Source organism: Serratia sp. MMO-28, assembly GCF_037199905.1.
Classification (GTDB): Bacteria; Pseudomonadota; Gammaproteobacteria; order Enterobacterales; family Enterobacteriaceae; genus Chania; species Chania oryzae.
Window position 1 is genome coordinate 1 of the sequence record NZ_JBBCVB010000001.1, and the last position, 230,686, is coordinate 230,686.

Consider the following 230,686-nt stretch of genomic DNA (forward strand, 5'->3'; position numbering starts at 1 on the left):
GCGGTCAGAAAGCTCAACTGACGGTATTATGGAAAAATATCGCGATCGCGACCTGCGGTCGCTAGAAAAGAAGAACCCCACCTGAAAAAGTGGGGTTAGTCAGCAGTCTGACCCGCCTTCTAGGCGGGTTTTTACTGGCGTATCCGTCCGGTGATCCAGCCTCCCGCACCGATCTTTTTTCTGCATATAAACTGCATAGTTATGTAAGTTCATGCGTACGATCTTGCTTGCCCGATTGTTAATCAATTGATAGCGTTACTGATAAAAGCATCGGGATAACATAATATTCTAATTCTGCATGAAATCCTCTGGCAGTGATCGGGCAGGGCAGTTACTCTGAACCTTATGCTCGTCATAGGGGCACCAAAATCAAGAAGAGAGAAATGTATGACTGATTCACAGATCCGCATCGCAATTGCGGGGTCCGGTGGCCGCATGGGGCGTCAATTGATTCAGGCGGTACAGCAGGCGCAGGGCGTAGTGCTGGGGGCCGCATTGGAGCGCCCAGGTTCAAGCCTGGTGGGAACCGATGCCGGTGAACTGGCTGGAGTCGGGGCGCTGGGGGTCATCGTCAGCGACAGCCTGGATAGCGTGGCCGATGATTTCGATATTCTGATCGATTTCACCCGCCCAGAAGGCACCTTGGCACACCTGGCGTTTTGTGTGGCACATAAAAAAGGCATGGTGATTGGCACCACCGGTTTTGATGATGCGGGGAAGGCGGCAATTGGTGATGCTGCCCAACAGATTGGCATCGTGTTTGCTGCCAACTTCAGCGTTGGCGTTAACGTGATGCTCAAATTGTTGGAAAAAGCCGCTAAAGTGATGGGCGACTATACCGATATTGAGATTGTCGAAGCGCACCATCGCCACAAAGTGGATGCCCCTTCCGGCACGGCTTTGGCGATGGGAGAAGTAATTGCCGCTGCGCTGGGGCGTGATTTGAAAGAGTGCGCGGTTTATCAACGCGTTGGCTATACCGGCGAGCGCGATCCGCAGAGCATCGGTTTTGCCACTATACGTGCCGGGGATATTGTGGGTGAGCATACCGCCATGTTTGCCGATATTGGCGAACGGGTAGAAATTACCCATAAAGCCTCAAGCCGCATGACTTTTGCTAATGGTGCCGTGCGCGCAGCATCCTGGATCCGAAAGCAGCCAAAAGGGCTGTTTGATATGCGCGATGTTCTCGGTTTAGAGCAGTTATAATGTTTTGCATACCATCGTGATGTGGTTATGTTGATCATAGTGCTATGATAATAGGGCAATAATTTTATTGTCCTTTTTTTTAACCATTAAAATAGGGCTTATCTTCATTTTTAATGTAATGATGGCTATTTATAGTGGTTTTACTTTGATTTTTTCCCTTTTTATATCCTCGATTGTTGATTGACATCGAATTTTCGCCACTGTCATGGTTTTTTTGTGTCATTGTGTCTAGCAACCGTTTACTCGCCCGAGTTTCCGTATGTTTTTATCGGTGTGAAGCCCGTAAAGCGGTGAGAACAGCAAAAATACGATAAAAAAAGGCACTATGAGTAGACAAGTTGGGCACTCATCATTAAAATGCGCCCAATTTGCCAAAAATTAGCCTTGAGGGCGGTTTTTGCATTGATTTAGGCGGTGAAATCTGAATTAATATGCAAATATTGTGATTGATTATTCCTCGGAGGGTGTTTTGATTAAGTCAGCGCTATTGGTTCTGGAAGACGGAACCCAATTCCACGGTCGGGCCATCGGGGCAGAGGGAACGGCAGTGGGGGAAGTGGTCTTCAATACATCGATGACCGGCTATCAAGAAATCCTCACTGATCCTTCCTACTCCCGCCAGATCGTTACTCTTACTTATCCCCATATCGGCAATGTCGGCACCAATGCTTCCGACGAAGAATCCTCCGCTGTTCATGCTCAAGGCCTCGTCATTCGTGACCTCCCACTGATTGCCAGCAACTATCGCAACGAAGAAGGCCTGGCTGAATACCTCAAGCGTAACAACATTGTGGCGATCGCCGATATTGATACCCGCAAGCTGACCCGCCTGCTGCGCGAAAAGGGCGCACAAAACGGTTGCATTATTGTCGGTGATGTCACCAATGCTGAACTGGCGCTGCAGAAAGCCAAGGCCTTTCCTGGCCTGAAGGGCATGGATCTGGCGAAAGAGGTCACCACCAAAGAAGCCTACGCCTGGCAGCAGGGCAGTTGGACTTTGGAAGGCGATCTGCCAGAGGCTAAAGCGGCGAGCGAATTGCCATTCCACGTGGTGGCTTACGACTTCGGTGCCAAACGCAACATTTTGCGCATGCTGGTGGATCGCGGCTGCCGCCTGACGGTGGTGCCTGCGCAAACCTCTGCGGAAGAGGTGTTGAAAATGAATCCCGACGGCATCTTCCTGTCCAACGGCCCCGGTGACCCGGAGCCGTGTGACTACGCGATTGCCGCCATCAAGCAGTTCCTGGAAACCGACATTCCGCTCTTCGGTATCTGCCTGGGCCACCAACTGTTGGCGCTCGCCAGCGGTGCCAAAACCATGAAGATGAAGCTCGGCCACCACGGCGGTAACCATCCGGTTAAAGATCTGGATAACAACGCCGTGATGATCACCGCGCAGAACCATGGCTTTGCGGTGGATGAACATAACCTGCCGGCCACGCTGCGCGTCACGCACAAATCCCTGTTCGACCACACGGTGCAAGGGATCCACCGCACCGACAAAGCGGCGTTCAGCTTCCAGGGGCACCCTGAAGCCAGCCCTGGCCCGCACGACGCAGCGCCGCTGTTCGATCACTTTATCGAACTGATTGAGACTTACCGTTCCAACGCCAAATAATCAGGAGCCATAAAAAATGCCAAAACGTACAGATATAAAAAGCATCCTGATCCTCGGCGCTGGCCCGATCGTAATCGGCCAGGCGTGTGAGTTCGACTACTCCGGTGCCCAGGCCTGTAAGGCGCTGCGCGAAGAGGGGTACCGCGTTATTCTGGTCAACTCCAACCCGGCAACCATCATGACCGACCCGGAAATGGCCGATGCGACCTATATCGAGCCGATTCACTGGGAAGTGGTGCGTAAAATCATTGAAAAAGAGCGCCCGGATGCGGTGCTGCCGACCATGGGCGGCCAGACGGCGCTGAACTGTGCGCTGGAACTGGAGCGCCAGGGCGTACTGGCCGAGTTCGGTGTGACCATGATTGGTGCCACGGCCGATGCCATCGATAAAGCGGAAGATCGCCGCCGTTTTGACATCGCCATGAAGAAGATCGGCCTGGATACCGCGCGTTCCGGCATTGCCCATAATATGGAAGAAGCGCTGGCGGTGGCCGCTGACGTCGGTTTCCCATGCATTATCCGCCCATCGTTCACCATGGGCGGCACCGGCGGCGGTATTGCTTACAACCGCGAAGAGTTCGAAGAGATCTGCGAGCGTGGTCTGGATCTGTCGCCGACCAAAGAGCTGCTGATCGACGAATCGCTGATCGGTTGGAAAGAGTACGAAATGGAAGTGGTGCGCGATAAAAACGACAACTGCATCATTGTCTGCTCCATTGAAAACATCGACGCGATGGGTATCCATACCGGCGACTCCATCACCGTGGCACCGGCTCAGACGCTGACCGACAAAGAATACCAAATCATGCGTAACGCCTCGATGGCGGTGCTGCGTGAGATCGGCGTCGAAACCGGCGGCTCTAACGTACAGTTCTCGGTAAACCCGAAAACCGGCCGCCTGATCGTGATCGAAATGAACCCGCGCGTGTCCCGTTCTTCCGCGCTAGCATCGAAAGCCACCGGCTTCCCGATCGCCAAAATTGCCGCCAAGCTGGCGGTGGGTTACACCCTCGACGAACTGATGAACGACATCACCGGTGGCCGCACTCCGGCGTCCTTTGAGCCGTCTATCGATTACGTCGTGACCAAAATTCCTCGTTTCAACTTCGAGAAATTTGTGGGTGCTAACGATCGCCTGACCACCCAGATGAAGTCGGTCGGTGAAGTGATGGCGATTGGCCGCACTCAGCAGGAATCCCTGCAAAAAGCGCTGCGTGGCCTGGAAGTGGGCGCCACCGGTTTCGATCCGAAAGTGAGCCTGGACGATCCGGAAGCGCTGACCAAGATCCGCCGTGAACTGAAAGACGCCGGTTGCGATCGTATCTGGTATATCGCCGACGCTTTCCGTGCCGGGATGTCCGTAGACGGCGTGTTCAACCTGACCAATATCGATCGCTGGTTCCTGGTGCAGATCGAAGAATTGGTGCGTTTGGAAGAGCAAGTGGCCGAGGCAGGGATTAACGGCCTGAACGCCGGGTTCCTGCGCACCCTGAAGCGTAAAGGCTTTGCCGATGCGCGTTTGGCCAAGCTGGTTGGCGTTTCGGAAAACGAGATCCGCAAGCTGCGCCACAGCTTTAACCTGCACCCGGTTTACAAACGTGTGGATACCTGCGCGGCGGAATTTGCCACCGACACCGCTTACATGTATTCCACCTATGAAGAAGAGTGCGAATCCAACCCGACCAACGATCGCCCGAAAGTGATGGTGCTTGGCGGTGGCCCGAACCGTATCGGCCAGGGTATCGAATTTGACTACTGCTGCGTGCACGCCTCGCTGGCGCTGCGTGAAGACGGCTACGAGACCATCATGGTCAACTGTAACCCGGAAACCGTGTCTACCGATTACGACACCTCGGATCGCCTGTACTTCGAACCGGTAACGCTGGAAGACGTGCTGGAAATCGTGCGCATCGAGAAGCCCAAAGGCGTGATCGTACAGTACGGCGGCCAGACTCCGCTGAAGCTGGCGCGTGAGCTGGAAGCCGCAGGTGTGCCGATTATCGGCACCAGCCCAGATGCCATCGACCGTGCCGAAGATCGTGAGCGCTTCCAGCAGGCGGTTAACCGTCTGGGCCTGAAGCAACCGGCCAATGCTACCGTCGCCACCATTGAGCAGGCGGTAGAAAAAGCCGCTGGCATCGGTTATCCGCTGGTGGTGCGCCCGTCCTATGTGCTGGGTGGCCGCGCAATGGAAATCGTGTATGACGAAATCGACCTGCGCCGTTACTTCCAAAACGCGGTCAGCGTGTCCAATGATGCCCCGGTGCTGCTGGATCGCTTCCTGGATGATGCGGTAGAAGTGGACGTTGATGCCATCTGCGACGGCGAGCGTGTGCTGATCGGTGGCATCATGGAACACATCGAACAGGCTGGCGTGCACTCAGGTGACTCCGCGTGTTCATTGCCGGCTTACACCTTGAGCAAAGAGATCCAGGATGTGATGCGCCAACAGGTTGAAAAGCTGGCGTTTGAGCTGCAGGTGCGTGGTTTGATGAACGTGCAGTTTGCGGTGAAAAACAACGAAGTCTATCTGATCGAAGTGAACCCGCGCGCGGCACGTACCGTACCGTTCGTCTCCAAAGCCACCGGTGTGCCGCTGGCGAAGGTGGCGGCGCGCGTGATGGCGGGCAAGTCGTTGGCTGAACAGGGCGTCACCGAAGAGATTATCCCGCCGTACTACTCGGTAAAAGAAGTGGTGCTGCCGTTCAACAAATTCCCAGGCGTTGACCCGATCCTTGGGCCGGAAATGCGCTCGACCGGTGAAGTGATGGGCGTTGGCCGCACCTTCGCCGAAGCGTTCTCCAAAGCGATGCTGGGCAGCAATTCAGGGATGAAGAAACAGGGCCGTGCGCTGCTGTCGGTGCGTGAAGGGGATAAAGCCCGCGTGGTGGATTTGGCTGCCAGCCTGCTGAAACAGGGCTTCGAGCTGGATGCGACTCACGGCACCGCAGTGGTGCTGGGTGAAGCAGGGATTAACCCGCGCCTGGTCAACAAGGTGCACGAAGGCCGCCCGCACATTCAGGATCGCATCAAGAATGGCGAGTACACCTATATTGTGAACACCACCGCAGGCCGTCAGGCGATTGAGGATTCCAAGCTGATTCGCCGCAGCGCGCTGCAATACAAAGTGCATTACGACACCACGCTGAACGGCGGCTTTGCTACGGCAATGGCGCTGAAGGCGGATCCTACCGAGCAGGTAACCTCGGTGCAGGAACTGCACGCACGTATCAAGTAATCACCGTCTTAGGGTGCCAAGCAGGGCGGGATCAACCCGCCCTTTTCTCTTCTCTATCAAGCCATTTGCTCATTTTCGATAAAAATTTCCGCTATCAATCCCTCTGTAAGCTGTCACGATATACGCTTGATGTAAGGCACGAAACGACGAGAAGCGCATGATCCTGATTATTTACGCCCATCCCTATCCCCGGCATTCCCATGCCAATCAACGGCTGTTGCAGGCGGTCAAAGACATTCCCGGTGTGGAAATCCGCTCCCTGTATGAGCTTTATCCAGATTTCAACATTGACACCCGGGCCGAACAGCAGGCGCTGGAGCGCGCCGATATGGTGGTGCTGCAACATCCTCTGCAATGGTACAGCCTGCCGCCGCTACTGAAGCTGTGGATCGACAAAGTGTTGGAGCACGGTTGGGCCTATGGCCATGACGGCAATGCGCTGGTGGGGAAAGACTGCCTGTGGGCGGTAACCAGCGGCGGAGACAAACAGCATTTTGCGCTGGGGGATTATCCTGATTTTGCCGCATTAGCTCAGCCGCTGCAGGCCACGGCCATTTACTGTGGGATGAAGTGGCAGCCCTATTTTGCGGTGCATGACACCTTCACCTGCAATGAGCCGGCGCTGATTGCGGCGGGCGAGGCTTACCGCCAGCGGTTGGTGCAATATCTGCTGGAGCACGGTGAAGCGGCGGCAGAGCAGGAGCAAGCGCATGGATAATCACAATATGATGATTGAAGGGCTGATCTATCTCGGCTCTGCCGCGCTGTTTGTGCCCATTGCCGTGCGGCTTGGCTTGGGATCGGTACTGGGTTATCTGATTGCTGGCTGCATTATCGGCCCCTGGGGGTTGAAGTTGGTTTCTGATGCTGAATCCATCCTGACCTTCGCCGAGATCGGCGTAGTATTGATGCTGTTTATCATCGGTCTGGAGCTGGATCCCCGACGTCTGTGGACGCTGCGCGCGGCGGTATTCGGCGGTGGTGGTATTCAGATGGTGGCCTGCGGGCTGGCTTTGAGCGCTTTTTGTTATTTTCTGGGGCTGAGCTGGAAAGTGGCGCTGCTGATTGGCCTGACGCTGGCGCTGTCTTCAACGGCCATCGCTATGCAGGCGATGAGTGAGCGCAACTTAACCCCATCGCCGATTGGCCGCAGTTCGTTTGCCGTGCTGTTGTTCCAGGATATTGCGGCGATCCCGCTGGTGGCGATGATCCCGTTGCTGGCCAGCAGCGGCGCGGCTACCACGCTGGGGGCTTTTGCGCTGTCTGCGGCTAAAGTGGTGGGCGCCTTGGCGATGGTAATATTGCTGGGGCGCTACGTGACGCGGCCATTGCTGCATTTTGTGGCGCGATCTGGCATGCGCGAAGTTTTCAGCGCCGTCGCGCTGTTCCTGGTATTTGGCTTCGGCATCCTGCTGGAAATGGCCGGTCTTTCCATGGCGATGGGGGCGTTTCTTGCCGGCGTGCTGCTGGCCAGCTCGGAGTATCGTCACGCGTTGGAAAGTGATATTCAGCCGTTTAAAGGGCTGCTGCTTGGCCTGTTTTTTATCGGCGTTGGGATGTCGATCGATTTTGGCACCTTGCTGCACCATCCGCTACTGATCGCCTCACTGCTGCTGGGCTTTATGTTGCTGAAGGCGTTGCTGCTGTGGCTGGTGGCACCGGTCCTTGGCGTGCCGAAGCGCCAGCGCGGGCTATTTGCCATTCTGTTGGGGCAGGGCAGTGAGTTTGCCTTTGTGATCTTTGGTGCCGCACAGATGGCGGGCGTGCTGCCACCGGAGTGGGCTAAACCGCTGACGCTGGCGGTGGCACTTTCAATGGCTGCGACCCCGTTGCTGTTGGTGGTTGCGGCCCGGCTGGAAAAGAACGCGCCGCAAGACGAGCGCCCGGCGGATGAGATCGACGAAGGCAATGCCAGCGTGATCATCGCCGGGTTTGGCCGTTTCGGCCAGATCGCGGGCCGTATGCTGCTGGCCAACGGCGTGCAGACCGTGGTGTTGGATCACGATCCCGATCATATCGAAACGCTGCGCAAATTCGGCACCAAGGTGTTTTATGGTGATGCCACGCGTGTCGATCTGCTGGAAGCGGCTGGAGCGGCACAGGCCAAGATCTTGATCAACGCCATTGATGATGTGGAGGCAAACCTGCAACTGACGGAATTGGCCAGGCATCATTTCCCGCACCTGAAAATCGTGGCGCGTGCCCGTGATGTGGATCACTGGTACCAACTGAGGCAGTTGGGGGTAGAAAACCTGGAGCGTGAAACCTTTGAAAGTTCGCTGCGTATCGGGCGTGAAACGCTGGAATTGCTGGGGCTGGATGCTTATGAAGCGCGTGAGAAAGCCGATACTTTCCGCCGCTATAACCTGAAGATGCTGGAAGATACGCTGGAGAATTATCAGGATACCGAATTCCGTATCGCCAGCCTGCAACGAGCGAAAGAGATGCTGTCGGCAGCTATCGAACAGGATCAGATGCGCTTGGTGCGCGTGCAACAGACCGGCTGGCGTGGCAGCATTGACGGCAAAGCCCCCGAGGAAGGCGTGGTCGAAGCAAAAGGATAAGGATTGATTGGCCCTTTTCATCAGGAAAGGGCCAAACGTAAAACCCGCTGGTTTCAGCTCAGGGCGACTTTAATTCCCAGCGCGATCAGCATTCCACCTAATAATTTGTCGACCACCTTTTGCGTTTTTGCCAGCCCGCGCCGCACCGGCCCGCTCTGGATCAAAAACACCAGCACCGGCCACCAGATGACCGAAAGGCCGAAAATAATCCCCGCATACCACAGCTTTTCGCTGATGCCAGAGTTGATTTGCAACACCTGAGTAAACACCGCCAGAAAAAACAGCGTGGCTTTCGGGTTAAGCAGGTTACACAAATAGCCCTGCACGAAGGCGTTTTTCAGGCTGACCTGCTGCTGGGGCAGACTGCTGATATCAACCTTGCTACTCCCGTGCGCACGCAGTGCCTGAATACCCACCCAGATCAGATACACCGCCCCGGCATATTTCAGCACATTAAACAGCCACGGCGTGGTGGTTATTACCACCGCCAGCCCGGCAACGCAGTAAGACATATGGGTGGCAACGCCACAAATGACACCGAGTGCGGTCATCATTGCGGCCAGCCGCGGATAACGGGCGGCATTTTTAATCACCAGAAAGAAATCCGGCCCAGGTGAAAGCATCCCCAAGGTGGCGATACCGGCAACGAATAATGAAGTTTCAAGCATGGTGCTGTCTCAAAGCGGAAGGTATAACAGTGGCGATAATAACGCGACTCCCCCTGATGCGCATCAACCTATTGAGGTAATCTTTGGTTATATGATGAACATTCATTCAGGGGAGTGGTTGGGGACTATGAAGCAGGAATTAACCATTGAAATGCCGGGCGTACACCGGCAACAACGTGAAATAACCCGCCTGTGTATTCAGTGCGCATTGCTGCTGTTACAGCATGGTGCAGAAAGCATGGTGGTGGAACAGCTATCAACTCGTCTCGGCCTGGCGCTTGGGATGGACAGCGTGGAAAGCTCGATTTCGGCCAATGCCGTGGTGTTGACCACCATCAGCAATGAGGCGTGCCTGACGACCACACGTAAGAATGTCGATCGCGGTATCAATATGCAGATCGTCACCGAGGTTCAGCATATTGTGATCCTCGCCGAGCACAGCCTGGCGGATGCTCAGGACGTGGCGCGGCGTTTTGACAAGATCCGCCCGCTGCGATATCCGCGTGGGCTGGTGGTGCTGATGGTGGCCCTGTCTTGCGGCTGTTTCAGCGTGCTGAATGGCGGCGGTGCGGATGCTTTTGCCGTCACTTTCTTGGCCAGTGGGGTGGCGATGTTTGTGCGCCAGATGCTCACAGCCCGCCATATGAATCCGTTGATTAACTTTTGCCTGACGGCATTTGTTGCCACCTCGGTTTCTGGCCTGCTGCTGCGGCTACCGCTGTTCAGCCAGACGTCAAGCGTGGCGATGGCGGCCAGCGTTTTACTGCTGGTGCCGGGGTTTCCGTTGATTAATGCGGTAGCCGATATGTTCAAAGGCCATGTGAATACCGGGCTGGCTCGCTGGGCCATGGCCAGCCTGCTGACGCTGGCAACCTGTATTGGTGTGGTGATGGCCATGTCGTTGTGGGATCTGCGGGGGTGGTCATGAGTCTGTTGTGGGCACTGGTGCAGGATATGTTGCTGGCGGCGGTACCTGCGCTAGGGTTTGCCATGGTGTTTAACGTGCCAGCGCGTGCCCTGCGTTATTGCGCTCTGCTGGGTGCGGTAGGCCATGGTTCGCGGATGCTGATGATGCATTTTGGCATGAATATCGAGTGGGCTTCCTTTCTGGCGGCCATTCTGATCGGCATTATCGGGATTCAGTGGTCCCGTTGGCTGTTGGCTCACCCGAAGGTTTTTACCGTTGCGGCGGTAATCCCGATGTTCCCCGGTATCTCTGCGTATACCGCGATGATCAGCGTGGTGGAGATTTCGCATCTCGGGTACAGCGAAGCATTGATGTCAGTGATGATATCCAACTTCCTCAAAGCCTGTTTTATCGTTGGCGCGCTGTCGATCGGCCTGTCGGTGCCGGGTCTGTGGTTATACCGTAAACGCCCGGGAGTTTAGCTCCGGCCCGATTTCAGGCCACAGGCTTTATTGTGGCTTGAAATCTCTCTTGAACATCAATCAACCCAATAAGAGCCGTCTTATATATTCATATTGCATGATTAGCCTATCGACGCTGGCAGGGGGTTTACGTATAGTGTGAACAATTTTGCTGCCTACACAGGGTTAAACAATGATTATCAGCCTGATCGCTGCCTTGGCGGCGGATCGTGTCATCGGTATGGAAAACGCCATGCCGTGGCACCTGCCAGCGGATTTAGCGTGGTTTAAACGTAACACGTTGAATAAGCCGGTGATTATGGGTCGTAAGACCTTTGAGTCAATTGGTCGCCCACTGCCGGGCCGCCATAATATCGTTTTGAGCAGCCAACCTGGCACTGAAGAAGGGGTAACCTGGGTCAGCTCCCTGGATGAAGCGTTGGCGGCGGCCGGTCAGGTGGAAGAAGTAATGGTGATGGGGGGCGGCAGGGTTTATACCCAGTTCTTGTCTCGCGCCAACCGGCTATATCTGACGCACATCGACACCGAGGTGGAGGGCGATACGCACTTCCCGGATTATGAGCCTGATGAGTGGGAAACCTCGTTTAGCGAGTTCCATGATGCTGATGCACTGAATTCTCACGGCTATTGTTTTGAGATCCTGGAGCGCCGTTAAGCCTGCCTGCCAGGCAACAACTGGGCACCCTTGGGTGCCCATGGTTTTTTTAAGAGGCGGCTAGCGTATCCAGGCCGTCTATGACATCACACGGCAGCTGGAAGGTTGGACAAAGTATTGTTTGTCTTCCCAACGCAGCATCGTCAGATTCCCGCCCCAACAGCAGCCGGTATCCAGACCAATCACACCATCCGGCGTACCTTTGCCTTCCAGTGAAGCCCAGTGGCCGAAAATAATGGTGTATTCAGGATCGACCAGGCGCGGCAGTTCAAACCAAGCTTTCAGCGGCGCAGGCGCACTGCCTGGCGCATCTTTGCAGATCATGTCTAGCTGGCCGTTCGGGAAACAGTAACGCATGCGCGTCAGAGCATTGGTGCTGAAACGCAGGCGTGCTAACCCACTCAGCTCCGGGCTCCAGTTGTTCGGCATATCACCGTACATGGCATCCAGAAACAGCGGGTAGCTGTCGCTGCTCAGCACGGCCTCCACTTCACGCGCACAGATCTGTGCGGTGTCGATATCCCACTGTGGGGTGATGCCGGCATGGCCCATGATCAGCTTGCGCTCATCATCTACCTGCAGCACCGGTTGGCGGCGCAGCCAGTTAATCAACTCGTCCCGATCGGGGGCTTCCAGTAACGGCGTGAGCCGATCCTTGGGCTTGTTGCGGCTGATACCCGCATACACGGCCAGCAGATGCAGATCGTGATTGCCCAGCACCATGCGCACGGCTGGCCCGAGGGCGCGCACGTAGCGCAATACTTCAAGCGACGCGGGGCCGCGGGCGACCAGATCGCCCGTCAGCCACAGTTGATCGTGCAATGGATCGAAAGCCGCTTGGGCCAGCAGCGCCTGCAGCTCATCGAGACAGCCGTGAATATCGCCAATAAGATAAGTCGACATATTAATGAATCAACGTTGGAATGGCTAAACGGAACACGGGAATGGCGGTGCGGAATGTCTGACCTTGATGATCAACCATCTCGTAGTGGCCTTCCATGGTACCCAGCGGCGTTTCAAGCACGGCACCGCTGGTATATTGATACTCGCTGCCGGGCCGGATAATCGGCTGTTCACCGATCACCCCTTCGCCCTGAACTTCAGTCTGACGACCGTTACTGTTGGTGATTAGCCAGTAACGGCCCAGGAGTTGCACGTCGAAACGCCCCAGATTGCGGATGGTGATGGTATAGGCGAAGACGTAACGCTCTTCCTCAGGTATCGATTGTGATTCCACATAAATACTTTGTACCTGAATACATACACGAGGCGAATCAATCATGGTGATACTCCTTATTGCTGCTGCGCTGAAAGCCAGTTTGCCAACTTGCAGTATTGCGCTACAGAAATATTTTCAGCTCTGAGCGTCGGATCGACGCCGAGTTCCGTCAACTGTTCCGGGGTAAACAGATCGCCCAGGCTGTTGCGGATGGTTTTCCTGCGCTGGTTAAACGCCTGAGTCGTGATGCGGCTTAGCATGCGCACATCCCCCACCGGGTGTGGGATCACAAGGTGCGGCACCAGGCGGACCACGGCGGAATCAACTTTAGGTGGTGGAGCGAACGCGGTAGGCGGCACTTCCAGCACCGGAATAACGTTGCAGTAATACTGCGCCATCACGGTCAAACGCCCGTAAGCTTTGCTGTTCGGGCCGGCAACCAGGCGGTTTACCACTTCCTTTTGCAACATGAAATGCATGTCGCGAATAGCGGAAGTATAGCTGAAAAGGTGGAACATCAACGGCGTCGAGATGTTATACGGCAGGTTGCCGAACACGCGCAGCGACTGGCCTGCTTCTTCAGCCAGTTCGGCGAAGTTGACCGTCATGGCATCTTGCTGGTGGATGGTCAGTTTGTCTTTCAACTGCGGATGCGTGGCCAAGCGGGCGGCCAGATCGCGATCCAGCTCGATCACCGTCATGCGATCCATACGGGCGCCAACCGGTTCGGTCAGTGCGCCCAGACCTGGGCCGATCTCAATAACCGCTTCACCCGGTTGAGGATGAATGGCCGAGACAATGCTATCGATGACAAACTGATCGGTTAAAAAGTTTTGTCCAAAGCGTTTGCGGGCAAAGTGCCCTTGGTGGACTCTATTATTCATTACAATTAATTATCATTTTAATGGCGAGATTTAAGGCCGTTTTGAAGCTGCCTGCATCGGCGGTGCCGGTGCCAGCCAATTCCAACGCGGTACCGTGGTCGACCGAGGTACGGATAAAAGGTAAACCGAGAGTGATGTTCACCGCCCGGCCAAACCCTTGGTATTTTAGCACCGGCAGGCCCTGATCGTGATACATCGCCAGCACGGCATCGGCATGTTGCAGATATTTCGGCTGGAACAGCGTATCTGCTGGCAATGGGCCGACCAGGTTAATGCCGCGGCCGCGCAGGGTATCGAGAGCAGGGATGATCACATCCAGCTCTTCACGCCCCATATGGCCGCCTTCTCCGGCGTGCGGATTCAGCCCGCAGACGTAGATCTGTGGCTGCTTGATGCCAAACTTGTTTTTCAGATCGCCGTCGAGGATGGTGATCACCTCAAACAGGCTCTGCTGCGTGATGGCACCCGGCACCGCTAACAGGGGCAGGTGCGTGGTGGCTAACGCAACGCGCAGTTCTTCGGTAGCCAGCATCATCACGACGCGATCGCAGTGGCTGCGATCGGCAAAGAATTCGGTATGGCCGATGAACGGGAGCCCGCCGTCGTTGATCACGCCTTTGTTGACCGGCCCGGTAATCAGGGCGGCAAATTCGCCGTTCAGACAGCCGTCACAGGCGCGAGCCAGGGTTGCCACCACGTAAGCGCTGTTGGCAACGTTCAGTTCGCCCGGTACCACGGCGGCGGCGACGTTAATAGGGAGGATCGTCAGCGTGCCTGCGCGCTGCGGCTGTGCCGGTTGTTCCGGCTGATAGTCACGCAGCGCCAACGGCAGTTTCAGCAAGCGAGCACGCTCAAGCAGCAAGGCCGGATCGGCACACACCACCAGTTCAACAGGCCAATCCTGTTGCGCCAGCACTGCCACCAGATCCGGCCCAACCCCGGCTGGCTCGCCGGGGGTAATCACGATACGTTTATTGTTGTGCATTGCTTCCATTGAGGATCTTCACGTAAGCAGCAGCCCGTTGTTCCTGCATCCAGGTTTGCGCTTCTTCAGCAAACTTGCGGTTAAACAACATGCGGTAAGCACGATCTTTCTGCGCCGCGTCGGTTTTATCCACTTGGCGGGTATCCAGCAGTTGGATCAGGTGCCAACCAAAGGAGGAGTGCACCGGTTCGCTGAGCTGGCCTTTCTGCAGCTTCATCAATGCATCACGGAAGGCCGGATCGTACATGTCTGGAGACGCCCAGCCCAGATCGCCACCCTGCAGTGCAGAACCCGGATCCTGAGAAAGCTGTTTGGCTTCATCTTCAAACTTCGCCGTACCATTTTTGATGGCGGCAGCCACTTCCTGCAATTTTGCCCGCGCCTGATCGTCGGTCATGACCACCGACGGCTTCAGCAGAATATGGCGAGCGTGCACTTCGGTCACCGAAATGGCTTGGTTGCCCCCGCGCATATCGTTCACTTTTAGAATATGGAAACCGACACCGGAACGGATCGGGCCAACGACCTCGCCTTTTTTGGCGTTGATCAGCCTTTCAGCGAATAACGTAGGCAGTTCCTGCAGTTTGCCCCAGCCCATCTGGCCGCCTTTCAGCGCCTGGGAGTCGGCAGAGTAGGTGATCGCCAATTTACCGAAGTCTGCGCCACCGTTGATTTCACCCACCAGACGTTTTGCCATCGCTTCGGCTTCATCAACCTGTTTTTGCGACGGGTTTTCCGGCAGTGGAATCAGGATGTGGCTAAGGTTGACTTCGGTATCGCCACCGTTCTGCGCGCCAACCTGCTTGGCCAGTGCATCCACTTCCTGCGGCAGGATGGTCACACGGCGGCGCACTTCGTTGTTGCGCACTTCTGAGATCAGCATTTCCTTGCGGATTTGCGCACGATAGGTGTTGTAGTTCAAACCTTCAGCCGCCAGGCGGGTGCGCATTTGGTCGAGGCTCATTTTGTTCTGAGCGGCGATATCGGCAATCGCTTTATCCACATCGGCATCTGAAGCGGTTATACCCATCTTATGCGCCATCTGTAACAGGATGTTATCCATGATCAGACGTTCGAGGATCTGGTGACGCAACGTGCTGTCGTCCGGTAATTGCTGGCCGGCCTGCTGTGCGTTGAGTTTCACCGATTGCATTAAACCGTTTACGTCGCTCTCAAGTACTACACCGTTATCGACGACGGCGGCGACTTTATCCACTTCTTGGGGTGCTGCGAACGCGGTATTGGCACAAACCACCAATCCGAGAAGAAGCGTTCTCCAGTTCTTCATACATTTCCCATTATGTAATCCGCAAATGCGGGTGAAAGTTATCATTTTTCAATGTGTTCAATATGCCCTTATAACGACGGGCATACATCAGAATGCGCGCTGGTAAGGCAAGATGCCGGAGCGCAGCATTTCCGTGGTGCCGAGGCTGTGATCGTTGCTTAGGCCACGCAGTTCAATGTTGAATGAAACTTTGTTGTCATATTTACTGATCTGGTTTCCGGCATCCCAGTCGGTGATTTTCCGTTCATACCCCAGGTTAACCGCCCAGCAGCAAGTGTTGTAACGCAAGCCCACCAACTGGTTCGCCGTCTGCTTCGCACGGGTATCATAGTAATAAGCCCCTACGACAGCCCAGCGATCGGCAATTGGCCAACTGGCGGTGGTTCCCACCTGCGAAATACCGTCCTGATAGCCTGGGTTCTTAATACCTGGCAACGTTGCCGCGATATATTCCGGGCTGGCATAGCGGTAATTCAACTGCACCATGCGATTTGCATCCTGACGGTATTCAATGACTGAATCCCCCAATGCAACGCTATTAAGGCGGGTGTCGTACTGCACGCCGCCGCGCAGGCCCCAGCGATCGTCAATCTTCCAAAAGGTGTCACCGGCCCATACTACGCTGCCGGTATCATCACTATTATCAAAGTTACTTCTTTTATCCCCCGTCCGCGAGCGGCTGAGGTAATAGATTTGACCAACAGAAACGTTGAAACGTTCAACTAAAGCATCATCATAAATGCGTGATGTGACCCCAGTTGCCAGACGATTCTGCGAAGCGATGCGATCCAACCCGCTGTAAGAGCGATCGCGGAACAGACCGGAGTAGTCGGTTTGCAGCAGGGTTGAGTCATAGCTATAGATGTTGCTTTGATCGTGATAAGGGACATACAGATACTGCATGCGCGGCTCAATGGTCTGGGTATAGTCTTGCACCAGGTCCATAGGGCGCTCAAATACCACTTTACCGTCAGTTTTGAACTGCGGAATGACGCGGTTGACCGAACCGTCGAGGTTTGGCGCCGCGTTGCCGGTCCGGCCTGCATAATCCGCCGCAAAACCGTTAGGGATCTCCTGCTGGTAGTGCGTGGCCATCACTTTGGCTTCGGTATTCAGGCTACCCCAACTGTTGGCCAGCGGCAGGTTGATGGCCGGTGCAACGTGCCAGCGGGTGGCTTCCGGGTTGTTCGGATTCACGCTGGTGAATTTGGCGACCTGGCCGTAAGTGTGAAAATCAAATGGACCAAGATCGGTTTTATAATAGTTGAGGTCCAACTGAGGCTGGGCACGGTAGGCATTCTGATTGCCGACCCCGCTGAAAACCTGGAACTGTTTTGAGGCCAGTGTGGCATCCCAGTTTTGATTCGCATAGCCGACGCTGTATTTCTGCGTGGCATAGCCGTCGGTGGTGGCACCGTATTTGGAATCCAAATCGGTAAAGTAATAGGGATCGCTGACCTTGGTGTAATCGATATTGAAACGCCACACCTTATCCATCACGCCGCTATGACCCCAATAGAACAGCCAGCGCTTGCTGTCGTCCATTTCGCCATGATCGTTTTCAAACTGGCGATCGCTTGGCAGCCAGTCAAATGCCAAGGTGCCCAGACCCGGCTGCACCAGGTAGCGGAATTCGTTCTGCCACTGCAGGCCACGCTGCGTCATATAATGTGGCGTAATGGTGGCATCAAAGTTTGGCGCAATGTTCCAGTAATACGGCAGCATGAACTCAAAGCCGTTGTTACTGCCATATTTAGCGTTGGGGATCAGGAAACCCGAACGGCGCTTGCTGCCCACCGGCAGTTGCATATAGGGGCTGTAAAATACCGGTACACTGCCAATCTTGAAGCGGGCATTCCAGATTTCAGCCACTTGTTCTTCGCGATCGTGGATCACTTCAGAACCCACGACGCTCCAGCTGTTGTCACCCGGCAGGCAGGAAGTGAAGGTGCCATTTTCCAAAATGGTGTAGCGGTTCTGGCCGCGCATCTTCATTTTTTCGGCATCACCACGCCCCTGACGGCCTACCATCTGGTAGTCACCTTTATACACATCGGTATCTTTGGTATTCAGGTTTGACCAGGCTTTCGGGCCTTTCAGCTTGATCTGGCTATCATCGTAATGCACATTGCCCGTGGCGGTCACGGTACGCACAGGATCAGGCTGCCCCGCTTTTTGCGTTTGGTTCATTTCAACCTGTTCCGCCGTCAGCGTGCTGTTACCCTGTGTGATATTGACGTTACCGGTAAACAGAGCACTGCCTGGATAATCGGCGCGCGAATCATCGGCAAGGATGGTCACGGGAAGGCTGCTTGGGTCGCCATTGATGATGGGTTTATTGTAAGTAGGTACGCCGAGCATACATTGCTCAGCCAGATCGGCCAGCGCATGCTGGCTGTAAAGTGCCGTCCAAATCAGAGTGGCCAGCAGTGTTGGGAAACTTTTTTTCATACGCGGTTTTGGTGTTCCGTCATCATAGGCATCGTATCCGGCAAACGGTCAGAGACTATATCACTCATCAGCGTTGCGCTAGCGTTAAATCCTGCCGTTTGGTTACGCCGTTGTTAGGCGTAAAGATAAATGACGGGTATGATAATCCAAATCTTGTGAAAAATCGCCTTAACCCTGGTGTGAAACAGGGAAGATGTGCGGCTTGCGGTTGATAATTGAGGAGTCTATGCAGTATTGGGGCAAACTGCTCGGAGTGATTGTTGCCATTTGGTCTGGCGCGGGATTCTGGGGTGTAGTTTTAGGGCTGATTGTCGGCCATATGATCGATACTGCGCGTAATAACAAGCGCAGCCGAGGTTTTTTTACCGACCAGCAAACGCGGCAGACGCTGTTCTTCCGCACCACTTTTCAGGTGATGGGCCACCTGACCAAATCGAAAGGGCGCGTTACCGAGGCCGATATTCAGATCGCCAGCCTGTTTATGGATCGTCTGCAACTGCACGGCGAGGCGCGTACTGCCGCGCAACAGGCGTTCCGTGAAGGTAAGCAGAGCCAGTTTCCATTGCGCGAAACGCTGCAGCAGTTCCGCAGCATCTGCTTTGGGCGTTTCGATCTGATTCGGATGTTTCTGGAAATTCAGATCCAGGCGGCTTTTGCCGATGGCTCGCTGCATCCGAACGAACGACAGGTGCTGTATGTGATCGCCGAAGAATTGGGGATCTCACGCGCGCAGTTCGACCAATTCCTCAGCATGATGGAAGGTGGACGTCAGTTTGGCGGCGGTAGCTGGCAGGGGCAGCAAGGGGGGCATTCGCACGGGGGTTACCAGCAGGCGCAACGTGGCCCGACGCTGGAAGATGCCTGCAAGGTGCTGGGCGTCAGCAGCACAGACGATGCGGCTGTCATCAAGCGAGCCTACCGCAAACTGATGAGCGAACATCACCCGGATAAACTGGTGGCAAAAGGCTTGCCGCCGGAAATGATGGAGATGGCCAAGCAGAAAGCGCAGGAGATTCAGGCAGCCTATGACCTGATCAAGCGTGAGAAAGGCTTCAAGTAAGTTATTCAGTAATCGTAATAGATAGAGGGGCCTGGTTAACCGGGCCCCTTTGTATTTACATCAGAAATCCGGTTCCGCACGAAAATGCAGTGGGATCTGGGATAGCGGATGGGTAATGCGTAACTCTTGCGCGTGTAACTGAAGGCGTGGTGCCATCGCTTTTGCTGCCGGGTGTGCGTAAAAACCGTCACCCAGGATCGGGTGCCCCAGCGCCAGCATATGAACACGCAACTGGTGCGAACGCCCGGTGATCGGCTTCAGCAGGACTCGCGTGCTGCCATCGGCATCCCGGGAAAGCACCTGATATTCCGTTTGCGCTGCTTTACCGGTTTCAAAACACACCTTTTGCAGCGGCCGGTTTGGCCAGTCACAAATCAGCGGTAAATCCACCAGCCCCTCATCATGTTCCATATGCCCCCACACGCGGGCGATATAGGATTTCTGCGGTTCGCGCTCGCGAAACTGGCGCTTAAGTTCGCGCTCGGCGGCTTTATTAAGTGCAACCACAATCACCCCGCTGGTGGCCATATCCAGACGATGCACCGACTCAGCGCTGGGGAAGTCGGCCTGGATGCGCGTCATCACGCTGTCTTTGTTTTCCGGCGCACGCCCAGGAACGGAAAGCAGTCCGCTGGGTTTATTGACCACGATGATGTGCTCATCCTGATAAATTACGATCATAGGTACCTATTAGAGCTAACGCTATCGAGCGTGAATTATTGCGGGGGAGTATAACAGGAGTTGTCGGTGTGGCGGAGAAACGGGTGCAGACGGTGACTTAATGGATGTTGCAACTATGTTGCAAAAACTTGTATGGCCGATCACACAAATAGCCAATCCATTGCATTGTGTCTTCTTTTTGTAAAAATGTAGATATATTCTAATTATAAATACAAAAATACCTGCATCCGTAGGAATATCTGCTTGCTTGGAGACTCACCGCATGAACACCATGACGACAGAAAAACCATCGCTGAAAAATGAAAATAAACCGGTTATACCGGGGGTGACGTTATCGACATTCCCCGATTCCCCCCGCTTGTTAACGCTCAATTTCAGTGCTGAAGTCAGCGAGCGCTTTTTGCAACAGACCGAGCAATGGCCGATACAGGCGCTGGAATATAAATCGCTGCTACGGTTTCGTATCGCCAAAATATTAGATGACCTCTGTGCTAACCAACTGCAGCCGTTCTTGCTGAAAACGATATTGGCCCGTTCTCAAGGCGCATTGCTGATCCAGGCTGAAGGCATCAATCGTGTCGAACAGAGTGATGACATGGTCAAGCTGGCCACGGCGATAGCTCATCTGATTGGCCGTTCCAATTTTGACTCGATGAGTGGCCAATATTACGCCCGCTTTGTGGTGAAGAACGTTGATAACTCAGACAGTTACTTGCGGCAGCCGCACCGGGTGCTGGAACTGCATAACGACGGCACCTACGTGGATGAGGTGACCGACTATGTGATGATGATGAAAATCGACGAGCAGAACATGCAGGGGGGCGACTCTATGCTGTTGCACCTGGATGACTGGGAGCAGTTGGATACCTATTTTCGTCACCCGCTAGCTCGCCAGACCATGCGCTGGTCTGCGCCTCCGAGCAAGAATACCCTGAAAGACGTTTTCCATCCGGTGTTTGACGTTGACGATCATGGCCGCCCGGTGATGCGTTATATCGATCAGTTCGTGCAACCGAAAGATTTCACCGAAGGTAACTGGCTAAGCGATCTGTCCGATGCCCTGGAAAGCAGCCAGAACAAGCTGTTCATTCCGGTGCCGGTTGGCAGTATTTTATTGATTAATAACCTGTTCTGGCTCCATGGGCGCGATAGGTTTACGCCACACCCGGAGCTGCGGCGTGAATTGATGCGTCAGCGTGGTTATTTCAATGTGCCACAGAGTCGTACTTAATCTCTGTTAATCGCCTGGAAGGGGATGCCGCAAGATGTATGATTTTGTGATAATCGGCGGGGGCATTATTGGCATGTCCACCGCCATGCAGTTGATTGCAACCTATCCCGATGCCCGTATTGCCGTGCTGGAAAAGGAACCTGAACTGGCACAGCATCAAACCGGGCATAACAGTGGCGTGATCCATGCCGGGGTGTATTACACTCCCGGCAGCCTGAAGGCGCGCTTTTGTCTGGCGGGCAATCAAGCCACCAAAGTGTTTTGCGATCGGCATGGGATCCGCTATAGCGACTGCGGCAAAATGCTGGTCGCCACCACGCCATTGGAGATGGAACGCATGCGTGCCCTGTGGGAGCGCACGGCGGCCAATGGTTTGCAGCGGGAATGGCTAAATGCGCAGCAGTTGCAGGAAAGAGAACCCAACATTGTCGGGCTTGGGGGGATTTTTGTTCCTTCCAGCAGTATCGTCAGCTATCGCGAGGTAACGATGGCGATGGCTCGCGTGTTTCAACAGGCGGGTGGGGAAATCTTTTATCAGGCTGAAGTGCAGGCGTTGCATGAGCACTCGCAGGGCGTGGTGGTCAGTACGCCGCAGGCCGAGTTTTCTGCGCGCTATCTGGTGGCCTGCTCTGGCCTGATGGCCGATCGGTTGGTCAAGATGTTGGGGATCGAGCCCGGCTTTATGATTTGCCCGTTCCGTGGCGAGTATTTCCGTTTGGCGAGCCAGCATAATAACATCGTGAATCACCTGATTTATCCGATCCCCGATCCTGCGGTGCCTTTCTTGGGCGTCCATTTAACCCGCATGATCGATGGTAGCGTCACCGTGGGGCCCAATGCGGTATTGGCCTGGAAGCGGGAAGGTTACCATAAAAGGGATATTTCCTGGCGCGACACCCTGGAAATGGCCAGCTATGCGGGCATTCGCAAATTGATGTACCAGAATCTGTCTTTGGGCGTGGGGGAAATGAAAAACTCGCTGTTCAAACGCGGTTATCTCAAGCTGGTACAGAAATATTGCCCTAGCCTGACGGAACAGGACCTGTGGCCTTACCCGGCCGGGGTGCGTGCCCAGGCCGTGTCGCCTGAGGGGAAACTGATTGATGATTTCCTGTTTGTTACTACCGCGCGCACCATCCATGTCTGTAATGCCCCGTCACCGGCGGCGACATCGGCGCTCCCTATTGGCCAGCATATTGTCGGCAAAGTGCAGGCATTGTTAGAAAAACAGCCGTCATCTGGGGCCAATCTGCGCGCCGCAGTGACGGCGGTTTAAACCAACAATGTTCAAATCACCATAAATGCTGCCGGGCATTTATGGTGATCTCCCATCATGCCTTGCTCCGCAGGCGCTTCTTCTCCCGACCGAACTGGTTATCTGCCGGTATTTCATTATAATTAAAGGCCTTATGTTTCAAGAGATGGGATCGTAATGACTCTCCAGCAAAATGCGGTATTTGATGGTTATCATTATCTGAAAAGAGACATTATTCGCGGTGTTTTTCAGCCCAACGAAAAGCTGCGTATGAGTCTGCTGACCAGTCGCTATAACCTGGGGGTTGGCCCGTTACGCGAAGCCCTGTCACAGTTGGTGGCAGAAAATCTGGTGACCGCGATCAGCCAGAAAGGCTACCGCGTAGCTCCCATGTCACAGGCCGAGTTGCTGGATATTTTTGATGCTCGCGCCAATCTGGAGGCGATGCTGGTCACGCTGGCGATTGAGCGCGGCAACGATGATTGGGAAGCGAATATTCTGGCGCAGACGCACCGTCTGGCCAAGATGAGCACCGTCGCCACCAGCGAAGCGCTGCTGGACGAGTGGGATCAACGCCATCAGGCATTCCACAGCGCCATTGTTGCCGGTTGCGGCTCGCACGCTTTATTGCAGATGCGCGATCGGCTGTTCGATCTGGCGGCGCGTTATCGCTTTTTATGGCTAAGAAAGACGGTGTTTTCCGCCAGTGTGATGGAAAATAAACACCAGGAACATCAGGAACTGGTCAAACTGGTGCTGGCACGTGATAGCCGCCAGGCCAGCGAACTGATGCGTGAACATTTGCTGACGCCAATCCCTATCATCATGCAGGTGATGGAGCAAAATAACCTGCAGCAGAATGACAATGACTGAGGGCTGATGGTCGGTTTAGCCTGTGGCGGCATCGCGCACCGCAGTGATAAAGGCCGATAAGATCGGGCGTTGATCGTCCGTTTGCCAGATACAGTAAGCCTGAGAGAGTAATGCCACTTCCTCGAGCGCAATAAAGCTCACGCCCGCCATCGCCGCACTCCGCAGGCTGGCGGGCACCAGTGCAACGCCAAATCCTTGCGCCACCAGCGAGAGAACGCTCAGCCAGTGGCGCGCTTCACAGCGAATATCAGGATCGATCCCCGCGCTAAAGCACAGGGACTGGATGCGATCATAGTAATAAGGCGATACCTGGCGTGAAAACACGATAAACCGCTCATCCCGCAGCTCACACAGGTTAAGCGCCGCGTTGCCAGCCAAGGGATGCTGCTGCGGCAGGCAGGCCACTAATTCCTCGCTGGAAAACAGCAGTGAAGAAACCCCCTCCGGCAAGCGCGACGCATGAACAAACCCGACATCCAGGCTGCCGTGTGCCAGCTCGGTTAACTGATCTTTGGTATTCAGCTCCAGCATATTGAGCTGCAAGCCTGCTCGCGACTGCTGAAACTGCTGTAATAGCCTGGGGAGCCCCTGATACAGCAGAGCGCCAACAAAACCGATGCGCAAATGGCCGGTAACGCCCTGATCGACGTCACGCACCTGGTGCATGGTGCTGTTCATGCGATCGATCAGCGCCTGGGCCGCGGGCACCAGCGCCTCTCCGGCCGCGGTCAGCCGCACCTTCTGATGGCTGCGTTCAAACAACCTTGCCCCGATGGTTTCCTCCAACTGGCGGATGCTCACGCTCAGTGGCGGTTGAGAGATGGCAAGGCGGCTGGCGGCCCGGCCGAAATGCAGCTCATCAGCCAACACCAGAAAGTAGCGTAAACGGCGAATATCCACGGTATACCCATTCCTTTTTACTGCCCTTGAAAAGCCACCCTAGCACGGTTGCAACCATGCTTCTGGGCGGCACCCGGCAAATCACCACGACACGATGCTTTTAGCCTATCGGCCGATAGGGAAACAGTATTAGACAGTCTCTTTCGTTTAACAAAATATAAACATAAATACAACAAGGTGGAGCTGAGTATGTATACCGTTATCAATCAGCAGGACAATATCCCGGATCAATCCGGTGCCAACCTTTATCTCACCGACGCGACGCTGGAGGCCTTGCTGGTGGCCTATCTGCCGGCAGAGCTGCGCGCCCATCTGCGCCCTTATCTGCAGAAACTCGGCGCACTGGCTGGGGGGGCACTGAGTGAACTGGCGGATCTGGCAGATAAGAACCCGCCGCAGCTGCAGGTGCGCACCCGAACCGGCACCGATCGGCAACGCATTTTAAAACATCCGGCTTTCGTCGAGCTGGAACGCTACGCGTTTAGCGAGTTCGCCCTGGCCGCCATCTCACATCGGCAAGATGTGCTGGGCTGGCAAGGGCAACTGCCGCCGCTGGCCAAGTATCTGTTTACCTACCTGTTCGTGCAGGCCGAGTTTGGCCTGATGTGCCCGGTATCGATGACCGACTCGCTGACCCGCACGCTGAAAAAATATGGCTCCCCTGAGCTGGTGGCTAAATATCTGCCACGGCTGACCTCGCTCGATCCCGCCACGCTGATGCAAGGGGCGATGTTTATGACCGAGCAGGGGGCGGGCTCTGATATTGCGGCCACCACCACGCTGGCGGTAGACATGGATAACCACTACCGGCTGTACGGTGATAAATGGTTCTGTTCTAACCCCGATGCCGAACTGGCGATGGTGTTGGCGCGCATTGAGGGCGCACCGGAAGGGATGAAAGGGGTATCGCTGTTCCTGCTGCCGCGCACGTTGGACGATGGTTCAACCAATGCCTATCGCATTTTGCGCCTGAAGGACAAACTCGGGACGCGCTCGATGGCCAGCGGTGAAATCCGCCTTGAAGGGGCCACTGCCTATCTGGTGGGTGAGGCCGGGCGCGGCTTTGTGCAGATGGCGGATATGGTCAATAACTCCAGGTTGTCCAACGGGGTGCGCTCTGCGGGGCTGATGCGCCGGGCGGTCAGCGAGGCGTTCTATATCGCCCGCCATCGCCAGGCCTTCGGTAAAAAACTGATCGAACTGCCGCTGATGAGAAAGCAGTTGCTGAAGATACTGCTCCCCAGCGAGCAGGCGCGCAGCATGGTCTTCCAAACGGCAGAGGTGCTGCGCCGTTCCGATAGCGGCGATAAAAACGCCTATGCGTTGCTGCGTATTCTGACCCCGCTGATCAAATTCCGCGCCTGCCGCGATGCCCGCAAGGTGACCGCCGATGCCATGGAGATCCGCGGTGGCTGTGGTTACATCGAAGAGTGGGGCGATCCGCGTTTGGTCAGAGATGCGCATTTGGGCTCGATCTGGGAAGGGACCAGCAACATTGTCGCCCTGGACGTGCGGCGCGCCATCCTGCGTGAGCAATCGCTGGAGGCGCTGCAGGTATACCTCGAGCAACTGCTGGCAGAGGCGCATCTGGACAATGCCATGCGTGCCCGTTTCCTCAGCGCACAGCAGCGAGCCTTTGCCCTGGCAGAGGCGGCCGCCACGGCAGAGGGCAGCAGCCTGACGCGCCGCGCCGCCAGCGGCCTGTATAACCTGGTCAGCGCGGCGGCGATGGCCTGGGAGAGCCATCACACCGACGCTCCAGCGCGTTTGCATCTGGCCGAACAGGTCTTGATCCACAAGCTGTTGCCTGTCGATCCCTTAACGGTAGAAAACCCGCTGTCTGAGGAGATTGAAGAACTGCTGCTGGCGAGCGCCTACCTCTGAGCAAGCCCACCTTCCCGGTGATGGTGGCCGGGATCTCTGGTTTCACAAAGCAACCATACTTGCAGGAGTAACGGTTATGACCATTCCTAGCGCTGGCGCATTAGCCGGTCTTCGCGTTATCGATTTATCCCGCGTCTTGGGCGGGCCCTATTGTGGGCAGGTGTTGGGCGATCATGGTGCCGATGTGCTTAAGATCGAACCGCCACAGGGTGACGAAACCCGTACCTGGGGGCCGCCTTTTCAGGCCGGAGTGGCCGCGTATTATATTGGCCTGAACCGCAACAAACGTGGGATGTACCTTGATTTATCGCAGGAAAGCGCTCGCCAAACGCTGTACGAACTGTTGGCCGATGCTGATGTGCTAATCGAAAATTTCAAGACCGGCACCATGGAGAAGTGGGGCATCGGCTATGAGGCTCTGGCCGCGCGTTTTCCGCGCCTGATCCACTGCCGCGTCAGCGGCTTTGGTGCCGATGGTCCATTAGGCGGCCTGGTGGGTTACGATGCGTCGATTCAGGCGATGACCGGGATCATGAGCGTTAACGGTGAGCCCGACGGCGAACCCCTGCGCGTTGGCGTGCCGCTGGTCGATCAGGCTACCGGGATGAATGCGGTGATTGGTATCTTGATGGCGCTTTATGAACGCACCCGCAGCGGCTTGGGGCAATTTGTCGAGGCCAGCCTGTTTGATACCGGCTTATCGCTGTTGCACCCTTATTCCACCAACTGGTTTGCCAACCAGCAGCCGCCGCAGCGCTCGGGTAATGCCCATGCCAATATCTACCCTTATGATATTTTCCCCAGCGCCAGCGTGCCGATCTTTCTCGGCGTCGGCAACGACAAGCAGTTTGCGCTGCTGTGCCAGTGCCTGGATGCACCATCCCTGAGTGAAGATCCGCGCTTCGCCACGCCCAAATTGCGTTCACTGAATCGCGCTGAGTTACGTAGCGCGCTGGTTTCCCTGCTCGCCAATCGCGAAGGGGTTGAATGTGCTGAACAGTTGCTGCGCAGCGGCGTGCCCAGTGCACCATTGCTGAACATAGAGGCTGCACTGCAGCACCCGCACACCCGCCACCGTGGCATGGTGGTGACGATGGGGGATAGCTATACGGGGGTCGCCTCGCCGATCAAACTCAGCCGCACTCCAGCCAGCTATCGGCTACTGCCCCCGGTGGGAACGCCGGAGGAGGCAAAAAATGCCAGATAATCATCAGCCTGATCGGGGCCTGCATCTTGAACGCAGTGGCAACATACTGATTGTGATCCTCGATAATCCACCGGTCAATGCGTTGGGTTTGCGCGTGCGTCGCGGGCTGCTGGCGGCGCTGCGGCAAGCGCAGAGTGAGGAACAAATCCACGCGCTGCTGCTACTGGGGTCAGGAAAAAACTTTGCTGCCGGGGCGGATATCCGTGAATTCAATCAACTGCGCCAGCCGCCGCTGCTGCGAGAGGTCTGCGATCAAATCGAAGCCTGCGCGAAGCCGGTGATTGCGGCTATCGACGGAAATGCTTTGGGCGGTGGGTTAGAGATTGCCATGGCGGCGCATTACCGGCTGGCGGTCAAGGGCAGTCGTTTGGGGTTGCCGGAAGTTAATCTGGGGCTGCTGCCCGGGGCCGGGGGCAGCCAGCGCAGCGTGCGGCTGATTGGGGCGGAAGCGGCTTTGGATCTGATGCTCAGTGGCCGCCCGCTGTCTGCCGAACAGGCGCGAGAACTGGGGCTGGTGGATCGGCTGGGGTTGGATGCCCGCGTTGATGGCTTGGTTTATGCCCACGAACTGCTGGCCGATCGCTGTGGAGTGCGCCGCAGCAGTGAACTCACTACCCGGCTTGCCGATTCGGCAGCCCAACAGGCGGCGATTGATGCGGCGCGCACCAAATTGCCAACGCAGTTTCGCGGTCTGTTTTCCCCGGCGTTGATTATTGACTGCGTGGCCGCTGCCTGCGAACAGCCGTTTGCGGCAGGTTGCCAGTTTGAAGCCGCACAATTCCAACGCTGCCTGGCGAGCCCGCAGCATCGGGCCCTGTTATACGCCTTTCAGGCCGAACGCGCCGCTGCCAAACTGCCGGATACCACCGGGTTGGCGATAGCTGCTTTTAGCCAGGCAGGGGTGATTGGCGGCGGCACCATGGGGGCGGGTATTGCGGTGGTGATGCTGGAAGCGGATCTGCAGGTCACTTTGCTCGAACGTGATGAGCCGAGCCTGGCAGCGGGCCTGAGCCGAGTAGAGGAGTTTTATCGTCAACGGGTGAATAAAAAGCGGCTTTCGGCTACGGCCGCCGCCGCACGCCTGGCGAAATTGCGCGGAACCACAGAATACCAGAATTTGGCCACGGCCGATTTGGTGGTTGAAGCGGTGTATGAGGATCTGGCGGCCAAGCAGGCGGTTTTCCGTCAGTTAGATAGCCACTGCAAGCCCGGCGCGATCCTGGCCAGCAATACTTCTTATCTGGATATTGCCGCCATTGCAGCGGTGACCAACAGGCCGCAAGCGGTTATCGGCTTACACTTCTTTTCCCCAGCACCGGTGATGCGCCTGCTGGAGATCGTGGTGCCACCGCAGGCAGCGGCTGAGGTGATTGCCAGTGCTTTGGTGCTGGCCCGCAGGCTCGGTAAAATTCCGGTGCGTACCGGCATCTGCGACGGTTTTATCGGCAACCGCATCATGTCCGTCTACCGGCGGGCGGCAGAGGCAATGCTGGAGGACGGCGCTTCGCCGTATCAAATCGACACCGCAGTACGTGAATTCGGTTTTGCCATGGGGCCTTTTCAGATCCTCGACGTGGCCGGTGGTGATATTGCTTGGGCGACGCGCAAGCGCCGGGCACCCGAGCGGGATCCGCAGGAGCGCTATGTGCAGATTGCCGATCGCCTGTGTGAACAGGGTTGGTTCGGGCAAAAAAGCTGGCGCGGTTGGTATCGTTATGAGCCTGGTTCAAACCATGGGGTGCAGGATCCGGCGGTGCTGGAGATTGTCGCCCGTGAGCGCGAGCGTGCGGGCGTCACGCCGCGGCCCTTCAGCGCCGAAGAGATCGTGCGTCGCTATCTGGCGGCGATGATTAACGAAGGTGCTAATCTGCTGGAAGAGGGCATTGCGCTGCGCCCATTGGACGTTGATGTGGTGCTGCTGGCCGGTTACGGCTTCCCGCGTTATCGCGGCGGGCCGTTGTATTATGCGGATAAGATTGGTTTGGCGCGGGTATTGGATGATATCAACGCCTTTTCCGCCGAAGATCCGCAGTTTTGGCGTCCTTCACCGTTGCTTATCCGTTTGGTGGAGCAAGGGCAGACATTTGCCAGTCTTAATGCAGAACAACCACAATGTGTTCGTCTATATAAGCCAGGTGTAATGGAAACAGAGCCAATACTACGAAGCGAGGGCTAGCGGCAATTGCAGGGCCCAAGGCGGGGCCCTGCACCCGCGCCAACGCTTAACATGGCCTGCCCGCTGCGCGGGTGCCTTCGCTACACCACCGTCGCCGGATGTGATGCGCTGTGGCGGAGTGAGGGTAACCGCGCAGCGGTCGCCTGATATGGCAAGGGCCGGGGTGCTGGGGGCTGGCTCTTGAGCCCCCAGCTCGGTCGCGTTCACCGCTTTGCTTAATAAACGCAAAAGGTTTAGCGACCGAAATAAATACTCGCGCCTGGCAACACTCAATGCCCAAAATAAGCCCGGTGCAACTCCTCCATATCAATATCGTTGGCCGCTTTGGTAAAGATCATCTTACCGCTGCGCATTAGGCAGACCCGATCGGCCAGCTTGATCGACAACTGAGTGTTCTGCTCCACCAGCAACAGGGTTTTGCCATGCTCGCGCAGGCGGGCAAAGCAGGCAAACAGCTCGTGAACCACCACCGGGGCTAAGCCCAAAGAAGGCTCGTCGATCAGGATCATACTGGGATCGGACATTAAACAGCGGCCCACCGCCAGCATTTGCGCCTCCCCGCCGGAAAGCACGCCCGCTAACTGCTTCTGCCGTTCGGCCAGGCGTGGAAACATGGCATAAACTTCTGCCAGACGCGGTTTCACATGCTGGCGGCTGGCCTTCTGAAAGGCCCCCATAATCAGGTTATCTTCGACCGTCATATCGCGGAAAATCATGCGCCCTTCCGGGATCAGCGCCAGGCCGCTGCGCTTGGCATGCCAGGGGGAAAGTTTACCGACGTCGATGTTCTGATAGGTAATCTGCCCCTGTTTTAACGGCAGCAGCCCGGCGATGGTTTTCAGCAGCGTGGTCTTGCCCGCGCCGTTCGGCCCGACGATGGCGGTGACCGTCCCTGGCTGGGTCTGCAGCGAAATGTCCCACAGAATATTGATCGCGCCGTAGCCACCGCGCACCTGTTGAATGTTAAGCATAGGCCTCTCCGGTATAGCTGCGGATCACCACAGGATCGTTGAACACCTGGGTTGGCGTGCCATCTGCGATCAGGCGGCCAAAGTTGAGGATCCACACGCGTTGGCACAGCGCTGTGACCGTTTCCAGATCGTGTTCGATCAGCAGAATGCTCAAGCCGTATTCGGCATGGATCCGCCCCAGCATCTGTTGAAAGCGTTTTTTACCGCTGGTTTCCAGCCCGGCCAGCACCTCGTCAAGCAACAGCAGCTGCGGTTCGGTGGCGAGGGCCTTGGCGACTTCCAGCGCTTTCAGTTCGCTGAGCGAGAGCTCGGTGGCGGCGTCGCGTTCGGCTTTATCATGCAGGCCGACCAGTTCCAGAATGTCCCTCAGCCGGGCAAGATTGACCTTACCGGTGGCAAAACGTTGCGCCACCCGCACATTTTCCATCACGCTCAGTTCATGCATCGGCTGCGGTACTTGGAAAGTACGGCCAATTCCCAGACGAGCGCGGCGATGGATCCCACCCCGCTGGCCCAAGGGAGTGCCATGGAAACTGAGTGTGCCAGCGGTGGGTTGCACCAGGCCGGAAATGGCGTTAAACAGCGTGGTTTTGCCCGCGCCGTTCGGGCCAACCAACCCGACGATTTCGTTTTGTCCCACCATCAAAGACACATTATCGATGGCGGTAACCGCGCCGAATAACACGCTGACTCCGTCAAGCTTTAGCACGATAGAACCTCCTTTGGGCTGAACGTAACAGCGGTAACAGGCCGCGCGGGCTGATCAGGATCATCACCACCAGTAATCCGCCCAGGATCATCTGGTGCCCGGTAGGGAACAGGACTTTGAACAGCAACTGGTCGGTTAAATAGACCACCAAAGCGCCGATCAGCGGGCCATTCAGTGAACGGAAACCGCCGAAGATCGCCGCGATGATCGGCACAATCACCCAGGAGGCGTTGAACGCGTAATCGGGTTCGAGGAAATTCATATGGTGTGCGTTGAATGCCCCGACCAGCCCGGTCATAAAGGCAGACAGCAACAGCACCAGCGCTTTCAGCAGCAGGCTGTTCACCCCAACCACCTGGGTGGCGGCTTCTGAGTCGTGCATCGCTTTCAACGCCAAGCCGTAATCGCTGCGCGCCAAGGCGGCATAAATCAGTAAAAACAGCGTCACCAGCGCCAGGATCACGTAATAGACACCGAGCTTGCTGCTCAGGGCAAATCCCATCACGTTGGGCAACGAGGAGATACCGGATAGCCCCGCTGAACCGCCGGTGATCCCCTCGAGCTGAACGGCCAGCACCCGAAAGATTTGCGAATAGGCCAGGATGGCCAAGGCAAAATAGGTGCCTTTCAGGCGCAGGGTGGGCAGCATCAGCAAGGTGGTGACCGCCGCGGCCAAGCCCCCGCACAGCATCGAGAGCAGCACCGGCATACCGCTGTTCATCGCCAGCATGGACGAGATATAGGCACCGGTGCCGAAGAAGGCCGAGTGGCCAAAGCTGACCATGCCGCCGAGGTTACCCAACATCGCCCAGGCCAGTGCCAAGGCGCCGATCGTCAGGGCATCGGTAAACATGCTCAGGACATAGGGTTGCTGAGACCAGATGGCGGGCACCAGGATTGCCAGCAGTAACGGGAACCACATTAGGTTAATCAATGATTTCATCATGATCGCATTATCCCTGACGCCGTACTGCGCCGAACAAACCATTAGGACGCAGGAACAGTACCAGCAGGAACAGCCCCATACTGATTAAGTCCTGCCAGGCCGGGTTGAGCAGGGTGGCGCTCATGGCTTCAGCCACACCGATCACAATCGCCCCCACTAACACGCCAGGAATAGAACCGATCCCCGCCAGCACGGTAATAATGAACGCCTTAATGGTCAGCGCTTCCCCTAACGAGGGCTGGATCACCCGGGTGCAGTAGATCGCTACCCCGGCCACCGAGGCCATCATCCCTGCCAGCAGGAATGAGATCATCTCGGTCTGTTTCGGGTTGATCCCCATCAGCATCGCGGCTTCGCGGTGGCTGGAAACCGCCCGCACTGCGCGGCCATACCAGCTGCGTGCCAGCCATTTCCAGAGCAGAACCAGTAACAGCAGGCTCATCACGAACGCTACCAGTTCACCCTGCATGGCATACAGATCGCCGATCACGATCGGCTCCTGTAACCACACTGAGCTGCTGGAGCGGATATTGGCATTCCAGATCAGCAGGATCAGGTTGGTGAGAATCACGCCCACGCCATAGGTTAACAGCAGTGAGTTGAGTTCCCGGTCGATCTTGATGCGGCTGAGCAGCGCATAGATCCCGAGCGCGGCGGCACACACCACCACAAACGCCAGCGGGATTGACCAGAGCGGCCCGAAACCGGTAGACGACTCGAAGGTATAGGCAATATAGCCTGCCAGCAGCACCAGCTCGCCATGCGCCAGATTCACCAGCCGCATAATGCCAAACACCAGCGCCAGCCCCAGTGCAACCAGGGCGTACACACTGCCCGCCAGCAGGCCGGAATATAACGATTGAAGCAATAATTCAGTCATGCACACCTCTTATTCAGGTGGGGTGAACATCCAGACAGCACGGCTTTACCAAGGCGTTCCTGGAAATTCCATGGTCCCCGTGGCGGCGCTCGCAGGCCAGACAATGGCGATTTTCCCCTTTTGGTGTTGGCCGATGTTCTGCATGAATTCCTCATTGTCCCCCTGCGCGCTGAAGCGTACCTGGCCAATGATGGTGTCCACCGCGGTAGAGCGCAGTTCCTGGGCAATGCCGCCTTTCTCCAGCGTGCCTGCCGCTTCTGCCCGGGCGATGGCTTCGAACAGCAACATGCCCTGCACAAAACCGTACTGTGAAAGGTAATCTGGCTCATGCGGGTAGAGTTTGCGGAACGCGGCCTCAAACGCCTGGCCTTCTGGCCGGTTGAAGGTGACCGGAACCGGCAGCATCTCGGTACCGTAGGTTTTGTCGACTAAGTCAGGGAAGTCCTGATACATCTTGGCGGTGGCGATCTGCCAGGCACCGACCATGGCCTTCACCGGCGGCCGAAGCACTCTGGTGGCTCGCAAAATGCCGACATAATCGTTCTCATAGCCAATCATGTTGATGGCATCCGGCCGATCTTGCAGTTTGATCTTGTTGATAATCGGCTTGAAATCCACCGTGGTGGCTTCAAAGGGGTGCATGGTGACCGTGACGCCTTTCTCGGCCATCTGTTGCTGCATCATGCGCGCCATTTCGCTGGTGGATTTCTTGGTGGAATAGATGATGGCCAGCTTGTTGATCTGCATGGTATCCAGCAGGCCAGCCATCGCTTTGACATAGCCGGTGGTGTTGTTGATGCGAAAGAAAGAGTGGAAGCCTTGGGTGAGAAACTCACTGCTGGTGCCCCCCGAGGTCATAAAGGGCAGCCCCAGCTTATCGCTGGCGGTGGCGGCAGGCCCAACGATATCAGAGGTGGCTCCACCGGTAATGGCGACCACGTTATTGGCGGCTAATCTTTCTACCGCCGCCACCGCTTTAGCCGGTGAGGATTCATCGTCGATCGTCTGGATCTTGATCTTTACGCTGCCGGGGCGCTGGTTAAACACCGCTTCCGCGACTTTGATCCCTTCATGCATACCCGTGCCACCGCGGGCATTCACTCCGGTCAGTGAGATCACTTCACCGACCTGGTATTCCGCCGCGTGGGCGGGCGATTGGGCTGTCAGTGCAGCGATGCACGACAAGCTAATGGTGAGCCATTTTGTTAAGTTCATCGTTCCTCCCAGAATAACGGTTTTTTTCATCCCCTTGCTCTTACAAGTTGCAGGGACAGTGCTCCATGAACCTGGCCAAGCGCTGGCTTGGCCATGCCGTCGAGGGTTACTTCAGTTGTTACTTGCCCACATCTTGGTGCCTGTTGGTTCCGAGCAACGGCAGCCTGTTTATTTTGATTTGCGCAACGCTGGTGCCGTAGTAATGAGCACGGCACAGAAGCGTTCCTGTTTCTCTGGTGTTGGCTAAAGACAGGGTTTACTCATGGGCATTGCAGGTGAATAACGATGTCATTCTCGATTAATATAGACATAATGAAATAATTTATACAAAATAATGTTACCAAAAATAATCAAAAGTTAGATATATGTTGCAAATAATGGCTATTTGTTTAAATGCCTAGCTCACAGCGCGTTGTTCCCACCGCGCAGGTTTATAGTTCTCAGCAGCGGCGCGTGAGTCGCGTAACGTCAGGTTTTTATAGAGGAAAATGCTATGCAGCATGCGTTTATCTGTGATGGTGTACGCATGCCTATAGGCCGCTATGCCGGAGCGCTGGCATGCTTGCGTACCGATGATCTCGCTGCGATCCCTCTAGTGGTATTACGCCAGTTGGGGCAGCCTGATGATGCCGAGCAGGTGAATCCGAATGGTGGGACTATCGCCTTGGGGCATCCTTTAGGCATGAGCGGGGCACGTTTAGCGTAGACGGCAACTCTGGAATTGGAGCGGCGTAAGGGGCGTTATGCGCTCTGCACCCTGTGCATCGGCGTCGGGCAGGGGATTCTGGAGCGTGTTGGGGAGTAAATGGGGAACTGAAACTCTCATGCTGGTTAGTTAAGCGCAAAGCGACATAATCACGTATCAATTGCTAAAGGCGTCGCCCCCTCTCCCTGTGGGAGAGGGCTGGGGTGAGGGGCAAGTCGTGCGGTGATCGTCCCCTCACCCTAACCCTCTCCCCAAGGGAGAGGGAACTAAACATTAGAGTCGAAAACCCCTTGGGTGATTACTGGTGAGTGACCACCACCAGACGGATGGCATCCAAGCGCCAGCCTGCTTCGTTGAGGTTGGCCAGCACCTGCTTGCGGTTGAACTCCAACGCTTCCACTTCGTCGTCGCGGATGTTCGGGTTAACCGCTTTCAGGGCTTCCAGGCGTGCCAGCTCGGTACTCAGCTTGTCATCGGCTTCCTGCTTGGCCAGTTCGATCAGTTCGCGTGCCTGCGCTTCCACCAGGCTTTCAGCCTGTTGCAGCATCGCGTGCACGTCCTGCTGCACCGCATTCACCAGCTTGCTGGAAGTGTGGCGGTTCACCGCGTTCAACTGGCGGTTAAAGCTTTCGAACTCCACCTGTGCCGCCAGATTGGTGCCTTTACGATCCATCAGCATACGGATTGGCGTGGGGGGCAGGAAGCGGGTCAGCTGCAGGTGTTTCGGCGCCTGCGCCTCGACCACATACACCAGTTCCACCAGCAGCGTTCCCACCGGCAGCGACTTGTTCTTCAGCAGGGATACCGCACAACTGCCGGTATCACCAGACAGGATCAGGTCCAGGCCGTTGCGGATAATCGGGTGTTCCCAACTGACGAACTGGGCATCTTCCCGCGACAGCGCCTGATCGCGATCGAAAGTCACGGTGCAGCCATCCTGCGGCAAGCCCGGGAAATCCGGCACCAGCATATGGTCTGACGGCGTCAACACGATCAGGTTATCGCTGCGGTCTTCCTGATTAATGCCGACGATGTCGAACAGGTTAAGGGCAAAACTCACCAGATTGATGTCGTTGTCCTGTGCGGCAATCGCTTCTGCCAGCGCCAGGGCTTTTTCACCGCCGTTGGAGTGCATTTCCAGCAACCGATCGCGCCCCTGTTCCAACTGCGCCTTGAGTTGATTGTGTTGCTGGCGGCAGGCGTGGATAAACTCGTCCAGCCCTTCCTGCTCGGTTGGCGCTGCCAAGTAACCAATCAACTGCTCGTAGCTGCTGTCGTAAATAGGGCGGCCGGTCGGGCAGGTGTGCTCGAAGGCATCCAGCCCTTCGTGGAACCAACGCCCCAATATCGCCTGCGCGGTGTCTTCCAGGTAAGGCACCATAATCTGAATATCGTGCATCTGGCCGATACGATCCAGGCGGCCGATACGCTGTTCCAGCAGGTCTGGGTTGAACGGCAGATCGAACATCACCATCTGGCTGGCAAACTGGAAGTTACGTCCTTCGGAACCGATTTCAGAACACAGCAGCACCTGCGCCCCTTCTTCTTGTGAGGCGAAGTAGGCGGCGGCGCGATCGCGCTCGATAATCGTCAGCCCTTCGTGGAACACGGCGGCGCGGATCGCTTCCCGCTCACGCAACACCTGCTCCAGTTGCAGCGCGGTGTCGGCTTTAGCACAAATCACCAGCACTTTTTCATGGCGGTTGGCGATCAGGTAGTCCAGCAGCCATTCCACGCGCGGGTCAAAGTTCCACCAGGTGGCATTTTCCCCTTCGAATTCCTGATAAATCTGCTCGGGGTACAGCATATCGCGGGCGCGGGCTTCGACGCTTTTCTTCGCCCCCATAATGCTGGAGACTTTGATCGCCGTCTGATACTGGGCTGGCAGCGGCAGCTTGATCTGATGCAGGTTGCGGCGCGGGAAGCCCTTCACCCCGTTGCGGGTGTTACGGAACAGCACGCGGCTGGTGCCATGGCGATCCATCAGCATAGTGACCAGTTCCTGGCGCGCCTGCACGCTGTTATCGCTGTCGCTGTTGGCCGCTTTGAGCAACGGCTCAATGTCCTGTTCGTCAATCAGTTCGCCCAGCAGGTTGAGTTTATCGTCGGCCAGGCGTTCGCCGCTCAGCAGCAGCGTGACCGCATCGGCGACCGGGCGATATTTCTGCTGCTCGGTGACAAATTCTTCGTAATCATGGAAACGGCTCGGATCCAGCAGGCGCAAACGGGCGAAATGGCTTTGCTGGCCAAGCTGCTCAGGGGTTGCGGTCAGCAGCAGCACGCCGGGGATATGTTCCGCCAACTGCTCGATCACCTGATATTCACGGCTGGGAGCCTCTTCACTCCAGGCCAGATGGTGAGCTTCGTCCACCACCAGCAGATCCCAATGGGCGTCGGCCAACTGCTCAAGGCGCTGTTTGTTGCGGCGCACGAAATCCAGCGAGCAGATCACCAACTGTTCGGTTTCGAACGGGTTGCTACTATCCAGCATCGCTTCGGAATAGCGGCTGTCGTCGAACAGTGAGAAATAGAGGTTGAAGCGGCGCATCATCTCGACCAGCCACTGGTGTTGCAGGGTTTCCGGCACCACGATCAGCACGCGTTCGGCGCGGCCGGCCAGCAGTTGCTGGTGAATGATCATCCCGGCTTCGATGGTTTTACCCAGGCCAACTTCATCCGCCAGCAGCACGCGCGGCGCATGGCGCTGGCCGACTTCATAGGCGATGTGTAACTGGTGTGGGATCAGGCTGGCGCGCATACCGCGCAGGCCAGCGAACGGCAGGCGGTACTGCTCACTCTGGTATTTACGTGCGCGAAAGCGCAGCGCAAAACGATCCATACGGTCGATCTGGCCGGCAAACAGGCGGTCCTGTGGTTTGCTGAAGGTCAGTTTGCTGTCCAGCAGTACTTCGCGCATGGCAACCCCTGCTTCCTGGGTATCCATGCGTAGGCCGATATAGGTCAGCAGGCCGTTTTCCTCTTTGACTTCCTCTACCTGCAACTGCCAGCCTTCATGATGGCTGATGGTATCACCCGGATTGAACATCACGCGGGTGATCGGCGAGTCGTTTCTGGCATAGAGGCGGTTTTCGCCAGTGGCGGGGAAAAGCAGGGTGACCATACGCACATCCAGCGCTACCACAGTTCCCAGTCCCAATTCGCTTTCCGTATCGCTGATCCAGCGTTGACCAAGTGTAAAAGGCATAGTTTGTCGGCTCGATTCTTATTAAGTAAGTCTTATCGCCAGGCAGGTGGGGACTGGCGACCTGTTTCAAATGTTTTTTTATTCTCTAATGCTGGTCAGTTAAGACTAACCAATTCCCTCTCCTTGGGGAGAGGGGGCGCAACTTTCAGCACTGTGCCGAATGGTGATGCACTTTCTGCTTAACTGACCGTCGTTACGCTATTCCCGATTTGTTTTCATTTGACGGGCAATAGCTATTAACACCATGAATACGTCATCAATACGGCACGGTGAATGGTTCAGAATTTGGGAAGGGCGCTATGGTAATGGAAGGCGACGCATTCGTCACCTGCAAAACCCGATGATTTTTCTGACCTCTTTCTATAGCTTGGCTGGTAAGAATAATATCAGAATAGCCCCATCTGCCCGGTCACCAATGTGGTGAAATCGTCGTGCAGAAATGGAAGTATAGCGTCTGCTACCGGTTGTAGCTGACGTTCGAGATAATGATCGTAATCAATCGGTGAATGTTGCGTTTCCAGCGGTTCTGGCCCGGCGAGGGTCATCACGTAGCTGATCCATCCCCCGTTCTGATACTGCAACGGCCGCCCTTGCTGGCGGTTATAGTCGTCGGCGATGCGCGCTGCGCGCACATGAGGCGGCACGTTACGCTGGTAATCGCTCAGCTTACGCCGCAGGCGCTTGCGGTAGACCAACTGATCGTCAAATTCACCGTTGAGCGTTTTAGCCACGTAGTCACGAACAAAATCCTGGTAGGGCAACTGCTTGAAAATCAGCCGGTAAAGCTGCTGCTGGAACTGTTGCGCCAGCGGGGTCCAGTCGGTGCGCACGGTTTCCAGGCCTTTATACACCATCTGTTCGCTGCCGTCCGGTTTGGCAATCAGCCCTGCATAACGCTTTTTGCTGCCCTGTTCCGCACCGCGGATGGTGGGCATCAGAAAGCGTGAGTAATGGGTTTCAAACTCCAGCTCCAGCGCGTTTTCCAGCCCGTACTGCTGTTGCAGGTGCTGCTGCCACCACTGGTTGACGTGTGCGACCAGCTGGCGGCCAATCTCTGTTGCCTGTGGATCGCTGTGCGCTTGCTTCAGCCAGACGAAGGTCGAGTCGGTATCGCCGTAGATCACCTGATAGCCTTGTGCCTCGATCAGTTCCCGCGTCTGGCGCATGATCTCATGGCCGCGCAGGGTGATCGACGAAGCCAGGCGCGGATCGAAGAAACGACACCCGCTCGAGCCCAGCACGCCGTAAAAGGCGTTCATGATGATCTTCAGCGCCTGCGACAGCGGCTTATTCTGCTGGCGTTTGCCCGCTTCACGCCCCTGCCAGATCTGGTTGACGATCTCCGGCAGGCAGTGCTTGCTGCGCGAAAAACGCGCCTGGCGAAAGCCGGGAACGGAATCGGCATCGTCAGGGTGCTGCATGCCTTCCACCAGCCCGACCGGATCGATCAGAAAAGTGCGGATGATCGACGGGTACAGGCTTTTGTAATCCAGCACCAGAACCGAATCATACAGGCCGGGCTGTGAGTCCATCACAAAGCCGCCGGGGCTGTGTTCCTCTGGCAGTTCCCCCAGATTAGGGGCCACGTAGCCCTGCCGGTGCATGCGCGGGATATACAGGTGGCTGAACGCCGCCACCGATCCGCCGCTGCGATCGGCCGCCAGCCCGGTGACGGTGGCGCGTTCCAGCAAGAAGGTCAGCAGCTCGGTTTTGGCAAAGATGCGTGTGACTAATTCGCAGTCTTTCAGGTTATAACGCGCCAGCGCCGGCTTATCTTCGGCGAAGCGCCGATCGATTTCGGCCATGCGCTGGTAAGGATTGTCGATCGCTTTGCCTTCGCCCAGCAACGTTTGCGACACCGACTCCAGGCTGAAAGAGGGGAAGTTCCAGGTTGCTGATTTCAACGCTTCGATACCGTCGATAATCAAGCGCCCGGCGGCGCTGGCGAAAAAGTGGTTTTGCTTGAAACCGTGTTCGCGCCACTCCAGCAGGTTGCCGCCCCGGCCAAAGCGTAGCGGGATCTGGTAGCGTTCGGCATGCTTTTGCAACACCCGCAGATCAAACTGCACCAGGTTCCAACCGATAATCGCATCGGGATCGTGCTGTTCCAGCCACTGATTCAACCGTTCCAGCAGCTGTGGGCGGCTGTTGCAGTATTCCAGATCGAAATCCAGCGCTTCATTGCCGCCATTGGCCGGGCCGAGCATGTAGACCTGGCGTTGGCCGCAGCCTTCCAGCGCGATGGAGTAAAGCTCACCATGGGCGGTGGTTTCGATGTCCAACGAGACCAGCTTAAGAGTTGGGCGGTAGTCCGGTGCTGGTTTCATCTGGCCGTTGAACAATGAGCCTTTACCATCAGCCTGGCCGCTGAACCACACCGGAGCGGTGATAAAACGCTCCATCAGATAGCGTTCGGGCGGGCGGATATCGGCCTCAAAAACGCTGATGCCGCCTTCTCTCAGCAGTTTCTCCAGCTTGATGAGCTGGCGATGTTGGCGGCAGTAAAGGCCGAGCACCGGGCGGGAGTGAAAGTCCAGCAGCGGCAGGGGTTTCAGTTCGACATGGCGTTCTTCGCGCAGCAGTAATTCGGCGCGCGCCTGCTGCTCGGCGGGGATAAAGGCCACCGAGGTTTGCGCTGCCAGTTTAAGCTGCTGTGGCCCGCGGTCGGTCGCCAGCCAGAATTCGACTTCGGTACCGGCCGGAGTGTCGCGCCAGTGGCGAGTGAGTATGAAGCCTTGTTGGAGAGATCCCACACCGTTCCTAAATGACTATGCTTATCGTAGGGAATCACTATTATACCATGGTTTTTTATACAGTGATTGTTCGGTTTTGCCTCACCCGACCAAAACGGCGCTAATTCATTGATTGACTCGCTGTGAGGTGAGCCGGAGAATCCTTCGCCCACGCGCACTTGCTAACGAACAGAGGTCTAATGGAAGCCTATTTACAGCATCTGATCGCTCAGTCATTGGCTTTCACCCTGCTGGTGGTCATGTTGGTGGCGTTTCTGGAGTCATTGGCTCTGGTCGGGCTGCTGCTGCCCGGCACGGTGATGATGGCCAGCATCGGCGCACTGATTGGCAGTGGCAAGGTGGATTTCTATATGGCCTGGGTGGCGGGGATTGTCGGCTGCCTGCTGGGCGACTGGAGTTCCTATTTTATCGGCCGAGCCTTCAAAGGGCCGCTGCACCGCTGGTCGTTTTTGCAAAAGCACCGGTCGATGCTGGATAAAACCGAGCACGCGCTGCATCAGCACAGTATGGCTACCATCCTGATTGGCCGTTTTATTGGCCCAACGCGCCCGCTGGTGCCGATGGTGGCCGGGATGCTCGTTCTGCCGCCCTACAAGTTTGCCCTGCCGAATATCATCGGCTGTTTGACCTGGCCGCCGGTTTATTTTTTCCCCGGCATTCTGGCTGGTGTGGCGATCGATATTCCTAACAGTGATGGCGGCGGTTTATTCAAAGGGTTACTGCTTGAGGTGGCGCTGCTGATTTGGCTGGCGGTTTGGCTGAGCTGGCGCTGGTGGCGTGAAGGTAAACGCTCTGCTGATAAGTTGGCGCGCTGGCTTACGCCGTTGCGCTTGCGCGTCGTCTGTGTAGTGAGCTGGGTTGCCATATTGGTCAGTGTCTATTATTTGGTGCAACAACCGCTGATGCCGGTTTATGGTCACTTATTGTGGAAGGTATTGGCGGGGTAATCATACCGTCTTTTCGCAAGCGGCAGCCTGGTTGGCCGCCGCTTGCAATCAGAGAGTCTGCATCTTACTGGAAGAAGGCCTCCAACTGTTCAAACACGCGCATATCTTCGTTATGGCGTTTCACCTGCAACACATCTTCCAGCTTTTCGACTTGGCTGATCATCTGCACCAGGCGTTGATCGTCGGCTACCAGCAGCCAAATGCGGCTTTGCGAACCGTCTTTCAGCGGCATACAGAGGATCCCTTCCACGTTGAACGCGCGGCGGGCAAACAGGCCACAAACGTGCGTCATGACTCCCGGATGGTTACGCACCGCCAGCTCCAGGATCACCTGAGGATTCTTTTGTAGTGACTGCATGGCTTATTCTCCAATCATTTCAATGTTGGCGGCACCCGGTGGCACCATCGGGTAAACTTTTTCGTTCATATCGATCAACGCATGGATCAGGCATGGGCCCGGGCGGTTGATGGCTTCCATCAGCGCGGCCTGCGGATCTTCCTCTGCGTTGAGATCGCAGGTGTCCAAGCCGAAACCGGCGGCAATTTTCAGGAAGTCGGTACGCTTCGGGTAGGTGGCGGCATAGATATGCTGTTGATAGAACAGGGTTTGCTGCTGGTGTACCAGCCCGAGCGCCTGATTGTTCATCAGAATGATTTTGACGTCCAGATCGTGCTCAACCGCCGTTGCCATTTCCTGAATGTTCATCATCAGGCTGCCGTCGCCGGAGAAACACAGCACTTTGCGCTGCGGTTCGGCCAGCGCTGCGCCGATCGCCGCTGGCAAGCCAAAGCCCATGGTGCCTAAGCCGCCGGAGGTCAGCCATTGGCGCGCGCGGCTCAGTGGATAAGCCTGCGCCACCCACATCTGGTGCTGGCCGACGTCGGTGGTGATAATGGCGTTTTCATCCACGCAGCGCGCGGCGGCTTTCACCAGGCCGTAATGGCTCAGCGGGTCTTCAGCATTCGGCATGCTGAACGGGAATTCATCTTTCAGATCGTTAACGATCTTCAGCCAAGCAGTGCGGGGTTGCGCTTCGATCATCGGCAGCAATTGTTGCAGCACCTGGCCGACATCGCCATGAATCGCGACATTGGCCTGTTTAATCTTGCCCAGTTCAGCGCGATCGATATCCACGTGGATGATGTCGGCGTTCGGGCAGAACTGCTCGGTTTTACCGATGGCGCGATCGTCAAAACGGGCACCCAGTACGATCAGCAGATCGGCTTCCTGCAGGATAAAGTTGGTGCTGCGCGCCGCGTGCATGCCCAGCATCCCCAGAGACAATGGGTGCTCTACCGGCATTGCCCCCAGCGCCATCAGGGTCATGGTGGTGGGCAGGTTGGCGCGTTCGGCCATCTGCAAGGCGGCCTTGTGCGCTTCGCCACTGATAATACCACCACCGAGATACAGCACCGGGCGTTTGGCCTGATTGATCATGGCGGCGGCCAGGGTGACCTGTGCGCTATCGAAGGCCGGTGGCGCATCCGGCACGGCGACCGCTGGCAGCTCATCGAGCTCAATCACGGCGGTTTGCACGTCTTTCGGGATGTCGATCCACACCGGGCCTGGGCGACCCGATTCGGCAATGCGGAAGGCATCGCAAATCACCTGCGGCAGATCACGGATGTCGCGCACCAGATGGTTGTATTTGGTAATCGGGATCGAAATACCGTAGGTATCGACTTCCTGAAAGGCGTCGGTGCCGATCATTGACGATGCCACCTGGCCGGTAATACACACCAGTGGGATGGAGTCGAGTTTGGCATCGGCGATGGCGGTCACCAGATTGGTGGCCCCTGGGCCGCTGGAAGAGATGCAGACCGCCGCTTTGCCGTTGGTGCGTGCCATGCCCTGGGCCATAAAGCCGGCGCCCTGTTCATGCCGGGCCAACACGTGTTTGATGACGGTGCTTTGGCTCAGTGCATCGTACAGCGGCAGCGCTGCGCCGCCGGGGATCCCTGCAATGGTGGTAATCCCTTGGCGCTCCAGCAGATGCACGATCAACTGCGCGCCGGTGAAGCGTTGTTTCTGGTGTGGCGTACCCGAAATTGCCATGTTCCTATCCTTTGTCATGGCCGGTTTGCATTTCTGGGCAGGGGGACTAAAACAAGAAACCCCGCCCGGTTTTGCGCCGGCGGGGTTTGGGAATCGATGCGTTGATTCGGACCCTACGGCGCACTGCCGACGACCACCACCACACGCACGACGACCACCGCGGCTGGTAGCGCGGTTGTTAGTAGGGTCGAAGTCAGCGAGGATGCGATCACAGGGAACCTTATCATCAGTAGTAAAAAACAGAGTTTTATAAAACCACAGGTGTAAAATCTGCACAACAGGTTTGTGCGTTCAGCATAAAAAACGCGTCTTTGATCACATTCTTGCTGCAATACCCAACACGTGTGCTTCTGGAGTGCTGCCTTCGATCAATGCCTGGGTTGGGCCATCGTAATAGATGCGGCCATCTACCACCAGTAAGGTGCGGGGGGCAATGCGCGCCGCATCTTCCAGATTGTGCGAAACCATCAGCAGCGTGAGTTGGCGAAGAGCGCACACTTCCTGCAGCAGGTGCAGCATCTCATTACGCAGCGCCGGGTCTAGTGCCGAGAAAGGCTCGTCGAGCAACAGAATCGGTTGCTGGCGGATCAGGCAGCGTGCCAGTGCCGCACGCTGGCGCTGGCCGCCGGAAAGCTGCGCGGGCAAACGTTGCAGATGGTCCTCCAGCCCGACCTGCTGGGCGATCTGCGCCAACTGCTGCTTCTGGGCGGCATTCAAGCGCAGCCCGGGATCCAGCCCCAGCCCGATGTTTTGCGCCACCGTTAAATGGGCAAACAGGTTGTTTTCCTGAAACAGCATGGAAACCGGGCGTTTGGCCGGCGGGGTGGCGGTGTGATCGCTGCCATTCAGCAGGAGTTTGCCACTGGCCGCCGGTAAAAAACCGGCGATCAGGCTGAGCAGGGTACTTTTACCGGCCCCGCTTGGCCCCAGCACCGCGACATGCTCGCCGGGCTGGATGCGCAAATCAAAACGCATCGGCAGGTGTTCGTACAGATAGGTCAGTCTTTCAAGCGTTAGCATTAGCATTGCGGCCCGGTAAGCGTTCAATCAGGGTAAATAACAGGAAACACAATAACAGCAACAGCGCGGCGGTGACGGCACCGTCGTTGCTGCGGTAGGAACCAATCTGCTGATACAGGTAAAAAGGCAGGGTGCGGAACTGCTCGTTGCCGAACAGGGCAACCACGCCGAAATCGCCAATCGACAGCACGCAGGCAAAGGCTGACGCCTGCGCCAACGGGCGCTGCAGTGCCTTCAGCTCAATCCAGCGCAAACGCTGCCAGCCGTGCATATCCAGCGACAGGCACAGGGGATTGTAACGTTCGGCCAGATCGCGCATCGGGTTTTCCAGCACTTTCAACGCGTAAGGCACCGCCATCAGTGCGTTGGTGAGGATCACCAGCGCATAGGGGGATTGGGGTAACCCGACCGTATCGTTCAGCAGCAGGAAGAAGCCAGTTGCCAGCACGATGCCAGGCATGGCCAGGATCAGCATGCCGCTTAATTCCAGCATCTGGCCTTGCGCGGGCTGCTGCCGCAGTTTCAACTCGCGGCTGCTCCACAGCAGCATCATGGTCAGCACTACGCAGAGCAGACCGGCTCCGAGGGCGATACGCAGCGAAGTGAACAGCGCCTGCCACAGTATTGGCTGTTGCAGCACGGTGATAAGGCGAGGATTGGCTCCGTCGGCAATCACCGCCAGCAGTGGCGGCAGCAGCAGCAGCAGGGCAGCACCGATCAGTAATGCATCGCTGATGCGCCGCCAGCGGCTGTCTTGCGGGTTACGCCAGATTTGGCCATGGGTATGGCCGACCGGCAGCGCCTGGCTCAGGCGTTGGCTGAGCACCACCAATCCCAGGCAGCAGGTCAGTTGGATCAGCGCTAGCAGCGCAGCGCGGCTGAGATCGTAGTCGTAACTCAAGGCCTGATAGATCGCCAGCTCAATGGTGGTGGCCTGCGGCCCGCCGCCGAGGGACAGCACGGTGGCAAAACTGGCGAAGCACAGCATGAAAATTAACGCGCCGCTGGGCAGGATCTGGCGGCGCAGCGCCGGCCATTCGACAAAGCGGAACTGTTGCCAGCCGTTCATCCCCAGTTGGGCAGCCAGTTGGCGTTGTTCGGTGGGGATATTTTCCAGCGCCTGCAACAGTAAACGGGCCGCCAGCGGCAGGTTAAAGAACAGGTGTGCCAGCAGGATGCCTTGCAGGCCGTAGGGCGAGAAGCTGTAGTTGATTCCCAGCCAGCCGCATAGCACTGCCAGCCAGCCTTGTTTGCCATACACGCTCAGAAGGCCGAACACCGCGACCAGCACTGGCAATACCAGCGTCATGGCGCACAGGCGCAGCAGCAGGTTGCGGCCAGGGAAGCGCCGCCGATAAAGCGCGCGGGCCAGCGGGATGGCGGGCAGCACCGAAATCAGTGCCGATAACAGCGCCTGCCAGAAGGTGAAACGCACCACGTGCCACAGATAGCGGTCTTGCCACAGGCTGCGCCAGTCGCTGCCGGGGGCGTGCCGCCATAGGGAACCCATCGCCAGCAACGCGATCAGCCCGATCAGGCCTGCGGCCAGCAGCCCTGGCCATAACCAGCGCGGGATCACTGGCTGACGGCGGTTTGCCACGCCCGGACCCAGTCGCCACGGTGTTTGTCGACCTCTTCAGCACTGAATTGCAATGCCTTCTGCGGCACCGTCATCTGCTCAAAGCCGCCTGGCAGCGTGGTGTTAATCACCGGGTACATCCAGTTACCGGTAGGAATGATGTTCTGGAAAGCGGGTGTGACCATAAATTGCATAAAGCGCTCGGCCAGTTCCGGTTTTTTGCTGGCTTTCAGCTTAGCGGCCACTTCCGTCTGCAGGTAATGGCCTTCGCTGAAGTTGGCAGCGGCGTAGTTGCCTTTTTTCTCTTCAATCAGGTGATAAGCCGGGGACGTGGTGTAGCTGAGCACCAGATCGCTTTCGCCTTTCAGGAACAGACCATAGGCCTCACTCCAGCCTTTGGTGACGGTTACCGTTTTTTTCGCCAACTGTTGCCAGGCTTCCGGTGCCTTGTCGCCATACACTTTCTGCATCCACAGCAGCAGGCCGAGCCCCGGCGTGCTGGTGCGCGGATCCTGATAGATGATCTTCCAAGGGTGATCGCCGCTCACCAGTTCCTGCAGGCTTTTCGGCGGATTTTTCAGTTTGTCTTTGTTATAAACAAAGGCGAAGTAGCCGTAATCGTAAGGGATAAAGGTGTTGTCCTGCCAGCCGCCGGGCACGGCCAGCTTGCTGGTATCAACCTGGCTCTTGGCGAACAGGCCGGTTTGCTTTGCGGCTTGCAGCAGGTTGTTGTCCAACCCCAGTACGATATCGGCAGGGCTATTCTTGCCCTCCATCCGCACACGGTTGAGCAGTGAAACGCCGTCTTCCAGCGCCACGAATTTCAATTCGCAATCGCAATCGGCCTCAAAGGCTTTTTTAATCGCCGGGCCAGGGCCCCAATCGGCGGCGAAAGAATCGTAGGTGTAGACCGTTAGCGTAGGCTTGGCCAGCACGGGGGCAGCCGCTAGCAACAATAGGCAGGGCAGGTATTTTTTGACCACTTTGCACTCCTGAAATTTAAGGGGGCAAAGGTATCTGAGGGCGGTATCCCTATCATCTTGCAAACCGTAGCGTTGCTGTTGGCAGCTTGAGATCTATCGGGGATAAGCGACGCGGTACTCAAATCCCTCCGCCGGTATTGACCGGATCAGGTTCGACGGGTGTGCTCTCAGCGGAAAAAAATGTGCTGCGCGCGTGTTGATCCGACGTTGGGCAGTGCTCGCAATCCTCATGTACTTAAGTACACTCCGGTTGCTGTGCGCTGGCCGCCGTCGCCTGAACACGGCTCGCTGCGTTTTCAAGCAGCACTCGTTGTTTTCCGCACCCCGTTGAGACGGCGCTATTGTAGAGATTAACGGGCAGCGGTGAAAGCGACTTATGTTTCCGGCGGGGCGAACCAGGCTGATTTAAAATCGAACCACCCGAGGGTATTCATGCGCACCCCGCGCATGGTGCGCTGGCCGTGCAACTGCAGCCAATGATGAAACAATGGGTGCAACTGGTGGCTGCTGACCAAGCGTTGGCAGAATTCCGCCAGCGGTAAGCGGTTGTCGCGCCACAACGCGGCATCTTCGGCGATATCAGAGCTCAAGCAGTGCTGGATTAACGGCATTTCATACAGCGTGGCAAACAGGGAAAACTCCAGCGGCAGAGTGAAGTTGGCGCTGCCAAGCCATAAATCGCTGTTTGCGTCACCTTTATGCCAGCTATCGTAATTGATGATCTGCACGTTAAGCCTGATGCCATGCTGGTTGAGTAGGGCAGCGATAGCCTGCTGGATGGCGTGGAATTCCGAGTGTTCGCCGTAGAACGTCAGCGTCAGTTCCGTCAGCCCCGCAGGTTTGAGCTGTTGCCCCAATGTACGGTTATGCAACCAGCGTGGCAGAATACCGTAGGCCGGTGCCCAATAGCGCTGGTATACCGATCCTGCGTGGCTCAGCAGGGCGATGGGGTTGATCAATTCGCTTAGCCAACTACGGATTTCAGGGTTGGCCGCCAGCGTTGAGCGCTGGTCAAACAGCAGAAAATAGCAGCCTTCCTCCAGGCGGCTTTCCAGCTCGTTTTTGCTGGTTTCGTCCCCTTGCAATTGCACGCCGGAATGCACCAATTCTTCGGTCACCTCTGGCAGCACCCAGATGTTGACTTCATCAATCAGCGCGCGATAGCCAAAATAATCGTCAAAGGCATGGATCTTCATCTGGCTGCGATGATTGTGCACCACGCTGTAAGGCCCGGTGCCGATCGGATGACGGGGGAAATCCGGCAGGCTCTGCCATTCGCGCGGCAGGATCATGGCATGCACGCTGCCCAGCAACCACGGCAGCCAGTAATCCGGGCTGTGCAGGTGGACATCGATTACATAGGGCGTGGGGGAAGTGACCCGGCGGATATGAGAAAATAGGGGCTGCGGGATCAACCGCTGTAATGAATGGATCACGTCTTCCATCTCCAGTTCACGGCCATGATGGAAGCGGATCGCCGGGCGCAGATAAAAGCGCCAATGCAACGGCGTTACGGCCTGCCAGTGGTGTGAAAGATCGGATTCGATTTCCCCATTTTCCTCATTTATACGCGTCAGGCCGTTAAAAATCTGCCGCGCCAGATGGGTTTCTGAGCGGCGTAATGCCGAGCCGGGCAGCAGGTTGTAAAGCTGACGATAGTAAAGCACGCGGAGAATATGCTTCCCTTGGCGAAAGCTGCGCCCCAGTTGAGAAAGCAGCATCTGACGCACGGCATTTTTGTCGCCAACCAATTGCACCAGCTGATCGATTTTATCCTGCTCCAGCAACTCTTCAGCACGCTGTTGCTGAAGTGCCAGGCCGGTGTAATGGAAGCTGAGCTGTGAGCGTTTACCGCGGCCAGCCTCGGCCTGCCAGGTGAGCCAGCCCTGTTGCTGCATGGCCCCGAGTAAAGATCGCACATGACGGCGCGAGCAATTGAGCACCTCGGCCAGTTCCTGCAGCGTGGTTTCGGTGGCTTGGCCGTGGCAGCCTTGCCACAGGCGGATAAACTGTTGTTGTAAGCGCGAGGTAGACATAAAAGAGGAACTCTCCGGCATCAATCCGTCAATTTATCTTTCCCTATATTACGCCGATAATTTCCCCAGATAAAAAATGTTTCTGAGTAATGGTGCATTTCACCAGCCAGTGGGGGAACCCACTGGTATTTTTATCTGCGACGTTGCTTTCTTCTGCAATTTTCCTTCTGTAGCATAAGCTTCTTTGTTTCTGGTCAGGGACGCAGGTATGAATTTCAAACGCTGGTTGCCACGTCGCTTCAATCCCGTTTTTGCCACTTTTCTGATCATCGCCTTTCTTACCGGTATCGCGGGGGCGTTACAGGCGCCGATGCTGAGCTTATTCCTCACCACCGAAGTGAAGGTTCGCCCACTCTGGGTTGGGCTGTTTTATACCCTGAATGCGATCGCCGGGATTATTGTCAGCTTCCTGCTGGCGAAGCGTTCCGACAATCGTGGAGACAGGCGTAAGCTGATCCTGCTGTGCTGCTTAATGGCGGTGGGCAATAGCCTGCTGTTTGCCTTTAATCGCGATTATCTGACGCTGATTACCGCCGGGGTTCTGCTGGCGGCGATCGCCAATACGGCAATGCCGCAGATTTTCGCGCTGGCGCGTGAATATGCCGACAGTTCGGCGCGTGAAGTGGTGATGTTCAGCTCGCTGATGCGCGCACAGCTTTCATTGGCCTGGGTGATTGGCCCGCCGCTGTCGTTCATGCTGGCGCTGAATTACGGTTTTACCACGATGTTTCTGGTGGCTGCGGCGATTTTTGCCATCAGTGTATTGTTGGTGTGGCTGATCTTGCCTTCGGTGCCGCGGGCACAGGTTGAAATCAGCGTAGATTCACCGCCCATTGCGCCAATCGCAGCCTGGCGTGACCCGGATGTGCGCCTGCTATTTCTGGCTTCGATGCTGATGTGGACCTGTAATACCATGTATATCATCGATATGCCGTTGTATATCACCGCCGATCTTGGCTTGTCTGATCGGTTGGCGGGGCTGCTGATGGGCACGGCCGCGGGGCTGGAGATCCCAGCGATGCTGTTGGCGGGTTATTACGTCAAACGCTTTGGTAAACGCAACATGATGCTATTGGCGGTTGCGGCGGGAGTGTTGTTCTATGCCGGGCTGGTGCTGTTCAAATTCAAGGCCGCTTTGATGGTGTTGCAGTTATTCAATGCGATTTTTATCGGCATTATCGCCGGGATCGGCATGTTGTATTTTCAGGATCTGATGCCGGGGCGACCGGGGGCGGCAACCACCATGTTTACCAACAGTATCTCCACCGGTGTGATCCTGGCTGGCATACTGCAAGGGGCTTTGGTGGAGCACTTTGGTCATTATGCGGTTTACTGGCTGATCACCCTGCTGGCGATGCTGTCACTCTGGATGTGCGCCAGAGTGCGGGAAGTGTGAAATTGAACGCTGCCTTACTTGATGCATGTCATTGAGGAAACTGCGCCATACTCCCTAAGATAGACTCAATCAGAGCGCGGAGTTCGCGCTCTTGTCCATCTTGCTGTTGAGATGCCGATCCTGTTGATAAATGTGGGTATGTTATGGATAAACTAACGCCGCTCAAGCCCGTTCCTTCCCTGATTGCCGTCATTATTGCACTGCTTATCTGGTTCGTCATTCCGGTGCCTGAAGGGGTAGCCCCTAATGCTTGGCATTTGCTGGCGCTGTTTATCGGCACCATCGTGGCCATCATCGGTAAGGCGATGCCGATTGGTGCGGTTTCCATTGTTGCCATCGCGCTGGTGGCGTTGACCGGCGTAACCAACCCGGGCAAGCCCGGTGCGGCGCTGGATGATGCGCTGAGTGGCTTCTCCAACCAGCTTATCTGGCTGATTGGTTTCTCAATCATGATCTCCCTCAGCCTGAATAAAACCGGGTTGGGCGCGCGCATTGGCTACTACTTTATCTCGCTGTTCGGCAAGCGGACGATCGGGATCGCCTATGCGCTGACTATGGCGGAAACGGTGCTGGCTCCGGTGACGCCGAGTAATACCGCCCGTGGCGGCGGGATCATCCACCCGATTATGAAGTCGATCGCCGACAGCTTTGGTTCCAAACCCGAGTTGAATACCTCTGGTACCATTGGCCGCTATCTGGCGTTGGTGAACTACAACATTAACCCGATCACTTCGGCGATGTTTATCACCGCAACCGCGCCTAACCCGTTGGTGGTAAACCTTATTGCTAAAGGAACGGGCTCTGAGTTTGAACTGACCTGGTCAATGTGGGCGATAGCCGCGCTGGCACCGGCGATCTGTTCACTGATCGTGATGCCGCTGGTGATCTATCTGCTGTATCCGCCGGAAATTAAAAGCACCCCCGACGCGCCGCGCTTCGCGCAGGAAAAACTGCAGGCGCTTGGGGTGATTACCTTGGCAGAGAAGATCACGCTGGGTGTATTCGCTCTGTTGCTGGTGCTGTGGGCCGGGGTTCCCGCTATGATCTTTGGCCCGGAATTGGCGGTGAACCCCACCACCGCGGCGGTGATTGGCTTGGCTATTTTGCTGGTGACTGGCGTGCTGAGCTGGGATGACGTGCTGAAACATAAAGGAGCCTGGGATACCGTGGTGTGGTTTGCCGCACTGGTGATGATGGCGACCTTCCTTGGCAAACTCGGGCTGATTGGCTGGCTGTCGAAAACCGTCGGGGCCGGCATTGATAATATGGGCATGAGCTGGGTTGGCGGGACGATACTGCTGACGCTGGTTTATCTCTATTCCCACTACTTCTTTGCCAGCACCACCGCCCACGTGACCGCCATGTTTGCCGCCTTCTTCGCCGCCGGTATTGCGCTGGGTGCGCCGCCCGCGCTGCTTGGCCTGATCCTGGCGTTCTCTTCGTCGCTGATGATGTCTCTGACCCACTATGCGACAGGCACCGCGCCGATTATCTTCGGTTCCGGTTATGCAACGCTGGGGGAATGGTGGAAAACCGGTTTTGTGATGAGCGTGGTCAACCTGCTGATCTGGATGGTGGTTGGCGGGCTGTGGTGGAAGTGGTTGGGTTATTGGTAATACCCCTCATACTTGAAGCTGCTGCTGTGTTGGCTGCGTCAGCTCACCCCTGTCACTTAGTTATCTAAGCTCCAGGGGATTATGAGCCTCATCAATGAGGCTCACCCTGCGAGCTAGCGCAAGCGCTGTTCAAATCGGTCTGCGACCGATTTGTCTCTTACTTGCCGCCTTGCCGCAGCTCCATTATTTAGGGTATTACAGAGGATTAGTTCAGAAATGCCGGTTGCTGGGCCTCGAAGCGTGAGATATCCGCTTCGTGCTGCAGCGTCAGGCCGATGCTGTCCAAACCGTTCATCATGCAGTGGCGGCGGAAGCTGTCGATCTCAAACGGATAACTTTTGCCCCCGGCATTCACCGTCTGGTTTTCCAGATCCACCACAAACGTGATCCCTTCGTTCTCCGCCACCAGTTTGAACAGCGTATCGATATCCTGTTCGCTCAGGGTGACCGGCAGTAACTGGTTGTTGAACGAGTTGCCGTAGAAAATATCGGCAAAGCTCGGTGCAATCACCACCTTAAAACCGTAATCGGTCAGCGCCCAAGGGGCATGTTCGCGGGAAGAGCCACAGCCAAAGTTTTCGCGCGCTAACAGGATACTGGCCCCTTGGTAACGCGGTTGGTTCAGGATGAACTCTGGGTTAGGCTGCTGACCGGCATCGTCCAGAAAACGCCAGTCGTTGAACAGGTGCTGGCCGAAACCGGTACGGGTCACTTTTTGCAGAAACTGCTTCGGGATAATGGCGTCGGTATCGACGTTGGCCGCATCCAGAGGCACCACTAAACCGGTATGTTGAATAAATTTAGCCACGGTGATGCTCCTTAGTGCAGTTCACGGATATCGGCGAAATGGCCAGTCACGGCAGCGGCAGCAGCCATCGCCGGGCTGAGCAGATGGGTACGCCCACCACGGCCCTGACGCCCTTCGAAGTTACGGTTGCTGGTGGACGCGCAGCGCTCGCCTGGGTTCAGGCGATCGTTGTTCATCGCCAGACACATGGAGCAGCCAGGCAAACGCCATTCAAAACCGGCTTCGATAAAGATCTTGTCCAGCCCTTCGGCTTCCGCCTGAGCTTTCACCGGGCCAGAGCCTGGCACCACAATGGCCTGCACACCGTTCGCCACTTTACGCCCTTTGGCAATCGCTGCCGCCGCGCGCAGATCTTCGATGCGCGAGTTGGTGCAGGAACCGATAAACACTTTATCGATCGCCACGTCGGTCAGCTTGATACCCGGTTTCAGGTCCATATAAGCCAGCGCTTTTTCAGCAGAAGCACGTTCAACCGGATCGCTGAAAGATTCAGGTGCCGGGATCGCCTGATTGACGGCAATAACCTGGCCGGGGTTGGTACCCCAGGTAACCTGAGGTGCGATGTCTTCGGCGCGCAGGGTGACAACGGTATCGAATTTGGCATCGGCGTCGGATTTCAGCGTGCGCCAGTAGGCAACCGCCTGCTCCCAGTTGGCACCGGTCGGCGCAAACTGACGGCCCTTCAGGTAATCGAAGGTGGTATCGTCTGGGGCTACCAGGCCCGCCTTGGCACCCATTTCAATCGCCATGTTGCACAGCGTCATGCGGCCTTCCATGCTCAAGGCCTCAATGGCTTTGCCGCAGAACTCAACGACGTGGCCGGTACCACCGGCACTGCCGGTTTTACCGATGATCGCCAGCACGATGTCCTTCGCGGTGATGCCTTCTGCGGCTTCACCGGTCACTTCAATCTTCATGGTCTTGGCACGGCCCTGTTTCAGGGTTTGCGTTGCCAGCACGTGCTCAACTTCTGAAGTGCCGATCCCAAACGCCAGTGAACCGAAGGCGCCGTGGGTGGCGGTGTGAGAGTCGCCACAGACGATGGTCATGCCCGGCAGCGTCATACCCTGCTCAGGGCCGATAACGTGCACAATCCCCTGGAACGGGTGATTCAGGTCATATAAAGAGACGCCGAATTCCGCACAGTTCTTGATCAGCTCCTGCATCTGGATGCGCGCCATCTCGCCGCTGGCGTTGATATCTTTGGTCTGGGTGGAAACGTTGTGATCCATGGTGGCAAAGGTTTTGCCCGGCTGGCGCACTTTACGGCCCATCGCGCGCAGGCCGTCGAACGCCTGTGGAGAGGTGACTTCATGCACCAGGTGGCGATCGATATACAGCAGCGGCGTTTCGTTCGGTGCTTCATGCACGACGTGAGCATCGTACAGTTTCTGATATAAGGTCTTGCCCATGATTTATGCCCCCTCAGCCACGAAACGGGCAATGATATCGCCCATTTCACTGGTGCCGATCGCTTTGCCGTCACCGGCCAGATCGGCGGTGCGGTAACCCTGTTCCAGCGCCTGATTGATGGCGCGCTCAATGGCGTCTGCGGCTTCATCGGCACCCAGGCTGTAACGCAGCAGCAGAGCTGCAGACAGAATCTGTGCGATCGGGTTGGCAATGTTTTTGCCTGCAATGTCCGGCGCGGAGCCGCCCGCCGGTTCATACAGACCGAAGCCTTGCTCGTTCAGGCTGGCGGAAGGCAGCATCCCCATGGAACCGGTGATCATCGCGCATTCATCAGACAGGATGTCACCGAACAGGTTGGAACACAGCAGCACGTCGAACTGGGACGGATCTTTGATCAACTGCATGGTGGCGTTGTCGATGTACATGTGCGACAGCGACACGTCCGGGTAATCTTTAGCAACCTGGGTCACCACTTCACGCCACAGGATCGAGCTTTGCAGCACGTTAGCTTTATCGATGGAAGTCACTTTATTGCGGCGCTTGCGGGCCGACTCAAAGGCGATACGCGCAATACGTTCGATCTCAAAACGGTGATACACCTCGGTATCGAAAGCCCGCTCATGCATGCCCTGGCCTTCGCGGCCCTTTGGCTGGCCGAAGTAGATGCCGCCGGTCAGTTCACGCACGCACAGAATATCGAAGCTGCGGGCTGCGATGTCGGCACGCAGCGGGCAGAACGCTTCCAGCCCCTGATACAGGCGTGCCGGGCGCAGGTTGCTGAACAGCTTGAAGTGTTTGCGCAACGGCAGCAGCGCACCGCGCTCAGGCTGCTCTGCCGGTGGCAGGTTTTCCCATTTCGGGCCACCGACGGAACCGAAAAGAATGGCATCGGCCTGTTCACAGCCCGCCAGAGTGGCTGCGGGCAGCGGCGTGCCCTGGCGATCGATGGCAATGCCACCGACGTCGTACTCGGATTGGGTGATGCGGATACCAAAACGCTGGCGCACTGCATCTAACACTTTGTGGGCTTGAGCCATTACTTCCGGGCCGATTCCGTCTCCGGGCAAGACGGCAATGTGGTAAGTCTTCGTCATGTTCACACCGTTTCCTGATTATTTTGTTGTTTGGTTTGCTGCAGACGCTGCTTTTCTTTTTCTACCTGCTGTGAGCGCCAGATATTATTTAATACGTGAATCATTGCCTTGGCGGAGGATTCGACGATGTCGGTAGCCAGGCCCACGCCGTGGAAACGGCGGCCCTGGTAGGACACGACGATGTCCACTTGGCCGAGGGCGTCGCGGCCCTGACCTTTGGCGGTCAACTGGTACTTCACCAGTTCGATAGGGTATTCGGTGATGCGGTTGATCGCTTGATACACCGCGTCCACTGGGCCGTTACCGGTTGCCGCTTCGGCTTTTTCTTCATCGCCACAGATCAGCTTGACCGAGGCGGTAGCCATAATACTGCTGCCGGACTGTACGCTGAAGTAGCCCAGGCTGAAATGTTCCGGTTCTTCCTGCTGTTTGTTGATAAAGGCCAGCGCTTCCAGATCGTAATCGAACACCTGGCCTTTCTTGTCGGCTAATTTCAGGAAGGCCGAGTACAACACGTCCAGATTGTAATCCTGCTCCTTGTAGCCCATTTCTTCCATACGGTGTTTGACCGCGGCACGGCCGGAGCGTGAGGTCAGGTTCAACTGTACGTCTTTCAGACCAATGGTCTGCGGAGTCATGATCTCGTAATTTTCGCGGTTTTTCAGCACACCATCCTGATGGATGCCGGAGGAGTGTGCGAACGCGTTGGAGCCGACGATGGCTTTGTTGGCAGGAATTGGCATGTTGCACAACTGGCTGACCAACTGGCTGGTGCGGTAAATTTCCTGATGATTGATATTGGTGTGCACATTCATGATGTCCTGGCGAACTTTGATCGCCATGATCACTTCTTCCAGTGAACAGTTACCGGCACGCTCACCGATACCGTTCAAGGTGCCTTCTACCTGGCGAGCACCGGCCTGTACGGCAGCGATCGAGTTACCAACGGCCATCCCCAGATCGTCGTGGCAGTGAACGGAAATAATCGCTTTATCGATGTTAGGTACGCGGTCATACAGGGTGGTGATAATACCGCCGAACTGGTTAGGCGTGGTGTAACCGACGGTATCGGGGATGTTGATGGTGGTTGCACCGGCGTTGATGGCCGCTTCCACCACGCGACACAGATTATCAATGGGTGTACGGCCTGCATCTTCACACGAGAACTCAACATCATCTGTGTAGTTACGTGCGCGTTTCACTGAACGTACCGCCATTTCCAGCACTTCATCAAACGAGCGCTTTAACTTTGACTCGATGTGTAAGGTGGAGGTGGCCAGGAACACATGGATACGGAAGGCTTCGGCCACGCGTAACGCTTCGGCCGCCACGTCAATGTCGTTGTCCACGCAGCGGGCCAGGCCACAAACGCGGCTGTTTTTGATCTGGCGGGCGATAGTTTGCACGGATTCAAAATCCCCCGGAGAAGACACCGGGAAGCCGACTTCCATCACATCGACACCCATCCTTTCCAGTGCCATAGCGATCTGAATCTTTTCCTTCACACTCAGGCTGGCTTGCAGTGCCTGCTCGCCGTCACGCAATGTGGTATCGAAAATAATGACTTGTTGGCTCATTTGATAGTTCCTTATCGTGTTTGCTTCACGCTAAGCGGGCAAAAAAAAACCCGCGCACTAGCGCGGGTTTCTACAGATGATGGGCTGAATCAGTTCTGAACTCCGCCCACCAGCATACCGCGCAAAGAAGATGCGTTAAGTAGTAGGCCTAGTAGACGTTGAGTACGGATCATGGAGGTCAGCTTCTCTAAAAATGTGTTTGTTGTCTCATTTGATACTTTATTGGCTGTGTGATGTCAACATTTGATTAATGGTCGGACGACCTTGACGGCTCGGACAGAGAATAAGTGTGGCAGACGAAAGCTCGGTAAAAAAACCGATCAGTAGGTTAAAAAGAACGTCTTTTTTGCGAGTTTTTTAGCATAAATGACATCAATCCCGTGCTGCTAGATTGATTCTTAATGTCGCTCAGTTAGAATTCCCACTGCGTAAAAAATGAGGAAGTACGGGCTTGGCTGTGAAATGAATAGTGCTTTATTTATTCATTAAATGAATTTATGCAATAGAAAAATTCACAGGGTGTATTTGATCTGAAATGCCGATACATCAAAGACAATTAAGTCACATGAAAAGCATCTATTTTGAGCGTTCACGATTGTCCATTATGTCGTTTTATGGTCTTATTCATCGTGATTATGGATGCCTGCTTGGTGCCCACGACTTGAGCGCAAAACCTGCCAACTTGTTTGCATGCCGTTATTGTTTTCCGACCTGAAGTGTTGGGTGCGATGCACAGCGCGTAACTATTCGTCGTTGTGTCATGTTTTTATAGGATGATGCTCGATTGTTATCCTAAGTGGATAGTCAATAGGGATAACTAATTTCGCCGTGTGGGAATAACTTAATGTTACTTTTAGCATGTTATTCCCCTGCGCGCTGGCGGAATTATCTACATGGGACTTAGTGGAGTTAGATATGTCTGAATATAATTCAGGAACTGTCTTAGAAAAAGAAAGTGGCGATATTCATCTGCGCAGCGTAGATCTTAATTTACTCACTGTTTTTGATGCAGTTATGCAAATGCAGAATATTACTCGCGCGGCCAATTCGTTGGGTATGTCACAGCCCGCGGTGAGCAATGCCGTAGCGCGTTTAAAAGTCATGTTCAATGATGAGCTATTCGTGCGCTTTGGCCGCGGCATCCAACCCACCATGCGCGCACGCCAGCTTTTCGGGCCGGTACGCCAGGCATTGCAACTGGTTCAGAATGAGTTGCCAGGCGCTGGATTCGAGGCCCTGACCAGTGAACGTACTTTTACACTTTCTATCTGCAGCCCATTGGATATCCGCCTCACGGCAAAAATAATCAACAACGTCAAGAATATGGCACCCAATGTACGGTTGCAGGCCAAATCCTATCTGAACAATAACATTGAACATCAGCTGCGTTACCAGGAAACTGAGTTTGTTATTGGTTACACCCGTTTTGAGCATCCTGAATTTCAAAATGTCGCTTTATTTGAAGATGAATTATGCCTGGTGGCAGCGCAGTCACATCCACGCCTGGCGAACAGTGTTACCCAAGAGCAAATGCTGGTTGAGCAGCATGCGGTCATATCATTGGAACGTTTCTGTTCCTTTAGCAAGCCGTTCTATGTCGAAGAGATTGCACAGCGCGGCATCACCCAGCAATGTACCGATCTGTTCAGCGTGTTGAATATTGTTGCAATGACGGAAATGGTGGCCATCACCCCGCGTTGGTTTGCTGAGCAACACGCACAAGCGTTGCAGCTAAAAACCATGCCATTACCTTGGGATAAGAAGGATGCTACCTGCTATCTTTCCTGGCATGAGTCCGCTGAACGTGATAAAGGCCATCAGTGGATGAAGTCTGTGCTTAGCCAGTCAGAATTATTGCGTTAATTGAGCGATTTATTAACCCGACGTACTTGCGCGTATGTCGGGTTAATAATCTAGAGGTGCTTAATAATAAGAAAAAGCTTAGCTTTTTGCTGGGAAAATTCTTAATTTTCATGTTCTGGTAACGTTTTCTATGCAGTATTTTAATGAATTTCTATTTATGAAATTAAATTCTGCATTATATGTTATAACCGGAGTTTTAACCTGTTAACTATTTGTTGTGCTTTCTCCTTTCTTTTATCGGCCCAGAGTAGCGCTTTTTACCAATCAGCGCTGCCTTGAATCAGAGCCCGATAGAGGTAACCCAAGTTTAGCTCACACTTCTACGCTGAAACCCCTTTCCCAGGTGTTGGAGAGTAGGTAGACTGCGCAAAAAAAAGTAAACACGTGTAAGCTGAGATTAAGGAACTTGGGTTCCGATCGTGGTTGACCGTTTGATTCATTTCAGGCTTAGAGCTCTATGACCAATAAATTGCAGCACTACCATCTGGTCCAACGTATCCAGCACCAAATCTCTCAGCGTGCTGACCGCACTGCTTTTCGCCAATGGTCCCCTCAGGGGGGAAACGCACTTGTCCTGGTCACAGGTTGGTACCCATGTGGAGCACATTGCCAGCGCGCTTTTGGCACAGGGTGTTGAGGTGCAGGAGCGTGTCGCGATCTTTGCCAATAATTGTATGGCCTGGTCGCTGGCCGATCTGGCTATTCTGCAATTGCGCGCTGTCAGCGTTCCTTTGTATGCGACCAACACCGCAGCGCAGGCCGCTTTTATCATCAATGATGCCGATATTCGCATTGTGTTTGTCGGTGCGCAGGCACAACTGGATGCGGCTATCGCGCTACGCGCGATATGCCCACAGCTCACCCAGATTATCGTGTTTGACGACGCCGCTGATTTACGTGGTTGTGAAATTGCCCAGTACCTGAGCCATTTTGAGCGCGAAGCGGATGTTGAACGCTTTGACACGCTGCGCCGGGAAAGAATGGCTGATAGCAGCCTGCAGGATCTGTTTACCCTGATTTATACCTCTGGCACCACCGGTGAGCCGAAAGGCGTGATGCTGGATTACCGTAATATGGCGGCGCAACTGCAACTGCATGACGATCGCATCACGGTAACGGAAGATGATGTTTCGCTCAGCTTCTTACCGTTGTCACATGTTTTTGAGCGGGCCTGGAGCTTTTTTATCATGCATTCCGGTGCTCAGAACGTCTATCTGCCGAATACCGACTGGGTACGTGAGGCGATGGCTGAGGTGAAGCCCACCCTGATGTGCGCGGTGCCGCGTTTTTATGAAAAAATCTTCAGCGCGGTGCATGAGAAGGTCGCTCGTGCGCCCTGGTTGCGCCGCGCGCTGTTCCATTGGGCGATTGTTTGCGGTGAACGAAAGTTCTTGCAGGAACGCGCGGGCAGGCCGCTTGGCAAACTGTTCGATCTTTCCCACTATTGGGCAGACAAGCTGGTGCTGAGTAAACTGCGTGCAATTCTGGGTGGGCGGGTACGTTTTTTGCCCGCAGCCGGAGCCAAACTGGATGACAACGTCATTCTGTTTTTTGAGGCGATGGGGGTAAACATCAAGTACGGCTACGGCATGACGGAAACCTGTGCCACGGTCTCCTGTTGGGAAGAGAATAATTTCCGCTTTGGCTCGATCGGCAAACCCTTACCAGGAGTGGAAGTGCGCATTGGTGAAGAGAACGAGATCCAGGTGCGTGGGCCGATCGTGATGCGTGGTTATTTCAATAAACCGCAGGAAACCGCCGATACCTTTACCGCTGATGGCTGGTTGAAAACCGGCGACGCCGGCATGATCGACGAAAGTGGCAACCTGTTTATCACCGAGCGGCTGAAGGATTTGATGAAAACCTCCGGCGGTAAGTACATTGCCCCGCAAATGCTGGAGGGCACGCTGGTACAGGATCGCTTTATTGAACAGGTAGCGATCATCGCTGATGCGCGCAAGTTTGTTTCCGCACTGATCGTGCCCAGTTTTGAGTCGCTGGAAGAGTATGCCCGATCGATAAACCTGAAGTATCAGGATCGGCTAGAGTTGCTGCGTAACAGCCATATTATTGAAATGTTTGAAAAACGGCTGCGTGAGATGCAAAAAGAGCTGGCTCTGTTTGAGCAGGTGAAAAAGTTTACTCTGCTGCCTGCGGCATTCTCCATGGAACTGGGGGAGTTAACGCCAACGCTGAAGCTGCGGCGTAAGGTGATCTTGCAGCGTTACCAGAATGAGATTGAATCCATGTATCAGGAAAAGTTATAACGTTGCCAGATGATAGTTTTTCCCGCTGGAAAAACATCAGCGCTCTTGTCTGATATCGTCCCGTAATTTCCAGAATTTCCGAAACAATGCCTGGCTATTATGCTTATAGCCAGTGCATTGTTTCTATAAGTTCCCTATCTCCCCTTTAATGGCAATAGCCTTATTGTTAATAAGTTGTTTTGTCGTTTGCCTGCCTCATATTCTGACGTTATGTTAGGCTGTATCGTGGTATTGAGTGCCGCTGACACGGTTTAATGCTGCGATACAGCCTGGTGAGTTTTAGAACATCCATCAATTTTGGGGCATTGCCCCGCAACAGGCGCTTCGTTCCGGCGCCAGACAAGAATTAAGCAAGCCTGGAGGCAAACCCATGGAGATGTTGTCAGGAGCCGAGATGGTCGTCCGATCGTTGATCGATCAGGGCGTTAAACATGTATTCGGCTATCCGGGTGGGGCGGTACTCGATATTTATGACGCCCTGCACACGGTTGGGGGAATCGATCATATTCTGGTGCGGCATGAACAGGGCGCCGTGCATATGGCCGATGGCTATGCGCGTGCGACCGGTGAAGTGGGGGTGGTTCTGGTCACCTCCGGCCCTGGTGCAACCAATGCGATTACCGGCATCGCTACCGCCTATATGGATTCCATCCCGATGGTGGTGCTTTCCGGCCAGGTGCCCAGCTCACTGATTGGTTACGATGCCTTCCAAGAGTGCGATATGGTGGGGATCTCGCGCCCGGTGGTGAAGCACAGCTTCCTGGTCAAGCGCACGGAAGATATCCCTTCGGTACTGAAAAAAGCCTTTTATCTGGCGTCTACCGGCCGCCCTGGCCCGGTGGTGATCGATCTGCCCAAAGATATCGTCGGCCCGGCGGTGAGAATGCCTTACGCCTATCCGAAAGACATCAGCATGCGCTCTTATAACCCAACGGTGCAGGGGCATCGTGGGCAGATAAAGCGCGCGTTGCAGACCATTCTGGCTGCGAAAAAACCGGTGATGTATGTCGGGGGTGGCGCAATCAATTCAGGCTGTCATGAAGAGCTGCTGCAGTTGGCGGAAAAGCTGAATCTGCCGGTAACCTGTACATTGATGGGCTTAGGGGCTTTTCCTGGCACCCATCGGCAGAGTGTTGGTATGTTAGGCATGCACGGCACTTATGAAGCCAATAAAACCATGCATCACTCTGATGTGATCTTTGCCATCGGCGTGCGTTTTGACGATCGTACCACCAACAACCTGATTAAATATTGCCCAGACGCCACCGTGCTGCATATTGATATCGATCCGACCTCCATTTCCAAAACGGTCGATGCCGATATTCCCATCGTCGGTGATGCCAAGCAGGTGCTGGTGCAAATGCTGGAGCTGTTGGCGCAGAGTGATAAAGCGCAGGATTTCGATGCGCTGCGCGATTGGTGGCAATCGATTGAGCAGTGGCGGGCACGTGATTGCCTGAGTTACGACAAAAGCAGTGGCACCATCAAGCCGCAGGCGGTGATTGAAACCTTGCACCGGCTGACCAAAGGCGATGCTTACGTCACTTCTGACGTCGGCCAGCACCAGATGTTTGCCGCGCTCTACTATCCGTTTGATAAACCACGCCGTTGGATTAATTCCGGTGGTTTGGGCACCATGGGCTTTGGCCTGCCTGCGGCGCTTGGCGTGAAGCTGGCCCTGCCGGAAGAAACCGTGGTGTGTGTGACCGGTGATGGCAGTATCCAGATGAATATTCAGGAACTGTCTACCGCGCTGCAATACAACCTGCCGGTGATTGTGCTCAATCTGAACAACGGCTATCTGGGCATGGTGAAGCAGTGGCAGGATATGATTTACTCCGGCCGCCATTCTCAGTCCTATATGAATTCTCTGCCGGACTTTGTGAAACTGGCAGAGGCTTATGGTCATGTGGGCATTGCCATTCGTACGCCAGATGAACTGGAAAGCAAGCTGGCACAGGCGCTGGCCGAGAAAGAGCGGCTGGTATTTGTCGATGTCACCGTCGATGAAAGCGAACATGTTTACCCAATGCAGATCCGCGGTGGAAGCATGGACGATATGTGGTTAAGCAAAACGGAGAGAACCTGATGAGGCGCCGTATTTTATCTGTACTACTGGAAAACGAATCCGGTGCATTGTCGCGCGTGGTTGGGCTGTTCTCCCAGCGTGGCTATAACATTGAGAGCCTGACGGTTGCACCAACTGACGATCCGACGCTGTCACGCATGACCATTCAGACCGTTGGCGATGAAAAAGTGCTGGAGCAGATTGAAAAGCAACTGCACAAACTGGTCGATGTGTTGCGCGTCAGCGAACTGGTCCAAGGGGCGCACGTTGAGCGTGAAATCATGCTGGTGAAATTGCAGGCCAGCGGCTACGGGCGTGAAGAGGTGAAGCGCAGCACGGACATTTTCCGCGGCCAGATTGTGGATGTCACGGCTTCGCTGTACACCGTTCAGCTGGCAGGCACCAGCGACAAGCTAGATGCTTTCCTCAATGCCGTGCGTGAAGTGGCAGAAATTGTTGAGGTCGCCCGTTCGGGGATTGTGGGCGTTTCCCGCGGCGATAAAATCATGCGCTAACCACGCTGCATGCTTGCTGACCAACGAGAGGGCGTAGCTTTATGGCTGCGCCCTTTCTTTTAACTTTTTGTTCGTTTGCTGGCACCTTTCTGCAAAAGCGGTTGCTCGGCCGGGTTTTCTGCGGTTAGATCCAAAGACTGGGATGAATAACCACTGTAGTTATTATGGTTACTCACGATCTTTCCGCCTTCATATCGCCGCCTTGTTTGGCTGCTATCTGAGAGTGTAAGAGTCAAACCGCAATCTTAATTGCTATTTTATTTTCAGCGTCATTAAGGGGTTAACGTGAAACTGGATGAAATCGCGCGTCTCGCAGGCGTTTCGCGCACCACGGCCAGTTATGTCATCAACGGCAAGGCGAAGCAGTATCGTGTCAGCGATAAAACCGTCGAAAAAGTGATGGCCGTGGTCAGGGAGCACAACTATCACCCGAATGCTGTCGCGGCGGGGTTACGCGCTGGCCGTACTCGTTCAATCGGCCTGGTGATACCAGATCTGGAAAATACCAGCTATACCCGCATCGCCAACTATCTGGAGCGCCAGGCGCGTCAGCGTGGTTATCAACTGCTGATCGCCTGTTCAGAAGATCAGCCGGACAACGAAATGCGCTGCGTGGAGCATCTGCTGCAACGCCAGGTGGATGCGATCATCGTGTCGACTGCCTTGCCACCGGAGCATCCTTTCTATCAGCGCTGGGCCAACGATCCTTTCCCGATCATTGCGTTAGACCGTGCGCTGGATCGCGAGCATTTCATCAGCGTCGTCGGGGCCGATCAGGAAGACTCCTTGGCGCTGGCGCAGGAATTGCGCAGCTTCCCGGCGAAATCGGTGCTGTATCTTGGGGCTCTGCCAGAGCTTTCGGTGAGTTTTCTGCGTGAGCAGGGGTTCCGCCAAGCGTGGCAGGATGACGAACGCCCTGTGGACTACCTGTATGCCAACAGCTATGAACGCGAGGCGGCAGGGGCGCTGTTTGCCGAATGGCTGAAAACCCATCCAATGCCGCAGGCGCTGTTTACCACCTCCTTTTCGCTGTTGCAGGGCGTGATGGATGTGACGCTGAAAAAGTATGGCCGCTTACCGACGGATCTGGCGATCGCCACTTTTGGTGATAATGAGCTGTTGGATTTCCTGGAATGCCCAGTGCTGGCCGTTGCGCAGCGCCATCGCGATGTGGCTGAGCGGGTGCTGGAACTGGTTCTGGCAAGCCTTGACGAGCCACGTAAGCCGAAGCCGGGCATGACGCGTATTCGCCGTAACCTGTTCCGCCGCGGCAGCCTGAGCCGGAGATGAGTCAATAGGGCCAGCCATGCCGCTGGCCTTTGGTTTTATACGTATCCCACAACGCGGAATAGCCGGCGGCAATATTCCAGAAAATAGCCGTATACCACTCCCATCGCCATCGATACCAGCGCATTGCTGGCTACCGCCGCCATGATTTGTTGCTCATCAGCCCCAACGCTCCACAAAATAGCGGCGTAAACCGGTGACTGAAAACTGACATAGGCCAGAAGATCGGCCAGATTGCGCAGCAAAAACTGCCCGCGAGGGAAACGGCGCGCCGTTGCGATAAAAAAGTCGCGGTAGCGCCCGTAAGGCCAGGCAATAAGAATATTGACGGGAATCGACAATAAAAGCGAAGAGAGCGATTGGCCGAAACTCATGCCAGAGATCAGGATTTCGATCGCCATGCCTGCCAGAAAGCAGTACACCACCAAGGCAAAGGTATCGGCGGCGGCACTGCGTAAGCGTGAAGCAGGTGAAAACATGGGGTAAGCTCCTGGCTTTAGGTTAACCTGTTTGGTTTGAATGTTAAATTGGTGTAATAAACTGATTTTTTAGCTTTTTACTAGTTTACTTGTCTGTGTTGATAATTTTAATTAGCTTAATATTTTTATTTTTAACAATTGTTTGGTTTTTGTCCTGACAAGAGGTGTCAAAATACAGATTGGAGGGATTAAAAATGGGGAATATCAATAAATCCATTAAAAACAATGCATTGATGTTTTTCCCTTGATTTTGGTGCAAAAAGACCATTCAGCGAGAAATCAAAAGAAATGTAAAAAAATGCAACCTGAAGGCTAAAGGATTATTTTGGGAGTAATCTCATCGCATGAATTTAAATCGTGGCCGGTAAGGCTCGTAATATTTGCAGGATATATTTTTCTTATGAGTTCTCCATGCATGGAATAATTGAAGTAAAATGGCGCGCGATTCACGGCGAAATATCTATCGAGTGTTATTAAGTCAATGGGTTATAGCGCCTGATGGCAAATGGGTGACCTGATGCCAAGCCTTGGCGGATGCGGCTTGCCGCAGTTTGCTACCCAATGATGACGTGATTGAAAAGTGAGACCTGGATTGCAGAAGGAAGTAATGAGTTAATTAATCGCCAATTTGTCAGTTTTTTAACCATCTCATTTCCGTTTAGAAAATTCTTCTCGTTTATCATGGTGTTAATTTTTATTCGTTTAATAAATAGAGTTCCTTTCGTGAGTCAGCCCCCAGAATGAACACTGAAATATTGCCAAAGCGCTGCCGCTCTGGCTTGACAAGGTTTTCATACCCTCCGTAAACTCCATTATGTGGGGATTTGTGGAGTAAAGTGGTGAAAAGGGTCACCAGGGGGTAGCTCAGGTATGTTCCGTGGAGCAACGATGGTTAACCTCGACAGTAAAGGGCGGCTCGCCGTACCTACCCGTTACCGGGTTTTACTGAATGAGGAGTCGCAAGGCCAAATGGTTTGTACCATTGACCTCCATCAGCCCTGCCTGTTGCTTTACCCATTACCCGAGTGGGAAATCATTGAACAAAAATTGTCCCGTCTGTCGAGCATGAATCCTGCCGAGCGCCGCGTTCAGCGCTTACTGTTGGGGCATGCCAGTGAGTGTCAGATGGATAGTGCCGGGCGCCTGTTGTTAGCCAGTACGCTGCGTCAACACGCCGGGCTGAGTAAAGAAGTGATGCTGGTCGGGCAGTTCAACAAGTTTGAACTGTGGGATGAACAGACCTGGTATCTACAAGTCAAGAAGGATATTGACGCTGAACAGTCCACTCAGGAACCGTTATCTGAGCGGCTACAGGACTTGTCACTATAAGCATGTTGGAAAACTATAAGCACACCACCGTCCTGTTGGATGAGGCCGTAAATGGCCTCAATATCCGCAGCAACGGCACATACATTGACGGAACTTTTGGTCGCGGTGGCCATTCTCGTCTGATTCTGTCCCAGTTGGGGCCGGAAGGACGTTTACTGGCAATTGATCGCGATCCGCAGGCCATTGCCGCTGCCGAATCGATTGAAGATCCTCGTTTTACTATCATACATGGCCCATTTTCTGAGCTGGCACACTATGCGCAGGAGCGCGAGCTGGTGGGCAAAATTGACGGTGTGTTGCTCGATCTGGGCGTTTCCTCTCCTCAGTTGGATGATGCCGAGCGCGGTTTTTCCTTCATGCGCGACGGCCCGCTGGATATGCGTATGGATCCCTCAAGCGGCCAGTCTGCCGCCGAATGGCTGATGAAAGCGGAAGCTGACGATATCGCCTGGGTGCTGAAAACCTTCGGTGAAGAGCGTTTTGCCAAGCGTATTGCCCGTGCCATCGTGGAAAGAAACCGTGTAGAACCGATGACGCGTACCAAAGAGCTGGCGGATCTGATCGCCAATGCCAGCCCGTTCCGTGAAAAGCACAAACATCCGGCAACGCGCAGTTTCCAGGCGATTCGAATTTATATCAACAGTGAACTGGAAGAGATCGAGCGTGCTCTGGACGGTGCGTTAGAGGTGCTGGCTCCGCAGGGGCGTCTGTCGATCATCAGCTTCCATTCGCTGGAAGATCGCATCGTCAAACGCTTTATGCGCCACCACAGCCGTGGGGCTCAGGTTCCCGCCGGGATTCCGCTAACCGAAGCACAACTGCGCGAAATGGGCGGCCGCACGCTGAAAGCGCTGGGCAAAATGATGCCGTCTGACGATGAAGTGGCGGAAAATCCGCGTGCTCGCAGCTCGGTACTGCGCATTGCCGAGAGGATGCCCGCGTGATTGGCCATGAACGCCACGGACTGGTCGGGGTTATTGGCGGTGATTTGCTGCGTAACGCCAAGATCCCGCTGATTCTGTTGATCGCCGTGTTGGTGACTGCTGTTTTTGTGGTCACCACCGCGCACCGTACTCGCTTACTGACCGCCGAGCGCGAACAGTTGGTGCTGGAGCGGGATGCGCTGGATATCGAGTGGCGTAACCTGATTCTGGAAGAAAACGCCCTTGGCGATCATAGCCGCGTGGAACGTATCGCTACGGAGAAACTGCAGATGCAGCACGTTGATCCATCGCAGGAAAATATCATCGTTAAACCATAAAGGGCTTAACCACATTCACGATACGGAGCAGAAAGGTAACACATGAAAGCAGTACGCCCCGGTAAGTTGAAACGCCAGGAAGATCAAGCCAGCTTTGTCAGCTGGCGTTTTGCGTTGCTGTGCGGCTGTATTCTGCTGGCGTTGGTCGGGCTGATGGTGCGCGTGGCTTATCTGCAGGTGATTAACCCGGATCGGCTGGTGAAAGAAGGCGACATGCGCTCGCTGCGCGTGCAGGAAGTTCCTACCGCGCGCGGCATGATCAGCGATCGCTCAGGCCGGCCATTGGCCGTGAGCGTGCCGGTAAACGCCGTGTGGGCCGATCCGAAAGAGCTGATCGAGCGCGGCGGGATTACGTTGGATTCGCGCTGGAAGGCGCTTTCTGATGCGTTGCAGATCCCGCTCGATCAGTTATCCAACCGTATTAACGCCAACCCGAAAGGGCGCTTTGTTTACCTGGCACGCCAGGTCAACCCGGCGATTGGTGACTATATCCATAAGCTGAAACTGCCGGGGATTTACCTGCGTCAGGAGTCACGCCGTTACTACCCTTCCGGGCAGGTGACTTCACACATTATCGGCGTCACTAATATTGATGGCGAAGGCATCGAAGGGGTTGAAAAAAGCTTTGATCGCTGGCTGACCGGGCAACCGGGTGAGCGAACCGTGCGTAAAGATCGTTATGGCCGGGTGATTGAGGATGTCTCCTCGGTAGACAGCCTGGCGGCGCACAACCTGATGCTGAGCATTGATGAACGCCTGCAGGCGCTGGTGTATCGCGAATTGAATAACGCTGTGGCCTTCAACAAGGCGGAGTCGGGCACTGCGGTACTGGTGGATGTGAATACCGGCGAAGTGTTGGCGATGGCCAACAGCCCTTCATACAACCCGAACAACATGGCCGGTACGCCGAAAGACACCATGCGTAACCGCGCAATAACCGATATTTTTGAACCGGGTTCCACAGTGAAACCGATGGTGGTGATGACGGCATTGCAGCACGGCGTGGTGAAAGAGAACAGCGTGCTCAATACCGTACCTTACCGCATTAACGGCCATGAAATCAAAGATGTGGCGCGTTATTCGGAACTGTCCATGACCGGGATCTTGCAGAAGTCGAGTAACGTCGGTGTGTCTAAGCTGGCGTTAGCGATGCCGTCCTCAGCGTTAGTAGATACTTACTCACGCTTTGGACTGGGAAAAGCGACCAATTTGGGGCTGGTCGGAGAAAGCAGTGGCTTATACCCAAAAAAACAACGGTGGTCTGACATAGAGAGGGCCACCTTCTCTTTCGGCTACGGGCTAATGGTAACGCCGTTACAGTTAGCGCGAGTCTATGCCACGATCGGCAGCCTGGGCGTGTACCGCCCATTGTCGATCACCAAAGTTGATCCACCGGTTGCCGGTGAGCGCGTCTTCCCTGAAGCCACGGTGCGTACCGTGGTGCACATGATGGAAAGCGTAGCTTTGCCGGGCGGCGGCGGTGTGAAGGCGGCCATCAAGGGTTACCGCATCGCGATTAAAACCGGTACCGCTAAAAAAGTCGGCCCGGACGGCAAATACGTCAACCGCTATATCGCTTATACCGCGGGTGTGGCACCCGCGAGTCAACCCCGTTTTGCTCTGGTGGTGGTGATCAACGATCCACAGGGCGGGAAGTACTACGGCGGTGCGATTTCTGCACCCGTATTTGGTGCGATCATGGGGGGCGTGCTGCGGATCATGAACATTGAGCCGGATGCGTTGCCCACCGGTGACAAAAGCGAATTAGTTATCAACAGTAAAGAGGGTACAGGTGGCAGATCGTAATTTACGCGATTTACTCGCTCCTTGGGTGCCAACGGCACCCGAGCGCCGGCTTAGGGAAATGATATTAGACAGCCGTATTGCGGCTGCCGGGGATCTGTTTGTCGCCGTCGTCGGCCACCAAACGGATGGCCGACGCTATATTCCACAAGCCATCGCACAAGGGGTCGCCGCCGTTATCGCTGAAGCCGAAAGCCAGGCTGAAGACGGTAAAATCTGCGAAATGCACGGCGTTCCCGTGATTTACCTGAGTCAGCTCAATCAGCGCCTTTCCGCCCTGGCCGGGCGTTTTTACCAGCAGCCTGCAGAACGCTTGCGTCTGATCGGCGTGACCGGTACCAACGGCAAAACCACCACCACACAACTGCTGGCGCAGTGGAGCCAACTGCTGGGCGAAACCGCCGCGGTGATGGGAACGGTCGGTAACGGCTTGCTGGACCAGGTTTGCCCGACGGAAAACACCACCGGTTCCGCGGTGGATGTCCAGCATATCCTTAACGATCTGGCCGAACAGGGCGCAACCTTTGCTGCGATGGAAGTCTCCTCACATGGTCTGGTGCAACACCGTGTGGCCGCTTTGCGCTTTGCTGCGGCCGTGTTTACCAACCTGAGCCGCGATCATCTGGATTACCACGGCGACATGGCCAGCTACGAAGCGGCTAAATGGTCACTGTTTGCGGCCCATGACGTTGGGCAGGCGATTATCAATGCCGACGATGAAGTCGGGCAGCGCTGGTTGGCGCAACTGCCGGATGCTGTGGCCGTGACCATGCAAGATAACCTGCAGCCTGGCTGCCGTGGCCGCTGGCTGAAAGCCACGGCGGTGAACTATCACGATAACGGCGCCACGATTCATTTCAGCTCAAGCTGGGGCGATGGCGAGATTGAAAGCCGCCTGATGGGGGCGTTCAACGTCAGTAACCTGCTGTTGGCGCTGGCAACCTTGTTGTCGCTCGGTTACCCGTTTGCTGACCTGGTGAAAACTGCCAATCAACTACAGCCGGTTTGTGGCCGTATGGAAGTGTTTAATGCTCCGGGCAAACCCACGGTGGTAGTGGATTATGCCCACACCCCGGACGCCTTGGAGAAAGCCTTGGAAGCCGCACGTCTGCACTGCCTGGGGCAATTGTGGTGCGTGTTTGGCTGCGGCGGCGATCGCGACAAAGGTAAGCGCCCACTTATGGGGGGCATTGCCGAGCAATTCGCCGATCGGGTGGTGGTCACCGACGATAACCCACGCACCGAAGAGCCACAGGCAATTATCAAAGATATTCTCGCCGGGTTGCTGGATGCCGGGCATGTGCAGGTGATCCATGGGCGCGCTGAAGCCGTCACCAGCGCCATCATGCAGGCACAAGAACAGGATGTCGTCTTGGTGGCAGGCAAAGGCCATGAGGATTATCAAGTGGTGGGGAACCGTCGCCTGGACTACTCCGATCGTACTACCGTTGCGCGTCTGCTGGGGGTGTTGGCATGATCCCGGTATCCCTGAAGACCCTGGCTGAGGTACTGAGCGCCGAGCTGATCGGTGCCGATTGCTCAATCACCGAAGTGACGACAGATACGCGCCAGATCACGCCAGGCTGCCTGTTTGTGGCGCTGAAGGGGGAACGCTTCGACGCCCATGATTTTGCCGCTGACGCCATCGCCGCAGGTGCCGGGGCGCTGCTGGTAAGTAAGCGCTTATTGGGGGATGTGCCGCAACTGGTGGTGAAAGACACCCGCATTGCGTTGGGGCAACTGGCCGCCTGGGTTCGTCAGCAAGTGTCGGCCAAAGTGGTGGCTCTGACCGGTTCATCGGGCAAGACCTCGGTGAAAGAAATGGCTGCCGCGATTCTGCGCGAGTGTGGCGCGGTGCTGTATACCGCCGGTAATTTCAACAATGACATTGGCGTGCCGCTGACGCTGCTACGCCTGCAGCCACAGCATGATTTTGCCGTGATTGAATTGGGCGCGAATCATATTGGTGAGATCGCTTATACCACCGCCTTAACCCAGCCGCAGAGCGCGCTGGTGAATAATCTGGCGGCGGCACATCTGGAAGGGTTTGGTTCTTTGGCCGGTGTGGCTCAGGCCAAAGGTGAAATATTTGGTGGCTTGCCTGCAGACGGCGTGGCGATCATCAACGCGGATAATAACGACTGGCCACACTGGCAGGCCCAATTACAAGGCAAAAAAGTGTGGCGTTTCTCGCCGCAGGCGGCAGGGGCGGTAGACTTTTTTGCCAGTGATATCCAGGTGAATGGTAAGGGTACGCAGTTTACGCTGCACAGCCCGTTTGGCACGGTGGCTGTTGAGCTGCCGCTGCCGGGCCGCCATAACGTGGCGAATGCTCTGGCGGCAGCGGCGCTGGCAATGTCAGTGGGTGCAACGTTAGAAGCGGTGCGCAAAGGATTGCAACAACTGCAAGCGGTGCCGGGGCGTTTATGCCCGGTGGTGTGGGCAGAAGGCAAGCTGCTGCTGGACGACAGCTACAACGCCAACGTCGGTTCAATGATCGCGGCGGCACAGACGCTGGCAGAGATGCCGGGCTACCGGGTGATGGTGGTTGGCGATATGGCCGAGTTGGGCGCAGACGCTGAAGAGTGCCACCGTCAGGTGGGTGAAGCTGCCCGTGCGGCCGGGGTGGATAAAGTGATCAGCGTGGGCCAATTAAGCCAAACGCTGAGTTCGGCCGCCGGTAACGGTGAGCATTATCAGGATAAGACAGCAGTGATCGCGCGCGTAGCGGAATTACTGTCAGCACATGCGGTAATTACCGTGTTAATCAAAGGTTCACGTAGTGCCGCAATGGAGCAGGTAGTACGCGCGTTACAGGAGAAAGCACCATGTTAGTTTGGCTGGCCGAGCATTTGGTCAAGTATTACTCCGGCTTCAACGTCTTTTCCTACCTGACGTTCAGGGCCATCGTCAGCCTGCTGACCGCGCTGTTTATTTCTCTGTGGATGGGGCCGCGGGTGATTAAGCGCCTGCAGGAAATGTCCTTCGGCCAGGTGGTGCGTAACGACGGGCCGGAATCGCACTTCAGCAAACGCGGCACGCCAACCATGGGCGGCATCATGATCCTGACCTCCATCACCATTTCGGTGCTGATGTGGGCCTATCCGTCCAACCCTTATGTGTGGTGCGTGCTGTTTGTACTGGTGGGTTACGGCATCATCGGTTTTGTCGATGACTATCGCAAAGTGGTGCGCAAGGATACCAGAGGGTTGATTGCCCGCTGGAAGTACTTCTGGCAATCGGTGATTGCGCTGATTGTCGCTTTCTCCATGTATGCGATAGGAAAAGACACGCCAGCCACCGAGCTGGTGGTGCCGTTTTTCAAGGACGTCATGCCGCAGCTTGGTCTGCTGTATGTGCTGCTGGCTTACTTTGTGATTGTCGGTACCAGCAATGCGGTCAACCTGACCGATGGCTTGGATGGCTTGGCGATCATGCCAACCGTGTTCGTGGCCGCCGGTTTTGCGCTGGTCGCCTGGGCCACCGGTAATATGAATTTCGCCAGCTATCTGCATATCCCGTATCTGCGCCACGCTGGTGAACTGGTGATCGTGTGTACCGCGATTGTCGGGGCGGGGTTAGGCTTCCTGTGGTTCAACACTTACCCGGCTCAGGTGTTTATGGGCGATGTCGGCTCATTGGCACTGGGGGGGGCGCTGGGGACGATCGCCGTGCTGCTGCGTCAGGAGTTTTTGCTAGTGATTATGGGCGGTGTGTTCGTGGTTGAAACGCTGTCGGTGATCCTGCAGGTGGGGTCGTTCAAGCTGCGCGGGCAACGTATTTTCCGTATGGCGCCGATCCATCACCACTACGAATTGAAAGGCTGGCCAGAGCCGCGCGTGATCGTGCGCTTCTGGATTATTTCGCTGATGCTGGTGCTGATTGGCCTGGCGACGCTCAAGGTGCGCTAATTATGGTGGATTATCAGGGTAAAAAAGTAGTCATCATCGGGTTGGGCCTCACCGGCTTGTCCTGTGTTGATTTCTTTATGGCGCGCGGCGTGACGCCGCGCGTTATGGATACCCGCATTGCTCCGCCAGGGCTGGATAAGCTGCCTGAGAGCGTGGAGCGGCATTTGGGCGATCTGAATCAGGATTGGCTGCTGGAGGCGGATCTGATCGTTGCCAGCCCTGGTATGGCTTTGGCAACACCGGCGCTGAGCGCTGCTGCGGATGCCGGTGTGGAGATCGTTGGTGACGTCGAGCTGTTTTGCCGTGAGGCGCAGGCACCGATTGTGGCGATCACCGGTTCCAACGGCAAAAGCACCGTGACCACGCTGGTGGGCGAAATGGCTAAAGCCGCCGGTTGGGCGGTGGGCGTCGGCGGCAATATCGGCCTGCCAGCGCTCAGTTTGCTGCGCCAAGAATGCCAGCTTTACGTGCTGGAACTGTCGAGCTTCCAACTGGAAACCACCTCAAGCCTGCGCGCCGCTGCCGCGACCATCCTCAACGTGACCGAAGACCATATGGATCGCTATCCGTTTGGCTTGCAGCAGTACCGTGCCGCCAAACTGCGGATCTATGAAAATGCTGGCGTGTGCGTGGTGAATGCAGATGATGCACTGACCATGCCGGTACGTGGCGCTGATGCGCGTTGTGTCAGCTTTGGTGCCGATGTCGGGGATTACCATCTCAACCGCCAGCAGGGCGAAATCTGGCTGCGGGTTAACGGTGAGAAGGTCCTCAACACCCGTGAGATGAAGCTCACAGGCCAGCATAACTACACCAACGCACTGGCGGCTTTGGCGTTGGCCGATGCGGTCAGACTGCCACGCTCTTCCAGCCTGAAGGCGCTGACCACCTTTGCTGGCCTGGAACACCGCTTCCAACTGGTGTGGGAGCACGATGGCGTCCGCTGGATTAATGATTCCAAAGCCACCAACGTTGGCAGCACCGAAGCGGCGCTGAACGGTTTGCAGGTGGAAGGAACGCTGCACCTGTTGTTGGGCGGCGATGGCAAATCTGCCGATTTCTCGCCGCTGGCGCGTTATCTGCAAGGCGACAATATTCGTTTGTATTGTTTTGGTCGCGATGGTGCGCAACTGGCAGAGTTGCGCGCCGATATTGCTACTTTGACTGAAACCATGGAACAGGCGATGCAAACGATCGCTGGCCGCGTGAAGGCGGGCGATATGGTGCTGTTGTCGCCCGCCTGTGCCAGCCTGGATCAGTTCCGTAATTTTGAAGTGCGTGGCAATGAGTTTGCCCGTCTGGCGCAGGAGCTTGGCGGATGAGACTGCGGATGCCGACGTTTGGCCTGGCCAACAAACTGAAAGACTGGGTGATGGGATCGCGTGAAAGTGATTCGGTCAACATGGTGCTGTATGACCGTACCCTGTTGTGGTTGACCTTCGGTTTGGCCGTTGTCGGTTTTGTGATGGTGACATCGGCCTCAATGCCGATCGGCCAACGTCTGGCAGAAGATCCGTTCCTGTTTGCCAAGCGTGATGCCCTTTATCTGGCACTGGCATTTGGCCTGTCGCTGATTACGCTGCGTATTCCGATGGAAGTATGGCAGCGCTACAGCACCGCCATGTTGCTGCTGTCGATGGTGATGTTGCTGATCGTCTTGGTGGTGGGCAGTTCGGTGAACGGTGCATCGCGCTGGATCTCCCTGGGGCCGTTGCGTATTCAGCCTGCCGAGCTCTCTAAATTATCGCTGTTCTGTTACCTGTCGAGTTATCTGGTACGTAAGGTCGATGAGGTCCGCAGTAACTTCTGGGGTTTCTGTAAACCGATGGGGGTAATGGTGGTGCTGGCGGTGTTGCTGCTGGCACAGCCGGATTTGGGGACGGTGGTAGTGCTGTTTATCACCACCTTGGCGATGTTGTTTCTGGCCGGTGCCAAGATGTGGCAGTTCCTGGCGATTATCGGTTCCGGTGCGTTTGCGGTAGGGCTGCTGGTGATTGCAGAACCTTACCGTATGCGCCGTGTGACCTCCTTCTGGAACCCCTGGGCCGATCCGTTTGGCAGTGGTTATCAGTTAACCCAGTCGCTGATGGCGTTCGGCCGCGGTGAGTTCTGGGGGCAAGGGCTGGGTAACTCAGTGCAGAAACTGGAGTATCTGCCTGAGGCGCACACCGACTTTATCTTCGCGATTTTAGGTGAGGAATTGGGCTATATCGGTGTGGTTTTAGCCCTGTTAATGGTATTCTTCGTCGCTTTTCGCGCGATGTCGATTGGCCGCCGCGCACTGGAGATCGATCAGCGATTTTCCGGTTTCCTGGCCTGTTCGATCGGCGTTTGGTTCAGTTTCCAGGCGTTGGTTAACGTGGGGGCGGCGGCGGGGATGCTGCCGACCAAAGGGCTGACGCTGCCGCTGATCAGTTACGGTGGTTCGAGCCTGTTGATTATGTCAACGGCGATTGTGCTGTTGCTGCGTATTGACTATGAAACACGCCTGACTAAAGCACAGGCGTTTGTGAAGAGGTAACGGATGAGCGGTAAAGCGAAGCGTTTAATGGTGATGGCAGGCGGTACCGGTGGGCATGTGTTCCCGGGGCTGGCGGTCGCGCATCATCTGATGGCGCAAGGCTGGCAGGTGCGCTGGCTCGGAACCGCCGACCGTATGGAAGCTGACCTGGTGCCAAAGCATGGGATCGAGATCGATTTTATCCGCATTTCCGGCTTGCGCGGCAAAGGCTTGAAGGCCCAGTTGACCGCACCGTTGCGCATCTGGCGTGCCGTGCGTCAGGCCAAGGCGATTATGCGCAGCTATCAGCCAGATGTGGTGTTGGGCATGGGCGGTTATGTTTCTGGTCCCGGTGGCTTGGCTGCCTGGTTGTGCGGCATCCCGGTGGTGCTGCACGAGCAGAACGGCATTGCGGGGTTGACCAATCGCTGGCTGTCACGCATTGCCAAAACGGTGTTACAGGCTTTCCCCGGCGCATTCCCCAATGCGGAGGTGGTAGGTAACCCGGTGCGGACCGATGTGCTGGCATTGCCATTACCTGCGGAGCGCCTAGCTGGGCGTGAAGGGCCGGTTCGCGTGCTGGTGATTGGCGGAAGCCAAGGCGCACGCGTGCTGAATCAGACAGTTCCTGAAGCCGCGGCGCTGTTGGGCGATAAAATCACCCTCTGGCATCAGGTAGGCAAAGGCGCGCTGGAAACGGTGCTGCGTGACTACGAAAGGGCAGGGCAGACCCAGCACAACGTTACCGAGTTTATCGACGACATGGCGGCGGCCTATGCGTGGGCCGACGTGGTGGTGTGCCGTTCCGGTGCGCTGACCGTCAGTGAGATTGCGGCGGCCGGTTTACCTGCCATCTTTGTCCCTTTCCAGCATAAAGATCGTCAGCAGTACTGGAATGCCCGTCCGCTTGAGGCGGCAGGTGCGGCGAAAATTATTGAACAGCCGCAGTTTACCGCTGGAGCACTGGCGGAACTGTTGGCGGGCTGGGATCGCTCAACGTTACTGATGATGGCTGAAAAAGCCCGTGCGGTAGCGATCCCGGATGCAACAGAACGCGTGGCGGCGGAGATCGTTCGCGTAGCTAAATAGATCATGCAGGGCTTGGCTCGCCGAGCCTTATGAAAAATAAGCAATGTGGGGTTCGCAGATTGAACCCGGATAGAGAGAGTGATGAATACACAACAATTGGCGAAACTACGTACTTTCGTGCCTGAGATGCGACGCGTCCGGCACATCCACTTTGTTGGCATTGGTGGTGCCGGCATGGGGGGTATCGCCGAAGTGTTGGCTAACGAAGGTTATCAGATCAGCGGTTCCGACTTGGCACCGAATCCGGTCACCCAACAGTTAAGCGAGCTTGGGGCAACGATTTATTTCCATCACCGCCCAGAGAATGTGCTGGATGCCAGCGTGGTGGTGGTTTCAACGGCGATTCCGGCAGATAACCCGGAGATTGTCGCGGCCCGTGAGGCCCGTATTCCAGTGATCCAGCGTGCAGAGATGCTGGCTGAACTGATGCGCTACCGTCATGGCATCGCCATTGCCGGTACGCACGGCAAAACCACCACCACCGCGATGGTGTCGAGTATTTATGCTGAAGGTGGGTTGGATCCGACCTTTGTTAACGGCGGATTGGTGAAGGCGGCGGGTACCCATGCGCGCCTGGGCTCCAGCCGTTACCTGATTGCCGAAGCCGATGAGAGCGACGCTTCATTCCTGCATTTGCAGCCAATGGTGGCGATTGTCACCAATATCGAAGCCGACCATATGGATACCTACCATGGCGATTTCGAAAACCTGAAGCAGACGTTCATCAGTTTCCTGCACAACCTGCCGTTCTATGGCCGTGCGGTGATGTGTATTGACGATCCTGTCGTGCGTGAACTGTTGCCACGTGTCGGCCGCCACATCACCACTTACGGCTTCAGTGAAGATGCCGATGTGCGCGTAGAGAGCTATCGTCAGCTTGGGCACCAGGGGCACTTTACCCTGAGCCGCCAGGACAAACCGTTGCTGACGGTGACCCTGAACGCACCAGGCCGCCATAATGCGCTGAACGCCGCGGCGGCGGTGGCGGTGGCCACGGAAGAGGGCATCAGCGATGAGGCCATTCTGCGTGCGTTGGCTGGTTTTCAGGGAACAGGCCGTCGCTTTGATTTCCTGGGCGATTTCCCGCTGGCAGCGGTTAATGGCAAGCCGGGCAGCGCAATGCTGGTGGACGATTATGGCCATCACCCGACTGAAGTGGATGCGACCATCAAGGCCGCGCGCGCAGGCTGGCCGAGCAAACGCTTGGTGATGATTTTCCAGCCGCATCGCTTCACGCGTACTCGCGATCTTTACGATGATTTTGCCCATGTGCTGTCGCAGGTGGATGTGCTGCTGATGCTGGATGTTTATCCGGCCGGTGAAGCGCCGATCCCCGGGGCCGACAGCCGTTCGCTGTGTCGTACCATTCGCAATCGCGGTAAGTTGGATCCGATTCTGGTTGCCGATGCGGAAATCATGCCGGAAACCTTGGCACAATTGTTACAAGATGACGATCTTATCCTGGTGCAAGGCGCCGGTAACGTCGGTAAAATCGCGCGCAAGCTGGCTGAGCTTAAGCTGCAGCCGCAGAGCAAAGAGGAGGCTCACCATGGCTGATAAAGTTGCCGTGTTACTGGGTGGAACCTCCGCAGAACGAGAAGTGTCACTGCAATCCGGGGCGGCGGTGCTGGCTGGGTTGAAAGAGGCCGGTATTGACGCTCATCCTGTCGATACCCGCGATTTCCCAGTGGCTCAATTGAAAGAACACGGGTTCAGCAAGGTCTTTATCGCGCTGCATGGGCGCGGTGGTGAAGACGGTACCTTGCAGGGCCTGTTGGAGTATTTGCAGTTGCCTTACACCGGCAGCGGCGTTATGGCATCGGCGCTAACCATGGACAAGTGGCGCACCAAGCTGGTGTGGCAATCGATGGGTTTACCGATCGCTCCGTATGTGGCGCTGTGCCGTCAGCAGTACTTTGGTCAAGAGCGTGACAGCCTGCTGGCTGCGGTGGCCGCGTTGGGGTTGCCGTTGATCGTCAAGCCTAGCCGCGAAGGCTCCAGCGTCGGCATGAGCAAGGTCACTGAGAGCAGCGCGCTTGCAAGCGCGTTGGAAGAGGCTTTCCGCCATGATGATGACGTGCTGGTGGAGAAATGGCTGAGCGGCCCTGAGTATACCGTGGCGATCCTCGGTGATCGGGTATTGCCTTCCATCCGCATTCAGCCAGCCGGGGTGTTTTACGACTATCAGGCCAAATACATTGCCGATGACACCCAGTATTTCTGCCCAAGTGGCCTGAGTGCGCAGCAGGAAGCCGAGATGGCGGCACTGGCACTGCGTGCCTATCGCGGGCTGGATTGCAGAGGCTGGGGGCGCGTTGATGTGATGCAGGACAGCGATGGCGGTTTTTATCTGCTGGAGGCGAATACTTCGCCGGGAATGACCAGCCACAGCCTGGTGCCGATGGCCGCGCGTCAGGCAGGGTTGACCTTCTCGCAGTTGGTTGCGGCAATTCTGGCGTTGGCTGACTGAGATGTCGCAAGCTGCTCTGAACGCGCGCGATCGCGAGGTGGATAACGGCCCGCGCCGCAGCAACGGAACCCAACTGGCAGGCATGATTTTCCTGCTGATGGTGTTAGGAACGATCTTGTGGGGCGGTTGGGCGGTGATTGGCTGGATGAAAGATGCCAGCCGCTTGCCGCTCTCGAAACTGGTGGTGACCGGCGAGCGCCATTACACCACCAATGATGATATTCGCCAGGCGATCCTGGCGTTGGGTGCACCGGGCACGTTCATGACGCAGGATGTGGACATTATCCAGCAGCAGATTGAGCGCCTGCCATGGATCCAGCAGGCCAGCGTGCGCAAGCAGTGGCCGGATGAGCTGAAGATCCACCTGGTGGAGTATGTCCCGGTGGCGCACTGGAATGATTTGCACATGGTGGATGCTGCCGGTAAGTCGTTCAGCGTACCGGCGGAACGCTTAGGTAAACAGAAATTACCGCTGCTCTACGGCCCGGAAGGGAGTGAGCAGGATGTTTTGGAAGGGTATCGTGCGATGAGCAGCATGTTAGCGGCCAGCAAGTACCCGCTTAAGATGGTGTCTATGACGGCCCGCCACTCATGGCAGTTAGCTTTGGATAACGATGTTCGGCTGGAGCTGGGACGTGACGATCGCATGGGGCGCCTGCAACGCTTTATCGGGCTTTATCCGGTGTTGTTGCAGCAGGCACAAGCGGAAAACAAGCGTATCAGCTATGTCGATTTACGTTACGACACCGGTGCCTCGGTCGGTTGGGCCCCGGCGTTTATTGACCCGCAGGCAGCAGGCGAACGGTCAGACAGTAATCAGCAACAGAATCAGGCACAGGCAAAACAACAATGATCAAGTCGACGGACAGAAAACTGGTAGTTGGACTGGAGATCGGTACTGCAAAAGTCTCCGCATTGGTAGGGGAAGTTCTGCCCGATGGCATGGTCAACATTATCGGGGTGGGCAGTTGCCCGTCTCGCGGTATGGATAAGGGTGGTGTCAACGACCTGGAGTCGGTAGTGAAATGCGTTCAGCGTGCTATCGATCAGGCCGAACTGATGGCTGACTGTCAGATTTCTTCGGTTTACCTCGCATTATCGGGTAAACATATTAGCTGTCAGAACGAAATAGGGATGGTGCCTATTTCAGAAGAGGAAGTGACGCAGGAGGATGTGGAGAACGTGGTGCACACCGCCAAATCGGTACGTGTCCGCGATGAACACCGCATTCTGCACGTTATCCCTCAGGAATATGCCATCGATTATCAGGAAGGGATCAAAAATCCGGTGGGGTTATCCGGCGTGCGTATGCAGGCCAAGGTGCACCTGATCACCTGCCATAACGATATGGCAAAGAATATTGTCAAAGCGGTGGAACGTTGTGGTCTGAAAGTGGATCAACTGATTTTCGCCGGTCTGGCGGCCAGCTATGCGGTGCTGACCGAAGATGAGCGTGAACTCGGTGTCTGTGTGGTGGATATCGGCGGTGGCACCATGGACATGGCCGTGTATACCGGCGGCGCGCTGCGCCACACCAAAGTGATCCCTTATGCCGGGAACGTGGTCACCAGCGATATCGCCTATGCCTTCGGGACACCGCCGGCAGACGCGGAAGCGATTAAAGTTCGACACGGCTGTGCGCTTGGGTCGATTGTTAGCAAGGATGAGAGTGTAGAGGTGCCTAGCGTTGGGGGCCGCCCCCCTCGTAGTCTGCAAAGACAGACTCTGGCTGAAGTGATTGAGCCGCGCTACACCGAACTGTTGAATCTGGTTAACGATGAAATTTTGCAATTGCAGGAGCAACTACGGAGCCAAGGGGTGAAGCATCATCTGGCAGCGGGCATTGTGCTGACCGGCGGTGCCGCCCAGATTGACGGCTTGGCAGCCTGTGCGCAACGGGTGTTCCACACCCAGGTGCGCATTGGCCAACCCTTAAACATCACGGGGCTGACGGACTACGCACAGGAGCCTTATTACTCCACGGCGGTAGGGTTGTTGCACTATGGAAAAGAGTCTCACCTGAGCGGTGAGGCAGAAGTAGAAAAACGCGCCTCAGTGGGCAATTGGTTTAAACGTATCAATAGCTGGCTGAGAAAAGAGTTTTAATGTTTCAACAAAGAGATCATGCTGAATTATCTTTTTATGATCTCGCAGCGACAGGCACAAAACGGAGAGAAACTATGTTTGAACCAATGGAACTAACCAATGACGCGGTGATTAAAGTCATCGGCGTCGGCGGTGGCGGTGGCAACGCCGTTGAACACATGGTGCGCGAGCGCATCGAAGGTGTTGAATTCTTTGCCGTTAACACCGACGCTCAGGCGTTACGTAAAACGGCAGTGGGCCAAACCATCCAGATTGGTAGCGGTATTACCAAAGGGTTGGGGGCAGGTGCGAACCCGGAAGTGGGTCGTAATTCGGCGGAAGAAGACCGTGAAGCCCTGCGTGCAGCCCTGGAAGGTGCAGACATGGTCTTTATCGCGGCTGGCATGGGTGGCGGTACCGGTACCGGTGCCGCGCCCGTTGTGGCTGAAGTTGCCAAAGATCTGGGTATTCTGACCGTCGCCGTGGTGACCAAGCCGTTCAATTTTGAAGGCAAGAAGCGCATGGCGTTCGCTGAACAGGGTATCGCGGAGCTGTCCAAACACGTGGACTCGCTGATCACTATCCCGAACGACAAGTTGCTGAAAGTGCTGGGCCGTGGCATTTCTCTGCTGGATGCGTTTGGCGCGGCTAACGACGTGCTGAAAGGTGCTGTGCAGGGTATTGCCGAACTGATCACCCGTCCGGGCCTGATGAACGTCGACTTTGCCGACGTGCGCACCGTAATGTCCGAAATGGGCTATGCGATGATGGGGTCCGGTGTGGCAAGCGGCGAAGACCGTGCCGAAGAAGCGGCGGAAATGGCGATCTCCAGCCCACTGCTGGAAGATATCGATCTGTCCGGTGCACGTGGCGTGCTGGTCAACATCACCGCAGGCTTCGATCTGCGTCTGGATGAGTTTGAAACCGTGGGTAACACTATCCGTGCTTTCGCTTCTGACAACGCGACCGTGGTGATCGGGACTTCGCTGGATCCGGAAATGAACGACGAACTACGTGTGACCGTAGTGGCTACCGGTATCGGTATGGACAAACGTCCTGAAATCACGCTGGTAACCAATAAACAGGCCAGCCAGCCAGTGATGGATCACCGTTACCAGCAGCATGGTATGTCGCCGTTGACGCAGGAGGTTAAACCTGCTGCCAAAGTGGTGAACGATCAGAGCACGCAACCGAATAAAGAGCCCGACTATCTTGATATTCCAGCCTTCTTGCGCAAGCAGGCTGACTAGGAATAAGCTGATATTTTGGAATCTCCGCTCTTTGTGCTAAACTGCCCCGCCGGCCATGCTGTATGCTTGGCCGGTAGGATGGATAAACACTGCGAGATAAAACGATGATCAAACAAAGGACATTAAAACGTATTATTCAGACGACGGGTGTCGGTTTGCATACCGGCAAGAAAGTCACGCTGATAATGCGCCCAGCGCCGGCGAACACCGGGGTCATCTATCGTCGCACTGACTTGAATCCACCGGTTGATTTCCCGGCAGATGCAAAATCCGTGCGTGATACCATGCTCTGTACTTGCTTGGTGAATGAGTCAGACGTGCGTATTTCAACCGTTGAGCATCTCAATGCCGCGCTGGCGGGTTTGGGCATCGATAACATCATTATTGAAGTTGATGCTGCTGAAATCCCTATTATGGACGGTAGTGCCAGCCCGTTTGTATTCCTGTTGCTGGATGCTGGCATCGAAGAACTGAACTCGGCGAAGAAATTCCTGCGTTTGAAAGAGACAGTGCGCGTAGAAGATGGTGATAAGTGGGCAGAGCTGTCCCCGCATAACGGGTTCCGCCTGGACTTCACTATTGATTTCAACCACCCGGCTATTGATGCCAGCACGCAGCGTTACCGCCTTGATTTCTCAGCGGATTCGTTTGTGCGCCAAATCAGCCGCGCGCGTACTTTCGGTTTCATGCGTGATATCGAATATCTGCAATCCCGTGGTTTAGCCTTGGGCGGCAGCTTCGATTGCGCCATTGTGGTAGACGACTATCGTGTCTTGAACGAAGACGGCCTGCGCTTCGAAGACGAATTCGTACGCCACAAAATGCTGGATGCCATCGGCGATCTGTTTATGTGCGGCCATAACATCATTGGCGCGTTTACTGCGTACAAGTCTGGTCATGCGCTGAACAACAAGTTGCTGCAGGCGGTTCTGGCGAAACAGGAAGCTTGGGAATACGTAACCTTCCAGGATGAAGCTGAAATGCCGTTGGCATTCAAAGCACCTTCCACCGTGTTGGCGTAAACCCATACCGCTGATTATTTATCACGACTGGTAGCGTTGGCTCTCTCTCCTGCCAACGACGCCAGTCGTTCCAGTATTTTGCGTAATTTCTCTGGGCTGCGCGCCGCTAATCCTCGTAATTCATCCGCACTTTCCTGGCTTAAGTGACGCAAAGGGGCTGTGGTCCGCGCGTTTTCGGTTGTTTTTACAACATCCTGCACCTGACTGCTGCCTTTTGCCATCAAGGCTGGATTAATCCTGATGTCGATCGACGACAATGATGGTAGAATTTGCGCTCGTAGTGCGGATAGCAGGCTGGGTTGTTCATAGCGCAAGCGCATCATCCAACTGGCATTAGCGGTTTCCAGCACTAAAACACCCTGTCTGAAGTTGGCGACACGGCACCATGGGTGCAACTGGGCGGGCAACAGGCCCCTCACTGCGCGGTTGAGTTTCAGTAGCGCCAAGGCGCGTTGCTGAACGTTATGCAGTGGCCCTTTCTCTGTTGTGAGAGCGTCGTCGAACAGGACATCTAATAATTGTGGACGGCTATCGCGCATGATGGGCTCCGGCGGATTATAAACTCGTGATCGGTATTCTAAATCGTTGGCGACAATTTGGCAGACGTTATTTCTGGCCCCATCTCCTGTTAGGGATGGTCGCGGCCACGCTTGGCGTACCCCAAAATCTGTCTGGCACATCCGATCAGACCGCGGTGCCGAGCACCTCGTCCAGCCTTAACCGCCAGAATTCGGTCAGTGAGGCCTTCAACAGCCTGGCGTTGCTGCAGGAAGTGCATCGCCGCCCAACGTTTGGCGTTGATTACTGGCATCAGCATGCGCTTCGTACCGTCATTCGTCACCTTTCTTTTGCTCTTGCCCCGCAGGCGATTTATGCGCGCGTGCAGGAAGCGGAGCAGGATGCCGTTGAGCCGCCATTGCAGGTGGCACAACTGGCGTTGCTCTCCACGCTCAATGCGTTGCTGACGCATGAGCCGAAACCCCCGACTATCATTCGTGATACCAATCATTCCGTTGTTCCTTCTTTGGCGCAGCATCAGGCCGGGCTGTGGCTCGCTCAGGTGCAGGGTATTCGCGCCGGGCCTGGCCTTTTCAACTGATTCTTGCCCTGCGGGCAACCAACACCACCGAAACAACAGCGAGTTGATGGCGAATATCGCGTCGTCGCGTAAGAGATATTAAGAATCATGTTAAACAAATTATTGACCAAAGTTTTTGGCAGCAGCAACGATCGTACCCTGCGCCGCATGCGTAAAGCGGTTGAAGCGATCAACCGTATGGAACCGGACATGGAAAAACTGTCCGACACTGAATTACAGGCCAAGACCGACGAATTTCGTGAACGCCTGAAGAATGGCGAAGTGCTGGAAAGCCTGATCCCAGAAGCCTTTGCCGTAGTGCGTGAAGCCAGTAAGCGCGTGTTTGGCATGCGCCACTTCGACGTGCAGTTGCTGGGTGGGATGGTGCTGAATGAGCGTTGTATCGCCGAAATGCGTACCGGTGAAGGTAAAACCCTGACGGCGACCTTGCCTGCTTACCTCAATGCCCTGAGCGGCCGCGGTGTGCACGTGGTGACCGTCAACGACTATCTGGCCCAGCGTGATGCCGAAAATAACCGTCCGCTGTTCGAGTTCCTTGGCCTGAGCGTGGGGATCAACCTGCCAAATATGCCAGCAGTAGCCAAGCGCGAAGCTTATGCTGCTGATATCACCTACGGTACCAACAACGAATACGGTTTTGACTACCTGCGTGACAACATGGCGTTCAGCCCGGAAGAGCGAGTGCAACGTAAACTGCACTATGCGCTGGTGGATGAAGTTGACTCCATCCTGATCGATGAAGCACGTACTCCGTTGATCATCTCCGGCCCGGCCGAAGACAGCTCAGAGATGTACATCAAGGTCAACAAGCTGATTCCTCAGTTGATCCGCCAGGAAAAAGAAGATTCCGATACCTTCCAGGGGGAAGGCCACTTCTCGGTGGATGAGAAAGCACGCCAGGTTCACCTGACTGAACGTGGTTTGATCCTGATCGAGCAGATGTTGGTAGATGCCAACATTATGGAAGAAGGCGAATCGTTGTATTCGCCAACTAACATCATGCTGATGCACCACGTAACTGCCGCATTGCGTGCCCACGTGCTGTTCACCCGTGACGTGGATTACATCGTCAAAGACGGTGAAGTCATCATTGTTGATGAGCACACCGGCCGTACCATGCAGGGCCGCCGCTGGTCTGATGGCTTGCATCAGGCGGTAGAAGCGAAAGAAGGCGTGGAAATCCAGAACGAAAACCAGACGCTGGCTTCGATCACCTTCCAGAACTACTTCCGTCTGTATGAGAAGCTGGCCGGTATGACCGGTACTGCCGATACCGAAGCGTTTGAATTCCGCTCGATCTACAAGTTGGATACGATCGTGGTGCCGACCAACCGCCCAATGATCCGTAAAGATATGCCGGATCTGGTCTACATGACCGAAAAAGAAAAGATCGCGGCAATCATTGAAGATATTCGTGAGCGCACCACTAATGGTCAACCCGTGCTGGTCGGTACCATCTCGATTGAAAAATCTGAAGTGGTTTCCCGTGAGCTGACGAAGGCCGGGATTGAGCACAAAGTGCTGAACGCCAAGTTCCACGCCATGGAAGCAGAGATTGTGGCACAGGCGGGGCAGACGGCCGCAGTGACCATCGCCACCAACATGGCAGGCCGTGGTACGGATATCGTGCTGGGGGGAAGCTGGCAGGCGGAGATCGCGCAGTTGGAAGATCCTAGCGAAGAGCAGATAGCGGCGATCAAAGATGCGTGGCAAATCCGCCATGACGCGGTGCTGGCTGCCGGTGGTTTGCATATTATCGGTACCGAGCGCCATGAATCACGCCGTATCGATAACCAGCTGCGTGGCCGTTCTGGTCGTCAGGGCGATGCGGGGTCTTCCCGTTTCTATCTGTCGATGGAAGATGCGCTGATGCGTATTTTTGCCTCGGACCGCGTATCCGGCATGATGCGTAAGCTGGGTATGAAAGACGGCGAAGCGATTGAGCATCCATGGGTAACCAAAGCGATTGCCAACGCGCAGCGTAAAGTAGAAAGCCGTAACTTCGATATCCGTAAGCAGTTGTTGGAATACGACGATGTGGCTAACGATCAACGTCGTGCGATCTACAGCCAGCGTAACGAACTGCTGGACGTATCGGACGTGAGCGAAACCATTAGCAGCATTCGTGAAGACGTATTCAAAACCACGATTGATAACTACATTCCGCCGCAGTCGCTGGAAGAAATGTGGGACGTGAAGGGGCTGGAAGAGCGTCTGAAGAGCGATTTCGATCTGGACATGCCGATCGCCGAATGGCTGGACAAAGAACCGCAGCTGCATGAAGAAACCTTGCGTGAGCGTATTCTGGAGAAAGCGAAAGAAGATTACCTGCGCAAAGAGGAAGTTGTTGGTGCTGAGATGATGCGTAACTTCGAGAAGGGGGTGATGTTGCAGACTCTGGACTCGCTGTGGAAAGAGCATCTGGCGGCAATGGATTATCTGCGCCAAGGGATCCACCTGCGCGGTTATGCGCAAAAAGATCCGAAGCAGGAATACAAGCGTGAATCTTTCAATATGTTTGGCAACATGCTGGAGTCACTGAAGTATGAAGTGATCAGTGTGCTGAGCAAGGTTCAGGTACGTATGCCGGAAGAAGTTGAAGCTCTGGAGCTGCAGCGTCGTGAAGAAGCTGCGCGTCTGGCGCGTCAGCAACAGCTGAGCCACCAGGAAGAGAACGCGTTGGTCATTGAGGATCCTAACTCACCGGCGGTAGCCGAGCGTAAAGTGGGGCGTAACGATCCTTGTCCGTGCGGTTCCGGCAAGAAATATAAGCAGTGCCACGGCCGTTTGCAAAAGTAAGCGGGCAGTAGTGAGTCACTAAACATAGGGGTTCAGCTTGCTGAACCTCTTTTTTTTGCAGGCAACGATTGGGAGGATGCGATGAAGCACCTGAACATCGCCGTAGGTATTATCCGTAACCCACGGCAGGAAATCTTTATCACGCGCCGTGCAGCCGATGCACACATGGCTGGTTTCTGGGAGTTTCCCGGCGGCAAGATTGAGCAGGGTGAAACGCCGGAACAGGCATTACGCCGTGAATTGCTGGAGGAAACCGGAATTGATGCACATCAGACACAGCTGTTGGAGGTGTTGGAACATCATTTCACCGATCGGATTGTGACGCTGAATTTCTACCTGGTGGAAGGTTGGACGGGCGAGCCGTATGGCCGTGAAGGCCAGCCAATGCGCTGGGTGAAACAGACGGACCTACGTGAGGATGAATTCCCAGAAGCCAATGCCAGCATTATCAACTTACTGGTTGCACAGGCCAGTGCTGCACAATGATTTTTTCGGCCTGGCATGCCAGGCCGCGATGATGACGGCTAACGATCGCGATCGTCTTCTTCACTCCAGTCTTCGGTTTCTGACAGATCGCCAGTGCTGGGGATACGTTTCTCTTCGTCAGCCCATTCACCCAGATCGATCAGTTGGCAACGTTTGCAGCAGAATGGGCGATAGGGGCTGACTTCACCCCAAACGACACCTTTGCCACAGGTTGGGCATTTCACTACGGTCGTCATATTTCTTCCTTACTTCCCTCAGCAGGCGAAAGTGTTATCTCAGTGTCTTAACAGCAGGCCAACTCAAAGTCCAAACGCTCTGGCACCATGCCATTTTCGCTGTCTAACGGCAGGAAACGGATGGCATAACGCGTTTTGTGGCCGGAAATCTGTGGGTATAGCTGATAAGCCAGAGCAATATTCAAGCGTAGCAGATCGGCCCCCTCAGCGTTGTCCTGAAAGAAACCATTCAAACTGGTTTGCTTACGGAAAGCTCCGGCCTGACGCACCAGATCCAACACTATGGTCAGCGCTTGGCGCAGTGGTTCCAAGGTTTCCAGCCAGGCAGCAACGTCGGCGTCACGCTCATGTTGGGCAACGTGCATCCAGATATGCAACGTCGGTAAGTCAAAACTGCAACAGCCACCTGGAATACTCAGGCGCTGGCGAACCAGGCTGATCAGGCGATCTTCACGCAGAGCCTGGCCCATGCGCGGTGCCGACATCAACGAGGCAGCACGTGCTTTTAACTGGCTGCGTAATTGATTGATCACGGACATGTCTACGCCGGGCACCTCGGCCCATTGCAGCAATTTTTGCTGCTGGCGCTCTAGCTCTTTCAGGAGTTCGGTGCGGACTTCACCACGTTCCAGCACGTCCAACAGATCTGCGACGGTGCGGAAAAAGGTCAGGGCGATGGCGGTTTCGCTTAATGCCCTTTGGCCATGCAGTTGTTGCAGTAAAAACTCAATGCGCAGCCAGGTACGCATTTTTTCATTTAACGGGTGTTCAAAGAAAACGGTTAGGGAAGCGTCACTCATTCAGTTTAATCCTGTCGGGTCTCTGGCATTGCCAACTCAAGATAGCGGCGATGCAGTGCGGCGACATAAGGCTCAATTCCCTGAGCCGTGCCGCTATTGTCAATAACATCGTCGGCAACCGCCAAGCGTTGTTCACGCGTAGCCTGTGCAGACAAAATATCCTGTGCCTGCTGGCGGCTGATGCCATCGCGGGCGATAGTTCTGGCGAGTTGCGTCTCGTCATCGACATCGACAACCAAAACGCGATCGGCGCGATCCTGCAGATGGTTTTCCACCAGCAGTGGCACTACCCACAGTGCGTAAGGGCCGTTGACCTGCGCCAGTTGACGCTGGGTTTCCTGGTGAATCAGTGGATGCAGTAACTGGTTAAGCCAGGTTTTATCGTCAGGATGACTGAAGATACGCTGACGTAGCGCAGAACGGTTGAGTGAACCGTCACCCAGCAACATTTTATTACCAAAATGTGCAGAAATAGCTGCCAATGCAGGGCTTCCTGGTTCAACAACCTGACGGGCAATCACGTCAGCATCAACGATGGCAACGCCCAAACGCGCAAAAGCGTCTGCAATGGTCGACTTGCCGCTGCCGATACCGCCTGTCAATGCAACAATGTAGGCCATGGTACGGGAGACATCCTGATATTCACCAAAAATTAATAAACGAATCATAAAGCGATCGCGCAGAAGTGCAAGCTGGCGCGAGCGACTTACCCCATATCGCAGGATATCACTCCGCCAGAGGGGGAAAGGGGCGGAGAAAGTGATGTGGAAATCACATTGCGATGTTGTAGGTAAATTTATGGGATTGTAGCGTAAATAAAGGCGAAATCGCAGTCTTGCCGAGTGATTATTAGTGCGTATGATAGCGTCACTGGAACTGGCATTAATCTACCCATCGCCTTTCAAGCCACAGCGTTGTCAGCTGTGCTTGCCCACTCCAGTCACTTACTTGAGTAAGCTCCTGGAAATAGGCAAGTTGGCCACTGAGCCGTCGCTTGAAGTTCATCGGGTACAGGTTCGAATATCCCCCTGCGATCCGTCGCCAAAAACCAGGAAATTATTAGTCATGCGTATTGAAGAAGATTTGAAGCTGGGCTTTAAAGATGTGTTGATTCGCCCAAAGCGCTCCACGCTGAAAAGCCGCTCAGAAGTTGAACTGGAACGTCAGTTTACCTTCAAACATTCAGGTTGGAACTGGTCTGGAGTGCCGATTATTGCTGCCAACATGGATACGGTTGGCACCTTCCGCATGGCTGAAGCTTTGGCATCCTTCGAGATCCTCACCGCTGTTCATAAGCATTACACCGTTGAGCAATGGGCTGAGTTTGTGCAGCGTGTGCCGGAATCCACCCTGCGCCACGTGATGGTGTCTACTGGCACCTCCGAAGCCGACTTCGTGAAAATGAAGCAGATTCTGGCCTTATCCCCAGGGCTGAAGTTCATCTGCATTGATGTGGCAAACGGCTACTCTGAACACTTCGTTGCCTTCTTGCATAAAGCCCGTGAAGCCTGCCCAAATCATGTGATTTGTGCCGGTAACGTGGTGACCGGTGAAATGGTCGAAGAACTGATCCTATCTGGCGCTGATATTGTTAAAGTGGGTATCGGCCCAGGTTCTGTTTGTACCACCCGCGTGAAAACCGGTGTGGGCTACCCGCAGCTTTCTGCCGTGATCGAGTGCGCTGATGCCGCACACGGTCTGGGTGGCCAGATTGTCAGTGACGGTGGTTGTTCGGTGCCGGGCGACGTGGCTAAAGCTTTCGGCGGTGGCGCAGACTTTGTGATGCTCGGCGGTATGCTGGCGGGGCACGATGAATGCGAAGGCACCGTAGTGGAAGAGAACGGCGAGAAATTCATGCTGTTCTACGGCATGAGTTCTGAATCTGCGATGAAACGCCACGTAGGCGGTGTTGCCGGCTACCGTGCCGCAGAAGGGAAAACCGTCAGGTTGCCGCTGCGTGGTGAAGTTGAGTTTACCGTGCGCGATATCTTGGGTGGCCTGCGTTCTGCCTGTACTTATGTCGGTGCAGAGCGTTTGAAAGAGCTGACCAAGCGTACTACCTTTATCCGCGTCGCGGAGCAGGAAAATCGCGTTTTCGGCAGTAAATAAGCCTACGAAACCCAGCTTTAAACCCGGTTAACGCCGGGTTTTGTATTTCTGCACTACCCCAACACGTTTCCCAGTTGGAAAATAGGCAAATACATGGCGATGACCAAGGCGCCGACAATGCCGCCAACCACCATCATCAGCATAGGCTCAAGCGTTTGTGCCAGCGTATCAGCAAGTTCGTGAGTCTGCTGTTCATGCCAGTGCGCCAGCTTCTCTAAAAGGATATCCAGCGTACCGGACTCTTCGCCAACCCGAACCAGTTGCTGGCACAGGGAGGGGAATAACGCCTGTTGAGATAACGCGCGGTGGAAAGGGTACCCTTGGACTAACTGCTGCTGAATAGCTTCTAAGGCCTGGTGATAAAACAGGTTACCAACCGACAGCGTAGCGGCGTGCAGCCCTTCAACCAGCGTGAGACCTGCCTGCTGAGTCATGGTCAGGATGCGGAATATCTGGCTGAGGCAATTGCCTTTTATCAACGAAGCAATCAGCGGGATGCGTAGCAGGGCGGCCTGTTCACGCCGTTGCCAATCGGGCAACGGATGCAGCCAGCGCAGATACCCCCCTGCCAGCCCCGACAGGCTCACCAGCAGATAAGGCCCGGCCCCGATCAGCAGCGCGGAGAGATTCAGCAACCCTTGGGTAAACCAGGGGAGTGGCGCATTGAATGATTGGTATACCTTGGCAAACTCCGGCAGCACCATCACCAGCATCAATATGCTGACCAGTATGGCCACCACGCAGATAAACAGCGGGTAGCGCAGGGCTTTCGCCACCTTTTTCTGCAGCTTTTGCTGGGCTTCCTGTTGCTGTGCCAACTGCAGGCAGCAGCGGTCAAGGTTGCCGGTCAGCTCACCGATGGCAATCAACTGGCGGTAGATCAGTGGGAACACGGCCTGCTGCTCACTAATCACCTCAGAGAAAGGTTGCCCCAGAGCCACTTTATGGCTGATTTCCAACAGCAGGCAGCGCCAGGCCGCTGATTGATGCTCTTTGGCCAGCAGTTGCAGGCTGTTGACCAGCGGCAGGCCAGCCTGTAACAGGGTAGCCAGTTGCCGGGTAAATTGGATCATCGGCTCACCACGCCAGAGGCGCGGAGTGATGCGTTTCCCTGCACTGATTTGATAAGGCTGTAGCCCTTGCTCAAGCAGTTGCTGGTAAACCTGATTTTTGTCATCGACCATGAATTCCCCTTGGCGGATAGCGCCTTGAGAATCGATCGCCTGCCACAGGTAGAGACGGCACTTTTTCATACGTTTGCCTCGCTGCTCGCTGCTGTGCCAACAACGCGGTACACCTCTGCCAGCGACGTTGTCCCTTGTGCCACCAGCGCTAAACCGGCTTGCAGCAGCGTTATTTGCCCCTGCTGTTGTGCAATGTCTGCCAGTTGGGCCGCTGAAGCATTCTGCAGCAGGGCATCTTGTACTTCAGGGGTGATGGTTAGCAGTTCATAGAGGCCAATGCGGCCGTAATAGCCACCAAAACAATGTTCACAACCGGTAGCGCTCCAGGAGGTTAGCGGCTCAGGCCAGAGATTGGCCGGGAAACGCGGGTGTTCGCTCTGCGGATAACGGCAGTGTGTGCATAAGCGCCGCACCAGGCGCTGGGCGATGATCAACTTCAGGCAGGCGGCCAGCAGGTAGCCGGGGATGCCCATTTGGGTCAGGCGCGTCAGGGTTTCGCTGGTGGAGTTGGTATGCAGGGTTGAAAGCACCAAATGCCCGGTTTGTGCGGCTTTTACGGCGATCTCGGCGGTTTCTCTGTCGCGGATCTCGCCGATCATGATGACGTCAGGATCCTGGCGCAGCAGCGCCCGCAAGACGCGGGCGAAATCCAGATCGGTCTTGCTGTTGATCTGGGTTTGGTTGATACCGAATACCGGGATCTCAATCGGATCTTCCACGCTGCATAGATTGCTCTGTATATCATTCAACTGGCGCAGGCCGCTGTAGAGCGTGACGGTTTTACCGCTGCCGGTGGGGCCAGTAACCAGGATCATTCCTTGCGGGCAGGCGAGGGCATTGGCATACAGCCCAAGCGCTGCCGGGCTCATACCGAGCTGTTCGAGCAGCAGTTCCTGACGATCGGTTTGCAGGATCCTCAACACCACTTTTTCGCCATATAGCGTCGGCAACGTTGAAATGCGCATTGAGAAACTGGCGTTGTCCAACTGTACGCTGAGTTGGCCGTCCTGCGGCAGACGGCGCTCTGCAATATCCAACTGCCCCATGATTTTCAGCCTGGCGATAATGCGCGTGGCCAGTGGAAAAGGAGGGGAAACAATGGCCTGTAAAACGCCGTCAATCCTTAGCCGGACGCGGAGCGTTTGCTGATAAGGTTCAAAGTGTATATCAGAGGCTCGTCGTTGAATGGCGCTGCGCAGGGTCTGATTGATAAATTGCACCACCGGAGTCTCGCTGTCGTCATTAAGCGAGGGCGCACTACCTTCTGCAATTTCTGGCGATGGTACGCTTTCGGCAGATTGCCACTGATTCTGCGCCTGCTCCAGACGAGCAAGGGGCCATTGTTCAACCACAATGCTTTTGCCAGCGGCAAAGCGCAGCGCTTGCACCAGCGCGGGTGGGATCTCACCGTGCAAGGCGATGGTCAGCTGCTGGGCATTTTCGCTGAGTGCCAACGCCTGGTAGCGCTGGCAGAGTGCGTGGATTTCATCGCTGATGCTCATTTCGGTGGCCCTCATTCAGCCGCATCATCAAAGCGGAATACTTCCTGGCAAGTTTCCTTGAGGTTACTGTCATCGCTGCTGCATAGGCGCGTCCAGCGGATTAAGCCAGAGGGATCCTGTACCGGTGTGAGCGTGGTACTCAGCCCCTGTAAGCTTTGCGTACCGGTCAGGCTGATGGCTCCCTGGCTGACCTCAATTTTACTGACATAGCGTGATGCCGCACCGGCGGGGATGCCTTTGCTGCCCGCGTTGCAACCGGTTGTGCCGCCGTTTTCCAGCGAACAAAGTTCGACCGCCATCTTGTAAGGCGTCATCGCCTGCAACATGTCGGTCATGGCTGCTTTCTGGATGTAGCGCTGATAAGCGGGAATGCCGATAGCACTCAGTATGGCGATAATCGCAATGACCACCATTAACTCGATCAAGGTAAAACCGCGTTGTGTTTCCATCTGTTGTCTCCTCCCAATAAGCGTGGAGGCAACGTTAAAACGCTGGGCTGCCGCTGGCGAGCGAGCGATGACGATTGTGCGTGGGTGTTCCAGTGCAACGTGTTGGCGTTGCGGGCGGTTAAAAAATAATGCGTGGTATTTCGCAGATTGAGAGATGAAAAACGCCTCTCTGCGGTAGCAAAAAGGCGGTTTGAGAGAGGGGATTATTGAAAACGCATCGACAAATCGAGAGCGGTGACGTGCTTGGTCAATGCCCCCACCGAGATGTAGTCCACGCCGGTTGCGGCAAACTCCCGCAGGGTCTGGGCAGTGACGTTACCGGAAACTTCAAGCTGTGTTCGCCCCTGAGCCAGGGCAACGGCATCGCGCATCATCGCCAGGCTGAAATTATCCAGCATCACGATGTCGGCACCGGCATCCAGCGCCTGCTGTAGTTCGTCCAATGATTCAACCTCCACCTCTACCGGGACGTCGGCGTGCAGCCAGAAGGCTTTTTCCACCGCGTTTTTGATCGACCCTGAAGCAATGATGTGGTTTTCTTTAATCAGGAAAGCGTCAGAAAGGCCCAGACGATGATTGCTGCCACCGCCGCACAGCACGGCATATTTTAACGCAGTACGCAGGCCTGGCAGCGTTTTGCGCGTATCCAGCAGGCGGGTTTGCGTACCTTTAAGCAATTCAACGTAATGGCTGACTGCGGTAGCGACACCGGAAAGGGTTTGGACAAAATTCAGCGCAGTGCGCTCGCCGGTCAGCAGGATGCGCGCCGGGCCACTCAGGTGGCACAGGGGCTGGTTAGGCACCAGACGATCGCCATCCTGCACCAGCCACTCTATTCTCACCTGCCCACCCAATTGGATAAACACTTCATCCATCCAGCGGCGGCCACAGAAAATACCCGGTTCGCGGGTGATGACGGTGGCTTCAGCCTGCTTGTCTGGCGGGAGTAATTGCGCGGTAATATCGCGCTCGGCATCCACTTCCCCCCCCAGGTCCTCTCTCAGCGCTTGGGCAACGGTATAAGGGATATCACTTTCAATACGTTCAAGAAGCGCGGTACGGCGACTGTCAGCACTGTAACGGCGTGTCGGCATAGAAAACTCCGGAATGGGCGGTAGGTTTGTAAGCGATCATGCTACTCTGTTGCGAAAGCAAGTACCACCGTAGCGAGGTCAGGTGCTGTTCTGGGACGCCAGTGTTAAAGGCAGTTCTACCTGGTAACAACCCGCTCAGCCCAGCGGCGCTAAGCTGGGTAAAGATAACGAGAGGAGAGGATTAGCTAATGACGCTGTTTACGCTGTTACTGGTTCTGGCGTGGGAACGTCTATTTAAACTGGGTGAGCATTGGCAGTTGGACCACCGCCTTGAAGTGGTGTTTCAGCGCCTGCACCGGTTTTCGCTGGCACAAACGCTGTTTATGGTTATTGTCTGGATGGCGCTGATCGGGGGCATCCTGTGGCTGGCTAAAGGCCTGCTTTTTGGTGTGGTCGTGCTGCTGTTGTGGATCCTGATTGGGCTGCTGTGCGTGGGGGCGGGTGTCAAGCGTAAGCATTACCGTGCCTATTTAAGCGCTGCCCGTCAGGGCGACGAGCATGCCAGCGATCAGATGGCAGAAGAATTGGCCTTGATCCATGGCCTCCCGGTTGGTTGTAGCAAAGAAGAGCGGCTGCGCGGGCTGCAGAATGCGTTGCTGTGGATTAACTATCGCTATTATCTGGCACCGTTATTCTGGTTTGTGGTAGGCGGGCCTTATGGGCCGATTGCGCTGGCAGGCTATGCTTTTCTGCGCGCTTATCAAACCTGGTTGGCGCGCCACCAGACGCCACTGGAGCGTTCCCAGGCCGGTATCGATTTTCTGCTGCACTGGCTGGATTGGATCCCGGTGCGGTTGGCTGGGGTGGCCTATGCGCTATTTGGTCACGGTGAAAAAGCCTTGCCTGCCTGGTTTGCTTCGTTAGGCGATCGCCATACTTCACAATATCTGGTGTTGACGCGTCTGGCGCAGTTCTCTTTAGCGCGCGATCCGCATGATGATCAGGTGCAGACACCACGAGCTGCGGTCACGCTGGCGCGGAAGGTGACAATGATTATCCTGGTAGTGGTGGCGCTGCTGACAATTTACGGTACGCTGGTTTAAACCGCAGTGTAGTGAGAGAGCGGGCGCGCAATGCGCCCGCGAACTGATTTACAGCTTGGCGAAGCAGCGGCGGGCCGCAGCGACGGTGCGCTGAATGTCTTCATCGCTGTGTGCGACCGACATAAACCCGGCCTCGAATGCTGAGGGCGCCAGATAAATCCCTTCGTCCAGCATCAGGTGGAAGAAGCGCTTGAAGCGTTCAACATCACATTGCATCACGTCCTGATAGCAGGTGACGGCTGGTGCGTCGGTAAAGAACAGGCCGAACATACCGCCAACATGGTTGACGACAAACGGAATGTTTTCGGCTTTTGCCGCTTCCAGCAGGCCTCTGGCCAGTTTGTCGGTCAGTTCAGTCAACGTCTGGTGGATGCCCACCTGTGAAACCTCGGTCAGACAGGCGAAACCTGCCGCCATGGCAATCGGGTTGCCCGACAGCGTCCCGGCCTGATAGACCGGCCCGGTGGGGGCCAATGCGTCCATCACTTCACGACGGCCACCGAAGGCCCCGACCGGCATGCCGCCGCCGATAATTTTGCCGAGGCAGGTCAGATCCGGCACCACATCGTAATAACTTTGCGCACCCGCCAGGGCAACGCGGAACCCGGTCATGACTTCGTCAATAATCAGCAGCGCGCCATATTGATCGCACAATGCGCGCAGGCCGGGCAGGAATTCTGGCAGTGGTGGTACGCAGTTCATGTTGCCAGCTACCGGTTCAACGATGATACAGGCGATCTCTGCTGGGTATTGTTCAAACGCGCTACGCACAGACTCAAGATCGTTAAAGGTGCAGGTCAGAGTATGTTTGGCAAAATCGGCCGGTACGCCCGGTGAGTTTGGCTGGCCTAGCGTCAGAGCGCCGGAGCCGGCTTTGACCAGCAGGCAGTCGGCGTGGCCGTGATAACAACCTTCAAACTTGATGATTTTGTCACGATGGGTGTAACCGCGCGCCAGACGAATGGCGCTCATGGTCGCTTCCGTACCGGAGTTCACCATACGCACCATATCCATCGTCGGCACCAGTTCGGTAACCAACTGCGCCATTTTGACTTCCATTTCGGTCGGTGCGCCAAAGCTCAGGCCACGCTGCGCCGCTTCGATGACCGCATTACGGATCGCCGGATGATTGTGGCCCAGCACCATGGGGCCCCAGGAACCGACGTAATCGATATAGGCTTTGCCATCGGCATCAAAAAGGTAAGCACCGTCAGCGCGTTCGATAAACAGTGGTGTGCCGCCGACACCGGTGAATGCACGCACCGGAGAGTTAACCCCGCCGGGGATTAACTGTTGCGCCTGGGCATACAGACTTTCGGACTTGCTGTGTAAGCTCATAAATCGGCTCCTGGATTTTTATTTGAATGATTTGACCGCGCTATTCTAGAGGAGTGCGCTACGTTATGAAACGATCGCGTGTTGATGAACCCTGGTGGCCCGCTCAGTTTCAGGGTGCAAGCTCTTGTATTCCTCGGTATTGGGCCGCACATTAGACGAGCAGGCTTGGGTTGCGGCAAAAGAAACAAGTAAAGAAAATACAACAAATGCGGTGAATACTTGAACGCAACACTCAGGTATTAGATAATCAAAGGCATTGATCAGGCTAGCCTGATGCGCAACATGTTGGGAGTAAAGAGTATGAGTGATGAAACAGCACTGCCCCTGCAATTTACCGAGGCAGCAGCAAACAAGGTTAAGTTCCTGATTGCTGACGAAGAAAATCCAAACCTGAAGTTGCGGGTTTACATTACCGGTGGCGGTTGCAGCGGATTCCAGTACGGCTTCACTTTTGACGACAAGGTCAACGACGGTGACATGACCATCGAGAAGCAAGGCGTTGCGCTGGTGGTTGACCCAATGAGCCTGCAATATCTGGTTGGTGGTTCGGTGGATTACACCGAAGGGCTGGAGGGTTCGCGCTTTGTGGTGACCAACCCGAATGCTAAAACGACCTGTGGCTGCGGTTCTTCATTCAGTATCTGAGCCCCTAAGCCATGAAAAAACCCGCCAACCATAACGGTTCGCGGGTTTTTTATTATTTTTCGAGGATAAAGGCAGGTAACTTCAGGTGCCAGCGGATGGCCGCCAGCCGGATACCCAGTGTGATCGCCATGCCCAGCATCATGGCCTGCTGTAGCGGCATCCCGAAGGTGTAGGACGCGGTGGTATGCACGATCCCACCGATAATGCAGGCGGTGGCATAAACCTCGGTGCGCAGGATCATCGGGATTTCGCGAGCCAGCACGTCGCGGATAATGCCGCCGCCGACGCCGGTAATCACCCCCATGCACACGGCCACCAGCGGGCTGGTGCCTGCCGCCAGCGCTTTATTCACGCCAATGCCAACGAATACCGCTAACCCCACCGCGTCCAGCACCGGCAGGATCCATTTTGGCAAGCGGCGCGGCTGGCGCACCAGCAGCAGCGTCAGCACGCAGGTGATCATGGCGACCACCAGATCGGTCGGATCTTTCACCCAGAATACCGGCCCGTTGGCCAGCGCCATATCGCGGATCGTCCCGCCGCCCACTGCAGTTACCACGCCCAGCACCAGTACGCCGAACGGATCCATCCGCAGTTTCCCCGCCAGCAAGACACCAGAGATGGCAAACACAGCGGTACCGAGAATATCCAACCAAAAAACCAGCATTATTTGACCTCCGCCAGTTGGCTACAGAGCTCCTGGGCCGCCAGCATAATGCGTGGCCCGGCGCGGTTGAACCAGTCTTCATTCAGCGCAATGACAGGAACTGCCAGCTGTGGCGCCCAGAACGCCTTCACGCTGGCGATCTGCTGTGCGCCACCGGTGATGACGATGGTCTGCGGCTGGCGCGCCAGCACCTGTTCGCGGCTGATCTGCGGCCACGGCATGCGGCTGTCGGCAAAAATGTTTTCTGCGCCGCACAGCGCAAGCACCTGGCTTTGCAGCGTGGCTGCGGAAGCGGTGAACAAAGGCTGAGTGCCAAACTGCAACAACACGCGGCGTGGCTGATTATGAGCATATTGGGCTTTCAGCGCGGCCATTTGCTGGCGCATGCTCTCTGCGGCCTGATGCGCCTGCTCTGGATGAGGGCTGTATTGCGCCAGCGCATCCAGCGACTTTGCGATGTCATCAATATTTTGGGCATCTGCGTAGAAGATCGGGATACCGAATGAGGCGAGCTGATCCAATAGCCGTTGCGGGTTACCGCCGCGCCAGGCGAGGATCAGATCCGGCTTCAGCGCCAATATCCGTTCCAGATTCATACCTTGCCACGAAGCCACCTGTTCCAGCTTTTTTGCGGCAGGGGGGTAATCCGAATAGGCACTCGCTGCCACCAGGGTTTCGCCCATGCCGGCAGCATAGGCGAGTTCTGTGGTGTTGGGCGCCAGGCTGATAACACGCTGAGCCGCGCTGGCGGGCAGTGCCAAGCATAATGCCAGCAGCCATAACAGTGCCTTCACATTAACCGCGCTTAGCCAGAGCTTGCAGCATGGTGTTGACCATCAGCGACGACTGCTTGGCGGCCACGGTCAGGAATTCGTCAAAGCTCATGTGCGATTCCTGATCGGCCACGTCGGAAATCGCGCGCACCACCACAAAAGGTGTGCCGAATTGATAGCAGACATGGCCCACGGCAGCGGCTTCCATCTCAACTGCCGCCACGTTCGGGAAGGTGGCGCGGATGCGTGCCAGCGGCTCAGCGCCGTTGATGAAAGCATCACCGCTGCAAATCAGGCCGCGCACGGCGTGCAGATCAAGCTGTTTGATGCAGTTTTCCGCCAGGGCGATCAGCTCATCGTTGGCAACAAAGGCCGCCGGGCAACCGGCCATCTGGCCCGGTTGATAACCGAAGGCGGTGACATCGGCATCGTGATAGCGTACTTCTTCAGAAATCACGATATCCCCGACTTTCAGCGTTGATGCCAAACCACCGGCGGAACCGGTGTTGATCACCACATCGGGCTGGCAATGTTCCAGCAGCAGCGTAGTACCCAGCGCTGCCGCGACTTTGCCGATCCCGGATTTCAGCAGTGCGACGTCGACTCCGCCAATCTGGCCGGTATAGATTTCACAGCCTGCGCGCTGAATGGTCTGACGGTTTTCAATTTGCGCGCGCAGCAGGGTAACTTCTTCTTCCATTGCGCCGATGATGCCTACTTTCATAAATAACACTCGCTGATTGGGTGTGGAAATTGCGCCATAGTCTATCATGGCTCTGAAAGAGAGATAATCCGCAATACCGTTGCATCTGCTGCCGGGAATTGATATCACGGAGGGAGCGCGCAACGGTGGGAGAAACAGATGTCCGGGATCGACTTTAAGCAGAAAATCAGCTTTCAGCGGCCATTCAGCAAGCCGATTGAAGCCGAAGAAGAGTACGACATCGTCCGGCAGTTTGAGAGCGATCGTGGGCGCATCGTCAATTCGGCGGCGATCCGCCGTTTGCAGCAAAAAACGCAGGTGTTCCCGCTGGAGCGTAATGCGGCGGTGCGCAGCCGCCTGACCCATTCGATGGAAGTGCAGCAGGTGGGGCGGCATATTGCCAAAGAGATCCTCAACCGCTTCAAACAGGATCAGCGTATCGATGCGCTCGGCCTGAGCAAACTGCTCGATCCGTTTGAAAGCATTGTGGAAATGGCCTGCCTGATGCACGACATTGGCAACCCGCCCTTTGGTCATTTCGGCGAATCGGCGATCAACAACTGGTTCCGCCAGCGTCTTGATCCGGCCAACTGCGGCAGCGAGCCGAGCAGCCATGAGGGTTGCTTGGTTGACGTGTTGCGCCTGCGTGAAGGGGAGAGCGATCTGAACCGGCTGCGCAGCCGTATCCGGCAGGATCTCAGCCAGTTCGAAGGCAATGCTCAGGCGATCCGCCTGGTGCATACCCTGTTGAAGCTGAACCTGACCTATGCCCAGGTCGGTTGCATTCTGAAATATACCCGCCCGGCCTATTGGGCGAGCGATATCCCGGCCAGCCACAGTTACCTGATGAAAAAGCCGGGTTTTTATCTGGCGGAAGAGGCGTTTGTCGATCGTTTACGGCGGGAATTGAATATGGGGGAATTCGATCGTTTCCCTCTCACCTATATTATGGAAGCCGCTGATGATATTTCTTATTGCGTTGCCGATCTGGAAGATGCGGTGGAAAAAAACATTTTTACCGTGGAGCAATTGTATCAGCATTTAACGCAGGAGTGGGGTGAGGTCACGCCGGGGGATTTATTTGATAAAACCGTGGCCAGCGCATTTCGTAAAATCGATCGTGGCGGTGCGCGCCGAAGTTCAGAAGATCAGTTTTTTATGTACCTGCGGGTATTTACCGTGGCGCGGTTGGTGCCGCATGCCGCCCAGCGTTTTATCGACAATCTGGATGCGGTTTTTCATGGCCGCTTTAATGGTGCGCTGTTGGAGGACTCGAGCTCAGTATATAAGCTGCTGGAAATCTTTAAAAACGTGGCTTTCAAACATGTGTTCAATCACCCCGAGGTAGAACAGCTTGAGCTGCAGGGTTACCGGGTGATCAGCGGTCTGCTGGATATCTATAGCCCGTTGCTGGCGATGTCGCAGGCGGATTTCAGCCAACTGGTGCGCGATGACAGCCACCGCGCATTTCCGATTGAAACACGGCTGTTTCACAAGCTTTCCACTAAACATCGGTTGGCTTACGTTGAAGCGGTGGAGGGGGTGCAGCATCTTTCCACGGAGCAGCAAGCGATCAGAGAATATTATTTTCGTGCGCGATTATTGCAGGATTATATCAGCGGTATGACCGATCTTTATGCCTATGATGAATACCGTCGTTTAATGGCGGCAGAATAATTACCTGATCAAGAAAAATCTTATTTTACAGCCCTGCTAACCCATGCCGAGCTTTATTTCGAGTTTTGTAAAGACGGACAATATTTGTTTACTATTAGCTATCTCTCGTGGTCGGAACTTCGGTGCTTTAATACGCTCTGAATAGGCACAAATTCGCAGTATTTCCTGAACGACTTTTAAAGAGACACACAGATGAAAAAAACCGTATTAGTTTTAAGCGCCTTGGCATTCAGCATTGGTTTGACTTTGGGGCCGGTAGCGAGCGCTAACGCTGCAGAAAGTGCATCGGCATCGCCGAGCTCGCAACAATTGCCGAGTCTGGCCCCGATGTTGGAAAAGGTGATGCCGTCCGTGGTGAGCATCAACGTTGAAGGCAGCACGCCGGTGAGCGCGCAACAAAGAATGCCTCAGCAGTTCCAACAGTTCTTTGGCGAAAATTCGCCGTTCTGTCAGGACGGTTCGCCGTTCCAGGGGTCACCAATGTGTCAGGGTGGCCAGGCAGGGCCTGGTGGCGATCAGGGTGCCAAGGAAACCTTTAAGTCACTGGGTTCGGGTGTCATCATCGATGCCGCTAAAGGCTATGTGGTGACCAATAACCACGTGGTAGACAATGCCAGCAAGATCCAGGTGCAACTGAGCGATGGCCGTCGCTTCGAAGCCAAAGTGATCGGTAAAGATCCGCGCTCGGATATCGCGCTGATCCAACTGAAAGACGCTAAAAATCTCACGGCGATCAAGATGGCTGATTCCGAGCAATTACGCGTGGGTGATTACACCGTGGCGATCGGTAACCCTTATGGTCTGGGTGAAACCGTCACCTCCGGTATCGTTTCTGCGCTGGGGCGCAGCGGCCTGAACATCGAAAATTACGAGAACTTTATCCAGACCGACGCCGCGATTAACCGCGGTAACTCCGGTGGTGCGCTGGTGAACCTGAACGGTGAACTGATCGGTATCAACACTGCGATTCTGGCGCCGGACGGTGGCAACATCGGCATCGGTTTCGCCATCCCAAGCAATATGGTGAAAAACCTGACGGCGCAAATGGTGGAATTCGGCCAGGTAAAACGCGGCGAACTGGGGATTATGGGGACCGAACTGAACTCTGAACTGGCGCAGGCGATGAAGGTGGATGCCCAGCGTGGTGCGTTTATCAGCCAGGTAATGCCGAAGTCTTCCGCTGAGAAGGCCGGTATCAAGGCGGGTGACGTGATCGTAACCCTGAACGGCAAAGCGATTTCCAGCTTCGCTTCGTTCCGTGCGGAAATCGGTACCCTGCCAATTGGTACCAAAATGTCGCTGGGCCTGATCCGTGACGGCAAACCGTTGACGGTTGAACTGACGCTGGAACAAGGCAGCCAGGCTCAGGTTGAATCCGGCAATATTTATACCGGTATCGAAGGCGCTGAACTGAGCAACGGCACCGGCGCTCATAAAGGGGTGAAAGTGGATAATGTGAAGGCGGGCAGTGCTGCGGCGCGCATTGGCCTGAAGAAAGGTGACCTGATCCTCGGTGTGAACCAGCAGCCGGTAGAGAATCTGGGGGAGCTGCGTAAAATCCTCGACAGCAAACCTTCGGTTTTGGCGCTGAACATTCAACGTGGTGACTCTACGCTGTATCTGCTGATGCAATAAGATTCAACGGCGTGTAAACCTGTAAAACAACCAAGCCCAAACAACGTTTGGGCTTGGTGCTATTTAAGGCCGGTACTCAGGAATTACTTAGATAAAACCGTGCTTCGGTATTCACCAGCTCTATTTCATCCAGTAATTCCAGCCATTCTGGCTCTAGATCGTGGCTGTTCGTGCCTTGACGTAATTGCTGTTCCAGGTAATAGCACAGTTGCTTAAGGCGTGGCACGCCGCTGTAACTGCAGCTGCCATGCAGCTTGTGAATCAGATCGAGAATACTGTCATCAGCTTTCCCTTCTAACAGCGCCTTTACCCGTTCAGTGACTTCTGGCAGAAATTCGACCAGCATCTGCAGCAGATCGCGGGCTAAATCTTCTTTATTGGCGGCCTGACGCAGCGCCAGCGGCCAGTCTAACGATAATGGCAGTTCTGTGGTACTGCGCGGAATAACCGGTTCTGGTGCGAACTCGTGGGTGTGGTAACGGGCCAGCACCTGCGAAAGCATGGCTTCATCAATGGGTTTGGCCAGATAGTCGTCCATCCCTGACTGCAACAGATGTTCACGCTCACCGCTGATAGCATGAGCGGTGACTGCGACGATCGGGGTGGAATTATGATGCGGCATCTGGCGGATCAGTTCACCGGCACGGATGCCATCAATATTGGGCATCTGGATATCCATCAGGATCATGTCCAGCACGTTTTCGCGCGCCAAGGCAATGGCCTCTTCACCACTCCCGCACAGCAGGGTATTTTCTACCTGTTCCGCCAGTAGGGTACCGATCAGTTTCAGGTTCGCTGGGTTGTCGTCCACCGCCATCACCGTCAGCGGCAGGCGCTGACGCACCGGCGGTGCGGCCAACTGCTGTAGTGACTCCATCCGCAACAGCGGATACAGGCGATTGCTGGTGATTGGCTTAATCAGGCAACCAATAGCACCGAGTTTTTTCATTTCTTCGGCATCAACCTGCGATTGGCTTGGCAAGGCGAGGATCACCCGGCTGGCGACTTTCAGCGCGTCATGCAGCTTATCCCGGTGCTGTGGGATGCTGTCACGATACGGGATCGGGACACCAATCAGCAGGAAGTCGTAATCGTTTTTCGGCAGTTTCCCTAACGTCGGTGAATGGGTGACAATCAGTTGAGTGGCGCTCAGCATGTTCAGCGTGGCCTGAGCGGCCGTTGGATTGGCTTCGATGTAGGCCAGCGTTTTGCCGCGCAGATCTGGCAGACTTGGCGGAGGCGACAGCATACCGTCATTGAGATCGAGCGTAATATGGAACCAGAAGGTTGAACCGCGATTCAACTGGCTGTAGAAACAGATATCGCCATTCATCTCTTTCACCAGTTTCTGAGTAATCACCAGACCTAATCCGGTGCCGCCGTGACGGCGTGAAATGCTGGCATCCGCCTGGCGGAATGCTTGGAACAGCTGCGACTGTTGGCGCTCCGAAATACCAATGCCGGTATCGTGGATCTGTACCTCCAGCTCCACCTGTCGCTCCAGTTGGTCGCGCAATTCGACGCGGATATCAATATTGCCGGTTTCGGTGAATTTGATGGCGTTGCCAAGCAGGTTGGTAATGACCTGTTGCAGGCGTAATGAATCGCCAATCACCTGCTCGGGCACATCATTTTGCACATCCAGCGTCAGTTCCAAACCCTTTTCGTGGGCGCTAGGGGCCAGCAGGACGATCACTTCGTCCAGCGTTTCACGCAGCGAGAACGGAATATGCTCCAGTATCAGTTTGCCCGCTTCCAGCTTGGAGAAATCTAGTACGTCGTTGATGATGGTCAGCAGGTTATTGGCTGAGCGTTCAATGGTTTGCAGATAATCGATCTGCGTGGCACTCAGCGAGGTTTTCAGCATCTGGCGAGTAAAGCCAATCACGCCATTGAGTGGCGTACGCAGCTCATGGGACATATTGGCCAGGAATTCAGACTTGATGCGTGCAGCTTCCTGCGCACGTTTCTTGGCCAGATCCAGCTCGACGTTCTGGATCTCCATCTGCTCCAGTGTTTCGCGCAGATCGGAGGTCGCCTGATCGATGTTTTGCTGCATCTCCTCATGATACGCGGTCAGTGACATCGCCATCGAATTGATGCCGTTTTTCAGCATGTGCAGCTCGCCGAGCATAAAGCCTTCCACCCGGCTGTCGAGCTGGCCACGGCGAATGCGGTCCACGGTATTGACCATATTGCGGATTGGGCCAGTCACGTCGCGCATCAGGCGGTAGGCAAACAGGATGGCGATACACATACACAGCAGTAATAGCAGGGTGGAAATAAAGACTTCCTTGTATTGCTGCAGCCGTACCGATTTCAGATCCAGTTCGATCGCTACATAGCCAAGCCGGTTTTCGGCGTGTGCTTCGCTACCGGTAGATTCGTCAGGAATGGGGCTTTCCGACAGGATGGGGGTACGCAGGATTAATGAATCACCGCGCCGGGTCAACATCAGTTCGCTGGGCAGTGGCACATCTTTCGGCATTTGTAACAGGGTATAATTGTGATGATTATTGGAGGTGACGAACAGGTTGTTCTGTGCGTCAAACACGGAAATCGAACGGACGATATCCGAATGGCGGCGATGCAGCAGGCCGACCAACTGCCTGACCGACTCGCGGCTACGGAAAGCCATGCCATATTCGCTGGCCACAGCCAAGGGCTCAATGATGCTGGCCCCCGCATCAACTAACTGTTCCTGCAGCTCGTTGTAGCGGTGAACCACAAAGAAGGTGCTGAGCAACAAACCGATCAGTAGCGTCGGTGCCAGGATCAGTATCATCATGCGCGCGCGCAGGCTGTATTTGGTCATGGGATTCCAATGTGGGAGAATTAGGCTAATCCTAGCTTAGTGAACCAGCACATATTCGACAATTATGGCGCAATTCTACTCCCCCAAACGCCGAGTGACGACCCGGCCAGCTTCAAAAAGATTGACTATCACCGTAACGGATCTCGATCCGTTCGGGCAAGGCGTAGCGCATCATGAAGGTAAAGCGATTTTTGTCCCCGGCGTATTGCCAGGTGAACAGGCGGAAATCCAACTGACGGAAGACAAACGCCAGTTCGCCAAGGGCGAGTTGAAACGCTTGCTGAGCCACAGCCCACAGCGGGTGGTGCCCCGTTGCCCGCATTTTGGTGTCTGCGGTGGTTGCCAGCAGCAGCATGCTGCGCAAGCGTTGCAACAGCAGAGTAAAGCGGCAGCGCTGCTGAGAATGATTGGTCGAGCCACTGGGGTGACACCGCAGCCGGAGCCGGTGATCGCCGGGCCAGAGTATGGTTATCGGCGGCGGGCACGTTTGGGGCTGCTGTGGCAGCCGAAGCAGCAAAAGCTGCTGATGGGGTTTCACCAGTCTGCTTCGACTGATTTGGTTGAGGTACAACAGTGTTCGGTATTAGCGCCAGAACTGGAGCAACTGCTGGTGCCGTTACGGCAGTGCCTCAGTGGCCTGCAGGCCGTGAAGCGCCTGGGGCACGCCGAACTGGTGCTGGCGGATAATGGCCCGGTGGTGGTGCTGCGTCATCTCGAGGTATTGAAAACCGCCGATCGACAGGCGTTAGAGGCTTTTGCGCAGCAAAGAAAAGTAACGGTTTATTTAGCCCCCGATAGCGATCGGCTCGAAAAACTGTGCGGTGAAGCGCCGTATTATCAGGTCGACGGACTACGCTTAGAGTTCAGTCCGCGCGATTTTATTCAGGTTAATGATGCGGTCAATCAGCAGATGGTGGCTCAGGCCCTTGAGTGGTTAAAGATTGAGCCCAATGATCGGATACTTGACCTGTTTTGTGGGATGGGTAACTTCACTTTGCCGCTGGCTCGGCGTGCCAAAGCGGTGGTGGGCATTGAAGGTGTTGCCACGCTGGTAGCGAATGGGCAATATAATGCGCATAAGAATTTGCTGAGTAATCTGTCTTTTTTCCATGAGAATCTGGAAGATGACGTTGCACGGCAGCCTTGGGCAGCTCAAGGTTTTGATAAGGTGATGTTGGATCCCGCCCGTGCAGGTGCGGCGGGTGTGATGTCACATATTGTAAAACTGGCGCCAAAGCGGGTGGTGTATGTTTCCTGTAACCCCACGACGCTGGCACGTGACAGTAAAGTGCTACTGGATGCCGGTTATCGTCTTGCCCGTGTGCGGATGTTGGATATGTTTCCGCACACGGGGCATCTTGAATCCATGGCGTTGTTTATCCAAACGTCTGGAGTCGCTGCAAAGTAGGGAGAAGTTATGGTTGCGGTAAGAAGTGCACATCTGAATAAGGCGGGGGAATTTGCTCTCGATGATTGGATTGCCAGCCTGGGGCTACCTAACCCGCAGTCATGTGAGCGATTAGCCGCAACCTGGCGCTACTGCGAGCAGCAGACCCAAAGTCACTCTGATGCCCCCTTGTTGCTGTGGCGCGGCGTGGAAATGGTGGAAATTCTCTCGACCCTCAGCATGGACAACGACAGCATGCGTGCTGCGCTGTTGTTCCCGCTGGTGGACGCTGGCATCGTGCCGGAAGCCACCCTGACCGAAGCCTTTGGCTCCGGCATCACCTCGCTGGTGCACGGCGTGCGCGATATGGACGCCATTCGCCAGTTGAAGGCCACGCATAACGACTCCATGGGTTCCGAACAGGTCGACAACGTGCGCCGCATGCTGTTGGCGATGGTGGAAGATTTCCGCTGCGTGGTGATCAAGCTGGCGGAGCGGATTGCCCATCTGCGTGAAGTCAAAGATGCGCCGGAAGATGAACGCGTGCTGGCGGCCAAAGAGTGTTTCAACATCTACGCACCGTTGGCCAATCGTCTGGGGATCGGCCAGTTGAAATGGGAGCTGGAGGATTTCTGCTTCCGCTATCTGCACCCGGATGAATACAAGCGCATTGCCAAACTGCTGCACGAACGCCGCATCGATCGTGAACAGTTTATTGATGATTTTGTCGCTTCACTGCAAAAAGCGATGGGGGACGAAGGCGTCAAGGCCGAAATCTATGGCCGTCCGAAACATATCTACAGCATCTGGCGCAAGATGCAGAAAAAGTCACTGGCGTTTGACGAACTGTTCGATGTGCGTGCGGTGCGGGTGGTAGTAGAACGTTTGCAGGATTGCTATGCCGCTTTGGGCATCGTGCATACTCATTTCCGCCATCTGCCCGATGAGTTCGACGACTACGTCGCTAACCCGAAGCCGAACGGTTATCAGTCCATTCATACCGTCGTGCTAGGGCCGCGCGGTAAAACGCTGGAAATCCAGATCCGCACCCGCCAGATGCACGAAGATGCCGAACTGGGCGTTGCCGCGCACTGGAAATACAAAGAGGGCGCGGTCGTTACCGCCCGTTCCGGCTACGAAGAGCGCATTGCCTGGCTGCGTAAGCTGATCGCCTGGCAGGAAGAGATGGCGGACTCGGGCGAAATGCTCGACGAAGTGCGCAGCCAGGTGTTTGACGATCGGGTCTACGTGTTTACCCCGAAGGGCGATGTTATCGATCTGCCAGCGGGCTCTACGCCGCTGGACTTTGCCTACCATATTCACAGCGATGTCGGCCACCGCTGTATCGGTGCCAAGATTGGCGGCCGTATCGTGCCCTTTACCTATCAGTTGCAGATGGGCGATCAGGTTGAAGTGATCACCCAGAAACAGCCGAACCCAAGCCGCGACTGGCTGAACCCGAACCTCGGCTATATCACCACCAGCCGTGGGCGCTCGAAGATCCACAACTGGTTCCGCAAGCAGGATCGCGACAAAAACATCCTGGCTGGGCGGCAGATGCTGGACAATGAGCTGGAACATCTCGGTATCAGCCTGAAAGAGGCCGAAAAGCTGTTGATCCCACGCTATAACGTCAACTCGCTGGACGAAGTGCTGGCTGGGATTGGCGGTGGGGATATCCGCCTGAATCAGATGGTGAATTTCCTGCAGGGTAAGCTCAATAAACCGAGTGCCGAAGAGCAGGATCGCCAGGCGCTGCGTCAGTTGACTCAGCAGAAAGCGCCAGCTGCAGCGGCGCGCAATAAAGACAATGGCCGCGTGGTGGTGGAAGGTGTCGGCAATCTGATGCACCACATTGCTCGCTGTTGCCAGCCGATCCCGGGCGACGACATTGTTGGTTTTATCACTCAGGGGCGGGGGATTTCGATCCACCGGGCAGATTGCGATCAACTGGCCGATCTGCAATCTCATGCGCCAGAGCGTATCGTTGACGCGGTGTGGGGGGAAAGCTACTCCAGCGGTTATTCGCTGGTGGTGCGCGTGGTTGCGAACGATCGCAGCGGTTTGCTGCGTGATATCACCACGATCCTGGCTAACGAGAAGGTCAACGTGCTGGGCGTTGCCAGCAGGAGTGATACCAAAAAGCAGTTGGCCACCATTGATATGGATATCGAGATCTACAACCAGCAGGTGCTGGGGCGCGTGTTAGCCAAGCTGAATCAGTTGCCGGATGTGATTGACGCCAAACGCTTACATGGCAGCTAAATCCTTCGTCTTTCAAGCCGCATCGTTGTTGGCTGCGAACCTTTACCAGGTCCATCCGTGGGCTTGGTAAAGGTTCTTGTTGCCTGTGTGCATCTCGAAATCCATTAGGTATTCTCTCCATGTGGGCATAATATTTTGTGCCTATTCTTTTGTCAGAGATTTCAAGATGATCCAATCCACCCCGTTGCAACGCCTGCTGACCATTATGAAAACCTTGCGCGATCCACAGTCGGGTTGCCCCTGGGATCGCCAACAGACCTTTGCGACGATCGCACCCTATACGCTGGAAGAAACCTACGAAGTGCTGGACGCCATCGAACGCCAGGATTATGCCGATCTGCGCGATGAGCTGGGCGATCTGCTGTTCCAGGTGGTGTTTTATGCCCAGATGGGGCAAGAGCAGGGGCTGTTTGATTTCGACCAGATCTGCAACGCTATCAGCGACAAACTGGAGCGCCGCCACCCGCATATTTTTGGTGAAGCCGACGCCGCCGACAGCGAAGCGGTTTCCGCCCGTTGGGAGCAACTGAAGGCCGGCGAGCGCGCGGAGAAGGCGCTGCATTCGGTGCTGGATGATATCCCCAGTGCGTTGCCCGCGCTGATGAAAGCCCATAAGATCCAGAAGCGCTGTGCAACGGTCGGTTTCGACTGGCATACGCTGGGACCGGTGCTGGACAAGGTGTACGAAGAGATCGACGAAGTGATGCACGAAGCGCAGCAGGCGGTGGTGGACGAGCAGAAGCTGGAAGAGGAGATTGGCGATCTGCTGTTTGCCACGGTCAATCTTTCCCGCCATCTCGGCCATAAGGCGGAGAGTGCCTTGCAGGCCGCCAACCGCAAGTTCGAACGCCGTTTTCGCCAGGTTGAGGCGATAGTGCAACAGCGCGGGTTGAAGATGGAACAGGCCACGCTGGAACAGATGGAAGAGGTGTGGCAACAGGTGAAACAACAGGAAAACTCATCAGGGCCTGAGGGCTAAAGCACATCACTTGTTTGATCGGCAACAAGGTTTGCTCTCGCTGAAACGGTTAAGCTCGCAGCCCTATCTTGCTGAATTGCACATTGTGTGGCAGAAAAGTCAACAAACTGAATTGTAAGGTGTTTTATTACGCCAGAAGGCAGTTTACCGACAAAATTTCAAGCTAACCTATTGTTTTAAAAAGGCAGAGAGAGTGATGCTGGCTGACTAAACCTGGATGAACTCACGGCGGTGACAGAGATGATGGATGGCAAAACGATCGTTTGTAGGTCTGGAGAGGTTCGGGTATACTACTTTCCCGTCCTGGTTCTTCCATCGTCTTTAAACCTAAACTCTCAGGTTCAGCATGACAACTAATTATATTTTTGTGACCGGCGGGGTCGTTTCCTCTCTGGGTAAAGGCATTGCCGCAGCCTCTTTGGCGGCTATTCTCGAAGCCCGTGGCCTCAACGTTACCATCATGAAACTGGACCCGTACATCAACGTGGATCCGGGCACCATGAGCCCGATTCAGCATGGGGAAGTTTTCGTCACCGAAGACGGCGCAGAAACCGATCTGGATCTGGGCCACTACGAGCGCTTCATCCGCACCAAAATGACGCGTCGTAACAACTTCACTACCGGCCGTATCTACTCCGACGTTCTGCGCAAAGAGCGCCGTGGCGACTATCTGGGCGCCACCGTACAGGTTATCCCGCACATCACCAATGCCATTAAAGAACGCATCATCGAAGGCGGCGAAGGCCACGATGTGGTGCTGGTGGAGATCGGCGGCACCGTGGGGGATATCGAGTCCCTGCCGTTCCTGGAAGCGATTCGTCAGATGGCGGTTGAAGTGGGCCGTGAGCATACGCTGTACATGCACCTGACGTTGGTCCCGTACCTGGCGGCGGCCGGTGAAGTGAAAACCAAGCCGACCCAGCATTCTGTCAAAGAGCTGCTCTCCATCGGTATTCAGCCGGATGTGCTGATCTGCCGCTCTGATCGCACCGTGCCTGCCAACGAGCGCGCGAAAATCGCCCTGTTCTGTAATGTGCCGGAAAAAGCGGTTATCTCGCTGAAAGATATTGATTCTATTTATAAAATCCCAGGACTGTTGAAATCGCAAGGGCTGGACGACTATATTTGTAAACGATTCAGCCTCAATGCACCGGAAGCCAACCTGGGTGAGTGGGAGCAGGTGGTTTATGAAGAAGCCAATCCAGGCGGCGAAGTGACCATCGGCATGGTCGGCAAATATGTCGAATTGCCGGATGCCTACAAGTCGGTGATTGAAGCGCTGAAGCACGGTGGCCTGAAAAACCGTTTGACCGTCAATATCCGCCTGATCGATTCGCAGGATGTGGAAACTCGCGGTGTGGAAGTTCTGAAAGGGCTGGACGCAATTCTGATCCCTGGCGGCTTCGGTTACCGTGGCGTTGAAGGTAAGGTGATGACCGCGCAGTATGCGCGTGAAAATAACATCCCTTATCTGGGTATTTGCCTGGGTATGCAGGTGGCGCTGATCGAGTTTGCCCGTAACGTTGCGGGTATGGCGAATGCCAACTCCACCGAATTTGTGCCAGACTGCAAGTACCCGGTGGTGGCGTTAATCACCGAATGGCGTGATGAAGACGGCAACGTTGAAGTGCGCAGCGAAGAAAGCGATTTGGGCGGCACGATGCGCGTCGGCGGGCAGCAATGCCATCTGACCGACAACAGCCTGGTGCGCCAAATGTACGGTGAACCAACCATCGTTGAGCGCCATCGCCACCGTTATGAAGTGAACAACATGCTGTTGAAGCCGATCGAGGCCGCGGGTTTACGCGTTGCTGGCCGTTCTGCGGATAACAAGCTGGTTGAGATTATCGAGCTGCCGAACCATCCGTGGTTTGTCGCTTGCCAGTTCCACCCGGAATTTACGTCGACGCCGCGTGATGGGCATCCGTTGTTTGCCGGCTTTGTCAAAGCGGCGGGTGAGTATCAGAAGCGTCAGGCGAAATAAGCGTTTTTAGTCAGCAACGCGCGGCCAAAACCGCGCGTTGTTTGTCTGGAGTTTTAGTCTAACTTGTGACTTGAGGAAAACCCATATGTCCAAAATTGTGAAAGTCATCGGCCGTGAAATCATCGACTCACGCGGCAATCCAACTGTTGAAGCCGAAGTTCATCTGGAAGGCGGTTTCGTCGGTCTGGCTGCAGCGCCGTCAGGGGCTTCTACCGGTTCCCGTGAAGCACTGGAACTGCGTGACGGTGACAAGTCTCGTTTCCTGGGTAAAGGCGTACTGAAAGCGGTTGCTGCCGTTAATGGCCCAATTGCTCAGGCTGTGCTGGGTAAAGATGCCAAAGACCAGGCTAACATCGATAAGATCATGATCGACCTGGACGGCACTGAGAACAAATCCAATTTCGGCGCTAACGCTATTCTGGCGGTTTCTCTGGCCGCTGCCAAAGCTGCTGCTGCTTCCAAAGGCATGCCGCTGTATGAGCACATCGCTGAACTGAACGGCACCCCAGGCAAATTCTCTATGCCTCTGCCAATGATGAACATCATCAACGGTGGCGAGCACGCTGACAACAACGTCGACATTCAGGAATTCATGATTCAGCCAGTGGGCGCGAAAACCCTGAAAGAAGCCGTACGTATGGGTTCTGAAGTGTTCCATCACCTGGCAAAAGTGCTGAAAGCCAAAGGCATGAACACGGCGGTGGGTGACGAAGGTGGCTATGCGCCAAACCTGGGTTCTAACGCCGAAGCTCTGGCTGTTATCGCTGAAGCAGTGAAAGCAGCAGGTTACGAGCTGGGTAAAGACGTTACTCTGGCCATGGACTGTGCAGCCTCTGAATTCTACAAAGACGGCAAATACGTGCTGGCTGGCGAAGGCAACAAAGCCTTCACTTCTGAAGAGTTCACTCACTTCCTGGAAGACCTGACCAAACAGTACCCGATCGTTTCTATCGAAGACGGTCTGGACGAGTCTGACTGGGATGGCTTCGCTTACCAGACCAAAGTGCTGGGCGACAAGATCCAACTGGTAGGTGACGATCTGTTCGTAACCAACACCAAGATCCTGAAAGAAGGCATCGAGAAAGGCATCGCGAACTCCATTCTGATCAAATTCAACCAGATCGGTTCTCTGACCGAAACTCTGGCGGCGATCAAGATGGCGAAAGACGCAGGTTACACCGCGGTGATCTCTCACCGTTCAGGTGAAACCGAAGACGCTACCATCGCTGACCTGGCGGTAGGTACTGCGGCTGGCCAGATCAAAACCGGTTCTATGAGCCGTTCTGACCGTGTAGCGAAGTACAACCAACTGATCCGTATCGAAGAAGCGCTGGGTAGCCGCGCACCGTTTAATGGCCTGAAAGAAGTTAAAGGTCAGTAATCGTCATAACGGTTTGGTTTGTTGGTAAATTATTCACGGGGAGTGCTTAGGGCACTCCCCGTTTTTTTATGACGTGAACCGCGAACGTGGCGCTTACAGGTTCTGCGCTGAGGCCACGGCGGATGGCGCTTTCTTCCGCACCCACAGCCAGTAAGCCAGGGTGAGTAAGGCGACCCAGACCAGGCCGACATACAGTGCGATGCGGCTTTCCTCGAAGTAACCCAGCAGCCCGATCACAAACACCATAAACGCCGTTGCTACCGCGGGAGCGACTGGCCACCAGGGCACCGGGAAGCTCAGTTGGCTGACTTCTTCTTTGGTGAGCGTGCGGCGCATGGCGATCTGCGACAGCAGGATCATCAGCCACACCCAAACGGTGGCAAAGGTGGCGATCGACGCAATGATCATAAAGATCTGTTTCGGGATGAAATAGTTGAGCACCACCGCCAGCAGCAGCGCGATGGACATCACCAGCACCGTCATCCAAGGTACACCGCTGGAAGTCAGCTTGGAGAAGCTTTTCGGCGCCTGGCCGTCGCTGGCCATACCGTACATCATGCGGCCTGCACCAAAGATGTCGCTGTTGATGGCGGAGATGGCGGCGGTGATCACCACGACGTTCAACACGTTAGCGGCGGAGCTGATGCCCAGATTACTGAAGATCTCCACGAACGGGCTGCCTTTCTGGCCGATGCTGTTCCACGGATAAATCGCCATCAGCACCAGTAGGGTCAATACGTAGAATAACAGTATGCGTATCGGCACGGAGTTGATGGCTTTCGGCAAGACGGTGGCCGGATCTTTGGCTTCGCTGGCGGTAATCCCGATAATTTCAATACCGCCGAAGGCAAACATCACCACGGCCAGCGAAGCGACGACGCCGCCAATGCCGTTGGGCATAAAGCCACCGTGTTGCCACAGGTTGCTAAAGCCGGTGGCTTCATGTGACTGGCCGAAGCCGAACATCATCACCGCCGCGCCGCCGACGATCATCGCCACAATTGCCGCGACTTTCACCAGCGAAAGCCAGAACTCCATTTCACCGAATACTTTGACGTTGCACATGTTGAGTGCACCGATAAACATAATGATGCTCAGTACCCAGACCCACTGCGCGACATCCGGGAACCACAGCCCCATATAGATGCCGAAGGCTGTGACATCGGCCAGGGCGACGATCACCATTTCGAAGGTGTAGGTCCAGCCGGTGAGAAACCCGGCCAATGGGCCAAGATAGTGGCTGGCATAGTGGCCGAAGGAACCGGAAACCGGCTGATGAACTGCCATCTCCCCCAGCGCACGCATGACCATAAACACGGCTGCGCCGCCGACCAGATAGGCCAACAGCACGGCGGGGCCGGCCAGTTGGATAGCGCCTGCCGAACCGTAAAACAGCCCGGTGCCAATAGCGGAACCTAAGGCCATAAAGCGAATGTGACGTGCGTTCAAGCCACGCCGGAGTTGAGTTTTTTCGTTACGCATGTTGCTTCCCCGTTTTAGAGTTGTTGTCGGACAGGCAGCACTGCCCACACCGGGGGAACGAACCCGGTGGGACAGAGTACGAACTTGTAGGGTATATCCCTCTGTTTTTCAAACCGCAGTGTTGTTTTCTGCGATTTGAAACCCATTAGGCGTGTAAAGAAACGGCTATGCCTGGCTAGGCAACAGCGCCGCGGGCATCAGCGATGTCAGGTGACCTGCCGCCAACAACTGACTTGCAGCTTCGATATCGGGGGCGAAGAACCGATCCTTATCGTAGTAACTGACATGTTCGCGCAGCAGGCGGCGTGCCTGCTCCAGGCCTTCGGTGGTTTGCAGGCCTTTGCGCAGATCCAGCCCCTGACAGGCCGCCAACCATTCCACCGCCAGGATACCGCGCACGTTATCGGCCATTTCCCACAGGCGGCGGCCAGCGGCCGGTGCCATGGAAACGTGGTCTTCCTGGTTGGCAGAGGTGGGAATACTGTCGACGCTGGCCGGGTGGGCCAGCGCTTTGTTCTCGCTGGTCAAGGCTGCTGCCGTGACCTGAGCGATCATAAAGCCTGAGTTCACGCCGCCGTTATCTACCAGGAAGGGCGGTAGCTGCGACATGTGTTTATCCATCATCAAGGAAATACGGCGTTCGGTGAGCGAACCGATTTCGGCGAATGCCAACGCCAGGTTATCGGCGGCCATGGCTACCGGCTCGGCGTGGAAGTTACCGCCGGAGAGCACATCGCCCTGTTCGGCAAATACCAGCGGGTTATCGGAAACCGCGTTGGCTTCGATCTCCAGCACCTCTGCCGCATTGCGGATCTGCGTCAGGCACGCCCCCATCACCTGCGGCTGGCAGCGCAGAGAGTAGGGATCTTGCACCTTCTCACAGTTCTGGTGTGAATCGGATACGGCGCTGCGTTGGCCCAACAGGTGGCGATAGGCCGCGGCGGCGTCGATCTGGCCGCGCTGGCCGCGCACTTCGTGGATTCGAGCATCGAACGGGCTGCGAGAACCTAATGCTGCTTCTACCGTCAGGCTGCCGGTCACGGTGGCTGCCGCGTATAAATCTTCTGCATCAAACAGGCCGCGTAGGGCAAAGGCGGCGGAGACCTGTGTGCCGTTCAGCAGGGCTAGTCCTTCTTTGGCGGCAAGCTGAATCGGCTTCAGGCCTGCTTTGGCCAGCGCCTCAACGGCTGGCAACCATTCGCCCTGATAACGGGCCTTGCCTTCACCCAGCAATACCAGGCTCATGTGCGCCAGCGGGGCCAGATCGCCGGAAGCACCGACAGAGCCTTTTAGCGGGATATGTGGATAGACTTCGGCGTTCACCAGGGCCATCAATGCCTGAATCACTTCCAGGCGGATGCCGGAAAAACCGCGTGACAGGCTGTTGATCTTCAGCACCATGATCAGGCGCACCAGGCTGTCGTCGGTGGCTGCCCCCACTCCGGCCGCATGTGAAAGCACGATGGAACGCTGCAAGTTTTCCAAATCTTCGCGGGCGATGCGGGTTGAGGCCAGTAGGCCAAAGCCGGTGTTGATGCCGTAGGTGGTACGGTTTTCTGCCACAATGCGCTCTACACAGGCCACGCTTTTTTGGATCGCGCCATAGGCATTGTCGTCCAGTGTCAGCTTCACCGGATGTTGATAAACCTGGCGCAGCTCGGCAAGTGTCAGTTTTCCTGGGCGGATAGTCAGCGCTTTCATGCTTTGTCTCCCTGAGTGGCCGCGACCATTGGCAGGTTGAGGCCCTGCTCACGTGCACAATCGATAGCAATATCATAGCCTGCATCGGCATGGCGCATCACGCCGGTGGCCGGATCGTTATGCAGTACGCGGGCGATACGCTCAGCGGCTTCGTCGGTACCGTCACAGACGATCACCATCCCGGAATGCTGCGAGAAGCCCATACCGACGCCCCCACCGTGGTGCAGAGAAACCCAGGTTGCACCGCTGGCGGTATTCAGCAGGGCATTGAGCAGCGGCCAGTCAGATACTGCGTCTGAGCCGTCTTTCATCGCTTCGGTTTCGCGGTTCGGGCTGGATACTGAACCGGAATCCAGATGATCGCGGCCAATGACGATTGGCGCGGACAGTTCGCCACGGCGCACCATTTCATTGAACGCCAGCCCCAGCTTGGCGCGTTGGCCCAGGCCAACCCAGCAGATACGTGCCGGCAAGCCCTGGAAGCTGATGCGCTCACGCGCCATGTCCAACCAGCGATGCAGATGCTCATCGTCTGGGATCAGCTCTTTCACCATGGCATCGGTCTTAAAGACATCCTGCGGATCGCCAGACAGTGCCGCCCAGCGGAACGGACCGACGCCGCGGCAGAACAGCGGGCGGATATACGCCGGAACAAAGCCTGGGAAATCGAAGGCATTGCTGACACCCATCTCTTTTGCCATCTGGCGGATGTTGTTGCCATAGTCGAAGGTCGGCACGCCCATTTTCTGGAATGCCAGCATCGCTTCAACATGTTCGGCCATCGATTGTTTGGCCGCTTTGACCACCAGCGCAGGTTCAGTCTGCGCACGGCGGCGATATTCTTCCCAGTTCCAGCCTTTCGGCAGGTAACCGTTGAGCGGATCGTGGGCGCTGGTCTGATCGGTAACCATATCCGGGCGTACGCCGAGTTTGACCAACTCCGGCAGGATCTCTGCCGCATTGCCACACAGCGCGATGGAGATGGCTTTGCCCTCGGCGGTGTAGCGCTTGATACGCGCCAGTGCGTCGTCCAGATCGGTAGCCTGCTCATCGACGTAGCGGGTTTTCAGGCGGAAATCGATGCGGCTCTGCTGACATTCGATGTTCAGCGAGCAAGCGCCAGCCAGCGTGGCGGCCAGTGGCTGTGCGCCGCCCATGCCACCCAGGCCAGCGGTTAATACCCAGCGGCCCTGCAGGCTGCCGTTGTAATGCTGGCGGCCTGCTTCGACGAAGGTTTCATAAGTGCCTTGCACGATGCCCTGGCTGCCGATGTAGATCCAACTGCCTGCGGTCATCTGGCCGTACATCGCCAGGCCCTTGGCATCCAGTTCGTTGAAGTGCTCCCAGGTCGCCCAATGGGGCACCAGGTTAGAGTTGGCGATCAGCACGCGCGGGGCATTGCTGTGAGTTTTGAATACGCCGACCGGCTTGCCGGACTGCACCAGCAGGGTTTCGTCGTCTTCCAGTTTTTTGAGGGTTTCGACAATCTTGTCGTAGCAATCCCAATCACGGGCAGCGCGGCCGATACCGCCGTACACCACTAGCTCGTGCGGATTTTCCGCTACCTCAGGATCGAGATTGTTCATTAGCATACGCAGGGGGGCTTCGGTCAGCCAGCTCTTGGCATTTAATTGTGTGCCGCGGGGAGCGCGTATATCGACGTTGCGAACTTTGTTATTTGCAGTCACAGCTATTTCCTCAAACAGTATCGGTACAAATTTTATGACGCAGCAGTAGATCACTCACCATGTCATAACAATGCGTCGGGATAATTAACATATACTTGTATGTACAAGCATATGCAACACTGACCAGTCAGCGAGGAAAATGCCATAAGAAAAAGTGATTTCTTTTTTTAATCAATCAACTAGCTTAGAAATGAGTGGGAAAACCATGGGTTTAGCCCAGAAAAATAGTGAGCTACCAGACAAAAATGAATTAAAATTGCGTCATTTTTGAGCGTTAAATCACAATAATTTTACATACCCATTACAAGTTAGATGCGTGGTCATAAAAGAGCCATATCGTAGCTGGGGGCAGCCAGGATTCGCAGGCCCAACGCTGGGCAGCGCTGTGGCGCATAATTTGAAATCTGCGATAATACCCTTTTACCCTGCCAGATTGAGAAGCCAATGCAGTATCCGATTAACGAAATGTTCCAAACCTTGCAAGGTGAAGGCTATTTTACCGGCGTTCCGGCTATTTTTATCCGCCTGCAGGGCTGCCCGGTGGGGTGTAGCTGGTGCGATACCAAGCACACCTGGGAAAAGGATGCCGATCGGGAAGTGGATATGCAGCGGATCCTGGTGAAAACCGCCGAGAGCGATGCCTGGGGCAGCGCCAGCGCCGAACAGCTGCTTGAGATGATCCAGCAGCAAGGTTACACCGCCCGCCATATTGTGATTACCGGTGGTGAACCCTGCATCTACGATCTGATCCCGCTGACCACGTTGTTTGAAAACAGTGGCTATGGCTGCCAGATCGAAACCAGCGGTACCCATGAGATCCTCTGTTCGCCTACCACCTGGGTGACGGTTTCACCAAAAGTGAAGATGCGTGGGGGGTTGACCGTCTTGCCACAGGCGCTGATGCGTGCTGATGAGATCAAACATCCGGTCGGGCGCGAGCGTGATATTGATGCATTGGATGAGTTACTGGCAACGCTGCAGGATGAAAAACGCCGTATTATCGCGTTGCAGCCGATCAGCCAGAAAGAAGAGGCGACGCGTTTGTGTATTGCCACCTGCATCGCCCGCAACTGGCGGCTTTCGATGCAGACGCATAAGTATTTGAATATTGCCTGAGATTTGCCAATGTGAGGAAAGAGGGTGAGGGAACGAAAGCCCCTCACTCTGTGCTTTCATCTTTCAGCCTTTATACACACAGCCTGCGGTACAGGTTTCTTTCACCATCACCGCCGTCAATTCCGGCAGCTGCGGTTTGAGTTGCTGCCAGATCCAGGCGGCCAGGACTTCGCTGGTGGGATTTTCCAATCCGGGAATATCGTTCAGATAATGGTGGTCCAGGCGTTGCCAAATTGGCTCAAACGCCGCCTTCAGTTCGGCAAAATCCATTACCCAACCGGTGTGTGCATCCACTTCACCCGTGACTTCCAAGCTCACCATAAATGAATGCCCATGCAGGCGGCCACACTTATGGCCTTCAGGGACATGCGGCAAACGATGGGCAGCTTCAAATAGAAAATCTTTAAACAGCGTGGTTGCCATTATTTTGGCCTCATTGATTCTAAAAACGCCGCACAGTGTAGCGAAAAGCGGCTTTGCTTACCATTTATACCCTTCTTCCCACCTTGCTCTTTCAAACCGCTGTGGCTCAGCCATCGGTGGGGTTAACACTTTTTTTGTTTGGTCGGCGCAGTGCTTATCGGATGAGGTCGTTAACCCTAAATCCGCTTCATGCAAAAAAGAGTAAAAAAAGTGTTTTACTTTCATGGTGATAAAAAAACTCTCTTAGTGCTTTAAGCGTTATCACTTACCAGAAAAACAGCTTAGTCATTTTGGTTATTATTTATTGCTATCCCTTATTTAATCGTTGCAATGACGCTCGGTAACCTTACAAACTCTCCTGATCTACAAATAACGACAATACAGCGACTGACACTGGCTAAGCATAGGATATCCGTACTGCGATGACGACTCAGGTTCCCCCAACATCTTTGCTCCCGCTGACACCCGAACAGTTGGCACGCCTCCAGGCCGCGATTGGTGAGTATTCACCCACGCAACTGGCGTGGTTGTCCGGCTATTTCTGGGGAATGGTTAATCAGCAACCGGGAGCTGTCGCCAGCACCGCGGTTGTACCTGCTGCCGCGGCGGCGGCCAGCATTACCCTGATCTCTGCCTCACAGACCGGCAATGCGCGCCGGTTGGCGGAACAGCTGCGTGACGATCTGCTAGCGGCTAAACTGAGCGTCACCTTGGTGAATGCGGGTGACTACAAGTTCAAACAAATCGCTCAGGAACGCTTGCTGGTGCTCATCGCCTCGACGCAAGGAGAAGGCGAACCGGCGGAAGAAGCCGTGGCTCTGCATAAATTCCTGCATTCCAAAAAAGCACCAAAACTCACCGACACCGCCTTTGCCGTATTCGGTTTGGGCGACACCTCTTACGAGAACTTCTGCCAATCCGGTAAAGACTTTGATGCCAAGCTGGCCGAGCTGGGCGCTGAGCGGCTGGTTGAACGCATTGATGCCGATGTGGAATACCAAGAGCTGGCAAGCGCCTGGCGCAAGCAGGTGGTGGAGGTGCTGAAGGGGCGAGCGCCAGCAGAAGGTAGTGCGCCAAGCCTATTAGCGAGCGGTGCTGCCGATCTGCACAGCAGCAGTCTTTACAGCAAAGAGCAGCCACTGACCGCGCAACTGGCGGTGAAGCAAAAGATTACCGGCCGTGGCTCAGATAAAGATGTGCGCCATATCGAGATCGACTTAGGGGATTCCGGTTTGCGTTATCAACCGGGGGACGCGTTGGGTGTCTGGTTTGATAACGATCCGCAATTGGTGGACGAATTGGTGCAGTTGCTGTGGCTGAAGGGGGACGAATCGGTTGCGGTAGAAGGTAACACCCTGCCGCTGCGCGAGGCGTTGCGCACCCACTTCGAACTGACGCAGAACACCACACTCATTGTGGAAAAATACGCTGCGCTATCACGCGATGAAAAACTGATTGGCCTGCTGGCCGATAAATCCAAGCTGCAACACTACGCGCACAATACGCCGATTGTTGACATGGTGCGCCAGGCTCCGGCGGATTTGCACGCTGAGCAATTGATGGGTCTGTTGCGCCCGTTAACGCCACGTTTGTATTCGATCGCCTCTTCTCAGGCAGAGAATGAAAACGAAGTGCATATTACCGTGGGGGTAGTGCGTTACGACATCGATGGCCGTGCCCGTGCCGGTGGCGCTTCCAGCTTCCTGGCGGATCGTCTGGAAGAAGAGGGCGAACTGCGGGTGTTTATCGAACATAACGACAACTTCCGTCTGCCAGCCAACCCTGAAACGCCGGTGATCATGATCGGCCCTGGCACCGGTATTGCGCCGTTCCGCGCCTTTATGCAGCAGCGTGAGGCCGATAGCGCGACGGGGAAAAACTGGCTGTTTTTCGGCAACCCGCATTTTACCGAAGATTTTCTGTATCAGGTTGAATGGCAACGCTATGTGAAAGACGGCTTACTGACCCGTATCGATCTGGCCTGGTCGCGCGATCAGCAGCATAAAGTCTACGTGCAGGACAAACTGCGCGAACAGGGTGCAGAAGTCTGGCGCTGGATCCAGCAAGGTGCCCATATTTATGTCTGTGGCGATGCCAACCGCATGGCGAAAGACGTTGAAAACACATTATTAGCACTGGTGGCCGAGCACGGTGGTATGGATACCGAGCAGGCAGATGAATTTTTAAGTGAGCTGCGCCTTGAGCGCCGTTATCAGCGAGATGTTTACTGATGAGTGATAAACACCCTGGGCCTCTGGTGGTTGAAGGCAAATTGGCCGATGCCGAGCGCTTGAAGAAAGAGAGCAACTTCCTGCGCGGTACCATTGCGGAGGACTTAAAAGACGGCCTGACCGGCGGCTTTAACGGCGACAACTTCCTGCTGATCCGTTTCCACGGCATGTACCAGCAGGACGATCGTGATATTCGTGCTGAGCGTGCCGAGCAAAAACTGGAGCCGCGCCACGCTATGATGCTGCGCTGCCGCCTGCCAGGGGGAATTATCACCCCGCAGCAGTGGCTGGGCATCGATAAATTTGCGCAGGAAAGCACCCTGTACGGCAGCATCCGTATTACTAACCGCCAGACGTTCCAGTTCCACGGCATCCTGAAAGGCAATGTGAAACCGGCCCACCAGTTGCTGAACCGCTTGGGGCTGGACGCATTGGCCACCGCCAATGATGTGAATCGCAACGTGCTGTGTACCTCGAATCCGGTAGAGTCTGAACTGCATCTGCAAGCCTACGAGTGGGCGAAGAAAATCTCTGAGCACCTGTTACCGCGCACCCGTGCCTATGCCGAAGTGTGGTTAGATCAGGAAAAGATTGCGACCACCGATGAAGAGCCGATCCTCGGGGCCACCTATCTGCCGCGCAAGTTTAAAACTACGGTGGTGATCCCGCCGCAAAACGATGTCGATCTGCACGCCAATGACATGAACTTTGTGGCGATCGCCAAAAACGGCACGTTGGTGGGCTTTAACCTGTTGGTGGGCGGTGGCCTGTCGATCGAACACGGTAATAAGAAAACCTATGCGCGCAAGGCGAGTGAATTCGGTTACATCCCGCTGGAGCACACGCTGGCAGTGGCTGAGGCGGTGGTTACGACCCAGCGCGATTGGGGCAACCGTACCGATCGCAAGAATGCCAAAACCAAATACACGCTGGAGCGTGTCGGTGTCGACACCTTCCGCGCCGAAGTGGAAAAACGCGCCGGTATCACCTTTGAGCCGGTACGCCCGTATGAATTTACCGGCCGCGGCGATCGTATCGGTTGGGTGAAAGGCATTGATAACCAGTGGCACTTAACGCTGTTTATTGAGAACGGCCGCCTGCTGGATTACCCAGGGCGCCCGCTGAAAACCGGCATGGCCGAGATCGCCAAGATCCACAAAGGGGATTTCCGCCTGACGGCCAACCAGAACCTGATCGTGGCTGGCGTGCAAGAGAGTGAGAAGGCGAAGATCGAAGCGTTGGCGCGTAAACATGGCTTGATCGACGATGCGGTCAGTGAGCAACGCAAAAACTCAATGGCCTGCGTCTCTTATCCCACCTGCCCGCTGGCGATGGCCGAAGCCGAACGTTTCCTGCCGGAGTTTGTTACTAAAGTTGAAGGCATTATGCAGCAGCATGGCGTTGGCGATGAGCATATTGTGTTGCGTATCACCGGTTGCCCGAACGGCTGTGGCCGTGCGTTGCTGGCAGAGATTGGCCTGGTGGGCAAAGCGATTGGCCGTTACAACCTGCACCTTGGCGGTAACCGTGAGGGGACGCGCATTCCACGCATGTACCGTGAGAACATTAACGAAGCCGACATCCTGCAGGAGATCGATCAGTTGGTCGGTCGTTGGGCACAAGAACGCAACGCGGGCGAGGGGTTTGGTGATTTCACGATCCGCGCCGGGATTGTCCGGCCGGTGGTGGACTCAGCTCGGGACTTTTGGGATTAAAAAACGCGACATTCGAGTCGGGTGTCTATATTCCCCCTCACCGAGAGTAAGAGGGAACGGTTTGAGCTCGCTGGTTCAATAGGAATCAGGAACTTATCAAGTGCGCAGCCTTACTCCCTCTCCTTTGGGGAGAGGGCTGGGGTGAGGGGATTAATGAGCAGTATCAGGAGGCAAGCAACATGGCTGAACTCGATCTGGTAGCGCTAAATGCCTTGCCAAAATCAGGGCAGGCGCTGGCACTGGCGGTAGTCAATGGTCAGTTGGAACACCTTTCGGCGCAGGAGCGGGTCGCATGGGCGCTGGAGCATTTGCCGGGTGAATTTGTGCTTTCTTCCAGCTTTGGTATTCAGGCGGCGGTCTGCTTGCATCTGGTTACCCGCATCAAGCCGGATATCCCAGTGATCCTGACCGATACCGGTTACCTGTTCCCAGAGACCTATCAGTTTATCGATCAACTGGCCGACAAACTGCAGCTCAATCTGCACGTGTTCCGTGCCGAGCATTCAGCGGCCTGGCAGGAAGCACGTTACGGCAAACTGTGGGAGCAGGGCGTTGAGGGGATTGAGAAATACAATCAGATTAACAAGGTTGAACCGATGAACCGCGCGCTGGAAACGCTGGGCGCGCAGACCTGGTTCGCTGGTTTACGCCGCGAACAGTCCGGCAGCCGTGCCAACCTGCCGGTGCTGGCGGTGCAACGCGGCGTGTTCAAGATCCTGCCGATTATCGATTGGGATAACCGCCAGATTTACCAGTATCTGACCGAGCACGGGCTGAGTTACCACCCGCTGTGGGAACAAGGCTACTTATCCGTTGGTGATACGCACACCACCCGTAAATGGGAAGAGGGCATGAAAGAGGAAGAAACCCGCTTCTTTGGCCTGAAGCGCGAGTGTGGCTTGCACGAGGGGTAAGGTGGCTGACAATGAGGGGGGAGAACCCCTCATTGTGTTTACCAGAGAGTCGACGACCAGAAAACCCGGCCAATAATATGGATGCGCTGCTCAAACTCCTGACGATTCAGAGACTCATCGGGGTATTCAGCGCTATTAAAGCTCTTGATGATCACCCCACCATCAGGCTTGGCCACCAACTGCTTGACGCGGATTAAATCCCCATCCCGGATCGCATAATAGTCGCCATCATTGATTGGAAACTGATTCGCGGTATCAATCCCCACCACATCGCCACTGCGCAACAGCGGTGCCATGCTATTACCAATGACTCTGACAACCCGGGCATCACGGGCATTCACCCCCAAGCGGCGTAGGGTATAGCGCCGAAACGGCAGGCGATAGATTTCCCTTTCCTCTTCGGGCATGGCACCGCTACCTGCTGACGCCTCAACGTCCAGCACCGGGATATCGATGAACTCCTTGTGATCCTGATCCATCGACTCCCACTCTTCGACGCGTAAGCGGCTCTCTTTGATTTCATCGAGTTTAGGTGACGTTGCCGCTGAATTACCCTCACCAAACAGCAGCCACTGTGATGTTACCGACAGTGATTCTGCCAGTTTCTCCAGATTGCGTGGCGATCGGGTTTGCCCCGTCTCGATTTTATTGATGGACTGCTGACTGACCCCCACTTTTTCTGCCAGGGCTTTTTGGCTCAAGCCGAGTTGCTCGCGCCGTTTCGCCAAGCGTTCACCTAAAGTTTGCATAATTCATCTCCTGTTCCCCAGATTATAAATGAAAAAAGCACAATAACAACCTGTAAGGGTTGGCACAACTTGATTATATTGATTAAACAACTATAGGTATGTAATATACAACAACGATAGTTAGCCTGTATTGGAGCAAAAATGAACAATGTAAAGGACAGCCTTGAGACGTGGGGCAACTGGGCTCGTTGTCATCTGGGAACTGAATATTCAACGGTAAATATCACTTTTCAGGAAGCGTTGCCGATGAGCAATTCCAACCGAGCTCGCATTGATGACAAAGAAGGTATGTTGATCGATGCAGCCGTCGCGGGGCTGAAACGCTTTGATTTATTGGCTTATAAATTGATTATCGCTCACTATGTTTATCGTGTCAGCCAGAACCGTTTAGCAAAAGAGATCGGTAAAGCACAGAGCTATGTTGCCAATCTGTTGCGTATCGCCGAGGCCTTCATCGCCGGGCAGATCTTCTCTTATACCGAGACTGCAGCGAGCGCTTGAAGATGCTTTCCCCATGCTTTCCCGAGATACCGCCGCAAGGCGGTATTTTTTTACCCACAACAAAAATAACAACAAAAAAGTGTTGATCTAATCAGATTAGCTGGTATGGTAACAACTATAAGGTCAAAGAGTTGTATCTTGAACTCAGCCACCTGAAGCCCTTCTCCTCTGTGTGAAGGGCTTTTTTGTTTGTACCTCTGAAAACGTATTCACGGTCAATAGGCGCGTTGCTGTCGGCGACGACTTATTGCCGTAAATCATATGCACACTGAATCGGTGCATATGTACACCGGGAAGAACGCTTTTCCCACCGCCAATCGGGCAAAAAACAATAATAGTTAAGTAATTGGAGACGACTATGTCACAGGGCGCACGCCATTCGGTTTACTTTGTTAAAGAAGCAATTAGCGGAACTACCCCAAATACTCCAGCGCTGACGGTGTTCCGTGCAACGCAAAACTCACTGGATATCAAAATCAGTACGCTTGAATCTTCTGAGTTGCGCAGCGATGCAGAGGTTTCTGATCTGCGTTTGGGGACTCGCAGCGTTGAAGGTTCTCTGTCAGCAGAACTGACTTTCGGCACTTTCGATGATTTGATCGCTGCGGCATTACGCAGTACATGGACTACCGATAATAAATTGACGGCGGGTGTTCTGCGTCAGTCATTTACCTTTATTGATTACCAGGCAGATCTGCCTGCTGCTGATGGTCAGTACACTATCTATCGCGGCTGTGAAATCAATTCCATGTCGATGAAAGTGAGTGCCGAAGGGATCACCACTATCGAGTTTGGCATTATCGGCCGCACCATGGAGATTGCCAACGCGCTGCCAACCGGGGCGACCATTACTGCGGCAACCACTACGGCACCTATGGATGGTTTCTCAGGTTCGCTGCTGGAAGGGGGCAAAGCAGTCTCAGTGGTTACCGAAGTGGATCTGACGGTAGAAAACGGCATTGAATCGCGTTATGTCGTCGGTTCAAAAACCGCTATTACGCCAAGCACCAAACGCCGTACGGTAAGCGGCACCCTCAACACCTATTTTGAGGACAATGCGTACCGTAAGAAATTTATCAACGAAACGGAGAGTAATATCAGTTTTGATTTGCTGGATCCTAATAGTGCAACCAAAAAATACACGGTTAAGGTTCCACGCCTGAAATTTACCGAAGCACCGCGCAGTATTGATGGCGAAGGCGATATTATGATCAACCTCAATTATCGTGGGTTGCTGGATCGCACCGTTGGTGCCAGCGTGCAGATTACGCGGGTTGTTGCGTAATAAAAATCAAGTTTAAAAATAACAAACAATAATAAGATCTGCCTAAGCGATCCTTTTGCTCAGGTAGCGTAGTTTTTTCAGTTTTAAAGATAAACACTCCCGGCCATCAGAACATAATCTCTCGGTGGTCCGGGATTTTTTTTGAAAAATCATAACAAGCAGGATAAAAATTATGGCCAGTTTCCGTGAATTAAATATTGCCTCTAAAGCTAATGCCGGGATTGAGATCCCTGTCGTGATCCCTGGTGGTGAAAAGGGGGTACAAACCGGTGAGTTGCTTACCGTATTAAGCACCTACAGCGAACGCTTCCGCAAAGCGGAAGCCGATGGCTATCGCCGCATTCGCGAATATGTGCGTGATGCGGAGGCCAAAAATAAAACCATGGATGACAAAATCTATGAAGAAGTGGCGTTAGACTCCATCGCACAGTTGATTATTGACTGGACCTATGACGAACCCTGTACCACAGAGAACGTCAAACTCTTTTTACAAACCAATCCCCATATGTATGACACGGTGAATCGTGTTGCAGCGGACCACAGCGTTTTTTTCGCCAACGCCGCGACCAGTTAATTCAACGCCTCGCGGCGGAGTGGGAACTGAATATTCCCCCTAAGGGGAGTAAAGTTGCTCTGCGTAAGCATCTGGAAAAAGTGTGGCAAGTGACCGGTAAAAAACCGGCAAAGCTTGTTGAGCTGGATAATACGCCCTTCCCGGAAGAGCTCGGCTATCTCTATCAATGGTTTGCCGAATTTTATAATGGTCAGCCCTTCAGCTACGGCGAGTTGGAGGCATGGTGTCGTTTGACCTGCCGGCAGTTGGATCCAATCGAAGTCGAAATAATGCGTCACTTGGTGCTGATACGTGAGGGAAACCGGACATGAGCCGGGTTAATGATAAGGCAGGCAATGTATGGCAAATAACACCGTCATTATTGACAATAAAAGTATAGATAAAAGCACGCAATCTATTAAAGAGTATTGCAAAAATATAAAGAATGCGGCATCGGGAACGGCCTCTTTAGCACAGGCTACGGACAAATTAAATGCTATTGCTGTTGATTGCAGCGATGCTTTAAACAACTTAAAGGGGAATGGTGGGAAAAGTGGCGGTACAGTGATTAATATTTCACTGAGTGGTGCGGCTAGTTCTGAGAATAACAACCAAAGTGCTATAAAGAAACTCTTATCCGATAAAATCTCAGGCGACGCTTATTCTGTCTCAAAAAAGAATAATGATTCATATAATCGTGTCGCTGATGAGGTTTCATCTTTGGCACCAAGTTTTGGTCCCTATGGGGTTGCAACAGCAGTCGGTACAAGAATAACTATTGGTGTCATAAATTCCATTGATAAAAAAATAAGTGAAATGGAGCGCGATGCTATCAGCGTACTGGAGTATTATGATAAAAAACCGTTAACAACCAAAGCGGATAAAGATAGATACAATCTAGCTTTAAATCAATTAATTACAGCAATGGAGCGTGAGAAGTTATTAAAAGAGGAGGGGGTTAAAGAAAAAGAGAATGAATATAAAAGAGCATCCGAGCCAATGTCTTTGGCGGACTCAGATAATCCGCAATACGATAATATAAAAGTCACTCCACCAGAATTTTACTCCAATCCTGCAAAATTGGCCGTTGAAGCAGCAAAATTACAACTTAAAAACCACAATGAGATATTAGATAGGTTAAAAGGAGTAAAAGAGTCTGTTAGTAAATCTTTAAATAATCCATTAGAAAGTAGCAATCATTTAAATCAGTTACCGGACCCACAACCCGAAGACTCACAAAACAGGCTGACAGCCACCATTACCTTACAAAAGGAATCGGTCAATTTTGCTGAGCAACACCTTGCTATCCGCCGTCTGGAGCGGGAAGAAGAACAGAAACTACAAGAATTGGCGGCTGCCAAGGCAAAAGAAGACGAAAGAAAGCAAAAAATAGCCGCCGGGCAGCAATACGCCAAAGATTTAATTACTAAAGCCAACCCCCCCTCTGCGTTAGATCAGATCAATAACAATGAACAAGATCAATTGGCTACAGTTGGGCAAAGCCAAATAGTAGATCTGGCCAACTATCAGCTCTACGAAGACGCGAAAACCGCTATTGCTACCACGGCCTCGCAGCAGCGGATAGAGCTTCATCGTCAGGAAGGGCTGACGCAGGTGACTTCTTTGCAAAACGGCATGAGTAGTATGAGCGGTGCAGTGAGCAGCTTAATGAATGTGGCAGAACTGACGGGTGGGAAAGACTCTGCCGCTTATCAGCAAATGTTTGCGCTATCGAAAGGTTTTGCGGTCTCTCAAGCCATGGTCAGCCTACAACTTGCCATTATGCAGGCCATGAGCGATAGCTCTTCGACAAACTCAATGCAAAAATTTGCCAACATGGCTGCTGTTGCCGCTGCGGGTGCAGGCGTTCTTTCAACTCTCGCCAGTGTCACTCTCTCCGGCCAGGCCCATAGCGGCATTGACTTTATTCCACGCGAAGGCACCTGGTTGCTGGATCGCGGTGAACGAGTGGTGGATAGCCGTACTAACGCCGATCTAAAACAGTTCCTGAATGGCGCCCCGTCGTCGGGCGGTGGCTCATCGCTCTCCATTAATGTCCCGGTTACCGTGCAAAACGACGGTGGCGGTTCGTCAATATCTGCTGAAGGGCTAAGCCAGTTGGCTGGCATGATCAAGAGCAAGGTGTATGAGGTGGTCAGTAATGAGCAACGCCCTGGTGGGTTATTGAATAGAGGAGCATACGCGTGAAAACCTTTACCTGGATCCCGGAAGAATCGCTGCAAGTGAGTGTAAAGCCGAAAGTCAAAGTGGTCTCTTTTGGCGATGGTTATGAGCAGCGCTCACCCGACGGTATCAATAACCAACTGCGCAGTTACTCGTTGCAGTTTTCTGGCAGCGCGGAAGATGTCAGGACCATCGATCAGTTTCTGACTGAGCATGGTGGAGCGCAGGCTTTTAGCTGGCTGCCTCCCGACACCCTGAAAAGTGCGCTGTTCAAATGCGAAGAGTGGAACCTGGCCGTTAACGGTTATTGGAATTCGCTGAGTGCCACTTTCCAAGAAGTTGTCGCCTGACAGCAAGGAACAACAAAATGAGAAATATCAGTAACTCACTGGTGCAATCCAGTGCCGCCATCGAGCAGGACACCTTGCTCGATCTCTACCAGGTCGATCTCACCTTTATCGGTGGTGATTTGCTGCGCTTCCACGCTGGACTAAATGAAAAAGGAGAAACGTTGGTGTGGCAAGGGAAGAGTTATCCCCCTTACCCGATTCAAGCCAATGGTTTTGAATTTAACGGCCAGGGTACCAGTAATCGCCCTAAGCTCACCGTTGCCAATATCAGTGGCTTACTCACCGGCTTGAACGAGGATTTTGACGATCTGGTCGGCGCGATCGTCACGCGTCGCCAAGTTCCGCGCCGTGCGCTGGATGCGGTGAACTTCAAACAAGGGAACCCGCAGGCGGATGCTACGCAGGAATTAGTCAGCCGCTATGTCATTGAGCGGCTGACTAATCTTACCAGCGAGGCGGCGACCTATGAACTGGCACTGCCCAGTGAAAGCGATGGCGCCATGCTGCCTGCCAGGGTAATCATCAGCGATGTTTGCCCTTGGGAATATCGTTCTGCCAACTGTAGTTATCGTGGTGGCCCGGTGGCGGATGAGAAAGACAATCCCACCACATCGGCGCAGTTGGATAAATGCGGTAAACGGCTGAACTCCTGCAAAATGCGTTTCGGCAAGAATGGTGTTCTGCCTTTTGGTGGCTTCCCGTCTGCAGCCAAGCTCAGCCGCTGATAGGGGGCACTATGGGCATTGAACAGCTGATTCTGCAGCATGCCGCAGCAGAAGCACCGCTTGAGTGTTGCGGGCTGGTGGTCAGCACTGAAGATCAAACACGCTATCTGCCCTGCAAGAATATCGCCGATCGTCCGGAACTGAATTTTGAGATCTCTCCCGATGACTGGTTACGTGCGCAACTGCAAGGCGACATTCTGGCGGTGGTACACAGCCACCCTGGTGGGCCGAACTACCTCAGCGAAGCCGATCGTGCGATACAAAAACGTACCGCCTGTGAATGGTGGCTGGCAAGCCGCGGATCTCTCCTGCGCTTTCGCAACTGTTTGCCGCTGTTGGGCCGTCAATTCCTGCATGGTACGACCGACTGTTACACCTTGATTCGTGATGCCTATCATCTGGCGGGCATCGAATTACCGGAAGCAGAACGTGAAGATGACTGGTGGCTCGGTGAACAGGAGCTTTATCTGGAGAATATCGTCAGTGCCGGTTTTAGCCGCCTTGCTGACGACAAACCACAACCCGGCGATGTGGTGCTGATCTGCCTTGGCAGCGCACGTGCCAATCATGCCGCCATTTACTGCGGCGACCAGACCATTTTGCATCATGTGCCGCACCGTTTAAGCCGCCGGGATACCTATGGCGGTTACTGGCAGCAATACACTCATTCGATATGGAGACATCAAGCATGGCAACCGTCTGCTTTTACGGCGATCTGCAACGATATGGCCGCCGCTTTCACTTAGAAGTTCACACTGCAGGGGAAGCGCTGCGTGCGCTGATCTCGCAAATTCCTGGGCTGCGCCAGCATATTAGTAATGATTTCTACCGCTTGCGCATCGCTGGGCAAGATATTACGCAAGAAGAGCTCAAGCAGGGGATGCATAGCCCGTTACCGGATAAAGCGGTAATTCATCTGGTGCCTCGAGCATTGGGGGCAAAAAATGCCGGTATTTTCCCGACGATCCTGGGGGCTGTGATGGTCGTGGTTGGGGCCTTTACCATACAGTGGGGAGGGGCTGCGCTGATCGGTGCAGGGATTGGCATGATGGCAAGTGGCGTCGCTAGCATGCTGACCAAAATGCCAACCACACCCATAGCAGGAGACAAAAACATCACCAATACCGCCTTTTCCAATCTGGATAACGGCATTGCTCAAGGCGCAGCCATTCCCCTGTGTTATGGGGAAGTGCGCATTGGCTCCAAAGTGCTGAGCCAGGGGTTGGCTACCGAGTAAGTTCGCGTCAATCAGCAATTTTTCTTTCCACTCAACCCTGGCTTCGCCGGGGTTTTTTTTATCTGAGGTATGTATGGGCAAGGGTGGCGGTGGCGCTCGCACGCCAGTAGAACAAGCGGATAACTTAAAGTCAAAACAGCAATTATCCATTATCGATCTGCTTTGCGAAGGGCAGATCGAAGGCCCGGTTGGTGGGCTAAAAGGGGTCTATCTTAACGATACTCCGATTCAGAACAGTGATGGCTCCAACAACTTTTCTGGCGTTAATGCGCAATGGCTTGCTGGAACGCAGCAGCAATCCTGCCTGGAAGGGTTTTCATCCGCAGAGAATGAAGTGCCGGTTTCTACCGAAGTGAAATATGGCACACCGCTGATCAGAACCATCTCTTCTGCGGATATCGACCGTGTGCGCGTCACCGTTGGCGTCAGCGCGCTGTTCTCGCAAACCTCAGAAGGGGACATTAACGGCAGCAGCGTTGAGTTGCTGGTGCAGGTCAGCAACGGTAGTACCTGGCAAACCCGTGAAACGGTGAAGATTGAGGGGAAAATCCGTTCACAATATCTGCGTTCGGTATTTTTGACCGCGCTACCGAAGGCCCCGTTTAATATCAGGGTGGTACGTAACACCTCAGACAGCACCAGCAGTAAAGTCGAGAATAAAACCCTGTGGTCCAGCTATACCGAAATCATCGACAGCAAACTCAGCTACCCAAATACCGCGCTGGTAGGGCTCTCTTTTGACTCTTCGCAGTTTCAGGGGGTGCCAAAGCGTAACTATCTGATTCGCGGCCTGATGATCAAAGTCCCCAGCAACTATACGCCGGAAACCCGCACTTACAGTGGGATGTGGGATGGCAGCTTCAAGATTGCCTGGAGTAATAACCCGGCGTGGATCTTCTACGATCTGGTGATGAACGAGCGTTATGGCCTAGGGAAACGCCTGGGGAGTTTTGGTTGCGACAAGTGGGCCATGTACAGCATTGCGCAATACTGCGATGTGATGGTCGACGACGGCTTCGGTAACAAAGAACCGCGTATGACTTGTAACTGCTATATCACCGATCGTCGTCAGGCGTATGAGGTGGTGAACGATCTGGCGTCGATCTTCCGTGCCATGCCAGTGTGGGATGGCATGCAGATGAGCTGTGTGCAGGATCGGCCCAGCGATCCGGTCTGGCGTTATACCAACGCCAACGTGGTGGATGGCAGCTTCAGTTATCAATCCAGCGCCCAGAAGGCACGGCATACGGCGGCGCATGTGCGCTATGTCGATCCCGCCAATGGCTGGAAGACCGCGACGGAATACGTTTCTGACGATGTGATGATTGCCCGTTACGGTCTCAACGTCACCGAGATCGATGCCTTCGGCTGTACCTCGCGCGGTCAGGCCCGTCGCACTGGTCAGTGGATACTGCAAACCGAACGGCTGGAAAAGCAGTCGGTCAGTTTCAATGTCGGGCGCGAAGGCATGAAACATCTGCCAGGGGATATCATTGAAATCGTTGATAACCAGTATACCGGCAGCCGCAGCGGTGGGCGCATCAAGGCCATCAGTGGCCGCACTGTTACGCTGGATCGCGACATCACCATCCCCGCAGGGCAGCGCGCCTACTTGGGTTACATCGGGAAAGATAATAAGCCTGCTCAGGTGGATATTGCCTCGCGGCCACTACCTAATCAGGTGGTATTGGCTCAGGATGTGACCGGCCTCCAGTTGCAGGGCGTTTGGACGCTCTCGCTCGCCAGCCTGAAGCCGCGGCTGTTCCGCGCTATGTCGATCGGTGAAAACGACGATGGCACTTACAGCATTAATGCATTGCAACACGTGCCAGAAAAAGAAGCGGTGGTGGATAACGGCGTCCGTTTTGATCCTAAACCTGTGCGGCCTTATGGCGGCAACCTGCCGCCGGTGGAACATCTGCGGGTGGAAGCCATCCCAGACAGCACCGTAATGCAGGCTCGCGCTTACTGGTCGACTCCAACGGTGAACCAGCATGTCACTTTTGAGGTGAAGCTCACCAGGGGCGGAGCGGTGGTATTGCGGGAAAACACCCCCGATACCCAATATCTGCTGAACGGCCTGGAGGTAGCGGACTATAAGATCTCAGTACGTTGCCGCGACAGCGAGGGGCGTTTAGGGGAAGAGACGGTAGTCGACTTTTCTCTTAATGCTCCCGCACCTCCGGCCTATATCGATGTCACACCTGGGGTGGGGCGCATTACTTTGCAGCCGCACTTTGCCGGTGCGGTTTCTTTTAATACCCTGTTTGAGTTCTGGTATGCGGAAAAAGCGCTGACGTTGAATCAAGTCGAATCAATGGCGGTGAAGTTGGTTACCAGCAGCTACTATATTCACGATCGCTTAAAGCATGGCAAAACCTATTACTACTACGTCCGCTCGGTAAACCCTTACGGTAAATCGGCGTTTATCGGCGTTGAAGCGCAAACCAGCAGCGATGCGTCAGAAATTCTGGACGTAATTGCCGATAAGGTGATGAGCAGTGAATTAGGCAAAAGCCTGACGGAAAGCGTAGAAAAAAATAATCAGGACCTGAATGAAGCGGCGAATGCCATTATCAGTAATGCCTTGGCAAACGATGCCGATGCACGCGAATGGCGGAAAAAAGTTGGCCAAACGGATGCGGCAATTACTGAAGTGAAGCAGGTGGTAGCAGACGGCGAACAGGCAACCGCGACGGTATTACAGCAATTAACCAGTAAAACCGATAATACCGCGGCATCCTTAACCCAATTGTCGACCACGGTGGCTAATAACAACAGCGCAACGTCACAGCAGATTACCGGGCTAAACAGCCAGATCGGCACAGTTTCTGCCAATGTACAGCAAACCTCGAAAACCGTAGCGGATCTGAATGGCAAACTGTCTGCATCCTGGAATATTAAGGTGGGCACCACCAGCAATGGCAAACAGTATGCAGCCGGTATTGGCGTGGGGGTGGAAAATACCCCTAGCGGTATGCAGAGCCAGGTACTCTTTTCTGCCGATAGATTTGCTTTTATTAATACCGCCAATGGTACCACCAGCACACCCTTTGTGATTGACGGTGGTCAGACGATTATTAATAGCGCTTTTATTAAGGATGGGAGTATTACGAGTGCGAAGATTGGGGATGCACAAATAACAAAAGCTAAAATCGGCAATGCTCAAGTTGATACCTTAAAAATAGGTGAAAACTCTGTCGTTATTCCTAACTCATTCTCATCTACGGATCAAATGATACAATATGGCAACGGAGCATATAATCAGGTTGTGTCTGGTAGCGTATACTATCCGTTTACCACAAAAGTAATAGTTATTGTTGTGATTAAACAGGGGTACATTAGCAATAGTACTCGAGTTCTGGCTAACGTTAGAATTGATGGTCAAATAATGGGAACATTTGGTGCTGGTTTTGCCAATGATTCACCAGTGATTATGTGTAGTGCAACTCTAGGGGCAGGAACACATACCTTCAGCGTAGAATGGTACGGTATCAATAACCAAGTTATTTTTAATAAGGCTGATATGGCCGTATGGGGGGCTATGAGATGAGTAAGCAATTTTCATTCTGTGATTCAGTTGGCCGTATATTACAATATGCTCTGTGCAGAGATATCGATGCAGAGGCAACGGCAAAAGCCAGTGGTTTAACGAAAGTAGAAGGGTATTTTGATAGTAACCTTTTTTTTCTTAAGGGAAATGCAATTGTTGAGCGGCCAGTAATGGACATTACTTACTCTGATAATGTCCTAAAAAATGTTCCCATTGGTTCTAAAGTCCGTATTGATAATGAAGAGTATCAAGCTGATGGTACTGATATTGAATTATCTTTTTTGCATAATGCTGAATATCATATACAGGTATTCAACTTCCCTTATCAGGACTTCTCCATTAGGGTTACGCCATGAAGATTAGACTAAAAAAAGATTACGCTGAGGAGCGGCGTAAACATTATATGTCAATAGGTGATCAATTGGATGCTATATATGAACTAGCAAAACACTTTCAAGAGAATGGCGAACGATTCCCTGAAAAAGTGGTGCAATGGATTAACCAGGTTGATTCTGTAAAGCAAGAAGTCAAAAAAATATAAAAACCGTTTTTTAATCATAAAAATAACAAGTTAAAAGAGAGCAACGCTATGTCAATGTATGAAACTGGGAAAATCACCGGTAAAATAAATACTAACTTGGTCACTGGTACCGATACCAAATGGGATGATGCTAAAAATGGCATTGCTGCTGGTGCTATTCTGGTGGTGGGGGGGGCCGGTAAAGTGGATATGTACCAAATCAGCAAGGTCAACAGCGCAACCCAGCTGACTTTGAGCCGCACTATTACACAGGATTTTACCAACTCCCCTTATGGGATTATTGTAGCTGAAAGTAATAGCACGGCTTCATTTGCCAATCAATTAACGGCAATGCTGAGCTATTACCAAACGCAGCTTAACGGTTGGCAACAGATCCTGACCGGTACTGGTGACATCAAACTTACGGCCCCTGATGGTACGGCAGTTACCGTTAAAAGCCAGACGGCATTTAATACCGCTGTCAGTAATGCCTTAGATAAAACCAAAAATGGCACCGATATTCCTGACAAAGTAGCATTCCGTAAAAACATTGGTTTAAAAGCGGCGGCAGAAAGGGATGTCGGGACATCTGCTGGTCAACTGATGGAAGTCGGTGCCTTTGGTGGGCCGACTGGGAATAACCGTTTCTTTCAAGTGAACAGTGACGGTGGTGCACCCAAAACGGTGGATTGGAATAGCATTACGGCACCAGGGCTATACCCCTCTTTGTTAAGAAGTAATGATTTCAGCCCTAACGGCCCGCAGGGAACAGGATATTATTTTTATTGTATTGTCTATAAGTATTCAGACACCTCAGTGGAGCAATGGGCTTTTCCTTATGCAACTGAGGGTAACGGGCGTATGTTTTACCGTAGCATGTATTCTGGGAAATGGGCCGAATGGTCTGAGGTGCATAACTCAGCCAACCCAATAGATACCAGTAAGAATCCTGTATTCCGAGGGAGTCAAATTCTATTACAAAACAGTGGTAGGCGTCATATCCGTACTGAAACCACGGTGGGGGCAGCGGATGGTTATATCTACAAAGATCCAGATGGTTCCTGGGTAATACAGAATTATATCAATAACGTAATAAAAAACCATTGGAGTTTCACTAATACGGGAATGATGCAGCTTGGCAACATACTCGTTAATAATGATGCTCATGGTATTATTCGCGGTGCAGTTCAAGGTGGTCTTTATGTCGATTGGCAAAAGAGAGCTGCTGGCCTATTAGTTGATTGCCCTAATGCTGAAACCTCTGCTCATCAAATTTGGAAAGCCACACAATGGGGGCGTGCGCATCTCGCCGGTATGGATGTTCATTATCCGACGAATGGAACTATTCAAGCGCTTATGCATGTTGGTGATGCTAACTTTATTTGGTATAGCAATGGGGTTTTCTCCTGTCAATCATTACAGCAACTCTCTGATATTCGACATAAAAAACAGGTCGAAAGTATCACTAATCCAGAGGAAATCATCCAATCCTGGAACGGCAAGACCTGGGTTTATAAAAAAAGCGAAACAGCCAGCGCCGGATTGATTGCGCAAGATGTACAACAGAAATTCCCTGTCGCCGTTAATACCGCTTCAGATGGTACATTAACGCTGGATTACAGTGCGACGACAGGTGTTATTGTTGAAGTGGTGAAAAACTTACTCAATCGTCAACAAGAGTTAGAGGAACGTATTTTGCAGCTTGAGCAAAAGCTTACCTCGGAAGCGAAGAAAGTATAAAGTTTTTACTGTAACTCTCTTTCATAAATAGTAATAAACCCCGTTTAATTTTTTGGTAATTAACTGGTCTTTTCCTTCACTGCCACTTTTCAGAGTGGCAGTGAAGGTTGTATCTGGAGGGTAAATAATCTTTTATAACAGTAGAAAATTGAAAGAGCTTAACCCGATTTAAGTAATTTGCTCAGTTGCTTGTAAAGAGAAAGTAATGCAGTTGGACTGAGTTATGCACGATATGAAATCGTGCAAAAGTCAAGAAAGCATCTCCAATCGTCAAATTATTCGGTAATGGTCAATGTGAACTCAACGACCAAAACCCAGGCGTAACCACCGCTCGCAACAAGCTGCCGCTTGTTTGGGTGGATTATGCGGTTGAAGAATCCGGCGATCTATTGATCAAAACCTTCCATCGGGCAAATTCATCTGCCCCTACTTTCGCTCAAAACATTATCACCGGTTACAAAGACGGCGATCCGATCGATATCCCGGCGGGGCGCTGGTTGGATCTGCGCGTGCAAATCTATGGCGCAGAACCAAAATTGGCAGATATTCAGCCCGCAACCGATCTTGACGACGAATCAACCGAAGATAGCCGTGCCGAGTAATGATGTTATCTGCTGTATCCAGCCCCGCGAGCGATGCGGGGTTTTTTATTTCTGAGGAGAGTCTATGTCAGAACCCATTTCAAGTGCGGCAATGGCGACCGCTATTGTCACTGGCGCGACCATTGCCGGGCTGCTGTCTGGCCCTGAGGCCGCCGATGTGGTGATTGGTGCGTTTATCGGTTCGGTGATCTTCGTCATTAGCGCGAAAGATTACCCTTTTGCCACCCGAACCGTGCTGTTTGTCGTGTCGTTCGTTATTGGTGTGGTATCGAGCGAGTTTTTTGCCAATGCAATATCCACTACCTTGCCGGGCGAATTGGCGGTGACCAAGCTGATTGGCGCCATTGTCAGTTCCGCTGTCAGTGTCCGTTTATTAATGGCGCTAACCAAGCGTGCGGCAGACCCGGATCTGCTCAAAAAAGGGGGGCATAACAATGAGCCTTAATACCCTATTGGTCGTTATCAATGGAATAGCCTGCAGTTTGATCGCACTACGGTTGCTCGCCTTTCGCCGTGGTAAGAATGGGCATAATTATGGTGCGGCCATTTTTGCTTTTTGCATCATTGTGGCCAGTGGCACGGTGGCGATCCGCCTTGTTCTGGGCGTATACGATGAGGTGGATCCCGCCGAAGCCCTACTCAACGTTGCGCTATGCATTGGTGTGTTTTCGGTTAAGGGCAACATTAAGCGATTGGTTCGTTTCTCTGGTATTAAAACAGGTGAGGCAGGCCATGAGTAGCCTGATATCTCATCGGTAAAGGGTGGTTTACTCAAAACTCTCTAAATAGCGTTTAGTGGCGCCATGCTATTTTTTCTTTTTAGCCTTTCTTTGTTCCGAAGCAGGCCGCGCTTGTGCCAGTTCTTTAATCAATGGCAACAGGATCTGTACGCTGTCGTGGCTGCGTTGTTCGATGCGCCCCGGCAGATTATTTTCCAAATGCTGCAGATTATCGTATTGCGGGCGATGCCAGGTCACTCCCTGTGGGAACTGCGGGCTGGCAGCCGTTTGCTGATAACCATCGTTATCCCCCAGCGACCAGTTGGTCGCTTCCACCGCTAAAACCGGGATTTTTGCATCGTCAAAAACCGTGTGATCGGAGCAGCAGCCGGTTCCCTTGGGGTACTTTTTACTGCCTGGGTTAATGGCGGCGGTAATCCCGTAGCGCTGGGCGATTTCTAACGCACGATCGCGGGTGATTTTGGCAACCTCCGGCGCGGTGTTGCGCCCTGAATGGAAATAGAGTTGATCGCCAGCGATCAGGTTATCGAGATTGATCACTAACAGCGTGTTGTCGCGTTCTTCCTGCGTCATGCGCCTCAGGTAGTTTTTCGCTCCCAGCGATTTGAGTTCCTCACCGCTGGTGGCCAGAAAACGCAGCCTGTAAACGGTGGGAATATCTTTCATCTGTTGTGCCAGTTCCAGCATCACCCCAACCCCGGAAGCATTATCATCCACGCCCTGCAGCGTCGGCCCGCCCAAGTTGTTGTGGACTTCATGGTCGCCTTGCGGAGTGTAGGTATCGAAATGCGCCATGATGATGATCTGCTTATCCTGCCTGCTCTTCTGGGCGGCAATCACCGAAGTAACGGTAACCTTGTTCCAATCTTCGCTGGTATCGTTTTTGATATAAAGATATTGGGCATTAAAGCTGCGGGTGTTGCTCAGGTAACCCATACTGGCAAACTGCTGTTGCAGGTAATCTGCAGCGAGTGATTCAGCCTGGCTGCCAGCCATCCGCCCAGGAAAATGCGTGGCGATATGCCATATCTGCTTGGCGGCGAACCGGCCCAATGATGCACCTTCCGCCGGTTTGGCTTTTTTTGTTTCTTTCGCTTTTTGGGTCGATTGGGTTGTGGGGGCAGCCTTGGCCGCATGGCTGACGGTGGAGAGCAGCATTTGCTCGGCAGCAAATTGGCCAGGGGCTGGCTCTGCTATGGCCGGGGTATTTGCCTTGTTAGCGATCAGACTATGTTCGGCAGCAAATTGGCCTAATTTGGCTTCCTTGACAGGTTTTGTGTTGGCCGAAACGCTTGTAACGCAGCCGAGAATGGCCATCAATAAAGCGGCTCTCAGGCAAAAGCGGGAAAACATACCGAAAAATCCTTTTTAGGTGCCAACGAGGCCGATTATTTTTTTGCGGTATCCAGTATGGGATGCTATTGGCAATTACACAATTTCTGCGTTTCTTAATTTAGGGTTAAACGTGCAGGCGTTTGCCTCTTTGCTATTCCTCCCGGTTTGCGCTGCAGCCTTATTCCATTATCGAACAAGCAATTCCTTTTCGTCATTTCAGAGGCTAAATCCCACCCCGTATAGTCACACTATCTTTCAGTTATATGAAAAGGCCGTTGTGGACTATCTACCAATATTTGCCGACCTTAAACAACGTCCGGTGCTGGTCGTTGGCGGCGGCGAAGTGGCTGCGCGCAAAGTCGATCTTCTCATACGTACCGGCGCTGAAATACGGATAGTTGCGCAGGCTCTTTCGCCGGAAATCGAACGTCTTTATCAGCAAGGGCAGGTTCACTGGTTAGCCTCGTCTTTTGCTCCGCAGCAACTGGATGAGGTGTTTCTGGTGATTGCGGCTACCGATAACAGCCAACTGAACGCGGAGGTGTATGCCGAAGCGGATAAACGCCGCGTACTGGCAAACGTAGTGGACGATCAGCCGCGCTGTTCCTTTATTTTCCCATCAATTATCGATCGTTCACCGCTGGTGGTGGCGGTTTCTTCCAGTGGTCAGGCTCCGGTGCTGGCGCGCATGCTGCGTGAAAAGCTGGAGGCCCTGTTGCCTGCCAGCCTTGGGCAGGTGGCAGAAGTGGCTGGGCGTTGGCGCAGCCAGGTGAAACAGCAACTCTCATCTATCGGGGCAAGACGGCGTTTCTGGGAGAAAACCTTTGCTGGCCGTTTCGCGACCTTGGTAGCTAATGGCCAAACGGCGCAGGCTGAGCGGCAGTTGGCGCAAGATCTCACCGCTTTTGCGCAGGGCAACGAAGGCCAGCAGGGAGAGATCGCCCTGGTCGGGGCAGGCCCAGGCGATGTCGGCCTGTTGACGCTGCGCGGGTTGCAGGTGATGCAACAGGCAGACGTGGTGCTGTATGACCATCTGGTGAGTGATGAAACGCTGGATTTGGTGCGCCGCGACGCTGAGCGGATCTGCGTGGGCAAACGCGCCGGTGCGCACTCGGTGATTCAGGAAGAAACCAACCGCCTGCTGGTGGAGCTGGCGCAGCAGGGCAAACGCGTGGTTAGGCTGAAGGGCGGCGATCCCTTTATCTTTGGCCGCGGTGGTGAAGAGCTGCAGGTGGCCGCCGCCGCCGGGATCCCGTTCCAGGTGGTGCCGGGAGTGACCGCAGCCGCGGGGGCAACGGCGTATGCCGGTATCCCGCTGACGCATCGCGATCACGCGCAGAGCGTGACCTTTATTACCGGCCATTGCCGCCCGGACGGGGAGGGATTGGACTGGGCCGATCTGGCGCGGGCGCGCCAGACCTTGGCAATCTACATGGGTACCATGAAGGCGGCGGATATCAGCCGTAACCTGATCGCCCATGGCCGCGAGGCCAACACGCCGGTGGCGGTGATCAGCCGCGGCACGCGGCCGGATCAACAGGTGCGGATTGGGGCTCTGCAACAATTGGAACAATTGGCCCAACAGGCACCATTGCCGGCGCTGCTGGTGATTGGTGAGGTGGTGGAGCTGCACCATCAAATCGCCTGGTTTGGGCATCAACCGCAGGCGGAAGGGGCTAAGCCCCCGGCCGTCGTGAATTTGGCTTAAGGATCTGCTATGGACGAAAAACGACTCACTCATTTGCGGCAATTGGAGGCGGAGAGTATCCATATCATCCGTGAAGTCGCCGCTGAATTTGCTAACCCGGTGATGATGTACTCCATCGGGAAAGACTCCTCCGTGATGCTGCACCTGGCACGCAAGGCGTTTTATCCGGGGACCTTACCCTTCCCGCTGTTGCATGTGGACACCGGCTGGAAATTCCGTGAAATGTATGAGTTCCGCGATCGTACCGCTAAAGAGTACGGTTTCGAACTGCTGGTGCATAAGAACCCGGAAGGCGTGGCAATGGGGATCAACCCATTCGTACACGGCAGCGCCAAACATACCGATATTATGAAAACCGAAGGCCTGAAGCAGGCCCTGAATAAGTACGGTTTTGATGCCGCCTTCGGCGGGGCGCGCCGCGATGAGGAGAAATCCCGCGCCAAAGAGCGCATCTATTCGTTCCGCGATCGCTTCCATCGCTGGGATCCGAAAAATCAGCGCCCGGAGCTGTGGCATAACTATAACGGCCAGATCAATAAGGGGGAGAGTATCCGCGTTTTCCCGCTGTCGAACTGGACCGAGCTGGATATCTGGCAATACATCTTCCTGGAGAAGATCGACATTGTGCCGCTGTACCTGGCGAAGCCGCGCCCGGTAGTGGAGCGTGATGGCATGTTGCTGATGGTGGATGACGATCGCATCGATCTGCAACCGGGGGAGATGATCAGCCAGCGTATGGTGCGTTTCCGCACCCTTGGCTGCTGGCCGCTGACCGGTGCGGTAGATTCTTCGGCGCAAACGCTGCCGGAGATTATCGAAGAGATGCTGATTTCCACCACCAGTGAGCGTCAGGGCCGCATGATCGATCGCGATCAGTCTGGCTCGATGGAACTTAAAAAGCGCCAAGGGTACTTCTAAGGAGCCGCCGGATGAACAACGTTATTGCACAACAAATTGCGCAGCAGGGCGGGGTGGAGTCTTATCTGCACGCGCAGCAGCACAAAAGCCTGTTACGTTTCCTGACCTGCGGTAGTGTGGACGATGGCAAAAGCACACTGATTGGCCGTTTGCTGCACGATACCCGCCAGATCTATGAAGATCAGCTCTCTACGCTGCACACGGACAGCAAACGTATCGGCACGCAGGGCGAAAAGCTCGATCTGGCGTTGCTGGTTGACGGTTTGCAGGCAGAACGCGAGCAGGGCATCACCATCGACGTGGCTTACCGCTATTTTTCTACGGAAAAACGCAAGTTTATCATCGCCGATACGCCGGGGCATGAGCAGTATACCCGCAATATGGCAACCGGGGCGTCTACCTGCGATCTGGCGATCCTGCTGCTCGATGCACGCAAAGGGATGCTGGATCAGACCCGTCGCCACAGTTTTATCGCCACTCTGTTGGGGATTCGCCATCTGGTGGTGGCGGTAAACAAGATGGATCTGGTGGATTACAGCGAAGCGGTGTTTGAACAATATAAGCAGGATTACCTGACCTTTGCCGAGCAACTGCCCAGCGATCTGAACATCAAGTTTGTACCGCTGTCGGCGCTGGACGGCGACAACGTGGCAACCCAGAGCGAGCAGATGCCGTGGTACAGCGGCCCAACGCTGCTGGAAGTGCTGGAAACCGTGGATGTGATCAGCCAAAGGGAAAGCCAGCCGCTGCGCTTCCCGGTGCAATACGTCAACCGACCGAATCTTGACTTCCGTGGTTATGCGGGCACCTTGTCTGCCGGTGTGGTGCGCGTCGGCCAGCGCGTCAAAGTGCTGCCGTCCGGTGTGGAGTCAAACGTCGCGCGGATCGTCACCTTTGATGGCGACTTGCAGGAAGCCGTACCAGGCGAGGCGATTACGCTGGTGCTGAAAGACGAAGTGGATATCAGCCGTGGTGATCTGCTGGTGGATGCCGGTGAAACGCTGCAGGCGACGCAGAGCGCGCTGGTGGATGTGGTGTGGATGGCCGAGCAATCGCTGTTGCCGGGCCAGAGCTATGACATCAAGGTGGCGGGCAAGAAGACCCGCGCTCGGGTAGAAAGCATCCGCCATCAGGTGGAGATTAACTCGCTGGCGCAGCATCGGGCAGACGTTTTACCGCTGAACGGCATCGGGCTGGTGGAACTGACCTTTGATGAACCGCTGGTGCTGGATAGCTATCAGCAGAACCACGATACCGGAGGCCTGATCTTTATCGATCGGCTGACTAACGTGACGGTTGGCGCCGGGTTGATCCGCGAAGCGCTGCACCACTGCCAGCAGGCGGTAACCGGGGATTACAGCGCCTTTGAACTGGAGCTGAATGCGCTGGTGCGTAAGCACTTCCCACATTGGGAGGCGCGTGATCTGCTTGGAGGAAAACCGCGTGGTTGAGATCCGGCCAACCGGGCCAGATGATGAAAACGTGGTGTGGCATCCGCATGCGGTAACGCGTGCGGAACGTGAAACGCGTAATGGCCATCAAGGCGCAGTGCTGTGGTTTACCGGCCTTTCCGGCTCGGGGAAATCCACGGTTGCCGGTGCGCTGGAGCTTGCGCTGCAGCAGTTGGGGATCAGCACCTATCTGCTGGATGGCGATAACGTGCGCCACGGCCTGTGTCGCGATCTGGGTTTTAGCGACGACGATCGGCGCGAGAACATCCGCCGCGTCGGTGAAGTTGCGAAACTGATGGTGGATGCCGGGCTGGTGGTCCTGACCGCCTTTATTTCGCCACACCGTGCTGAACGGCAGATGGTGAGGGAAATGCTCGATCCTGGCCGCTTTGTGGAAGTGTTTGTCGATACGCCATTGGCCGTCTGCGAAGCGCGCGATCCAAAAGGGCTGTACAAAAAGGCCCGTGCCGGCGAACTGCGTAACTTCACCGGCATCGACTCAGTCTATGAAGCCCCTCTGCAGCCAGAGGTTCACCTGCATGGCGAACAATTAGTAACAAATTTGACTGCACAATTGTTAGACGTATTGCGTGGTCAGGCTATTATCAAACCCTGAATCCGAAAAAAGCGTGTGGCAGTTTTGTCATGCGCTTTTTACTCTAAGCCCGTCGCAGAGCGTGCCAATCGAATATGGATAGCCAGGGGGCGCTATGCAAGATATCACGCCGGTATTGACTAACTCACAGCAAGAGCAAGAAGAGCCTTCCTACTCATTCCTGGGGGGCACCAGCGGTTTTGTCTTTTACTGGTTGGCATTTGCGGTGCCCTTTCTGGTCTATGGTTCCAACACGCTGTTCTTCCTGCTTTATACCTGGCCGTTCTTCCTGGCGCTGATGCCCGTGTCGGTATTGGTGGGGATCGCCGTCAGCATGTTGTTGCGCGGCAAGCTGTTGTTCACCTTACTGACGACCGGGGTGTTGGTGATCTGCCTGTTCTGGCTGTTATTCAGTTTTCTGAGCGGTTGGTAAGACTGAGCAGGGCGCAGATCTGCGCCCGAGAAATGTCCAAGCCGTGCCGAAGGTTACAAAACTTTACTGAGGAATGCCTGCGTACGCGGATTGGTCGGGTGGCTGAAAATCTGCTGCGGCGTGCCTTCTTCCTGAATAATGCCCTGATCGATAAACAACACCCGATCGGCCACCTCACGCGCAAAGCCCATTTCATGCGTTACCACCACCATGGTCATGCCTTCATGTGCCAGTGATTTCATCACCGCCAACACTTCGCCAACCAATTCTGGATCTAACGCCGACGTCGGTTCATCGAACAACATGATTTTAGGCTCCATGGCCAGCGCGCGGGCGATCGCCACTCGTTGCTGCTGGCCGCCGGACAGGCTGCTGGGGTAGGCGTCGATCTTATCGATCAGCCCAACCTTATTCAGCAACACTTCTGCCCGCGTGATAGCCTCGGCGCGCGTTAATCTTTTTACCTCCAGCGGTGCCATGATGATGTTTTCCAGCACCGTCATATGCGGGAACAGGTTAAAACGCTGGAATACCATGCCCACGCTTTCACGCATCTTGTTCAGATCGGTGTTCTGGTTGTGAATGGCAAAGCCGTTAACGTCGATCTCACCGCCAGAGAGGGTTTCCAGCGCATTGATGCAGCGCAGGAAGGTGCTTTTGCCAGAGCCGGAAGGGCCGATAATGCACACCACTTCATTAGGCGCGATCTCGCAGGAGATACCGCGCAGCACGTGGCTTTCGCCGAATTGTTTTTGCAGGTTATGTACGCGAATCACTTTTACCGAACCTTTTTTCCATGTGTTGCACCATCAGCGAAAGCAGGAAGGTGATGACCCAATAGACCAGTGAAATGGTCAGGTAGGGTTCCCAGTAGGTGGCATAGGCGCCGGAAACGGTGCGGGCAGCATAGGCCAGATCGGCCAGACCGATAGCGGAAGCCAGTGACGAATCTTTGACGATGGCGATCGCATTGTTACCCAACGGCGGCAACATACGGCGGAACGCCTGCGGCAGGATCACTTTGCGCATGGTTTTGCCGTAACTCATGCCCAGCGAGCGTGAGGCTTCCATCTGGCCGCGATCGATTGACTGGATACCGGCGCGGAAGATTTCTGAGACGTAAGCACCGGCGTTCAGGGTAATTGCCACCACGCACGACAGAAATGCGCCGTAATCGGAACGTAGCGCGCGTGCAAAATCGGTGCTCATCAGGCCGCTGGTGACCAGCAGCCCATCACGCGGGTTGATGAACAGCGGCACCAGCGCAAAATGCACCACCATGATTTGCACAAACAGCGGCGTGCCGCGAAACGCGCTGATGTAGATACGCACCGGCCATTGAACGCCATAGTGCAGAATGGGTTTCCAGATACCGTGCGGTGCCTGCGCCAGGCGGCCTAATCCCAGGATCAATCCCCAGGTGGTACCGAGTAGCACGCAGATAATGGTGCATTTGATGGTCATCCAGGCGCCTTCCATAAACAGCGGCGCGTATTCCTGAATGATCTCCCAACGGAAATTCAAGGGGTATTCCTTCTGATTGCTCAGGCGACGGTCCGTCGCCTGGTGGCGATAGGGCTAAGAACCGATTATTGCGCGGGCAGCGTTGGCACGTTGCTGTCGAACCAGGTCTGGTAGATTTTGGCGTAGGTTCCGTCGGCGATGATTTTTTTCAGCCCGGCGTTGATCTTGTTACGCAGTTCATCATTACCTTTCGCTACGGCGATGCCGAAATACTGGCGTTCAAACTTGGCGTCAGAAACCAGTTTGAACTCTTTCTCCGGGTGGGTTTTGATATAGAACTTGGCTACGCCAACGTCACCCACGGCGGCACCGATACCGTCTTCATACAGCTCTTGCAGCATCAGCGGGGTATTGTCGAAGCGTTTGATCGCCGTGCTGTTTTTACCCAAGGTGTCGGAAACCACGATATCCCCGGTGCTGGAGTTGACGACGCCAACCTTCAGCGCTTTCAGCGCCGCGATGGAATCTACATTGGAGTCCTTCGGGACGACGATCGCCTGCTCAGCCGGGAAGTACGGCGCTGAGAAGTCAACCATTTGCTTACGCTTATCGGTAATGGTGATGCCGGAAATGATAATGTCGCGATCGCCGGAGTTCAGGGTGGCAAAAATGCCTTCCCACGGTGTGTTAACCAGCTTCACCTGGAAACCTTCCGCTTTGGCCACGGCCTTGATCACATCAATATCAAAGCCTTCCAGCTCTTTATTGCTGTTTTCGAATTCGAATGGGCGGTAAGTGCCGCCGGAGCCGACGACATAGGTCGGCTCTGCCGCGAAGGAAGTTGTGGAAAAAGTGGCTGTCAGACAGGCACCGATCAGCATTAAGCGTTTTAACATGGTCTCTCCCTAGAAATTAAAGGTTATACATTGGATTTATTTATGCACTTTCTTTGCATAAAAATAAGCTTATATGAATAAAAACACAACCATTACCGCATGCTGAAAATGCTAACAGTGTAAAATATGAATAATTATTTTTATTATGGTGTAAATATCGGGAAAAACTTTGGCTAGGCAGTGCTTATTGCTGCATAGCTTAGCCACGAGATTGAGAAGCCAAATACCGCCAACAGCGATTTTTCTGCGGTAAAAGTGGCTTTTTTTGCCGCTTTCGGGTGAAAATGAAACCATAGGCTCAGGAAGTTCTTATCCTTACTCTGAATCTGCTGGTTAAATGCCGCTCCTGGTGTGGAGTCGAACAGAAAGTTGTGGGATGATTGGGCGGTTTTTCAGGGGGCGGAGATGGGAAAACTTACGCTGCTATTACTGGCATTGCTCGGCTGGCTGCAGTATTCGCTGTGGTTGGGTAAAAATGGTATTCACGATTATGTGCGGGTCAATGAAGACGTAGCGGCTCAACAGAGCAATAATGCCAAACTAAAGGCGCGTAACGATCAGTTGTTTGCCGAGATCGACGATTTGAACGGCGGTCAGGAAGCGATTGAGGAGCGCGCACGTAATGAACTGGGGATGATTAAACCCGGTGAGACTTTTTATCGTCTGGTGCCTGACCAATCCAAACGCAGTGTGGCCCCCTCCACGCCAAATAACCTACAAAAATAACGCATGAATCATTCCGCAAACTCCTTGCCGCCGGTGATTGCCGTCCTGCCTGCTGCCGGGATCGGCAGCCGCATGCAGGCCGATTGCCCGAAGCAGTATCTCACCATCGGCCAGCAAACCATTCTTGAGCACGCGATCCACGCTTTGCTGCGGCATCCGCGTATTCCACAGGTGATCGTGGCGATCGGCCCCGACGATCGTCAGTTCCACCGGTTGCCGATCGCTCAGGATCCCCGAGTGCGCGTTACCCTGGGGGGCCAGCAGCGTGCCGACTCGGTGATGGCCGGGCTGCAACTGGCGGGTGATGCCGAATGGGTGTTAGTGCATGATGCGGCGCGCCCTTGCCTGCATGCCGACGATCTGGAACGCCTGCTGGCGATTACTGCGCACAGTGTGGTGGGGGGCATTCTTGCCGCGCCGGTGCGTGATACCATGAAGCGCGCCGAAGTGGGGCAGAACGCTATTTCGCACACCGTTGAGCGCCAGGACTTGTGGCATGCGCTGACGCCGCAGCTCTTTCCGCTGGCGTTGCTTAAGTTCTGCCTGCAACGCGCGCTGGATGAAGGCGCAACGGTGACCGATGAGGCTTCGGCGCTGGAGCATTGCGGCTATCATCCGTTATTGATCGCCGGGCGTTCAGACAATATTAAAGTGACGCGGCCGGAAGATTTAGCGCTGGCGGCGTTTTATTTGACTCAGTTGAACCATTAAGGAGCGCATTATGCGTATCGGTCACGGTTTTGATGTTCATAAATTGGGTGGCGAAGGGCCGCTGGTGATCGGTGGTGTTCGCATTCCTTACGAAAAAGGTTTGTTGGCACATTCAGACGGTGATGTAGCGCTGCATGCTGTCACCGATGCTCTGCTAGGGGCAGCGGCGCTGGGGGATATCGGCAAGCTGTTCCCGGATACCGATCAGGCATTCAAAGGTGCCGACAGCCGTGAGCTGCTGCGTGAAGCCTGGAAACGCATTCGAGCCAAAGGCTATCGCCTGGGGAACCTGGATGTGACTATCATCGCTCAGGCACCGAAGATGGCCCCACATATCCCGCAGATGCGTATCTTCCTGGCGGAAGACCTGCAGTGCCATATGGACGACGTTAATGTAAAAGCCACGACCACCGAGCAACTGGGCTTTACCGGGCGCGGTGAGGGCATTGCCTGCGAAGCCGTCGCCTTGTTGATCAAGGAGTAGCCGGATGGATATGGCAAATCTGACCTGGCTGTACGGCCAGCCTCAGGCCCATGGGGTGCTGAAAGCCAACCCGGAAGATTTTGTCGTGGTGGAAGACCTGGGTTTTACGCCGGATGGTGAAGGTGAACACCTGTTGGTGAACATTCGCAAAAACGGCTGCAACACCCAATTTGTGGCCGACTATCTGGCGAAGTTTTCCGGTATCCACGCCCGTTCGGTCAGCTATGCCGGTTTGAAAGATCGCCACGCGGTGACCGAGCAATGGTTCTGCCTGCATCTGCCAGGCAAAGAATCCCCTGATTTCACTCAGTTTGCGCTCGAAGGCTGTGAAGTGTTGCAAGCCGTGCGCCATCTGCGCAAGCTGCGTATCGGTACTTTGAAAGGCAACGACTTTACCCTGGTGTTGCGCCAGATCAGCGATCGTCAAGACGTGGAGCAGCGTTTGCAGGCCATTGCCGCGGGTGGCGTGCCGAACTACTTTGGCAGCCAGCGCTTTGGGCGCGGCGGTAATAACCTGATCATGGCTCGTCGCTGGGCCAAGGACGAGATTTGGGTCAAAGAGCGCAGTAAGCGCAGTTTCTACCTCTCCGCCAGTCGTAGTGCCCTGTTCAACCTGGTTACCAGCCAGCGTTTGGCCAACCAGCAACAGCGTACCGTGCTGGAAGGTGATGCGTTGCAGCTTGCCGGGCGTGGCAGTTGGTTTGTGGCCAAACCCGAAGAGCTGATTGGCCTGCAGCAGCGCCTGGATGCCGGTGAATTGCTGATTACTGCCCCCCTGCCGGGCGATGGTGAACCTGGTACCGTTGGAGAAGCACTGAAATTTGAACAACAGTGCTTAGCGGAACAGCAGGAATTGCTTACGCTTTTAAAGCGCGAGCGTGTTGAACCCGCTCGGCGGGCCCTGCTGTTGCAGCCACAGAAACTGCTGTGGAACTGGTGGGATGATGTCACCGTTGAATTACGCTTTTGGTTGCCTGCCGGCAGTTTTGCTACCAGCGTCGTTCGCGAAATCATGCAGCAGGATAACAGTGATGCGGATATTACTGAGTAATGATGACGGTGTTTCAGCACCGGGTATTCAGGCGTTGGCCAAGCGGCTGCGTGAATTTGCCGAGGTGCAGGTGGTGGCACCCGATCGCAACCGCAGCGGTTCTTCCAATGCGCTGACGCTGGAATCGCCATTACGCACGCTGACCATGCCAAATGGCGATATTGCGGTGCAACATGGGACACCGACGGACTGCGTCTACCTGGGGGTTAATGCGTTGATGCGCCCAGCACCCGATGTGGTGGTGTCTGGCATCAACGCCGGGCCGAATCTGGGGGATGACGTTATTTATTCCGGCACGGTTGCTGCCGCTATGGAAGGCCGCCATCTGGGCCTGCCGGCGCTTGCGGTGTCGCTGAATGGCCACCAGCATTATGATACGGCGGCGGTGATCGCCTGTTCCCTATTGCGCGCTTTGCAGCGTGAACCGCTGCGTACCGGCAAAATCCTCAATATCAACGTGCCCGATTTACCGCTTTCGGAGATCAAAGGGATACGTGTGACCCGCTGTGGTAGCCGACATCCGGCAGATAAAGTCTTTTGCCAGCAGGATCCGCGTGGGCAGAATCTGTATTGGATTGGGCCGCCGGGGGATAAATTCGACGCCGGCCCAGACACTGATTTTGCTGCGGTGGAGCAAGGGTATGTTGCCGTCACGCCTTTGCAGGTGGATTTGACCGCCTATGGTGCAGTGAATGTGTTAACAACATGGTTAACCAAAGTTGAGGTTAGCGGGGAATGGTGAACAAACGCATACAGACATTGCTGACGCAGTTGCGCCAGCAAGGGATCAGGGACGAACGATTGCTCAAGGCAATCGAAGATGTGCCGCGTGAGCGTTTTGTTGATGAGGCGCTGGAACACAAGGCTTATGAAAATACCGCATTGCCTATTGGCTCGGGCCAGACGATTTCCCAGCCTTATATGGTAGCGCGTATGACGGAGCTGTTGAACCTGACACAAACCTCCAGAGTGCTGGAGATTGGTACGGGGTCCGGCTACCAGACTGCGATCCTGGCCCATCTGGTGCAGCATGTTTGTTCTGTTGAGCGCATCAAAGGGCTGCAGTGGCAGGCAAAACGCCGCCTGAAACAGCTCGATCTTCACAACGTTTCAACGCGCCATGGCGATGGTTGGCAGGGTTGGGCATCACGCGGGCCGTTTGATGCGATCATTGTGACCGCGGCGCCGCCGGAAATTCCGCAGGCGCTGATGCAGCAACTGGACGACGGCGGCATTCTGGTATTACCGGTGGGGGAGCAGGCGCAAACGCTGAAACGTATTCAGCGTTATGGCAATGAGTTTTCTATCGATGCCGTAGAGGCCGTGAGGTTTGTTCCACTGGTGAAAGGTGAACTGGCTTAGCGCGAAGAGTTTGTCGCCCAGTAAGAAATCTGTTGCACTTTCATAATGTCCGGTTAAGGTTTTAGCGTTTCGATAATATTAATTTTCAATACAATTGTTTTTCTGTGTTGTTGTCTTATGCGGTGGCAGTGCCAATGCGCTGAGCATTGGCGGTGCTGCTTTTTTGCCTCCCCGGCGAAAGATCGTCTGGTGTTCAGGGATCGGCCGAGGGAACCTTTCGTTGTGGACGCTGAGAAAACGCTCAAGCTCAGCTACGATGTAAAGGATATTTTTTTGGATATATCACTGATATTGCTGTCATGGGGGAAGCATGAGCACGGGAAGCCCAATGATTACTTTGCGCCGAGTTGCGGTGTGTACGATGTTAAGTTTGTGGTTGGCAGGTTGTTCGAATAATAATTCCACCTCGGCACCTATCAGCAGCGTAGGTGATGATGGCGCTGCTGTATCAGGTAATGCGGGTAGTACCTCGTCTTCTAAGGGGCGCATTGTTTACAACCGTAGTTACAATGCCATACCTAAAGGAAGCTATAGCGGTAGCTCTTATACCGTTAAGCGCGGCGACACGTTGTTCTATATTGCCTGGATCACTGGGAACGATTTCCGTGACCTGGCGCAGCGTAATAATATCCCTCAACCATACAATCTGGAAGTGGGCCAAACTATCCAACTTGGCAATGGTTCTGCCAATGGCAGCGGCGGAATGCTGGCGGCGACCGACGCGACGAAAGGCGGTATACCGAAGCCACCATCCAGCTCTCAGATACAAACTGCAACGGTTGATTCTCAATCAACTAACGCGTATTCTGGTAACTCGGGTAAACAGAATGTAGGTAAGATGTTACCTGCGTCAGGAGCGGTCGTGGCAGGTTCCGCCAGCGCTCCTGTTACCGCGCCAACTGCGACACCTTCGGTGAGCAGTACCGTCAATAATAGCGCTCCAGTGAGTAGCTGGAGATGGCCAACTGACGGTAAGGTTATTGATAGCTTCTCTTCATCGGAAGGTGGGAATAAAGGTATCGATATCGCTGGCACCCGTGGGCAGCCTATCTTTGCTACCGCCGATGGTCGGGTAGTTTATGCAGGCAACGCTTTACGGGGTTACGGTAATCTAATCATCATCAAACACAATGATGATTACCTGAGCGCCTACGCCCATAACGACACAATGCTGGTCCGGGAACAACAAGAGGTCAAGGCGGGGCAAAAAATAGCAACGATGGGAAGCACCGGAACCAGTTCAGTACGTTTGCATTTTGAAATTCGTTACAAGGGGAAATCCGTAAACCCGCTGCGTTATCTTCCGCAGCGATAGATTGGGCAGAATGCGTTGTATTCTGCTCGCGGTATCACGGGTAGGAGCCGCTTATGAGCCAAAATACGCTGAAAGTTAACGAGTTACATGATGATGCAGATTTCGATGAGAATGCCACGGAGGTTGAGTCATTCGACGAAAAAGCACTGGTAGAGGAAGAGGCCAGTGAGAATGATTTGGCAGAAGACGAGCTCTTGTCTCAAGGTGTTACCCAACGCGTATTGGATGCGACGCAGCTCTACCTGGGCGAAATCGGTTATTCCCCTCTGCTGACTGCAGAGGAAGAGGTTTATTTTGCGCGGCGTGCATTGCGCGGAGACGTATCGTCTCGCCGCCGCATGATAGAGAGCAACCTGCGGCTGGTGGTGAAAATTGCCCGCCGTTACAGCAATCGCGGCCTGGCGCTGCTCGATCTGATCGAAGAGGGTAACCTTGGTCTGATCCGTGCGGTCGAAAAATTTGATCCAGAACGCGGTTTCCGCTTCTCTACTTATGCGACCTGGTGGATCCGCCAGACGATCGAACGGGCGATTATGAATCAAACCCGTACTATCCGTTTGCCGATCCATATTGTTAAAGAACTGAATGTTTATTTGCGTACCGCGCGTGAGCTTTCTCACAAACTGGATCACGAACCAAGCGCTGAAGAGATTGCGGAGCAACTCGACAAACCGGTTGATGATGTCAGCCGGATGCTGCGCCTGAACGAACGTATCACTTCTGTTGATACGCCGTTGGGCGGTGATTCTGAGAAAGCGCTGTTGGATATTCTGGCTGATGAGAAAGACAACGGGCCGGAAGACACCACGCAAGACGATGATATGAAACAGAGCATCGTTAAATGGCTGTTCGAGTTGAACGCCAAGCAGCGTGAAGTGTTGGCTCGCCGTTTTGGTCTGCTGGGCTATGAAGCGGCAACGCTGGAAGACGTGGGCCGTGAGATTGGTTTGACACGTGAACGTGTTCGCCAAATTCAGGTTGAAGGCTTGCGCCGTCTGCGTGAAATTCTGCAAACGCAAGGCCTGAGCATTGAAGCTCTGTTCCGCGAATAAGCGTGTTTGATTTTTGAATGAAAACGGTGAGCACTGTGCTCACCGTTTTTTTATGCCTGTAATATCAGCGGGTTCAAACCAGGCTTTTTAGCCGGTAGATCCATTCCAACGCCTGGCGTGGTGACAGGGAGTCTGGATCCAGTGTCTCTAAGGCTTCTACGGCGGGCGAAACCTCTTCATTGAGCAACGTCATCTGGGTTGCATCCACCGTACCGGCAGCGGTTTGGCTCGAGAGGCTTTCCAACTCACGTAACTTTTGGCGAGCTTGTTTGATCACATCACGCGGTACCCCGGCCAGTGCGGCAACCGCCAGCCCGTAACTCTTACTGGCTGCGCCATCCTGCACGCTGTGCATGAAGGCGATAGTATCGCCGTGTTCCAGCGCATCCAGATGCACGTTGACCACGCCCGCCATTTTCTCTGGCAGGGTGGTGAGTTCGAAGTAATGTGTGGCGAACAATGTCATGGCCTTGATTCGGTTAGCCAGATTTTCGGCACAGGCCCAGGCAAGAGACAATCCATCATAAGTCGAGGTGCCTCGGCCAATCTCATCCATCAACACCAAGCTGTTTTCTGTAGCGTTATGCAGAATATTGGCGGTTTCGGTCATTTCCACCATAAAGGTAGAACGGCCGGAAGCCAGATCGTCTGCGGCACCCACGCGGGTAAAGATGCGATCCACCGGGCCAATGGTGGCTTTTGCGGCGGGAACGAAGCTACCAATATGCGCCATCAACACAATCAGCGCCGTTTGGCGCATATAGGTACTTTTACCCCCCATATTGGGGCCAGTAATGATCAGCATACGCCGCTGTGGCGACAGTGAAACCGGGTTGGCGATGAAAGGTTCACTCAGCACCTGCTCCACGACCGGGTGACGGCCTTCGGTGATGCGAATACCCGCTTGTTCACTTATGGTTGGGCAGGCGTAGTTCAGCGTTTCAGCCCGTTCAGCCAGGTTGGCCAACACATCCAGCTCCGCCAAGGCTCCGGCGCTTTGTTGTAGTTCTTCAAGATGTGGCAACAGCAGATCGAACAATTCGTCATACAGCCCTTTTTCGATCGCCAGCGCTTTCCCTTTCGAGGTTAGCACCTTATCTTCGTACTCTTTCAGTTCAGGAATGATATAGCGTTCGGCATTTTTCAGCGTTTGGCGGCGTACATAATGGATCGGCACCAGGTGGCTTTGCCCACGGCTGACCTGAATGTAGTAACCATGCACACCGTTGAAGCCCACTTTCAGCGTATCCAAACCGAGTTTTTCACGCTCACGGATCTCAAGGCGATCCAGATAGTCACTCGCGCCGTCGGCCATCGCTCGCCATTCATCCAGTTCTTCGTTATAACCGGGGGCGATGACGCCGCCGTCGCGTACCAGCACCGGCGGTGTTTCAACGACGGCGCGTTCCAGCAATGCCTGTAATTCATCAAATTGCCCGACCTGCGACAGCAGTTTCTGCACGTGCGGCGTTACGGTGTTTTCCAGCAATGCACGGATCTCCGGCAATTGTTGGAAAGCGTGGCGCATACGTGCCAGATCGCGAGGGCGAGCGGTACGCAGAGCCAAGCGTGCCAAAATACGCTCCAGATCGCCGACCTGGCGTAGTGGCTGCTGCAGATCGTTACTCAACTCCTGCAATGAAGCGATAGCCTGCTGGCGGTTATTCAGCACGTTGACGTCGCGGGTCGGCATGTGCAACCAACGTTTCAGCATCCGGCTGCCCATCGGTGTGACAGTACGATCAAGGATCGCTGCCAGCGTGTTTTCGCTGCCACCGGACAGGCTTTGCGTGATCTCCAGATTGCGACGGGTGGCCGCATCCATGATGATACCGTCCTGCTGGCGTTCCATGGTGATCCCGCGGATATGCGGCAGCGAGGTACGCTGGGTGTCTTTGACATATTGCAGCAGGCAACCTGCAGCCCGCAGGGCCAGATGTGCCTTTTCAACGCCAAAACCGGTGAGATCGCGGGTACCGAATTGCAAGTTCAGCTGCTGGCGGGCGGTTTCCAGCTCAAACTCCCACAGCGGGCGGCGGCGCAGGCCGTGGCGCTGTTCGATCAGCGCCATCTGCTCGAAACTTTCTGGATAGAGAAGCTCTGCCGGGTTGGTGCGCTGCAGTTCGGCTGCCATGGTTTCGAGATCTTCTGGCTCGGCAACGCGGAAGCGGCCAGAGCTGATATCCAGAGTAGCGTAACCAAAACCGCGAGCATCTTGCCAGATGGCAGCCAGCAGGTTGTCCTGCCTTTCCTGCAGCAAGGCTTCATCGGTGATGGTGCCCGGGGTGACAATGCGGACGACTTTACGTTCCACCGGGCCTTTACTGGTGGCTGGGTCGCCAATCTGTTCGCAAATCGCTGCTGATTCACCCAGTTGTATCAGTTTGGCGAGATAGTTTTCCACCGCGTGGTGAGGAACGCCCGCCATTGGAATAGGCTCACCTGCTGATGCGCCACGTTTGGTGAGTGAGATATCCAGCAACTGGGATGCGCGCTTAGCATCGTCATAAAACAGTTCATAGAAGTCACCCATCCGGTAGAACAGCAGGATCTCTGGATGCTGTGCCTTCAGGCGAAGATACTGCTGCATCATTGGGGTGTGTGAATCGAAACTTTCGGTGCTCGTCATAAGGTTACCGTTTCCAATCCATTGAATTTAAAATTGATTGTGATTTGATTGTCATCATTGGGTATCACGTTGTCTCATGAAAAAACACTGCATCTCACGTGTGGAGCTGAAAATAGGAGTCAGCATAATTAAATCAATCAGTTGGTCATAAAGCGGAGCATATATGACGGGCAAACCGGCTGGCAAACCTTTGTGATCCCAAAGGCATCAAGATGATGACGCCTGCGGATAAAAAAACCGAACTGCTATCGGTATGAGCCAAAGCCTGTATGGGGATTGATGCCTCTTTCCAGCGTTATACTAGCCCAGCGCTCAATAAACTGTCACAGGTAAAAACTGGAAACGTCTCGCAAACTTCGTTTGTAACGGTTGGAGTAAGGTTGCAAGAGCTCAAGCTGCGCAGAAATTAAGGGGCCATTACGCTGTAGGAAGGGGAGCAAAGACGGTTAGACACGAACCGGAAGCCACAGGCACCAGCCACCGTAACGTTGCGATACCGCGCGCATTGAATGGTGAACAGCGGTTACGATGGTATCGTGATTTGCTTAGTGGCTCACTATAAAATACTGCGGTGTTAAACTTTCCTGGTGTAGCAAAACCTTTACGCTATAAGCTCGTTCAAGCCTGCAACTGGCTTTTATCCATACGAAAGTCGTGTAAACCAAGGAGGAGGAGATGAACAGAGAGCAAGCCCAGAAGCTTTTACAAACCGCTCTGGCCGAGCCTACAGCTCAGTTCCGCGATGGCCAATGGGAGGCGATTGATACCTTGGTAAACCAACGACAAAAATTGTTGGTCGTGCAGCGAACCGGCTGGGGGAAAAGTTCCGTTTATTTTATCAGTACCAGAGTCTTTCGCGACCGTGGTATGGGGCCAACCATCATCGTTTCTCCCTTGCTGGCTTTGATGCGTAACCAGATTGAATCTGCCCGCCGCTTGGGCATTGTTGCAGAGACCATGAACTCTACCAACACAACGGATTGGGAAGCGGTCACTCGGCGAGTTCTGAATAGCCAAATTGATTGCTTGTTGATTTCACCTGAGCGCTTGGCTAATGACCATTTTATTGAAACAGTATTGCAGCCCATTGCCGATCGCATTGCCCTGATGGTTATCGACGAAGCACACTGTATCTCTGACTGGGGCCATGATTTCCGCCCTGACTATCGACGTATCGTGAACATTTTGCGTCAGTTGCCTGCCAATACTCCGGTGCTAGGTACTACGGCAACGGCTAATAACCGCGTGATCGCCGATATTCAGGCTCAGTTGGGTAATCTCCAAATCCAGAGAGGTTCGTTAACCAGAGAAAGCCTGGCGCTGCAAACGCTTATTCTACCCGATCAGGCTTCCCGTTTGGCGTGGCTGGCTCAGGTGATCCCAAACTTGCCAGGTACCGGTATTGTCTACACACTCACGGTGCGTGATGCAGAGCAGGTAGCTGATTGGCTGAACGCCAAGGGAATTGATGCCAAAGCCTATCATGGCAGTATTCAGGCCGCAGGGTTTGAAAGCAGCAATGTCTATCGCCAGCATCTGGAAACCTTGTTGCTAACCAATCAGCTCAAGGTCCTGGTGGCAACCAGCGCTTTGGGGATGGGGTACGACAAGCCCGATCTCAGCTTTGTGATTCACTACCAGGCACCGGGCTCGATAGTTGCTTATTACCAACAGGTTGGGCGTGCCGGGCGTGGTATAGCCCATGCAGTTGGCGTGCTGATGTCTGGGAGGGAGGATCAAAATATCCACGAATTCTTCAGGGGCTCGGCATTCCCTTCTGAAACGCAGGTGTATGAGATTTTACAGGTATTAACGAGGAGTGATGGCCTGTCAATGAGAGCCATTGAAGAGCAAACTAACCTGCGTTATGGGCAAATAGAAAAAGTGTTGAAGCTACTCAGTGTGGAAAGCCCGGGCCCCGTGATTAAAGTTGATAATCAGTGGCGCAGAACGCCTGTACATTATGAGATTGATCATGCCCGTATTGCGCACCTTACCCATCAGCGTGAGCAAGAATGGGCTGAAGTAGAAGCCTATCTTACGGATACAAGCTGCAAAATGACTTTCTTACGCCGTGCGTTGGATGATAACGATCCAGCCCCTTGTGGTAAGTGTGCCTCTTGTGTTGGCCAGCCTGTAGTGAACCAGCGAGTCGATCCAGAACTTGCCCATCAGGCAGCCGCCTTTCTCAAGCGTGCGGAAATGGTTATACAGCCGAAAGCGCAAGTGGCGGCCAATGCCTTCGTGGAGTACGGTTTCAGGGCTAACCTGCCCCAGAATCTGCGGGCTCAGGAGGGCCGAGTATTATCACGCTGGGGAGATGCGGGGTGGGGACGTATTGTTGTTGAACATAAGTATGCCGGCCGTTTCGGTGATGAACTGGTCGAATCGTTGGTAGAGATGATCCAGCAGCGCTGGTTACCAAACCCCGCCCCGCAATGGGTATGTTGTGTACCTTCGCGCAATCACCCTGAATTAGTGACAGACTTTGCTTACCGGTTGGCCGTTCGGCTAGGATTGCCTTTCATTGATGCCGTGGGCAAAGTAAAGAACAATCAGCCGCAAAAATCCCAGCAAAACCGCTTTCATCAATGTCGTAATCTGGATGGCGCATTTTCTATCCACCAACCGATACCCAATACACCTATGTTACTTGTTGATGATATTGTAGATTCCGGATGGACATTGGCAGTCATCGCGGCTCTGTTGCAACAAGCCGGTAGCGGCCTGGTTTACCCTGTTGCACTCGCTTCCTCTTCGGTAAAAGACTCATGAATTTATCGCTAACCGCGCAAGCCACACTGCTGTTAACCAGCTTGTTTACGAAAGCAAACAGTGAAGATGTTAAACCTTTAACCAATGCGGAATGGGGGCGTTTTGCTTTATGGCTGAAGGAAAAGTCCAGGATGCCCGCGGATTTATTGGTATCTGAACCACATTCTCTTTTGAGTGGCTGGCATGACCCACGTATCAGCATTGAACGCATTGTACAGTTATTGAATCGTGGTCATAGCTTGGCCTTGGCTGTTGAAAAGTGGCAACGTGCAGGGCTTTGGGTAGTGACCCGTTCTGACCCCGAATATCCCAGGAGACTCAAACAGCGTCTGAAAACAGATTCACCTCCTGTGCTGTTTGGTTGTGGCAACCAGGCGTTACTGAATGCTGGGGGGGTGGCCGTGGTTGGCTCGCGTAACGCCAATATCAGCGATTTGTCTTATGCCGAACAGGTGGGCTTTAAAGCAGCAACGGAGGGCGCTGCTATCGTCTCTGGCGGAGCCCGCGGCGTGGATGAGGCTGCTATGTTGGGAGCTATGCACAATGGTGGAACGGTCGTTGGCGTGATGGCTGATAGTCTGCTGAAAACGGCGACCAGTGCCAAATGGCGTCATGGGTTGATGGAAGGGAATGTGGTTCTGGTTTCACCTTTTTATCCAGAAGCCGGATTCAGCGCTGGTAACGCTATGGCAAGAAACAAATATATCTATTGCCTGGCCGACTGTTCTCTGGTGATCCACGCGGGGCAAAAAGGCGGCACTCTCAACGGTGCGCAAGAAAACCTCAAGAAAGGCTGGGTGCCGCTATGGGTCAAGCCTACGGAAGATAAAAGTGCAGCAAACAGTGAGTTGGTCGGCAAGGGGGGCCGTTGGTGTGATGCGAACATAGAGGTTTTTAAAGTCTCTGATTTGTTGCTGACAGATAACGTTGGATCATACCGAGATAAAGCAGAACAGGCTGATTTGTTCTCTTCGGAGGCTCAACCCGCTTTGTTCGATTTTGCGCTGAGGGAGCCGGAAGCAATATGGGAGCCTGGCGCATCACAAACGTTGGCCGAAAGTAAGCCGGCTAATAAGGTTGGAGCATCCGTCGAACCTGTCGATTTCTACCCAATATTTGTCAGTGAACTTCGCCGATTGGCGGCAATGCCCGTCACTCTGGATGAATTATTGCGGAGTACATCCCTTCATAAGTCTCAGCTTAGCAGTTGGTTAAACCGTGCCATTGAAGACAATGTGATAGAGAGGTTGAACCATCCTGTGCGTTATCAGGTAATAAACAGCAAACGATAATAAACAATCATGGCTGGTGGTGTTTACGCACCAGCCATGACAAGGCCTGCTTTATTTCGGCTGTATCCCGATATTGTCATCAATGCGTTTGAGCATGTACGGGAAGAACGGGTTTGAAGATAAACGCATCAGCGAATCCAGCCCCACCACCAGCACGGCCCGTTCACCGCGTGCGGCGAAGGTTCCCAGGCTGATACCGTACTGATTACGCGGATCAGGATAACGCCCGTACAGTGAATCGCTCAACGGGAAGGGTAACGCAACGTGCGACAGTGAGAAGATATCCGGCAAGTAGGTGATCCCCAGCTTTTCGGTGGTTTCTGCGGTTTGCCCGGCTGCGGTGGTACGCGCCTCGGTATCGGTGGTTTCCGGTGTCACGTTAGTGACGATGGTCGCTTTGTAGTTACGCGGCGGTGCTGGTAACAACCTAGGCAGCGCGGTATAGGAAGACGTTCTGAGCAATGGCCCAAACGCAACCGCCTGATTTAAATCGAACAGCACGACTTCACTGCCGTTAGCAGGCAGATGATTATACAGCGCCGTAATCACCGCCCGGGTGCTGACCGTTGAATCCATCACTGACTGGAAGGTCAGAATCGGCGGTAACTCCGTCATCTTATTGTTACGTGAATCACTCGCGATCTGCTTTTGCAATTCCTGCGTCAACTGGAAAGACTGGCGTGCCGCGTTAACCGGGAATGAGTTGTATTTGAACGGGTTGAACTCGGGTACGATGCCCAACCAGGCCGCCTTGGCAAACGCCGGGAAGATGGCAGGCCAGCCGGCAATGCCGGCAAAACGGGCAAAGCTGGTCACGCCAATCATTGGGGAAATCAGCACCACGCGCTGAGGTTTTGCCAATGTGGCATCATCCAGCGTATCCAGCGTGTACTTCATCGCCAATGCGCCACCGTTTGAGAAACCGACGATGTGCAAAGGCACGTCATTGCCAGCGAGGCTTTTGGCTTCACGCACCGCCAGGCGGGTTGCGGCCAGCCAATCCTGCCATTCAACACTGGTCAATGCGCCCGGAACGGTTCCGTGTGCGGGCAAGCGAATACCGACTGCAACATAGCCTTGTTGGCGATAATTATCTGCAATGTGCCTCAGGCTGTAAGGGGTATCGGTCAATCCATGTAACAATACCACGGCACCTTTCGGTTTGCCTTCTGGCATCATCACGTATGAACGATTCCAATCGGTGGGGAATTTTTCGGGATAGATAGGGCTTCCGGCATAGTAGCGGTTCAACGGCGTTTGGGCGCTGCTGTCTAGCTTATCGGTAACGTTCAGCCGAACTTCTTCGAAAATCGCATTTTCTGCTTTCAAATAGTCAGCCCAACTGGCTTTATCGATCGCATCGGCACGCATTTCATGAGGGACAAAAGTATGCCAAAGCTGCAGTGCCGGACCTTGTTGAGTGTAATAAATACGCCCAATCAGTGCGCCGATGGTTAAAAGCAATACCATCAGTACAAGACGTTTAACCCATTTGATAAACATAGACCTTAACTCCGTTTTTTATTGTAATAACCGAGCCGGAAAACTCGCTATCATCCCGAAAAGTGTATTAATTTTTTTAGTATACGCTATCTCTTTGATAAGCCATTCTGCAATGAACGGCCTAAACAAAGGGATAACGTTTTAAACAACGCTTAGCGCGGTGATACGGTGACGGTGCGGCCGTTGGTGGCAATAGCAACGCGTTGTCCCGGATGGAACTGCGAGCTTCCCTGTGCCTGAACCACAATGATATTCGTACCGTCGTCACGACGAACTTCAAGCTCTACACCGTTGCTGCGATTCATTGCGCTCTGTACGTTCTGGCCGACTACGGCTCCACCAACGGCTCCCGCGCCCGTTGCCAGATTCCGTCCACGGCCACCGCCAACGGTATTGCCCAATAAACCGCCTACCACGGCCCCACCAACGGCACCCGCGACATTATTACCATCACCACCCTGAATAGTTACCGGTCGCACTGACACCAAGGTTCCGTAGGTGACAGTCTGGACCTGTCTGGCCTGCGCGGCAGTAAAAGTATCGCCGGAGGAGGTGTTATTAGCGGCACAACCACTAAGGGCTGCGACCATAACAGTAATAGCAATGATTGTTTTAGTCATATAAACCCCAAAAATGTGTCTAGTGAGTGTAAATCAGCGACGAAACCAACAGTCTCGTAGTTTGAAGTATGGCATGAACTTGATTTTATTCAGGTAGCGATGAGAAAAATTATGGCGGAAAGCCCAGCTGATGTCTCAGATAAGCGGTGCATTTTGCTATTTTACATTTAAATCAAAGCGTTGAGTTTCTAATGGCTTACGCCCAGAAAGAGACCGGGGGAGGTGTGCAAGGAGAGAACCGCAGTGGACGTTCTCTCCGCAGCGTTTTAAAGGCAATAAAAGTAAGAAGTTGCCATCAAATCAGGCTGCTTGCCAGCAGGCCGACGCTTAACGGCATCCACGGCCACCATGCATGCCTGCTCCCCCCATTCCCATGCGGTGCCCCATGGCCGGTACGCCCGCTTTTGCCAACTGCATGTCCAGTTCAACGCGCTGTTGGTAGAGATTGTCACGTAACGCGGAAATCTCTTTGCTTATCGCCAGAGCCTTTTGCTCATCAAGTGGTTTGCTGGTTAACAACGCCTGGTACTCGTATTGCTTCGACATCATCTGCTGCCGCAAATCGGCCGTTTTAAGTTGGAATGCCGCGAAAGCCTTCTGACTGGTTGCCTGCTGTTCTGGTGTCAGGCTGCTCATATAGCCTTGCTGATAGCCCATACCCCGCCCATTCATACCGTTTTGCGCCATGGCAAGATGACTGAAACCCGCCAGTGCGGCAAGGGAGAAGATGGCTGCAATGGTAGCTTTGTTCAGCGTCATGATTAATTTCCTTATGTCTGATACCAATAGATGAAATATCGCCAGGTGTTCCAACCTGTTAGTGCAACAGGCGTGCCATGATCAGATTGGCACGGTAATTGAATGAATCAACGATCGTTATTGATGGCCGTTTAATCCGCCAAGGCGCGTCAGGAAGGGAGTACAGGCTTTGAATAGGGCTAATGCAGCGGCAGGAATAAAAAATGATACAGGCAGAGTGGGGCTACGGGCTTGCCGAGACCCCGACAAAAAGTGGGTTATTTTTACTCGCAGGACTGATAGTGTGAGTAATAATTACCCGCACGCTAGCGCAAGCCAGAGTGAAGAGGATGCTAATGACGACGGAACTTAAAGAAAAACCGGGCTTATCTTCGGTGTTACTCGCCTGGCTCGTTATTGGCCCGGTGCTGCTGTTGATCGGTATCATCATCACGCTGGCGATAAAGGATTTGCAGAGCGGGCGAGAGGTTGAGATCCAGAGCCTGCGTGACAAAAGTGCGGTGCTGATCCGTTCGTTTGAATCCGGTGCCCGTACCAGTATGGGCATGCGCTGGCGTCAGGATCAGCGCCAGATCCTGCTGGAGGAGATGGCTTACCAACCGGGGGTGCTGTATCTCGCGATAACCGATCGTTCAGGCAAGATCCTGGCTCATAGCGATCCGATGCGGGTTGGCAGCCAGTTGTATACCGCACAACAGATAGAGGCGTTGCAAGCAACGGGCGCAGAGCAGTGGCATATGACTTCTTTTGTTGATCAACAACATAACCGCCATAATGCCTTTGAAGCTTATCGTTTTTTTAAGCCATTGAAACGTGGGAATGGCCACGGCGGCCATATGATGAATATGCATCGCGCGGCAGAGACGCCAGCGCTCGATAACCAGGACGAAGAACAAACCCTCATCTTTGTGGCTTTCGACACCTTGGCGCTGGACGCCGCTCAGGCGAAAGAAATCCGTAACACGTCAATCTTACTGTTCATTCTGCTGTTGCTCGCTTTGACCAGCCTGCTGGCATTGTTCTGGGCGCGGCGCTACCGGCGCTCCCGCCGTCAACTGCAAGATGAAATCCGCCGGAAAGAAAAACTGGCGGCTATTGGGGATCTGGCTGCGGGCCTGGCGCATGAAATCCGCAATCCGCTCTCGTCGATCAAAGGGTTTGCCAAATATTTTGAAGGGCGTTCGCCACAGGGCAGCGAAGAGCAGGCGTTGGCTAAGGTGATGGCGAAGGAGGTTGATCGCCTGAATCGCGTGATTAGCGAATTGCTGGCCTTGGTGCGCCCGGTGGATTTGCGGCTGCAGCAGGTGGATATCAACGACGTGATCGAGCACTCGCTGCATCTGATTCGCCAGGATGCGGAGAGTAAAAACGTCACTATCCACTATTGCCGCGATAACGCCTTGCCGCTGGTTGAAATCGATCCGGATCGCCTCACTCAGGCATTGCTGAATCTCTATCTGAATGCCATTCAGGCGATCGGTGCCGACGGCTCGCTCGCTGTCCGCGTTGAGCTGGTGGGGGAAGAGCGGTTAGGCATCAACGTTACAGATTCCGGTAAAGGCATCAATCCAGACGATCTGGCGAAGATTTTTAACCCGTACTTCACCACCAAAGCCACGGGGACTGGCCTGGGGCTGACCATCGTGCAGAAAGTGATTGAGGAACATCAAGGTAGCATCTCCGTCGCCAGCCATGTGCCGTCGGGCACCCGTTTTACGCTGGCGATTCCAGTGCGACAGAAAAAACCGGAGGCTCCTGAACATGGTGACGCCTAGCGCGCATATTTTGGTGGTCGATGACGATCTGAGTCATTGCACCATTCTGCAGGCCCTGATGAAAGGGTGGGGGTATCGGGTCACGCTGGCACACAACGGTTTGGCGGCGGTTGAGCAGGCCAGGAGCGTGCCGTTTGACCTGATTCTGACCGATGTCCGCATGGCAGAAATGGATGGCATTGAAGCGCTCAAGGCGATCAAAACCTACAATCCGGCGATTCCGATCCTGATTATGACCGCTTACTCGAACGTTGAGTCGGCGGTTGAGGCGATAAAATCGGGGGCTTATGATTACCTGACCAAACCGTTGGATTTCGACATATTACAGCTTACCCTCGAACGGGCGCTGGAGCATACCTCTCTGAAGTCTGAGAATAAAACCCTCAAGCAACAGCTGTTGGCGGATAACCGTAACATGATTGGCCGCAGTGCGCCGATGCGCCGCCTGATGGAGATGATCGCCATGATCGCGCCTTCGGAAGCGACGGTGTTGATCTGTGGTGAGTCGGGCACGGGCAAAGAGTTGATTGCTCGGGCTGTACATGCCAACAGCCAGCGTAAGGAGCGGCCATTGGTGAGCATTAACTGCGCGGCGTTGAGTGAGTCATTGCTGGAGTCCGAGCTGTTTGGCCACGAAAAAGGGGCGTTTACCGGCGCCGACAAGCGCCGCGAAGGGCGTTTTATGGAGGCGAATCAAGGCACGCTGTTTCTGGATGAGATTGGTGAAGTTTCACCGCTGATGCAGGCGAAATTACTGCGGGCGATTCAGGAGCGGGAAATTCAGCGCGTAGGTAGCAACCAAACCTTGTCTGTGGATGTGCGGTTGATTGCGGCCACTAATCGGGATCTGCTGGCCGAAGTGGAGGCGGGCAGGTTCCGCCAGGATCTTTACTATCGCTTAAACGTGGTAACGGTAGACAGCCCAGCGCTGCGTGAACGCCGCGAAGATATCCCGTTATTGGCGATGCACTTCCTGGAAAAGTTTGCCGAACGTAACCGCAAGTCGGTCAAAGGTTTTACGCCGCAGGCGATGGATATGCTGCTGAAATATCACTGGCCTGGCAACGTGCGTGAGCTGGAAAATACCGTCGAACGTGGCGTTATTCTGCTGACCGGCGATTTTATCAGTGAAAAAGATCTGCCGTTGAGCATGAGTTCGCTTGCTGATGAACAGCATGAGAGTGGTTTGGAAAACTCTATTCAACCGCTGGAACTGGTGGAGAAAAATGCGATCCTCGCCGCGTTGAAAAAAACCGCTGGCAACAAAACCGAGGCCGCGAAGCAGCTGGGCATTACCCGCAAAACGTTGTTGGCCAAGCTGCAGAAATAACCTTTTGGAGGGGAAATGTGATGAAAATCAGGCACAGCGGCCGAGTTCAGCCGCTGCGCCCATGTTATCTAACCATCAAGATCAGGAGAGAAACTCTACTTTACCGCCAGCCAGGTGATACATACTGCCGACGATTTTGATCTTCCCTTCTTCTTCCAGTTTTTTCAGTACTGGGCTGTTTTTACGGATATCGTCGATCGTCATGGCAACGTTGGTCTTGGCTACCGCATCCACAAAGGCATCATTTTTACCGGAACGATCTCCTGAATACACGGTTTTGTCGATAGCAGGTTTGATCTTGTTGAGTAGCCCGGTCAGGTTGCCCAGTTCGGCATTATCAATGGCTCCCTTGACCGCACCGCAGGCCGTATGCCCCATCACCAGCACCACTTTGGCACCGGCAACGGCACAGGCGAACTCCATACTGCCCAGAATATCGTCGTTCTGGATGTTACCCGCAACGCGGGCGTTAAAGGTTTCACCAATGCCGACATCCAGCAGGATCTCTGCCGGAGCACGCGAGTCAATGCAGCTTAAAATAACCGCTGCCGGGAATTGCCCGTGTTGGCTGGCCTGTTTCTGAGCCACATAGTCGTGTTGCTGCATCTTGCCTTCGCGGAATCTCATGTTGCCTTGTTTAAAGCTTGCGATGATGTCATCCGGCGTCATTTTATCGCGCTGTTCTTTGGTCATTGCCGCAGCAAAAGCAACGGAAGGTGCGGTAAAACCGGCAATACCGGTCACGGCAAGCACGGAAAGGGCGGCGGTGCGCTTTAATAGAGCCCGGCGCGCGGGTTCTTTGGCGGGAAGCTTACTCATAACGTTATTCCTCTTTGTTATTCACTAGTACAACACTGCGGCTATGGATTTACACCAATACAACCAGGTCAGGACGGCGGCTTGGCATTTTGTGGTTAGGCCGATCTCACCTGCAGAGACGTAAGCATTATAAGTGTATATGCCCCCTCACTTTTCGTTGGGGTATTTTGCCGTTATCGGGCAAGTGAATATGTGCCATATTCCTGTTTGTTCACACCGGACAATGTCTTAACATAGCAACCACTCTTAATTGCCCGGCTATATGGATATCCGATGCGCCACTTGGTCACCCTTTTACCGTTGCTCCCTTTCCTTGCGGCTTGCAGCAGTGAGCCTGCCCCCACAGAACAAGCTGTTCCTCAGGCCAACCTGCTTCAGAGTGGTTTTCAGCTTGAGCCAGAACATGCTATCCATCCGCTGAGCGGAGATTTTGCCGATAACCCGGCAACGGCTCGCTTTATCGATAAAATGGCGCAAGAGCACGGCTTTGAACGCCAGCAATTGCATGACGTACTGGCGCAGGCGCAACGGTTGGATTGGGTGGTGCGCCTGATGGATAAACAGGCACCGGCGGGCAAGCCTTCATCAACCCCGAATGGGGCCTGGATCCGTTATCGCAGCAAGTTCCTTACCCCCGACAATGTGCAAAACGGTGTGGCGTTCTGGAATAAGTATGACGAAGCGTTGCAGCGTGCCTGGCAGGTTTATGGGGTGCCGCCAGAGATCATTGTTGGCATTATCGGGGTAGAAACCCGCTGGGGCCGGGTGATGGGCAAAACGCGCATCATTGATGCTTTAGCGACGCTGTCGTTTGAGTATCCGCGCCGTGCAGAATTCTTTAGCGGTGAATTGGAAACGTTCCTGCTGATGGCTCGCGCGGAAGGTGATGATCCATTGTCACTGCGCGGTTCTTACGCCGGTGCCATGGGATACGGCCAGTTTATGCCTTCATCATTTAAAAACTACGCGGTTGATTTTAATGGTGATGGCCACGTCAACCTGTGGGATCCGGTTGATGCCATCGGCAGCGTTGCCAACTATTTTAAAGCCCATGGCTGGACCCGGGGAGCCACCGTCGCGATCCCGGCCAATGGCCAGGCACCCGGTCTGGAAACGGGGTTTAAAACCAACTACGCCATCAGTTCGCTGGCTGCGGCAGGTTTAACGCCGCAAGGCTCATTGGCAGGTTATCAGCAAGCCAGCCTGCTGCGCCTGGATATGGGCAACCGCTATCAGTATTGGTACGGGCTACCCAATTTCTACACGATCACCCGCTACAACCACAGCGTGCACTACGCTATGGCGGTTTGGCAGTTGGGTGAAGCGGTCGGCAGGGCGCGACGCGGGCAGTGATTGCCAGAAACCGGCACCGAGGAGATGCCGGTTGGATGAGAGATTGGGTCAGCAATGGCTCAATCTCTCGGCGTTTACAGCATGGTATAGGCTTTTTTTAACCCGGTCTCTTCTTCAGGATCCGCGCCTTGCGTAGGGTGCGAGGTTTCCATCTCTGGTGATTCTGCAACCTGATCGGGGGCCGCTTCCGGCGCGGGCATGGTGTCGTGAATAATCTGCTCATCAAACGTTGGATTCAACGCCGGCGAAAGGGGGGAACTGGTCAGGCTGTCCGGTATGGCAATATGGGGCACGGGCGCATCCGGTACAAACTGCGATTTATCTTCCTTCACCGTTCTGCTGCAGGCAACAATCAGCACTCCACAGAGTGCAAAAAACGCATACAGAATATTCCCCCCCAGTGGCTGGATCAGTGCGCCGACGGCCAGCGGGCCGATACTGGCCCCCACGCCAAACGCCATCAGTAAACAGGCTGCCAGCGAGACGCGGCGTTCCGGTGCAATCAGATCGTTAGCCAGCGCCACTGCCAGCGGATACAGCGTGAATTGCAGCATACTGACGATAAAACCCACCGCCAGCAGGAATGGGAAACCGATATGCGGCAACAGCGCCAAAGGCAGCGAGGCGATAATCAACAGGATCGCATTAATTTGCATTAGCAGAGTGCGGTTGTAACGATCGGACAGCCAGCTCAGCGGGAACTGTGCCACCAGCCCGGCAAAGATGGCGATCGCCATAAACAGGCCGGTTTGCTGCGTCGTCAGGGCCTGCTGGCTGGCGTAAACCGGTGCCAAACCATAGAAAGAACCTACGACCATGCCGATCACCAGCGTGCTGGCCAGCACTTTGGGAATGGCCCTGACAAAATAGCGCAGTTCCATGGGGGCTGGTGACATATGGCGGGCATTGGTGCGGGTCGTCAGGGCGATCGGTACCAGGCACAGGGCAAAACACAGGGCGATCAGCAACAGTGTGGTGATGCCGAGATCGCTTTGCAGCATCAGGACGACCTGTCCCAGCGACATACCGAGATATGAAGCCGCCATGTAAAAACCGAATACTCTGCCGCGCTGATTGGATTCAGACTGATCGTTCAGCCAGCTTTCCAGCACCATGTACTGACACATCATGCACAGGCCGATAATCAGCCGCAGCACCACCCAGAGCGGGATGTACTCCGTTAAGCCGTGGCCAAGTACCGCTGCGGTGATAATCCCGGCACAGGAAACATAGGCGCGGATATGGCCGACACGGGCGATCAGAAAGTGCCCCACTTTGCCGCCGATCACCAGGCCAATATAATTGGCGGCGATAATGGCCCCAATCAAGGTTCCGCTGATGTTGATCGAGGTAAGACGCAGGGAGATGTAAGTGGTGAGTAACCCTGAACCTAGCAGCATCAGTAGGGTTGTGGTGTACAACGGAAAGAATACGCCTAACGTTTTTCTCACTCGGCCTTCCTGTTTTCATGGTTTAAATTCATGTCTGAACAAGCCAGCGTGTTGTAACCCCATAGCAAAAGCCGTGCAGCAATCTGGGCATTGCCTGCGATACTAGCAGTTTGAACGGCCGCTTAAAACGGCATCAACCTGCGAAACCCCGCGCATTTCCACCATGACGCCGTCAGCGATGCTTGATAAATGCTACTATCGGGCCCACATAGCTTGATTCACAAAAGGAGTGATCATGAGTGAGAGTACACTGCGTCAGCTCAGCATTGCCGTTGGGCATAAACTGTTGGCCCGTGGCCAGTGGATCACCTGTGCAGAGTCTTGTACCGGCGGCGGGATTGCCAAAGCCATTACCGACATTGCGGGGAGTTCAGCCTATTTTGATCGCGGTTTTGTCACCTATAGCAATGCGGCAAAGCATGAACTGTTGGGGGTGGCGGAAACGACCTTGATGGCGCACGGTGCGGTGAGTGAGGCGGTGGTGTGTGAAATGGCACAGGGCGCACTGCAGGCCGCCAGGGCCGATCTGGCGCTGGCGGTCAGTGGTATCGCCGGCCCTGATGGCGGCAGTGCCGAAAAGCCTGTCGGTACCGTCTGGTTTGGTTTTGCCGAGCGTTCTGGCCGCGTGCTGGCGCGTAAAATGCACTTTACCGGCGATCGTGATGCGGTGCGGCTGCAGGCAACGATTTTTGCGTTGCAAACGGCGCTGGATGAATTTTTATAAAATTAGTCTTGATACTGTATGACCATACAGTATAATTAGCAGCATTTCCTGCACAACATACATTCAGTGGCAGTGTGGGGTCACACCGGCATTGCAAAACGAAGGAGCAAACATGGCTATTGATGAGAACAAGCAAAAGGCGTTAGCTGCGGCACTGGGCCAGATTGAGAAGCAATTCGGCAAAGGCTCCATCATGCGTCTGGGTGAAGACCGTTCCATGGACGTAGAAACGATCTCCACGGGCTCGCTGTCACTGGATATCGCCTTGGGTGCGGGCGGTCTGCCAATGGGCCGTATTGTTGAGATTTATGGCCCTGAATCCTCGGGTAAAACTACCCTGACCCTGCAGGTTATCGCTTCTGCTCAGCGCGAAGGTAAAACCTGTGCGTTTATTGACGCCGAACACGCGTTGGATCCTATCTATGCCAAGAAGCTCGGCGTTGATATCGACAACCTGCTGTGTTCTCAACCGGATACCGGTGAGCAGGCGTTGGAGATTTGTGACGCGCTGACCCGTTCCGGTGCAGTTGATGTGATCATCGTTGACTCCGTTGCGGCCTTGACGCCAAAAGCAGAAATCGAAGGTGAAATCGGTGACTCACACATGGGCCTCGCGGCACGTATGATGAGCCAGGCAATGCGTAAGCTGGCCGGTAACCTGAAAAACGCCAACACGTTGCTGATCTTCATCAACCAGATCCGTATGAAAATCGGTGTGATGTTCGGTAACCCGGAAACCACGACCGGTGGTAACGCGCTGAAGTTCTACGCATCTGTCCGCCTGGACATCCGCCGTATTGGTGCGATCAAAGAAGGTGATGAAGTCATTGGCAGCGAAACCCGTGTGAAAGTGGTGAAAAACAAGATTGCAGCACCCTTTAAGCAGGCTGAGTTCCAGATTCTGTATGGTGAAGGCATCAACAGCCGTGGCGAATTGGTAGACTTGGGCGTGAAGCACAAGATGATCGAAAAAGCCGGTGCATGGTACAGCTACAACGGTGAGAAGATCGGCCAGGGCAAATCAAACGCGTGCAACTTCCTGAAAGAGAACCCGGCGGTTGCCGCCGAGTTGGATAAAAAGCTGCGCGATCTGTTGCTGCACAGCAATGGCGAACTGGTTGCCACCGCTGCCGAAGACTTAGATGATAACGAAGCAGAAACCAGCGAAGAGTTTTAATCTTTGTTGGTAAGCATGCGCACCCTTGGCGGTGCGCCTGTTGAGCACTAAGGTTGTACGGTATGAATGATGCGGTTTCCCCGCCCTTGCGTAACGAACAGAATGCGTTGATAAGCCGCGCGATGCGCTTATTGTCTCAACGCGATCATAGTGAAGCTGAACTGCGCCGCAAACTTGCGGCGCAGCCGTTTGTGGCGAATGCCCGATTCGGTTCGCAATCCTCTCACAATCCCCCCGAAGAACCCGTTAACCCCGCAGTTATTGAGCAAGTGATCGCCTACTGTTACCAACATCACTGGCTGGATGACCAACGTTTTGCCAATAGCTTTATCGCCGGGCGGAGCCGTAAAGGTTATGGTGCCCAGCGTATACGCTCTGAACTGATGCAGAAAGGCGTAGAAAAAGAGATTGTGCAGGCGGCATTGGCTGCGTGCGACATCGATTGGTGTGAGCAGGCGAAGCAGATTGCACAGCGTAAATTTGGCGATCCATTGCCGGTAGAATGGAAAGATAAAGCCAAAGTGCAGCGTTATTTGCTCTATCGGGGCTTCTTCCAGGAAGAAATTCAGTCTATTTACCGTGATTTTGCGCAATGAGCGCACACGGTGTTTTACTTCCCTCTGAAGAAAATTTATCTTATTCACACTTTTTGTTCGTGAGCGAGATGATATCGCCAGGATGTCGTGCTTCTTGCTCACGTGTCGTTATTCTAGCCTTTCCAGGAAAATTATGAGCAAGAGCACCGCTGAGATCCGTCAAGCGTTTCTCGATTTCTTTCATAGTAAAGGTCATCAGGTCGTAGCAAGCAGCTCTCTGGTGCCTAACAATGACCCGACATTGCTGTTTACCAATGCCGGTATGAACCAATTTAAGGACGTTTTCCTGGGGCTGGATAAGCGAGCCTATTCCCGTGCTACCACTTCGCAGCGTTGCGTACGTGCCGGTGGTAAGCACAACGACTTGGAAAACGTAGGCTATACCGCACGTCACCACACCTTTTTTGAGATGCTGGGTAACTTCAGCTTCGGTGACTATTTCAAGCATGATGCTATCAGCTATGCCTGGGAACTGTTGACCGGTGAAAACTGGTTCAATCTGCCAAAAGAGAAGCTGTGGGTTACCGTATACGAGACTGATGACGAAGCTTTCGACATCTGGCAAAAGCAGATCGGTGTTCCGGCTGAGCGCATTATCCGTATCGGTGACAACAAAGGCGCGGCCTTTGCTTCTGATAACTTCTGGCAGATGGGTGATACCGGTCCTTGTGGTCCATGCACTGAGATTTTCTACGATCATGGCGATCATATCTGGGGGGGCCCGCCAGGCAGCCCAGAAGAAGATGGTGATCGCTATATTGAGATCTGGAACATCGTGTTCATGCAGTTCAACCGCCAGTCCGACGGCACTATGCAGCCATTGCCGAAACCTTCGGTGGATACCGGCATGGGCCTGGAGCGTATTGCCGCAGTCCTGCAGCATGTGAACTCCAACTATGATATCGATCTGTTCCGCACTCTGATTGCCGCCGTTGCTGACGTGACCGGCGCCACCGATCTGAATAACAAATCGCTGCGCGTTATCGCCGATCATATTCGTTCGTGCGCATTCCTGATCTCTGATGGTGTCATCCCTTCGAATGAAAACCGGGGTTACGTTCTGCGCCGTATCATTCGCCGCGCGATTCGCCATGGCAATATGCTGGGTGCGAAAGATACTTTCTTCTACAAGCTGGTTGCGCCATTGATTGAAGTGATGGGCTCGGCAGCCGATGAGCTGAAGCGCCAGCAAGCGTTGGTCGAGCAGGTGCTGAAAACCGAAGAGGAGCAGTTTGCTCGCACGCTGGAGCGTGGTTTGGCCCTGCTGGACGATGAGTTAGCTCAGTTACAGGGCGATACCTTGGATGGTGAAACGGCATTCCGCTTGTACGATACCTACGGTTTCCCGGTTGACCTGACGGCTGATGTTTGTCGTGAACGTGGCTTGAAGGTTGATGAGGCTGGCTTTGAGCAGGCCATGGAAGCGCAACGCCGCCGTGCGCGTGAGTCCAGCGGTTTTGGCGCTGACTACAACAGTATGATCCGCGTTGAAGGTGCCAGCCAGTTCAATGGCTACGATCGCGACGAGCAACAGGCGAAGGTGGTGGCCTTGTTCCGCGACGGCCAGCCAGTAGAGGCGATCCAGGCGGGTGAAGAGGCCGTTGTGGTCTTGGATGAAACGCCATTCTATGCCGAGTCGGGTGGTCAGGTCGGTGATAAAGGTATATTGAAAACTGCCGATATTGAGTTTGTGGTCAGTGACACCCAGAAGTATGGTCAGGCGATCGGTCATCAGGGCAAACTGGCAACCGGCACGCTGAAGCTGAACGACCGTGTTGATGCGATGATTGATAGTGCCCGCCGCGATCGAATTCGCCTGAACCACTCGGCAACCCACCTGCTGCATGCGGCGCTGCGTCAGACGTTGGGCGATCATGTCGCACAGAAAGGTTCGTTGGTGAATGACAAGTATCTGCGTTTCGATTTCTCGCATTTTGAAGCGATGAAACCTGAGCAGATCCGTGTTGTTGAGGATTTGGTCAACCAGCAGGTTCGACGTAATCTGGTGGTGCAGACTGACGTTATGGCGCTCGACGATGCCAAAGAAAAGGGTGCGATGGCACTGTTTGGCGAAAAGTATGATGACAATGTGCGTGTGTTAAGCATGGGAGATTTCTCCACCGAACTCTGTGGTGGGACGCATGCCAGCCGTACCGGGGACATCGGTCTGTTCCGCATTCAGAGTGAGTCGGGTACGGCTGCCGGTATTCGCCGTATTGAGGCTGTGACCGGTGAAGGGGCGATTGCGACCCTGCATCAGCAAAATGACCTGTTGCAAGAGGTTGCGCACCTGGTGAAAGGTGACAGCAATACCCTGACCGATAAAGTCCGGGCGGTGCTCGATCGTACCCGCGCACTGGAAAAAGAGTTACAACAGTTGAAGGATCAGCAGGCTGCGCTGGAAAGTGCTTCTCTGTCGAGCAAAGCAAAACGGGTCAACGGCGTTAAACTGTTGGTCAGCCAGTTGGATAACGTGGAGCCGAAAATGTTGCGTACCATGGTTGATGATCTTAAAAATCAACTGGGTTCTGCAGTGATTGTTCTGGCCACGGCAGAAGAAGGAAAAGTCAGTCTGATTGTTGGCGTTACTAAAGATCTCACCGACCGGGTGAAGGCCGGGGAGTTGATTGGTAACATCGCGCAGCAGGTTGGCGGCAAGGGCGGTGGCCGCCCTGATATGGCGCAGGCTGGAGGGAGTGACGTCAGTGCTCTACCAGCGGCGTTAGAGAGTGTCGAAGCCTGGGTGGCCTCGAGGCTGTAAATATAAATATATAGGCACGTGATAACGCCATAATACTTTGTAAATTATGGCGTTATTATTCGATGCCAACACAATGTAGTGATAATTACGGGAACAAAGTTTCTCAGGTCGGCTAAACTTATCATAATCTGGAGTGACACTAAGTCTACTTACATTTATTGTGGGTTCTATGGCTTACGTTTTCACTGCATATGATGGATAATGTCGGGGAAACTGAGAGACCCGACTCTTTTAATCTTTCAAGGAGCAAAGAATGTTAATTCTGACTCGTCGAGTTGGTGAGACCCTCATGATTGGCGATGAGGTCACGGTCACAGTGCTGGGGGTTAAAGGCAACCAAGTTCGTATTGGTGTGAATGCTCCCAAAGAGGTGTCTGTACACCGCGAAGAAATCTATCAGCGCATCCAGGCCGAGAAGTCTCAGCAGACGACTTACTGATTTCTGAGTAGCGTCTCGTCTTATTGCGAGACGCTCTTACCACGCCCGTTATTTTCTCCCCGAACCTTCCTGCGTTTCTGCCAATGTTTTTTTCCTTGCCCACAGATTTCAGCGGTATCTATCGTTGCGTTTGTCTGTTGATAAAACACTCTTTTTGTCGTGAAATCACGCATGTTGCCTGTGATTTGTGCAAACGCGCATGAGTTGGGAAAAATTGTTTGACTTATAAGTCGGGGAAAGTAATATGTGCGCCACGCAGTGCCGATGAGCTTCTCTAAAGCAAGTTAGGCACAATTCGCAAGAAGCGTATGGTGAGGTGGCCGAGAGGCTGAAGGCGCTCCCCTGCTAAGGGAGTATGCGGTCAAAAGCTGCATCCGGGGTTCGAATCCCCGCCTCACCGCCATTTGCATCCATAGCTCAGCTGGATAGAGTACTCGGCTACGAACCGAGCGGTCGGAGGTTCGAATCCTCCTGGATGCACCATATTTAGCCATATGGTAAAGCGATTGAAGTTATACCATAAGGTATCAGAAAGAATTCCTGTGCATCCATAGCTCAGCTGGATAGAGTACTCGGCTACGAACCGAGCGGTCGGAGGTTCGAATCCTCCTGGATGCACCATTCTTCAAGTGAAGTTTCACGGAATGAAACAAATTCGCAGTAAAAAGTCAGATTGCATCCATAGCTCAGCTGGATAGAGTACTCGGCTACGAACCGAGCGGTCGGAGGTTCGAATCCTCCTGGATGCACCATCTAAGAAAAACCCGCTTTGGCGGGTTTTTCGCTTTCTGCTCCTCATCGTTTCCGTTCCGCACTTTCCATCATGTTCAAGCAGCGACAACCATTCAGCTTTACGCTAAAGTGGTTTTCTTTCTTCAACGAGCATGGAGTCATGATGTACGATCGCTACCAGGGTCTGATCTTCGACATGGATGGCACGATTCTGGATACCGAATCGACGCATCGCAAGGCGTGGCATGCAGTGTTGGCGCGCTATGGCATGACGTTTGATGAGGCTGCGATGGTGGCATTGAATGGTTCACCTACTTGGCATATTGCTCAGGCCATCATTGTGGCGCATCAGGCCGATCTCGATCCCCATCACCTTGCAGCAGAGAAAACCCGAGCGGTAGAAGCCATGCTGCTGGAGAGCGTGCGCCCATTGCCGTTGATCGAGGTGGTCAAATCCTATCATGGCCGCCGTCCGATGGCGGTGGGTACCGGTAGCGAACACCGTATGGCGGAGATGTTGTTGCGTCATTTAGGGCTGTTTAACTGTTTTGATGCCATTGTCGGTGCTGACGATGTGCAGCGTCACAAGCCGGAGCCAGATACGTTTCTGCGTTGCGCTGAGTTGATTGGCGTGCCGCCAGAGCAGTGTGTGGTATTTGAAGATGCCGATTTTGGTATTCAGGCTGCAAAGCGTGCCAATATGGCCGTGGTAGACGTCCGTACATTGTGAGTAGTACGCTGGCTATCATGTCATTGTTTGGCAGCAGCTTTCTCAGTGCGACGCTGTTGCCTGGCAATTCCGAGATTCTGTTGGTGGCTTTGCTGACCAACAGCAGTGTTTCACCAAGTCTATTGGTGCTGGTGGCCACCTTAGGTAATACCCTGGGTGGATTGACCAACGTTATTATTGGGCGCCTATTACCGGCGTTGAAGCCGCAGCGGGGGTTGGAAACGGCGCTCGGTTGGTTAAAACGCTTTGGTCCGGCTGCGCTGCTGCTCAGTTGGGTGCCGGTAGTGGGCGATTTGTTGTGCGTGTTGGCAGGCTGGCTGCGCATGCCATGGGGCTCTGTTACGCTATTTCTGTGTGTTGGAAAAGCGTTGCGTTACATCATATTAACTATGATTACGCTACAGGGAATCGCCTGGTGGCATTAGCCAAGTGAATATCACTCAATATTCCCTTGGTGGCAGATTCAGTATGCTGACAAGTTATCGTTTTTAGCAGCGGGAGGTCAATTTGATCCCGGACGTATCACAGGCGCTTTCCTGGTTGGAAGCCCACCCTCATGCATTAAAAGGGATCCGGCGTGGTATCGAGCGTGAAACACTGCGGGTTACCGCTGATGGCACGCTCGCCACGACCGGTCATCCAGAACAACTGGGGGCGGCATTAACGCACCAATGGATTACCACAGACTTTGCCGAGGCGCTGTTAGAGTTTATTACGCCGGTTGATGACGACATCGATCACCTGCTGGCGTTCTTGCGTGACATTCACCGTCATGTGGCACGGAACCTGGGTGATGAACGCATGTGGCCACTGAGCATGCCGTGTTTCATCGAGGCTGAGCAGGATATCGAACTGGCACAGTTTGGTTCGTCAAATATCGGGCGCATGAAAACGCTGTATCGTGAAGGCCTGAAAAACCGCTACGGCGCGTTGATGCAGACGATTTCTGGCGTGCACTATAATTTCTCCTTGCCGTTAGAATTCTGGCAGGCATGGGCAGGCGTTGAAGACGCCGAAAGTGGTAAAGAGCAGATCTCGGCAGGATATTTCCGGCTGATCCGCAATTATTACCGTTTTGGCTGGGTGATCCCTTACCTGTTTGGTGCTTCGCCGGCAATTTGTTCCTCGTTCCTGAAAGGGCGAGAAACGGCGTTGCCGTTTGAGCGCAATGCACAGGGCATGTGCTATTTGCCGTATGCCACTTCGCTGCGTTTGAGCGATCTCGGCTACACTAACAAATCGCAGAGTAATCTGGGGATTACCTTTAACGATTTGCAAAGTTATGTGAAAGGGCTGAAACGGGCGATCGCTACACCGTCTGAAGAATATGCCAAGCTGGGAGTGAAAGAGGGCGATCGCTATCTGCAGCTCAACAGCAACGTCTTGCAGATAGAGAACGAGCTTTACGCCCCGATTCGGCCCAAGCGCGTTACCAACAGCGGTGAAACGCCATCAGATGCGCTGCTACGCGGCGGAATCGAATATATTGAGGTGCGTTCGCTGGACATTAACCCGTTCTCGCCGATTGGTGTCGATGCCGTACAGGCCCGTTTCCTGGATCTGTTCCTGGTGTGGTGCGTATTGGCCGATGCGCCGGAGATGAGCAGCGACGAACTGCTGTGTACGCGTAAAAACTGGAATCGCGTGATTCTGGAAGGGCGTAAACCGGGGCAGACTATTGGTATTGGCTGTGATGATACTCGCGAACCCCTGACGACGGTGGGTAAGGCGTTGTTTGACGATCTTAGACGTGTCGCTGAAGTGCTCGACAGCGAAGCGGGTAATCATGCGTATCAACAGGTTTGTGATCAACTGGTCGCCGCGTTCGACGATCCTGAACTGACATTCTCTGCCCGTATCCTGAAGGCGATGAAAGCCGAAGGCATCGGCCGTGTTGGTCTGGGGCTGGCGGAGCAATACCGTAATATGCTGATGAAAGAACCGCTGGAGCTGTTGACTGAAGAGCAACTGGCCCAGGAACAGAAAGCATCATGGCAGCGCCAGCATGACCTGGAAGCCGGTGATACATTAAGCTTTGATGAGTTCCTGAAGGCAAACGGCGGGGGCTAAAAAAGAAATGGCCACGTCAATGTGGCCAAATATGCATCTCTGATAACATAACAGGGATGATGATGATAACAAATGCGCGTCTTTCATATACTCAGACTCGCTGAGTTAGAAAAGGTTTCCTCTAGTGGGAAAAAAGTTTCGAAATAAATGCTATTTATGAGGAGGTGACGACATGCCACTGTTGGATAGTTTTACCGTAGACCATACTCGCATGGCAGCTCCGGCTGTCCGCGTAGCTAAAACCATGCAAACTCCTCACGGCGATACGATCACCGTATTCGATCTGCGCTTTTGTCGCCCCAATCTGGAAGTGATGCCGGAGCGCGGGATTCATACGCTGGAGCATCTGTTTGCCGGTTTTATGCGTGACCACCTGAATGGTAATGGCGTTGAGATTATTGATATCTCCCCAATGGGCTGCCGTACCGGCTTCTACATGAGCCTGATTGGCGTGCCTGAAGAACAGCGCGTTGCCGATGCGTGGCAAGCTGCGATGGCTGATGTGCTGAAGGTTACCGATCAGCGTAAAATCCCTGAGCTGAATGAATTCCAATGTGGCACCTACCACATGCATTCATTAGAAGAAGCGCAAGAGATTGCTAAGCATATCCTCGATCACGGCGTGGTGGTGAACCACAACGACGAATTGGCGTTACCGAAAGAGAAGCTGCAGGAACTGCACATTTAGTTCCGCTAATACTCAGAGGTTAAAAAAGACGCGAATCTGCGTCTTTTTCTTTTATATTAAAGGGTTATTAATGATTCTGCACGCTGGCCTGCAGTGATTTTATCGGCGTGACGCGCACCTGCTTAATCATGTTTTCCTGCACGTCGAGGATATCGATATCGTAATGGCCAATGCGCACCCGCTTACCGATATCGGGGATCTCTTCCAACTCTTCCAGCAGCATGCCGTTGATGGTGCGGGCTTCCGTAGCGGGTAAGCTCCAGTTGAAGGCTTTATTCAGCTCACGTACGTTCGCCGTGCCGTCAATCAGCACTGAACCATCGCTTTGCGGATTCACTTCCTCTGCTAGCGTCGGAGACATTGAGGTGGTGAAGTCCCCGACGATCTCCTCAAGAATATCCTCTACCGTGACCAGGCCCTGAATGTCGCCATATTCATCAACCACAATGCCAACTTTCTCTTTGTTACGCTGGAACTTCACCAGTTGCACATTGAGCGGTGTGCCTTCTGGCACGTAGTAGATCTCGTCGGCGGCACGCAGCAGGTTCTCTTTGTTGAACTCTTTTTTCTCGGTCATCAAGCGATAGGCCTCGCGCACGCGCAGCATACCGATGGAATCGTCCAGCGAGCTGCGGTATAGCACGATGCGGCCGTGTGGGGAGTGGGTCAATTGGCGCATGATTGACTTCCAGTCATCATTAACATCAATGCCGACGATCTCGTTGCGCGGCACCATAATGTCGTCCACCGTCACTTTTTCCAGGTCCAGTACGGAAATCAGCATGTCCTGATTGCGACGTGAAATCTGAGACTGGGATTCATTCACAATGGTTCTCAGTTCGTCTTGGCTTAAGGCACCGCTGATACGCACGTTGGTGCGAATGCCGAAAATAAGCAATATCAGCGTAGTGATGCCATTCAGCAGCCATACCAACGGAAACATGACTTTCTGCAGCGGTGCCAGCAGGAAGCTGCTGGGAAACGCGATACGTTCCGGGTAAAGCGCTGCAAAGGTTTTAGGCAGCACTTCAGCAAATAACAGCACCAGAAGGGTCAGAACTCCGGTGGCAATGGCTACCCCGAGATCGCCATACAGACGCATACCGACGATAGTCGCCAAGGCCGAGGCTAGAATGTTGACCAGGTTATTGCCGATTAACACCAGGCCAATCAGACGATCGGGCTTTTGCAGCAGTTTCTCTACCCTGCGTGCAGCCCGGTTGCCCTGTTTGGACAGATGACGCAGACGATAGCGATTGAGCGTCATCATGCCGGTTTCGGATGCTGAAAAATAAGCGGAGACCACAATCATAATCACCAGAATGATGATGAGGGTCCCTGTCGAAACATGCTCCAACGCGATATTCCTTATGCATAGAGAAAGAAAGCCTCACCGGAATGAGGGGCCCTAGAGGATATTCTAGCGCACCATCACTTCCTGGATCAGGCGGCTGCCGAAGTAGGCCAGCGTGAGAAGAAAGGCACCGGCGAAGCTGAACCAGACCACGCGGCGGCCGCGCCAGCCTTCGTGATAGTGGCCCCACAACAGGACGATGTAAACAAACCAGGCCATGATGGACAGTACGGCCTTGTGCACGTTTTCTTTACTGAACAGGTTATCCATGTAAAGCAGGCCGGTACACAGCGTCAGGGTCAGCAGCACCACGCCGATCTGGGTGATGTGGAACATCTTGCGTTCAATACTCATCAGCGGCGGCATATCGGCGCTGAAACTGAGCTTTTTGTTCTTCAACAGGTAATCTAACCAGGCCAACTGCAAAGCATAAAGTGCCGCAATCATCAGCGTAGCGTAAGAGAACAGTGCCAGGCCAATATGCACCATCAGTTCCGGGCTGGCTTCCAGGTGAGTAATAAACTCACCGGGCACAAAGCTGGCCAAGGCCAGATTGATGATCGCAAAGCTGTAGACAATCGGCAGCAGGAACCAGCCGCGATCGCGCGAGGCCACAAAGGTCATCACCGAACAGATAATCAGGCTGACAACCGAACCAATATTCAGCAGGCTGAGGTTTTGCCCGGTGTTGACGTCAAAAATGCGTTGCTGGAGTGCGACGGCATGGCAGATCAATGCCACCACGGCGGAGACAATCGCCAGCCGACGGTAAGCGCTATTCTTCCGCAACAAGCTGGGAATGATCAGTCCAAGGCTGAGCAGGTAGGCCATCAAAGCCACAATGGAGAAAACTGGCATCGCGTTATTTAGCATCGGCATGGTTAATTGGACTGTCAGTATAGCGTTGAGCGCGCTTCACTCCAACCGATCTCCAACGCTGAGGCAGAGATCGTGTTTGCTTCGTGTTATAATCGCCGCAATTGTGTCGCCACTGCGGCCTGACTTTACGTTGAGCATGAGACGATGTTTGAAAATTTAACCGATCGATTGTCGCGCACCCTGCGCAATATCAGCGGCCGTGGGCGGCTGACCGAAGATAATATCAAAGACACCCTGCGTGAAGTGCGTATGGCACTGCTGGAAGCGGACGTTGCGCTGCCGGTGGTGCGTGAGTTTATCAACCGCGTAAAAGAGAGTGCGGTTGGTCATGAAGTGAACAAAAGCCTGACGCCGGGGCAAGAATTCGTCAAGATCGTCAAAAACGAACTGATTGCCGCGATGGGTGAGGTGAACACTGAGCTGAATCTGGCTGCACAGCCACCGGCCGTGGTGCTGATGGCCGGCCTGCAAGGTGCGGGTAAAACCACCAGCGTGGCGAAGCTTGGTAAATTCCTGAAAGAAAAGCAGAAGAAAAAAGTGCTGGTGGTTTCTGCCGACGTTTATCGCCCTGCGGCGATTAAACAATTGGCGACCTTGGCAGAGAGCGTGGGGATCGACTTCTTCCCGTCTGATGTGCAAGAAAAGCCGATCGATATCGTTAACCGTGCGCTGCAACACGCCAAGCTGAAATTTTACGACGTTCTGATCGTCGATACCGCAGGCCGTTTGCACGTTGACGAAGCGATGATGGACGAAATCAAACAGGTGCACGCGGCGATCAAGCCGGTGGAAACCCTGTTTGTCGTTGATGCCATGACCGGCCAGGATGCGGCTAATACCGCCAAGGCGTTCAACGAAGCGCTGCCGCTGACTGGCGTGGTATTGACCAAAGTCGATGGCGATGCGCGCGGCGGTGCGGCGTTGTCTATCCGCCACATTACCGGCAAGCCGATCAAGTTCCTCGGTGTGGGTGAGAAAACCGAAGCACTGGAACCCTTCCACCCGGATCGCGTGGCTTCGCGCATCCTCGGCATGGGCGATGTGCTGTCGCTGATCGAAGATATTGAAAGCAAAGTTGACCGTGCGCAGGCGGAGAAACTGGCGAACAAGCTGAAGAAGGGCGACGGTTTTGATTTGACCGACTTTCTGGAGCAGTTGAAGCAGATGCGTAATATGGGCGGTATGGCCAGCATGCTGAGCAAACTGCCGGGGGCCGGGCAACTGCCAGATAACGTGAAATCGCAGATGGACGACAAGGTTCTGGTGCGCATGGAGGCGATTATCAACTCCATGACGCTGAAGGAACGCGCCAAACCCGAAATTATCAAGGGTTCGCGCAAACGTCGCATCGCAGCGGGTTCCGGGATGCAGGTGCAGGACGTTAACCGCTTGCTGAAGCAGTTCGACGAAATGCAGCGCATGATGAAAAAGATGAAGAAAGGCGGCATGGCGAAGATGATGCGCGGCATGAAGGGTATGATGCCGCCGGGCTTCCCAGGCCGTTAAAGCGGTTTGCATTTAGAGATGTGAACGCGTTCAAAGATTTGCCGTTGGTGGCAAAGACCGCCTGAAAGTATGCTGGCTGCAAAAACGAATTCCCAGCAATCGACGCTTTAGATTGCTTTTTGCGCCAAAATGAGTAAAATTTTCGGGCTTTTTATATTGCAACCGGGCCCCGTTCCCTCAATGGGGCCCGGCTGTTTTATTAACTAAAGAGGATGTTATGGTAACAATTCGTTTGGCACGTGGCGGCGCTAAAAAGCGTCCGTTCTATCAAGTAGTAGTGACCGACAGCCGTAATGCTCGTGATGGTCGTTTCATCGAGCGTGTAGGCTTCTTCAACCCGATCGCATCGGGTCAGGCTGAAGCACTGCGTCTGGACCTGGATCGCATTGAGCACTGGCAGGGTCTGGGTGCAACGGTTTCTGATCGCGTTTCTGCGCTGATCAAAGAAGCCAAGAAAGCAGCTTAATCTGTCGCGGTGGTGGCAATGAGCAAGCAACTCAAACCGGTAGCACCGATCGCGCCGATAGTACTCGGTAAAATGGGGTCTACTTACGGCATTCGTGGTTGGCTCAGAGTATTTTCATCCACCGAGAACGCCGAAAGCATATTTGACTATCAGCCCTGGTTTATCCAGCGCTCGGGTCAGTGGCAGCTTGTTGAGTTGGAAGACTGGAAGCGCCACAGTCAGGATCTGATCATCAAGATTAAAGGTATTGACGATCGGGATGCGGCGAATTTACTGACCAATTGCGAAATTGTCGTGGATTCTGGGCAGTTGCCTCCTCTGGAAGGCGATGATTATTACTGGAAAGACCTGATGGGCTGCCAGGTAATCACCACTTCTGGATACGAACTGGGGAAAGTCATCGATATGATGGAAACCGGTTCTAACGACGTGATGGTCGTGCGGGCAAACCTGAAAGATGCATTCGGCATGAAGGAGCGGTTGGTCCCGTTTCTTCATGGGCAGGTTATCAAGAAAGTCGATCTCGCTGCCAAGATTATTGAGGCTGAGTGGGATCCTGGTTTTTGACCTCCGGATTCAGCGGTCGAAGCAAGTGGAATGACAAAATGGGGATTGGCTGGTGTTCATTGGTATTGTAAGCCTGTTTCCTGAGATGTTCCGCGCAATCACCGATTACGGGGTGACTGGCCGGGCAGTAAAAAATGGCCTGCTGAGCGTGCAGTGTTGGAGTCCGCGTGACTTCACCTACGACCGGCATCGTACCGTGGACGATCGCCCTTATGGCGGCGGACCGGGAATGTTGATGATGGTGCAACCTTTACGGGAAGCCATTCATGCAGCAAAAGCAGCGGCAGGCGAGGGAGCAAAGGTGATTTATCTGTCACCTCAGGGGCGTAAGCTGGATCAAACCGGTGTGCGCGAACTGGCGGCTAATCAGAAGATGATTCTGGTGTGTGGCCGCTACGAAGGGGTTGATGAGCGCGTGATCCAAACCGAAATTGACGAAGAATGGTCAATCGGCGATTACGTCCTCAGCGGTGGGGAACTGCCGGCAATGACCCTGATTGATTCGGTCGCCCGTTTTATACCGGGTGTGCTGGGCCATCAGGCTTCAGCAGAAGAGGACTCTTTTGTTGATGGATTGCTGGACTGCCCGCACTACACCCGCCCCGAGGTGTTGGAAGGGATGGAGGTTCCGCCGGTTTTACTGTCGGGCAACCATGCCGAGATACGTCGCTGGCGCTTAAAGCAGTCGCTGGGCCGTACCTGGCTTAGAAGACCTGAACTTCTAGAAAGCCTAGCTCTGACTGACGAGCAAGCGGTGTTGCTGGCTGAGTTCCAACGGGAACATCGGGCCAAGCAACAGGACTATGAAGGGAACGTCTGATACAGACGAGACCGATATATCAGTTTACCTAGGGTAAGAGACATATTATGAGCAACATTATTAAGCAAATTGAACAAGAGCAGATGAAGCAAGACGTACCTGCATTCCGTCCGGGTGATTCCGTGGAAGTTAAGGTATGGGTCGTTGAAGGTAGCAAGAAACGTCTGCAGGCATTCGAGGGCGTGGTTATCGCTATCCGTAACCGCGGTCTGCACTCTGCATTCACTGTTCGTAAGATTTCCAACGGCGAAGGTGTTGAGCGTGTATTCCAGACTCACTCCCCAGTAATCGACAGCATTACTGTTAAGCGTCGTGGTGCCGTTCGTCAAGCCAAACTGTACTACCTGCGTGAGCGTACTGGTAAGGCTGCTCGTATCAAAGAGCGTCTTAACTAAGATACAGCTAACGCTGCATCCAAAAGTTAATAGCTATCAGGGGCTTACCGTTAAGGTAAGCCCCTTTTTTTGCTTGTCTGTCGGGTCATGTCTACCTATGCACGTGCACGTAAACATTGCACGGAAGCCTGCATGGCGCTGGATTACAGTGCGGCGGCGCGCTGTTTGCCTTTTTCTGGATGTGGTTGCGCTGGAATGATATCACCAGGTTTAACAATGACACGGGCTACCGATTCATGGGTGGCAAATGTGCAACTGCAATTAATGTTCTGGCACTGATGATAACGTTCTTTCGTCGATTCAGTCAGATAACGGCTGGAGCGAGTGTGCGCCACACTACCGCACAATGGACAATGCATCATAGAAACCCCCTCTTTGATAAAAATGATAAAACGCTATTGAGTTAAACCACACTCAAAAAAACACCGATGTTTCTTAAAGAATCTATTTCTGTTAGCCACAGTAACGGCTGCACTACCTTCACTGGTATCTGGGCTTTTCATGGTTCTAGCCTATGAATAATTACTGTGTATACATACAGTATTAAGCTAATTGCTAAATTCGTCAAGAGGGGGAGATATCTTTTTAGCAGAATGTGTAAAGCCGCGTTGCCAGCATAAAAAAGCCCATCAATGATGGGCTTAGAACAACAATGCTGAGAACAGACGGGTTACAAACCGTATACCAGCGTGACTGATGTGGTGGTATCGGTGTTTTTCGGTGCAGAAGCCGGCGGCTTACTATTGTAAGTCACGGTATAGGCCAAGCGCAGAGAGAAATCGTTGTTGATTGATACGTTCAGCGCGGTTTCTGAGTTGACGGTGGTTTCATCATTAGCAAGCGCAGACAAACCTTCTGAGAGGCGGGTATTATCTGTCAACCGGTATGAATAGTTGGCTGCACCGTAAGCCAGAGCACGGGTAGAGCGGCCACCCCCGCGATATTCATCATGGCGAACGCCAGGACCGAATTCCACGCGTAGATCATGAAGCGGGCCGTTGAAAATCTGACGACCGTAGCCCCCGGTGACGGTGGTGCGCGAATCATAGCCGTTGAAGCGATCGTTCAACCAACCGGCCTGACCAAACATATAGTTACGGTTGGTCAGGTTGTGACGGGTACGGCCACTTGCCTGATATCTTTCCGAAGAGCGCACATTGGAAGAGGTAGTGTTGTTCGCCGCGCCCCACAGGCTGTACGCCGTATCGCTGTTAAACCAGGTCATGGTGGTGTTGGCTAACAGGGTGGAGTTCTGCGAGTTGCCCGATTGGGCGTTATAACCCGCCTGAATATTGCCATCAAACGGTTTCTTGGCGGTGGATGGGTCGTCCATCGCGGTAAAGAGAGTGTTGTCGGCAAGGGCTGAAATACTGGTGAAAGCGGTCAAGCAGCTGAAATACAGCGGAATGGCGCGACGAGCGCGTAAAGAGAGCATTTTGGATCCAGTTGTTAAGAGTGATAATCAGTGATAACGCTCACATTATATCGGTTCGCCACGGCGACAAAAATAGCCTCGGTTAGCTTAAGTTTTTAATTTTTACTCGCGACTTATTCATTTTTCTTCTACTGAATTTGCTGGCTTTAGCAACATAAAATACTTGTTAGCCTTAAGGTTTTACCGGGTGTTGGAGCGGCTCTGATTGCACGGTAACGGTAAAGAGCCGCTACCGTGCAGAGGATTTACAGGAAGATGCTGACCAGAATATAGCCTGTGATGCAGGAGCACAGTACGCCAATCAATCCAGGAATGATAAAGCTGTGGTTGATGATAAATTTACCGATACGCGTTGTCCCAGAACGGTCAAAACCGATGCAGGCCAGATCGCTAGGGTAGGTGGGTAAAACAAAGTAACCGTAAGCGGCAGGGAAGAACGCCAGCAGCATTTTGGGGTCAACGCCTAATTGCAGTGCCATGGGGGCAATGGCGGTTAGCGCCGCGGCTTGGCTGTTAACCAGCTTGGAAACCAGAAATAGTACTATCGCGTAGGTCCAGGGTTGGTTTTTGACGACGTCTTCCAGCAGCAGTTTTAAATCGCCCATATGCGCCTGGAAGAAGGTATCACTCATCCACGCCACGCCGAATACTGAGAAGATGGCCACCATCCCGGCTTTGAACACGGCACCGTTGGCAATATCCCCCGGTTTCACTTTGCAGCCCATCAGGATCACGGCACCCGCAATCAGCATCATCATCTGGATAACCAGGTTCATCGACAGCGGCTTCAGCACACCTTTGGCATCAGCAAAAGATGGGCGTATATCGGCAAAAGCCCCCAGCAGCACGACGATAGCGATCGCGGCGAAGAAAATGGCGGTGGACCAATAAGCCTGTTTCGGGAATTTTTGGTTGAGTAGCGTTTCGGTACTGCCATAGATATAAGCGCGTTGTTGTGGATCCTGAATTCTTGCCTGGAACTCCGGGTCTTTATCCAGATCTTTGCCACGGCGCAGGCTCCACAAGGCGGCCATCAACACCCCCACTAGTGAAGCAGGGATCGAGACAGCCAGAATATCGACCAGCGTATAGGCCTTACCGATACCGTGGCCGGCAGCGATAATTGAAACCAGTGAAACAACGGCGACGGAAACGGGTGAGGCGGTAATGGCCATTTGTGACGCCACGGAGGCCACGGCCATCGGGCGCTCAGGGCGGATCCCTTTTTTAATGGCGATATCGGAGATGATCGGGAACATGGTATAGACCACATGCCCGGTACCGCACAGGAAGGTCAGAGTCCAGGTGGTAAACGGGGCTAGTAGCGTAATGTGCTGAGGGTGGCGGCGCAGCAGGCGTTCAGCATATTGCATCATAACGTTCAGGCCGCCAGCGGTTTGTAGCACCGAGGCACAACCAATGACCGCCAGAATAGTCAGCATGACATCGACGGGCGGTTTTCCAGGCTCCAGTCCGAATATAAAACACAGCAAGAATAAACCAATGCCGCTAATTAAGCCCAGCCCCATCCCACCAAATCGGGTGCCGACTAATAAGCAGAGAATAATAATTGCAAATTCCAGAGTGATCATGAGTATCCCTTGTGAGAAATGAAAAAATGCTAACGATTATCACCCCTCAAGGCTGATGAGGCGGGGTCTGTCTGTGCAGAGTACCTCTTAAGAGGTGCAAACGATTTGCAGACATAATTATTTATTTAGCAGGGGATAACTGTGAGATTAAGCAATTTTTATTCAATACCTGCTTTAAACCCGCATGAATAAAGAGAAATGCAGAGTGATTGAAAATTAATTGCCAGCGAATTGTGTTGTAATTGTATTTGAGTTGTTTAATTTATTGGCTGTTATTTACTATTGCCCGGTGTTGATTGTTTTCTCGCCAAGGGATTTATGCCCTGAACAGTGTTCTTTTCCGTAGCAAAGCTGCACTCTGATTTGTGTAAACAATAATTTACACTTATTGAGGTTTTTGGCTTTGCTCTGCAAGTTTTTTAACGGTCTTGTCATAGAGTGCGTAAATCCTTATTTGTATTTATTTATCAATTAATTAATTTTTTTCGGTGTGATTTTTAGACCTTGGAGAGAGGTTTGATAATGATGGTAATTTTTTATTTACAGTAAATGGATTGAAATATTTACATCTCATGATAGTGTAGAGCGCTATAACCCTCATGCTTTATTAACGTTCACGCATAACGGCACAAGACAGGAATAGCATCATGCAAAAAGACGCGCTCAACAACGTACATATCAGTGCAGAACAGGTCCTGATAACCCCGGAAGAGCTTAAAAACCAACACCCACTCAGTGCTCGTGATGAGAATGAAATCTCTGTTGCACGCCAAACCATCGCCAACATTCTTAAAGGGCAGGATCACCGCCTGCTGGTGGTGTGTGGGCCTTGTTCGATCCACGATCCGGACGCGGCGCTGGATTATGCGCGTCGTCTGAAAGCGTTGTCGTCTGAATTGAGCGATCAGCTGTATATCGTTATGCGTGTCTATTTCGAAAAGCCAAGAACTACGGTGGGTTGGAAAGGTTTGATCAACGATCCACACATGGATGGAACCTTTGACGTTGAAGCGGGCTTGCATATCGCGCGCCGCCTGCTGTTAGATCTGGTGGGTATGGGTCTGCCGTTGGCTACCGAAGCGTTGGATCCTAACAGCCCGCAATACTTGGGCGATCTGTTCAGCTGGTCGGCGATTGGCGCGCGTACCACAGAATCTCAAACGCACCGCGAGATGGCCTCCGGCCTTTCGATGCCGGTCGGCTTCAAGAATGGCACCGACGGTAGCTTGGGCACGGCGATCAACGCAATGCGTGCAGCCTCTATGCAACACCGTTTCGTTGGGATCAATCAGGCTGGGCAAGTGTGTCTGCTGCAAACCCAGGGTAACCCGGACGGCCACGTGATCCTGCGCGGCGGCAAGACGCCAAACTACAGTGAGGAACACGTTGCCGCTTGTGAAAAACAGATGCAGGATGCAGGACTCCAGCCGTCCTTGATGATAGATTGCAGCCATGGCAACTCAAATAAAGATTATCGCCGTCAGCCGGTTGTTGCCGAATCCGTCGTTGAGCAGATCAAAGCAGGTAATCGTTCGATCACCGGTATTATGCTGGAGAGTAATCTGCACGAAGGGAATCAGTCGTCTGAACAGCCGCGTGCAGAGATGCGTTACGGCGTTTCAGTGACCGATGCCTGTATCAACTGGGAGAGCACAGAGACTCTGCTGCGCCAAATGCATCAGGAGCTCGGCGCGGTGCTGATGGCTCGCACTGGAGAATAGTGAGTTATGGTGGCTGAACTGACCGCATTACGCGATCAAATTGACGAAGTAGATAAAGCATTGCTGGGCCTGTTGGCGAAGCGCCTTGAACTGGTCGCGGAAGTAGGGGAAGTGAAAAGCCACTACGGTTTACCGGTTTACGTACCTGAGCGCGAGGCGGCAATGCTGGCTTCGCGCCGTAAAGAAGCTGAAGGTCTCGGGGTGCCGCCGGATTTGATCGAAGATGTGCTGCGTCGGGTGATGCGCGAATCCTATACCAGCGAGAACGACAAAGGTTTTAAAACGCTGTGCCCGCAATTACGCCCGATTGTGATTATCGGCGGTAATGGCCAGATGGGGCGCTTATTTAACCGCTTGCTGACCTTATCCGGTTATCAGGTAAAGGTGCTGGATCAGGAAGATTGGCCGCAGGCCGATACCTTGTTGGCGGATGCCGGCATGGTGATTGTCAGCGTGCCAATCCACGTCACCGAACAGGTGATCGGCAAGCTGCCACCCTTACCGGAAGACTGCATCCTGGTTGATTTGGCGTCGGTCAAAAATCGGCCATTGCAGGCCATGTTGGCGGCACACGGCGGGCCGGTTCTTGGGCTTCATCCGATGTTTGGCCCGGATGTCGGCAGTGTTGCCAAGCAGGTAGTGGTGTATTGCGATGGACGCCAGCCCGAAGCTTACCAGTGGTTGCTGGAGCAACTGCAGGTCTGGGGCGCGCGCTTGCATCGCATCAGCGCGGTTGAACACGATCAGAACATGGCCTTTATCCAGGCGTTGCGCCATTTCGCGACCTTTGCCTATGGCCTGCATCTGGCAGAAGAAAATGTCCAACTGGAGCAATTGTTGGCGCTGTCTTCACCGATCTACCGGCTGGAACTGGCGATGGTGGGCCGGTTGTTCGCCCAGGATCCGCAGCTCTATGCTGATATCATCATGTCTTCCGAAGAAAATATTCATCTGATCAAACGCTACTATCAGCGCTTCGGTGAGGCGATTCAGCTGTTGGAACAGGGTGATAAACAGGCGTTTATCCAGAGCTTCCAGAAAGTGGAGCACTGGTTTGGTGATTATGCCCAACGTTTCCTGGTAGAGAGCCGTTCGCTGTTGCGCCAGGCGAATGATAGCCGCCAATAGCACTTATATGCATTTGATGAAAAAAGAGGTTCGGCAATTGCCGAACCTCTTTTTGTCTATAACTGACCCACGTTAATGACGAACACCCACCGCTAGGAGCAGATATGACGAAGGTAGTATTAATTACCGGTGCCAGCCGGGGTATTGGCCGTGCGACGGCATTATTACTGGCTCAGCAGGGTTATGCGGTCGGCGTGAACTATCTGCAAGACCAGGCAGCAGCGGAGCAGGTGGTGGCGCAGATCCGGGAACAGGGTGGCAAGGCGATGGCTCTGCAGGCGAATATCGCCGAGGAAGATGAGGTGGTGGCGATGTTTGCCGCCTTAGAACAGACGCTTGGCCCCATAGATGCACTGGTGAATAACGCCGGTATTCTGTTCCAACAGACAGGGATTGAGCAGCTCAGTGCCGAGCGTATCAACAAAGTGCTGAGCACCAACGTTACCGGTTATTTTCTCTGCTGCCGCGAAGCGGTGAAGCGTATGGCGCTGCGCCACGGTGGTCAGGGCGGGGCGATCGTCAACGTCTCCTCTGCTGCGGCGCGCTTAGGGGCTCCGTGGGAGTACATCGACTATGCGGCGTCGAAAGGGGCGGTGGATACGCTGACCACCGGCCTGGCGCTGGAGGTGGCGGCGCAAGGGATCCGCGTCAACGGCGTGCGGCCAGGGTGTATCTATACCGAGATGCATGCCAGCGGCGGTGAACCTGGGCGGGTGGATCGGGTTAAAACGCTGTTGCCGATGCAGCGCGGCGGCCAACCGGAAGAGATCGCGGAAGTGATTGCCTGGCTGCTTTCCGATGCGGCATCTTACGTGACCGGCAGTTTTATCGAGGCTGCTGGCGGGCGCTGAATCAGTCAGGGCACCACGGTGCCCTGGTCTGTTACTTCAACCAGCCTTTGCGCTGTGCATCCAGTAGGTGCTGATGCAGATGTTGCCACAGCTCTGGATGGATATCGGCAATCATCGTATTACGTTCCAGTACCTGTTCCAGACTGATACCGTTCTCTACCCAGCTCTTGCCTTCATTGTGCAGGTTCATCAGCATCGGCATGCTGCGATCTAGCACCAGAGCAAAGCGCGCATCGGCGCTTTCGCCGTCTTCATATTCCTGCCACAGCGCGGTGAACGACGAACGCTGAGGTTCGGGGAGTAAACCAAACAAACGTTTTGCAGCCGCGATTTCCTGATCGTGGATCGCGGCACGCGCTGCCAGATCGTAAACCATCACGTCACCGGCATCGATTTCAACGATATCATGCAGTAAGGCCATCTGGATCACACGTTGAATGTCGACATCTGTACCGGCATAAGGTGCCAGGCTTAAGGCAGCAATAGCAAAATGCCAGCTGTGTTCGGCGGAATTCTCCTGACGTTGGCTGCCCAGAACTTTGGTACGGCGCTGAACGTTTTTCAGTTTGTCGATTTCCATCAGGAAGTGGATAACTTGAGTCATGGAGCCAAAATCTAAGGCGGGTACAGCAGACGACATGGAGTGAACCTCGAGGTTAGTGGCGGGGAAAGCTTGCCGATTGTAGCTCAGCGAGCCGATAAATTCGACGCCTGTGCAATGTTACACGCGTTCACAGTTTTATTTTAGCGTACACGTGTACACTGAAATCATTCTCAGTTAAGCTCTTTTGCAGTAATTTCAAACACTGTTGGCTGTTCTGAGGATGTGCGCACTATGGTGAGAAAGGATCAAATAAAGGCAGAAACTGATAAGCCCGCAGGCGCGCCTTATCCATGGGCTGAAGAGATTGCGAATAGCATCAGCCATGGCATAGGGCTGGTATTTGGGATCGTCGGCTTGGTGTTGTTGCTGGTGCAGGCGGTGAATAGCGGGGCTGATGTCACCGCTATCACCAGCTACAGCCTGTATGGTGGCAGCATGATTTTGCTGTTTCTGGCCTCCACGCTGTATCACGCCATTCCTCATCAAAAAGCCAAACACTGGCTGAAAAAATTCGACCATTGCGCCATTTACCTGCTGATTGCCGGGACCTACACGCCTTTCCTGCTGGTGGGCCTGGATTCACCGTTGGCTAGGGGGTTGATGGTGGTGATCTGGGGGCTGGCGTTGTTCGGGGTGATCTTCAAACTGGCATTTGCGCACCGCTTTGAGGTGTTGTCGCTGGTCACCTATCTGCTCATGGGGTGGCTGTCGCTGGTTGTGATTTACCAACTGGCCACGCGACTGGCGATAGGTGGTGTCACCCTGTTAGCGGTGGGCGGCGTGGTGTATACGTTGGGGGGGATTTTCTATGCATCGAAGCGTTTGCGCTTTGGTCATGCCATCTGGCACGGCTTTGTGCTCGGCGGCAGTCTGTGCCACTTTCTGGCGATTTATCTCTACGTCTAAAGCAAAGCGCCGCAGGTATTGTGCCTGCGGCTGACATATCCGTTACTTCTCTTCTGCCAGCGAGTAGGGCAGCGGTTTGATGGCTAACTGGCTACCTGCATCTTCCCGGACGCGCAATGCGCTGCTGGCATCCAGATCGTTGTTCAGCACCGCTTGCACCCATAGCGTGCCATTATCCAGCGCGATTGCGGCCAACACGGTGCCGGTACGCCGCCAATTCTCGCCCAACTGCAGTTCCAGATCTTCACCGGCTTGCGGTACACGCTCAGCTTTACCCTCCAACCAGTACAGAGCCCGCTTGTTGGCACCACGGAACTTGGCGCGTGCCACCATCTCCTGCCCGGTATAACAACCTTTGCTGAAGCTGATGCCTGCCAGTGCCTGCAGGTTGGTAGCCTGCGGCACGAGTTGTGCGCTGTTGGCGGCATCAATCAGCGGGTAACCGGCTTCAATATCCAGCGCCAGCCATTGGCGGCTGTCGTTCAACATGGCCTGGCCAGCGAGCTTGGCGCTAAGCTGCTCGGCGATTTCTGCCGTGGTGATCAGCAGAAAGCGTTCTGCTGGCAGGGCCAAATGCAGCAGGGTGGTATCCCCGTCTTGCACCACCTGGTGCTCGGCATCCGGCAGGGCTGTAAACATGCCTGCCAGTGCGTCACGAGCCTGTGACCCCGCCACGCCCAGCAGCACGGCAGTATTATCCTCAGCGATGGTCACTTTGGAGAACACGGCGTATTTTTTGATCTCCGCCAACTGGCTGTCCAGCACGCTGCGACGTTCCAGATAAGCGAAACCTTCACCACGATGAAACAGACGCAGGTTGCTCCACATCTTGCCTTTGGCATCGCAGTGGCCGCACAGCACGTGCTGGTCCGCTGCCAGTTTGTCGATATCGGCTGTGACCTGGCCTTGAAGGTATTTCATCGTGTCCGGCCCGTTCAACTGCACTAACGCCCAATCTTCCAGTGAGATCAGCGTGAGTGGCAGTTGGGCAGAGGCGGAGGGGAGACGGGATGGGAAAGGAATATTGAACGCCATAATGAGTTCCTGCTTCATATTCAGATTGCCTGAAAGGGTTAACTGCATGGTAAAAGAGGTGGCTCGGTTTGCAAACAGTTATTACGGCACCGTGCTTTTTTTGACATTTTGCGCTCCAGATCGGAGAACGGCCTTCCCGGCGAGTATGTCAAATTGTTACCCTGTATACTAACGGTCACGATCCTTCTTCAGTCAAATCGTGGGCTGATGGAATTATATTGCGCGCGTGTTGCCATACAGAGTGTCGATTGAACCCTGCGTTGGCAACACATGCCGAAAAGAGGTTAGCCATAACAACATGGATATTAATAACAAAGCGCGTATTCACTGGGCCTGTCGCCGTGGGATGCGCGAGCTGGACATTTCGATCATGCCGTTCTTTGAGTACGAATACGACACACTGAACGATGAAGACAAAGCGCTGTTTATCCGCTTGCTAGAGAGTGACGATCCCGATTTATTCAATTGGCTTATGAATCATGGTGCTCCGCAGGACAAAGAACTGCAGAGAATGGTTTCCCTGATCCAAACGCGAAATAAAGACCGTGGCCCAGTGGCGATGTGATGTCCGCGTTTCCTGGCGTACCCAGCTATTCTCGTTATTGACTCATGGCGCACTGATACTGCTGATTCTGATCTCACCCTGGCCGGAGGGTTACGGCCCGATCTGGCTGGCGTTGCTGACGCTGGTGGTGTTTGAATGCATTCGTAGCCAAAAACGCATTGCCTCAAGGCAGGGCGAGCTGCGGTGGTTGGCGGAGCGCCGGGTGGAATGGCAGGGGCAGGAGTGGTTGATGCTGAAAAAGCCCTGGATGTCGGGCTTTGGTATTCTGCTGACGTTGCAGCAGGCTAACGGCAAGAAACGTCATCGCCTGTGGTTGGCTTCAGACTGCCTGAGTAAGGCGGAATGGCGTCATCTGCGTCAGTTGCTGCTGTATCCGGGTGATAGCGGGAGCGAATAATGAAACCGCTGCTCTGGCTGGTGGAGGACGAACCCAGCATTGCCGATACCTTGATTTATACCTTGGAGAGCGAAGGCTTTCAGGTGCGCTGGTTTGATCGTGGCGAACCCGCGCTCCTGGCTTTGCCGCAGGGCGCACCGGCGTTGGCGATCCTCGATGTCGGCCTGCCCGATATCAATGGCTTTGAACTTTGCCGTCGGCTGCTGGCGCAGGCGGCAGATTTACCCATTGTGTTTCTTACCGCGCGCAGCGATGAGGTCGATCGTCTGATAGGCTTAGAGATCGGTGCCGATGATTATGTCGCCAAACCCTTTTCCCCGCGCGAGGTCAGCGCTCGCGTCAGAACGATCCTGCGGCGGTTGCACAAACAACAGCGCCTGCAGCAGCCTACCCTGTATCAGTTTGGCGCGTTTACCCTCGACGAAGAGGGGGCTGCTATCAGCTATCACCAGCAACCGTTGCCACTGACCCGCTATGAATTCCTGCTGCTGAAAACCTTACTGCTGGCACCTGGGCGCGTGTTCTCGCGCCAACAACTGATGGACAGCGTTTGGGCCCACGCGGAAGAGAGCCTGGATCGCACCGTCGATACCCACATCAAAACGCTGCGCGCCAAACTGCGGGCGATTGATGCCGGGGAGCCACCGATCCACACCCACCGCGGATTGGGTTACAGCGTGAGCCGCCAACCATGAAGATCGGCCTGCGCCTGCTGTTAGGGTATTTCCTGATTGTGGCGGTGGCCGGTTATTTCGTCTTAAGCATTTTTGTGCAGGAAGTGAAGCCTGGGGTACGGCGTGCCACCGAGGGCACGCTGGTGGATACCGCCAATCTGCTGGCGCAGATCGCCCGTTTGGATATGAAACACGGCGACGCTGCCTACGGCCAGTTGGCACAGGCTTTTGCTCAACTGAACCAGCGGCCAATCGGTGCCAATATTGCCGGCATCCGTAAAGATCGCAATGAGTACCGTGTGTATCTGACCGATAGCCGCGGCAAGGTGATTTTTGATTCCGGCGGTCAGGCTCTGGGGCAGGATTACTCGCGCTGGAATGATGTTTATCTGACACTGCGTGGCCAGTACGGTGCTCGCAGCACGCGCATGATCCCTGACGATGAAAGCAGCTCTATTATGTACGTGGCAGCGCCGGTGATTGAACAGGGGCAGATTATCGGTGTGCTGAGCGTGGGCAAACCGAACAGCAGTATGGTGCCGGTGATCCGGCGCAGCGAGCGGCGGATCCTGCTGGCGGGCGCGGTGCTGCTGGGGATCGCCTTGGCGATTGGCTTGGGGTTTGTCTGGTGGATCAACCGCTCGATTAGCCGCCTGGTGCGTTACGCCGACGGCGTGGCTCAAGGTGAAGCAATTCCGCTGCCGCAGATGGGCAGCGCTGAGTTGGCCCAACTGGCGCAGGCGTTAGAAAGCATGCGCCTGAAGCTGGAAGGCAAAGCCTATATCGAGCAATACGTGCACACCCTGACCCATGAGCTGAAAAGCCCGCTGGCAGCAATCCGCGGTGCCGCCGAGCTGTTGCAGGAGTCTCCACCACCGGCAACTGCCAAGCGTTTTTTGACCAACATCGAACAGCAGAGTGCCCGCATCCAGCAACTGGTCGACAAGCTGCTGGTCCAGGCACGGCTGGAAAGCAGGCCTGGGCTGGAATTGGCTCCGGTGGCGCTGCAACCCTTGCTGCGGCAGGCGATTGCTGGCAAAGAGGCGCAGGCCGCACAGCGCGGCATCACCCTCCAAACCAGGGAACTGGCCGACGCGACCCTGACCGGCGATGCCTTTCTGCTCGGCCAGGCGTTGAGCAACCTGTTGGATAACGCGCTGGATTTCACCCCGGCGGGGGGAACCATCAGCATTCAAGGATCACGGCTAGAAAAGCACTATCAGATCACCGTCAGCGATACCGGCAGCGGCATTCCGGAGTACGCGCTGGATAAGGTGTTCGAGCGTTTTTATTCGCTGGCGCGTGCAGATAAAGCCAAAAGCAGCGGCCTGGGGCTGAACTTTGTGCAGGAAGTGGCGCGTCTGCACCGTGGCACCATCCGTTTGCACAACCTGCAGCCGCACGGCGTGGCGGCAACGCTCACTTTATCGCTCTGACTTCACCTTCCCTTCACATAGCCACATTCTGTTTTCACCTGCCGGTTCTATCGTTGCGCCATTACCTACAAGGAGTACGCAGCGATGTTTAAATCAGTGTTGTTTTGGAAAATAACCACCCTGTTGGGATTAATGATCCTGATGATGATCCCCATAGCGCAACTGATGGATGTAGTGCAGGAGCGCAGTGGCTACCGGCAGAGCGTGGTTGGGCAGGTGAGCGAAAGTACCAGCCGGGCACAGCGGATCCTCGGGCCGCTGATCGTCATCCCTTATACCCTTCGGGAAGAGAAGAAAGATGATAAAGGGGAAACCTACCTGCAGGTGAGCCGCCATCAGCGCTTTGTGCTGCCGGAATCGTTGTTGGTGGATGGCAAGCCCAATGTTGAAGTCCGCAAGTTGGGGATCTACCAGACGCAGGTGTATCAGGGGCCACTGAAGTTCCAGGTCAAGTTTGCTCAACCCGATCTGGAGGATTTGCAAAGCAGCAATGTGACCATCGGCCAGCCCTTCCTGCTGGTGTCACTGAGCGACTCGCGCGGCATCAAGAGTATTTCAACACTGAACGGCGTGCAGCAGCAGGCGGCGTTTGAGCCGGGTACGCTGGTGGCGGGGCTTTCTCAGGGGATCCATGCGCCGCTGGCACTGGAATCTTTACAGCAGCACGGCTTAGACGCGGATTTCACCCTGACTCTGGCCGGGACCAGCAGCCTGTCTCTGGTGCCGCTGGGGCGCAGTTCTGAACTGGTATTGCAGAGCAACTGGCCGCATCCGAATTTTCTCGGCAATTTCCTGCCTGATGAACGCAAAGTGACGGAGAACGGTTTCACCGCGCGCTGGCGCAGCACCTGGTTTGCCAACAATATCAACAGTGCGTTTCTCTATGATAACGGTATGGTTGAGGAGGAGAAATTGCCGACGTTCACCACCAGCCTGATCGAACCGGTGGATCACTACCAACTGACCGAGCGCGCGGTAAAGTATGCGGTGTTGTTCCTTGGGCTGACGTTTATGGCGTTCTTCCTGTTTGAAACCCTCACCGGGCTGCGGGTGCACCCGATTCAGTACCTGTTGGTGGGGGCGGCATTGGTGTTGTTCTACCTGATTCTGCTGGCTTTCTCGGAGCATCTTGGCTTTGACGTGGCCTATCTGCTGGCCAGCCTGGCTTGCAGCGGACTGATTGCCTTCTACCTCAGCGCCGTATTGCGCGGCAAGCTGCGTGGTGCGTTGTTCGCTGCCAGCCTGTTGTTGCTGTATGGCGTGCTGTATCTGCTGTTGCAGTCAGAAGATAACGCGCTGGTGTTGGGATCGGTGCTGCTGTTTGGTGTCCTGGCTGGCATCATGCTGCTGACACGCAAGCTGGACTGGTATCAGGTGGCCGATGCGGCGCGGCTGAAGGGAAATGATACCAAGGCCGAGGGGGCCGTTGAAACCGGTGAAGCACCGGCCAGTAACGGTGATAATCGTTTTAGATTGTGGAAGTAATTCACGCAACGGGCGCACCTCTGCGCCCGTTGGCTTTACAGCAGCGGCTCCATCTCCAGCAGGATCTGTTCGCACCACTGTTGCAAACGATCTTCGCTCAGCTCGTACTGATTTACCTCATCCAGCGCCAGGCCGACAAAGTGTTTGCCATCGGCGCTGAGGGGCTTCGGGCTGGTGAACTCAAAGCCTTCGGTCGGCCAAAAGCCGATAAACTGCACGCCGAGTGGAGCCAGACGATCGTGCAGCATCCCCAGCGCATCCAGAAACCACTCGCCGTAACCTAACTGATCGCCCATCCCGTACATGGCAACAATCTTGCCTTGCAGATCAAGTTCACCCAGTTGCGGCCAGATGGCCTCCCAGTCCTCTTGCAGTTCGCCGAAATCCCAGGTAGGAATACCAAGGATCAGGATGGCATATTCCTCCATCCGCTTGGGGGAGACGTCTTTCAGGTTGTGCAGGTCGACCAGGTCTTCACCCAGAATCTCACGGATTTTTTCTGCCGCCATTTCGGTGTAGCAGGTGCTGGAGCCGTAAAACAGACCAATCTTCATGTATAAATCGCTATATAACCGTACCGAGAATGGCCAGGAGTGTACCAGATTTGTGCTGTCTTCAGGCATAATGCCGGGGGCATAAACGTAACAAGAGAGAGGAGCCGATGCGACAGCAAGAAAGTGCGCTGATTGAGCAATTCCTGGATGCGCTATGGCTTGAACGCAATCTGGCGGAGAATACGTTGGCCTCTTACCGTTTGGATCTGCAGGCGTTGGCAGGCTGGCTGGAGCACCATAACAGTAGCCTGTTGCAGGCCGAAGCGCTGGATTTGCAGGCATTTCTCGCCGAACGGGTTGAGGGGGGATACAAAGCCACCAGCTCAGCCCGCCTGTTGAGCGCAATGCGCCGTTTATTCCAATATTTTTACCGTGAAAAGCTGCGGGAAGACGACCCAACCGCGCTGCTGGCCTCGCCCAAGCTGCCGCAGCGGCTGCCGAAAGATTTGAGCGAGGCGCAGGTTGAAGCCCTGTTGCAGGCCCCTTGTGTCGATCAGCCGCTGGAACTGCGCGATAAAGCGATGCTGGAAGTGTTGTATGCCACCGGGTTGCGCGTATCGGAACTGGTGGGGCTGACCATCAGCGATGTCAGCCTGCGGCAGGGAGTGGTACGGGTGATCGGTAAAGGGAATAAGGAGCGGTTGGTGCCGCTGGGTGAAGAAGCGGTGTACTGGATTGAAAATTATCTGGAGCATGGCCGCCCGTGGATGCTGAATGGCCAAACGCTGGATGTGTTATTCCCCAGCAACCGCAGCCAGCAAATGACCCGACAGACGTTCTGGCATCGCATCAAACACTATGCGATCCTAGCCGGTATTGACAGCGAACGGCTGTCTCCGCATGTGTTGCGCCATGCTTTCGCCACCCATTTACTGAACCATGGTGCCGATCTCCGTGTCGTACAGATGTTATTGGGGCATAGTGACCTCTCGACCACGCAAATTTATACACATGTAGCGACCGAACGGTTGAAACAGCTACATCAACAGCATCACCCGCGCGCCTGACGTGCAGGGTCTGAAAGGATTGAAAGAATGAAAAAAGGTGTAATGCTGCTCTCTATGCTGGTGGCTTCATTTACCGGCGCGGTTCACGCTGACGATGCCGCGATTCAACAAGCGCTCGGCAGCCTGGGGATCAAACAGGCCGATGTGCAACCTTCACCGGCTGCAGGCTTGAAAACCGTCCTGACCGAGAACGGCGTGCTGTATATCACGGAAGACGGTAAACATGTGCTGCAAGGGCCGCTGTATGACGTCAGCGGCGCAGAGCCGGTGAACGTCACCAACCAACTGTTGGTCACCAAGCTGGAAGCGCTGAAAGATCAGATGATCGTCTATAAAGCTGCAAACGAAAAACACGTGATCACCGTGTTTACCGATATCACCTGCGGCTATTGCCATAAACTGCACGAGCAGATGAAAGAGTACAACGCGCTGGGAATCACCGTGCGTTATCTGGCGTTCCCGCGCCAGGGCCTGAATTCACAGGCTGAGAAAGACATGCAATCGATCTGGTGCTCTGCCGATAAAGCCAAAGCTTTCGACGCCGCTCTGAAAGGTGATGCGATCTCGCCAGCGACCTGCAAAACTGACATCAGCAAGCACTATGCGCTAGGCGTACAGTTTGGCGTTCAAGGTACCCCCGCTATCGTTCTGCAAAATGGCATGTTGATCCCAGGCTACCAAGGCCCGAAAGAAATGGCCGCGATGCTGGATGCACACGCTGCCTCAGCCGCAAAGAAATAACAGCCAGTGAGTATTAAAACCCAATTACGCCGCCGTGAGGCGGCGGACGCCAGCCATCTGCCTGCCAGTTTACCACCGCTGTTGCGCCGTCTATACGCTTTGCGTGGGGTTAAGGGGGAACAGGAACTGGAGCGTGGCGTTAAAGGTATGCTGCCCTGGCAGCAACTGGACGGTATCGACGCGGCGGTCACTCTCCTGCAGCAGGCCATGGTCGAGCGCTGGCGCATTATGGTCGTGGGTGATTTTGATGCCGACGGTGCTACCAGCACTGCACTGACGGTGCTGGCACTGCGCAGCATGGGCTGTAGCGCCGTCGATTATCTGGTGCCAAACCGTTTTGAAGATGGGTACGGCCTGAGCCCGGAAGTGGTAGAACAGGTGGCGGTGCGCGGTGCCGAACTGATCGTCACCGTGGATAACGGCATTTCTTCCCATGCAGGGGTTGATCTGGCGCACGCAAAAGGAATGCAGGTGCTGGTTACCGATCACCATCTGCCGGGCGAAACGCTGCCCGCGGCGGAAGCGATCGTTAACCCCAACCTGCGTGGCTGTGAGTTCCCCTCCAAATCCTTAGCCGGTGTCGGCGTAGCCTTTTACCTGATGCTGGCGCTGCGTGCTCGGCTGCGCGACTGCGGCTGGTTCGAACAGCGGACATTGGCCGTGCCTAATCTGGCAGAACTGCTGGATCTGGTGGCTTTGGGGACGGTGGCGGACGTGGTGCCGCTGGATGCCAATAACCGTATTCTGGTGCATCAGGGCCTGAGCCGCATTCGCGCCGGTAAATGTCGGCCAGGCATCCGTGCCTTGCTGGAGGTGGCGAACCGTGATGCGCGCCAGTTGGCGGCAAGCGATCTCGGTTTCTCCCTTGGCCCACGGCTCAACGCTGCCGGGCGGTTGGATGATATGTCGATCGGCGTGGCCTTACTGCTGAGTGATGACATCGCCCAGGCCCGTATGCTGGCCAACGATCTCGACGCGTTGAATCAGACCCGGCGTGAAATCGAGCAGGGCATGCAGGTAGAAGCGCTGCAACTGTGCGATCAGCTGGAGCGCTCTACCACCGAGCTGCCTTACGGATTGGCGATGTACCATCCAGAATGGCATCAGGGCGTAGTCGGCATTCTGGCTTCACGCATCAAAGAACGTTTCCACCGCCCGGTGATTGCCTTTGCTCCGGCGGGGGATGGTATTCTGAAAGGTTCTGGCCGCTCGGTGGCCGGGCTGCACATGCGTGATGCGCTGGAGCGGCTCGACACTCTGAACCCGGGGCTGATGCTGAAGTTTGGCGGCCATGCGATGGCCGCCGGTTTATCGCTCGAAGAAGCCAAGTTTGATGAGTTCCGCCAGCGCTTTGGCGACTTGGTGGGGGAATGGCTCGATCCGGCAATGCTGGAAGGGGTGATCTGGTCCGATGGCGAACTGGCAATGCAGGAACTGACGTTAACCACGGCAGAACTGCTGCGCGAGGGCGGGCCATGGGGGCAGGCATTCCCGGAACCGACCTTCGACGGGAAATTCCGCATTCTGCAGCAGCGGTTGGTGGGAGAGAAACACCTGAAACTGATGGTGGAACCGCTCGGCGGCGGCCCGTTGCTGGATGGCATCGCCTTCAACATCGATACGACGCTGTGGCCCGACAGCAGCGTGAAAGAAGCCGAACTGGCCTACAAGCTGGAGGTCAACGAGTTCCGTGGCAACCGTAATGTGCAGTTGCTGATCCAACATCTCTGGCCGCGCTAGTCTTTTTCCTGGGGTGCCTTCGGGCCCCCAGTCATTCTCGCCACAAAAACTGACCAACTCGCTATAAACTGGCCGCTGGATCCGCTAGAATTACCGGCTCCAATGGCATTTCGCCATCGACGACATCAACGTAAGAACGCTAAAAATCATGTTTGAAATTAATCCGGTAAAAAACCGCATTCAGGACCTGTCTGAGCGGACGGCCGTTCTTAGGGGGTATCTTTGACTATGATGCCAAGAAAGAACGCCTAGAAGAAGTCAACGCCGAGCTGGAACAGCCGGACGTCTGGAACGAACCTGAACGCGCACAGGCGCTGGGCAAAGAGCGCTCGGCGCTGGAAGCCATTGTTGAAACCATCGATCAGATGGAACAAGGTTGTGAAGACGTTTCCGGCCTGCTGGAACTGGCGGTTGAAGCGGAAGACGAAGAAACCTTTAATGAAGCGGTGGTTGAGCTTGACCAACTGACCGTCAAGCTGGAGCAACTGGAATTCCGCCGTATGTTCTCTGGCGAATACGACAGTGCAGACTGTTACCTGGATATCCAGGCCGGTTCCGGCGGCACCGAAGCGCAGGACTGGGCCAGCATGCTGTTGCGTATGTACCTGCGTTGGGCCGAAGCGAAAGGTTTCAAAACGGAAGTGATTGAAGAGTCCGACGGCGACGTCGCGGGCCTGAAGTCTGCCACTATCAAGATTATCGGCGACTACGCATTTGGTTGGTTACGCACTGAAACCGGCGTGCATCGCTTGGTGCGTAAGAGCCCATTCGACTCCGGTGGCCGTCGCCACACCTCCTTCAGCTCGGTGTTTATTTACCCGGAAGTGGACGAGGATATCGATATTGACATCAACCCGGCTGACCTGCGTATTGACGTTTACCGTGCTTCTGGCGCGGGTGGCCAGCACGTGAACAAAACCGAGTCTGCGGTGCGTATTACTCACTTGCCGACCAACATTGTGGTGCAGTGCCAGAACGATCGCTCGCAGCATAAGAACAAAGATCAGGCCTTCAAACAGCTGCGCGCCAAGCTGTATGAATATGAGATGCAAAAGAAAAATGCTGACAAGCAAATGCTGGAAGACAGTAAATCCGATATCGGCTGGGGCAGCCAGATCCGCTCTTATGTGCTGGATGACTCCCGTATCAAGGATTTGCGCACCAGCGTAGAAACGCGTAACACGCAGGCCGTACTGGATGGCGACCTGGATAAATTCATTGAGGCAAGTTTGAAAGCCGGGTTATGAGGAACAAGAATGTCTGAGCAACAAGCACAAGGCGCCGAGCAGGCGTTGGATCTCAATAACGAGCTGCAGTCACGCCGTGAAAAACTGGTCGCACTGCGCGAGAACGGCATTGCGTTCCCGAACGATTTCCGTCGTGATACCACGTCTGACAAGCTGCACGCAGCATACGACAGCAAAGACAACGAAGAGCTGGAAGCGCTGGGCATAGAAGTGACGGTGGCTGGCCGCATGATGACCCGCCGTATCATGGGTAAAGCCTCTTTTGTGACCTTGCAGGACGTGGGGGGCCGTATTCAGCTTTACGTGGCACGTGACGATCTGGCTGAAGGCATTTACAACGAGCAGTTCAAAAAGTGGGATCTGGGCGATATCCTCGGCGCCCGCGGCAAGCTGTTCAAAACCAAAACCGGCGAGCTTTCCATTCACTGTACCGAACTGCGCCTGTTGACCAAAGCGCTGCGTCCGCTGCCGGACAAGTTCCACGGCCTGGCGGATCAGGAAACCCGTTATCGCCAGCGTTATCTGGATCTGATCGCTAACGAAGAATCGCGTAATACGTTTAAAGTGCGTTCACAGGTGATGGCGGGGATCCGTAACTTCATGGTGGGCCGCGGCTTTATGGAAGTCGAAACCCCAATGATGCAGGTGATCCCTGGCGGTGCTTCTGCCCGTCCGTTTGTCACTCACCACAATGCGCTGGATATCGATATGTACCTGCGTATCGCGCCAGAACTGTATCTGAAGCGCCTGGTGGTCGGTGGGTTCGAGCGCGTGTTCGAAATCAACCGTAACTTCCGCAACGAAGGCGTTTCGCCGCGTCATAACCCAGAGTTCACCATGATGGAACTCTATATGGCGTATGCGGATTACAAAGATCTGATCGAACTGACCGAGTCGTTGTTCCGCACGCTGGCGCAGGATGTGTTGGGTAATACCCAAGTGCAGTATGGCGATGAAGTGTTCGACTTCGGCAAACCGTTTGAAAAGCTGACCATGAAAGAGGCGATCAAAAAGTATCGCCCTGAGACCGATCTGAACGATCTGAACGATATGGCGAAAGCGGTAGCGATTGCTGAATCCATCGGCATCAAGGTTGAGAAGAGCTGGGGCCTTGGCCGCGTCGTCACCGAGATTTTCGAAGAGACGGCGGAAAGCCATCTGATTCAGCCGACCTTTATTACCGAATACCCGGCGGAAGTTTCCCCGCTGGCACGCCGTAACGATCAGAACCCGGAAATCACCGACCGCTTCGAATTCTTTATCGGTGGCCGTGAAATCGGTAACGGTTTCTCTGAGCTGAACGACGCAGAAGATCAGGCACAGCGTTTTGCTGACCAGGTTGCCGCCAAAGATGCGGGTGATGACGAAGCGATGTTCTACGACGAAGACTACGTGACGGCGTTGGAACATGGCCTGCCGCCAACAGCAGGTTTGGGCATTGGTATCGACCGTATGGTGATGCTGTTGACCAACAGCCACACTATCCGTGATGTGATCCTGTTCCCGGCCATGCGCCCGAGCAAATAACGTTACGTGAATCAATCAACCGGTGCGGGCAACTGTGCCGGTTTTTTTTCGCTTGGAGTGAACAGAAAGGATAAATTGTTGCTAACCGCTTAAAACATCAGCAGTTAAATGCTTTCTCCGCTTGCCCGGCGCGCATAACCGGTTATAATGCCAAGCGCACACCAAAGCGGGTGTAGTTCAATGGTAGAACGGCAGCTTCCCAAGCTGCATACGAGGGTTCGATTCCCTTCACCCGCTCCAAACACACTTCTCCCAACGTCTACCAAAGCCTACTCAACCCAGTAAAATCAAGCCTTACAGCGAAATCTCGTTATCCCAAGGTCTACCCACATCTACCAAAATCTATACATCTATGTGTATAGTAATGTGTATAGGACGTCGAATCTTCTTCGGAGCTATACACAATGCCCCTCACAGATCTTGAGCTACGGCGCTCTAAGCCGCAAGACAAACCCTATACACTCAGTGACGGTGGTGGGCTTTCTATACTCATTGAGCCGAACGGTTCCAAAGGTTGGCGCTTTCGTTATCGCTTCGACGGCAAGCCAAAAATGCTATCCCTCGGCACCTACCCCACAGTGTCATTAACCGGCGCAAGACAGAAACGGGATGAAGCTAAAAAGCTGGTGGCATCGGGCATCAATCCCAGTGAGGCGAGAAAGCAAGAGAAGCAAGCGCGGCAAGATGTGGCTGGCAATACCTTTGAGGGGATCGCGCGCGAGTGGTACGAAAAGCGGCGCGATCGCTGGTCTGAGTCGTATGCCGAAGAAATGATGAAAACGTTCGAGAGCGATGTTTTCCCTTATATCGGCCACCGCCCAATTGCCGAAATAAAGCCAATGGAACTGATGGGGGTGCTTTCCCGATTGGATGAGCGCGGCGCCACAGAGAAGTTGCGCAAAGTGCGCCAGCGGTGTGGTGAGGTATGGAAATACGCCATCGTCACCGGCAGGGCGGAATATAACCCCGCGCCAGATCTTGCCAGTGCCTTCTCTCCGCATAAAAAAGAGCATTACGCCTTTTTGTCGGTGGCTGAATTGCCCGATTTTTTCCGTACCTTCAACACCTACACCGGCAGCCTGATCGTTAAGCTGGCCATGCGCCTGTTAATTATTACTGGCGTGCGGCCGGGTGAACTGCGCAAGGCTGAATGGTCGGAGTTTGATTTTGATAACCGGCTTTGGGAAGTGCCACCGGAACGCATGAAGAAGCGCCGCCCCCATTGTGTACCGTTATCCAACCAGGCGATCAGCATCTTGCAGCAACTTAAACCGCTGACCGGCCATTACGGCTATGTGTTCCCTGGCCGAATCCACCACAGCAAACCAATGAGCGAAATGGCTATGAATGTGCTGGTTCGCCGCATTGGGTACGCTGGGCGTGTAACCGGCCACGGCTTCCGCCACACCATGAGCACCATTCTGCACGAACAAGGCTATAAGACCGCCTGGATTGAAACCCAACTGGCCCACGTCGATAAGAACAGCATTCGGGGAACGTACAACCACGCCCAATACCTGGATGGTCGCCGGGAAATGCTTCAGTGGTATGCCGACTATATGGACAACCTGGAGCAGGGCGGCAATGTAGTGCATGGCTCGTTCGGGAAACTGGCTTAGCTGTATGTATCGACAGTGATAAACTACCAGAGTAGACTACAGTAGACGATTAAAGAATAGGCTATGTCTAGGCTGATCCCCGAAAACCCGTACACCTCTACGGGCTGGCATAGCCGCCAAAAACTTAGAGGGCGCGAGGTGGCGAATGGTGGAATTACCTATTCATATTGGACGTCTAAGAATAGTGAGTATGGATCAGGCTGCTCTGGTTATGGCTGGTTTATCGAATGATGTTAGTTGTGTGGATGATGCCATAAATGGTAACTATACCGGATGGAGGGAAGCCGAAACTTATAGGACTGCTATCAAACAAGCCATAACTTTAAAAGAGATAACACCTATTCGAGCATTTACATATTTACCAGAAAAATATAACGGTCGCGTAGATGATTTAATGCTTCTTGAAAATGAGGAAATCGGAATTAACACACATATCGTTGATGCTGATTTTTTGGCAACAGAAATATGGCCTTGGGTTGAAAATGAAATGAGTAGTAGCTCATCGTGGTACAGCTCTAAAATAAAATACAATGGCACTGAAAAAAATATAGCTCACAACCATGATATAGAGTGGGGTGAGTTTGCTGGAAGGGATACCGCCTTGATGCTTATCGCTGGTATGGCGGTGGCATTAGAAAAAACAGGAGGTAAGTACCTACATGGAGAGAAACTAAATAAATCTGCGGTGGCGCAAGCGGCAACAAATGCGATTAATGAGTATGGTGCAGGTTCAACGATGAACCCGAGAACGCTTACGAACTTACTAAAATCTGCGTTGGAAGAGCATGCTCCGAAGTTGGAAGGGGAATGACTTCCAAAACAGAGTAGCCCGCAACGAAGGACTTCCAAAAAGTCATTTGTGGGCTATTCAATGCATAAATTTACTTCCAAAAGTCTAGTCATCCACTTCTATCTATTTATAGCTACCTTCCACATTCACCGTAAATTATCTGATGAAATATACCTCGTATACCGTAATAGACGTTATGAGGTAAATATGGAAAATACACTTATCCGCCTTTCAGAAGTACAGCGCCGAACTGGTTACAGTAAAGCGTGGATTTACCGCCTTATCAGTCAGAAGCGATTTCCGTCAGCCGTAAAGATTGGTACTCGTTCAATTGCTTTCGTTGAAAGTGAAGTAAGCGAGTGGATTAATCAGCGTATTGCTGAATCTCGCGGGGAGGCTGTGTAATGCAAAAGAAAACCCGCACAGAGGCGGGCATCGTCGGACAGGTTAGCACCTCTGATAATAGCCCCTCTCATCGCATCAAACCAGCACCCAAGAAACACCGCGCACGTGTCTTTATGCTGAAAACTGGCGTTAATGGCTGGACTGAGAACGACATTCTCAAGTATTGCCGTCTTTCATCTGGCCGGAACTACGCCAGCGAGCTGGAGCGCCGTCTTGATATTTTCCTGGAGCGTATCGACGAGAAGAACCCGGACGGTATCGGTAGCCATTTCCGTTATCGCTTTACCTGCCGCGCTGATGCTCTACGCGTGATCCAGTTGGTAAACCATAACGCCAGCGTGGGCGGTTATTGTGGCCTGTCACAGCAGGAAGTTAACGACATTCTGACGCTATACCCGAAATTTACCGTCGCTTAATCGGAGCCTGAAATATGACAATCAAAAATACGGCCAACACTGGCCAGGGCCAAACTCACCCTAAAGAAAGCCACGGCGATATTTTTAAGGCTACCGAGCAAGATATATCGGTAATCAAATTCGAGGGAATAACGGTGCGTGTAGTGAATATTTATGGTGAGCCGTGGTTTATCGCCAAAGATATTTGTGACGCGCTAGCGCTGACTAATTCCCGTATGGCTTTACTGGCCCTCGATGAGGATGAGAAGAATACCGTAACTTTAACTTACGGTATTCGGGGCAATCCCAATCATGGGGTTGTTGCTGAGTCTGGTTTCTACAAACTGATCGCCCGCAGCCGCAAGGCGAGCACTGCCGGAACATTTTCCCACCGGTTCAGTAATTGGGTATTCCGTGATGTTATCCCATCCATCCGTAAAACTGGCGCGTATGGCGTCCCGTTCGCCTTCCTGAATGACCACAGCAAACGTAAAGCCATATATGCCAAGAAGGCCAGCAAGCGGGGCCACGCCTTACAGTCATGCAAGGCAGAGAAGCAGGCTTTAGCGCATGAGGAAGCGGAGCTATGGCGTAAGTACCAACCTGATTTACTGGAGGTTCACTAATGACCACCAGCAAGCCGCAGCTTAACCAGCGCTACACAGACGCCCACGGCCACCGGGTGACAGTAACCCATGCCGATTACCAGCGGGTGACGTTCTACCGTGATGGGTACGAACACCCATGTGTTCAGCCGTTGGAGCGCTTCAGTAAGGATTACCAGTTGATCGCCGGGGGTGAGGATGAATAGCGCAGCTTGCCAGAGAGAAGCCTTTCCCTTGGCAGGAATCCATTGCCGCTCTGCTGTTGGATTGGCACTAATGAAAAAGGGCAGCATTGTGAATGCCACCCTTTGGAACGGTGCCGGAGATAATCAGCCTTTTGGCTCTATGCCTAAGCGCTCAAGTTCCTTGCGTCCTAGCGTCTTCATCCAGTTACCTAAACTCATTCCAGCGGCGGCGGCCGCGGCTTCGAATTGTGCTTTTAGCTCAGGTGTTAAGCGAACGTTGAACATCGGAGAGCGCCCGGCACCTTTGGGGCTTTTGTCTCTTAATACGGTTGACATGTATAGACCTATTGACCTAGTATCAAATTCATTAGGTCTATACCCTATCACGGTGAGGCTTATAAAAACAACGCCCCCGAACGGTATTACCAGTACCGAACGAGGGCTAACCACCAACGATAATCAACGTATCGAGGTAGCTGTTATGTATACTACCACACCCTTAACCGGGCGGAATTCCCTCACCCCGAATAAGTTCATCTGGCGCTTTCTGGCAATTTCTCGCATCGATCGCAAGGCCAAGCCCTGCCGCTTGTCTATTGTAGCCACCACCGAACGCGAAGCCCGCCAAGTGCTGGCCCCTCACTTCATCCTGTCATTGTCTGCACGTTTGCCGGTTCTGGAGGTGTCCCATGCTTAAGGCACAGCAAAACCAAGGTAGTACTGCAGGTTATTCCGGCAGTATTTTAACCACTTATCAAGATGGGAAAGTTATTGGCGAACGAATTATTTACGAGGATGAGCATGTATCCAGCCTCGAGGCTTTTATTGAAATAGCACAGGCGGCCGGGTGGCATGTTTCGCTACCAGAATCCTCAGGCAAGGAGATTAATCATGCGTGAACCCATGCCAAAAGACCGTTATCAGGATAAGCGTGGCCAGTTCGTCACCATTAAATCCTGCGCCTTTAATCGCGTGATATTTTACCGCGATGGTTATGAATCCCCGTGCGAAGTGCCAACATCTCGATTTTTAAAGGAGTTTACCCATGTTGAAACACAGACATTCACCGAATGGTGTGAAGTCTCTAACCCGCTGGAGAAAATCCGGAAATTACGGGAACTGATTAATTCCCGCCGGGAGGTTTCGGAATGAAATCGGCACCGAACGTTAAGCAACTGCCAAAGGACAAACTCACCGAGGCGATTATTTTCGCCGGGGCTGATGCCTACGCCCACGCCCAGCACTGGATCGAGAGTGAAGGTCATCGGCATGGCGATAACGTGCCCCCGATTTACCTGGGTAAAAGACAACTGGCAGAGCTGGATAACCTGCGCATTATTGATAAAGGTCGTCAGTCTGCCCGGGTTTATCTGGCTGGCGATATCGAACCCATTCAGATTAATGCCATTGGCGAAAAGTTGGCGATGGCGGGTGTGTTGGAGGCGAAACTTTACAAGGACATTACCGACCAGGAGCCGGAAAACTGGCGGGAATATTTAGCCAGGGTACGTGAGCAGGCCGAACAGGGGCAAAGCCTGGTTGAAGAAATGCGGAAAGCGAGCGGAAAACGTGCACCTGTAGACGAACTGGCCCCCCGAGTGGAAGCCCGTTCTGGCGGTCTGTATTGGGTCACGCCAAAAATCGATAAGCAATCCGGGGAGGTGATCCGCCCTGGTCAATGGCTATGTGGTGCGGTGGATGTGCTGGGGGCCGGTGAAGGTGATGGAAGCGATTTTGTTATCCTCCGTTGGCAACCGGTAGGGAATCGCCCAGAACGCACTGAGGCTATTCCGGCCGGTGATATTGGTAACCGTGAAGGCTGGTCACGTCTGAGCAACAGAGGGTTGCGCGTTACGGCCAAACCGCACTTACGCGCCATTCTTGCCGATCACCTTACTGACAGCGACAGCGGGGAATTATGGAACGTTGCCACGCTGTCGGGCTGGCAGCATGGCGTTTATATCATGCCTGATGGGGAAATCATCGGGGATGACGAAAGGCGCGTTGTATTCCACGGGCGGAGCGCGACGGCGTCGGGTTATACCGTGGCAGGAACGGCGCAGAGCTGGCGCGACAATGTAGCCGCGCTGGTGGCGGGCAATCCGTCTATGATGCTGGGCGTTGCTGCCGCGCTGGTTGCGCCACTGGTAGGGCTGGTGGGCGCTGACGGCTTTGGCGTCCATTTCTTCCAGCAGTCTAGCGCAGGGAAAACCACTACAGCCAACATTGCCAGCAGTCTTTACGGTAACCCCGACATGCTGCGCCTAACTTGGTACGGCACCGCGCTCGGGATTGCCAACGAAGCACAGTCACACCATGACGGGCTGCTTGCGCTGGATGAGGTCGGCCAGGGCGCAGATCCCAAATCGGTCGCCACCTCGGCTTACACGCTGTTTAACGGTTCGGGGAAACTGCAGGGCGCTAAAGACGGCGGCAACCGGGAGTTAAAACGCTGGCGAACGGTGGCGATTAGCACGGGGGAAATGGACATCGAAACCTATCTGCTGAGCCATGGTATTAAGCCTAAGGCTGGCCAACTGGTGCGCCTGCTGAATGTGCCCATGGAGAAAGCAACGGTATTTCATGGCCTGCCATCAGGCAAAGCCCATGCTGATGCTCTGCGTGATGCATGGACGGCACACCACGGGGCGGCGGGGCGTGAGTGGGTGCGATGGCTTGCCGACCACCAGCAGGAGGCGCAGGAGGCCGCAGGCGCAGTGCGGGAACGCTGGCGCGGGCTTATTCCTGACAGTTACGGCGAGCAGGTTCACCGTGTGGGGGAGAAATTCGCGCTGATGGAAGCGGCGTTAATACTGGCAGGCCATATTACGGGATGGGATGCGCAAGCCTGCCGGGATGCCATCCAGCACAGCTTTCATGCCTGGGTAAAAGAATTCGGTACCGGCAACAAAGAGCACCAGCAGGCCATAGAGGCCGCGGAGGCTTTCTTGAATGCCTACGGCCTGAGCCGGTTCGCACCGCTGCCTTATGACCCGCAGAGCCTACCCATTCGAGACTTGGCCGGATACCGTGACAGGGGTAAACATGATTGTGACACCATGGTGTTCTACACGTTTCCTGCAGCGTTTGAGGGTGAGATAGCTCGGGGGTTCAACTCAAAGCATTTTGCCAAGGCGCTGGTAGAAGCCGGGATGCTGACACCACCAGCCAGCGGACGGGGTTATCAGCGGAAATCACCGCGCATTGATGGACGGCAGATTAACGTTTACGTGATCCATCATCTTCCGGAGAGCAACCAGCCAGAAGAATAAAATCTCTACACGTGATATAAAACATGTTGGTTCAGTAAGTTCAGTTGGTTCAATTTGTAAAGATGATTGTTTTTAAAGGAGGTTAATTTTAATTTTGAACCAACACCGAACCAACAAATGCCCGTTTTGAACCAACATAACGCATGAAATAAGGGGGCACCATGGCTAAGAAGTTGACATTGAAGGAATGGAATAACCTGCTGCCTCGCCCGAGGAGTCTTGAAACCGTTCGTCGTTGGATACGGGCCGGGAAGATTTATCCAGCGCCTGTACTGGATGGCCGTGAATACCTTTTTGATGAAAATGCCGTAAGGATCAACCCTCAGGCTCCGAGTGATTCGTTACTGCTGAGAATTAACAAAAATCATGACAGAAAGAAGTGAAGCCCGAACGCTCGGGCTTTTTTGATTTTTTATTGCGGTAACCTATCCTGCGGCCGCCACCAGTACGTTTGATTAAATTCTTTCTTGGAGCGTTTCTCCATGCGACGCAGGTAGCCAGGGGAGAAATACTCCTGCATCTGGTTGAATATCATATGATCCAAAGCAGCTTTCGTGTACCACAGATTCTGGCCGGGTATTAATCCCTTCACAAACTTAACCGCATCACCGCCTGTTTGCTCCGGCTTGCCTTCAACGGCATTAAGCGGGATACCTTGGGCCAGCTTAACGGCATCGTCCACTAGCCCAGCCACCGGGCCAAGCATGGACGCTAACGCACCGCCACCGTACCGAGTGTGATCGGCAAACAGAAAATCACCGTATAACCCAAGCCCGCCGCCCTTTAACAAAGCGTTTATCCAAAACCGTGGAGCTTTATCGCCGAATGCTTCACGCGGGTTTTTGCCGGAAAGCATATCGTTTATCTGTTGAGACAGTGCGCCGAGAATTGTTGTGCTAGCCAGGAACGTGGCAAGGTACGCAGCGCGGCCTCCAGCCGATGGCATACCCATTGCCCGAGTCCAGTGTCGCATTACGACTGAGATCGGGAAGGATTTAAACAGGAAGAAACTCCGGGTTAGTTCATCTTTCAGATCCCCTCGTTGCAGGTTCGCCCCGGTAACCATGCGCTCCCGTGCTCCTGGGGAAATTACCGCCATATCCACTTCTTCGCTCACTGCGCCCAGCAATTTACGCATTGCCTCAAACTTGATGCGCTCCGGGTTACCTAACGCCTGCAGTTTGCTGTCAGGAATGCGCATTATGCTCTCTGGTGTGAGCATGGTTGTATTGCCGTTACCCCAATCCTCCTGATCGGCCAGCTTCCAAACCGCCCAATCCCGCTCTGAGATCCCCTTGCTTTTCAGTATGCGCGCATCATCATCCGCAATCTTCGCAAGGCTGCCATGTTGCTTCACCAGGCTACCGATCCCGCCCATCATTGTTACGCCGTATGCGCGTTTATTGGCATCAGACCACGCAGATAACCCACTGGCTCGCATCACGGCATTTGCCGCCCACCGGGACGCCGACGGCCCCATGTTATCGGTAGCCCAGCGATTGACGCTGCCGATCAGTGTATCCATAGACAAACCGGCCCCTCGGGCAAGGCGTAATTCAGTCGCGTTTGTTGGGTCAAGCGCGGAAAGCTGGTTGCGGAATAATTGCCCCATGGGCAGATTATTAACCTTGGCCGTAAGGTACATGGTGCCGTTATCAGACAGTGACGAAATCAGCGCAGAACCGAGCCTGGTTGCGATCAGCCAGTTTCTGACATGATTAGACCAACGGGCAATATGGGGGTTAGCGACTGGCTGAGTTTTGCCAGCGATAAAGTTGTACAGGCTCTCTGTGCTGTTTCTCAGCATATTTGTACGCCATGTGCGCCCGGGATTTGCCTTGGCCGCTTCGCTGGATAGCTCATCAAGTAAAGAGCGGAAAACGTGGTCTGGGTTTGGCCCGTAGGTTTCCACCAGAGCAATATCTTTGCTGATCCCCTCCAGGTGGTTAACCATGACATCCCACATCGACTTTTCACCAAAACGCTGCTGATACTCCAGGTATGTTTCCGCGTCACGAAAATGGATCTGCCGTTCGGCGTTACCCCGGTTGGCCCGCGCACCGGAAACCCGCAAACCGGTATCGCTTAATTTATTCATGCCACCGGTGGCGATAGTTTCATAGGCATTACCCAAAAACTCAGTGATTTCAATATCATTCATCAATTCACCGTTTTCTTTCACGTACTTGTTCCGGTCAAGTTTTCCTATAACGAATCCTACCCACTCGTCTTTACTGGCTTTACCGACCCTATCCATTGAGTGATGCTGAGGAAACATCCAGTCTTCAAGGTAACCAATATCGCCGCCCATATCGTTAAAGCGCTGACGTAATAGCTCAGACACTTTGTTCCAGGCTCGAGCCCCTTTCTTCGCCCTTATGTTTCCGGTGTCCTGGCCCCGCATTTCGTAGACCAGATCACGAACCCCTTGAGCATCCTCAAACAATTGGAAGTAACGCGGGTCAATGGCATCGAATAGCTCTTCAAGCTGGCTCAGAGCATAATCGCGCGTTGCTTTGGCTCTTGATTCAACAGACAGGAAATTAGCCTTGCCATCCGCATGAAACGCAATAGTGCGGTTGAGCGCCTCCAGTTTGCCGCCCTTGCCCTGATAGCTGTTGATGTAACTATCCAGCCGCTGACGTGCTGTAATGGTTAACGCCACTCTGCGCTTTTTTAATGCGGCTTCATGCTGTAGCTCATCGGCAGCAATTTGACCGGCACGCTGCAGGCGCTCGGCTTCACTCAGGTTGCGCCAAGAGGCCGGATCGTTCCGGGCTAAATTACGCATGCTTCTTCTGATACGTTCTTCAATCCCGTTAATCTCTGCCATTGTCAGCGTTCTTTTAGCCGCATCTTTAACGGCCTGTATGCATTGGTCTTTCATCGTTATCCCCTCAGGAAACAGCTTACGGCCACTTCGAACAAACCCGCGTCGTGCTTGGCGTTTTCAACATCTCTATTTGCTTGTTCCATCAAATCCGATGCTTTGACCGTTGTTATTGTGTCGTCTGGATTGGCAACATGTACCTGTAGATCAGGGTTTTCAGTAATTGCGCGTTCAGCATCGCGGATGTCTGTTTCAACATTGGCAGTTTCATCTATCCCCCTGATCAGTCGTTCAGTAGAAGCGATTTCATCCTGCTGAATTTGTTCACGTGTTCTTGGCTTTGGTGTAGAGAAAAGGGAAAGCCCCTGCGCCTCGGTCTGTTCCTGCTCCTGCCGTCTGCGCTCAAGTGCTGAGCGTGCATCATAAAAACGCCCACCGGGTGAACTATCCGCCAGGCGGTTTTGCCGCGTGGCAATATCTGCACGTAATGACTCAATTTCACGGGTAAGCCGTTGTAGTTCGCTTTGCCGCTCCTTGCGCGCCTCCGCTAGCTTGCGACCACTTCCGGTAAGTGGTTGTTCTTGCAGGCGCTGTAATTCTGATTCTGCTCGAGTTGATTGATATGTGAGATCGTTAATCTCTCGGGATAGCGCTTGCCGCTCACCGCGCGGGATAACCTGCGTTGCCAGCGCCGAAAATTCAGCATCTTCCCTGGCGCGAATAGCCGAACCCTCATCGACAAGTCCCAGCGCCTCACGAACGGAAAGTGAAGCCATATCCAGGCGTGGTGCTTTCTGTAGAAACTGCGCCCCCTCAAGCAGGTTGCCAACATCGACAGGGTGCCCGGCCAGAACATCGGCCATGGCTTTATTCATGGCATTAACGTGAGCATTGCGGGATAGCACACTAACGGGCACGCCGGGAGCGGCGTTAATCTCATAATTAAGATGTGAACTGGTGGTCAGTGCTGCCGATATCTCATCCGAAGTTACCGGGCGGGCGGGGAGGTTTTCACCTTTGCTGTTGATGAAGCGGCCAAGGCCACCAAAGGCGATGCCTAATACGGCATCAGTGGCCAATGAATGCCCGTCCAAAATATCATACTGCTGAGCCATCTCAGCATAACCACCACGCCTCAGGATGTCGGCAGATAGGCCGCGCTGCGCCATGCCAAGCGTGACGTTAGTTCCTGCCGCATAGAAAATATCTGGCGCGGCCCTGGCTGCTGCTCCGGCGATCATACCTACCCTGCTGCCGCCAGCAGAAAGCGCAGCCCCCACGCTGCCGGCAAGGGTTCCGCCCGCACGCAGCCCCAAAGACATTGGCAATACCGCACCGAGTGCCGCCGTGCCTCCCGTCACCAGGGCTTTCTCAACCGCCGTGCCATAATTAACGCCGTCAGCCGTTGATCTCTCATAATCAGAGAAGCCCTGCAGTGCGCCAACCGTCGCCGCCGCGCCCGGTAAACCACCCATTAAAGAACCGGCTACCGCCTGCCCGCCGATCTCCGCCAGCGAGAACAGCACTTGCCCGGCTGTTCCCGTGGTACCCCTATCCGGGGTTAACGATCTGACTTGCTGTTCAGCAAGTTTACGCTGCTCCTTGATAAACGCTTCTGACGTGTCGTTAACGCCAAGGGTTTCACTGACGGCTTTTGCGATTGGGGAAACAACGGTATCGACACCAGCCCAAGCGACCTGATCGGCCTGCGTCACCCCGGCATATAACCCTTTAAACGGGGCCGTAAAAGCACCGTCGAAAAAATCAGCATCAGAGCGGCTAGTTGAGCCGATAGGGTTTTCTGCTGCGGCTGCCAATTGCTGGTTTTGTTGGGTCTGGTTAAAACCAAAATAACTCATTCTGGTATACCTCCCTTACCAAGCCGAACGCGCTCTGAGTTCAGGCGCAGCACTACGGGGTTTCCATCCTTTCCGGTGAGGTACCCAGCCCCCAACTTAATCAGGTACTGACTATCACCAAAACTTTGCAGTCCATATTGGCCGGGCGGGGCTTTAATTCCCGCGTCTACAATTTGTTCTTTCCATGCCATATTGACCGAACTATCAAATTGGCTTTCTGACATTCCCCACGGCAGTAAAACATTACCCTGTCCGTTATAGTCATACACGCCACCAGTTGCGACGTTGATCGCCTGCTCCCATGCATCACTGTCGTATTCACCTGAAAAAGTGCCCTTGCGGGTCATTAATCCGGCGTAGTAATCCTTGGCCACCTCATACGCCTGCGCGGCCCCAATAGCATCACCGGCAAATGCGTCACCCACCTTCGAATCAAAATCCGGGCGCAAATCCGTATCTTTCGGCATTTCAATGCCTTTGGTTTTGTTCTCCACCCCATTCACTTTTGTGGTTACACCGGCGCGCGCGTTGGCACCTTCCATAATGGTTTTTGCAGCATAATCCGGGTTAACCATGGTGTCGGAAATCCACCCCGAGTTACCTGCTATGCTCCCACCCTTGCCCATAATCGCGCCTGCAACGGCAGCCGATGGCGCATAACTGCTTACCTGTTGAAGTGCTGCGGAGTATTGCGCGCCGGTGCCCAATCCTTGGCGCATGGCATCCAGATAGGCTACAGATTGCGATGCGGGAGCGGTGCGTAACATTTCACCAATTTGCGACGCCTCTGTTTTTGAAAAGACGGTTAACTGCGTGCCGTAGCTGTGTGAAACCTCTACCGCCTGCCGTGTACGTTGAAGCAATCCTGTTTTAACCTGCTCGGGGGTACTGAGATCCAAAGCATTTGCCTGTTCCTGCTCAATAGCATACTGAACAGGGTCAGCACGGCGCGCCTGATTTACGTGGGTAAACGCCTGCATTAACCGGTCATATCGCTGCGCATCATTGGCATACCCAGAACCGGGGGAGGGCTCCAACTCTCGCATGTATGCAACCTGGGCAGCATAGGGCATTTTTTGAATAAGGGAGATATCGTTACCAAGTTCCAGGGTTTTCTTAAAGTCTTCATAGCGCCCTAATCCCTGCCCAATTCCATACGCATTAACAAATTGATCCTTGTCGGGCACATCAGGTGAAACCTTGCCGCGGAGAGCGGCGGCCGTTGCGTCACGCACCTGTCCATCAAGAAAATCACGGTATTCAGCCTGCTGCCTGGAAAGTAAACTGTCGGCATAATGTCTAAGCCTCGCCTGTTCTACTGGTGAGAGATTGGCAAATTGTGGGTAGGGTGATGTCGCTCCCCCGGTACGGGTTAAAACACTTTGCACATAATTCCGGGTTTCCGAATAGGGTATTTTCTCAGCAAACTCAGATTCTGAAATCACCCCACTACGTGGATCGCCAAAATCCTTAATCCATTTATTAACGCTCCCAGCCCCCGCGTTGTATGCGGCCAGCGCCAACGTGCGGTTTCCGCCAAAGTCAGCAAGTTGCTTGTCTAGGTACGCCTCACCCAACGCACGGTTATATTCAGGATCATTACGGTAACGATTTTCATCCCAGGGAAGCCCCGCCAGAGCGGCGGCTTCTGGCGCAGTGGTTGGCATCACCTGTGCAATGCCGACAGCGCCTTTAGGAGAGGTAACGGGCTGCCCCTGATCGTCGAAGTGTTTACCGCCGCTTTCCTGCATAAACACAGCTTGTCGCAGGTCAGAAAGAGAACCGCCACTTCTTGAGGAAAACGCTCCCGGGTTTGTGGAGGCAGCGTTATACATCGACATGTATTCTGCTTTCCGTTGGTAATCCCCCTGGGCGGCGCTGATCATTTCGGCAGACCAGCCATGCGCAGCACCAAAGCTGCCTATGGTATCTCTCGTACTCCCCGTTTCGAGCTGAAAGCTGATTAAGTCATTTCCATAAGTAGCGGCGCGGTTGAGGCTGCTTTCGAGGCGGGCGTTATAGGTACCTGTTTCCAATTGGCGGCGCTGGCTGATTTCATGCGTAAAACCCGCCCGCTGAAATTGTACTCTTCTGGCCACTGCCTGTTTTTGTAGCTCTTGCCGCATTTCAGGTGATAAATCCGCCGCAATCCCGTTGGCGAAGGTTTCATAGCGTTCCGTATATTTCTGTGTCGCGCCCTCCGCATTCGCCCCCTGGAGAGACATCAGCCCATAGTCTGGATTGTTCAACTGGTCATTAAGAAATTCATCGAGCTTTAACGTTTTGCTCTGAATGATTTCCTGATTTTCCTGATCAATGCGGCGCTGCTGGTCTTCCGCAACACCGATCCCAACTGTTGCCAGATACTGCATGGCATTTGCCTGAGCGCCCGTATTGCTTACATCAATGCGTGTGGGTTGGGGGGAAGGTGTTACGTTACCGAAATTACCGGTTGGGATACGCATTACTTAATCCCCGCGTTCGTGAACATGTTATTGCTTGATGCCGTATCTGTTGACGGCGTCGGATTGGCTCTCCTCCATCCAGAAAACGCCCTGGCTCCTCCCGCCAGTAATGAACTCCCCGCATTGATATAACCTGCGGTTGCGGCATTGCTGCCGCTGATACGGTCAGCCTGCCCCTGAGCGTTGTACCGTGCCCCGGTATTAATGCCGTTAATGATGGTGGTATACGCATCGCTTTCAGCCTCTTCTGTAATGCCAGAGGTGATACGCAGTGCGGTACCCTCACCAACCTCTACCCCTGATGCTGCCAGCGCCGCATTAGCCTGTGATGCCTGCTGTTTGCCCATCTTGCGAATTCGGTCAGCCTGAACCATTGATGCTGCGCGTGCTGCCTCTGCATCCGCGTTCGCCTGTGCCGCCTGGTAGTTCGCCATTTTTTTCTGCTGCTGCCCAGCAGCAACCGCGCCACCGGCCGCCAGCACAGAAGAGGCGACTGTTGCGGTGAGTAATGCGGTTTCAACACCCATGTGATACCTCCTTTCTGAATAATAAACCGGCATCCTCAAACCCCATCGAGCGGTAGAGTTTTGCCGTGCCTTCAACGTTGATTGCGGTAGTAATGCCCAGGCGAATTTCTGTGGCACCTTTCAGCTTTGCCCATTCACAGAATGCGCACAGCAGCTTCATAGCCGTAATGCCGTGGCGATGCTTCGGAGCGACAAAGAACGAATAATCGAACGCAAGCTTTTCATCAGAAAACCAATGCTCAGTTACAGCGCCAGCAATACCGCCTACAACCTCACCGTTTTTTACAGAAACAAAAATGACGCCAGCACCGTCGATAACCCTGCCCATGAGGTCAAAAACCTTGCCCCGGTTGTAACTCAACCGGGCATAACTGGATTCGTTGTGAAGCATTTCGCCCAGGCTAACCAGTGCCGGGATATCTTCATGCGTTGCTACTCTGATCATGCATGACCTCCTTTGCTTCCTGATTGTGTTTTCACACTTTCGATACCCAGCGCCTTGCGCATGTAGTGCCGGGCAATCGTGTTGATCGATGGAGCTGCGCCCAAGGGAGAACGCTTTCTCTCCACATCCTGCAAGCGCTTAAGTTCGTCGAGTGTTTCGTTATCAAAAAGAATGGGCTTACGAGTGTTGATCCGTGGCATTGCAATACCTCGCTTGGGTTTTGGGAGAGGGGGAACGCTGTGTGATAATTAACTACAGAATCGAATTTAAGGAGAAATTTTTTCTATATTATATCGAATATGGGGATTATTTTTTAGTGAGAATAGCGGCGTTATTGAGTGGAGGTTAACCACGGTGACGTTGGCAGGCAGTGAAATCGTAACCAATTGAAATAAAATGCTTTAAAGTGGGGTGTTATGGATTGGAAAAGCAATAAAGCAGAGAATCCCCCGCTGTTCCCTCGCGCGCGCGCGCGTTTAGGGGGTTCCCTTTGCCGTTAGTTGCCTCTTTCCGGGTCGATTGGTTTCGGGTCATGACGGACATTACCCGTACCACGTTATCCATAGAAAAAATCGCCAAAGAACTCGACGTTGCGAAGTCCACAGCCTGCGGTTGGAAGAGTGGAGTAGAGCCGCGCCATTATGACGGGGAGAGGTTGATCACCCTCTGGTGCGAAATCACAGAAAGCGACCGTGACCGGCTCCCCATGTTAATCAGCAAACCGTTTTGGTTACCTGGCTCAAATGAAAAAGCGCACGGCAGAAAATAGGCGCTCTCAGTCACGCCGGCGATGTAACCGTTAACGGCTTCAACGAGCGTTCAACGCAACTTCAACGATTCCTGATAGCCCTTCAACTGAACAGTAAAAACGCATGCAGTGAACCAACGCAAAAAGCCGTTTTGTTGGTTCAAAATCGCCTTTCGTTGGTTCGTTTTTTGGAGATAATACCTTATAAAACAATCACCTTTACATATTGAACCAACCGAACCGACTGAACTGACACTCTTCTGTATCTATATAGCGAAATAACCGAGAAAATTATCGCGTTCGAACGGCAGAATGCGGCATCGCAGGAAGCAATTTCACAATCGTTGGCGATGAAGTCAATTTTCAGTAACGTGATGAAGTATTGCGTTCAGGGAATTATGGGCTGTTCTGATGTGCCTAACGGCGTCACGGTCATCCAGCAAAACAGCGGTGACCACATTTGACACATCACGCAATAATACCGATATAAGGAGATTTACCGTATTGCCTTCAAGGTGGGCTCTACGTTCTGCTGGCAGGGCTGCGGCTATTGCGTTGGCCAGTTCGCGGAGCTTTGCCCTGGATGCTTTCGACTCACCACGCAGCCAGCGGAAAATCGCCTGTCGATTGGTGTTGATCGCCTGAGCATCGGCCTCTCCTTGCTCATTTTCTATCTGGTATAATTTCACCCTTTGAGGGCCGGGGCAGAGTTTTAACCACATACGAGTGATCTCGATCGTCACGTGTTCCTGCCCTTTCATAGCTGCCCAGTTTATTACTTCATTTTTCAATTTTTCTAATTCCAGTCTTTCCTTTTTTAGCTTTTTCATGTTTCTCATGGTTTGCGTCTCCTGTCGCGAGTTGGAAACCTGATTAGACGTAATCAGATTGATACTGCTTATCGATTAATATCTGCTAATTTGGTGTTTAAATATCGAGCAGCTAGGCAGGGAAAGGAATGGTCGGAATAGAAACGCGTGATCAAAGCATGACACTCATCACCGAAGAGGAAATGTTAGAGATAACGGGATCGCATTACCCAAGCAAGCAATGCCAAATCTTGCAGGATAATGGGATCCCTTTTGTAAAACGTATGGATGGCAGGCCGAGAACAACCTGGTACAACTTCAACCATCCTTTAAATACAAGGCATCCGGAACCAGAGGAGAAAAAAGTAGTCGAGCCTAATTGGGCGGCTATGGATGAACCTACCCCCAGAAGAAAGAAATAGGTCAGGCTAACACTCCACCAGCACCAATCCATATATGGTTAAAAATCATTCGAAATCGCGACAGGCGAGGACAAATGTGTATAGGAATGTGTGTAGTTTAATTTTTATAAACTCACGGATCGCCGTATTTACTGGTTTTAAGTGCTGGCGTTCTACTCCCTTCATCGCTCCAAACTCACCTATCCCTAAGTATCCCAAAGTCTACTCAAGCCACTACCTACAAGCCTTTACATCAAATTTCATTATCCTGACGTCTACTAAGTTGTATTGAAATCTACTCACCGTTGGGGGGATAGATGGGGGTATTGAACTAAACACCCCCAAAAAGTACTCCCTTGAAGGCGGTACGCACATTGAGAGATACCCCCTCATGAAGCTGAACGCCAACTGTCCAACTCCAGCAACCGCTATGTGGCGCAGTTGGGGGGCGAAGTGTGGGATACGCAGTTTACCGGGCAGGATCGCTTCGGGCTGGGGGTGATGGCCGGTTATGGCCGCGCAACCGGCACCACCGACTCGGGGGAAACCAGCTACAAATCCGACAACAGCCTGACGGGCTATACGGTCGGGGTGTACGGCACCTGGTATGCGAACGCCAGCGAACGCCATAGTCCGTATGTGCATGGCTGGTTGCAGTACGAGTGGTTCAATGCCTCCGTCAGCAGCAGTGCCTACGACAGCGGTAATTACCATCTGCGCGGCGTGATCACCTCGCTGGAAGGCGGCTATCCGATTGAAATCTATCAGGGTGAGGAGAATAACACCTATCTCACACCGCAGGCGCAGTTGACGCTGAACGGGGCTAAGATGAGTGACCTGCAAAACAACGGCTCTCTGGTGCAGCAGAGCGGCAACAACAATCTGCAGACCCGTCTGGGGGCCAAACTGTCGAACGACACGCAGATGGGGAAAGACAGCTCACGTATTCTGACCACCTATGTGGACCTGAACTGGATCCATAACACCCGCCTGCCGGGCGTGAGTGCCGATGGTCTGGGAGTCCAGCAGACCGGCAGCCGCCATCTGATTGAGGTGAAAGTGGGGGCGGAAGGCAAGCTGAATAACAACCTGAGCCTGTGGGGCAACCTGACGCAGCAGATAGGGCAGAAAGGGTATGATGACAAGGCGGCGATGCTGGGGGTGAAATACAGCTTCTGACCGTGGTGAGATGTTGATAAACGCGGGCTGCCTAAGCGGGCAGCCCGCGGTTAACTGGGATAATGATTTGCCGGCTAAGGCACTAGGCCGGGTTACTGTTGCTGAGCCAGTTTGTTGCTGTCGCAACCGGTACTTTTACACTCACGCTCCACGCTTTTCAGAAAGTTAATCCGGCTTTGCATGGTTTTATTTGAGCAATCAAGGAACAGGCGCGCGCCGTCGCTGCATTCTTGATCGCGGCTTTGCAGCCACTGTACCTGTGATTGTTTCAACGTCTGTTTTTGCTGCTGATTCAGCAAACCCATCACTTTCTTGTATTGCACATTCAGTTCCTGATCCAACTGAACCATTTCCAGTGACGCACAGTAGGTTCTATCATAGGCGTTACGCGGATTATCGCAGCCACCGGCCAGCGCGGCGGCAGAAACCAACAGCAATGAACATCCCAAGATTGTTTGTTTGATCACGTTGTACTTCTCCTTTGGTGTTGGAAATGCGTCGGATTGTACAAAAAATAGTGGTAGGGCACAGCTTAATGTTTTGATCCTTAAAGGGGGGGCAGAGGTTCCATTCCGCAGCCGACATGAGCCATGTTAATCTGAGAAGGCTTTCAGTTGCTGTAATAAGCCCTCACTCAACGGAATACAGTGAATATCCTCCATCTTCTGCATGGCGTGATGGGTAAAGTTCATGTCGCGCAGATGGTGCTTGCGATATTCTGTTGGCGTCATGTTGCAGTATTTATTGAAGGCGATAATCAGATGTTTGTGTTCCCTAAAACCGCAAATATGGCTGATTTCCGTAATAGGGTAAGCGGTATCTTTCAATAATTGCCGCGCCTTATTGACTCTGGTGAGCGTTAAATACTCTTTGAAATTGTGATTGCTGACGCGTTTAAACATACGGGAAAAGTAGTGATAACTGACCCCGCAATATTCAGCCAGCAACCCAAGGCTCAATTCCTGTTCATAGTGCTGATTGATGTATTCGATGCCCTTTTTGATCATGTCCAGATCGCGCGCCAGGATCTGGCCGTTGGCGACGGGTTGGCCTGCTTTTACCAGGGAATCCAACAGCAGGTAAATGGTCGCAATACGGCGAAAAGAGGGCGTAAGGTGCAGCAGATCCTCAACGAGCTGGAAAATCATCTGGTAGACCTGACGATCGTCTTCATCTTTCCGCTCATGCCACTTCACGGAATAATGGGTTTTCGGTGCAGGATGGGCTTCATCAAACAGCAACGGGGAAAACTGGATCGTCAGTAGGCTGCTGTCCGTCGCTCGAGCCTGCAGCGAATGGATGTCTTCTGCGTTGATATACAGCAGATCGCCCGCAGAGAACGTATGGGCATGGTTGTTCACGGAGATCGTAAACCCGCCGGATAAAACCAGTATCAATTCCGGTGCAGGGTGCCAGTGGGGTTCGCAGTAGCGAACCGCGGCTGAAAATACGTTCAGTTTTTCGGAGTCAAACGCAATCAGCTCGTAACCGGGTTGCCCAGACGCCGATTTTGTGGGGGGGGAAGCCTGCTGACGGGTAACAGAAAACGGGAACATAGGCGGCGCTCCTGGCGGAAATAAAGCGGCTTTCCCGATCAGAAAGCCGGTATATACCCTTCATAATTCAGGCAACTCAACTTATTCTGGCTATAGATTATATCAGATGTGGCCCATCACGAGCCGGAACTGCCATTCAGTGCTGCGCTCAGTTCCTGGTGGCTAATATCCAGCGCCAGAAACTCGGTGAGAGCAATAAACATGCCGCAGAACAGGTCTGGAGCAAGAGCAATCAGCCGTTCCCTGATCTGCGCTTCTGGTTGCCCATTTTTAGCCGCGATCAGGCTGACCACGCGAGAAAATGCGCCGGGGTGATTGATGAGTTGCTGCAACGAGTTATCGTTCTGCAAGGGAACGTGCCGTGGCTCGCCAATAACCTGCAAATCACACTCCAGCAAGATCTCGCGGGAGGAGGTGCCGAGCTTGATCCAGTAAGTACCACTTTCGACAATCCACCCCCCAATTCCAGGGTGATAGCAGGCCAGATCCTTCCAAGGCAGTTGCAGCCTAACCTGGCGCGTTTCCCCTGGTTGCAGCAACACTTTGGTAAAACCTTTTAACGCCTGGGGCTCTCGCAGTAGCTCCCCCTGAGGCGCGCTGATATACAACTGGACGATCTCTTTTCCTGCCATTTTCC

Annotated in this window: 208 protein-coding genes, 5 tRNA genes and 2 pseudogenes (1 of these 215 cut by a window edge); 139 read left to right on the forward strand and 76 right to left on the reverse strand. The window is 54.2% G+C overall.

Annotation, left to right across the window (positions count from 1 at the left end):
• Positions 1-387 precede the first annotated feature (387 nt).
• The 5 genes from dapB (at position 388) to kefC (ending at position 8,629) form a co-directional block, all read left to right on the forward strand.
• Positions 388-1,209, forward strand: a complete 822-nt coding sequence (dapB, locus tag WG891_RS00005) for a 4-hydroxy-tetrahydrodipicolinate reductase (protein WP_337261096.1) — start codon at positions 388-390, stop codon at positions 1,207-1,209.
• Between the two features lie 469 nt (positions 1,210-1,678).
• The gene (gene carA, locus WG891_RS00010; RefSeq protein ID WP_337261097.1) at positions 1,679-2,827 is read left to right on the forward strand and encodes a glutamine-hydrolyzing carbamoyl-phosphate synthase small subunit; all 1,149 of its coding nucleotides are present in this window, start codon (positions 1,679-1,681) and stop codon (positions 2,825-2,827) included.
• Between the two features lie 16 nt (positions 2,828-2,843).
• Entirely contained in the window at positions 2,844-6,065 is a 3,222-nt protein-coding gene (gene carB, locus WG891_RS00015) for a carbamoyl-phosphate synthase large subunit (RefSeq protein ID WP_337261098.1), read from the forward strand.
• Positions 6,066-6,222: 157 nt separating this feature from the next.
• Positions 6,223-6,783, forward strand: a complete 561-nt coding sequence (gene kefF, locus WG891_RS00020; protein WP_337261099.1) for a glutathione-regulated potassium-efflux system oxidoreductase KefF — start codon at positions 6,223-6,225, stop codon at positions 6,781-6,783.
• A complete protein-coding gene (gene kefC / locus WG891_RS00025; RefSeq protein ID WP_337261100.1) occupies positions 6,776-8,629 on the forward strand; it encodes a glutathione-regulated potassium-efflux system protein KefC in 1,854 nt (617 codons plus the stop codon). The genes kefF and kefC overlap by 8 nt, the downstream gene beginning before the upstream one ends.
• 53 nt (positions 8,630-8,682) lie before the next feature.
• On the opposite strand, the gene WG891_RS00030 is transcribed toward kefC, so the two are convergent.
• On the reverse strand, positions 8,683-9,297 hold the full coding sequence (locus WG891_RS00030) for a LysE family translocator (RefSeq protein ID WP_337261101.1): 615 nt from the start codon (positions 9,295-9,297) through the stop codon (positions 8,683-8,685).
• A gap of 127 nt (positions 9,298-9,424) precedes the next feature.
• Here WG891_RS00030 and WG891_RS00035 point away from each other — a divergent pair, with 127 nt between their 5' ends.
• From WG891_RS00035 to folA, 3 genes are all read left to right on the forward strand, one after another.
• Positions 9,425-10,225, forward strand: coding sequence for a threonine/serine ThrE exporter family protein (locus WG891_RS00035; RefSeq protein ID WP_337261102.1), 801 nt, complete (start codon positions 9,425-9,427; stop codon positions 10,223-10,225).
• Positions 10,222-10,686 carry a threonine/serine exporter gene (locus tag WG891_RS00040; RefSeq protein ID WP_076942573.1) on the forward strand — a complete coding sequence of 155 codons (465 nt, stop codon included), beginning with the start codon at positions 10,222-10,224 and terminating at the stop codon, positions 10,684-10,686. The genes WG891_RS00035 and WG891_RS00040 overlap by 4 nt, the downstream gene beginning before the upstream one ends.
• A gap of 175 nt (positions 10,687-10,861) precedes the next feature.
• Positions 10,862-11,341: a type 3 dihydrofolate reductase gene (gene folA, locus WG891_RS00045; RefSeq protein WP_337261354.1), complete on the forward strand. Its 480-nt coding sequence runs from the start codon at positions 10,862-10,864 to the stop codon at positions 11,339-11,341.
• 78 nt (positions 11,342-11,419) lie between these two features.
• On the opposite strand, the gene apaH is transcribed toward folA, so the two are convergent.
• From apaH to lptD, 6 genes are all read right to left on the reverse strand, one after another.
• Entirely contained in the window at positions 11,420-12,244 is an 825-nt protein-coding gene (gene apaH / locus WG891_RS00050) for a bis(5'-nucleosyl)-tetraphosphatase (symmetrical) ApaH (protein WP_337261103.1), read from the reverse strand.
• Position 12,245: 1 nt separating this feature from the next.
• Positions 12,246-12,623, reverse strand: coding sequence for a Co2+/Mg2+ efflux protein ApaG (gene apaG, locus WG891_RS00055; protein WP_076942570.1), 378 nt, complete (start codon positions 12,621-12,623; stop codon positions 12,246-12,248).
• An 11-nt stretch (positions 12,624-12,634) separates the two neighbouring features.
• A complete protein-coding gene (rsmA, locus tag WG891_RS00060; protein ID WP_337261104.1) occupies positions 12,635-13,444 on the reverse strand; it encodes a 16S rRNA (adenine(1518)-N(6)/adenine(1519)-N(6))-dimethyltransferase RsmA in 810 nt (269 codons plus the stop codon).
• Positions 13,437-14,429, reverse strand: a complete 993-nt coding sequence (gene pdxA, locus WG891_RS00065; RefSeq protein ID WP_337261105.1) for a 4-hydroxythreonine-4-phosphate dehydrogenase PdxA — start codon at positions 14,427-14,429, stop codon at positions 13,437-13,439. Before pdxA ends, rsmA begins: the two co-directional genes overlap by 8 nt.
• Entirely contained in the window at positions 14,416-15,717 is a 1,302-nt protein-coding gene (gene surA, locus WG891_RS00070) for a peptidylprolyl isomerase SurA (RefSeq protein ID WP_337261106.1), read from the reverse strand. The genes pdxA and surA overlap by 14 nt, the downstream gene beginning before the upstream one ends.
• Positions 15,718-15,804: 87 nt before the next feature.
• On the reverse strand, positions 15,805-18,168 hold the full coding sequence (gene lptD / locus WG891_RS00075) for an LPS assembly protein LptD (protein WP_337261107.1): 2,364 nt from the start codon (positions 18,166-18,168) through the stop codon (positions 15,805-15,807).
• Between the two features lie 226 nt (positions 18,169-18,394).
• On the opposite strand from lptD, the gene djlA reads away from it, so the two are divergent.
• On the forward strand, positions 18,395-19,228 hold the full coding sequence (gene djlA, locus WG891_RS00080) for a co-chaperone DjlA (RefSeq protein ID WP_337261108.1): 834 nt from the start codon (positions 18,395-18,397) through the stop codon (positions 19,226-19,228).
• Between the two features lie 60 nt (positions 19,229-19,288).
• Here the strand turns inward: djlA and rluA are convergent, their stop codons facing one another.
• Positions 19,289-19,909, reverse strand: a complete 621-nt coding sequence (rluA, locus tag WG891_RS00085) for a bifunctional tRNA pseudouridine(32) synthase/23S rRNA pseudouridine(746) synthase RluA (RefSeq protein WP_337261109.1) — start codon at positions 19,907-19,909, stop codon at positions 19,289-19,291.
• A 262-nt stretch (positions 19,910-20,171) separates the two neighbouring features.
• Here rluA and glaH point away from each other — a divergent pair, with 262 nt between their 5' ends.
• The 3 genes from glaH to csiR all read left to right on the forward strand — a co-directional run bounded on the left by glaH (position 20,172) and on the right by csiR (position 23,268).
• Entirely contained in the window at positions 20,172-21,140 is a 969-nt protein-coding gene (gene glaH, locus WG891_RS00090; RefSeq protein ID WP_337261110.1) for a glutarate dioxygenase GlaH, read from the forward strand.
• A 34-nt stretch (positions 21,141-21,174) separates the two neighbouring features.
• A complete protein-coding gene (gene lhgO / locus WG891_RS00095) occupies positions 21,175-22,416 on the forward strand; it encodes an L-2-hydroxyglutarate oxidase (RefSeq protein ID WP_337261111.1) in 1,242 nt (413 codons plus the stop codon).
• Positions 22,417-22,572: 156 nt separating this feature from the next.
• On the forward strand, positions 22,573-23,268 hold the full coding sequence (gene csiR / locus WG891_RS00100; protein WP_076942562.1) for a DNA-binding transcriptional regulator CsiR: 696 nt from the start codon (positions 22,573-22,575) through the stop codon (positions 23,266-23,268).
• Positions 23,269-23,283: 15 nt separating this feature from the next.
• Here csiR and WG891_RS00105 read toward each other — a convergent pair whose 3' ends face one another.
• A complete protein-coding gene (locus WG891_RS00105) occupies positions 23,284-24,168 on the reverse strand; it encodes a LysR family transcriptional regulator (RefSeq protein ID WP_337261112.1) in 885 nt (294 codons plus the stop codon).
• A gap of 189 nt (positions 24,169-24,357) precedes the next feature.
• Between WG891_RS00105 and WG891_RS00110 the strand changes: the two genes are divergently transcribed.
• The 3 genes from WG891_RS00110 (at position 24,358) to WG891_RS00120 (ending at position 29,435) form a co-directional block, all read left to right on the forward strand.
• A complete protein-coding gene (locus tag WG891_RS00110; RefSeq protein ID WP_337261113.1) occupies positions 24,358-26,052 on the forward strand; it encodes an acyl-CoA dehydrogenase family protein in 1,695 nt (564 codons plus the stop codon).
• Positions 26,053-26,128: 76 nt separating this feature from the next.
• Positions 26,129-27,259 (forward strand): CaiB/BaiF CoA transferase family protein, encoded by a 1,131-nt coding sequence (locus WG891_RS00115; RefSeq protein WP_337261114.1) that lies wholly within the window; start codon positions 26,129-26,131, stop codon positions 27,257-27,259.
• A complete protein-coding gene (locus tag WG891_RS00120) occupies positions 27,249-29,435 on the forward strand; it encodes a 3-hydroxyacyl-CoA dehydrogenase NAD-binding domain-containing protein (RefSeq protein WP_337261115.1) in 2,187 nt (728 codons plus the stop codon). Before WG891_RS00115 ends, WG891_RS00120 begins: the two co-directional genes overlap by 11 nt.
• Before the next feature lie 269 nt (positions 29,436-29,704).
• On the opposite strand, the gene WG891_RS00125 is transcribed toward WG891_RS00120, so the two are convergent.
• The 5 genes from WG891_RS00125 to WG891_RS00145 are packed head-to-tail and all read right to left on the reverse strand — an operon-like array spanning position 29,705 to position 34,156.
• A complete protein-coding gene (locus tag WG891_RS00125; RefSeq protein WP_337261116.1) occupies positions 29,705-30,406 on the reverse strand; it encodes an ABC transporter ATP-binding protein in 702 nt (233 codons plus the stop codon).
• Positions 30,399-31,115, reverse strand: coding sequence for an ABC transporter ATP-binding protein (locus WG891_RS00130; RefSeq protein WP_337261117.1), 717 nt, complete (start codon positions 31,113-31,115; stop codon positions 30,399-30,401). The genes WG891_RS00125 and WG891_RS00130 overlap by 8 nt, the downstream gene beginning before the upstream one ends.
• Positions 31,102-32,061, reverse strand: coding sequence for a branched-chain amino acid ABC transporter permease (locus WG891_RS00135; protein ID WP_337261118.1), 960 nt, complete (start codon positions 32,059-32,061; stop codon positions 31,102-31,104). Before WG891_RS00135 ends, WG891_RS00130 begins: the two co-directional genes overlap by 14 nt.
• 7 nt (positions 32,062-32,068) lie before the next feature.
• Positions 32,069-32,941 carry a branched-chain amino acid ABC transporter permease gene (locus tag WG891_RS00140; RefSeq protein ID WP_076942556.1) on the reverse strand — a complete coding sequence of 291 codons (873 nt, stop codon included), beginning with the start codon at positions 32,939-32,941 and terminating at the stop codon, positions 32,069-32,071.
• Between the two features lie 45 nt (positions 32,942-32,986).
• Entirely contained in the window at positions 32,987-34,156 is a 1,170-nt protein-coding gene (locus tag WG891_RS00145) for an ABC transporter substrate-binding protein (protein WP_337261119.1), read from the reverse strand.
• A gap of 65 nt (positions 34,157-34,221) precedes the next feature.
• Here WG891_RS00145 and WG891_RS00150 point away from each other — a divergent pair, with 65 nt between their 5' ends.
• Together WG891_RS00150 and WG891_RS00155 are read left to right on the forward strand one after the other, a co-directional pair.
• Positions 34,222-34,356, forward strand: a complete 135-nt coding sequence (locus WG891_RS00150) for a hypothetical protein (RefSeq protein WP_337261120.1) — start codon at positions 34,222-34,224, stop codon at positions 34,354-34,356.
• 380 nt (positions 34,357-34,736) lie between these two features.
• Positions 34,737-34,961 (forward strand): annotated as a pseudogene (locus WG891_RS00155) (3-oxoadipyl-CoA thiolase); the annotation flags it as partial.
• A 199-nt stretch (positions 34,962-35,160) separates the two neighbouring features.
• On the opposite strand, the gene rapA reads toward WG891_RS00155, so the two are convergent.
• Positions 35,161-38,067 (reverse strand): RNA polymerase-associated protein RapA, encoded by a 2,907-nt coding sequence (gene rapA / locus WG891_RS00160; protein WP_337261121.1) that lies wholly within the window; start codon positions 38,065-38,067, stop codon positions 35,161-35,163.
• A gap of 386 nt (positions 38,068-38,453) precedes the next feature.
• On the reverse strand, positions 38,454-40,820 hold the full coding sequence (locus WG891_RS00165; RefSeq protein ID WP_337261122.1) for a DNA polymerase II: 2,367 nt from the start codon (positions 40,818-40,820) through the stop codon (positions 38,454-38,456).
• Between the two features lie 179 nt (positions 40,821-40,999).
• On the opposite strand from WG891_RS00165, the gene WG891_RS00170 reads away from it, so the two are divergent.
• Positions 41,000-41,767: a DedA family protein gene (locus WG891_RS00170; RefSeq protein ID WP_337261123.1), complete on the forward strand. Its 768-nt coding sequence runs from the start codon at positions 41,000-41,002 to the stop codon at positions 41,765-41,767.
• A 64-nt stretch (positions 41,768-41,831) separates the two neighbouring features.
• Here WG891_RS00170 and ilvN (WG891_RS00175) read toward each other — a convergent pair whose 3' ends face one another.
• From ilvN (WG891_RS00175) to sgrR, 7 genes are all read right to left on the reverse strand, one after another.
• The gene (gene ilvN, locus WG891_RS00175; RefSeq protein WP_076942550.1) at positions 41,832-42,125 is read right to left on the reverse strand and encodes an acetolactate synthase small subunit; all 294 of its coding nucleotides are present in this window, start codon (positions 42,123-42,125) and stop codon (positions 41,832-41,834) included.
• A gap of 3 nt (positions 42,126-42,128) precedes the next feature.
• The gene (ilvB, locus tag WG891_RS00180; RefSeq protein ID WP_337261124.1) at positions 42,129-43,823 is read right to left on the reverse strand and encodes an acetolactate synthase large subunit; all 1,695 of its coding nucleotides are present in this window, start codon (positions 43,821-43,823) and stop codon (positions 42,129-42,131) included.
• A gap of 113 nt (positions 43,824-43,936) precedes the next feature.
• Positions 43,937-44,050, reverse strand: a complete 114-nt coding sequence (ivbL, locus tag WG891_RS00185; RefSeq protein ID WP_422066587.1) for an ilvB operon leader peptide IvbL — start codon at positions 44,048-44,050, stop codon at positions 43,937-43,939.
• 88 nt (positions 44,051-44,138) lie between these two features.
• Positions 44,139-44,843, reverse strand: a complete 705-nt coding sequence (gene thiQ / locus WG891_RS00190; protein ID WP_337261125.1) for a thiamine ABC transporter ATP-binding protein ThiQ — start codon at positions 44,841-44,843, stop codon at positions 44,139-44,141.
• A complete protein-coding gene (thiP, locus tag WG891_RS00195) occupies positions 44,830-46,443 on the reverse strand; it encodes a thiamine/thiamine pyrophosphate ABC transporter permease ThiP (RefSeq protein WP_337261126.1) in 1,614 nt (537 codons plus the stop codon). Before thiP ends, thiQ begins: the two co-directional genes overlap by 14 nt.
• Positions 46,419-47,405: a thiamine ABC transporter substrate binding subunit gene (gene thiB / locus WG891_RS00200; RefSeq protein WP_337261127.1), complete on the reverse strand. Its 987-nt coding sequence runs from the start codon at positions 47,403-47,405 to the stop codon at positions 46,419-46,421. Before thiB ends, thiP begins: the two co-directional genes overlap by 25 nt.
• 374 nt (positions 47,406-47,779) lie before the next feature.
• Positions 47,780-49,441, reverse strand: a complete 1,662-nt coding sequence (gene sgrR, locus WG891_RS00205) for an HTH-type transcriptional regulator SgrR (protein ID WP_337261128.1) — start codon at positions 49,439-49,441, stop codon at positions 47,780-47,782.
• A 208-nt stretch (positions 49,442-49,649) separates the two neighbouring features.
• Here sgrR and WG891_RS00210 point away from each other — a divergent pair, with 208 nt between their 5' ends.
• Both WG891_RS00210 and WG891_RS00215 read left to right on the forward strand, forming a co-directional pair.
• Positions 49,650-50,837 (forward strand): MFS transporter, encoded by a 1,188-nt coding sequence (locus WG891_RS00210; protein ID WP_337261129.1) that lies wholly within the window; start codon positions 49,650-49,652, stop codon positions 50,835-50,837.
• 143 nt (positions 50,838-50,980) lie between these two features.
• Positions 50,981-52,453, forward strand: a complete 1,473-nt coding sequence (locus tag WG891_RS00215; RefSeq protein WP_337261130.1) for a DASS family sodium-coupled anion symporter — start codon at positions 50,981-50,983, stop codon at positions 52,451-52,453.
• Positions 52,454-52,658: 205 nt separating this feature from the next.
• Here the strand turns inward: WG891_RS00215 and leuD are convergent, their stop codons facing one another.
• From leuD to leuL, 5 genes are all read right to left on the reverse strand, one after another.
• Entirely contained in the window at positions 52,659-53,261 is a 603-nt protein-coding gene (gene leuD / locus WG891_RS00220) for a 3-isopropylmalate dehydratase small subunit (protein ID WP_337261131.1), read from the reverse strand.
• An 11-nt stretch (positions 53,262-53,272) separates the two neighbouring features.
• The gene (leuC, locus tag WG891_RS00225; protein ID WP_156292633.1) at positions 53,273-54,673 is read right to left on the reverse strand and encodes a 3-isopropylmalate dehydratase large subunit; all 1,401 of its coding nucleotides are present in this window, start codon (positions 54,671-54,673) and stop codon (positions 53,273-53,275) included.
• A 3-nt stretch (positions 54,674-54,676) separates the two neighbouring features.
• On the reverse strand, positions 54,677-55,768 hold the full coding sequence (gene leuB, locus WG891_RS00230; RefSeq protein WP_076942540.1) for a 3-isopropylmalate dehydrogenase: 1,092 nt from the start codon (positions 55,766-55,768) through the stop codon (positions 54,677-54,679).
• 2 nt (positions 55,769-55,770) lie between these two features.
• Positions 55,771-57,345 (reverse strand): 2-isopropylmalate synthase, encoded by a 1,575-nt coding sequence (leuA, locus tag WG891_RS00235; protein WP_076942539.1) that lies wholly within the window; start codon positions 57,343-57,345, stop codon positions 55,771-55,773.
• An 89-nt stretch (positions 57,346-57,434) separates the two neighbouring features.
• Positions 57,435-57,518 carry a leu operon leader peptide gene (gene leuL, locus WG891_RS26985; protein WP_125828799.1) on the reverse strand — a complete coding sequence of 28 codons (84 nt, stop codon included), beginning with the start codon at positions 57,516-57,518 and terminating at the stop codon, positions 57,435-57,437.
• A 742-nt stretch (positions 57,519-58,260) separates the two neighbouring features.
• On the opposite strand from leuL, the gene leuO reads away from it, so the two are divergent.
• The 5 genes and pseudogenes from leuO (at position 58,261) to cra (ending at position 65,348) form a co-directional block, all read left to right on the forward strand.
• Positions 58,261-59,208 carry a transcriptional regulator LeuO gene (leuO, locus tag WG891_RS00240; RefSeq protein ID WP_337261132.1) on the forward strand — a complete coding sequence of 316 codons (948 nt, stop codon included), beginning with the start codon at positions 58,261-58,263 and terminating at the stop codon, positions 59,206-59,208.
• A gap of 457 nt (positions 59,209-59,665) precedes the next feature.
• Positions 59,666-61,475, forward strand: a pseudogene (locus WG891_RS00245) (AMP-dependent synthetase/ligase).
• 370 nt (positions 61,476-61,845) lie between these two features.
• A complete protein-coding gene (gene ilvI, locus WG891_RS00250; RefSeq protein WP_337261133.1) occupies positions 61,846-63,564 on the forward strand; it encodes an acetolactate synthase 3 large subunit in 1,719 nt (572 codons plus the stop codon).
• The gene (gene ilvN, locus WG891_RS00255; protein WP_095996131.1) at positions 63,564-64,058 is read left to right on the forward strand and encodes an acetolactate synthase small subunit; all 495 of its coding nucleotides are present in this window, start codon (positions 63,564-63,566) and stop codon (positions 64,056-64,058) included. The genes ilvI and ilvN (WG891_RS00255) overlap by 1 nt, the downstream gene beginning before the upstream one ends.
• 285 nt (positions 64,059-64,343) lie before the next feature.
• Entirely contained in the window at positions 64,344-65,348 is a 1,005-nt protein-coding gene (gene cra, locus WG891_RS00260) for a catabolite repressor/activator (protein ID WP_337261134.1), read from the forward strand.
• Between the two features lie 35 nt (positions 65,349-65,383).
• Here the strand turns inward: cra and WG891_RS00265 are convergent, their stop codons facing one another.
• Positions 65,384-65,824, reverse strand: coding sequence for an L-alanine exporter AlaE (locus WG891_RS00265; protein WP_337261135.1), 441 nt, complete (start codon positions 65,822-65,824; stop codon positions 65,384-65,386).
• A gap of 870 nt (positions 65,825-66,694) precedes the next feature.
• Here WG891_RS00265 and mraZ point away from each other — a divergent pair.
• From mraZ to lpxC, 16 genes are all read left to right on the forward strand, one after another.
• Positions 66,695-67,153, forward strand: coding sequence for a division/cell wall cluster transcriptional repressor MraZ (gene mraZ / locus WG891_RS00270; RefSeq protein WP_337261136.1), 459 nt, complete (start codon positions 66,695-66,697; stop codon positions 67,151-67,153).
• A 2-nt stretch (positions 67,154-67,155) separates the two neighbouring features.
• The gene (gene rsmH, locus WG891_RS00275) at positions 67,156-68,097 is read left to right on the forward strand and encodes a 16S rRNA (cytosine(1402)-N(4))-methyltransferase RsmH (protein ID WP_337261137.1); all 942 of its coding nucleotides are present in this window, start codon (positions 67,156-67,158) and stop codon (positions 68,095-68,097) included.
• On the forward strand, positions 68,094-68,414 hold the full coding sequence (gene ftsL, locus WG891_RS00280) for a cell division protein FtsL (RefSeq protein ID WP_076942529.1): 321 nt from the start codon (positions 68,094-68,096) through the stop codon (positions 68,412-68,414). Before rsmH ends, ftsL begins: the two co-directional genes overlap by 4 nt.
• A 42-nt stretch (positions 68,415-68,456) precedes the next feature.
• Entirely contained in the window at positions 68,457-70,220 is a 1,764-nt protein-coding gene (locus tag WG891_RS00285) for a peptidoglycan glycosyltransferase FtsI (RefSeq protein ID WP_337261138.1), read from the forward strand.
• Positions 70,207-71,694, forward strand: coding sequence for a UDP-N-acetylmuramoyl-L-alanyl-D-glutamate--2,6-diaminopimelate ligase (gene murE / locus WG891_RS00290; RefSeq protein ID WP_337261139.1), 1,488 nt, complete (start codon positions 70,207-70,209; stop codon positions 71,692-71,694). The genes WG891_RS00285 and murE overlap by 14 nt, the downstream gene beginning before the upstream one ends.
• Positions 71,691-73,052, forward strand: coding sequence for a UDP-N-acetylmuramoyl-tripeptide--D-alanyl-D-alanine ligase (gene murF / locus WG891_RS00295; RefSeq protein ID WP_337261140.1), 1,362 nt, complete (start codon positions 71,691-71,693; stop codon positions 73,050-73,052). Before murE ends, murF begins: the two co-directional genes overlap by 4 nt.
• Complete coding sequence (mraY, locus tag WG891_RS00300) at positions 73,046-74,128, forward strand: phospho-N-acetylmuramoyl-pentapeptide-transferase (protein WP_337261141.1); 1,083 nt, start codon at positions 73,046-73,048, stop codon at positions 74,126-74,128. Before murF ends, mraY begins: the two co-directional genes overlap by 7 nt.
• Positions 74,129-74,130: 2 nt before the next feature.
• A complete protein-coding gene (gene murD / locus WG891_RS00305) occupies positions 74,131-75,450 on the forward strand; it encodes a UDP-N-acetylmuramoyl-L-alanine--D-glutamate ligase (protein WP_337261142.1) in 1,320 nt (439 codons plus the stop codon).
• A 2-nt stretch (positions 75,451-75,452) separates the two neighbouring features.
• The gene (gene ftsW / locus WG891_RS00310; protein ID WP_337261355.1) at positions 75,453-76,649 is read left to right on the forward strand and encodes a cell division protein FtsW; all 1,197 of its coding nucleotides are present in this window, start codon (positions 75,453-75,455) and stop codon (positions 76,647-76,649) included.
• A 3-nt stretch (positions 76,650-76,652) separates the two neighbouring features.
• The gene (murG, locus tag WG891_RS00315) at positions 76,653-77,717 is read left to right on the forward strand and encodes an undecaprenyldiphospho-muramoylpentapeptide beta-N-acetylglucosaminyltransferase (protein WP_337261143.1); all 1,065 of its coding nucleotides are present in this window, start codon (positions 76,653-76,655) and stop codon (positions 77,715-77,717) included.
• 81 nt (positions 77,718-77,798) lie between these two features.
• Complete coding sequence (gene murC, locus WG891_RS00320; RefSeq protein ID WP_337261144.1) at positions 77,799-79,274, forward strand: UDP-N-acetylmuramate--L-alanine ligase; 1,476 nt, start codon at positions 77,799-77,801, stop codon at positions 79,272-79,274.
• Entirely contained in the window at positions 79,267-80,187 is a 921-nt protein-coding gene (locus WG891_RS00325) for a D-alanine--D-alanine ligase (RefSeq protein WP_337261145.1), read from the forward strand. Before murC ends, WG891_RS00325 begins: the two co-directional genes overlap by 8 nt.
• A 1-nt stretch (position 80,188) precedes the next feature.
• The gene (gene ftsQ, locus WG891_RS00330; RefSeq protein ID WP_337261146.1) at positions 80,189-81,040 is read left to right on the forward strand and encodes a cell division protein FtsQ; all 852 of its coding nucleotides are present in this window, start codon (positions 80,189-80,191) and stop codon (positions 81,038-81,040) included.
• Positions 81,037-82,293, forward strand: a complete 1,257-nt coding sequence (gene ftsA, locus WG891_RS00335; RefSeq protein WP_076942518.1) for a cell division protein FtsA — start codon at positions 81,037-81,039, stop codon at positions 82,291-82,293. Before ftsQ ends, ftsA begins: the two co-directional genes overlap by 4 nt.
• A 74-nt stretch (positions 82,294-82,367) precedes the next feature.
• Entirely contained in the window at positions 82,368-83,522 is a 1,155-nt protein-coding gene (gene ftsZ, locus WG891_RS00340; protein WP_337261147.1) for a cell division protein FtsZ, read from the forward strand.
• Positions 83,523-83,626: 104 nt separating this feature from the next.
• Entirely contained in the window at positions 83,627-84,544 is a 918-nt protein-coding gene (gene lpxC, locus WG891_RS00345) for a UDP-3-O-acyl-N-acetylglucosamine deacetylase (protein WP_076942516.1), read from the forward strand.
• A gap of 14 nt (positions 84,545-84,558) precedes the next feature.
• On the opposite strand, the gene WG891_RS00350 is transcribed toward lpxC, so the two are convergent.
• Complete coding sequence (locus WG891_RS00350) at positions 84,559-85,083, reverse strand: DUF721 domain-containing protein (RefSeq protein ID WP_337261148.1); 525 nt, start codon at positions 85,081-85,083, stop codon at positions 84,559-84,561.
• Between the two features lie 26 nt (positions 85,084-85,109).
• Here WG891_RS00350 and secM point away from each other — a divergent pair, with 26 nt between their 5' ends.
• The 3 genes from secM to mutT all read left to right on the forward strand — a co-directional run bounded on the left by secM (position 85,110) and on the right by mutT (position 88,928).
• On the forward strand, positions 85,110-85,643 hold the full coding sequence (gene secM / locus WG891_RS00355) for a secA translation cis-regulator SecM (RefSeq protein ID WP_076942514.1): 534 nt from the start codon (positions 85,110-85,112) through the stop codon (positions 85,641-85,643).
• Between the two features lie 87 nt (positions 85,644-85,730).
• A complete protein-coding gene (secA, locus tag WG891_RS00360) occupies positions 85,731-88,442 on the forward strand; it encodes a preprotein translocase subunit SecA (protein ID WP_337261149.1) in 2,712 nt (903 codons plus the stop codon).
• 81 nt (positions 88,443-88,523) lie between these two features.
• Positions 88,524-88,928 (forward strand): 8-oxo-dGTP diphosphatase MutT, encoded by a 405-nt coding sequence (gene mutT / locus WG891_RS00365; RefSeq protein ID WP_337261150.1) that lies wholly within the window; start codon positions 88,524-88,526, stop codon positions 88,926-88,928.
• Between the two features lie 38 nt (positions 88,929-88,966).
• Here mutT and yacG read toward each other — a convergent pair whose 3' ends face one another.
• The 3 genes from yacG to coaE are packed head-to-tail and all read right to left on the reverse strand — an operon-like array spanning position 88,967 to position 90,584.
• Positions 88,967-89,164, reverse strand: a complete 198-nt coding sequence (yacG, locus tag WG891_RS00370) for a DNA gyrase inhibitor YacG (protein ID WP_337261151.1) — start codon at positions 89,162-89,164, stop codon at positions 88,967-88,969.
• A gap of 47 nt (positions 89,165-89,211) precedes the next feature.
• Entirely contained in the window at positions 89,212-89,964 is a 753-nt protein-coding gene (gene zapD, locus WG891_RS00375) for a cell division protein ZapD (RefSeq protein WP_337261152.1), read from the reverse strand.
• Positions 89,965-89,969: 5 nt separating this feature from the next.
• Positions 89,970-90,584, reverse strand: a complete 615-nt coding sequence (coaE, locus tag WG891_RS00380) for a dephospho-CoA kinase (RefSeq protein ID WP_337261356.1) — start codon at positions 90,582-90,584, stop codon at positions 89,970-89,972.
• Between the two features lie 445 nt (positions 90,585-91,029).
• Between coaE and WG891_RS00385 the strand changes: the two genes are divergently transcribed.
• Positions 91,030-92,073 carry a GMP reductase gene (locus WG891_RS00385; protein ID WP_076942508.1) on the forward strand — a complete coding sequence of 348 codons (1,044 nt, stop codon included), beginning with the start codon at positions 91,030-91,032 and terminating at the stop codon, positions 92,071-92,073.
• A 53-nt stretch (positions 92,074-92,126) separates the two neighbouring features.
• Here the strand turns inward: WG891_RS00385 and hofC are convergent, their stop codons facing one another.
• The 4 genes from hofC to nadC all read right to left on the reverse strand — a co-directional run bounded on the left by hofC (position 92,127) and on the right by nadC (position 96,302).
• A complete protein-coding gene (hofC, locus tag WG891_RS00390) occupies positions 92,127-93,326 on the reverse strand; it encodes a protein transport protein HofC (protein WP_337261153.1) in 1,200 nt (399 codons plus the stop codon).
• Positions 93,323-94,759: a type II secretion system protein GspE gene (gene gspE / locus WG891_RS00395; protein WP_337261154.1), complete on the reverse strand. Its 1,437-nt coding sequence runs from the start codon at positions 94,757-94,759 to the stop codon at positions 93,323-93,325. The genes hofC and gspE overlap by 4 nt, the downstream gene beginning before the upstream one ends.
• An 11-nt stretch (positions 94,760-94,770) precedes the next feature.
• Positions 94,771-95,208 carry a prepilin peptidase-dependent pilin gene (ppdD, locus tag WG891_RS00400; RefSeq protein ID WP_337261155.1) on the reverse strand — a complete coding sequence of 146 codons (438 nt, stop codon included), beginning with the start codon at positions 95,206-95,208 and terminating at the stop codon, positions 94,771-94,773.
• Positions 95,209-95,411: 203 nt separating this feature from the next.
• Positions 95,412-96,302: a carboxylating nicotinate-nucleotide diphosphorylase gene (nadC, locus tag WG891_RS00405; protein WP_337261156.1), complete on the reverse strand. Its 891-nt coding sequence runs from the start codon at positions 96,300-96,302 to the stop codon at positions 95,412-95,414.
• 188 nt (positions 96,303-96,490) lie between these two features.
• Between nadC and ampE the strand changes: the two genes are divergently transcribed.
• Positions 96,491-97,345 (forward strand): beta-lactamase regulator AmpE, encoded by an 855-nt coding sequence (ampE, locus tag WG891_RS00410; RefSeq protein ID WP_156292649.1) that lies wholly within the window; start codon positions 96,491-96,493, stop codon positions 97,343-97,345.
• 48 nt (positions 97,346-97,393) lie between these two features.
• Here the strand turns inward: ampE and hemL are convergent, their stop codons facing one another.
• Complete coding sequence (hemL, locus tag WG891_RS00415) at positions 97,394-98,683, reverse strand: glutamate-1-semialdehyde 2,1-aminomutase (protein WP_337261157.1); 1,290 nt, start codon at positions 98,681-98,683, stop codon at positions 97,394-97,396.
• 300 nt (positions 98,684-98,983) lie between these two features.
• Here hemL and erpA point away from each other — a divergent pair, with 300 nt between their 5' ends.
• The gene (erpA, locus tag WG891_RS00420) at positions 98,984-99,328 is read left to right on the forward strand and encodes an iron-sulfur cluster insertion protein ErpA (protein ID WP_019455090.1); all 345 of its coding nucleotides are present in this window, start codon (positions 98,984-98,986) and stop codon (positions 99,326-99,328) included.
• 52 nt (positions 99,329-99,380) lie between these two features.
• Here erpA and WG891_RS00425 read toward each other — a convergent pair whose 3' ends face one another.
• The 3 genes from WG891_RS00425 to mtnN are packed head-to-tail and all read right to left on the reverse strand — an operon-like array spanning position 99,381 to position 101,492.
• Positions 99,381-99,995, reverse strand: coding sequence for a TRIC cation channel family protein (locus WG891_RS00425; RefSeq protein ID WP_337261158.1), 615 nt, complete (start codon positions 99,993-99,995; stop codon positions 99,381-99,383).
• A complete protein-coding gene (btuF, locus tag WG891_RS00430) occupies positions 99,995-100,780 on the reverse strand; it encodes a vitamin B12 ABC transporter substrate-binding protein BtuF (RefSeq protein WP_337261357.1) in 786 nt (261 codons plus the stop codon). Before btuF ends, WG891_RS00425 begins: the two co-directional genes overlap by 1 nt.
• Positions 100,781-100,790: 10 nt before the next feature.
• Entirely contained in the window at positions 100,791-101,492 is a 702-nt protein-coding gene (gene mtnN, locus WG891_RS00435) for a 5'-methylthioadenosine/S-adenosylhomocysteine nucleosidase (protein ID WP_337261159.1), read from the reverse strand.
• 138 nt (positions 101,493-101,630) lie between these two features.
• On the opposite strand from mtnN, the gene dgt reads away from it, so the two are divergent.
• The gene (dgt, locus tag WG891_RS00440; protein ID WP_337261160.1) at positions 101,631-103,148 is read left to right on the forward strand and encodes a dGTPase; all 1,518 of its coding nucleotides are present in this window, start codon (positions 101,631-101,633) and stop codon (positions 103,146-103,148) included.
• A 192-nt stretch (positions 103,149-103,340) separates the two neighbouring features.
• Positions 103,341-104,783, forward strand: a complete 1,443-nt coding sequence (degP, locus tag WG891_RS00445; protein WP_337261161.1) for a serine endoprotease DegP — start codon at positions 103,341-103,343, stop codon at positions 104,781-104,783.
• 76 nt (positions 104,784-104,859) lie between these two features.
• Here degP and barA read toward each other — a convergent pair whose 3' ends face one another.
• Positions 104,860-107,598, reverse strand: a complete 2,739-nt coding sequence (barA, locus tag WG891_RS00450; protein ID WP_337261162.1) for a two-component sensor histidine kinase BarA — start codon at positions 107,596-107,598, stop codon at positions 104,860-104,862.
• 64 nt (positions 107,599-107,662) lie between these two features.
• On the opposite strand from barA, the gene rlmD reads away from it, so the two are divergent.
• From rlmD to eno, 5 genes are all read left to right on the forward strand, one after another.
• Positions 107,663-109,006: a 23S rRNA (uracil(1939)-C(5))-methyltransferase RlmD gene (gene rlmD, locus WG891_RS00455; RefSeq protein ID WP_337261163.1), complete on the forward strand. Its 1,344-nt coding sequence runs from the start codon at positions 107,663-107,665 to the stop codon at positions 109,004-109,006.
• 9 nt (positions 109,007-109,015) lie between these two features.
• A complete protein-coding gene (relA, locus tag WG891_RS00460) occupies positions 109,016-111,250 on the forward strand; it encodes a GTP diphosphokinase (RefSeq protein ID WP_337261164.1) in 2,235 nt (744 codons plus the stop codon).
• Positions 111,251-111,416: 166 nt separating this feature from the next.
• Positions 111,417-112,229, forward strand: coding sequence for a nucleoside triphosphate pyrophosphohydrolase (gene mazG / locus WG891_RS00465; protein ID WP_337261165.1), 813 nt, complete (start codon positions 111,417-111,419; stop codon positions 112,227-112,229).
• 346 nt (positions 112,230-112,575) lie between these two features.
• A complete protein-coding gene (gene pyrG, locus WG891_RS00470) occupies positions 112,576-114,213 on the forward strand; it encodes a glutamine hydrolyzing CTP synthase (protein ID WP_337261166.1) in 1,638 nt (545 codons plus the stop codon).
• An 85-nt stretch (positions 114,214-114,298) separates the two neighbouring features.
• Positions 114,299-115,594 carry a phosphopyruvate hydratase gene (gene eno / locus WG891_RS00475; protein ID WP_337261167.1) on the forward strand — a complete coding sequence of 432 codons (1,296 nt, stop codon included), beginning with the start codon at positions 114,299-114,301 and terminating at the stop codon, positions 115,592-115,594.
• 93 nt (positions 115,595-115,687) lie between these two features.
• Here the strand turns inward: eno and WG891_RS00480 are convergent, their stop codons facing one another.
• The 3 genes from WG891_RS00480 to hutU form a co-directional block, all read right to left on the reverse strand.
• The gene (locus WG891_RS00480) at positions 115,688-117,076 is read right to left on the reverse strand and encodes an amino acid permease (RefSeq protein WP_337261168.1); all 1,389 of its coding nucleotides are present in this window, start codon (positions 117,074-117,076) and stop codon (positions 115,688-115,690) included.
• Between the two features lie 165 nt (positions 117,077-117,241).
• Complete coding sequence (hutH, locus tag WG891_RS00485) at positions 117,242-118,777, reverse strand: histidine ammonia-lyase (RefSeq protein ID WP_337261169.1); 1,536 nt, start codon at positions 118,775-118,777, stop codon at positions 117,242-117,244.
• Positions 118,774-120,465, reverse strand: coding sequence for a urocanate hydratase (gene hutU, locus WG891_RS00490; RefSeq protein WP_337261170.1), 1,692 nt, complete (start codon positions 120,463-120,465; stop codon positions 118,774-118,776). Before hutU ends, hutH begins: the two co-directional genes overlap by 4 nt.
• Positions 120,466-120,909: 444 nt before the next feature.
• Here hutU and queE point away from each other — a divergent pair, with 444 nt between their 5' ends.
• On the forward strand, positions 120,910-121,581 hold the full coding sequence (gene queE / locus WG891_RS00495; RefSeq protein ID WP_337261171.1) for a 7-carboxy-7-deazaguanine synthase QueE: 672 nt from the start codon (positions 120,910-120,912) through the stop codon (positions 121,579-121,581).
• Between the two features lie 63 nt (positions 121,582-121,644).
• On the opposite strand, the gene queD is transcribed toward queE, so the two are convergent.
• Positions 121,645-122,004, reverse strand: a complete 360-nt coding sequence (queD, locus tag WG891_RS00500; RefSeq protein ID WP_337261172.1) for a 6-carboxytetrahydropterin synthase QueD — start codon at positions 122,002-122,004, stop codon at positions 121,645-121,647.
• 422 nt (positions 122,005-122,426) lie between these two features.
• Between queD and cysJ the strand changes: the two genes are divergently transcribed.
• The 3 genes from cysJ (at position 122,427) to cysH (ending at position 126,864) form a co-directional block, all read left to right on the forward strand.
• A complete protein-coding gene (cysJ, locus tag WG891_RS00505; RefSeq protein ID WP_337261173.1) occupies positions 122,427-124,235 on the forward strand; it encodes an NADPH-dependent assimilatory sulfite reductase flavoprotein subunit in 1,809 nt (602 codons plus the stop codon).
• Positions 124,235-125,950, forward strand: coding sequence for an assimilatory sulfite reductase (NADPH) hemoprotein subunit (gene cysI / locus WG891_RS00510; RefSeq protein ID WP_337261174.1), 1,716 nt, complete (start codon positions 124,235-124,237; stop codon positions 125,948-125,950). Before cysJ ends, cysI begins: the two co-directional genes overlap by 1 nt.
• Positions 125,951-126,129: 179 nt before the next feature.
• Positions 126,130-126,864 (forward strand): phosphoadenosine phosphosulfate reductase, encoded by a 735-nt coding sequence (gene cysH, locus WG891_RS00515; RefSeq protein WP_337261175.1) that lies wholly within the window; start codon positions 126,130-126,132, stop codon positions 126,862-126,864.
• Between the two features lie 38 nt (positions 126,865-126,902).
• On the opposite strand, the gene WG891_RS00520 is transcribed toward cysH, so the two are convergent.
• On the reverse strand, positions 126,903-127,613 hold the full coding sequence (locus WG891_RS00520; protein ID WP_337261176.1) for an XRE family transcriptional regulator: 711 nt from the start codon (positions 127,611-127,613) through the stop codon (positions 126,903-126,905).
• Positions 127,614-127,754: 141 nt separating this feature from the next.
• On the opposite strand from WG891_RS00520, the gene WG891_RS00525 reads away from it, so the two are divergent.
• From WG891_RS00525 to WG891_RS00600, 16 genes are all read left to right on the forward strand, one after another.
• Positions 127,755-128,114: an antiterminator Q family protein gene (locus tag WG891_RS00525; RefSeq protein WP_337261177.1), complete on the forward strand. Its 360-nt coding sequence runs from the start codon at positions 127,755-127,757 to the stop codon at positions 128,112-128,114.
• Between the two features lie 358 nt (positions 128,115-128,472).
• Positions 128,473-129,399, forward strand: a complete 927-nt coding sequence (locus tag WG891_RS00530; RefSeq protein ID WP_337261178.1) for a phage tail tube protein — start codon at positions 128,473-128,475, stop codon at positions 129,397-129,399.
• Positions 129,400-129,571: 172 nt separating this feature from the next.
• Entirely contained in the window at positions 129,572-129,973 is a 402-nt protein-coding gene (locus WG891_RS00535; protein WP_337261179.1) for a hypothetical protein, read from the forward strand.
• 89 nt (positions 129,974-130,062) lie between these two features.
• On the forward strand, positions 130,063-130,284 hold the full coding sequence (locus WG891_RS00540) for a phage tail assembly chaperone (RefSeq protein ID WP_337261180.1): 222 nt from the start codon (positions 130,063-130,065) through the stop codon (positions 130,282-130,284).
• A 28-nt stretch (positions 130,285-130,312) separates the two neighbouring features.
• Positions 130,313-132,160, forward strand: a complete 1,848-nt coding sequence (locus WG891_RS00545; RefSeq protein ID WP_337261181.1) for a hypothetical protein — start codon at positions 130,313-130,315, stop codon at positions 132,158-132,160.
• Entirely contained in the window at positions 132,157-132,486 is a 330-nt protein-coding gene (locus WG891_RS00550) for a phage tail protein (RefSeq protein ID WP_337261182.1), read from the forward strand. The genes WG891_RS00545 and WG891_RS00550 overlap by 4 nt, the downstream gene beginning before the upstream one ends.
• A gap of 17 nt (positions 132,487-132,503) precedes the next feature.
• A complete protein-coding gene (locus WG891_RS00555; RefSeq protein ID WP_337261183.1) occupies positions 132,504-133,211 on the forward strand; it encodes a phage minor tail protein L in 708 nt (235 codons plus the stop codon).
• Positions 133,212-133,222: 11 nt separating this feature from the next.
• Complete coding sequence (locus tag WG891_RS00560; protein ID WP_337261184.1) at positions 133,223-133,957, forward strand: C40 family peptidase; 735 nt, start codon at positions 133,223-133,225, stop codon at positions 133,955-133,957.
• Positions 133,900-134,448 (forward strand): tail assembly protein, encoded by a 549-nt coding sequence (locus WG891_RS00565; RefSeq protein WP_337261185.1) that lies wholly within the window; start codon positions 133,900-133,902, stop codon positions 134,446-134,448. Before WG891_RS00560 ends, WG891_RS00565 begins: the two co-directional genes overlap by 58 nt.
• Positions 134,449-134,521: 73 nt before the next feature.
• Complete coding sequence (locus WG891_RS00570; RefSeq protein ID WP_337261186.1) at positions 134,522-138,001, forward strand: host specificity protein J; 3,480 nt, start codon at positions 134,522-134,524, stop codon at positions 137,999-138,001.
• A complete protein-coding gene (locus tag WG891_RS00575; RefSeq protein ID WP_337261187.1) occupies positions 137,998-138,357 on the forward strand; it encodes a hypothetical protein in 360 nt (119 codons plus the stop codon). The genes WG891_RS00570 and WG891_RS00575 overlap by 4 nt, the downstream gene beginning before the upstream one ends.
• Positions 138,354-138,542 (forward strand): hypothetical protein, encoded by a 189-nt coding sequence (locus tag WG891_RS00580; protein ID WP_337261188.1) that lies wholly within the window; start codon positions 138,354-138,356, stop codon positions 138,540-138,542. The genes WG891_RS00575 and WG891_RS00580 overlap by 4 nt, the downstream gene beginning before the upstream one ends.
• A 48-nt stretch (positions 138,543-138,590) precedes the next feature.
• On the forward strand, positions 138,591-140,261 hold the full coding sequence (locus WG891_RS00585; protein ID WP_337261189.1) for a pyocin knob domain-containing S74 family peptidase: 1,671 nt from the start codon (positions 138,591-138,593) through the stop codon (positions 140,259-140,261).
• 341 nt (positions 140,262-140,602) lie between these two features.
• Positions 140,603-140,863, forward strand: a complete 261-nt coding sequence (locus tag WG891_RS00590; RefSeq protein WP_443006492.1) for a phage tail fiber protein — start codon at positions 140,603-140,605, stop codon at positions 140,861-140,863.
• 64 nt (positions 140,864-140,927) lie between these two features.
• Positions 140,928-141,308: a phage holin family protein gene (locus WG891_RS00595; RefSeq protein ID WP_337261191.1), complete on the forward strand. Its 381-nt coding sequence runs from the start codon at positions 140,928-140,930 to the stop codon at positions 141,306-141,308.
• Positions 141,298-141,603, forward strand: coding sequence for a phage holin family protein (locus WG891_RS00600; RefSeq protein WP_337261192.1), 306 nt, complete (start codon positions 141,298-141,300; stop codon positions 141,601-141,603). Before WG891_RS00595 ends, WG891_RS00600 begins: the two co-directional genes overlap by 11 nt.
• 66 nt (positions 141,604-141,669) lie before the next feature.
• Here the strand turns inward: WG891_RS00600 and WG891_RS00605 are convergent, their stop codons facing one another.
• A complete protein-coding gene (locus tag WG891_RS00605) occupies positions 141,670-142,956 on the reverse strand; it encodes an aminopeptidase (RefSeq protein ID WP_337261193.1) in 1,287 nt (428 codons plus the stop codon).
• A 259-nt stretch (positions 142,957-143,215) separates the two neighbouring features.
• Here WG891_RS00605 and cysG point away from each other — a divergent pair, with 259 nt between their 5' ends.
• The 5 genes from cysG (at position 143,216) to WG891_RS00630 (ending at position 148,043) form a co-directional block, all read left to right on the forward strand.
• Entirely contained in the window at positions 143,216-144,646 is a 1,431-nt protein-coding gene (gene cysG, locus WG891_RS00610) for a siroheme synthase CysG (protein WP_337261194.1), read from the forward strand.
• Between the two features lie 9 nt (positions 144,647-144,655).
• On the forward strand, positions 144,656-145,564 hold the full coding sequence (cysD, locus tag WG891_RS00615; protein WP_337261195.1) for a sulfate adenylyltransferase subunit CysD: 909 nt from the start codon (positions 144,656-144,658) through the stop codon (positions 145,562-145,564).
• 11 nt (positions 145,565-145,575) lie between these two features.
• Entirely contained in the window at positions 145,576-147,015 is a 1,440-nt protein-coding gene (gene cysN, locus WG891_RS00620) for a sulfate adenylyltransferase subunit CysN (RefSeq protein ID WP_337261196.1), read from the forward strand.
• Entirely contained in the window at positions 146,945-147,631 is a 687-nt protein-coding gene (gene cysC, locus WG891_RS00625) for an adenylyl-sulfate kinase (protein WP_337261197.1), read from the forward strand. The genes cysN and cysC overlap by 71 nt, the downstream gene beginning before the upstream one ends.
• Positions 147,632-147,725: 94 nt before the next feature.
• Complete coding sequence (locus tag WG891_RS00630; protein WP_337261198.1) at positions 147,726-148,043, forward strand: DUF3561 family protein; 318 nt, start codon at positions 147,726-147,728, stop codon at positions 148,041-148,043.
• 53 nt (positions 148,044-148,096) lie between these two features.
• Here WG891_RS00630 and WG891_RS00635 read toward each other — a convergent pair whose 3' ends face one another.
• From WG891_RS00635 to WG891_RS00645, 3 genes are all read right to left on the reverse strand, one after another.
• Positions 148,097-148,819, reverse strand: coding sequence for an amino acid ABC transporter ATP-binding protein (locus WG891_RS00635; protein WP_337261199.1), 723 nt, complete (start codon positions 148,817-148,819; stop codon positions 148,097-148,099).
• Positions 148,803-149,522: an amino acid ABC transporter permease gene (locus WG891_RS00640; RefSeq protein ID WP_076942676.1), complete on the reverse strand. Its 720-nt coding sequence runs from the start codon at positions 149,520-149,522 to the stop codon at positions 148,803-148,805. The genes WG891_RS00635 and WG891_RS00640 overlap by 17 nt, the downstream gene beginning before the upstream one ends.
• A 110-nt stretch (positions 149,523-149,632) precedes the next feature.
• Entirely contained in the window at positions 149,633-150,403 is a 771-nt protein-coding gene (locus WG891_RS00645; protein ID WP_337261200.1) for a basic amino acid ABC transporter substrate-binding protein, read from the reverse strand.
• A 405-nt stretch (positions 150,404-150,808) separates the two neighbouring features.
• Here WG891_RS00645 and ftsB point away from each other — a divergent pair, with 405 nt between their 5' ends.
• From ftsB to rpoS, 8 genes are all read left to right on the forward strand, one after another.
• A complete protein-coding gene (gene ftsB, locus WG891_RS00650; protein WP_337261201.1) occupies positions 150,809-151,129 on the forward strand; it encodes a cell division protein FtsB in 321 nt (106 codons plus the stop codon).
• Between the two features lie 3 nt (positions 151,130-151,132).
• Entirely contained in the window at positions 151,133-151,840 is a 708-nt protein-coding gene (gene ispD, locus WG891_RS00655) for a 2-C-methyl-D-erythritol 4-phosphate cytidylyltransferase (RefSeq protein ID WP_337261202.1), read from the forward strand.
• Positions 151,841-151,850: 10 nt separating this feature from the next.
• Positions 151,851-152,324 carry a 2-C-methyl-D-erythritol 2,4-cyclodiphosphate synthase gene (gene ispF / locus WG891_RS00660; RefSeq protein WP_337261203.1) on the forward strand — a complete coding sequence of 158 codons (474 nt, stop codon included), beginning with the start codon at positions 151,851-151,853 and terminating at the stop codon, positions 152,322-152,324.
• A 4-nt stretch (positions 152,325-152,328) separates the two neighbouring features.
• Positions 152,329-153,375 carry a tRNA pseudouridine(13) synthase TruD gene (gene truD, locus WG891_RS00665; RefSeq protein WP_337261204.1) on the forward strand — a complete coding sequence of 349 codons (1,047 nt, stop codon included), beginning with the start codon at positions 152,329-152,331 and terminating at the stop codon, positions 153,373-153,375.
• Positions 153,356-154,117, forward strand: a complete 762-nt coding sequence (gene surE / locus WG891_RS00670) for a 5'/3'-nucleotidase SurE (protein ID WP_337261205.1) — start codon at positions 153,356-153,358, stop codon at positions 154,115-154,117. The genes truD and surE overlap by 20 nt, the downstream gene beginning before the upstream one ends.
• Entirely contained in the window at positions 154,111-154,737 is a 627-nt protein-coding gene (locus WG891_RS00675) for a protein-L-isoaspartate(D-aspartate) O-methyltransferase (RefSeq protein WP_076942444.1), read from the forward strand. Before surE ends, WG891_RS00675 begins: the two co-directional genes overlap by 7 nt.
• A gap of 328 nt (positions 154,738-155,065) precedes the next feature.
• Positions 155,066-156,052 (forward strand): murein hydrolase activator NlpD, encoded by a 987-nt coding sequence (gene nlpD, locus WG891_RS00680; protein ID WP_083704434.1) that lies wholly within the window; start codon positions 155,066-155,068, stop codon positions 156,050-156,052.
• A gap of 53 nt (positions 156,053-156,105) precedes the next feature.
• Entirely contained in the window at positions 156,106-157,104 is a 999-nt protein-coding gene (rpoS, locus tag WG891_RS00685; RefSeq protein ID WP_076942442.1) for an RNA polymerase sigma factor RpoS, read from the forward strand.
• Positions 157,105-157,177: 73 nt separating this feature from the next.
• On the opposite strand, the gene mutS is transcribed toward rpoS, so the two are convergent.
• Positions 157,178-159,733 carry a DNA mismatch repair protein MutS gene (mutS, locus tag WG891_RS00690; RefSeq protein ID WP_337261206.1) on the reverse strand — a complete coding sequence of 852 codons (2,556 nt, stop codon included), beginning with the start codon at positions 159,731-159,733 and terminating at the stop codon, positions 157,178-157,180.
• A gap of 675 nt (positions 159,734-160,408) precedes the next feature.
• On the opposite strand from mutS, the gene WG891_RS00695 reads away from it, so the two are divergent.
• Together WG891_RS00695 and WG891_RS00700 are read left to right on the forward strand one after the other, a co-directional pair.
• Positions 160,409-162,508 carry a RecQ family ATP-dependent DNA helicase gene (locus tag WG891_RS00695; RefSeq protein WP_337261207.1) on the forward strand — a complete coding sequence of 700 codons (2,100 nt, stop codon included), beginning with the start codon at positions 160,409-160,411 and terminating at the stop codon, positions 162,506-162,508.
• On the forward strand, positions 162,505-163,800 hold the full coding sequence (locus tag WG891_RS00700) for a DNA-processing protein DprA (protein WP_337261208.1): 1,296 nt from the start codon (positions 162,505-162,507) through the stop codon (positions 163,798-163,800). The genes WG891_RS00695 and WG891_RS00700 overlap by 4 nt, the downstream gene beginning before the upstream one ends.
• Before the next feature lie 51 nt (positions 163,801-163,851).
• Here the strand turns inward: WG891_RS00700 and WG891_RS00705 are convergent, their stop codons facing one another.
• From WG891_RS00705 to WG891_RS00715, 3 genes are all read right to left on the reverse strand, one after another.
• Complete coding sequence (locus WG891_RS00705) at positions 163,852-165,303, reverse strand: alpha/beta hydrolase (RefSeq protein ID WP_337261209.1); 1,452 nt, start codon at positions 165,301-165,303, stop codon at positions 163,852-163,854.
• Between the two features lie 152 nt (positions 165,304-165,455).
• Complete coding sequence (locus WG891_RS00710; RefSeq protein WP_337261210.1) at positions 165,456-165,923, reverse strand: glycine zipper 2TM domain-containing protein; 468 nt, start codon at positions 165,921-165,923, stop codon at positions 165,456-165,458.
• 327 nt (positions 165,924-166,250) lie between these two features.
• Positions 166,251-166,682, reverse strand: a complete 432-nt coding sequence (locus tag WG891_RS00715) for a periplasmic heavy metal sensor (RefSeq protein ID WP_337261211.1) — start codon at positions 166,680-166,682, stop codon at positions 166,251-166,253.
• Between the two features lie 335 nt (positions 166,683-167,017).
• On the opposite strand from WG891_RS00715, the gene zraS reads away from it, so the two are divergent.
• Positions 167,018-168,457: a two-component system sensor histidine kinase ZraS gene (gene zraS / locus WG891_RS00720; RefSeq protein ID WP_337261212.1), complete on the forward strand. Its 1,440-nt coding sequence runs from the start codon at positions 167,018-167,020 to the stop codon at positions 168,455-168,457.
• On the forward strand, positions 168,444-169,787 hold the full coding sequence (locus tag WG891_RS00725) for a sigma 54-interacting transcriptional regulator (protein WP_337261213.1): 1,344 nt from the start codon (positions 168,444-168,446) through the stop codon (positions 169,785-169,787). The genes zraS and WG891_RS00725 overlap by 14 nt, the downstream gene beginning before the upstream one ends.
• A gap of 81 nt (positions 169,788-169,868) precedes the next feature.
• Here WG891_RS00725 and WG891_RS00730 read toward each other — a convergent pair whose 3' ends face one another.
• A complete protein-coding gene (locus tag WG891_RS00730) occupies positions 169,869-170,606 on the reverse strand; it encodes a carbonic anhydrase (protein WP_337261214.1) in 738 nt (245 codons plus the stop codon).
• 273 nt (positions 170,607-170,879) lie between these two features.
• Between WG891_RS00730 and mltB the strand changes: the two genes are divergently transcribed.
• Complete coding sequence (mltB, locus tag WG891_RS00735; protein ID WP_337261215.1) at positions 170,880-171,959, forward strand: lytic murein transglycosylase B; 1,080 nt, start codon at positions 170,880-170,882, stop codon at positions 171,957-171,959.
• Between the two features lie 74 nt (positions 171,960-172,033).
• Here mltB and WG891_RS00740 read toward each other — a convergent pair whose 3' ends face one another.
• Positions 172,034-173,410, reverse strand: coding sequence for an MFS transporter (locus WG891_RS00740; protein WP_337261216.1), 1,377 nt, complete (start codon positions 173,408-173,410; stop codon positions 172,034-172,036).
• A 235-nt stretch (positions 173,411-173,645) separates the two neighbouring features.
• Between WG891_RS00740 and pncC the strand changes: the two genes are divergently transcribed.
• The 13 genes from pncC to luxS all read left to right on the forward strand — a co-directional run bounded on the left by pncC (position 173,646) and on the right by luxS (position 183,327).
• The gene (gene pncC / locus WG891_RS00745) at positions 173,646-174,134 is read left to right on the forward strand and encodes a nicotinamide-nucleotide amidase (protein WP_337261217.1); all 489 of its coding nucleotides are present in this window, start codon (positions 173,646-173,648) and stop codon (positions 174,132-174,134) included.
• Positions 174,135-174,246: 112 nt separating this feature from the next.
• A complete protein-coding gene (recA, locus tag WG891_RS00750) occupies positions 174,247-175,311 on the forward strand; it encodes a recombinase RecA (RefSeq protein ID WP_076942431.1) in 1,065 nt (354 codons plus the stop codon).
• A 62-nt stretch (positions 175,312-175,373) separates the two neighbouring features.
• On the forward strand, positions 175,374-175,907 hold the full coding sequence (gene recX / locus WG891_RS00755) for a recombination regulator RecX (protein ID WP_076942430.1): 534 nt from the start codon (positions 175,374-175,376) through the stop codon (positions 175,905-175,907).
• 133 nt (positions 175,908-176,040) lie between these two features.
• Positions 176,041-178,668 (forward strand): alanine--tRNA ligase, encoded by a 2,628-nt coding sequence (gene alaS / locus WG891_RS00760; protein ID WP_337261218.1) that lies wholly within the window; start codon positions 176,041-176,043, stop codon positions 178,666-178,668.
• A 253-nt stretch (positions 178,669-178,921) separates the two neighbouring features.
• Positions 178,922-179,107 carry a carbon storage regulator CsrA gene (gene csrA / locus WG891_RS00765; protein ID WP_004091602.1) on the forward strand — a complete coding sequence of 62 codons (186 nt, stop codon included), beginning with the start codon at positions 178,922-178,924 and terminating at the stop codon, positions 179,105-179,107.
• Between the two features lie 310 nt (positions 179,108-179,417).
• A tRNA-Ser gene (locus WG891_RS00770) sits at positions 179,418-179,510 on the forward strand.
• Positions 179,511-179,513: 3 nt separating this feature from the next.
• Positions 179,514-179,590 (forward strand) — tRNA-Arg (locus tag WG891_RS00775).
• Positions 179,591-179,651: 61 nt separating this feature from the next.
• Positions 179,652-179,728: transfer RNA gene (locus tag WG891_RS00780), tRNA-Arg, on the forward strand.
• 54 nt (positions 179,729-179,782) lie between these two features.
• Positions 179,783-179,859: transfer RNA gene (locus WG891_RS00785), tRNA-Arg, on the forward strand.
• Positions 179,860-180,002: 143 nt separating this feature from the next.
• Positions 180,003-180,569 (forward strand): fructose-1-phosphate/6-phosphogluconate phosphatase, encoded by a 567-nt coding sequence (gene yqaB, locus WG891_RS00790; protein WP_076942428.1) that lies wholly within the window; start codon positions 180,003-180,005, stop codon positions 180,567-180,569.
• Positions 180,566-180,994: a YqaA family protein gene (locus WG891_RS00795; RefSeq protein ID WP_337261219.1), complete on the forward strand. Its 429-nt coding sequence runs from the start codon at positions 180,566-180,568 to the stop codon at positions 180,992-180,994. Before yqaB ends, WG891_RS00795 begins: the two co-directional genes overlap by 4 nt.
• 82 nt (positions 180,995-181,076) lie before the next feature.
• Complete coding sequence (gshA, locus tag WG891_RS00800; protein ID WP_337261220.1) at positions 181,077-182,639, forward strand: glutamate--cysteine ligase; 1,563 nt, start codon at positions 181,077-181,079, stop codon at positions 182,637-182,639.
• Between the two features lie 172 nt (positions 182,640-182,811).
• Positions 182,812-183,327 (forward strand): S-ribosylhomocysteine lyase, encoded by a 516-nt coding sequence (gene luxS / locus WG891_RS00805; RefSeq protein ID WP_337261221.1) that lies wholly within the window; start codon positions 182,812-182,814, stop codon positions 183,325-183,327.
• A gap of 67 nt (positions 183,328-183,394) precedes the next feature.
• On the opposite strand, the gene WG891_RS00810 is transcribed toward luxS, so the two are convergent.
• Positions 183,395-184,684 carry an HlyC/CorC family transporter gene (locus tag WG891_RS00810; protein ID WP_337261222.1) on the reverse strand — a complete coding sequence of 430 codons (1,290 nt, stop codon included), beginning with the start codon at positions 184,682-184,684 and terminating at the stop codon, positions 183,395-183,397.
• Between the two features lie 63 nt (positions 184,685-184,747).
• Entirely contained in the window at positions 184,748-185,539 is a 792-nt protein-coding gene (locus WG891_RS00815; protein ID WP_156294128.1) for a cytochrome C assembly family protein, read from the reverse strand.
• Positions 185,540-185,704: 165 nt separating this feature from the next.
• Here WG891_RS00815 and ffh point away from each other — a divergent pair, with 165 nt between their 5' ends.
• From ffh to rplS, 5 genes are all read left to right on the forward strand, one after another.
• Positions 185,705-187,066 (forward strand): signal recognition particle protein, encoded by a 1,362-nt coding sequence (gene ffh, locus WG891_RS00820; protein WP_076942423.1) that lies wholly within the window; start codon positions 185,705-185,707, stop codon positions 187,064-187,066.
• Positions 187,067-187,283: 217 nt separating this feature from the next.
• Positions 187,284-187,532, forward strand: coding sequence for a 30S ribosomal protein S16 (rpsP, locus tag WG891_RS00825; protein ID WP_037404063.1), 249 nt, complete (start codon positions 187,284-187,286; stop codon positions 187,530-187,532).
• An 18-nt stretch (positions 187,533-187,550) separates the two neighbouring features.
• On the forward strand, positions 187,551-188,099 hold the full coding sequence (gene rimM / locus WG891_RS00830) for a ribosome maturation factor RimM (protein WP_076942422.1): 549 nt from the start codon (positions 187,551-187,553) through the stop codon (positions 188,097-188,099).
• A 52-nt stretch (positions 188,100-188,151) separates the two neighbouring features.
• Positions 188,152-188,919 (forward strand): tRNA (guanosine(37)-N1)-methyltransferase TrmD, encoded by a 768-nt coding sequence (gene trmD, locus WG891_RS00835; RefSeq protein ID WP_156294120.1) that lies wholly within the window; start codon positions 188,152-188,154, stop codon positions 188,917-188,919.
• Between the two features lie 47 nt (positions 188,920-188,966).
• Positions 188,967-189,314 (forward strand): 50S ribosomal protein L19, encoded by a 348-nt coding sequence (gene rplS, locus WG891_RS00840; RefSeq protein ID WP_076942420.1) that lies wholly within the window; start codon positions 188,967-188,969, stop codon positions 189,312-189,314.
• A gap of 143 nt (positions 189,315-189,457) precedes the next feature.
• Here rplS and WG891_RS00845 read toward each other — a convergent pair whose 3' ends face one another.
• The 3 genes from WG891_RS00845 to WG891_RS00855 all read right to left on the reverse strand — a co-directional run bounded on the left by WG891_RS00845 (position 189,458) and on the right by WG891_RS00855 (position 192,341).
• Complete coding sequence (locus tag WG891_RS00845) at positions 189,458-189,676, reverse strand: DNA-binding transcriptional regulator (RefSeq protein ID WP_076942419.1); 219 nt, start codon at positions 189,674-189,676, stop codon at positions 189,458-189,460.
• 308 nt (positions 189,677-189,984) lie between these two features.
• Positions 189,985-190,749 (reverse strand): DUF481 domain-containing protein, encoded by a 765-nt coding sequence (locus WG891_RS00850; protein WP_337261223.1) that lies wholly within the window; start codon positions 190,747-190,749, stop codon positions 189,985-189,987.
• A 245-nt stretch (positions 190,750-190,994) separates the two neighbouring features.
• Positions 190,995-192,341: an anaerobic C4-dicarboxylate transporter gene (locus tag WG891_RS00855; RefSeq protein WP_337261224.1), complete on the reverse strand. Its 1,347-nt coding sequence runs from the start codon at positions 192,339-192,341 to the stop codon at positions 190,995-190,997.
• A 647-nt stretch (positions 192,342-192,988) separates the two neighbouring features.
• Here WG891_RS00855 and WG891_RS00860 point away from each other — a divergent pair.
• From WG891_RS00860 to WG891_RS00870, 3 genes are all read left to right on the forward strand, one after another.
• Positions 192,989-194,062, forward strand: coding sequence for a 3-deoxy-7-phosphoheptulonate synthase (locus tag WG891_RS00860; RefSeq protein ID WP_337261225.1), 1,074 nt, complete (start codon positions 192,989-192,991; stop codon positions 194,060-194,062).
• A gap of 6 nt (positions 194,063-194,068) precedes the next feature.
• Positions 194,069-195,190, forward strand: a complete 1,122-nt coding sequence (tyrA, locus tag WG891_RS00865) for a bifunctional chorismate mutase/prephenate dehydrogenase (protein WP_337261226.1) — start codon at positions 194,069-194,071, stop codon at positions 195,188-195,190.
• 104 nt (positions 195,191-195,294) lie between these two features.
• Entirely contained in the window at positions 195,295-196,041 is a 747-nt protein-coding gene (locus WG891_RS00870) for an SDR family oxidoreductase (RefSeq protein ID WP_337261227.1), read from the forward strand.
• 31 nt (positions 196,042-196,072) lie between these two features.
• On the opposite strand, the gene WG891_RS00875 is transcribed toward WG891_RS00870, so the two are convergent.
• Positions 196,073-196,681 (reverse strand): HD domain-containing protein, encoded by a 609-nt coding sequence (locus WG891_RS00875; protein ID WP_337261228.1) that lies wholly within the window; start codon positions 196,679-196,681, stop codon positions 196,073-196,075.
• A gap of 195 nt (positions 196,682-196,876) precedes the next feature.
• On the opposite strand from WG891_RS00875, the gene trhA reads away from it, so the two are divergent.
• Positions 196,877-197,551: a PAQR family membrane homeostasis protein TrhA gene (gene trhA / locus WG891_RS00880; RefSeq protein ID WP_337261229.1), complete on the forward strand. Its 675-nt coding sequence runs from the start codon at positions 196,877-196,879 to the stop codon at positions 197,549-197,551.
• 42 nt (positions 197,552-197,593) lie between these two features.
• Here the strand turns inward: trhA and ygfZ are convergent, their stop codons facing one another.
• On the reverse strand, positions 197,594-198,586 hold the full coding sequence (ygfZ, locus tag WG891_RS00885) for a tRNA-modifying protein YgfZ (RefSeq protein WP_337261358.1): 993 nt from the start codon (positions 198,584-198,586) through the stop codon (positions 197,594-197,596).
• Between the two features lie 298 nt (positions 198,587-198,884).
• Between ygfZ and sdhE the strand changes: the two genes are divergently transcribed.
• From sdhE to creD, 5 genes are all read left to right on the forward strand, one after another.
• Positions 198,885-199,151: an FAD assembly factor SdhE gene (gene sdhE, locus WG891_RS00890; protein ID WP_337261230.1), complete on the forward strand. Its 267-nt coding sequence runs from the start codon at positions 198,885-198,887 to the stop codon at positions 199,149-199,151.
• On the forward strand, positions 199,132-199,548 hold the full coding sequence (locus tag WG891_RS00895; protein WP_337261231.1) for a protein YgfX: 417 nt from the start codon (positions 199,132-199,134) through the stop codon (positions 199,546-199,548). Before sdhE ends, WG891_RS00895 begins: the two co-directional genes overlap by 20 nt.
• A complete protein-coding gene (creB, locus tag WG891_RS00900; protein WP_076942409.1) occupies positions 199,548-200,243 on the forward strand; it encodes a two-component system response regulator CreB in 696 nt (231 codons plus the stop codon). The genes WG891_RS00895 and creB overlap by 1 nt, the downstream gene beginning before the upstream one ends.
• Positions 200,240-201,658 carry a two-component system sensor histidine kinase CreC gene (gene creC, locus WG891_RS00905; protein ID WP_337261232.1) on the forward strand — a complete coding sequence of 473 codons (1,419 nt, stop codon included), beginning with the start codon at positions 200,240-200,242 and terminating at the stop codon, positions 201,656-201,658. Before creB ends, creC begins: the two co-directional genes overlap by 4 nt.
• Before the next feature lie 84 nt (positions 201,659-201,742).
• Complete coding sequence (gene creD, locus WG891_RS00910; protein WP_076942407.1) at positions 201,743-203,143, forward strand: cell envelope integrity protein CreD; 1,401 nt, start codon at positions 201,743-201,745, stop codon at positions 203,141-203,143.
• A gap of 35 nt (positions 203,144-203,178) precedes the next feature.
• On the opposite strand, the gene fldB is transcribed toward creD, so the two are convergent.
• Positions 203,179-203,697 (reverse strand): flavodoxin FldB, encoded by a 519-nt coding sequence (gene fldB / locus WG891_RS00915; RefSeq protein ID WP_337261233.1) that lies wholly within the window; start codon positions 203,695-203,697, stop codon positions 203,179-203,181.
• Positions 203,698-203,804: 107 nt separating this feature from the next.
• On the opposite strand from fldB, the gene xerD reads away from it, so the two are divergent.
• The 12 genes from xerD to WG891_RS00975 all read left to right on the forward strand — a co-directional run bounded on the left by xerD (position 203,805) and on the right by WG891_RS00975 (position 213,979).
• Entirely contained in the window at positions 203,805-204,704 is a 900-nt protein-coding gene (gene xerD, locus WG891_RS00920) for a site-specific tyrosine recombinase XerD (RefSeq protein WP_076942405.1), read from the forward strand.
• A gap of 27 nt (positions 204,705-204,731) precedes the next feature.
• Positions 204,732-205,445, forward strand: a complete 714-nt coding sequence (dsbC, locus tag WG891_RS00925; protein WP_337261234.1) for a bifunctional protein-disulfide isomerase/oxidoreductase DsbC — start codon at positions 204,732-204,734, stop codon at positions 205,443-205,445.
• A 6-nt stretch (positions 205,446-205,451) separates the two neighbouring features.
• The gene (recJ, locus tag WG891_RS00930; protein WP_337261235.1) at positions 205,452-207,185 is read left to right on the forward strand and encodes a single-stranded-DNA-specific exonuclease RecJ; all 1,734 of its coding nucleotides are present in this window, start codon (positions 205,452-205,454) and stop codon (positions 207,183-207,185) included.
• Between the two features lie 148 nt (positions 207,186-207,333).
• A protein-coding gene (prfB, locus tag WG891_RS00935; protein WP_337261236.1) for a peptide chain release factor 2 occupies positions 207,334-208,432 on the forward strand; the annotation gives its coding sequence in 2 pieces (ribosomal slippage) (positions 207,334-207,408 and positions 207,410-208,432; 1,098 coding nt in all).
• Positions 208,433-208,441: 9 nt separating this feature from the next.
• A complete protein-coding gene (lysS, locus tag WG891_RS00940; RefSeq protein ID WP_337261237.1) occupies positions 208,442-209,959 on the forward strand; it encodes a lysine--tRNA ligase in 1,518 nt (505 codons plus the stop codon).
• Between the two features lie 166 nt (positions 209,960-210,125).
• A tRNA-Gly gene (locus WG891_RS00945) sits at positions 210,126-210,199 on the forward strand.
• Positions 210,200-210,363: 164 nt separating this feature from the next.
• Positions 210,364-211,578, forward strand: coding sequence for a tyrosine-type recombinase/integrase (locus tag WG891_RS00950; RefSeq protein WP_337261238.1), 1,215 nt, complete (start codon positions 210,364-210,366; stop codon positions 211,576-211,578).
• 145 nt (positions 211,579-211,723) lie between these two features.
• Positions 211,724-212,389: a hypothetical protein gene (locus WG891_RS00955; RefSeq protein WP_337261239.1), complete on the forward strand. Its 666-nt coding sequence runs from the start codon at positions 211,724-211,726 to the stop codon at positions 212,387-212,389.
• A 186-nt stretch (positions 212,390-212,575) separates the two neighbouring features.
• Complete coding sequence (locus tag WG891_RS00960) at positions 212,576-212,773, forward strand: helix-turn-helix transcriptional regulator (protein ID WP_337261240.1); 198 nt, start codon at positions 212,576-212,578, stop codon at positions 212,771-212,773.
• Positions 212,773-213,189 carry a hypothetical protein gene (locus WG891_RS00965; RefSeq protein ID WP_337261241.1) on the forward strand — a complete coding sequence of 139 codons (417 nt, stop codon included), beginning with the start codon at positions 212,773-212,775 and terminating at the stop codon, positions 213,187-213,189. Before WG891_RS00960 ends, WG891_RS00965 begins: the two co-directional genes overlap by 1 nt.
• Before the next feature lie 14 nt (positions 213,190-213,203).
• Entirely contained in the window at positions 213,204-213,794 is a 591-nt protein-coding gene (locus tag WG891_RS00970) for a BRO-N domain-containing protein (RefSeq protein WP_337261242.1), read from the forward strand.
• A complete protein-coding gene (locus tag WG891_RS00975) occupies positions 213,794-213,979 on the forward strand; it encodes a DUF4222 domain-containing protein (RefSeq protein WP_337261243.1) in 186 nt (61 codons plus the stop codon). The genes WG891_RS00970 and WG891_RS00975 overlap by 1 nt, the downstream gene beginning before the upstream one ends.
• Before the next feature lie 123 nt (positions 213,980-214,102).
• On the opposite strand, the gene WG891_RS00980 is transcribed toward WG891_RS00975, so the two are convergent.
• A complete protein-coding gene (locus WG891_RS00980) occupies positions 214,103-214,294 on the reverse strand; it encodes a toxin-antitoxin system HicB family antitoxin (RefSeq protein ID WP_337261244.1) in 192 nt (63 codons plus the stop codon).
• Between the two features lie 145 nt (positions 214,295-214,439).
• Here WG891_RS00980 and WG891_RS00985 point away from each other — a divergent pair, with 145 nt between their 5' ends.
• From WG891_RS00985 to WG891_RS01005, 5 genes are all read left to right on the forward strand, one after another.
• Positions 214,440-214,655, forward strand: coding sequence for a host cell division inhibitor Icd-like protein (locus WG891_RS00985; RefSeq protein WP_337261245.1), 216 nt, complete (start codon positions 214,440-214,442; stop codon positions 214,653-214,655).
• Entirely contained in the window at positions 214,648-214,857 is a 210-nt protein-coding gene (locus WG891_RS00990) for a hypothetical protein (protein ID WP_337261246.1), read from the forward strand. The genes WG891_RS00985 and WG891_RS00990 overlap by 8 nt, the downstream gene beginning before the upstream one ends.
• Positions 214,850-215,110 carry a DUF4222 domain-containing protein gene (locus tag WG891_RS00995; protein WP_337261247.1) on the forward strand — a complete coding sequence of 87 codons (261 nt, stop codon included), beginning with the start codon at positions 214,850-214,852 and terminating at the stop codon, positions 215,108-215,110. The genes WG891_RS00990 and WG891_RS00995 overlap by 8 nt, the downstream gene beginning before the upstream one ends.
• A complete protein-coding gene (locus WG891_RS01000) occupies positions 215,107-217,230 on the forward strand; it encodes a DUF927 domain-containing protein (protein WP_337261248.1) in 2,124 nt (707 codons plus the stop codon). Before WG891_RS00995 ends, WG891_RS01000 begins: the two co-directional genes overlap by 4 nt.
• Before the next feature lie 161 nt (positions 217,231-217,391).
• Positions 217,392-217,613: an excisionase gene (locus WG891_RS01005; protein WP_337261249.1), complete on the forward strand. Its 222-nt coding sequence runs from the start codon at positions 217,392-217,394 to the stop codon at positions 217,611-217,613.
• 29 nt (positions 217,614-217,642) lie between these two features.
• Here the strand turns inward: WG891_RS01005 and WG891_RS01010 are convergent, their stop codons facing one another.
• From WG891_RS01010 to WG891_RS01035, 6 genes are read right to left on the reverse strand one after another with little or no spacing between them, the layout of a single operon-like run.
• A complete protein-coding gene (locus WG891_RS01010; RefSeq protein WP_337261250.1) occupies positions 217,643-220,117 on the reverse strand; it encodes a hypothetical protein in 2,475 nt (824 codons plus the stop codon).
• Positions 220,118-220,119: 2 nt separating this feature from the next.
• Positions 220,120-221,919: a hypothetical protein gene (locus WG891_RS01015; RefSeq protein WP_337261251.1), complete on the reverse strand. Its 1,800-nt coding sequence runs from the start codon at positions 221,917-221,919 to the stop codon at positions 220,120-220,122.
• Positions 221,916-224,384: a lytic transglycosylase domain-containing protein gene (locus WG891_RS01020; RefSeq protein WP_337261252.1), complete on the reverse strand. Its 2,469-nt coding sequence runs from the start codon at positions 224,382-224,384 to the stop codon at positions 221,916-221,918. The genes WG891_RS01015 and WG891_RS01020 overlap by 4 nt, the downstream gene beginning before the upstream one ends.
• Entirely contained in the window at positions 224,384-224,911 is a 528-nt protein-coding gene (locus WG891_RS01025) for a hypothetical protein (RefSeq protein WP_337261253.1), read from the reverse strand. The genes WG891_RS01020 and WG891_RS01025 overlap by 1 nt, the downstream gene beginning before the upstream one ends.
• The gene (locus WG891_RS01030) at positions 224,901-225,356 is read right to left on the reverse strand and encodes a GNAT family N-acetyltransferase (protein WP_337261254.1); all 456 of its coding nucleotides are present in this window, start codon (positions 225,354-225,356) and stop codon (positions 224,901-224,903) included. The genes WG891_RS01025 and WG891_RS01030 overlap by 11 nt, the downstream gene beginning before the upstream one ends.
• The gene (locus tag WG891_RS01035) at positions 225,353-225,556 is read right to left on the reverse strand and encodes a hypothetical protein (RefSeq protein WP_337261255.1); all 204 of its coding nucleotides are present in this window, start codon (positions 225,554-225,556) and stop codon (positions 225,353-225,355) included. Before WG891_RS01035 ends, WG891_RS01030 begins: the two co-directional genes overlap by 4 nt.
• Before the next feature lie 332 nt (positions 225,557-225,888).
• Here WG891_RS01035 and WG891_RS01040 point away from each other — a divergent pair, with 332 nt between their 5' ends.
• A complete protein-coding gene (locus WG891_RS01040) occupies positions 225,889-226,125 on the forward strand; it encodes a hypothetical protein (protein WP_337261256.1) in 237 nt (78 codons plus the stop codon).
• A gap of 335 nt (positions 226,126-226,460) precedes the next feature.
• On the opposite strand, the gene WG891_RS01045 is transcribed toward WG891_RS01040, so the two are convergent.
• A complete protein-coding gene (locus WG891_RS01045; protein WP_337261257.1) occupies positions 226,461-226,943 on the reverse strand; it encodes a toxin YdaT family protein in 483 nt (160 codons plus the stop codon).
• A 119-nt stretch (positions 226,944-227,062) separates the two neighbouring features.
• Between WG891_RS01045 and WG891_RS01050 the strand changes: the two genes are divergently transcribed.
• The gene (locus WG891_RS01050) at positions 227,063-227,335 is read left to right on the forward strand and encodes a DUF4224 domain-containing protein (protein WP_337261258.1); all 273 of its coding nucleotides are present in this window, start codon (positions 227,063-227,065) and stop codon (positions 227,333-227,335) included.
• A gap of 387 nt (positions 227,336-227,722) precedes the next feature.
• Complete coding sequence (locus WG891_RS01055) at positions 227,723-228,493, forward strand: autotransporter outer membrane beta-barrel domain-containing protein (protein WP_337261359.1); 771 nt, start codon at positions 227,723-227,725, stop codon at positions 228,491-228,493.
• Between the two features lie 92 nt (positions 228,494-228,585).
• Here WG891_RS01055 and WG891_RS01060 read toward each other — a convergent pair whose 3' ends face one another.
• From WG891_RS01060 to WG891_RS01070, 3 genes are all read right to left on the reverse strand, one after another.
• Positions 228,586-228,960 (reverse strand): lysozyme inhibitor LprI family protein, encoded by a 375-nt coding sequence (locus WG891_RS01060; protein WP_337261259.1) that lies wholly within the window; start codon positions 228,958-228,960, stop codon positions 228,586-228,588.
• A gap of 126 nt (positions 228,961-229,086) precedes the next feature.
• Entirely contained in the window at positions 229,087-230,049 is a 963-nt protein-coding gene (locus WG891_RS01065; protein ID WP_337261260.1) for a helix-turn-helix transcriptional regulator, read from the reverse strand.
• Between the two features lie 116 nt (positions 230,050-230,165).
• Positions 230,166-230,686 carry the end of a beta-glucosidase family protein gene (locus WG891_RS01070; protein ID WP_337261261.1) on the reverse strand. 1,837 nt of this gene lie beyond the right edge of the window, so the window shows 521 of its 2,358 coding nt (coding positions 1,838-2,358); its start codon lies off the right edge, out of view; its stop codon occupies positions 230,166-230,168.

Excerpts from the sequence above, each read along its gene's own strand:
- dapB (WP_337261096.1), top strand. The coding sequence starts at position 388 with ATGACTGATTCACAGATCCGCATCGCAATTGCGGGGTCCGGTGGCCGC.
- carB (WP_337261098.1), top strand. The coding sequence starts at position 2,844 with ATGCCAAAACGTACAGATATAAAAAGCATCCTGATCCTCGGCGCTGGC.
- kefF (WP_337261099.1), top strand. The coding sequence starts at position 6,223 with ATGATCCTGATTATTTACGCCCATCCCTATCCCCGGCATTCCCATGCC.
- kefC (WP_337261100.1), top strand. The coding sequence starts at position 6,776 with ATGGATAATCACAATATGATGATTGAAGGGCTGATCTATCTCGGCTCT.
- WG891_RS00030 (WP_337261101.1), bottom strand. The coding sequence starts at position 9,297 with ATGCTTGAAACTTCATTATTCGTTGCCGGTATCGCCACCTTGGGGATG.
- WG891_RS00035 (WP_337261102.1), top strand. The coding sequence starts at position 9,425 with ATGAAGCAGGAATTAACCATTGAAATGCCGGGCGTACACCGGCAACAA.
- WG891_RS00040 (WP_076942573.1), top strand. The coding sequence starts at position 10,222 with ATGAGTCTGTTGTGGGCACTGGTGCAGGATATGTTGCTGGCGGCGGTA.
- apaH (WP_337261103.1), bottom strand. The coding sequence starts at position 12,244 with ATGTCGACTTATCTTATTGGCGATATTCACGGCTGTCTCGATGAGCTG.
- apaG (WP_076942570.1), bottom strand. The coding sequence starts at position 12,623 with ATGATTGATTCGCCTCGTGTATGTATTCAGGTACAAAGTATTTATGTG.
- rsmA (WP_337261104.1), bottom strand. The coding sequence starts at position 13,444 with ATGAATAATAGAGTCCACCAAGGGCACTTTGCCCGCAAACGCTTTGGA.
- pdxA (WP_337261105.1), bottom strand. The coding sequence starts at position 14,429 with ATGCACAACAATAAACGTATCGTGATTACCCCCGGCGAGCCAGCCGGG.
- surA (WP_337261106.1), bottom strand. The coding sequence starts at position 15,717 with ATGAAGAACTGGAGAACGCTTCTTCTCGGATTGGTGGTTTGTGCCAAT.
- lptD (WP_337261107.1), bottom strand. The coding sequence starts at position 18,168 with ATGAAAAAAAGTTTCCCAACACTGCTGGCCACTCTGATTTGGACGGCA.
- djlA (WP_337261108.1), top strand. The coding sequence starts at position 18,395 with ATGCAGTATTGGGGCAAACTGCTCGGAGTGATTGTTGCCATTTGGTCT.
- rluA (WP_337261109.1), bottom strand. The coding sequence starts at position 19,909 with ATGATCGTAATTTATCAGGATGAGCACATCATCGTGGTCAATAAACCC.
- glaH (WP_337261110.1), top strand. The coding sequence starts at position 20,172 with ATGAACACCATGACGACAGAAAAACCATCGCTGAAAAATGAAAATAAA.
- lhgO (WP_337261111.1), top strand. The coding sequence starts at position 21,175 with ATGTATGATTTTGTGATAATCGGCGGGGGCATTATTGGCATGTCCACC.
- csiR (WP_076942562.1), top strand. The coding sequence starts at position 22,573 with ATGACTCTCCAGCAAAATGCGGTATTTGATGGTTATCATTATCTGAAA.
- WG891_RS00110 (WP_337261113.1), top strand. The coding sequence starts at position 24,358 with ATGTATACCGTTATCAATCAGCAGGACAATATCCCGGATCAATCCGGT.
- WG891_RS00115 (WP_337261114.1), top strand. The coding sequence starts at position 26,129 with ATGACCATTCCTAGCGCTGGCGCATTAGCCGGTCTTCGCGTTATCGAT.
- WG891_RS00120 (WP_337261115.1), top strand. The coding sequence starts at position 27,249 with ATGCCAGATAATCATCAGCCTGATCGGGGCCTGCATCTTGAACGCAGT.
- WG891_RS00125 (WP_337261116.1), bottom strand. The coding sequence starts at position 30,406 with ATGCTTAACATTCAACAGGTGCGCGGTGGCTACGGCGCGATCAATATT.
- WG891_RS00135 (WP_337261118.1), bottom strand. The coding sequence starts at position 32,061 with ATGATGAAATCATTGATTAACCTAATGTGGTTCCCGTTACTGCTGGCA.
- WG891_RS00140 (WP_076942556.1), bottom strand. The coding sequence starts at position 32,941 with ATGACTGAATTATTGCTTCAATCGTTATATTCCGGCCTGCTGGCGGGC.
- WG891_RS00145 (WP_337261119.1), bottom strand. The coding sequence starts at position 34,156 with ATGAACTTAACAAAATGGCTCACCATTAGCTTGTCGTGCATCGCTGCA.
- WG891_RS00150 (WP_337261120.1), top strand. The coding sequence starts at position 34,222 with ATGAACCTGGCCAAGCGCTGGCTTGGCCATGCCGTCGAGGGTTACTTC.
- rapA (WP_337261121.1), bottom strand. The coding sequence starts at position 38,067 with ATGCCTTTTACACTTGGTCAACGCTGGATCAGCGATACGGAAAGCGAA.
- WG891_RS00170 (WP_337261123.1), top strand. The coding sequence starts at position 41,000 with ATGGAAGCCTATTTACAGCATCTGATCGCTCAGTCATTGGCTTTCACC.
- ilvN (WP_076942550.1), bottom strand. The coding sequence starts at position 42,125 with ATGCAGTCACTACAAAAGAATCCTCAGGTGATCCTGGAGCTGGCGGTG.
- ilvB (WP_337261124.1), bottom strand. The coding sequence starts at position 43,823 with ATGGCAATTTCGGGTACGCCACACCAGAAACAACGCTTCACCGGCGCG.
- ivbL (WP_422066587.1), bottom strand. The coding sequence starts at position 44,050 with ATGATAAGGTTCCCTGTGATCGCATCCTCGCTGACTTCGACCCTACTA.
- thiQ (WP_337261125.1), bottom strand. The coding sequence starts at position 44,843 with ATGCTAACGCTTGAAAGACTGACCTATCTGTACGAACACCTGCCGATG.
- sgrR (WP_337261128.1), bottom strand. The coding sequence starts at position 49,441 with ATGTCTACCTCGCGCTTACAACAACAGTTTATCCGCCTGTGGCAAGGC.
- WG891_RS00210 (WP_337261129.1), top strand. The coding sequence starts at position 49,650 with ATGAATTTCAAACGCTGGTTGCCACGTCGCTTCAATCCCGTTTTTGCC.
- WG891_RS00215 (WP_337261130.1), top strand. The coding sequence starts at position 50,981 with ATGGATAAACTAACGCCGCTCAAGCCCGTTCCTTCCCTGATTGCCGTC.
- leuC (WP_156292633.1), bottom strand. The coding sequence starts at position 54,673 with ATGGGCAAGACCTTATATCAGAAACTGTACGATGCTCACGTCGTGCAT.
- leuB (WP_076942540.1), bottom strand. The coding sequence starts at position 55,768 with ATGACGAAGACTTACCACATTGCCGTCTTGCCCGGAGACGGAATCGGC.
- leuA (WP_076942539.1), bottom strand. The coding sequence starts at position 57,345 with ATGAGCCAACAAGTCATTATTTTCGATACCACATTGCGTGACGGCGAG.
- leuL (WP_125828799.1), bottom strand. The coding sequence starts at position 57,518 with ATGATCCGTACTCAACGTCTACTAGGCCTACTACTTAACGCATCTTCT.
- leuO (WP_337261132.1), top strand. The coding sequence starts at position 58,261 with ATGTCTGAATATAATTCAGGAACTGTCTTAGAAAAAGAAAGTGGCGAT.
- ilvI (WP_337261133.1), top strand. The coding sequence starts at position 61,846 with ATGGAGATGTTGTCAGGAGCCGAGATGGTCGTCCGATCGTTGATCGAT.
- ilvN (WP_095996131.1), top strand. The coding sequence starts at position 63,564 with ATGAGGCGCCGTATTTTATCTGTACTACTGGAAAACGAATCCGGTGCA.
- WG891_RS00265 (WP_337261135.1), bottom strand. The coding sequence starts at position 65,824 with ATGTTTTCACCTGCTTCACGCTTACGCAGTGCCGCCGCCGATACCTTT.
- mraZ (WP_337261136.1), top strand. The coding sequence starts at position 66,695 with ATGTTCCGTGGAGCAACGATGGTTAACCTCGACAGTAAAGGGCGGCTC.
- rsmH (WP_337261137.1), top strand. The coding sequence starts at position 67,156 with ATGTTGGAAAACTATAAGCACACCACCGTCCTGTTGGATGAGGCCGTA.
- WG891_RS00285 (WP_337261138.1), top strand. The coding sequence starts at position 68,457 with ATGAAAGCAGTACGCCCCGGTAAGTTGAAACGCCAGGAAGATCAAGCC.
- murF (WP_337261140.1), top strand. The coding sequence starts at position 71,691 with ATGATCCCGGTATCCCTGAAGACCCTGGCTGAGGTACTGAGCGCCGAG.
- mraY (WP_337261141.1), top strand. The coding sequence starts at position 73,046 with ATGTTAGTTTGGCTGGCCGAGCATTTGGTCAAGTATTACTCCGGCTTC.
- murD (WP_337261142.1), top strand. The coding sequence starts at position 74,131 with ATGGTGGATTATCAGGGTAAAAAAGTAGTCATCATCGGGTTGGGCCTC.
- murG (WP_337261143.1), top strand. The coding sequence starts at position 76,653 with ATGAGCGGTAAAGCGAAGCGTTTAATGGTGATGGCAGGCGGTACCGGT.
- murC (WP_337261144.1), top strand. The coding sequence starts at position 77,799 with ATGAATACACAACAATTGGCGAAACTACGTACTTTCGTGCCTGAGATG.
- WG891_RS00325 (WP_337261145.1), top strand. The coding sequence starts at position 79,267 with ATGGCTGATAAAGTTGCCGTGTTACTGGGTGGAACCTCCGCAGAACGA.
- ftsQ (WP_337261146.1), top strand. The coding sequence starts at position 80,189 with ATGTCGCAAGCTGCTCTGAACGCGCGCGATCGCGAGGTGGATAACGGC.
- ftsA (WP_076942518.1), top strand. The coding sequence starts at position 81,037 with ATGATCAAGTCGACGGACAGAAAACTGGTAGTTGGACTGGAGATCGGT.
- ftsZ (WP_337261147.1), top strand. The coding sequence starts at position 82,368 with ATGTTTGAACCAATGGAACTAACCAATGACGCGGTGATTAAAGTCATC.
- lpxC (WP_076942516.1), top strand. The coding sequence starts at position 83,627 with ATGATCAAACAAAGGACATTAAAACGTATTATTCAGACGACGGGTGTC.
- WG891_RS00350 (WP_337261148.1), bottom strand. The coding sequence starts at position 85,083 with ATGCGCGATAGCCGTCCACAATTATTAGATGTCCTGTTCGACGACGCT.
- secA (WP_337261149.1), top strand. The coding sequence starts at position 85,731 with ATGTTAAACAAATTATTGACCAAAGTTTTTGGCAGCAGCAACGATCGT.
- mutT (WP_337261150.1), top strand. The coding sequence starts at position 88,524 with ATGAAGCACCTGAACATCGCCGTAGGTATTATCCGTAACCCACGGCAG.
- yacG (WP_337261151.1), bottom strand. The coding sequence starts at position 89,164 with ATGACGACCGTAGTGAAATGCCCAACCTGTGGCAAAGGTGTCGTTTGG.
- zapD (WP_337261152.1), bottom strand. The coding sequence starts at position 89,964 with ATGAGTGACGCTTCCCTAACCGTTTTCTTTGAACACCCGTTAAATGAA.
- coaE (WP_337261356.1), bottom strand. The coding sequence starts at position 90,584 with ATGGCCTACATTGTTGCATTGACAGGCGGTATCGGCAGCGGCAAGTCG.
- WG891_RS00385 (WP_076942508.1), top strand. The coding sequence starts at position 91,030 with ATGCGTATTGAAGAAGATTTGAAGCTGGGCTTTAAAGATGTGTTGATT.
- hofC (WP_337261153.1), bottom strand. The coding sequence starts at position 93,326 with ATGAAAAAGTGCCGTCTCTACCTGTGGCAGGCGATCGATTCTCAAGGC.
- gspE (WP_337261154.1), bottom strand. The coding sequence starts at position 94,759 with ATGAGCATCAGCGATGAAATCCACGCACTCTGCCAGCGCTACCAGGCG.
- ppdD (WP_337261155.1), bottom strand. The coding sequence starts at position 95,208 with ATGGAAACACAACGCGGTTTTACCTTGATCGAGTTAATGGTGGTCATT.
- nadC (WP_337261156.1), bottom strand. The coding sequence starts at position 96,302 with ATGCCGACACGCCGTTACAGTGCTGACAGTCGCCGTACCGCGCTTCTT.
- ampE (WP_156292649.1), top strand. The coding sequence starts at position 96,491 with ATGACGCTGTTTACGCTGTTACTGGTTCTGGCGTGGGAACGTCTATTT.
- hemL (WP_337261157.1), bottom strand. The coding sequence starts at position 98,683 with ATGAGCTTACACAGCAAGTCCGAAAGTCTGTATGCCCAGGCGCAACAG.
- erpA (WP_019455090.1), top strand. The coding sequence starts at position 98,984 with ATGAGTGATGAAACAGCACTGCCCCTGCAATTTACCGAGGCAGCAGCA.
- WG891_RS00425 (WP_337261158.1), bottom strand. The coding sequence starts at position 99,995 with ATGCTGGTTTTTTGGTTGGATATTCTCGGTACCGCTGTGTTTGCCATC.
- mtnN (WP_337261159.1), bottom strand. The coding sequence starts at position 101,492 with ATGAAAGTAGGCATCATCGGCGCAATGGAAGAAGAAGTTACCCTGCTG.
- dgt (WP_337261160.1), top strand. The coding sequence starts at position 101,631 with ATGTCCGGGATCGACTTTAAGCAGAAAATCAGCTTTCAGCGGCCATTC.
- degP (WP_337261161.1), top strand. The coding sequence starts at position 103,341 with ATGAAAAAAACCGTATTAGTTTTAAGCGCCTTGGCATTCAGCATTGGT.
- barA (WP_337261162.1), bottom strand. The coding sequence starts at position 107,598 with ATGACCAAATACAGCCTGCGCGCGCGCATGATGATACTGATCCTGGCA.
- rlmD (WP_337261163.1), top strand. The coding sequence starts at position 107,663 with ATGGCGCAATTCTACTCCCCCAAACGCCGAGTGACGACCCGGCCAGCT.
- relA (WP_337261164.1), top strand. The coding sequence starts at position 109,016 with ATGGTTGCGGTAAGAAGTGCACATCTGAATAAGGCGGGGGAATTTGCT.
- mazG (WP_337261165.1), top strand. The coding sequence starts at position 111,417 with ATGATCCAATCCACCCCGTTGCAACGCCTGCTGACCATTATGAAAACC.
- pyrG (WP_337261166.1), top strand. The coding sequence starts at position 112,576 with ATGACAACTAATTATATTTTTGTGACCGGCGGGGTCGTTTCCTCTCTG.
- eno (WP_337261167.1), top strand. The coding sequence starts at position 114,299 with ATGTCCAAAATTGTGAAAGTCATCGGCCGTGAAATCATCGACTCACGC.
- WG891_RS00480 (WP_337261168.1), bottom strand. The coding sequence starts at position 117,076 with ATGCGTAACGAAAAAACTCAACTCCGGCGTGGCTTGAACGCACGTCAC.
- hutH (WP_337261169.1), bottom strand. The coding sequence starts at position 118,777 with ATGAAAGCGCTGACTATCCGCCCAGGAAAACTGACACTTGCCGAGCTG.
- queE (WP_337261171.1), top strand. The coding sequence starts at position 120,910 with ATGCAGTATCCGATTAACGAAATGTTCCAAACCTTGCAAGGTGAAGGC.
- queD (WP_337261172.1), bottom strand. The coding sequence starts at position 122,004 with ATGGCAACCACGCTGTTTAAAGATTTTCTATTTGAAGCTGCCCATCGT.
- cysJ (WP_337261173.1), top strand. The coding sequence starts at position 122,427 with ATGACGACTCAGGTTCCCCCAACATCTTTGCTCCCGCTGACACCCGAA.
- cysI (WP_337261174.1), top strand. The coding sequence starts at position 124,235 with ATGAGTGATAAACACCCTGGGCCTCTGGTGGTTGAAGGCAAATTGGCC.
- cysH (WP_337261175.1), top strand. The coding sequence starts at position 126,130 with ATGGCTGAACTCGATCTGGTAGCGCTAAATGCCTTGCCAAAATCAGGG.
- WG891_RS00520 (WP_337261176.1), bottom strand. The coding sequence starts at position 127,613 with ATGCAAACTTTAGGTGAACGCTTGGCGAAACGGCGCGAGCAACTCGGC.
- WG891_RS00525 (WP_337261177.1), top strand. The coding sequence starts at position 127,755 with ATGAACAATGTAAAGGACAGCCTTGAGACGTGGGGCAACTGGGCTCGT.
- WG891_RS00530 (WP_337261178.1), top strand. The coding sequence starts at position 128,473 with ATGTCACAGGGCGCACGCCATTCGGTTTACTTTGTTAAAGAAGCAATT.
- WG891_RS00535 (WP_337261179.1), top strand. The coding sequence starts at position 129,572 with ATGGCCAGTTTCCGTGAATTAAATATTGCCTCTAAAGCTAATGCCGGG.
- WG891_RS00545 (WP_337261181.1), top strand. The coding sequence starts at position 130,313 with ATGGCAAATAACACCGTCATTATTGACAATAAAAGTATAGATAAAAGC.
- WG891_RS00555 (WP_337261183.1), top strand. The coding sequence starts at position 132,504 with ATGAGAAATATCAGTAACTCACTGGTGCAATCCAGTGCCGCCATCGAG.
- WG891_RS00560 (WP_337261184.1), top strand. The coding sequence starts at position 133,223 with ATGGGCATTGAACAGCTGATTCTGCAGCATGCCGCAGCAGAAGCACCG.
- WG891_RS00565 (WP_337261185.1), top strand. The coding sequence starts at position 133,900 with ATGGCAACCGTCTGCTTTTACGGCGATCTGCAACGATATGGCCGCCGC.
- WG891_RS00570 (WP_337261186.1), top strand. The coding sequence starts at position 134,522 with ATGGGCAAGGGTGGCGGTGGCGCTCGCACGCCAGTAGAACAAGCGGAT.
- WG891_RS00575 (WP_337261187.1), top strand. The coding sequence starts at position 137,998 with ATGAGTAAGCAATTTTCATTCTGTGATTCAGTTGGCCGTATATTACAA.
- WG891_RS00580 (WP_337261188.1), top strand. The coding sequence starts at position 138,354 with ATGAAGATTAGACTAAAAAAAGATTACGCTGAGGAGCGGCGTAAACAT.
- WG891_RS00585 (WP_337261189.1), top strand. The coding sequence starts at position 138,591 with ATGTCAATGTATGAAACTGGGAAAATCACCGGTAAAATAAATACTAAC.
- WG891_RS00595 (WP_337261191.1), top strand. The coding sequence starts at position 140,928 with ATGTCAGAACCCATTTCAAGTGCGGCAATGGCGACCGCTATTGTCACT.
- WG891_RS00600 (WP_337261192.1), top strand. The coding sequence starts at position 141,298 with ATGAGCCTTAATACCCTATTGGTCGTTATCAATGGAATAGCCTGCAGT.
- WG891_RS00605 (WP_337261193.1), bottom strand. The coding sequence starts at position 142,956 with ATGTTTTCCCGCTTTTGCCTGAGAGCCGCTTTATTGATGGCCATTCTC.
- cysD (WP_337261195.1), top strand. The coding sequence starts at position 144,656 with ATGGACGAAAAACGACTCACTCATTTGCGGCAATTGGAGGCGGAGAGT.
- cysN (WP_337261196.1), top strand. The coding sequence starts at position 145,576 with ATGAACAACGTTATTGCACAACAAATTGCGCAGCAGGGCGGGGTGGAG.
- cysC (WP_337261197.1), top strand. The coding sequence starts at position 146,945 with ATGCGCTGGTGCGTAAGCACTTCCCACATTGGGAGGCGCGTGATCTGC.
- WG891_RS00630 (WP_337261198.1), top strand. The coding sequence starts at position 147,726 with ATGCAAGATATCACGCCGGTATTGACTAACTCACAGCAAGAGCAAGAA.
- WG891_RS00640 (WP_076942676.1), bottom strand. The coding sequence starts at position 149,522 with ATGGAAGGCGCCTGGATGACCATCAAATGCACCATTATCTGCGTGCTA.
- WG891_RS00645 (WP_337261200.1), bottom strand. The coding sequence starts at position 150,403 with ATGTTAAAACGCTTAATGCTGATCGGTGCCTGTCTGACAGCCACTTTT.
- ftsB (WP_337261201.1), top strand. The coding sequence starts at position 150,809 with ATGGGAAAACTTACGCTGCTATTACTGGCATTGCTCGGCTGGCTGCAG.
- ispD (WP_337261202.1), top strand. The coding sequence starts at position 151,133 with ATGAATCATTCCGCAAACTCCTTGCCGCCGGTGATTGCCGTCCTGCCT.
- ispF (WP_337261203.1), top strand. The coding sequence starts at position 151,851 with ATGCGTATCGGTCACGGTTTTGATGTTCATAAATTGGGTGGCGAAGGG.
- truD (WP_337261204.1), top strand. The coding sequence starts at position 152,329 with ATGGATATGGCAAATCTGACCTGGCTGTACGGCCAGCCTCAGGCCCAT.
- surE (WP_337261205.1), top strand. The coding sequence starts at position 153,356 with ATGCGGATATTACTGAGTAATGATGACGGTGTTTCAGCACCGGGTATT.
- WG891_RS00675 (WP_076942444.1), top strand. The coding sequence starts at position 154,111 with ATGGTGAACAAACGCATACAGACATTGCTGACGCAGTTGCGCCAGCAA.
- nlpD (WP_083704434.1), top strand. The coding sequence starts at position 155,066 with ATGATTACTTTGCGCCGAGTTGCGGTGTGTACGATGTTAAGTTTGTGG.
- rpoS (WP_076942442.1), top strand. The coding sequence starts at position 156,106 with ATGAGCCAAAATACGCTGAAAGTTAACGAGTTACATGATGATGCAGAT.
- mutS (WP_337261206.1), bottom strand. The coding sequence starts at position 159,733 with ATGACGAGCACCGAAAGTTTCGATTCACACACCCCAATGATGCAGCAG.
- WG891_RS00695 (WP_337261207.1), top strand. The coding sequence starts at position 160,409 with ATGAACAGAGAGCAAGCCCAGAAGCTTTTACAAACCGCTCTGGCCGAG.
- WG891_RS00700 (WP_337261208.1), top strand. The coding sequence starts at position 162,505 with ATGAATTTATCGCTAACCGCGCAAGCCACACTGCTGTTAACCAGCTTG.
- WG891_RS00705 (WP_337261209.1), bottom strand. The coding sequence starts at position 165,303 with ATGTTTATCAAATGGGTTAAACGTCTTGTACTGATGGTATTGCTTTTA.
- WG891_RS00710 (WP_337261210.1), bottom strand. The coding sequence starts at position 165,923 with ATGACTAAAACAATCATTGCTATTACTGTTATGGTCGCAGCCCTTAGT.
- WG891_RS00715 (WP_337261211.1), bottom strand. The coding sequence starts at position 166,682 with ATGACGCTGAACAAAGCTACCATTGCAGCCATCTTCTCCCTTGCCGCA.
- zraS (WP_337261212.1), top strand. The coding sequence starts at position 167,018 with ATGACGACGGAACTTAAAGAAAAACCGGGCTTATCTTCGGTGTTACTC.
- WG891_RS00725 (WP_337261213.1), top strand. The coding sequence starts at position 168,444 with ATGGTGACGCCTAGCGCGCATATTTTGGTGGTCGATGACGATCTGAGT.
- WG891_RS00730 (WP_337261214.1), bottom strand. The coding sequence starts at position 170,606 with ATGAGTAAGCTTCCCGCCAAAGAACCCGCGCGCCGGGCTCTATTAAAG.
- mltB (WP_337261215.1), top strand. The coding sequence starts at position 170,880 with ATGCGCCACTTGGTCACCCTTTTACCGTTGCTCCCTTTCCTTGCGGCT.
- pncC (WP_337261217.1), top strand. The coding sequence starts at position 173,646 with ATGAGTGAGAGTACACTGCGTCAGCTCAGCATTGCCGTTGGGCATAAA.
- recA (WP_076942431.1), top strand. The coding sequence starts at position 174,247 with ATGGCTATTGATGAGAACAAGCAAAAGGCGTTAGCTGCGGCACTGGGC.
- recX (WP_076942430.1), top strand. The coding sequence starts at position 175,374 with ATGAATGATGCGGTTTCCCCGCCCTTGCGTAACGAACAGAATGCGTTG.
- alaS (WP_337261218.1), top strand. The coding sequence starts at position 176,041 with ATGAGCAAGAGCACCGCTGAGATCCGTCAAGCGTTTCTCGATTTCTTT.
- csrA (WP_004091602.1), top strand. The coding sequence starts at position 178,922 with ATGTTAATTCTGACTCGTCGAGTTGGTGAGACCCTCATGATTGGCGAT.
- yqaB (WP_076942428.1), top strand. The coding sequence starts at position 180,003 with ATGTACGATCGCTACCAGGGTCTGATCTTCGACATGGATGGCACGATT.
- luxS (WP_337261221.1), top strand. The coding sequence starts at position 182,812 with ATGCCACTGTTGGATAGTTTTACCGTAGACCATACTCGCATGGCAGCT.
- WG891_RS00815 (WP_156294128.1), bottom strand. The coding sequence starts at position 185,539 with ATGCCAGTTTTCTCCATTGTGGCTTTGATGGCCTACCTGCTCAGCCTT.
- ffh (WP_076942423.1), top strand. The coding sequence starts at position 185,705 with ATGTTTGAAAATTTAACCGATCGATTGTCGCGCACCCTGCGCAATATC.
- rpsP (WP_037404063.1), top strand. The coding sequence starts at position 187,284 with ATGGTAACAATTCGTTTGGCACGTGGCGGCGCTAAAAAGCGTCCGTTC.
- rimM (WP_076942422.1), top strand. The coding sequence starts at position 187,551 with ATGAGCAAGCAACTCAAACCGGTAGCACCGATCGCGCCGATAGTACTC.
- rplS (WP_076942420.1), top strand. The coding sequence starts at position 188,967 with ATGAGCAACATTATTAAGCAAATTGAACAAGAGCAGATGAAGCAAGAC.
- WG891_RS00845 (WP_076942419.1), bottom strand. The coding sequence starts at position 189,676 with ATGATGCATTGTCCATTGTGCGGTAGTGTGGCGCACACTCGCTCCAGC.
- WG891_RS00850 (WP_337261223.1), bottom strand. The coding sequence starts at position 190,749 with ATGCTCTCTTTACGCGCTCGTCGCGCCATTCCGCTGTATTTCAGCTGC.
- WG891_RS00855 (WP_337261224.1), bottom strand. The coding sequence starts at position 192,341 with ATGATCACTCTGGAATTTGCAATTATTATTCTCTGCTTATTAGTCGGC.
- WG891_RS00860 (WP_337261225.1), top strand. The coding sequence starts at position 192,989 with ATGCAAAAAGACGCGCTCAACAACGTACATATCAGTGCAGAACAGGTC.
- tyrA (WP_337261226.1), top strand. The coding sequence starts at position 194,069 with ATGGTGGCTGAACTGACCGCATTACGCGATCAAATTGACGAAGTAGAT.
- WG891_RS00870 (WP_337261227.1), top strand. The coding sequence starts at position 195,295 with ATGACGAAGGTAGTATTAATTACCGGTGCCAGCCGGGGTATTGGCCGT.
- WG891_RS00875 (WP_337261228.1), bottom strand. The coding sequence starts at position 196,681 with ATGTCGTCTGCTGTACCCGCCTTAGATTTTGGCTCCATGACTCAAGTT.
- trhA (WP_337261229.1), top strand. The coding sequence starts at position 196,877 with ATGGTGAGAAAGGATCAAATAAAGGCAGAAACTGATAAGCCCGCAGGC.
- ygfZ (WP_337261358.1), bottom strand. The coding sequence starts at position 198,586 with ATGGCGTTCAATATTCCTTTCCCATCCCGTCTCCCCTCCGCCTCTGCC.
- sdhE (WP_337261230.1), top strand. The coding sequence starts at position 198,885 with ATGGATATTAATAACAAAGCGCGTATTCACTGGGCCTGTCGCCGTGGG.
- creB (WP_076942409.1), top strand. The coding sequence starts at position 199,548 with ATGAAACCGCTGCTCTGGCTGGTGGAGGACGAACCCAGCATTGCCGAT.
- creC (WP_337261232.1), top strand. The coding sequence starts at position 200,240 with ATGAAGATCGGCCTGCGCCTGCTGTTAGGGTATTTCCTGATTGTGGCG.
- creD (WP_076942407.1), top strand. The coding sequence starts at position 201,743 with ATGTTTAAATCAGTGTTGTTTTGGAAAATAACCACCCTGTTGGGATTA.
- fldB (WP_337261233.1), bottom strand. The coding sequence starts at position 203,697 with ATGAAGATTGGTCTGTTTTACGGCTCCAGCACCTGCTACACCGAAATG.
- xerD (WP_076942405.1), top strand. The coding sequence starts at position 203,805 with ATGCGACAGCAAGAAAGTGCGCTGATTGAGCAATTCCTGGATGCGCTA.
- dsbC (WP_337261234.1), top strand. The coding sequence starts at position 204,732 with ATGAAAAAAGGTGTAATGCTGCTCTCTATGCTGGTGGCTTCATTTACC.
- lysS (WP_337261237.1), top strand. The coding sequence starts at position 208,442 with ATGTCTGAGCAACAAGCACAAGGCGCCGAGCAGGCGTTGGATCTCAAT.
- WG891_RS00950 (WP_337261238.1), top strand. The coding sequence starts at position 210,364 with ATGCCCCTCACAGATCTTGAGCTACGGCGCTCTAAGCCGCAAGACAAA.
- WG891_RS00955 (WP_337261239.1), top strand. The coding sequence starts at position 211,724 with ATGGTGGAATTACCTATTCATATTGGACGTCTAAGAATAGTGAGTATG.
- WG891_RS00960 (WP_337261240.1), top strand. The coding sequence starts at position 212,576 with ATGGAAAATACACTTATCCGCCTTTCAGAAGTACAGCGCCGAACTGGT.
- WG891_RS00965 (WP_337261241.1), top strand. The coding sequence starts at position 212,773 with ATGCAAAAGAAAACCCGCACAGAGGCGGGCATCGTCGGACAGGTTAGC.
- WG891_RS00970 (WP_337261242.1), top strand. The coding sequence starts at position 213,204 with ATGACAATCAAAAATACGGCCAACACTGGCCAGGGCCAAACTCACCCT.
- WG891_RS00975 (WP_337261243.1), top strand. The coding sequence starts at position 213,794 with ATGACCACCAGCAAGCCGCAGCTTAACCAGCGCTACACAGACGCCCAC.
- WG891_RS00980 (WP_337261244.1), bottom strand. The coding sequence starts at position 214,294 with ATGTCAACCGTATTAAGAGACAAAAGCCCCAAAGGTGCCGGGCGCTCT.
- WG891_RS00985 (WP_337261245.1), top strand. The coding sequence starts at position 214,440 with ATGTATACTACCACACCCTTAACCGGGCGGAATTCCCTCACCCCGAAT.
- WG891_RS00990 (WP_337261246.1), top strand. The coding sequence starts at position 214,648 with ATGCTTAAGGCACAGCAAAACCAAGGTAGTACTGCAGGTTATTCCGGC.
- WG891_RS00995 (WP_337261247.1), top strand. The coding sequence starts at position 214,850 with ATGCGTGAACCCATGCCAAAAGACCGTTATCAGGATAAGCGTGGCCAG.
- WG891_RS01000 (WP_337261248.1), top strand. The coding sequence starts at position 215,107 with ATGAAATCGGCACCGAACGTTAAGCAACTGCCAAAGGACAAACTCACC.
- WG891_RS01005 (WP_337261249.1), top strand. The coding sequence starts at position 217,392 with ATGGCTAAGAAGTTGACATTGAAGGAATGGAATAACCTGCTGCCTCGC.
- WG891_RS01010 (WP_337261250.1), bottom strand. The coding sequence starts at position 220,117 with ATGAAAGACCAATGCATACAGGCCGTTAAAGATGCGGCTAAAAGAACG.
- WG891_RS01015 (WP_337261251.1), bottom strand. The coding sequence starts at position 221,919 with ATGAGTTATTTTGGTTTTAACCAGACCCAACAAAACCAGCAATTGGCA.
- WG891_RS01020 (WP_337261252.1), bottom strand. The coding sequence starts at position 224,384 with ATGCGTATCCCAACCGGTAATTTCGGTAACGTAACACCTTCCCCCCAA.
- WG891_RS01025 (WP_337261253.1), bottom strand. The coding sequence starts at position 224,911 with ATGGGTGTTGAAACCGCATTACTCACCGCAACAGTCGCCTCTTCTGTG.
- WG891_RS01030 (WP_337261254.1), bottom strand. The coding sequence starts at position 225,356 with ATGATCAGAGTAGCAACGCATGAAGATATCCCGGCACTGGTTAGCCTG.
- WG891_RS01035 (WP_337261255.1), bottom strand. The coding sequence starts at position 225,556 with ATGCCACGGATCAACACTCGTAAGCCCATTCTTTTTGATAACGAAACA.
- WG891_RS01040 (WP_337261256.1), top strand. The coding sequence starts at position 225,889 with ATGACGGACATTACCCGTACCACGTTATCCATAGAAAAAATCGCCAAA.
- WG891_RS01045 (WP_337261257.1), bottom strand. The coding sequence starts at position 226,943 with ATGAGAAACATGAAAAAGCTAAAAAAGGAAAGACTGGAATTAGAAAAA.
- WG891_RS01050 (WP_337261258.1), top strand. The coding sequence starts at position 227,063 with ATGGTCGGAATAGAAACGCGTGATCAAAGCATGACACTCATCACCGAA.
- WG891_RS01065 (WP_337261260.1), bottom strand. The coding sequence starts at position 230,049 with ATGTTCCCGTTTTCTGTTACCCGTCAGCAGGCTTCCCCCCCCACAAAA.